Source organism: Lentzea flaviverrucosa, from assembly GCF_003350445.1.
GTDB lineage: Bacteria > Actinomycetota > Actinomycetes > Mycobacteriales > Pseudonocardiaceae > Lentzea > Lentzea californiensis.
Map to the genome: position 1 here is coordinate 697,598 of NZ_QQAU01000002.1, position 178,611 is coordinate 876,208.

187 protein-coding genes, 5 tRNA genes and 1 pseudogene (1 of these 193 running past the window's edge) are annotated in these 178,611 nt (G+C 69.1%); 102 read left to right on the forward strand and 91 right to left on the reverse strand.

Going from position 1 to position 178,611, the window contains the following annotated elements; translation table 11 throughout:
- Positions 1 to 57 carry the 5' portion of a biotin--[acetyl-CoA-carboxylase] ligase gene (locus DFR72_RS09340; protein ID WP_090067271.1) on the reverse strand. It extends 747 nt beyond the left edge of the window, so only the first 57 of its 804 coding nucleotides appear in the window; the start codon lies at positions 55 to 57; its stop codon lies off the left edge, out of view.
- 117 nt (positions 58 to 174) lie between these two features.
- Between DFR72_RS09340 and DFR72_RS09345 the strand changes: the two genes are divergently transcribed.
- Together DFR72_RS09345 and DFR72_RS09350 are read left to right on the forward strand one after the other, a co-directional pair.
- Positions 175 to 1,821: an acyl-CoA carboxylase subunit beta gene (locus DFR72_RS09345; protein ID WP_090067270.1), complete on the forward strand. Its 1,647-nt coding sequence runs from the start codon at positions 175 to 177 to the stop codon at positions 1,819 to 1,821.
- Positions 1,818 to 2,045, forward strand: a complete 228-nt coding sequence (locus DFR72_RS09350) for an acyl-CoA carboxylase subunit epsilon (protein ID WP_090067269.1) — start codon at positions 1,818 to 1,820, stop codon at positions 2,043 to 2,045. Before DFR72_RS09345 ends, DFR72_RS09350 begins: the two co-directional genes overlap by 4 nt.
- Here the strand turns inward: DFR72_RS09350 and DFR72_RS09355 are convergent.
- Positions 2,042 to 2,431 (reverse strand): hypothetical protein, encoded by a 390-nt coding sequence (locus DFR72_RS09355; protein ID WP_090067268.1) that lies wholly within the window; start codon positions 2,429 to 2,431, stop codon positions 2,042 to 2,044. The genes DFR72_RS09350 and DFR72_RS09355 overlap by 4 nt on opposite strands.
- Before the next feature lie 77 nt (positions 2,432 to 2,508).
- Between DFR72_RS09355 and DFR72_RS09360 the strand changes: the two genes are divergently transcribed.
- The 3 genes from DFR72_RS09360 (at position 2,509) to DFR72_RS09370 (ending at position 5,945) form a co-directional block, all read left to right on the forward strand.
- Positions 2,509 to 3,918 carry an MFS transporter gene (locus DFR72_RS09360; protein WP_245982697.1) on the forward strand — a complete coding sequence of 470 codons (1,410 nt, stop codon included), beginning with the start codon at positions 2,509 to 2,511 and terminating at the stop codon, positions 3,916 to 3,918.
- Entirely contained in the window at positions 3,878 to 4,477 is a 600-nt protein-coding gene (locus DFR72_RS09365; RefSeq protein WP_090067267.1) for a Maf family protein, read from the forward strand. The genes DFR72_RS09360 and DFR72_RS09365 overlap by 41 nt, the downstream gene beginning before the upstream one ends.
- A 181-nt stretch (positions 4,478 to 4,658) precedes the next feature.
- Positions 4,659 to 5,945 (forward strand): dicarboxylate/amino acid:cation symporter, encoded by a 1,287-nt coding sequence (locus tag DFR72_RS09370; RefSeq protein WP_090067266.1) that lies wholly within the window; start codon positions 4,659 to 4,661, stop codon positions 5,943 to 5,945.
- A gap of 159 nt (positions 5,946 to 6,104) precedes the next feature.
- Here DFR72_RS09370 and DFR72_RS09375 read toward each other — a convergent pair whose 3' ends face one another.
- Positions 6,105 to 6,761: a hypothetical protein gene (locus tag DFR72_RS09375; protein WP_143086790.1), complete on the reverse strand. Its 657-nt coding sequence runs from the start codon at positions 6,759 to 6,761 to the stop codon at positions 6,105 to 6,107.
- A gap of 134 nt (positions 6,762 to 6,895) precedes the next feature.
- On the opposite strand from DFR72_RS09375, the gene DFR72_RS09380 reads away from it, so the two are divergent.
- The 8 genes from DFR72_RS09380 (at position 6,896) to DFR72_RS09415 (ending at position 13,369) form a co-directional block, all read left to right on the forward strand.
- On the forward strand, positions 6,896 to 8,662 hold the full coding sequence (locus DFR72_RS09380; RefSeq protein WP_090067264.1) for an acetyl/propionyl/methylcrotonyl-CoA carboxylase subunit alpha: 1,767 nt from the start codon (positions 6,896 to 6,898) through the stop codon (positions 8,660 to 8,662).
- Positions 8,663 to 8,693: 31 nt separating this feature from the next.
- Positions 8,694 to 9,080 (forward strand): DUF1707 SHOCT-like domain-containing protein, encoded by a 387-nt coding sequence (locus DFR72_RS09385; RefSeq protein ID WP_114773641.1) that lies wholly within the window; start codon positions 8,694 to 8,696, stop codon positions 9,078 to 9,080.
- On the forward strand, positions 9,050 to 9,715 hold the full coding sequence (locus DFR72_RS46755; protein ID WP_245982698.1) for an HAD family hydrolase: 666 nt from the start codon (positions 9,050 to 9,052) through the stop codon (positions 9,713 to 9,715). Before DFR72_RS09385 ends, DFR72_RS46755 begins: the two co-directional genes overlap by 31 nt.
- A gap of 10 nt (positions 9,716 to 9,725) precedes the next feature.
- A complete protein-coding gene (locus tag DFR72_RS09395) occupies positions 9,726 to 10,292 on the forward strand; it encodes a GNAT family N-acetyltransferase (protein ID WP_170176186.1) in 567 nt (188 codons plus the stop codon).
- A gap of 6 nt (positions 10,293 to 10,298) precedes the next feature.
- Positions 10,299 to 10,883: a DUF3558 domain-containing protein gene (locus DFR72_RS09400; protein WP_114773642.1), complete on the forward strand. Its 585-nt coding sequence runs from the start codon at positions 10,299 to 10,301 to the stop codon at positions 10,881 to 10,883.
- A gap of 157 nt (positions 10,884 to 11,040) precedes the next feature.
- A complete protein-coding gene (locus DFR72_RS09405; protein WP_245982699.1) occupies positions 11,041 to 11,346 on the forward strand; it encodes a transcriptional regulator in 306 nt (101 codons plus the stop codon).
- Between the two features lie 2 nt (positions 11,347 to 11,348).
- Positions 11,349 to 12,563, forward strand: coding sequence for a PPE domain-containing protein (locus DFR72_RS09410; RefSeq protein ID WP_090067477.1), 1,215 nt, complete (start codon positions 11,349 to 11,351; stop codon positions 12,561 to 12,563).
- Complete coding sequence (locus tag DFR72_RS09415) at positions 12,563 to 13,369, forward strand: ESX secretion-associated protein EspG (RefSeq protein WP_090067259.1); 807 nt, start codon at positions 12,563 to 12,565, stop codon at positions 13,367 to 13,369. The genes DFR72_RS09410 and DFR72_RS09415 overlap by 1 nt, the downstream gene beginning before the upstream one ends.
- Before the next feature lie 506 nt (positions 13,370 to 13,875).
- On the opposite strand, the gene DFR72_RS09420 is transcribed toward DFR72_RS09415, so the two are convergent.
- Positions 13,876 to 14,325 carry a gamma-glutamylcyclotransferase family protein gene (locus DFR72_RS09420; protein ID WP_030478530.1) on the reverse strand — a complete coding sequence of 150 codons (450 nt, stop codon included), beginning with the start codon at positions 14,323 to 14,325 and terminating at the stop codon, positions 13,876 to 13,878.
- Between the two features lie 108 nt (positions 14,326 to 14,433).
- Here DFR72_RS09420 and DFR72_RS09425 point away from each other — a divergent pair, with 108 nt between their 5' ends.
- The 4 genes from DFR72_RS09425 (at position 14,434) to DFR72_RS09440 (ending at position 17,816) form a co-directional block, all read left to right on the forward strand.
- On the forward strand, positions 14,434 to 15,837 hold the full coding sequence (locus DFR72_RS09425) for an NAD(P)H-quinone dehydrogenase (protein ID WP_090067476.1): 1,404 nt from the start codon (positions 14,434 to 14,436) through the stop codon (positions 15,835 to 15,837).
- A 44-nt stretch (positions 15,838 to 15,881) separates the two neighbouring features.
- Positions 15,882 to 16,469: a class F sortase gene (locus DFR72_RS09430; RefSeq protein ID WP_090067258.1), complete on the forward strand. Its 588-nt coding sequence runs from the start codon at positions 15,882 to 15,884 to the stop codon at positions 16,467 to 16,469.
- 14 nt (positions 16,470 to 16,483) lie between these two features.
- On the forward strand, positions 16,484 to 17,200 hold the full coding sequence (locus tag DFR72_RS45405) for a hypothetical protein (protein ID WP_090067257.1): 717 nt from the start codon (positions 16,484 to 16,486) through the stop codon (positions 17,198 to 17,200).
- 70 nt (positions 17,201 to 17,270) lie between these two features.
- Complete coding sequence (locus DFR72_RS09440; RefSeq protein ID WP_170176187.1) at positions 17,271 to 17,816, forward strand: sortase domain-containing protein; 546 nt, start codon at positions 17,271 to 17,273, stop codon at positions 17,814 to 17,816.
- Between the two features lie 166 nt (positions 17,817 to 17,982).
- On the opposite strand, the gene glpK is transcribed toward DFR72_RS09440, so the two are convergent.
- Together glpK and DFR72_RS09450 are read right to left on the reverse strand one after the other, a co-directional pair.
- A complete protein-coding gene (gene glpK, locus DFR72_RS09445) occupies positions 17,983 to 19,491 on the reverse strand; it encodes a glycerol kinase GlpK (RefSeq protein ID WP_090067255.1) in 1,509 nt (502 codons plus the stop codon).
- A 13-nt stretch (positions 19,492 to 19,504) separates the two neighbouring features.
- Positions 19,505 to 20,248 carry an MIP/aquaporin family protein gene (locus DFR72_RS09450; protein WP_090067254.1) on the reverse strand — a complete coding sequence of 248 codons (744 nt, stop codon included), beginning with the start codon at positions 20,246 to 20,248 and terminating at the stop codon, positions 19,505 to 19,507.
- Between the two features lie 369 nt (positions 20,249 to 20,617).
- On the opposite strand from DFR72_RS09450, the gene DFR72_RS09455 reads away from it, so the two are divergent.
- Complete coding sequence (locus DFR72_RS09455; RefSeq protein WP_090067475.1) at positions 20,618 to 22,327, forward strand: glycerol-3-phosphate dehydrogenase/oxidase; 1,710 nt, start codon at positions 20,618 to 20,620, stop codon at positions 22,325 to 22,327.
- A 91-nt stretch (positions 22,328 to 22,418) separates the two neighbouring features.
- Here DFR72_RS09455 and DFR72_RS09460 read toward each other — a convergent pair whose 3' ends face one another.
- The 6 genes from DFR72_RS09460 to DFR72_RS09485 all read right to left on the reverse strand — a co-directional run bounded on the left by DFR72_RS09460 (position 22,419) and on the right by DFR72_RS09485 (position 30,537).
- Positions 22,419 to 23,696 carry a M20 family metallopeptidase gene (locus DFR72_RS09460; protein WP_090067253.1) on the reverse strand — a complete coding sequence of 426 codons (1,278 nt, stop codon included), beginning with the start codon at positions 23,694 to 23,696 and terminating at the stop codon, positions 22,419 to 22,421.
- On the reverse strand, positions 23,693 to 24,865 hold the full coding sequence (locus DFR72_RS09465) for a M20 family metallopeptidase (RefSeq protein WP_090067252.1): 1,173 nt from the start codon (positions 24,863 to 24,865) through the stop codon (positions 23,693 to 23,695). Before DFR72_RS09465 ends, DFR72_RS09460 begins: the two co-directional genes overlap by 4 nt.
- 204 nt (positions 24,866 to 25,069) lie before the next feature.
- Positions 25,070 to 25,363 carry a hypothetical protein gene (locus DFR72_RS09470; protein WP_090067251.1) on the reverse strand — a complete coding sequence of 98 codons (294 nt, stop codon included), beginning with the start codon at positions 25,361 to 25,363 and terminating at the stop codon, positions 25,070 to 25,072.
- Between the two features lie 56 nt (positions 25,364 to 25,419).
- Positions 25,420 to 26,412 (reverse strand): methylmalonyl Co-A mutase-associated GTPase MeaB, encoded by a 993-nt coding sequence (gene meaB, locus DFR72_RS09475; RefSeq protein ID WP_090067250.1) that lies wholly within the window; start codon positions 26,410 to 26,412, stop codon positions 25,420 to 25,422.
- The gene (scpA, locus tag DFR72_RS09480) at positions 26,405 to 28,540 is read right to left on the reverse strand and encodes a methylmalonyl-CoA mutase (RefSeq protein ID WP_090067249.1); all 2,136 of its coding nucleotides are present in this window, start codon (positions 28,538 to 28,540) and stop codon (positions 26,405 to 26,407) included. Before scpA ends, meaB begins: the two co-directional genes overlap by 8 nt.
- Positions 28,537 to 30,537, reverse strand: a complete 2,001-nt coding sequence (locus DFR72_RS09485; RefSeq protein WP_114773644.1) for a methylmalonyl-CoA mutase family protein — start codon at positions 30,535 to 30,537, stop codon at positions 28,537 to 28,539. The genes scpA and DFR72_RS09485 overlap by 4 nt, the downstream gene beginning before the upstream one ends.
- Positions 30,538 to 30,627: 90 nt before the next feature.
- Here DFR72_RS09485 and DFR72_RS09490 point away from each other — a divergent pair, with 90 nt between their 5' ends.
- From DFR72_RS09490 to DFR72_RS09500, 3 genes are read left to right on the forward strand one after another with little or no spacing between them, the layout of a single operon-like run.
- Positions 30,628 to 32,265, forward strand: a complete 1,638-nt coding sequence (locus tag DFR72_RS09490; protein ID WP_090067248.1) for a serine/threonine-protein kinase — start codon at positions 30,628 to 30,630, stop codon at positions 32,263 to 32,265.
- A 46-nt stretch (positions 32,266 to 32,311) separates the two neighbouring features.
- On the forward strand, positions 32,312 to 33,103 hold the full coding sequence (locus DFR72_RS09495; protein ID WP_090067247.1) for a purine-nucleoside phosphorylase: 792 nt from the start codon (positions 32,312 to 32,314) through the stop codon (positions 33,101 to 33,103).
- Complete coding sequence (locus DFR72_RS09500) at positions 33,100 to 34,701, forward strand: phospho-sugar mutase (RefSeq protein WP_090067246.1); 1,602 nt, start codon at positions 33,100 to 33,102, stop codon at positions 34,699 to 34,701. Before DFR72_RS09495 ends, DFR72_RS09500 begins: the two co-directional genes overlap by 4 nt.
- Here the strand turns inward: DFR72_RS09500 and DFR72_RS09505 are convergent.
- Positions 34,694 to 35,038, reverse strand: coding sequence for a hypothetical protein (locus DFR72_RS09505; protein ID WP_245982700.1), 345 nt, complete (start codon positions 35,036 to 35,038; stop codon positions 34,694 to 34,696). The two genes, DFR72_RS09500 and DFR72_RS09505, sit on opposite strands and share 8 nt — an antisense overlap.
- A gap of 21 nt (positions 35,039 to 35,059) precedes the next feature.
- Positions 35,060 to 35,686: a class I SAM-dependent methyltransferase gene (locus tag DFR72_RS09510; protein ID WP_245982701.1), complete on the reverse strand. Its 627-nt coding sequence runs from the start codon at positions 35,684 to 35,686 to the stop codon at positions 35,060 to 35,062.
- 20 nt (positions 35,687 to 35,706) lie between these two features.
- Between DFR72_RS09510 and DFR72_RS09515 the strand changes: the two genes are divergently transcribed.
- Together DFR72_RS09515 and DFR72_RS09520 are read left to right on the forward strand one after the other, a co-directional pair.
- A complete protein-coding gene (locus DFR72_RS09515) occupies positions 35,707 to 36,174 on the forward strand; it encodes a hypothetical protein (RefSeq protein ID WP_143086788.1) in 468 nt (155 codons plus the stop codon).
- Positions 36,174 to 36,626, forward strand: a complete 453-nt coding sequence (locus DFR72_RS09520; RefSeq protein WP_090067243.1) for a flavodoxin family protein — start codon at positions 36,174 to 36,176, stop codon at positions 36,624 to 36,626. The genes DFR72_RS09515 and DFR72_RS09520 overlap by 1 nt, the downstream gene beginning before the upstream one ends.
- A 70-nt stretch (positions 36,627 to 36,696) precedes the next feature.
- Here the strand turns inward: DFR72_RS09520 and DFR72_RS09525 are convergent, their stop codons facing one another.
- Genes DFR72_RS09525 through DFR72_RS09540 form a run of 4 tightly spaced genes read right to left on the reverse strand, consistent with a single transcriptional unit; the run spans position 36,697 to position 38,696 of the window.
- Positions 36,697 to 37,611 carry an aldo/keto reductase gene (locus DFR72_RS09525; protein WP_090067473.1) on the reverse strand — a complete coding sequence of 305 codons (915 nt, stop codon included), beginning with the start codon at positions 37,609 to 37,611 and terminating at the stop codon, positions 36,697 to 36,699.
- Between the two features lie 47 nt (positions 37,612 to 37,658).
- Positions 37,659 to 38,036 (reverse strand): MerR family transcriptional regulator, encoded by a 378-nt coding sequence (locus tag DFR72_RS09530; protein ID WP_090067242.1) that lies wholly within the window; start codon positions 38,034 to 38,036, stop codon positions 37,659 to 37,661.
- A gap of 34 nt (positions 38,037 to 38,070) precedes the next feature.
- Complete coding sequence (locus DFR72_RS09535; RefSeq protein ID WP_090067241.1) at positions 38,071 to 38,457, reverse strand: type II toxin-antitoxin system death-on-curing family toxin; 387 nt, start codon at positions 38,455 to 38,457, stop codon at positions 38,071 to 38,073.
- Positions 38,458 to 38,489: 32 nt separating this feature from the next.
- On the reverse strand, positions 38,490 to 38,696 hold the full coding sequence (locus tag DFR72_RS09540; protein ID WP_030478506.1) for a ribbon-helix-helix protein, CopG family: 207 nt from the start codon (positions 38,694 to 38,696) through the stop codon (positions 38,490 to 38,492).
- Between the two features lie 55 nt (positions 38,697 to 38,751).
- On the opposite strand from DFR72_RS09540, the gene DFR72_RS09545 reads away from it, so the two are divergent.
- On the forward strand, positions 38,752 to 39,351 hold the full coding sequence (locus DFR72_RS09545; protein WP_090067240.1) for a TetR/AcrR family transcriptional regulator: 600 nt from the start codon (positions 38,752 to 38,754) through the stop codon (positions 39,349 to 39,351).
- 91 nt (positions 39,352 to 39,442) lie between these two features.
- On the opposite strand, the gene DFR72_RS09550 is transcribed toward DFR72_RS09545, so the two are convergent.
- Complete coding sequence (locus DFR72_RS09550; RefSeq protein ID WP_090067239.1) at positions 39,443 to 40,741, reverse strand: glycoside hydrolase family 18 protein; 1,299 nt, start codon at positions 40,739 to 40,741, stop codon at positions 39,443 to 39,445.
- Between the two features lie 94 nt (positions 40,742 to 40,835).
- Positions 40,836 to 41,459, reverse strand: coding sequence for a uracil phosphoribosyltransferase (upp, locus tag DFR72_RS09555; protein ID WP_090067472.1), 624 nt, complete (start codon positions 41,457 to 41,459; stop codon positions 40,836 to 40,838).
- Positions 41,460 to 41,492: 33 nt separating this feature from the next.
- Here upp and DFR72_RS09560 point away from each other — a divergent pair, with 33 nt between their 5' ends.
- From DFR72_RS09560 to DFR72_RS09590, 8 genes are all read left to right on the forward strand, one after another.
- A complete protein-coding gene (locus DFR72_RS09560) occupies positions 41,493 to 42,104 on the forward strand; it encodes a maleylpyruvate isomerase N-terminal domain-containing protein (protein WP_170176188.1) in 612 nt (203 codons plus the stop codon).
- A 34-nt stretch (positions 42,105 to 42,138) separates the two neighbouring features.
- Positions 42,139 to 43,131 carry a Gfo/Idh/MocA family protein gene (locus DFR72_RS09565; protein WP_090067237.1) on the forward strand — a complete coding sequence of 331 codons (993 nt, stop codon included), beginning with the start codon at positions 42,139 to 42,141 and terminating at the stop codon, positions 43,129 to 43,131.
- 126 nt (positions 43,132 to 43,257) lie between these two features.
- Positions 43,258 to 43,455, forward strand: a complete 198-nt coding sequence (locus DFR72_RS09570) for a hypothetical protein (RefSeq protein WP_090067236.1) — start codon at positions 43,258 to 43,260, stop codon at positions 43,453 to 43,455.
- A gap of 19 nt (positions 43,456 to 43,474) precedes the next feature.
- Complete coding sequence (locus DFR72_RS09575; RefSeq protein ID WP_245982702.1) at positions 43,475 to 44,116, forward strand: DUF1707 SHOCT-like domain-containing protein; 642 nt, start codon at positions 43,475 to 43,477, stop codon at positions 44,114 to 44,116.
- Positions 44,116 to 44,274, forward strand: a complete 159-nt coding sequence (locus DFR72_RS45410) for a hypothetical protein (protein WP_170176189.1) — start codon at positions 44,116 to 44,118, stop codon at positions 44,272 to 44,274. The genes DFR72_RS09575 and DFR72_RS45410 overlap by 1 nt, the downstream gene beginning before the upstream one ends.
- A 261-nt stretch (positions 44,275 to 44,535) precedes the next feature.
- Entirely contained in the window at positions 44,536 to 45,492 is a 957-nt protein-coding gene (gene deoC, locus DFR72_RS09580; RefSeq protein WP_090067234.1) for a deoxyribose-phosphate aldolase, read from the forward strand.
- Positions 45,493 to 45,496: 4 nt separating this feature from the next.
- Positions 45,497 to 46,924, forward strand: coding sequence for an aldehyde dehydrogenase family protein (locus tag DFR72_RS09585; protein WP_090067233.1), 1,428 nt, complete (start codon positions 45,497 to 45,499; stop codon positions 46,922 to 46,924).
- Complete coding sequence (locus tag DFR72_RS09590) at positions 46,917 to 47,780, forward strand: aldehyde dehydrogenase family protein (RefSeq protein WP_090067232.1); 864 nt, start codon at positions 46,917 to 46,919, stop codon at positions 47,778 to 47,780. Before DFR72_RS09585 ends, DFR72_RS09590 begins: the two co-directional genes overlap by 8 nt.
- Positions 47,781 to 47,784: 4 nt before the next feature.
- Here DFR72_RS09590 and DFR72_RS09595 read toward each other — a convergent pair whose 3' ends face one another.
- Complete coding sequence (locus DFR72_RS09595; RefSeq protein WP_090067471.1) at positions 47,785 to 47,991, reverse strand: helix-hairpin-helix domain-containing protein; 207 nt, start codon at positions 47,989 to 47,991, stop codon at positions 47,785 to 47,787.
- Complete coding sequence (locus tag DFR72_RS09600) at positions 47,988 to 48,614, reverse strand: response regulator transcription factor (protein WP_090067231.1); 627 nt, start codon at positions 48,612 to 48,614, stop codon at positions 47,988 to 47,990. The genes DFR72_RS09595 and DFR72_RS09600 overlap by 4 nt, the downstream gene beginning before the upstream one ends.
- Positions 48,615 to 48,712: 98 nt before the next feature.
- Here DFR72_RS09600 and DFR72_RS09605 point away from each other — a divergent pair, with 98 nt between their 5' ends.
- The gene (locus tag DFR72_RS09605; RefSeq protein ID WP_090067230.1) at positions 48,713 to 49,921 is read left to right on the forward strand and encodes an RNA-guided endonuclease InsQ/TnpB family protein; all 1,209 of its coding nucleotides are present in this window, start codon (positions 48,713 to 48,715) and stop codon (positions 49,919 to 49,921) included.
- A gap of 50 nt (positions 49,922 to 49,971) precedes the next feature.
- Here DFR72_RS09605 and DFR72_RS09610 read toward each other — a convergent pair whose 3' ends face one another.
- Positions 49,972 to 51,102 carry a sensor histidine kinase gene (locus DFR72_RS09610; protein ID WP_090067229.1) on the reverse strand — a complete coding sequence of 377 codons (1,131 nt, stop codon included), beginning with the start codon at positions 51,100 to 51,102 and terminating at the stop codon, positions 49,972 to 49,974.
- Positions 51,103 to 51,211: 109 nt separating this feature from the next.
- On the opposite strand from DFR72_RS09610, the gene DFR72_RS09615 reads away from it, so the two are divergent.
- The 3 genes from DFR72_RS09615 (at position 51,212) to DFR72_RS09625 (ending at position 54,671) form a co-directional block, all read left to right on the forward strand.
- Positions 51,212 to 51,898, forward strand: a complete 687-nt coding sequence (locus DFR72_RS09615) for an ABC transporter ATP-binding protein (RefSeq protein ID WP_090067228.1) — start codon at positions 51,212 to 51,214, stop codon at positions 51,896 to 51,898.
- Complete coding sequence (locus tag DFR72_RS09620; protein WP_090067227.1) at positions 51,895 to 54,072, forward strand: FtsX-like permease family protein; 2,178 nt, start codon at positions 51,895 to 51,897, stop codon at positions 54,070 to 54,072. Before DFR72_RS09615 ends, DFR72_RS09620 begins: the two co-directional genes overlap by 4 nt.
- A gap of 77 nt (positions 54,073 to 54,149) precedes the next feature.
- Positions 54,150 to 54,671 carry a VanZ family protein gene (locus tag DFR72_RS09625; RefSeq protein ID WP_090067226.1) on the forward strand — a complete coding sequence of 174 codons (522 nt, stop codon included), beginning with the start codon at positions 54,150 to 54,152 and terminating at the stop codon, positions 54,669 to 54,671.
- Between the two features lie 225 nt (positions 54,672 to 54,896).
- Here DFR72_RS09625 and DFR72_RS09630 read toward each other — a convergent pair whose 3' ends face one another.
- The gene (locus DFR72_RS09630) at positions 54,897 to 55,433 is read right to left on the reverse strand and encodes an SMI1/KNR4 family protein (protein WP_090067225.1); all 537 of its coding nucleotides are present in this window, start codon (positions 55,431 to 55,433) and stop codon (positions 54,897 to 54,899) included.
- A 92-nt stretch (positions 55,434 to 55,525) separates the two neighbouring features.
- On the opposite strand from DFR72_RS09630, the gene DFR72_RS09635 reads away from it, so the two are divergent.
- Both DFR72_RS09635 and DFR72_RS09640 read left to right on the forward strand, forming a co-directional pair.
- Complete coding sequence (locus tag DFR72_RS09635; RefSeq protein ID WP_090067224.1) at positions 55,526 to 55,852, forward strand: type VII secretion target; 327 nt, start codon at positions 55,526 to 55,528, stop codon at positions 55,850 to 55,852.
- Positions 55,849 to 57,030, forward strand: coding sequence for a C40 family peptidase (locus DFR72_RS09640; RefSeq protein WP_090067223.1), 1,182 nt, complete (start codon positions 55,849 to 55,851; stop codon positions 57,028 to 57,030). The genes DFR72_RS09635 and DFR72_RS09640 overlap by 4 nt, the downstream gene beginning before the upstream one ends.
- 7 nt (positions 57,031 to 57,037) lie before the next feature.
- Here the strand turns inward: DFR72_RS09640 and DFR72_RS09645 are convergent, their stop codons facing one another.
- Positions 57,038 to 57,460: a tautomerase family protein gene (locus tag DFR72_RS09645; protein ID WP_090067222.1), complete on the reverse strand. Its 423-nt coding sequence runs from the start codon at positions 57,458 to 57,460 to the stop codon at positions 57,038 to 57,040.
- A gap of 84 nt (positions 57,461 to 57,544) precedes the next feature.
- Between DFR72_RS09645 and DFR72_RS09650 the strand changes: the two genes are divergently transcribed.
- The 4 genes from DFR72_RS09650 to DFR72_RS09665 are packed head-to-tail and all read left to right on the forward strand — an operon-like array spanning position 57,545 to position 60,197.
- Positions 57,545 to 58,135 carry a TetR/AcrR family transcriptional regulator gene (locus DFR72_RS09650; RefSeq protein WP_090067221.1) on the forward strand — a complete coding sequence of 197 codons (591 nt, stop codon included), beginning with the start codon at positions 57,545 to 57,547 and terminating at the stop codon, positions 58,133 to 58,135.
- Between the two features lie 5 nt (positions 58,136 to 58,140).
- The gene (locus tag DFR72_RS09655; RefSeq protein WP_245982703.1) at positions 58,141 to 58,494 is read left to right on the forward strand and encodes a YbaB/EbfC family nucleoid-associated protein; all 354 of its coding nucleotides are present in this window, start codon (positions 58,141 to 58,143) and stop codon (positions 58,492 to 58,494) included.
- Positions 58,482 to 58,928 carry a YbaB/EbfC family nucleoid-associated protein gene (locus DFR72_RS09660; RefSeq protein WP_090067220.1) on the forward strand — a complete coding sequence of 149 codons (447 nt, stop codon included), beginning with the start codon at positions 58,482 to 58,484 and terminating at the stop codon, positions 58,926 to 58,928. The genes DFR72_RS09655 and DFR72_RS09660 overlap by 13 nt, the downstream gene beginning before the upstream one ends.
- 54 nt (positions 58,929 to 58,982) lie before the next feature.
- Positions 58,983 to 60,197 carry a primosomal protein gene (locus DFR72_RS09665; protein WP_090067219.1) on the forward strand — a complete coding sequence of 405 codons (1,215 nt, stop codon included), beginning with the start codon at positions 58,983 to 58,985 and terminating at the stop codon, positions 60,195 to 60,197.
- 55 nt (positions 60,198 to 60,252) lie between these two features.
- Here the strand turns inward: DFR72_RS09665 and DFR72_RS09670 are convergent, their stop codons facing one another.
- Positions 60,253 to 60,582: a hypothetical protein gene (locus DFR72_RS09670; protein WP_090067218.1), complete on the reverse strand. Its 330-nt coding sequence runs from the start codon at positions 60,580 to 60,582 to the stop codon at positions 60,253 to 60,255.
- Between the two features lie 88 nt (positions 60,583 to 60,670).
- On the opposite strand from DFR72_RS09670, the gene DFR72_RS09675 reads away from it, so the two are divergent.
- Together DFR72_RS09675 and DFR72_RS09680 are read left to right on the forward strand one after the other, a co-directional pair.
- Positions 60,671 to 61,414, forward strand: a complete 744-nt coding sequence (locus DFR72_RS09675; protein ID WP_090067217.1) for a GntR family transcriptional regulator — start codon at positions 60,671 to 60,673, stop codon at positions 61,412 to 61,414.
- A gap of 2 nt (positions 61,415 to 61,416) precedes the next feature.
- Positions 61,417 to 62,403, forward strand: coding sequence for a dTDP-glucose 4,6-dehydratase (locus DFR72_RS09680; protein ID WP_090067216.1), 987 nt, complete (start codon positions 61,417 to 61,419; stop codon positions 62,401 to 62,403).
- Here DFR72_RS09680 and DFR72_RS09685 read toward each other — a convergent pair.
- On the reverse strand, positions 62,393 to 63,487 hold the full coding sequence (locus DFR72_RS09685; RefSeq protein WP_090067215.1) for an adenosine deaminase: 1,095 nt from the start codon (positions 63,485 to 63,487) through the stop codon (positions 62,393 to 62,395). The genes DFR72_RS09680 and DFR72_RS09685 overlap by 11 nt on opposite strands.
- Positions 63,488 to 63,989: 502 nt before the next feature.
- Here DFR72_RS09685 and DFR72_RS09690 point away from each other — a divergent pair.
- A complete protein-coding gene (locus DFR72_RS09690) occupies positions 63,990 to 65,435 on the forward strand; it encodes a coiled-coil domain-containing protein (protein ID WP_090067469.1) in 1,446 nt (481 codons plus the stop codon).
- Between the two features lie 189 nt (positions 65,436 to 65,624).
- Complete coding sequence (locus DFR72_RS09695; RefSeq protein ID WP_245982704.1) at positions 65,625 to 67,076, forward strand: serine/threonine-protein kinase; 1,452 nt, start codon at positions 65,625 to 65,627, stop codon at positions 67,074 to 67,076.
- 160 nt (positions 67,077 to 67,236) lie between these two features.
- Here the strand turns inward: DFR72_RS09695 and DFR72_RS09700 are convergent, their stop codons facing one another.
- The 6 genes from DFR72_RS09700 to DFR72_RS09725 all read right to left on the reverse strand — a co-directional run bounded on the left by DFR72_RS09700 (position 67,237) and on the right by DFR72_RS09725 (position 74,019).
- Entirely contained in the window at positions 67,237 to 68,511 is a 1,275-nt protein-coding gene (locus DFR72_RS09700; RefSeq protein ID WP_090067214.1) for a thymidine phosphorylase, read from the reverse strand.
- Positions 68,508 to 68,897 carry a cytidine deaminase gene (locus DFR72_RS09705; RefSeq protein WP_090067213.1) on the reverse strand — a complete coding sequence of 130 codons (390 nt, stop codon included), beginning with the start codon at positions 68,895 to 68,897 and terminating at the stop codon, positions 68,508 to 68,510. The genes DFR72_RS09700 and DFR72_RS09705 overlap by 4 nt, the downstream gene beginning before the upstream one ends.
- On the reverse strand, positions 68,890 to 70,143 hold the full coding sequence (locus DFR72_RS09710; RefSeq protein ID WP_245982707.1) for an ABC transporter permease: 1,254 nt from the start codon (positions 70,141 to 70,143) through the stop codon (positions 68,890 to 68,892). Before DFR72_RS09710 ends, DFR72_RS09705 begins: the two co-directional genes overlap by 8 nt.
- A complete protein-coding gene (locus DFR72_RS09715) occupies positions 70,140 to 71,213 on the reverse strand; it encodes an ABC transporter permease (RefSeq protein WP_090067212.1) in 1,074 nt (357 codons plus the stop codon). The genes DFR72_RS09710 and DFR72_RS09715 overlap by 4 nt, the downstream gene beginning before the upstream one ends.
- On the reverse strand, positions 71,213 to 72,793 hold the full coding sequence (locus tag DFR72_RS09720; protein ID WP_090067211.1) for an ABC transporter ATP-binding protein: 1,581 nt from the start codon (positions 72,791 to 72,793) through the stop codon (positions 71,213 to 71,215). The genes DFR72_RS09715 and DFR72_RS09720 overlap by 1 nt, the downstream gene beginning before the upstream one ends.
- A 92-nt stretch (positions 72,794 to 72,885) precedes the next feature.
- The gene (locus DFR72_RS09725) at positions 72,886 to 74,019 is read right to left on the reverse strand and encodes a BMP family lipoprotein (RefSeq protein ID WP_090067210.1); all 1,134 of its coding nucleotides are present in this window, start codon (positions 74,017 to 74,019) and stop codon (positions 72,886 to 72,888) included.
- 592 nt (positions 74,020 to 74,611) lie between these two features.
- Here DFR72_RS09725 and sdhC point away from each other — a divergent pair.
- From sdhC to DFR72_RS09745, 4 genes are read left to right on the forward strand one after another with little or no spacing between them, the layout of a single operon-like run.
- Entirely contained in the window at positions 74,612 to 75,034 is a 423-nt protein-coding gene (gene sdhC, locus DFR72_RS09730; RefSeq protein ID WP_090067209.1) for a succinate dehydrogenase, cytochrome b556 subunit, read from the forward strand.
- Between the two features lie 2 nt (positions 75,035 to 75,036).
- Positions 75,037 to 75,444 (forward strand): succinate dehydrogenase hydrophobic membrane anchor subunit, encoded by a 408-nt coding sequence (locus DFR72_RS09735; RefSeq protein ID WP_177224585.1) that lies wholly within the window; start codon positions 75,037 to 75,039, stop codon positions 75,442 to 75,444.
- 22 nt (positions 75,445 to 75,466) lie between these two features.
- A complete protein-coding gene (gene sdhA / locus DFR72_RS09740; protein ID WP_090067208.1) occupies positions 75,467 to 77,221 on the forward strand; it encodes a succinate dehydrogenase flavoprotein subunit in 1,755 nt (584 codons plus the stop codon).
- Positions 77,221 to 78,003 carry a succinate dehydrogenase iron-sulfur subunit gene (locus DFR72_RS09745; protein ID WP_090067207.1) on the forward strand — a complete coding sequence of 261 codons (783 nt, stop codon included), beginning with the start codon at positions 77,221 to 77,223 and terminating at the stop codon, positions 78,001 to 78,003. The genes sdhA and DFR72_RS09745 overlap by 1 nt, the downstream gene beginning before the upstream one ends.
- Before the next feature lie 317 nt (positions 78,004 to 78,320).
- Here the strand turns inward: DFR72_RS09745 and DFR72_RS09750 are convergent, their stop codons facing one another.
- The gene (locus DFR72_RS09750; RefSeq protein WP_245982708.1) at positions 78,321 to 79,235 is read right to left on the reverse strand and encodes a hypothetical protein; all 915 of its coding nucleotides are present in this window, start codon (positions 79,233 to 79,235) and stop codon (positions 78,321 to 78,323) included.
- A gap of 39 nt (positions 79,236 to 79,274) precedes the next feature.
- Positions 79,275 to 79,433 (reverse strand): LPXTG cell wall anchor domain-containing protein, encoded by a 159-nt coding sequence (locus DFR72_RS09755; RefSeq protein ID WP_090067206.1) that lies wholly within the window; start codon positions 79,431 to 79,433, stop codon positions 79,275 to 79,277.
- Between DFR72_RS09755 and DFR72_RS45415 the strand changes: the two genes are divergently transcribed.
- Positions 79,423 to 79,893 carry a hypothetical protein gene (locus tag DFR72_RS45415; protein ID WP_211335362.1) on the forward strand — a complete coding sequence of 157 codons (471 nt, stop codon included), beginning with the start codon at positions 79,423 to 79,425 and terminating at the stop codon, positions 79,891 to 79,893. The two genes, DFR72_RS09755 and DFR72_RS45415, sit on opposite strands and share 11 nt — an antisense overlap.
- Positions 79,894 to 79,990: 97 nt before the next feature.
- On the opposite strand, the gene DFR72_RS09765 is transcribed toward DFR72_RS45415, so the two are convergent.
- Both DFR72_RS09765 and DFR72_RS09770 read right to left on the reverse strand, forming a co-directional pair.
- Entirely contained in the window at positions 79,991 to 80,341 is a 351-nt protein-coding gene (locus tag DFR72_RS09765; protein WP_090067205.1) for a hypothetical protein, read from the reverse strand.
- Between the two features lie 9 nt (positions 80,342 to 80,350).
- Positions 80,351 to 80,578: an SCO4848 family membrane protein gene (locus DFR72_RS09770; protein WP_030478462.1), complete on the reverse strand. Its 228-nt coding sequence runs from the start codon at positions 80,576 to 80,578 to the stop codon at positions 80,351 to 80,353.
- Between the two features lie 61 nt (positions 80,579 to 80,639).
- Here DFR72_RS09770 and DFR72_RS09775 point away from each other — a divergent pair, with 61 nt between their 5' ends.
- Positions 80,640 to 81,905, forward strand: a complete 1,266-nt coding sequence (locus DFR72_RS09775; protein ID WP_090067204.1) for a D-alanyl-D-alanine carboxypeptidase family protein — start codon at positions 80,640 to 80,642, stop codon at positions 81,903 to 81,905.
- Between the two features lie 64 nt (positions 81,906 to 81,969).
- Here the strand turns inward: DFR72_RS09775 and yhjD are convergent, their stop codons facing one another.
- The 5 genes from yhjD to DFR72_RS09800 form a co-directional block, all read right to left on the reverse strand.
- On the reverse strand, positions 81,970 to 82,956 hold the full coding sequence (gene yhjD / locus DFR72_RS09780) for an inner membrane protein YhjD (RefSeq protein ID WP_245982710.1): 987 nt from the start codon (positions 82,954 to 82,956) through the stop codon (positions 81,970 to 81,972).
- A gap of 24 nt (positions 82,957 to 82,980) precedes the next feature.
- Positions 82,981 to 84,006 (reverse strand): tryptophan--tRNA ligase, encoded by a 1,026-nt coding sequence (gene trpS, locus DFR72_RS09785; RefSeq protein ID WP_090067203.1) that lies wholly within the window; start codon positions 84,004 to 84,006, stop codon positions 82,981 to 82,983.
- Between the two features lie 27 nt (positions 84,007 to 84,033).
- Complete coding sequence (locus DFR72_RS09790; RefSeq protein ID WP_143086787.1) at positions 84,034 to 84,225, reverse strand: hypothetical protein; 192 nt, start codon at positions 84,223 to 84,225, stop codon at positions 84,034 to 84,036.
- A 123-nt stretch (positions 84,226 to 84,348) separates the two neighbouring features.
- Positions 84,349 to 86,871 carry a bifunctional FO biosynthesis protein CofGH gene (locus tag DFR72_RS09795; protein WP_090067201.1) on the reverse strand — a complete coding sequence of 841 codons (2,523 nt, stop codon included), beginning with the start codon at positions 86,869 to 86,871 and terminating at the stop codon, positions 84,349 to 84,351.
- A gap of 61 nt (positions 86,872 to 86,932) precedes the next feature.
- Positions 86,933 to 88,591 (reverse strand): TIGR03767 family metallophosphoesterase, encoded by a 1,659-nt coding sequence (locus DFR72_RS09800; protein ID WP_090067200.1) that lies wholly within the window; start codon positions 88,589 to 88,591, stop codon positions 86,933 to 86,935.
- A 304-nt stretch (positions 88,592 to 88,895) separates the two neighbouring features.
- Here DFR72_RS09800 and DFR72_RS09805 point away from each other — a divergent pair, with 304 nt between their 5' ends.
- Positions 88,896 to 89,078 (forward strand): hypothetical protein, encoded by a 183-nt coding sequence (locus tag DFR72_RS09805; protein WP_090067199.1) that lies wholly within the window; start codon positions 88,896 to 88,898, stop codon positions 89,076 to 89,078.
- Between the two features lie 26 nt (positions 89,079 to 89,104).
- Here DFR72_RS09805 and DFR72_RS09810 read toward each other — a convergent pair whose 3' ends face one another.
- The 5 genes from DFR72_RS09810 to DFR72_RS09830 form a co-directional block, all read right to left on the reverse strand.
- Positions 89,105 to 89,908 carry an exodeoxyribonuclease III gene (locus DFR72_RS09810; protein ID WP_090067198.1) on the reverse strand — a complete coding sequence of 268 codons (804 nt, stop codon included), beginning with the start codon at positions 89,906 to 89,908 and terminating at the stop codon, positions 89,105 to 89,107.
- Positions 89,909 to 89,919: 11 nt separating this feature from the next.
- Positions 89,920 to 90,138 (reverse strand): hypothetical protein, encoded by a 219-nt coding sequence (locus DFR72_RS09815; RefSeq protein ID WP_090067197.1) that lies wholly within the window; start codon positions 90,136 to 90,138, stop codon positions 89,920 to 89,922.
- A 10-nt stretch (positions 90,139 to 90,148) separates the two neighbouring features.
- Positions 90,149 to 90,436 carry an SH3 domain-containing protein gene (locus DFR72_RS09820; RefSeq protein ID WP_090067196.1) on the reverse strand — a complete coding sequence of 96 codons (288 nt, stop codon included), beginning with the start codon at positions 90,434 to 90,436 and terminating at the stop codon, positions 90,149 to 90,151.
- A gap of 199 nt (positions 90,437 to 90,635) precedes the next feature.
- Complete coding sequence (locus tag DFR72_RS09825) at positions 90,636 to 91,859, reverse strand: NADP-dependent isocitrate dehydrogenase (protein WP_090067195.1); 1,224 nt, start codon at positions 91,857 to 91,859, stop codon at positions 90,636 to 90,638.
- 79 nt (positions 91,860 to 91,938) lie between these two features.
- On the reverse strand, positions 91,939 to 92,781 hold the full coding sequence (locus DFR72_RS09830; RefSeq protein ID WP_090067194.1) for an SDR family NAD(P)-dependent oxidoreductase: 843 nt from the start codon (positions 92,779 to 92,781) through the stop codon (positions 91,939 to 91,941).
- Positions 92,782 to 92,894: 113 nt separating this feature from the next.
- Here DFR72_RS09830 and DFR72_RS09835 point away from each other — a divergent pair, with 113 nt between their 5' ends.
- From DFR72_RS09835 to DFR72_RS09850, 4 genes are all read left to right on the forward strand, one after another.
- Entirely contained in the window at positions 92,895 to 93,701 is an 807-nt protein-coding gene (locus tag DFR72_RS09835) for a metal-dependent hydrolase (RefSeq protein WP_090067193.1), read from the forward strand.
- A gap of 78 nt (positions 93,702 to 93,779) precedes the next feature.
- The gene (locus DFR72_RS09840; RefSeq protein ID WP_090067192.1) at positions 93,780 to 95,288 is read left to right on the forward strand and encodes a PHP domain-containing protein; all 1,509 of its coding nucleotides are present in this window, start codon (positions 93,780 to 93,782) and stop codon (positions 95,286 to 95,288) included.
- The gene (locus tag DFR72_RS09845) at positions 95,285 to 95,767 is read left to right on the forward strand and encodes a hypothetical protein (protein ID WP_245982714.1); all 483 of its coding nucleotides are present in this window, start codon (positions 95,285 to 95,287) and stop codon (positions 95,765 to 95,767) included. The genes DFR72_RS09840 and DFR72_RS09845 overlap by 4 nt, the downstream gene beginning before the upstream one ends.
- Positions 95,768 to 95,777: 10 nt before the next feature.
- Entirely contained in the window at positions 95,778 to 96,722 is a 945-nt protein-coding gene (locus tag DFR72_RS09850; protein ID WP_090067191.1) for a ribose-phosphate diphosphokinase, read from the forward strand.
- Here DFR72_RS09850 and DFR72_RS09855 read toward each other — a convergent pair whose 3' ends face one another.
- Entirely contained in the window at positions 96,723 to 97,349 is a 627-nt protein-coding gene (locus tag DFR72_RS09855; RefSeq protein WP_211335363.1) for a TetR/AcrR family transcriptional regulator, read from the reverse strand.
- Positions 97,350 to 97,454: 105 nt separating this feature from the next.
- On the opposite strand from DFR72_RS09855, the gene DFR72_RS09860 reads away from it, so the two are divergent.
- From DFR72_RS09860 to DFR72_RS09870, 3 genes are read left to right on the forward strand one after another with little or no spacing between them, the layout of a single operon-like run.
- Entirely contained in the window at positions 97,455 to 98,504 is a 1,050-nt protein-coding gene (locus DFR72_RS09860) for a medium chain dehydrogenase/reductase family protein (RefSeq protein ID WP_090067189.1), read from the forward strand.
- Positions 98,501 to 98,959 carry a TetR/AcrR family transcriptional regulator gene (locus DFR72_RS09865; RefSeq protein WP_090067188.1) on the forward strand — a complete coding sequence of 153 codons (459 nt, stop codon included), beginning with the start codon at positions 98,501 to 98,503 and terminating at the stop codon, positions 98,957 to 98,959. The genes DFR72_RS09860 and DFR72_RS09865 overlap by 4 nt, the downstream gene beginning before the upstream one ends.
- 29 nt (positions 98,960 to 98,988) lie before the next feature.
- Complete coding sequence (locus tag DFR72_RS09870; protein WP_090067187.1) at positions 98,989 to 99,564, forward strand: ABC transporter permease; 576 nt, start codon at positions 98,989 to 98,991, stop codon at positions 99,562 to 99,564.
- Between the two features lie 5 nt (positions 99,565 to 99,569).
- On the opposite strand, the gene DFR72_RS09875 is transcribed toward DFR72_RS09870, so the two are convergent.
- The gene (locus tag DFR72_RS09875; protein ID WP_090067186.1) at positions 99,570 to 99,905 is read right to left on the reverse strand and encodes a nitroreductase/quinone reductase family protein; all 336 of its coding nucleotides are present in this window, start codon (positions 99,903 to 99,905) and stop codon (positions 99,570 to 99,572) included.
- Between the two features lie 60 nt (positions 99,906 to 99,965).
- Here DFR72_RS09875 and DFR72_RS09880 point away from each other — a divergent pair, with 60 nt between their 5' ends.
- Positions 99,966 to 100,580 carry a TetR/AcrR family transcriptional regulator gene (locus DFR72_RS09880; protein WP_245982715.1) on the forward strand — a complete coding sequence of 205 codons (615 nt, stop codon included), beginning with the start codon at positions 99,966 to 99,968 and terminating at the stop codon, positions 100,578 to 100,580.
- On the opposite strand, the gene DFR72_RS09885 is transcribed toward DFR72_RS09880, so the two are convergent.
- The 3 genes and pseudogenes from DFR72_RS09885 to DFR72_RS45420 all read right to left on the reverse strand — a co-directional run bounded on the left by DFR72_RS09885 (position 100,577) and on the right by DFR72_RS45420 (position 101,433).
- Positions 100,577 to 100,837: a Prokaryotic metallothionein gene (locus DFR72_RS09885; RefSeq protein WP_090005260.1), complete on the reverse strand. Its 261-nt coding sequence runs from the start codon at positions 100,835 to 100,837 to the stop codon at positions 100,577 to 100,579. The two genes, DFR72_RS09880 and DFR72_RS09885, sit on opposite strands and share 4 nt — an antisense overlap.
- A 20-nt stretch (positions 100,838 to 100,857) precedes the next feature.
- Positions 100,858 to 101,229: an MmcQ/YjbR family DNA-binding protein gene (locus DFR72_RS09890; protein WP_090067463.1), complete on the reverse strand. Its 372-nt coding sequence runs from the start codon at positions 101,227 to 101,229 to the stop codon at positions 100,858 to 100,860.
- Positions 101,230 to 101,356: 127 nt separating this feature from the next.
- Positions 101,357 to 101,433, reverse strand: a pseudogene (locus DFR72_RS45420).
- A 106-nt stretch (positions 101,434 to 101,539) separates the two neighbouring features.
- Between DFR72_RS45420 and DFR72_RS09895 the strand changes: the two are divergent.
- From DFR72_RS09895 to DFR72_RS09940, 10 genes are all read left to right on the forward strand, one after another.
- The gene (locus DFR72_RS09895; protein WP_090067184.1) at positions 101,540 to 102,655 is read left to right on the forward strand and encodes a J domain-containing protein; all 1,116 of its coding nucleotides are present in this window, start codon (positions 101,540 to 101,542) and stop codon (positions 102,653 to 102,655) included.
- A 162-nt stretch (positions 102,656 to 102,817) separates the two neighbouring features.
- Positions 102,818 to 103,462 (forward strand): RICIN domain-containing protein, encoded by a 645-nt coding sequence (locus DFR72_RS09900; RefSeq protein WP_143086786.1) that lies wholly within the window; start codon positions 102,818 to 102,820, stop codon positions 103,460 to 103,462.
- A gap of 133 nt (positions 103,463 to 103,595) precedes the next feature.
- The gene (locus DFR72_RS09905) at positions 103,596 to 104,162 is read left to right on the forward strand and encodes an HhH-GPD-type base excision DNA repair protein (protein WP_090067182.1); all 567 of its coding nucleotides are present in this window, start codon (positions 103,596 to 103,598) and stop codon (positions 104,160 to 104,162) included.
- A 91-nt stretch (positions 104,163 to 104,253) separates the two neighbouring features.
- Positions 104,254 to 105,180 carry an SdiA-regulated/phytase-like domain-containing protein gene (locus DFR72_RS09910; protein WP_090067181.1) on the forward strand — a complete coding sequence of 309 codons (927 nt, stop codon included), beginning with the start codon at positions 104,254 to 104,256 and terminating at the stop codon, positions 105,178 to 105,180.
- A 38-nt stretch (positions 105,181 to 105,218) separates the two neighbouring features.
- Positions 105,219 to 106,592, forward strand: a complete 1,374-nt coding sequence (locus tag DFR72_RS09915) for a serine/threonine-protein kinase (protein ID WP_090067180.1) — start codon at positions 105,219 to 105,221, stop codon at positions 106,590 to 106,592.
- A gap of 112 nt (positions 106,593 to 106,704) precedes the next feature.
- Complete coding sequence (locus DFR72_RS09920) at positions 106,705 to 107,415, forward strand: ABC transporter permease (protein ID WP_245982717.1); 711 nt, start codon at positions 106,705 to 106,707, stop codon at positions 107,413 to 107,415.
- The gene (locus tag DFR72_RS09925) at positions 107,408 to 108,205 is read left to right on the forward strand and encodes an ABC transporter permease (protein WP_090067179.1); all 798 of its coding nucleotides are present in this window, start codon (positions 107,408 to 107,410) and stop codon (positions 108,203 to 108,205) included. The genes DFR72_RS09920 and DFR72_RS09925 overlap by 8 nt, the downstream gene beginning before the upstream one ends.
- Positions 108,202 to 109,173: an ABC transporter ATP-binding protein gene (locus DFR72_RS09930; RefSeq protein WP_090067178.1), complete on the forward strand. Its 972-nt coding sequence runs from the start codon at positions 108,202 to 108,204 to the stop codon at positions 109,171 to 109,173. Before DFR72_RS09925 ends, DFR72_RS09930 begins: the two co-directional genes overlap by 4 nt.
- A 45-nt stretch (positions 109,174 to 109,218) precedes the next feature.
- Positions 109,219 to 109,566 (forward strand): hypothetical protein, encoded by a 348-nt coding sequence (locus tag DFR72_RS09935; protein WP_090067177.1) that lies wholly within the window; start codon positions 109,219 to 109,221, stop codon positions 109,564 to 109,566.
- Between the two features lie 97 nt (positions 109,567 to 109,663).
- Complete coding sequence (locus DFR72_RS09940) at positions 109,664 to 109,855, forward strand: DUF1918 domain-containing protein (protein ID WP_090067176.1); 192 nt, start codon at positions 109,664 to 109,666, stop codon at positions 109,853 to 109,855.
- On the opposite strand, the gene DFR72_RS09945 is transcribed toward DFR72_RS09940, so the two are convergent.
- Both DFR72_RS09945 and DFR72_RS09950 read right to left on the reverse strand, forming a co-directional pair.
- On the reverse strand, positions 109,852 to 110,667 hold the full coding sequence (locus tag DFR72_RS09945; RefSeq protein WP_090067461.1) for an inositol monophosphatase family protein: 816 nt from the start codon (positions 110,665 to 110,667) through the stop codon (positions 109,852 to 109,854). The two genes, DFR72_RS09940 and DFR72_RS09945, sit on opposite strands and share 4 nt — an antisense overlap.
- 24 nt (positions 110,668 to 110,691) lie before the next feature.
- The gene (locus DFR72_RS09950) at positions 110,692 to 111,672 is read right to left on the reverse strand and encodes a malate dehydrogenase (RefSeq protein WP_090067175.1); all 981 of its coding nucleotides are present in this window, start codon (positions 111,670 to 111,672) and stop codon (positions 110,692 to 110,694) included.
- Positions 111,673 to 111,767: 95 nt separating this feature from the next.
- On the opposite strand from DFR72_RS09950, the gene DFR72_RS09955 reads away from it, so the two are divergent.
- Positions 111,768 to 112,367 (forward strand): pentapeptide repeat-containing protein, encoded by a 600-nt coding sequence (locus tag DFR72_RS09955; RefSeq protein WP_425459876.1) that lies wholly within the window; start codon positions 111,768 to 111,770, stop codon positions 112,365 to 112,367.
- On the opposite strand, the gene DFR72_RS47440 is transcribed toward DFR72_RS09955, so the two are convergent.
- Positions 112,353 to 115,136: a TNT domain-containing protein gene (locus tag DFR72_RS47440; protein WP_090067174.1), complete on the reverse strand. Its 2,784-nt coding sequence runs from the start codon at positions 115,134 to 115,136 to the stop codon at positions 112,353 to 112,355. The genes DFR72_RS09955 and DFR72_RS47440 overlap by 15 nt on opposite strands.
- 138 nt (positions 115,137 to 115,274) lie before the next feature.
- Between DFR72_RS47440 and DFR72_RS09965 the strand changes: the two genes are divergently transcribed.
- The 3 genes from DFR72_RS09965 to DFR72_RS09975 are packed head-to-tail and all read left to right on the forward strand — an operon-like array spanning position 115,275 to position 117,347.
- Complete coding sequence (locus tag DFR72_RS09965) at positions 115,275 to 116,195, forward strand: DMT family transporter (RefSeq protein WP_245982719.1); 921 nt, start codon at positions 115,275 to 115,277, stop codon at positions 116,193 to 116,195.
- Positions 116,192 to 117,040: a bifunctional methylenetetrahydrofolate dehydrogenase/methenyltetrahydrofolate cyclohydrolase gene (locus tag DFR72_RS09970; RefSeq protein ID WP_090067172.1), complete on the forward strand. Its 849-nt coding sequence runs from the start codon at positions 116,192 to 116,194 to the stop codon at positions 117,038 to 117,040. The genes DFR72_RS09965 and DFR72_RS09970 overlap by 4 nt, the downstream gene beginning before the upstream one ends.
- Positions 117,027 to 117,347: a DUF3017 domain-containing protein gene (locus DFR72_RS09975; RefSeq protein ID WP_425459877.1), complete on the forward strand. Its 321-nt coding sequence runs from the start codon at positions 117,027 to 117,029 to the stop codon at positions 117,345 to 117,347. The genes DFR72_RS09970 and DFR72_RS09975 overlap by 14 nt, the downstream gene beginning before the upstream one ends.
- Here DFR72_RS09975 and DFR72_RS09980 read toward each other — a convergent pair.
- Positions 117,337 to 117,906, reverse strand: a complete 570-nt coding sequence (locus tag DFR72_RS09980; RefSeq protein WP_090067171.1) for a TetR/AcrR family transcriptional regulator — start codon at positions 117,904 to 117,906, stop codon at positions 117,337 to 117,339. The genes DFR72_RS09975 and DFR72_RS09980 overlap by 11 nt on opposite strands.
- Positions 117,907 to 117,970: 64 nt before the next feature.
- On the opposite strand from DFR72_RS09980, the gene DFR72_RS09985 reads away from it, so the two are divergent.
- From DFR72_RS09985 to DFR72_RS10010, 6 genes are all read left to right on the forward strand, one after another.
- Positions 117,971 to 118,543, forward strand: coding sequence for a dihydrofolate reductase family protein (locus DFR72_RS09985; protein ID WP_342768635.1), 573 nt, complete (start codon positions 117,971 to 117,973; stop codon positions 118,541 to 118,543).
- 266 nt (positions 118,544 to 118,809) lie between these two features.
- Positions 118,810 to 118,881 (forward strand) — tRNA-Arg (locus DFR72_RS09990).
- A 103-nt stretch (positions 118,882 to 118,984) separates the two neighbouring features.
- Positions 118,985 to 119,056 (forward strand) — tRNA-Phe (locus tag DFR72_RS09995).
- Between the two features lie 11 nt (positions 119,057 to 119,067).
- Positions 119,068 to 119,154, forward strand: a tRNA-Ser gene (locus tag DFR72_RS10000).
- A 10-nt stretch (positions 119,155 to 119,164) separates the two neighbouring features.
- Positions 119,165 to 119,253, forward strand: a tRNA-Ser gene (locus DFR72_RS10005).
- A gap of 16 nt (positions 119,254 to 119,269) precedes the next feature.
- Positions 119,270 to 119,341, forward strand: a tRNA-Asn gene (locus tag DFR72_RS10010).
- A 1-nt stretch (position 119,342) separates the two neighbouring features.
- Here DFR72_RS10010 and DFR72_RS47445 read toward each other — a convergent pair.
- Together DFR72_RS47445 and DFR72_RS10020 are read right to left on the reverse strand one after the other, a co-directional pair.
- Entirely contained in the window at positions 119,343 to 119,549 is a 207-nt protein-coding gene (locus DFR72_RS47445) for a DUF397 domain-containing protein (RefSeq protein ID WP_256239418.1), read from the reverse strand.
- On the reverse strand, positions 119,546 to 120,403 hold the full coding sequence (locus DFR72_RS10020) for a Scr1 family TA system antitoxin-like transcriptional regulator (protein ID WP_245982722.1): 858 nt from the start codon (positions 120,401 to 120,403) through the stop codon (positions 119,546 to 119,548). Before DFR72_RS10020 ends, DFR72_RS47445 begins: the two co-directional genes overlap by 4 nt.
- A 179-nt stretch (positions 120,404 to 120,582) precedes the next feature.
- Between DFR72_RS10020 and DFR72_RS10025 the strand changes: the two genes are divergently transcribed.
- A complete protein-coding gene (locus DFR72_RS10025; protein ID WP_143086785.1) occupies positions 120,583 to 121,242 on the forward strand; it encodes a nucleotidyl cyclase domain-containing protein in 660 nt (219 codons plus the stop codon).
- Positions 121,243 to 121,244: 2 nt separating this feature from the next.
- Here the strand turns inward: DFR72_RS10025 and DFR72_RS10030 are convergent, their stop codons facing one another.
- The 3 genes from DFR72_RS10030 to DFR72_RS10040 are packed head-to-tail and all read right to left on the reverse strand — an operon-like array spanning position 121,245 to position 126,886.
- Complete coding sequence (locus tag DFR72_RS10030; RefSeq protein WP_090067169.1) at positions 121,245 to 124,532, reverse strand: error-prone DNA polymerase; 3,288 nt, start codon at positions 124,530 to 124,532, stop codon at positions 121,245 to 121,247.
- Positions 124,533 to 124,592: 60 nt separating this feature from the next.
- Positions 124,593 to 126,095, reverse strand: a complete 1,503-nt coding sequence (locus DFR72_RS10035) for a DNA polymerase Y family protein (protein WP_177224584.1) — start codon at positions 126,093 to 126,095, stop codon at positions 124,593 to 124,595.
- On the reverse strand, positions 126,092 to 126,886 hold the full coding sequence (locus DFR72_RS10040; protein ID WP_177224583.1) for a hypothetical protein: 795 nt from the start codon (positions 126,884 to 126,886) through the stop codon (positions 126,092 to 126,094). Before DFR72_RS10040 ends, DFR72_RS10035 begins: the two co-directional genes overlap by 4 nt.
- Before the next feature lie 224 nt (positions 126,887 to 127,110).
- Between DFR72_RS10040 and DFR72_RS10045 the strand changes: the two genes are divergently transcribed.
- Entirely contained in the window at positions 127,111 to 127,842 is a 732-nt protein-coding gene (locus DFR72_RS10045; protein WP_143086784.1) for a hypothetical protein, read from the forward strand.
- Positions 127,843 to 127,894: 52 nt separating this feature from the next.
- On the opposite strand, the gene purH is transcribed toward DFR72_RS10045, so the two are convergent.
- The 7 genes from purH to DFR72_RS10080 all read right to left on the reverse strand — a co-directional run bounded on the left by purH (position 127,895) and on the right by DFR72_RS10080 (position 136,622).
- On the reverse strand, positions 127,895 to 129,478 hold the full coding sequence (gene purH, locus DFR72_RS10050) for a bifunctional phosphoribosylaminoimidazolecarboxamide formyltransferase/IMP cyclohydrolase (protein WP_090067167.1): 1,584 nt from the start codon (positions 129,476 to 129,478) through the stop codon (positions 127,895 to 127,897).
- Positions 129,475 to 130,092 carry a phosphoribosylglycinamide formyltransferase gene (gene purN, locus DFR72_RS10055; RefSeq protein ID WP_090067166.1) on the reverse strand — a complete coding sequence of 206 codons (618 nt, stop codon included), beginning with the start codon at positions 130,090 to 130,092 and terminating at the stop codon, positions 129,475 to 129,477. The genes purH and purN overlap by 4 nt, the downstream gene beginning before the upstream one ends.
- Before the next feature lie 45 nt (positions 130,093 to 130,137).
- Positions 130,138 to 131,661 (reverse strand): cell division protein PerM, encoded by a 1,524-nt coding sequence (locus DFR72_RS10060; protein WP_245982724.1) that lies wholly within the window; start codon positions 131,659 to 131,661, stop codon positions 130,138 to 130,140.
- Between the two features lie 118 nt (positions 131,662 to 131,779).
- A complete protein-coding gene (locus tag DFR72_RS10065) occupies positions 131,780 to 132,496 on the reverse strand; it encodes a DUF5336 domain-containing protein (RefSeq protein WP_090067164.1) in 717 nt (238 codons plus the stop codon).
- A 178-nt stretch (positions 132,497 to 132,674) separates the two neighbouring features.
- On the reverse strand, positions 132,675 to 133,562 hold the full coding sequence (gene sucD / locus DFR72_RS10070; protein ID WP_090067163.1) for a succinate--CoA ligase subunit alpha: 888 nt from the start codon (positions 133,560 to 133,562) through the stop codon (positions 132,675 to 132,677).
- A 5-nt stretch (positions 133,563 to 133,567) separates the two neighbouring features.
- A complete protein-coding gene (gene sucC, locus DFR72_RS10075; protein WP_090067162.1) occupies positions 133,568 to 134,734 on the reverse strand; it encodes an ADP-forming succinate--CoA ligase subunit beta in 1,167 nt (388 codons plus the stop codon).
- Between the two features lie 208 nt (positions 134,735 to 134,942).
- Complete coding sequence (locus DFR72_RS10080) at positions 134,943 to 136,622, reverse strand: hypothetical protein (RefSeq protein ID WP_090067161.1); 1,680 nt, start codon at positions 136,620 to 136,622, stop codon at positions 134,943 to 134,945.
- 135 nt (positions 136,623 to 136,757) lie between these two features.
- On the opposite strand from DFR72_RS10080, the gene DFR72_RS10085 reads away from it, so the two are divergent.
- Positions 136,758 to 137,738, forward strand: coding sequence for an esterase/lipase family protein (locus DFR72_RS10085; RefSeq protein WP_090067160.1), 981 nt, complete (start codon positions 136,758 to 136,760; stop codon positions 137,736 to 137,738).
- Positions 137,739 to 137,946: 208 nt separating this feature from the next.
- Entirely contained in the window at positions 137,947 to 138,735 is a 789-nt protein-coding gene (locus DFR72_RS10090) for a M23 family metallopeptidase (RefSeq protein ID WP_090067159.1), read from the forward strand.
- Between the two features lie 329 nt (positions 138,736 to 139,064).
- Here DFR72_RS10090 and DFR72_RS44920 read toward each other — a convergent pair whose 3' ends face one another.
- The 3 genes from DFR72_RS44920 to DFR72_RS10105 all read right to left on the reverse strand — a co-directional run bounded on the left by DFR72_RS44920 (position 139,065) and on the right by DFR72_RS10105 (position 142,946).
- Positions 139,065 to 139,289 carry a hypothetical protein gene (locus DFR72_RS44920; RefSeq protein WP_143086783.1) on the reverse strand — a complete coding sequence of 75 codons (225 nt, stop codon included), beginning with the start codon at positions 139,287 to 139,289 and terminating at the stop codon, positions 139,065 to 139,067.
- A 776-nt stretch (positions 139,290 to 140,065) separates the two neighbouring features.
- On the reverse strand, positions 140,066 to 142,381 hold the full coding sequence (gene pcrA / locus DFR72_RS10100; RefSeq protein WP_090067157.1) for a DNA helicase PcrA: 2,316 nt from the start codon (positions 142,379 to 142,381) through the stop codon (positions 140,066 to 140,068).
- Positions 142,382 to 142,454: 73 nt separating this feature from the next.
- Positions 142,455 to 142,946 carry a hypothetical protein gene (locus tag DFR72_RS10105; RefSeq protein WP_090067156.1) on the reverse strand — a complete coding sequence of 164 codons (492 nt, stop codon included), beginning with the start codon at positions 142,944 to 142,946 and terminating at the stop codon, positions 142,455 to 142,457.
- A gap of 316 nt (positions 142,947 to 143,262) precedes the next feature.
- Here DFR72_RS10105 and DFR72_RS10115 point away from each other — a divergent pair, with 316 nt between their 5' ends.
- Positions 143,263 to 143,523, forward strand: a complete 261-nt coding sequence (locus DFR72_RS10115) for a chorismate mutase (RefSeq protein WP_090067154.1) — start codon at positions 143,263 to 143,265, stop codon at positions 143,521 to 143,523.
- A gap of 20 nt (positions 143,524 to 143,543) precedes the next feature.
- Here the strand turns inward: DFR72_RS10115 and DFR72_RS10120 are convergent, their stop codons facing one another.
- Positions 143,544 to 144,596, reverse strand: coding sequence for an arginase family protein (locus DFR72_RS10120; RefSeq protein WP_090067454.1), 1,053 nt, complete (start codon positions 144,594 to 144,596; stop codon positions 143,544 to 143,546).
- 71 nt (positions 144,597 to 144,667) lie between these two features.
- On the opposite strand from DFR72_RS10120, the gene DFR72_RS10125 reads away from it, so the two are divergent.
- The 6 genes from DFR72_RS10125 (at position 144,668) to DFR72_RS10150 (ending at position 151,257) form a co-directional block, all read left to right on the forward strand.
- On the forward strand, positions 144,668 to 144,994 hold the full coding sequence (locus DFR72_RS10125) for a hypothetical protein (RefSeq protein ID WP_090067153.1): 327 nt from the start codon (positions 144,668 to 144,670) through the stop codon (positions 144,992 to 144,994).
- A gap of 105 nt (positions 144,995 to 145,099) precedes the next feature.
- Entirely contained in the window at positions 145,100 to 145,948 is an 849-nt protein-coding gene (locus tag DFR72_RS10130; RefSeq protein WP_090067152.1) for a hypothetical protein, read from the forward strand.
- A gap of 187 nt (positions 145,949 to 146,135) precedes the next feature.
- A complete protein-coding gene (locus tag DFR72_RS10135) occupies positions 146,136 to 146,963 on the forward strand; it encodes a hypothetical protein (RefSeq protein ID WP_143086782.1) in 828 nt (275 codons plus the stop codon).
- 205 nt (positions 146,964 to 147,168) lie between these two features.
- Positions 147,169 to 148,020, forward strand: coding sequence for a hypothetical protein (locus DFR72_RS10140; protein WP_090067150.1), 852 nt, complete (start codon positions 147,169 to 147,171; stop codon positions 148,018 to 148,020).
- Between the two features lie 147 nt (positions 148,021 to 148,167).
- Positions 148,168 to 149,499 carry a serine/threonine-protein kinase gene (locus tag DFR72_RS10145; protein ID WP_245982727.1) on the forward strand — a complete coding sequence of 444 codons (1,332 nt, stop codon included), beginning with the start codon at positions 148,168 to 148,170 and terminating at the stop codon, positions 149,497 to 149,499.
- 120 nt (positions 149,500 to 149,619) lie between these two features.
- A complete protein-coding gene (locus DFR72_RS10150) occupies positions 149,620 to 151,257 on the forward strand; it encodes a serine/threonine-protein kinase (RefSeq protein ID WP_090067149.1) in 1,638 nt (545 codons plus the stop codon).
- 15 nt (positions 151,258 to 151,272) lie between these two features.
- On the opposite strand, the gene DFR72_RS10155 is transcribed toward DFR72_RS10150, so the two are convergent.
- The gene (locus DFR72_RS10155) at positions 151,273 to 152,175 is read right to left on the reverse strand and encodes a LysR family transcriptional regulator (RefSeq protein WP_090067148.1); all 903 of its coding nucleotides are present in this window, start codon (positions 152,173 to 152,175) and stop codon (positions 151,273 to 151,275) included.
- An 81-nt stretch (positions 152,176 to 152,256) separates the two neighbouring features.
- Between DFR72_RS10155 and DFR72_RS10160 the strand changes: the two genes are divergently transcribed.
- The 3 genes from DFR72_RS10160 (at position 152,257) to DFR72_RS46260 (ending at position 155,254) form a co-directional block, all read left to right on the forward strand.
- The gene (locus DFR72_RS10160; protein WP_245982729.1) at positions 152,257 to 153,183 is read left to right on the forward strand and encodes a DMT family transporter; all 927 of its coding nucleotides are present in this window, start codon (positions 152,257 to 152,259) and stop codon (positions 153,181 to 153,183) included.
- Between the two features lie 120 nt (positions 153,184 to 153,303).
- Positions 153,304 to 153,723, forward strand: a complete 420-nt coding sequence (locus DFR72_RS10165) for an SsgA family sporulation/cell division regulator (RefSeq protein ID WP_090067147.1) — start codon at positions 153,304 to 153,306, stop codon at positions 153,721 to 153,723.
- 226 nt (positions 153,724 to 153,949) lie between these two features.
- On the forward strand, positions 153,950 to 155,254 hold the full coding sequence (locus DFR72_RS46260; RefSeq protein ID WP_245982730.1) for a serine/threonine-protein kinase: 1,305 nt from the start codon (positions 153,950 to 153,952) through the stop codon (positions 155,252 to 155,254).
- Here DFR72_RS46260 and DFR72_RS10175 read toward each other — a convergent pair.
- From DFR72_RS10175 to DFR72_RS10185, 3 genes are read right to left on the reverse strand one after another with little or no spacing between them, the layout of a single operon-like run.
- Complete coding sequence (locus DFR72_RS10175) at positions 155,247 to 155,828, reverse strand: hypothetical protein (protein WP_342768636.1); 582 nt, start codon at positions 155,826 to 155,828, stop codon at positions 155,247 to 155,249. The genes DFR72_RS46260 and DFR72_RS10175 overlap by 8 nt on opposite strands.
- A gap of 5 nt (positions 155,829 to 155,833) precedes the next feature.
- A complete protein-coding gene (locus DFR72_RS10180) occupies positions 155,834 to 156,484 on the reverse strand; it encodes a response regulator (protein WP_090067146.1) in 651 nt (216 codons plus the stop codon).
- The gene (locus tag DFR72_RS10185) at positions 156,481 to 157,692 is read right to left on the reverse strand and encodes a PspC domain-containing protein (RefSeq protein WP_090067145.1); all 1,212 of its coding nucleotides are present in this window, start codon (positions 157,690 to 157,692) and stop codon (positions 156,481 to 156,483) included. The genes DFR72_RS10180 and DFR72_RS10185 overlap by 4 nt, the downstream gene beginning before the upstream one ends.
- Positions 157,693 to 157,782: 90 nt before the next feature.
- Between DFR72_RS10185 and DFR72_RS10190 the strand changes: the two genes are divergently transcribed.
- The 4 genes from DFR72_RS10190 (at position 157,783) to DFR72_RS10200 (ending at position 160,987) form a co-directional block, all read left to right on the forward strand.
- Positions 157,783 to 158,967 carry a PspC domain-containing protein gene (locus tag DFR72_RS10190; RefSeq protein ID WP_245982732.1) on the forward strand — a complete coding sequence of 395 codons (1,185 nt, stop codon included), beginning with the start codon at positions 157,783 to 157,785 and terminating at the stop codon, positions 158,965 to 158,967.
- Entirely contained in the window at positions 158,960 to 159,151 is a 192-nt protein-coding gene (locus DFR72_RS44925; RefSeq protein WP_143086781.1) for a hypothetical protein, read from the forward strand. Before DFR72_RS10190 ends, DFR72_RS44925 begins: the two co-directional genes overlap by 8 nt.
- 193 nt (positions 159,152 to 159,344) lie before the next feature.
- Positions 159,345 to 159,842 (forward strand): DUF4365 domain-containing protein, encoded by a 498-nt coding sequence (locus tag DFR72_RS10195; protein ID WP_090067143.1) that lies wholly within the window; start codon positions 159,345 to 159,347, stop codon positions 159,840 to 159,842.
- Positions 159,839 to 160,987, forward strand: a complete 1,149-nt coding sequence (locus DFR72_RS10200) for a hypothetical protein (protein WP_090067449.1) — start codon at positions 159,839 to 159,841, stop codon at positions 160,985 to 160,987. The genes DFR72_RS10195 and DFR72_RS10200 overlap by 4 nt, the downstream gene beginning before the upstream one ends.
- Before the next feature lie 37 nt (positions 160,988 to 161,024).
- Here DFR72_RS10200 and guaA read toward each other — a convergent pair whose 3' ends face one another.
- Positions 161,025 to 162,584 carry a glutamine-hydrolyzing GMP synthase gene (gene guaA, locus DFR72_RS10205; protein ID WP_090067142.1) on the reverse strand — a complete coding sequence of 520 codons (1,560 nt, stop codon included), beginning with the start codon at positions 162,582 to 162,584 and terminating at the stop codon, positions 161,025 to 161,027.
- A 19-nt stretch (positions 162,585 to 162,603) separates the two neighbouring features.
- Between guaA and DFR72_RS10210 the strand changes: the two genes are divergently transcribed.
- Both DFR72_RS10210 and DFR72_RS10215 read left to right on the forward strand, forming a co-directional pair.
- Positions 162,604 to 163,338: an aminoglycoside phosphotransferase family protein gene (locus tag DFR72_RS10210; protein WP_170176191.1), complete on the forward strand. Its 735-nt coding sequence runs from the start codon at positions 162,604 to 162,606 to the stop codon at positions 163,336 to 163,338.
- A gap of 10 nt (positions 163,339 to 163,348) precedes the next feature.
- On the forward strand, positions 163,349 to 164,794 hold the full coding sequence (locus DFR72_RS10215; protein ID WP_090067448.1) for an aldehyde dehydrogenase family protein: 1,446 nt from the start codon (positions 163,349 to 163,351) through the stop codon (positions 164,792 to 164,794).
- Here the strand turns inward: DFR72_RS10215 and DFR72_RS10220 are convergent.
- The 10 genes from DFR72_RS10220 to guaB form a co-directional block, all read right to left on the reverse strand.
- On the reverse strand, positions 164,791 to 166,110 hold the full coding sequence (locus DFR72_RS10220; RefSeq protein ID WP_245982734.1) for an FAD-binding oxidoreductase: 1,320 nt from the start codon (positions 166,108 to 166,110) through the stop codon (positions 164,791 to 164,793). The genes DFR72_RS10215 and DFR72_RS10220 overlap by 4 nt on opposite strands.
- Positions 166,111 to 166,205: 95 nt before the next feature.
- Positions 166,206 to 167,477 carry an FAD-dependent monooxygenase gene (locus DFR72_RS10225; protein WP_090067139.1) on the reverse strand — a complete coding sequence of 424 codons (1,272 nt, stop codon included), beginning with the start codon at positions 167,475 to 167,477 and terminating at the stop codon, positions 166,206 to 166,208.
- Complete coding sequence (locus DFR72_RS10230) at positions 167,474 to 168,433, reverse strand: MBL fold metallo-hydrolase (RefSeq protein ID WP_090067138.1); 960 nt, start codon at positions 168,431 to 168,433, stop codon at positions 167,474 to 167,476. Before DFR72_RS10230 ends, DFR72_RS10225 begins: the two co-directional genes overlap by 4 nt.
- A 12-nt stretch (positions 168,434 to 168,445) precedes the next feature.
- Positions 168,446 to 170,122: an FAD-dependent oxidoreductase gene (locus DFR72_RS10235; RefSeq protein WP_090067137.1), complete on the reverse strand. Its 1,677-nt coding sequence runs from the start codon at positions 170,120 to 170,122 to the stop codon at positions 168,446 to 168,448.
- 33 nt (positions 170,123 to 170,155) lie between these two features.
- Positions 170,156 to 170,695: a type II toxin-antitoxin system RelE family toxin gene (locus DFR72_RS10240; RefSeq protein WP_090067136.1), complete on the reverse strand. Its 540-nt coding sequence runs from the start codon at positions 170,693 to 170,695 to the stop codon at positions 170,156 to 170,158.
- On the reverse strand, positions 170,688 to 171,008 hold the full coding sequence (locus DFR72_RS10245) for a type II toxin-antitoxin system Phd/YefM family antitoxin (protein WP_090067135.1): 321 nt from the start codon (positions 171,006 to 171,008) through the stop codon (positions 170,688 to 170,690). Before DFR72_RS10245 ends, DFR72_RS10240 begins: the two co-directional genes overlap by 8 nt.
- A 65-nt stretch (positions 171,009 to 171,073) precedes the next feature.
- Entirely contained in the window at positions 171,074 to 171,298 is a 225-nt protein-coding gene (locus DFR72_RS10250) for a hypothetical protein (protein ID WP_143086780.1), read from the reverse strand.
- Positions 171,299 to 171,337: 39 nt separating this feature from the next.
- Complete coding sequence (locus DFR72_RS10255) at positions 171,338 to 171,685, reverse strand: hypothetical protein (protein ID WP_090067133.1); 348 nt, start codon at positions 171,683 to 171,685, stop codon at positions 171,338 to 171,340.
- 61 nt (positions 171,686 to 171,746) lie between these two features.
- Positions 171,747 to 172,880, reverse strand: coding sequence for a GuaB3 family IMP dehydrogenase-related protein (locus DFR72_RS10260; protein ID WP_090067132.1), 1,134 nt, complete (start codon positions 172,878 to 172,880; stop codon positions 171,747 to 171,749).
- Positions 172,881 to 172,931: 51 nt separating this feature from the next.
- A complete protein-coding gene (gene guaB, locus DFR72_RS10265) occupies positions 172,932 to 174,443 on the reverse strand; it encodes an IMP dehydrogenase (protein WP_090067131.1) in 1,512 nt (503 codons plus the stop codon).
- A gap of 142 nt (positions 174,444 to 174,585) precedes the next feature.
- On the opposite strand from guaB, the gene DFR72_RS10270 reads away from it, so the two are divergent.
- Positions 174,586 to 174,969, forward strand: a complete 384-nt coding sequence (locus DFR72_RS10270; RefSeq protein WP_245982735.1) for a DUF5319 domain-containing protein — start codon at positions 174,586 to 174,588, stop codon at positions 174,967 to 174,969.
- A gap of 120 nt (positions 174,970 to 175,089) precedes the next feature.
- Here the strand turns inward: DFR72_RS10270 and DFR72_RS10275 are convergent, their stop codons facing one another.
- The 4 genes from DFR72_RS10275 to DFR72_RS10290 form a co-directional block, all read right to left on the reverse strand.
- The gene (locus DFR72_RS10275; RefSeq protein ID WP_090067130.1) at positions 175,090 to 175,986 is read right to left on the reverse strand and encodes an anti-sigma-D factor RsdA; all 897 of its coding nucleotides are present in this window, start codon (positions 175,984 to 175,986) and stop codon (positions 175,090 to 175,092) included.
- Positions 175,987 to 176,559: a sigma-70 family RNA polymerase sigma factor gene (locus DFR72_RS10280; RefSeq protein ID WP_090067129.1), complete on the reverse strand. Its 573-nt coding sequence runs from the start codon at positions 176,557 to 176,559 to the stop codon at positions 175,987 to 175,989.
- 308 nt (positions 176,560 to 176,867) lie between these two features.
- Positions 176,868 to 177,464, reverse strand: coding sequence for a response regulator transcription factor (locus DFR72_RS10285; RefSeq protein WP_030471988.1), 597 nt, complete (start codon positions 177,462 to 177,464; stop codon positions 176,868 to 176,870).
- Positions 177,465 to 177,545: 81 nt separating this feature from the next.
- Positions 177,546 to 178,442, reverse strand: coding sequence for a hypothetical protein (locus DFR72_RS10290; protein WP_090067128.1), 897 nt, complete (start codon positions 178,440 to 178,442; stop codon positions 177,546 to 177,548).
- Positions 178,443 to 178,611 lie beyond the last annotated feature (169 nt).

Sequence of the window (178,611 nt, forward strand, 5' to 3'; positions counted from 1 at the left end):
GCCGTTGGGTGCGACGAGCCGTGAGCGCAGCTCTTCGGCGTCGAGTGCGGAGGTCATCGGGCCAGGTTATGGGAACGGAAGAGAGTACGTGCGATCGGAGATCACCGACAGGTTGCCGTGACCTGGACAACTGCACGGGGCAGTTCAGCAATGGTCTCGTTAGGCTGCGAGCCCATGAGCAGTGCGACCGAGCCGATCGGGCACGTCCCCACCGGCGCTTCAGGCGCCCCGGACGTCCACACCACCGCGGGCAAGCTCGTTGACCTCTACCGGCGCAACGACGAGGCGGTTCACGCCGGCTCCGAACGCGCGGTCGAAAAGCAGCACGCGAAGGGCAAGAAGACAGCCCGCGAGCGCATCGACCTCCTGCTCGACCCGGGGTCGTTCGTCGAGCTGGACGAGCTCGCCCGGCACCGTTCCACGAACTTCGGCCAGGAGCGCAACCGCCCGTACGGCGATGGCGTCGTGACGGGCTACGGCACCGTCGACGGCCGTCCGGTGTGCGTGTTCTCCCAGGACGTGACCGTCTTCGGCGGATCGCTCGGCGAGGTCTACGGCGAGAAGATCGTCAAGATCATGGACCTGGCGATCAAGACCGGCCGGCCGATCGTCGGCATCAACGAGGGCGGCGGCGCGCGCATCCAGGAGGGCGTCGTCTCGCTCGGCCTCTACGGCGAGATCTTCTCCCGCAACGTCAAGGCCTCCGGTGTGATCCCGCAGATCTCGCTGATCATGGGCTCGAACGCGGGCGGGCACGTCTACTCCCCCGCGCTCACCGACTTCGTCGTGATGGTCGACCAGACCTCGCACATGTTCATCACCGGCCCCGACGTCATCAAGACCGTCACCGGCGAGGACGTGACGATGGAGGAGCTCGGCGGCGGTCGCACGCACAACACCAAGTCGGGCAACGCGCACTACCTCGGCAACGACGAGGAAGACGCGATCGCGTACGTCAAGGAGCTCCTGAGCTACCTGCCGTCCAACAACCTCTCCGACTCGCCCACGTTCGAGGGCACGCTGGCGGAGGGGTCGATCTCCGACGCGATCACGGACTCCGACCGCGAGCTCGACACGCTGATCCCGGACTCCGCGAACCAGCCGTACGACATGCACGAGGTCATCAACCGCGTGCTCGACGACGGCGACTTCCTGGAGGTGCAGTCGCTGTTCGCGCCGAACATCCTTGTCGGCTTCGGCCGCGTGGACGGCCACTCCGTCGGCGTCGTCGCGAACCAGCCCACCCAGTTCGCCGGCTGCCTCGACATCAACGCCTCCGAGAAGGCCGCGCGGTTCGTGCGCACCTGCGACGCGTTCAACATCCCGGTGCTGACGTTCGTCGACGTCCCCGGCTTCCTGCCCGGCACCGACCAGGAGTGGAACGGCATCATCCGGCGCGGCGCCAAGCTGATCTACGCCTACGCCGAGGCCACCGTTCCGCTGGTCACCGTCATCACGCGCAAGGCGTACGGCGGCGCGTACGACGTCATGGGGTCCAAGCACCTCGGCGCCGACATCAACCTCGCGTGGCCCACGGCGCAGATCGCCGTCATGGGCGCTTCGGGTGCGGCGAACATCGTGCACCGCAAGACGCTGGCCGCCGCTGCCCAGAACGGCGAGGACGTCGACGCCCTGCGCGCTCAGCTGCAGCAGGAGTACGAGGACACGCTGTGCAACCCGTACGTCGCCGCTGAGCGCGGTTACGTCGACTCGGTGATCCCACCGGCGTTCACCCGCGGATACGTGGCGCGGGCGTTGTCGATGCTGCGGGACAAGCGGGAGACGCTGCCGCCCAAGAAGCACGGGAACATCCCGCTGTGACCGCGCCGGAGCAGAACGAGAAGCCGCTGCTGAAGGTCGTCAAGGGCACGCCGGACGACCACCAGCTGGCCGCGCTGACCGCTGTCATCGCCGGGCTGGCCTCGGCCGCGCCCGCCGAGGACGCGCCTAAGCGGCGTTCGGAGTGGGCGAACCCGGCCCGCCGGGTCCGCCGGTCGTTGCAGCACGGACCGGGCGCCTGGCGCGCCTCCGGTTTCCCGGGCTAGGAGCACTCGACTCGACGGCTGGTCACGTTCAGGCCGACGGCGACCTCGCGACAGCGGGTCTCGCCGTCGACCTGCAGCTTCAGCGTCCAGAACGCGCTGCCGTAGGCGTTGGTCCGGCGCAGCACCTGCACCCCGGCGTGGTCGAGCGGCAGGTTGGAGCGCACGGCGGGCACGATCTGCGTCAGGAGTGCGTTCTCCGCCCGATCGGCGGTGTCGGCGAACGGCCAAATGGGCACTCCATAGCCGATCGGGTCACTCGCGAGCACGCTTCCAACGCCGAATGATCCGATGAGGCCGCCGAGCACGACGAGCAGTGCCGCGATCCGTCTGCGCTTGCCTTCGCGATCGGAGCCGCGTTCGGTGAGGACAAGCACCCAGCGCTTCACTCTTCCGAGAGTGCCGACTGAAGAGGTGATCGCGCATCAGCAGTACTACTCAAACGGACCGTGCGAACTGGCGGACCGTGTACGCGCTGTGCATCGGCTTCTTCATGACGCTGCTGGACACGACCATCGTCAACGTCGCGCTGCCGTCGATGATCACCGACCTGAACGCGTCGCTGAACGACGTCATCTGGGTCGTCAGCGCCTATCTGCTCGCGTTCGCGGTGCCGTTGCTGCTGACCGGGCGGCTGGGCGACCGGTACGGGCCCAAGCGGCTCTACGGCATCGGGCTCGTGCTGTTCATCGCGGCGTCGCTGGCCTGCGGTCTCTCCACGACCGCGGACGCGCTGATCGCCGCGAGGGTGTTCCAGGGCCTCGGTGCCGCGGCCATGACCCCGCAGACGATGGCGTTCATCACGCACCTGTTCCCGCCGGTCAAGCGGGGTGCGGCGCTCGGCATGTGGGGGTCGGTCGCCGGGCTCGCGACGGTCTCCGGGCCGTTGCTCGGCGGGGTGCTGGTCACGCACCTGGGCTGGGAGTGGATCTTCTTCGTGAACCTCCCGATCGGTGTGCTCGCGGTGGTGCTGCTGTTCCTGTGGGTGCCCGACCTGCGGCCGGACCGCGCGCCGAAGTTCGACGTGCTCGGCGTCGTGCTGTGCTGCCTCGGACTCGGCCTGCTGGTGTTCGGGATCCAGAACGGTGAGCACTACCGGTGGGGCCGGGTCACCGGACCCCTCACGATCGCCGAGATCATCGCCGCCGGGGTGCTGTTCCTCGCGCTGTTCCTGCTGTGGCAGGCGTCCTCGCGCAACCCCGAGCCGCTGATGCCGCTGCGGATCTTCCGCAACCGCAACTTCTCGCTCGGCAACGTCGCGAACATCTCCATCGGCATCACGGTGACCGGGGTGTTCGTGCCGCTGGCGCTGTTCCTTCAGACCGTGCCGAAGCTGTCGCCACTGATGACGGGCCTGGTCACGGCGCCGGCGTCGCTGATGTCCGGCGTCGTGGCGATCTTCGCGGGGCGGCTGTCGAACCGGGCCGACGCCAAGTACCTGCCGATCACCGGGTTCGCCCTGATGGCGCTGGGCATCGTGGCGATGACGTTCCTGCTCGGCGACGGGTCCCAGTGGGTGCTGCTGCCGTCGATGGTCGCCCTGGGCATCGGCATGGGGCTCGTGTTCTCACCGCTGACGAACATCTCCACGCGCACGCTCGACCGGTCCCTGCTCGGTGCCGGCTCCGGCATCTACAACACCTCGCGGCAGTTCGGGAACGTGCTGGGCAGCGCCGTGACGGCGGCCGTGCTGCAGGTGGTGCTGGCGGCCACCGGCGACTTCACCTCGGCCGTGCGAGCGGCGTTCTACCTGCTGCTGGGGGTGCTGGCGGTCGGCATCGCGGCCGCGTTCGCCTTCCAGCGGGTCGCCGCGCCGCCCGTGACAGACTCGGCGCGTGCGTCTGATCCTGGCCTCCCAGTCACCCGCCCGTCTTAGCGTCCTGCGGTCCGCGGGCATCGAACCCGTCGTCCGGGTCTCCGGTGTCGACGAGGACGCGCTGGTCGAGTCGCTCGAGAACCCGACGCCGGAGGAGACCGTCGTCGCGCTGTCCGCTGCCAAGGCCGAGGCGATCGAGCACGACGACGAGTGCGTGGTCGTCGGCTGCGACTCGATGCTGCTGTTCGAGGGCGAGCTCGTGGGCAAGCCCGGCACGCCGGAGGTCGCGCGGGAGCGGTGGCACCGGGTGGCGGGCAAGAGCGGTGTGCTGATCACCGGGCACACCGTGCTGCGCGTCTCCGGCGGTGTCGTGACCGGCCGTGCGTCGGCCGCCGAGTCGACCACCGTGCGGTTCGGCACCCCGTCGGAGGAAGAGCTGGAGGCGTACATCGCGACGGGTGAGCCGTTGCACGTCGCCGGTGGCTTCACGATCGACGGGCTCGGCGGCTGGTTCATCGACGGCATCGACGGCGACCACACGTCCGTGATCGGCATCAGCCTGTCCCTCACCCGAAGGCTCCTCGGCCAGGTGGGTGTTTCCGTGTCCACACTCTGGTAGCGCTGGTCACAGTTCACCCGATCGGGGAAGACTGCCCTCAACGCCGACGTTGAGGGCAGCGGTGAACGAGTACTTGACGCGTCGCAGGAACATCGACCTGGCACGCAGGACGAGCACGGGTTGTCGGAGCTAACAGCTCCCGACACCCCCACTCAGCTCATCCCTGCCCAGGAGATGTTCGATGTCGTTCGTCCAGACATATCGCAAGCCCAAGGTCTTCGGATTCACCGTCCTCGGCGCGCTCGTCCTCGGCGCGCTCGCCGGCTGGCTCGGCAAGGGCACGTGGCTCGCGCCCGTCCTCGCCAAGATCGGCTCCACCTTCACGGCGCTGCTGCAGCTGACCGTGATCCCGCTGGTGTTCACCGCGATCGTCGTCGGCATCGCGTCGCTGCGGAACCTCGGCGGCGGCCGCACCGCCGCACGCCTCGGCGGCAAGACGTTCCTGTGGTTCGCCATCACGTCGTTCGTCGCGGTGCTGATCGGCATCGCGGTCGCCACGGTCCTCAAGCCCGGCGCGGGCCTGCAGATCGAACCCGCCGCCGGTGCCGTCGACAAGCTCGCCAAGCGCGCGTCCGGCTCGTGGCAGTCGCTGCTCGACAACCTGGTGCCCACCAACATCTTCGGCGCGTTCACCGAGGGCGACGTGCTGCAGGTCGTGTTCATCGCGGTGCTGGTCGGCTTCGCCGCCTACGCGCTCGGGGACAAGGCCGCGCCGTTCACGAACCTCGTGAAGTCGTTCTTCGAGATCATCCAGAAGGTCGTCGGCTGGATCATCCTGCTGGCCCCGATCGGCATCTTCGGCCTCATCGGCAACGCCGTGGCGTCCTACGGCAACTCGTTCGTGAAGCCGCTGTTCTCGTTGATCCTCGCCGTGTACCTCGGCACCGCGCTCGTGCTGTTCGTCGTCTACCCGGTCCTGCTGAAGTTCGTCGGCAAGACCTCGCCGGTCGAGTTCTTCCGCAAGGCGGGCACGGCGCTGCAGTTCGCGTTCGTGTCGCGCTCCTCGGGCGCCACGCTTCCGTTGTCCCGCAAGGCCGCGACGGACCTCGGCGTGCCGACCGAGTACGCGAACTTCGCCGTGCCGCTGGGCACCACGACCAAGATGGACGGCTGCGCCGCGGTCTACCCGGCCGTCGCGACGATCTTCATCGCGAACCTGTTCGGCATCCAGCTCTCGGTGTGGCAGTACGTCGGCATCGTGCTTGTCGCCGTGTTCGGCGCGCTGGCGACGGCCGGGACGACCGGCTGGTACACGATGCTCACGCTGACCCTGAGCGTCGTCGGCCTGCCGCCGGCCGTGATCGCGACCGGTGTGGCCGTGGTCTACGCGATCGACCCGATCCTCGACATGATGCGCACCGCGACCAACGTGGCCGGCCAGATCACCGTGCCGGTGCTGGTGGCACGCAGCGAGAACCTGATCGAGGAGCCCGCCGCTCCGGCCGAGAAGGACCTCGTCAACGCCTAGCGCGGTGACCGTCGGCCTCGCCCGGTCTTTCGACGTTCAGACGGGTGGATCGTGGTGCCGGCCCCGCGCCCTCATATTGGACATATGGGGGCGCGGGGCCGGTGCCGCGATGCGCCCTGCTGGGCGCCGAAAGAGCAGGTGAGGCTGGCGGTCACCGCGCTAGCCATTCGCACAGGGTCGTAACTGCGACAGTTTCGGCGCCGGTGCGGGCCAGCCAGCGAGCTGCTCCCGCGCCGGCGCCGGCGTCGTACAGCCGATGATCGGCCCGAGCGCCGAGAACACCTGCACGAACGAGTCGTTGCACTGACCGTCGCAGCCGCGCTGGGCCGAGACGACGTCCGCCGTGGAGTCCTCGTTGACGTCGTGCAGCCCGAGGTACCCGGCGCTGGACAGGTAGGCGGCCTGCGCGCGCGACCACGTGCCGTCCTTGCGGATCAGCACCTCGCCGAGCACCTTGCCGTTCTGCGCGCCGCGCACGAGGCACACGCTGATGGGCGCCTCCGAGCACAGCAGCGACTCGGCGTTCACCGTCGCACCGGACTCGGCGATGGTCATCTCGAAGACGAACGGGCCCGACTCGCCGGTCACCCTGATCCGCCCGCCGCCCGTTCCGGAGAGCAGCTCGACGAGGTCCCCGCCGACCGATTTGCCGATGACGACCTGGCAGACGGTGGTACCGCAGCGCATTCCGGGGTCGATGCCGGATTGACCTGAATCGGTGCCGTCCGGTCGCTGGAAATAGGCGAACACCAGCCCCGCTGCGAACACCAAGGCGGCGACGACGGCAACCACCTGCACGGACCTGGTTCCACCCACATCGCAGATTGTGCTCGATGCGCTCACGATGGATGTGAAGTGAGCCGTCTCTCCCTCTCGGAGTTCACCGATTTCCGTAGACTGCGGCACCAGCCAGAGCCGTAATTAACCGGTCCAGCAGGAGGTACGACGCCGTGTCGCTGCGCAAGGTCCTCATCGCGAACCGCGGTGAGATCGCCGTCCGGGTCATCCGCGCCTGCCGTGACGCCGGTCTGACGAGCGTCGCCGTCTACGCCGATCCCGACCGCGACGCACCGTTCGTGCGACTCGCCGACGAGGCGTTCGCGCTGGGCGGCAACACCCCCGGTGAGAGCTACCTGTCGTTCGAGAAGGTGCTGGCGGCCGCCGCCCAGTCCGGCGCCGACTCCGTGCACCCCGGCTACGGCTTCCTGTCCGAGAACGCCGAGTTCGCGCAGGCCGTGATCGACGCCGGGCTGGTGTGGATCGGCCCGACCCCGCAGGCCATCCGCGACCTCGGTGACAAGGTGACGGCGCGGCACATCGCGATGCGCGCGGGCGCGCCGCTGGTGCCCGGCACCAAGGACCCGGTCAACGGGCCGGACGAGATCATCGCGTTCGCCTCCGAGCACGGGCTGCCGGTCGCGATCAAGGCGGCGTTCGGCGGTGGCGGCCGTGGCCTGAAGGTCGCGCGCACCCTCGAGGAGATCCCCGAGCTGTTCGACTCCGCGGTCCGCGAGGCCGTCACGGCGTTCGGCCGCGGCGAGTGCTTCGTCGAGCGCTACCTGGACAAGCCTCGCCACGTCGAGGCCCAGGTCCTCGCCGACACCCACGGCAACGTGATCGTCGTCGGCACCCGCGACTGCTCGCTGCAGCGCCGCCACCAGAAGCTCGTCGAGGAGGCGCCCGCGCCGTTCCTGACCGACGAGCAGCGCGCCACGATCCACTCGTCGGCCAAGGCGATCTGCCTCGAAGCGGGCTACCACGGCGCCGGCACCGTCGAGTACCTCGTCGGGATGGACGGGTCGATCTCGTTCCTGGAGGTCAACACGCGCCTGCAGGTCGAACACCCGGTGTCGGAGGAGACGACGGGCCTCGACCTGGTGCGCGAGCAGTTCCGCATCGCCGCCGGCGAGAAGCTGCGCTACACCGAGGACCCGGCGCCGCGCGCGCACTCGATCGAGTTCCGCATCAACGGCGAGGACGCCGGCCGCGGCTTCCTGCCCGCGCCCGGCACCGTCACGACGTTCGTCGCGCCGTCCGGTCCCGGTGTCCGCGTCGACGCCGGCGTCGAGTCGGGTTCGGTGATCGGCGGGCAGTTCGACTCGTTGCTGGCCAAGCTGATCGTCACCGGCGAGACCCGCGAGGACGCCCTGGCCCGCGCGCGGCGTGCACTGGACGAGATGGTCGTCGAGGGCATGGCGACGGTGCTGCCGTTCCACCGCGTGATCGTGCGCGACGCGGCGTTCACCGCCGAGAAGCCCGAGGGCTTCACCGTCCACACGCGGTGGATCGAGACGGAGTTCGACAACCAGATCGCACCGTTCGCGGGCGCTGCCGAGGCTGCCGACGAGGAGACGCCGCGGCAGACCGTCGTCGTCGAGGTCGGCGGGCGCCGCCTGGAGGTGTCGCTGCCGGGTGATCTCGCCGTCGGTTCACGGCCTGCCGCCGCCGCGGCGAAGAAGCCGAAGGCCAAGCGCGCCGGTGGCAGCGGCGCGGCCGTGTCGGGTGACGCGGTGGCGGCGCCGATGCAGGGCACGATCGTGAAGGTGGCCGTCGAGGACGGGCAGACCGTCGAGGCGGGCGACCTGATCGTGGTGCTGGAGGCCATGAAGATGGAGAACCCGGTGACGGCGCACAAGGCCGGCACGGTGACGGGTCTGGCGGCCGCGCCCGGTGACCCGATCACCCAGGGCACCGTGATCTGCGAGCTGAAGGACTGACCGGCCGGGTCGCTCACCTACGATTGAGTTCGTGAGCGACCCGAGCAGGGACATCCGCATCGGTGACACCGAGCGTCAGCAGGCGTTGCAGGTGCTCGGTGAGCACATGAGCGCGGGCCGCATCGACATCAACGAGTACGGCGACCGGTCCGCGAAGATCACCACCGCGAAGACGCGCGGCGAGCTGATGGCGTTGTTCTACGACCTGCCGGACCCGCGGCCGCAGTTCGTCGCGCCCGTGCCGATGTTCAACGAGCCCGCCAAGGCGCCCGCGCGCCGCTGGGAGAGCGCGGTCGTGCCCGTGGTGGGCATCGCCGTGGTGATCCTGTTCTTCGCGCTGGTGAGGAACCCGCTGATCTTCCTGCTGGTGCCCGCCGTGGCGCTGTTGTGGGGCCACTGGAACGGGCGCCGACGCTGAAACCGTTGCTGCTGCTGGACTTCGGGGTGCTGTGGTCGGCCGCGCCGACGTCACCGGAGTCCGGTCGTGAACTCGCTGCCCCCTCTGGCGAGGTGATTCCCGAGGCATTGGCGTTGGTCCGCACGGCACGACTGCGGTGCTTCGTCGCGTTGCTGTCGAACGGCGTCGGCGGACAGGAAGCAGACCTCGACGCCGAGTTCGACGCGATCCTGCCCGGTCCCGCGACGCCGGATCCCGCGTCGTACCGCAGGGTGCTGGACGAGCTCGGCCACTCGACAGCCGTTTTCTTCGGCGCCGACACCGCGACCGCGACCGCTGCGGGTCTGGACGGCGTGCACGTGCCGGACACGGCGGCCCTGCGGACGGCGCTGGCAGTGCGCGACCTGATCCCGCCGACCGTGCTGCTGATCCTGCCGGACCGCGACGAGGCCGAGGAACTGGCGGCGTCGCTGCTGGAGAGCGGCTGGGGTCCGTGCGCCGTGCACAGGGACATGCTGGCGGGCGAGGACGACGCCGAAGCCGTGGACTGGGTGGTCGAGCTGACCACCGCGCCGGACGGCCTGCCGGCAGCCGCTCACCGCGCCGCGCTCGACGACCTGGCCGAGCAACACGACGGTTTCACCGGCGGGGATTAGCCTCCTGCCCGTGGAGCCAGTTGAGATCAACGCGGGCGAGTACTACCTGCGCGCCTTTCGCAGCGACGACCGCATCGACGACGTGCCGGTGCTGGCCGAGGCCTTCGCGGACGCGGAGACCAAGCGGTACATGCCTCGCCTGACCGGGGACGACGCGCCGTCCGCCGAGACGCTCGTCCTGCTGCTGAACGACGGCTGGGAGAAGGACTACCGCTGGTCGTGGGCGGTGTGCGAGGCCGTCACCGCCGAGGTGATGGCCGGGATCGTCATCCACAACGTCGACCGCCACCTCCTCTCGGCCGAGGTGATGTGCTGGAGCCAGCCTCGGCACCGCGGCAAGGGCGTGCTGCCGGCCGCGCTGAACTCGGTGCTGGGCTGGGTCTACGGCGCGATGGAGATGCACCGGGTCACCTACCGGCATGCGGTCTCGAACACGGCGTCACAGCGAGTCGCGGAGAAGTGCGGATTCACCCTTGAGGGTCGTCTTCGCGAGGAGGCGATCGTCGATGATCAGCGCGAAGACCAGTTGCTGTGGTCACGACTGGCGTCGGACCCCTTCCCAGAGCAGCTACGGTGACCGGCCATGCGGACCACCGGGCTCCTCATCGTCGCGCTGGCGCTGGCCGGGTGCACGGCGCCGCCCCAGCAGAGTGCGCTGACCACTCCGCCGCCCCCGCCGCCGTCCCCCACGACGACGCCTTCCGTGCTCGACTTCCCGCAACGGCCGCGCGCGCTGCCGCTCGACTCGGTCGACCCGTGCGCGGTGCTCACCGCTGACCAGCGCACGTCGCTGAGCCTCGACAACCCGCCCAGCGCGTACGTCGAGCCGAGCTTCGGCAGCGCGCGGGCGTGCACGATCCGCAGCACGACGAGCGGGAACGTGGCGAGGATCGCACTCGTGCTGGTCTCCGGCGCCGACGTGTGGCTCTCGGAGAACGCCCAGGTCGACTACACCGTGGGCGCGATCGAGGGATACACCGCGATCACTGTCCGCACACCCGACGTGAGCAACGCCTGCAACGTCGAGGTGGACGTCGCCGACGGCCAGTTCCTCGACGTGATGTTCCGCGACGGCGGCAATTCCACTGCGGTGCAACAAGATCATCTTTGCCTCGGCGCCCAGCGGGTGGCAGAGGCGGCGATGGCCAGTTTGCTCCAGAAGCGCTGACCCACACGGGCGGATGTCACTGATCGCACTCCACAGCGTTACCTTCAGTGGTTAGAGTGTCGAAGCGCTTGTAAGCACAACCGCCGGAGGTCTCACGATGCCGCCAGGGGGACGTAGCGGGGCAGACACCTCGCCACCCGGCCAGCACGAGTTGAACGTGGAACCGGAGGCGATTCCCGCGTTGCGCAGCACGTTCTCGGCCGCCTTGATCAAGCTGGACAAGCAGATCGAGATGGCGATCACCGAGTTCCGCGTGCGCCCGTGGGCGGGCGACCCGGTCAGCGCCGAGGCCGCCGAGAAGTTCAACGACCGTTCGATCGCGGACGGTGACTCGGCGCTGCAGGCACTGCTGAACTACCAGCGCCAGCTCAAGACCGCGATGGACAACCTCAACCAGATCGAGCGCCAGTACAACGTGGTCGAGGGCGACAACACCGGCATGATGAACAAGAGCGGGTGCTGACCATGGCCGATCACCGCTGGCAGGGCTTCAGCCACAAAGAGCTGTACGAACGCATCCACTCGGGCCCCGGCGCCTCCGCGTCGTTCGCGTCGATGGAGCGCTGGCAGGGCGTCTCGGCCGCGCTGTCCGAGATCAACGACGAACTGCACAGGGGCATCTCGCAGTCGGGCGCGAAGTGGCAGGGCAAGGCCGCCGACATGGCGCAGGCCGGCCTGAACCCGATCGCCGCCTGGGCCGACGGCGCGAGCACCGGCGCGGACGTCATGCGCTACTCGGCCGAACTGCAGGCCGGTTACGTCTCGAAGGCCCGCGCGGACATGCCGGCGCCGGTCAACGTGACCGCCGAGCAGCCGGGTGCCCTCGTCACCGGCCTCACGCACCTCTTCGGCGGCCAGACCGACCACGAGAAGCAAGAGGCGGCCCAGGACGCCGCCGAGCGCCGTGCCCGTGAGGTCATGTCGACCTACGCGTCGTCCACGACGGCGAACACCGCGACGCTCGGCCAGTTCACCCAACCGCCGCAGCTGCAGATCAGCGGCACCGGCCTCACGCACGGCGGTGGCGCCCAGATCGGCACGGCCGCTGTCTGGGGCGTCGGCCCGAACGGAACGGGCGGCAGCGCGACGCGTGGCCGCACCTCGTCCGGCACGCGCGGCTCCACCGCCCCGCCGCCCCGTGGCGGCACGCCCGCGCCGGGTTCCACGACCCGCACGTCGGGCACCGGTACCGGCACCGGCGCGGCTCCGGTGAAGGGTTCGAACACCTCGCTCTCGTCGGCGGGCACCACCGGCACCGCCGGACCCAGCGGCACGGGCGCCGCGGGCGTCGGTGTGCCTGGCCAGCGCACGTCCAGCCGTTCGGGTTCGTCCACCGGTTCCGAGGTGAAGCAGATGGAGGACGGCGCGACCGCCACCTCCGGTGCCGCCGCCATGGGCACGGTCATGAACCAGGGCCACGCCGCCGGCGTCTCGGGCGCGGCGGGTTCCGCGATGGGCCCGATGGGCACGGTCGGCGCCTCGAACAACGACCAGGTCCACCGCAGGGCCGTACCGATGCCGCAGTCGTTCGACCCGTTCGGCGGCATGGGCGGCGCGCGCAAGGGAGAGGAAGAGGAGGACTTGGAGCACAAGGCCGCCGACTACCTCCGCGAGCGCGACGACATCTACGGCGTGGGCAGCTACGCGTTGCCCGTCATCGGGGAGAGCACGACCGACTGATGACTCTGTTCGGCTTGGACGCCGGGACGAGCGACACGCGCGATCCGGTGGTCATCTCCACGCTGGAGTTCGACGTTCTCTGGGACCACCTGGGCCTGGAGACGATGCCGCTCGTCCTGAAGGTCCCGTCACCGGGCAAGACCACCGAGGAACGCAGGGCCATCGAGGACCAGGTCTGGCTCCAGCTGGGCGCCCGCGGCCTCGGCGGTCCCCGTTCCCTGGACCCGACCCTGGAAGACCTGCTGCACGTCCTGAACCGCCCGCAGCAGGAGATCGACGCCCGCATGTGGCTGCACGAACGCAGCCTCCGCGTCCTGGCCGCGGGCAAGGGCCAGGCAGGCGTACTGGCGGTACTCGACGGCACCCAGCTGGTCCTGCGCCCGGCAGAGGCCGACGGCCTCCCCCGCGAGGCCCTGACGGCCCTCCCCACCGCCCCGGCGGGCGAAGGCCACTCCATCACCCTGCCGTCCGCGGACCTGGACGCAGCAGCGACCAAGGCGAACACCCCGGAAGAGCTCGAAGAGGCCCTACGAGGCACCCTGCGCGCCGACGACGCCCACACCCTGGCCGAGATGATCCGAGACGCCTCGAACCGAGGCCAGTTCGGCGCAGCGGCCCGCGACAAGTGGGGCAAACGCGTCCGCCCGGACCGCGTGGTCGCGTTCTACGACACCCCGAAGGGCCGCTACCTGCAGATGCGCCGGGCGGCGGAGGGGCAACCACCCTGGTCGACCATCACCCCGGTCGACTACCGCCGCATGCACCACCACCTGGTGGAGCTGCTGGCGGAGGCCGCCGGCGCCTGACAGGGTCGCCAGAGGTCGGCCGGGGGGCGAGCGGCCCTGCCGCCAGCGGCAATGGCGAAGCCGAGGCGTGTGAACCTCTTCGGGCCGGATAAGCGGTGGTGAGCCACGCACTGCGCGATTGGGGCTTTACCTTGAGTGGGCGGGATGCTCCACTCATGGGCACGGCCGGGCGCTTTTCACCCCGGCCTTTACCCGGCCGTCCAAGCATCCCGCCAGAGGCTCGAGGTCAAGCCCCGATCGCTATCGACGCGCAGCGGCGATGACCCGCACCGGCCCGGTACTGCCCGAGCAACCACCCACGCAAGGCGACCGCCCGCACGGCAGGCGACCACCCCGCTGGAACGCGACAAGTCAACGCAAGCCGACCCGCACGGTGCCCACCGGTCGCCCGAACAAGGCGACCGCCCGCGCGGCAGGCGTCAGCCCCGCTGAACCCAGGCGTCAGCCGGCTGAAGCCGAGAAACCCGGCCCCAGCACCCAGCCCTCAACGCCCGTCAACCCACCGATCAGGGCCCGATCCCCTGACAAGGCCGAGTCCGCAGGTCGTTCACGTAGTCATCGGGCGCCCCGGCAGCCTCAGCGGCGTCCGCGACCACCCCGATGTACCGGGCGGACGGCAACCCGCCCTCATAGGCGTCCAGCACGTAGAGCCAGGCCACGACAGACCCCTCCAGGGTCTGCACCCGCAGCCGGATCTTCTTGTAGAGCCCGAGCGCGCCCTCCCACCGGTCCAGCCGCGACTCATCGCGCGGGGACACGTCGTAAAGCACGCAGAACGTCTGGTGGTCTGGCTCCTCGACGATCGTCGCGAGGGCACCCTCCCAGCCGAGGTCCTCGCCACCGAACGTCATGCGCCAACCAACGAGCCAGCCGGTCCCCGCGAGCGGGGAGTACGGGGCTCGCTCCATCATCTGGTTCGGATCCATGTTCGACCCGTACGCGGCATAGAGCGGCACGTCCGACAGCGTAGCGACACGGCGATCAGCTTTCGGTACTGACGACACGGTCGATTCGGTCAACGCGTACGGTTGTGCCGGCCGGCAAGCACGCAGAAGGGACTGATCGTGACCCGCATCGTCATCATGGGCGGCGGACCCGCAGGTTACGAGGCAGCCCTGGTCGCTGCACAGCACGGCGCCGACGTGACCGTCGTCGAGAACGACGGGGCAGGTGGCGCGTGCGTGTTGTACGACTGCGTGCCGTCCAAGACGTTCATCGCCTCCGCGGGGGCTCGCAGTGCCTTCCGCAACGCCGGTGAGCTGGGCATTCAGACTCACAACGAGCAGGCCGCCGTTGATCTGCCGGTCGTGCACGGCCGGGTGAAGGGGCTGGCTCTGGCCCAGTCCGCGGACGTCCGGGCGCGCCTTCAGCGCGAGGGCGTGCGGCTGATCAACGGGCGCGCGAAGTTCGTCGACGACTCGCGCGGGCTCGCCCAGCACCAGGTCGTGGCGACGTCCGCGAGCGGCGAGGAGGAAGTCCTCAACGCCGATGTGGTGCTCATCGCAACCGGTGCGACCCCGCGCGTGTTGCAGGGTGCCGAGCCCGACGGCAAGCGGGTCCTCACCTGGCGGCAGATCTACGACCTGCCCGAGCTGCCCGAGCACCTCGCGGTGATCGGTTCCGGTGTCACCGGTGTCGAGTTCGCCAGCGCCTACACCGAGATGGGTGTGAAGGTGACGATGGTCTCCAGCCGGGACCGGGTGCTGCCCCACGAGGACGCCGACGCGGCCGCGGTGCTCGAGGACGTGTTCGCCGAACGCGGCACGGCCGTCGTCAAGCACGCCCGCGCGGACAAGGTCGAGAACGTCGGTGACGGCGTCCTGATCCACCTGGAAGACGGTCGCACGATCGAGGCGTCGCACGCCCTGATGACCGTCGGTTCGGTGCCGAACACGAACGACATCGGCCTCGACAAGATCGGTATCGAGCTCGGGCGCGGCGGGTACATCCCGGTCGACCGGGTCAGCCGTACCAACGTCAGCGGCGTCTACGCGGCCGGCGACTGCACCGGCGTGCTGCTGCTCGCGTCCGTAGCCGCCATGCAGGGGCGCATCGCGATGTGGCACGCGCTGGGCGAGGGCGTCAGCCCGATCAAGCTCAAGACCGTCGCCGCGAACGTCTTCACGAACCCCGAGATCGCGAGCGTCGGCATCAGCCAGCAGGCGATCGACTCGGGTGAGGTGCCCGCGCGCACGATCATGCTGCCGCTCGCCACGAACCCCCGCGCCAAGATGGAGGGTCTGCGCCGCGGCTTCGTGAAGCTGTTCTGCCGCCCGGCCACCGGCGTGGTCATCGGCGGCGTCGTCGTCGCGCCGAACGCGAGCGAGCTCATCCTGCCGATCGCGCTGGCCCTGCAGAACCAGCTCACCGTCGAGCACCTCGCCACGACGTTCTCGGTCTACCCGTCGCTCTCGGGTTCCATCACCGAGGCCGGCCGCCAGCTCATGCGGCACGACGATCTCGATTAAGTAACGCACGGCAACGCTGCCCCGGACACCGACGTGTCCGGGGCATGCGTTCGTTCTGGGGGATTCTCGTAGCGTTGGCGCTGCTGACCGGCTGCGCCAGGGCGTCCGACGCGACGCTGCCCACCGCGCCGGTGCCGACCCGGCAGACCTCCACCTCACCGTCCGCTGTGGACAGAGGTCTGCCGCCGTCGGAACCGGTGGAGGTGCGCATCCCGAAGATCGGCGCGAAGTCCTCGCTCGTCCCGCTGGGGCTCAACCCGGACGAGACGGTCGAGGTGCCGCCGGTCGAGCAGCCGATGCAGGCCGGGTGGTACCGACTCGCCCGCACACCGGGTGAGGTCGGGCCCGCCGTCATCCTCGGTCACGTCGACGGCAACAAGCAGCCGGGAATCTTCTTCCGCCTCAAGGAACTCGCCGCGGGCGACGAGGTCGAGGTGTCCAGAAAGGACGGGAGCACGGCGCGGTTCCGCGTGCGCGCGACCGAGCAGATCGCCAAGAGCAGCTTCCCCACGGAGGCCGTCTACGGCGACACCGGAGAACCCGAGCTGCGGCTGATCACCTGCGGGGGCGGCTACGACCGGGCCACCCGCAGCTACCGGGACAACATCATCGTCTACGCGACGCTGATCTGAGGGAGGGAACAACCATGAGAAGAGCCCTGACCACCGCGATCGCGTTGTCGGCGACCGTGGCGTTCGCACCACTCGCGACGGCACAGCAGGAGGAACCGGCGCTGGTGATGGACGGGACCGTGGCGAACGGCAGGAACATCACCGCACTCGCCGGGCCGTGCAAGACGTACTCCGAGGTCACGTCACCCGGACTCGCCGCTCCGATCGCGCTCAATCCGAGTTCGGACCCCGCCAAGGCGTACGGCAGCGGGGAGGTCACCATCAAGGAGGGCACCTACACGGCGTCCGTCCAGTGCGACGGCAAGACGCTCACGGCCAAGTTCACCGTGCTCCCACTGGTGATCAACTGGTACCTCTACCCGGCCGAGGTCGAGCCGGGCGGCACGATCACCGCGGGCGGCGACATGAACACCGGTTGCCACGCGTCGGGACCGCTCGAGTCACCCGGTTTCGCGGAGCCGCTGAGGTTCACCCGCGGCGGCAACTTCGGCCGTTTCAGCGGTGACACCAAGGCGGCCACCACCCCCGGCACGTACGAGGTCGTCTTCCAGTGCGCGAACCGCCCGGAACGCAGCGTGAAGACGTTCCGGATCCTCGGCACGCCGCCGACCACGACCACGCCACCCGCGACCACCACTCCGCCCAACCCCCAGGCGCCCAAGCCGAAGCCGAAGCCGGTCGTCAAGCCGAAGGGCGCGCCGGAGACGGGTGCCGGCGGCACCGCGCCGTAATGATGATCACGGTTGGAACCTGTCTCGATCGGACGCGCAACTAACCCACGAGATGTGCGTCAATGGGTTCGTGGGGACTCGTGTCTTGATCGCGGTGCTGTGCGTGGCGCTGGCCACCACCGCCTGTTCGCAGGGACCGGCACCGAAGCCGTCGGCGGCGACGAGCGACAGCGCTCCGCCGCCGGTGGTGTCACCGCTCGGCAACTCCGACCCGATGGAACTGCGGGTCGAGCGGATCGGCGTGCGGTCGTCCCTGGTCGCGCTCGGCCTCGACCAGCAGGGCGCCGTCCAGATGCCGCCTGCCAACGAGGGCATGCAGGCCGGGTGGTACCAGACGCAACCGCAGCAGTGGATCATCGTCGGCCGGATCGAGAGCAACAAGGCCAGAGGCGTCTTCTACCGCCTGAACGACCTGACCGAGGGCGACCTGCTCGAAGTGTCCAAGAAGGACGGTTCGGTCGCCAGGTTCACCGTGACGCGCACGGAACGGATCATCCGCGACGACTTCTTCGCGGAGGCCGTCGCACGCGACAAGGACGAGAAGGGGCTGCGGCTGATCACGTGCGGCACCCGCGACAACGTGATCGTGCACGCAGCCCCTGCCCCTGCCCAGTAGCGCCCGTGAGCCCGCGAGGTTCGCGAGTTCGCGCTGGTCGTCCGTTCGCCTCTTCGTCTTGATTCGGCGAAGCCCAATCAAGGCGAAGCGGCGGGCGGACGACCAGCTTCCCGGCGAACTCGCCGCCGCTGCGGAGCAGCGGCCAACAAGCACAGCGACCAGAAACTCAGTCTTCGACCCAGTCGAAGGTCTTGGTCACCGCCTTCTTCCAGTTCGCGTACTCCGACGTGCGGCGGGACTCGTCCATCTGCGGCTCCCACTGCTTGTCCTGGGCCCAGTTCTCGCGGATCTCGTCCTCGCTCTTCCAGAACCCAACGGCAAGGCCGGCCGCATAAGCGGCACCCAGCGCGGTCGTCTCGGCCACGACCGGCCGGATCACCGGCACGCCGAGGATGTCCGCCTGGAACTGCATCAGCAGTTCGTTCACGACCATGCCGCCGTCGACCTTCAACGCGGTGAGGTCGACGCCCGAGTCGGCGTTCATCGCGTCGAGCACCTCGCGGGTCTGGAAGGCGGTCGCCTCCAGCACGGCCCGCGCGAGGTGGCCCTTGTTGACGAACCTCGTGAGTCCGACGATCGCGCCGCGGGCGTCGGAACGCCAGTACGGTGCGAACAGGCCGGAGAACGCGGGCACGAAGTACGCGCCGCCGTTGTCCTCCACCGAACGGGCGTGCTCCTCGATCTCGGCCGCTGAGCCGATCATGCCGAGGTTGTCGCGCAACCACTGCACCAGCGAGCCGGTGACCGCGATCGAGCCTTCCAGGGCGTAGACGGGAGCGGCGTCGCCGATCTTGTAGCAGACGGTGGTGAGCAACCCGTTCTCGCTCATCACCTTCTCGGTGCCGGTGTTGAGCAGCATGAAGTTGCCGGTGCCGTAGGTGTTCTTGGCTTCACCGGGCGAGAGGCAGGCCTGGCCGAACGTCGCCGCCTGCTGGTCGCCGAGGATGCCGGCGATCGGCACGCCGGCCAGCGCACCGCGTTCGCGCACCTGGCCGTAGACCTCGGACGACGACCGGATCTCCGGCAGCATCGACATCGGGATGCCCATGTCGGTGGCGATCGACTCGTCCCACCGCAACGTGTCGAGGTCCATCAGCATGGTGCGCGAGGCGTTCGTCGGGTCGGTGACGTGCACGCCGCCGTTGGTGCCGCCCGTCATGTTCCACAGCACCCACGTGTCCATGTTGCCGAACAGCAGGTCACCGGCTTCGGCACGGTCTCGTGCGCCCTCGACGTTGTCGAGGATCCAGCGGACCTTGGGGCCGGAGAAGTAGGTCGCCAGCGGCAGGCCGACCTTCTGGCGGTAGCGCTCCTGCCCGCCGCCCAGCGCACCCAGTTCCTGCACGATCTTGTCGGTGCGGGTGTCCTGCCACACGATGGCGTTGTAGACGGGCTCGCCGGTGTTCTTGTCCCACACCAGCGCGGTCTCGCGCTGGTTGGTGATGCCGACCGCGGCGATGTCCGAAGTGGACAGATCGGCCTTGGCGAGCGCGCCGGCGGCGACCTGGCGGGTGTTCTGCCAGACCTCCTTCGGGTCGTGCTCGACCCACCCGGCCTTCGGGAAGATCTGCTCGTGCTCCTTCTGGTCGACCGACACCACACGTCCGGAGTGGTCGAAGATCATGCACCGGGTCGACGTCGTGCCCTGGTCGATCGCGGCCACGTACTGCGTCATGCGAGAAGTCCTTTCAGACCGGCAGAACCAGGAAGAGCAACGCGGCCAGCGCGCCGCCCACGAGCGGGCCCACGACGGGGACCCACGAATAGCTCCAGTTGGCGTTGCCCTTGTTGCGGATGGGCATCATGAACGCGTAGGCGATGCGCGGACCGAGGTCGCGCGCCGGGTTGATGGCGTAGCCCGTCGGGCCACCGAGCGACGTGCCGATCACCAGCACGACGAACGCGACACCCGCGTACCCGAGCGCCGAGTTGCCGAACTGCGGGACCCCGTCGACGGACTCCTTCGCACCCGGCGACAACAGGATCCAGAGGACCAGCACGAACGTGCCGATGATCTCGGACACGAGGTTCCACGGGGCGCTCGGCACGGTCGGGCCGGTGGAGAAGATGCCGAGCGTGTTCTGCGGTTCGTCGTGCGTGTCGAACTGCAGCTTGTACGTGGCCCAGCAGAGCATCGCACCGATGATCGCGCCGACCATCTGCCCGAGGAAGTAGACGGGAACGTCGCCCCACGGAGTCTTGTCCGCGACGGCGAGGCCGAGCGTGACGGCGGGGTTGAGGTGCGCCCCGCTGGGGTTGGCGATGCTGGCGCCGGCGAAGACCGCGAAGGCCCAGCCGACGTTGACGAACAGAAAGCCCGTGCTGTTGCCGAGCGTGTTCTTGAGCACCTGGTTCGCGACGACACCGGTGCCCAGGAGGATGAGGACCGCTGTCCCCAGCATCTCCCAGACGAAGATCGAGCCTGCGCTCATCGTCGGCCTCCACTCGTTTGCGGCCAGGCAGGACGCGCAAACCCGAGGTCAGGGCCGCGCCGCCCACCTGCAACGTGCTCGGACGCTATTACCGACCTGATCAGTTGTCCACGCCAAGCACCTGCTGTCGGGCCATTTTCGGGCCATACGGTTCTGAGTGCTGTGGCCGCCGACCGTCACCGCGTGTTCCGGCGCCCGTCTCAACGGCGGAACACGGGGCGAAGGCCGACGGCCACAGCACTACCGCGCGCCCGTGGGCGGGAGGCGGTCGCTGAAGGTAGCGTGAAGCGCAGTCGTAGCAGGGAGGCTTCTGTCGTGGCCACGCGCAAGAACGCAGCTGCACCACCACGAACCCATGCCGAGCCGCCGATCACCGGCCGGCTCGGGCCTGCCGAACGCGAGGAAGCCTGGCAGAGACTGGGAGCCGAGACGTTCGACATCGTCGTGATCGGCGGCGGCGTCGTCGGCGTCGGCGCGGCGCTCGACGCTGCCACCCGAGGCCTGCGGGTCGCGCTCGTCGAGGCCCGTGACCTGGCGTCCGGCACGTCGAGCCGGTCCTCCAAGCTCTTCCACGGCGGCCTGCGCTACCTGGAACAGCTCGAGTTCGGCCTGGTGCGCGAGGCACTGCGCGAACGCGAGCTGATGCTGACGCGCATCGCGCCGCACCTGGTGAAGCCCGTCGCGTTCCTCTACCCGCTGAGCAACCGCATCTGGGAACGCCCGTATTCGGCGGCCGGCCTGTTCCTGTACGACACGATGGGCGGCGCCCGGTCCGTGCCGGGGCAGAAGCACCTCTCCCGGGCGGGTGCGCTCCGGCTGGTCCCCGCGCTGAAGCGCGACGCGCTGATCGGTGGCATCCGCTACTACGACGCCCAGGCGGACGACGCCCGGCACACGATGATGGTCGGCCGCACCGCCGCCCACTACGGCGCCGTGGTGCGCACGTCGACCCAGGTCGTCGGGTTCCTGCGCGAGGCGGACCGCGTGTCCGGCGTGCGGGTGCGCGATGTCGAGGACGGGCGCGAGGTCGACGTGCGGGCGCACGCGGTGATCAACGCGACCGGTGTGTGGACGGACGAGCTGCAGCGGCTCTCTGGCTCCCGCGGCCGGTTCCGGGTGCGGGCGTCGAAGGGCGTGCACATCGTCGTTCCGCGCGACCGGATCGTCGCCGAGGCCGGCATGATCCTGCGCACCGAGAAGTCCGTGCTGTTCGTCATCCCGTGGCGCAACCACTGGATCGTCGGCACCACGGACACGGACTGGAACCTCGACCTGGCGCATCCCGCGGCCACCAAGCACGACATCGACTACATCCTCGAACACGTCAACTCGGTGCTCGCGACGCCGCTGACGCACGACGACATCGAGGGCGTCTACGCGGGCCTGCGGCCGTTGCTGGCGGGCGAGTCCGACTCGACGTCGAAGCTCTCCCGCGAACACGCGGTGGCGCGGGTCTCGCCGGGGCTGGTCGCGATCGCGGGCGGCAAGTACACGACGTACCGGGTGATGGGCGCGGACGCCGTCGACGCGGCGCAGGTGGACGTGCCCGGCCGGATCCAGTCGTCCATCACCGACAAGGTGCCGCTGGTCGGCGCCGACGGCTACCACGCGCTGGTCAACCAGGCCGACCAGCTCGCGGCCAAGCACGGTCTGCACCCGTACCGCGTCCGGCACCTGCTCGACCGCTACGGCTCACTGGTGCACGAGGTGCTGTCGCTGGCGGTGGACAACCCCGAGCTGCTCAAGCCGATCCCGGCCTCCCCCGACTACCTGCAGGTCGAGGCGGTGTACGCGGTCTCGCACGAGGGTGCGATGCACCTGGAGGACGTCCTCACCCGGCGCACCCGCATCTCCATCGAGTACGCCCACCGCGGCGTCGACTCGTCGGAGGCGGTGGCCAGGCTGGTCGCGCCGATCCTCGAGTGGGACGAGGACGCGATCAAGCGCGAGGTCGAGGTGTACAACGCCCGCGTCGAGGCCGAGCGCACGTCCCAGACGCAGAAGGACGACCAGGCGGCGGACGCGGTCAGGGCCGCCGCACCGGAGGCACGGCCGCAGCTGACCGAACCCGTGAGCTGACCCCGGACAGCGCTGACCCCGGACAGCACTGTGGCGCGTGCGAATCGTTCCGCACGCGCCACAGCACAGCTCAAACCGAGAGGGTTCCGCTCTAGGCGAGAGCAGCCAACGCGGTGTGCACCATGACTCGGACCCCGACGAGGAGCGCGCGCTCGTCCAGGTCGAACGTCGGCTGGTGCAGATCGCGCTGCTTCTCCTGGCCGTTCCACACGCCGAGGCGTGCGAACGAACCAGGCACGTGTTCCAGGTACCAGCCGAAGTCCTCACCACCGGACGACTGCTCGGTGCCCGCGAGCGCGTCGTCACCCAGTGCGGCCTCGATGCCGGCGCGCAGGATCTGGGTGGACTCGCGGTCGTTGACCACCGGCGGCACGCCGCGGCGGTGGTGCAGGTCGAAGCCGACGCCGGTCGGGGCCAGCAGACCCGTCACGAGGTCCTTGACCAGTGGCTCCAGCTCGGCCCAGATGTCCCTGTCGCCGGTGCGCAGCGTGCCGCGCACCAGGCCGTCCTGCGGGACCGCGTTCGGCGCCTCGCCCGCGTGCACCGCGCCCCACACCAGAACGGTGCCGGAGCGGGGGTCGACGCGGCGCGACAGCATCGTCGGCAGACCGGTGATGAGCGTGCCGAGGGCGTGCACCAGGTCCGCGGTGAGGTGCGGGCGCGAGGTGTGGCCGCCCGGCGAGGAGAGGCGCACTTCCAACAGGTCGGAGGCAGACGTGATGGCGCCGATGCGCGTGCCGATGCGGCCGACCTGCAGACGCGGGTCGCAGTGCAGGCCGAAGATCCGCTCCACGCCGTCGAGCCCGCCCGCGGCGAGCACGTCGAGCGCACCGCCCGGCATGACCTCCTCCGCGGGCTGGAACACCAGGCGGATGCGGCCCGGCAGCTCCGTCGCCGAGGCGAGGGCCAGCGCCGTGCCGAGCAGCACCGTCGTGTGGGCGTCGTGACCGCACGCGTGCGACACACCGTCCACAGTGGACCCGAAAGGCAGGCCGGTGTTCTCGTGCAGCGGCAGGGCGTCCATGTCCGCGCGGAGGGCCACGCAGCGGGAGCCGTGGCCGATGTCGCAGATCAGGCCCGTGCCGCCGGGGAGGATGCGCGGCTTGAGGCCGACCTCGCGCAGCAGCTTCGCCACGAGTTCGGTGGTGTTGTACTCGCGCCGGGAGAGCTCGGGGTGCGCGTGGATGTGGCGTCGCCAGGCGACTACGTCGGCGGCGTTCGCCTTCAACCAGTCGTCGAGCCACGCGGGGCCGCGGCCTTCTCCGAGATCATCCACAGGAGACATGCTCACCCCGGTGGGGTCGACGAGCATCTCAGGGGACGTCTTCACAGTTGAGGAGCCCGAGGGCCGGGAGTCCAGAACCGTCATGCCGCACCTCCGCGGGCCAGCAGCCGTGCGCGCTGCTGGGAATCGGTGGCTGTCGCGATCGTCGTCCAGGCCATGGCAAGTGCTCCGTCTAGGAGCGCACGGTCGGCCGACGCCGAGGCACAGGCGGTCGCGAACTCAAGTTGGTGGTTCACCGCGTCTCCGCAGTCGATGGCGATGGTCGGGTGGATGGCGGGCAACACTCTGGTGACGTTGCCCATGTCGGTGCTCCCGATCTTCTCCCGCTGTTCCTGTTCTGGCGAGAGCGGTCGTCTGCCCAGCTCGGTGGCCGCACGCCGGTAGGCGTCCGCGAGCCACGGGTCGGGAGTCAACTCGGCGTAGATCGGTGAGACCTGCACGACCTCATGGGTGCAACCGGTCGCGAGCGCACCGGCGGAGAAGCAGTCCCGGATCCGGTTCTCCAGGCGCTGCAACGATTCCAGATTTTCCGCCCTCACGTCGAACATCGCCGATGCGCGGGCGGGTATTACGTTCGGCACGGTACCGCCGTTGGTGACGATGCCGCTCACCATCTGACCGGGCTCGAAGTGCTGCCGCAGCAGGCTGATCGACATCTGCGCGATCGTCACCGCGTCCGCGGCGTTGACGCCCAGGTGAGGGGCGGCGGCCGCGTGGGACGGCTTGCCCTTGTAGTGCACCTCGAGATCGGTGATGGCGAGCGATTTGGCGGCGCACGACTCGTACGGCGCCGGGTGCACCATCATCGAGAGCGAGACGTCGTCGAACACGCCCCGTTCCAGCATGAGCACCTTGCCGCCACCGACCTCTTCCGCCGGGGTGCCGATCACCTTCACGGTGACACCCAGCTGGTCCGCGATGTCACGCAGTGCGAGTGCGGTGCCGACGGACGCCGCCGCGATGACGTTGTGCCCGCACGCGTGCCCGACCTCGGGCAGAGCGTCGTACTCGGCACAAAGCCCCAGGACGAGCTCGCCGTCGCCGAACGTCGCGACGAACGCGGTGTCGAGGTCCGCCACGGCGTGGTCGACCTCAAAACCCTCCTTGACCAGCAAGGACGTGATCTTCTCGACGCTGCGGTGCTCCTCGAAGGCCAGCTCGGGCTCGGCGTGGATCGAGTGCGACAGGTCCAGCAGCGCGTCCGAGTACCGCTCGATGGCCGAGCGTGTGCTGATCTTCAAGTCGGTACTCATTTGCCACCATCCTGCATCACCACCTGTTGGACACGGCGCGCTGATGATGATCAACCGGACGGCCGGTCGCAGCGCTGCGCCGAGCGGCGAGCGAGTTTCGGTCTGACCGATCAACGATGACGCAAATGGTCGAGAGACACGCTTAACTTTGACTATTACGTCCCACCAGGTGGGACGGCCCGTCTCACGCCGAACGGCCCCCGGCTAGCCCTTCTTGGCAGCCCGCTCCTTGCGCCACTTCGCCCACCGCTTCTTGTTCCGGTAGTAGACCAGCACGAACAGCAGAACGGCGATGCCGCCGATCCACAGCTTGCGCTTGGTCTCCTCACGAGCTTCAGGCGACGGCTCCTGCGGCGCGTTCACGTCGGGAGCCGGGTTGACGGTCGTCTGCTGCGCAGCCGGCACAGGCGCGTTCGCCGCCTCTTGCGCGGACGCCACTCCGGCGATCCCGAGAACGCTCATCAGCGAGAACACGCAGGCCAGCAGCAACCTCGACATGGCCTGAACTCTACCTCGAATACCACGTTCGAAGGTCACCCAAACTAGTTAAGCGCTCACCGTGAGTCCGATTGGAACGCCTTCAAAATCTGCTCGGCCGCAAGGGTGGCGGTGAGCTCTCCCAGCCGGACCTTCTCTTCGAGAGACGGAGTCAGAGAACGCACCGCGGTGCTTTCGCGCACCTGCCGCCACAGTTCGTCGCGGACCATCATCCAGGTCCAGTCGACCTGCTGACGCCGGCGGCGTTCCTCCAGTTCCCCGGCGTCGGTGAGTGTCCTGCGGTGTTCCAGCACTCGGGACCACAGTTCGTCGAGGCCGGTACCGGTGAGACCCGAGCAGGTGAGCACGGGCGGGTGCCACAGCGCGTCCGGCGGGCGCAGGAGCTTCAACGCCCCCGCCAGTTCGCGCGCGGCCTTGCGGGCGTCCAGCTCGTGCTCGCCGTCGGCCTTGTTGACCGCGATGACGTCCGCGAGCTCCAGGATGCCCTTCTTGATGCCCTGCAGCTGGTCGCCGGTGCGCGCGAGGGTCAGGAACAGCGAGCAGTCCGTCATGTTCGCGACGGCCACCTCGGACTGCCCGACGCCGACCGTCTCGACCAGCACCACGTCGAAGCCCGCGGCCTCGACCAGCACGATCGTCTCGCGGGTGGCCTGCGCGACGCCGCCGAGCGTTCCCGACGTCGGGGAGGGCCGGATGAACGCCTTCTCGTTCACCGACAGCCGCTGCATCCGCGTCTTGTCGCCCAGGATGCTGCCGCCGGTGCGCGTCGAGGACGGGTCGACGGCGAGCACGGCGACCCGGTGCCCCTGCTCGGTCAGCATGGTGCCGAGGGCGTCGATGAACGTCGACTTGCCCACGCCGGGCACGCCGGTGATGCCGACCCGGATCGCGTCGCCCGACTTCGGCAGCAGCTCGACCAGCAGCTCCTGGGCCTTGGCCCGGTGCTCCGCGCGCGTCGACTCGACCAGCGTGATCGCCTTCGCGAGCACACCGCGGTTGCCGTCGAGGACGCCCCTGGTGTACTCGGCGACGTCCACCGCCCTAGCCATGGTGTCCCAGCTGGTTCGAGAGCTTCACCAGCAGGTCCTTGGCCGCGTCCGCGATCACGGTGCCGGGCGGGAAGATCGCCGACGCACCCGCCGCGTACAGCTCGTCGAAGTCCTGCGGCGGGATGACGCCACCGACGACGATCATGATGTCCGCGCGGCCGAGGCCGGCGAGCTCCTCGCGCAACGCAGGCACCAGCGTGAGGTGGCCGGCGGCGAGCGAGGACACGCCGACGATGTGCACGTCGGCCTCGACGGCCTGGCGGGCGACCTCGTCCGGCGTCTGGAACAGCGGGCCGACGTCGACGTCGAAGCCGAGGTCCGCGAACGCCGTGGCGATGACCTTCTGGCCGCGGTCGTGCCCGTCCTGGCCCATCTTGGCGACCAGGATGCGGGGGCGGCGGCCTTCTTCCTCCGCGAACGCCTCGACGACCTCGCGGCAGGCGTCCACGTTGGACACTGAGCCGACCTCCTGCCGGTACACGCCGGAAATGGTGCGGATCTGCGCGCTGTGCCGGCCCCATACCTTGCCCAGCGACTCGGAGATCTCGCCGACGGTGGCCTTGGCGCGGGCGGCCTCGATCGCCAGCTCCAGCAGGTTGCCCTCGCCACTCGCCGCCTTCGTCAGCGCCTCCAGCGCACTGTCCACTGCGGACTGGTCGCGCTCTTCCCTGAGCCTGCGCAGTTTTTCGAGCTGCTGGACGCGGACGCCGGCGTTGTCGACCTTGAGGACCTCGATCTGCTCGTCGGTGTCCACCAGGTACTTGTTGACGCCGATGACGGGCTGGCGCCCGGAGTCGATGCGCGCCTGCGTGCGGGCGGCGGCCTCCTCGATGCGCAGCTTCGGGATGCCCTCGTCGATCGCGCGGGCCATGCCGCCCGCCTTCTCGACCTCGGAGATGTGCTCCCAGGCCTTCGCGGCGAGTTCCGCGGTGAGGCGTTCGACGTAGGCGCTGCCGCCCCACGGGTCGATCACGCGCGTCGTGCCGGACTCCTGCTGCAGCAGGAGCTGCGTGTTGCGGGCGATGCGCGCGGAGAAGTCGGTCGGCAGCGCGAGGGCTTCGTCGAGTGCGTTGGTGTGCAACGACTGCGTGTGCCCCTGCGTAGCCGCCATCGCCTCGACGCACGTGCGCGCGACGTTGTTGAACACGTCCTGCGCGGTGAGGCTCCACCCGGACGTCTGGCAGTGCGTGCGCAGGCTGAGCGACTTCTGGCTCTTCGGCTCGAAGTCGTTGACCAGCTTCGCCCAGAGCAGCCGCGCGGCCCGCATCTTGGCGATCTCCATGAAGTAGTTCATGCCGATCGCCCAGAAGAAGCTCAGGCGCGGCGCGAACTTGTCGACGTCCAGCCCCGCCGCCCGGCCGGCGCGGATGTACTCGACGCCGTCCGCGAGCGTGTACGCCAGCTCCAGGTCGGCCGTCGCACCGGCCTCCTGCATGTGGTAGCCGGAGATCGAGATGGAGTTGTACTTCGGCATGTGCTGGGAGGTGTAGCTGAAGATGTCGGAGATGATCCGCATCGACGCCGCGGGCGGGTAGATGTAGGTGTTGCGGACCATGAACTCCTTGAGGATGTCGTTCTGGATCGTCCCCATGAGCTGCTCCGGCTTCACCCCCTGCTCCTCCGCGGCCACCACGAACAGCGCGAGGATCGGCAGCACCGCGCCGTTCATCGTCATCGACACGGACATCTTGTCCAGCGGGATGCCGTCGAACAACGTCCGCATGTCGTAGATCGAGTCGATCGCCACCCCGGCCATGCCGACGTCACCGGCGACGCGCGGGTGGTCCGAGTCGTAACCGCGGTGGGTGGCGAGGTCGAACGCCACTGAAAGGCCCTTCTGACCGGCCGCGAGGTTGCGTCGGTAGAAGGCGTTCGACTCCTCGGCCGTCGAGAAACCGGCGTACTGGCGCACGGTCCACGGCTGGTTGACGTACATCGTCGGGTACGGGCCCCTGAGGAACGGCGCCACACCGGGGTAGGTCCGCAGGAAGTCCAGACCGTCCACATCGGACGGACCGTAGACCGGCTTGACCGCGATGCCCTCCGGCGTCTCCCACGACGGCAGGTCGGTCTCGTACTTCGCCTGCGGGAGCGGGCCGAGGTCGATGTCCGCGAAGTTGGGGATCATCGCTCCACTCCCAAGAATGCGTAAGTGCTGTTCAGGATTTCCAGCGCCGGGCAGCCCGTGAACACGAAGCCGTCCACGTCCGCGTCGGTCTTCTTGCCCGCCAGGAGCACCCGCTCGGCACCGGCGTGACGCAGTGCCTCGACGGTGGCGACCGCGCTTTCGGCGTAACTGGCCTCGCTGCCACACAGGACGGCGACCTTCGCGCCGGACTCCTTGAACTTCTGAGCCACGTCCTCGGCGGTCCTGGTCGGGCCCGCGCTGGGGGTGGCGAAACCGCCGGCGTTGAAGAGGTTCGCGGCGAAGGTGGCCCTGGCGGTGTGGGCGGCGACCGGGCCGAGGGTGGCCAGGAAGACCTGGGGGCGTTCGGGCTGGGCGTCGGCCAGGTCGCGCAGCTCTTCGAAGGCCTGTGCATAACGGACCCGCGGCAGCCCGAAATTGTCAGACCTGGTTGAGAAGATTGGGATGGGGGGCGCGTCCCCCCTGGGGGCCTCCGAGTCGGCGTCGGTTCCGAGGGCGGCGTCGGTTCCGAGGGCGGCGTCGGTTCCGAGGGCGGCGTCGGTTCCGAGGGCGGCGTCGGTTCCGAGGGCGGCGTCGGTTCCGAGGGCGGCGTCGGTTCCGAGGGCGGCGTCGGTTCCGAGGGCGGCGTCGGTTCCGAGGGCGGCGTCGGTTCCCGGTGCGGCGGCGTAGCCGACTCCGAGGATGCGACCACCTCCGGACGCGCGATCGGTTGCGGCTTCAGAGCCGACTCCGGGGACGGGATCGCGGACGACCGGCTTCTCGCCGAGGTTCGGGAACTCGCTCACCCCCGTGATCGGGTCGCTGCGATCCGCGAGCCGAGCCGACCGAGCCGCCCAGGTGGCGGCGATCCGCGAGGCCACCAGCTCACGCGCGTCGTCGATCCCGCCGGCCCGTTCGATCTCCTGGAACCAGGCCCAGGCCTCGACGGCGAGGGCGTCCGTCAGCTTCTCGACGTACCAGGACCCGGCGGCCGGGTCGATCACCTCGCCGAGGTGCGACTCCTCCAGCAGCAGGTTCTGCGTGTTGCGCGCGACGCGCCGGGCGAACTCGTCCGGCAGGCCGATGGCCGCGTCGAACGGCTGCACGGTCACCGAGTCGGCTCCGCCGAGACCGGCGGACAGGCACGCCACCGTCGTGCGCAGCATGTTCACCCACGGGTCGCGGCGGGTCATCATGGCCGACGACGTCACGGCGTGCTGGACCTGCACGGTCTCGACGCCGGACACCTCGGCGACCCGTGCCCACAGCCGGCGAGCGGCTCGCAGCTTGGCGATCGTCATGAACTGGTCTGCCGTCGCGGCGTACCGGAACTCCAGCTGCGCGAACGCCTCCGCGTCCGACAAACCTGCACCGGTCAGCGCTCGCAGGTACGAGACCGCCAGCGCGAGGGAGGCACCGAGTTCCTCGGAGTCGGAACCGCCGGCGTCGTGGAACGGCAGCGCGTCCACCACGACGGTCCGCAGGCCCGGGAACTGCGCGCGCGCCTGCTTGATGACGTCGAGCGCTTCACCCGAAGGTGTCAGGGCCAGGTTGCCGCGCACGTCGGCGGCCAGCAGCGGCGCCTGGTCGTAGATCCGCAGCATCGCGCGCGCGGCCTCGACGGAGCCGTCGAGCACGATCGGCGCGAGGTCGAGGTAGACGCCGTCCAGCAGGCGCTCCAGCGACGAGGCCGGCACGGCGAGCCACAGCGAGGTGACGCCGCCCTCCAGGTCGTTCATGAGCGCGACCGGGTCGGCTACGGCATGGCGCTGGCGGATGTCCCAGCCCTGCTTCACCGGCGCGAGCGCGTAAGGCTCCAGGGCGTCGTCGAGGGTGTAGAGCGGCTGGAGTTCGATGCCGTCGTACGTCTTCGTGACCAGCGAGTCGAAGCTCGCGCCGGTCTTGGAGAGGACGGCGTCGACCATCTCACGCCATTGCTCCCTCGACGCGGCGGGGAACTCGTTCGGGCGGAATTCGGCGGGCAAGGCCAACTCCATCATGCGTTGCAGTGTTACCGACCGGTACGCGCACGGCTATGTGAGGTTCACCGCCGTTAACGATGCAGTCAGTGTGTCAGGAACAATCGAGGTGTGGAAAAGGCTGACCTGAAGCGCCTGATCGCGGAGCGGTATCAGTTGCTGCACGTGCTCGGTCAAGGCTCCATGGGCACGGTGTGGGCCGCCCGTGACGAGGTGCTGGGCAGGCAGGTCGCCGTGAAGGGCATCCTGCACACCCCGGGCATGCCCGACGTCGAGGCCGCGCAGCTGCGCGAACGGACCATGCGCGAGGCGCGTGCCGTCGCCGCGCTGTCCCACCCGAACCTCGTGACGCTCTACGACGTCGTCCAGCACGACGGCGACCCGTACGTGGTGATGGAACTGGTGCCGTCGCGCAGTCTCGGCGAGGTGCTGCAGGAACAGGGCTGCCTCACCGAGAAGCAGGGTGCGGCGGTGCTGGACGCGATCGCGGCGGCGCTGGAGTCGGCGCACCGGGCCGGCATCACGCATCGGGACGTGAAGCCCGGCAACGTGCTCATCGCCGACGACGGGCGGGTCAAGCTCACCGACTTCGGCATCGCTCGCAACGTCGCCGAGGCCACGATGACCGCGCGCGGCATCACGCTCGGCACTCCCGCCTACATCGCGCCCGAGGTGGCGCAGGGCGGTGACGTGTCGGCGGCCGCGGACAGGTGGTCGCTGGGCGCGACGATGTGGGCCGCGATGGCAGGCGAGCCGCCGTACGTGGGCAAGAACGTCATGCAGACGATCAACGCGGTGATCAACGGCGACGTGCCGGTACCGGCCGGTGCCGGCCGGCTCGCGCCGGTGATCAGCGGGTTGATGCGCAAGGAGCCGACCGAACGACTGTCGCTCGTCGACGTCCGCAAGCAGGTCTACCAGTTGCTGCCGGAGCCCGGCACGGACGCGTTCGAGGTGCGTGCGGCGGTGCAGCCGCCGATCGTCGTGCGGCCCAAGCCCAAGATCGAACCGGACGCGCCTCTCGCCGACGACCCCGGCCCGCTGCCGTTCCTCGTCACGAAGCCGCTCGGTCCCCCGCGGCGGCGAGGTCGGTTGACCTCGGCGTTGGTGCTGGTCGTGGCCGTGCTGCTGTTCGTGGCGGGGTCCGGCGGAGGCTTCGCGCTGATCAGGTTCGTCGCGGGTGCCTCGCTGCTGCCGCCGGCCGAGCAGACGCTGCCCACCCTGCCGACCCTGCCGACGTCGGCGACGCTGCAGCCCCGCACCGCCTCCGCCGTGCTGGCGAACGGCGACCAGGGCGGCAAGTTCACGCTGCACGTCGAGCAGAGCTGGTCGGCCTACGCCGAGCAACGGTCGGCCGACCAGCGGCTGCCGGCCTCGGCGATGGTGCACTTCGTGTCCGGGAGCGGCGCGTACGAGGTGACGGTGCAGCGGTTCCCCGAGTACTACCCGAAGCGCGACATCAAGGTGTACGTCGCCGGGGTGCAGGGGCGCTGGCCCGGCAGGTTCTTCGGTGGCGAGATGGCGCCGACGCCGGACCTGGCGGGGCCGCACAGCGAGGCCAGCGTCCAGTTCATCTACCGGACGGTCGAGGGCGACGAGCCCAACGCGCTGCGGAGGTCGCACTTCTCGCGCGTGCTGCCCTACGGCAACGACCTGTGGGTGGTCGAGGTCGTGGTGCCGACCGAGCAGGAGGACGAGGCGCGCGTGCGGCTGTTCGACGCGATCGCCTCGACGTTCGCCCCGGTGTGAGCCGTCTCCCCGGACAGACCTCCAGGACACGGCTTAAGCTCTCGCGGTGACTGCAGAAGAGCTGGCCGGCAAGGCCGCGGAAGAGATCCAGAGCCGCACCGGCAACACGAAGCACGACATCGCCATCGTGCTCGGCTCCGGCTGGCGACCCGCCGCCGACGTGATCGGCGAGCCGGTCACCGAGATTCCGGTGGGCGAGCTGACGGGCTTCGAGGCGCCGACCGCGCTCGGCCACGGCGGCACCATCCGTTCCGTCGAGGTCGGCGGCAAGAAGGTCCTCGTCGTCCTCGGCCGCACCCACGGCTACGAGGGCAAGGGCGTCCAGAAGGTCGTGCACGCCGTGCGCGCCGTCGCCGCCGCGGGCGTCTCCTCGGTCGTGCTGACCAACGCGGCCGGTGGCCTGCGGCAGGGCATGTCCGTCGGGCAGCCGGTGCTGATCTCCGACCACCTGAACCTGACGGCGGTGTCGCCGCTGGTCGGCGCGCGGTTCGTCGACCTCACGGACCTGTACTCGCCGCGGCTGCGCAAGGTCGCGCAGGAGATCGACCCGTCGCTCGAAGAGGGCGTGTACGCGGGGCTTCCCGGCCCGCACTTCGAAACGCCCGCCGAGATCCGGATGCTGCGCACGATGGGCGCGGACCTGGTCGGCATGTCGACCGTGCACGAGGCGATCGCCGCGCGTGCCGAGGGCGTCGAGGTGTTCGGCCTGTCGCTGGTCACGAACCTCGCGGCGGGCATCACCGGTGAGCCGCTGAACCACCAGGAGGTGCTGGAGGCCGGCGCCGCCGCCGCTCAGCGCATGGGCACGCTGCTGCGTGAGCTGGTGGACCGGGCATGAGCCTGACGCCGGCACTGCGTGACGCGACGTTCCGGTGGATCGCCGACGACCCGTCCGACGCGACCCGCGCCGAGTTGCAGGGCGTGCTGGCGCGGGCGATGGGCGGCGACCCCGCCGCGGTGGAGGACCTCCTGGACCGCATGGCCGGTCCGCTGACGTTCGGCACCGCCGGACTGCGCGGGCCGGTGCGGGCGGGCACGAACGGCATGAACGTGGCCACGGTCGTCCGCACGACGGCCGGCCTGGCGTCGTGGCTCGGCACACCGGGCCTGGTGTTCGTCGGACGCGACGCGCGGCACGGCTCGGAGGAGTTCGCCACCGCCGCCGCCGAGGTGATGGCGGCGGCCGGCTTCGACGTGCGGGTGCTGCCGGGTCCGTTGCCCACGCCGGTGCTGGCGTACCTGGTGCGCGCACATGGTGCGGTGGCGGGGATCCAGATCACCGCGTCGCACAACCCGCCCGCGGACAACGGGTACAAGCTCTACCTGACCGGTGGTTCGCAGATCGTGCCGCCATCGGACGGTGAGATCGAAAAGGCGATCGAGGCGGTGCCGGCCGCGGTCTCCGTGCCGCGCAACACCTCGTACACCACGGTCTCGGACGCCGACGTCGACGCGTACCTGGAGCGGGTCTCGTCGTTGCCGAGCGGGAACTCCCGTTCGCTGAAGATCGCGCTGACGCCGATGCACGGTGTGGGTGGCGCGTTCGCCGTGGAAGCGTTGCGGCGCGCGGGTTTCACCGACGTGCACGTGGTGCGGTCGCAGGCGGTGCCGGACCCGGACTTCCCGACCGTGGTGTTCCCGAACCCGGAGGAGCCGGGCGCGTCCGACGAGCTGCTTTCCCTTGCGGCGTCGGTGAACGCGGACCTGGCCATCGCGCTGGACCCGGACGCGGACCGGTGCGCGCTGGGTGTCAACGACGGCGGGACGTGGCGGATGCTGCGCGGCGACGAGACGGGCGTGCTGCTCGGCTCGCTCGTGCTGTCGACCACCGACTCCACGGATCCGTTGGTGGCGACGACGATCGTGTCGTCGTCGCTGCTGAAGTCGATCGCGGCCGCGCACGGTGCCCGGTACGCGGAGACGCTGACGGGCTTCAAGTGGCTGGCGCGCGCGGGTGAGGGCCTGGTGTTCGCCTACGAGGAAGCGCTGGGCAACTGCGTCGATCCCACGCACGTCGCGGACAAGGACGGCATCTCGGCCGCCGTCGTCGCCGCTGACCTGGCCGCCGGCCTGAAGGCGTCCGGCCGCACGTTGCTGGACGCACTGGACCAACTCGCGGCGGACCACGGCCTGCACCTGACCGACCAGGTCTCCCTGCGGTACACCGATCTGAGCCTGATCGGCGCGACGATGGCACGGCTGCGCGCCGACCCTCCGGCGGACTTCGCGTCCGAGGACCTGCTGCCCGGCGCGGACGTGCTGCGCTGGACGGCGGACGGCGTGCGCGTGATCGTCCGCCCGTCCGGCACCGAGCCGAAGCTCAAGGCGTACCTGGAGGTCGTCGAGCCGGTCACGGACGGACTGGAGTCCGCCCGTGCGGCAGGCCGGGCCCGGTTGACCGCGCTGCGGGAACGGGTGACAGGACTCGTCAGCTAGCTGACGTCATCAGCGCGACCGTCAAGGCGAGCGCGGCGAGCACGAAACCCCCGCCGGCCACGAAGTAGGCCCTTCTGGTCGGCGGGGCCACCGCGTTGCGGCGCCCCTCGGTGACCGCCGCGACGGCGATCCGCCCGAAGATGTACGAGATCGTGCAAAGCCCCACGCCGAGTCCGAGCAACATCGTGTTGATGTCCCACGGGCTGTGGTCGAACCCCGGCCAAAGCGACGCGAACAGAGGCCCGAACCCGATCATCCCGATGCCGACCGCGAGGCCGAAACCCCAGGTGATGCGGCGCTGACGAGGACTGGTGTGCATTAGGGCGGTGGTCTTCATGGTCCCTCCTGTGTACACCCTTCAAGACGCGCTTCCGGCTGCGGGGTTCCGTTTGCCCATCAACAGGAACCCCTGCGGACCGCCTTCGTCCACGCCCTTCTGACGTTGCAGCCGTGCCACTTCGTTGAACCCGGCCTCGGTCGCGTTCGTCACGATCTCGTCGACGTCGTGCCAGTGGACGTGGAGGTCGACGTCGTGGCCGTAGGCGTGGGTGAGGTGCCCCTTCCGGTCACCCAGTTTGAAGGCGTGCAGCAGGTACCCGCCAGGCTTGACGACCCGGTGCAACTCCCGCCACGGCACCTCGCTCGCCGGCATGTGGACCGTGGAGTACCAGACGACGGCGCCGCCGAGGCTGTCGTCCGCGAGGTCCAGCCCGGTCATGTCCCCCTGGGTGAACGTGAGGTGCGGGTACAGCTTTCTCGCCTGGTCGAGCATGCCGTCGGACAGGTCGACACCGAACACGTCGAGGCCCAGTTCGTGCAGGTGCTGCGTGATGCGGCCGGTACCGCAGCCGATGTCGCCCACGGGGCCATCGGTGAGCTCGGCGAACGCGCGCATGAACGCGGCGTCGAGCGGGCGGCCGTCGTGCGCGTCCGGGATGAGCTGGGCGTAGCTGGCGGCAACGATGTCGTAGGAGGCTCGGGTCATGGTCATCTATGTTGCCGTCCATGGACTACACGCGGCGTGATCTCGCGCAGGCGGTGCTCGACGCGCACCCCGACAGCCAGCGCGGCCTCGACATGTTCCGGGGTGGGTTCAGCGAGGACATGAAGAAGCACCAGGTCCGAGTCCGCGACGGCCTGTTCAAGGCCTTCGGCGTCGACCCCGGGGCTCACGCCGCGCTGAACATGATGCTGCGGGCCACGCTCCAGTCGAACGCGGCGATCAGAGGGCCGATGAGCACCTTCGGCGAAGCCGGCCTGCTCATCCGCAAGCTGGAAGGCACCGGAGTCCTCGACAAGGTGAAGGAGATCGGGGCGCTGAACACGATGTCGCGGAAGGCGCACCTGGACATCATCGACGAGCTGATCGGCCTCATGGGTCCCAGCGTGGACGTGGTGACCTCAGCGGACCTGAAGGCGATCGGCGTGGACGACACCCCGCCGAACAACCAGGACTACGAGATGGACTACTGATGGCTCGGCTGCTGCTCGTCCACCACACGCCGTCACCCGCCCTCCAGGCGATGTTCGAGGCCGTGGTCGCCGGCGCGTCCACCCCCGAGATCGAGGGCGTCGAACTCGTGCGCAGGGCCGCGTTGTCCACAACCGCTGTGGATGTCCTGGAGGCCGACGGCTACCTGCTGGGCACGCCCGCGAACCTCGGTTACATGAGCGGTGCGTTGAAGCACTTCTTCGACACCATCTACTACCCATGTCTCGACTCCACGCGTGGCAGGTCGTTCGGGCTTTATGTGCACGGCAACAACGACACGACCGGAGCGGTGCGCAGCGTGGAGACCGCCACGACCGGGTTGGGCTGGGAGAAGGCGGCGCAGCACGTGGTCGTCACCGGCGAGCCGTCGAAGGCGGAACTGGAGGCGTGCTGGGAGCTCGGGGCCACCGTCGCGGCCCAGTTGTCCACATGAACCCGGGGTTGTCCACAGCCTGTTGTCCCCAACCTGTGGACAACCCTGGGGATATGTTCGAACGTATGTTCTAGCGGCCGATCGAGCTCATGTCGGGATACCGGTCCCCGGCCACGGCGGACGCTGGCACAGCGGCCTCGATGGCGGCCAAGTCGGCTTCCGACAGCTCCAGGGCAGCCGCCGCGACGTTCTCCTCCAGGTACTTGATCCGCTTGGTCCCCGGGATCGGCACGACGTCCGCGCCGCGGTGCTGGACCCAGGCCAGTGCGAGCTGACCGGCGGTCACGCCGCGTGCCTCGGCCAGGGCGCGGAGCTCGGCGACCATCTTCAGGTTCGCGTCGAGGTTCGCGCCGGAGAAGCGCGGGTTCACGGACCGGAAGTCGCCCTCGCCGAAGTCGGCGGACGACGCGAACCGGCCGGTCAGCACGCCACGGCCCAGCGGCGAGTACGGCACGAGGCCGATGCCCAGCTCACGGGCGGTGGGCACGATCTCGGCCTCGATGTCGCGCGACCACAGCGACCACTCGCTCTGCAGAGCGGTGATCGGATGCACGGCGTGGGCGCGGCGCAGCGTCTGGGCGCCCGCCTCGGACAGGCCGAGGAACCGCACCTTGCCCTCGGTGACCAGCTCGGCCATCGCGCCGACGGTCTCCTCGATGGGCGTGTCCGCCGGCACCCGGTGCAGGTAGTACAGGTCGATCACGTCGGTGCCGAGCCTCTTGAGAGACCCCTCTACCGAGGACCGCACGTACTCGCGGTCGCCACGAACGCCGCGACGTTCGCCTTCACGCACGATGCCGAACTTCGTGGCCAGCACGACGTCGGAACGGCGGCCCGCGATCGCGCGGCCCACCAGTTCCTCGTTCAGGTGCGGCCCGTACATGTCGGCCGTGTCGAGCAGCGTGACGCCGAGCTCCAGGGCCCGGTGGATCACCGCGACGGACTCCGCCTCGTCACCGGCGCCGTAGAACTCCGACATTCCCATGCAGCCGAGGCCCTGCGGCCCGACCTGCAACGATCCCAATGAACGGCTCACGCCGTCGCCTCCAAGTCACGCTCGACCACCGCGTAGTGGTCGATCTTGTAGTCGAGCACCTCGAGGCACGTCTGCAGTTCCGCGATGCGGGCGCGGACGTCGCTGCGGTGCTCGACGAGGATCTGCTTGCGACGGCCTGCGGTCAGGTCGCCGTGGTGCCTGAGCTGCGCGAACTCGCGCATCATGCGGATCGGCATGCCGGTCGTGCGCAGGCGCGTCACGAAGGCCAGCCAGCCGAGGTCTTCCTCCGAGTAGCTGCGACGCCCGCCCGAGTCCCGTGCGGGCGGGTCGACGAGCCCGATTCGTTCGTAGTAGCGCAAGGTGTCGATGGACAACCCACTGCGCTGCGCGGCTTGGGCTATCGAGTAACTCACGGGCTCGACGCTATGACCTGGAGTGCACTCTAGGTCAAGCGGAATCCTTCGAGATGCCCCACGCTTCGAGGTGGCCGGCCATCTCCGGCAGGTCGATCTTGTCGCGGCCGAGGGAGCGGACGAGGTCCAGCGCGTCGTCCTCGTCGGCGTCGATCCAGTAGCCGTTGATGTCGCACATCGTGACGGCGGCGACCCAGGCGAGCCGCCAGTTGCCCTCGACGAGAGGGCGGGTTCGGACGATCGAGTCGAGCAGGGCGGAGGACTTCAGCCACAGCGTGTCGTAAGCCTCCACGCCGAGCACGGTCGCGCGGGGACGGTAGGCCGCAGTGTCCAGCAGGCCGATGTCCCTGACGAGGAGATCGCCACCGGTCACGGCCGTGGCCAGCACTAAGAGGTCCCCGGCGTCGAGGTAGGAGATCACGGCATCCAGTTGATCACAGAGGTCTGACAGTTTCAGGAAGATCCGAGCCTATCCAAAAGACCTCGGTACTTGGGCAGGACTCGCCCGAGCACCTCGCCGAGCTTCTCCTCCTGCTGCATGCGCTGGTAACGGTCCGCGATCGCCAGCCGCACGACCTCCTGCTTCGAGCGCCCCTCGGACTGCGCCAACTCGGCGAGCCGCAGGTTCTCCTCCTCGGTCAACCTCAAGGTCATCGCCATGGAGGGACGGTATCAACCTGATACCACTCAGGCCAGCGGCCGATAGGATTGCGTGATGCCCAGGCCCAAGACCCACGACGACGCTCTGCGACGGCGGCTGCTCGAACGGGCGGGCGAGTTGCTCAGCACCGAGGGCCCCGCCGCGGTGAGCCTGCGCAAGATCGCCACCGACGTCAACACCTCGACGACGGCGGTCTATTCCCTCTTCGGCGGAAAACCAGCGCTGCTCGAGGCGCTCTACGAGGAGGCGTTCACCCAGTTCGGCACGAGCCTCGCGGCGGTCCCGGTCACGGACGACCCCGCGGAGGACCTGCTGCAGATCGGGCTCGCGTACCGGCGCAGCGCGCTGCAGGACCCGCAGTTCTACTCGGTGCTCTACTCGAAGGTCGTCGAGCACACGTCGGAGATGAGCCGCGCGGCGGGCAGGACGTTCGCGCCGGTGATCAACGCGGTGCGGCGCGCGGTGGAGCAGGGGGTCTACCTCGCGGAGGACCCCGAGCAGATCGCGATGTCCATGTGGGGCATCGCGCACGGCCTGGTGAGCCTGGAGCTCAACGGGAACCTGCCGCCCGGCGTCGACGCGGCCGCAACCTACGAACTGGCGTTGCGCGCACACGGCAGGGGCTGGCGCACGGATACCGGGAAAACCCTTTGAACACCACGGAATCCGGGGAGGCGGCCGCCGCGAAACCTCCCCGGACCCGCTGAACTGTCCGGTTAGGACAGTCCGTCTCGGTGGTGCGGCCTTACTTGAGGGCTCCGTCGAGCGCCTTGATCAGTTCGCCGTTGGCGGTGTCGCCGTCGAGCGACCAGATCATCGCGCCGCCGAGCCTGCGGTCGTTGATGTAGCGGGCCTTCCGCTTCATCTCGGTCGCGTCGTCGTAGGTCCACCAGGTCTTGCCGTCGTAGATCCACGCGAAGCCGGCCTTCTCGTCGCGGTAGACCTTGTACGCGTTGCCGGGCTCGGAGAGCTTCGCCTTGATGCGGTGGAAGTCCTCGTAGCCGGCCTCGTACTTGGCGGGCGCCGGCACACCGGTGCCGAACAGGCCGTTGCGCGTGCCGGGGGCGACGCCGTCCCAGCCGCGGCCGTAGAACGGCACGCCGAGCACGGCCTTCGACCGCGGGGCACCGCGTGAAAGCCACGCGTTGACCGTCACCTCGGTGCTGAACTCGAACTCCGACGGGTCACCCTTGGGCACCCGCAGCGCGGACTGCTGGTTCGCCGGGGCGTCCCAGGCACCGTGGTAGTCGTAGCCCTGCAGGGTGCCGAAAGTGAGGTAGCAGAACACCTTCGAGACCTCGAAGCCCGCGTCGACCTGCTTGGGGTCGGCCGGCAGGAACGCGGTCAGGTCGCGGTTCCAGCCCATCTGCCTGCGGTACTCGGCGAGCAGCTTGGTGAAGTTCTGCTTGTCCTCGGGGCGCACGACGTTGGGCGGAGCCATGTTGCCGTTGCTGCCGGGCCACTCCCAGTCGAGGTCGATGCCGTCGAAGACGCCCTTCGCGGCACCTTCCGGCAGACCGGGCAGGTTGCCCTTGATCCACATGTCGGTGCACGACTTGACGTGCGCGGCACGCGACTCGGCCGTCAGCGCGGCGTTCGAGAAGTAGCGCGACCCCGTCCAGCCGCCCAGCGAGATGTTGATCCTCAGCTTGGGGTACTTGGCCTTGAGCTGCTTGAGCTGGTTCAGGTTGCCCGCCAGGACCTGACCGGCCTCGTCCGCCTTGCCGTTCACGGACTGCTCCGCGGTGTGCGGCATCTGCCAGTCGGCCCACGGGTCGGCGCTGACGCACTTGCCCGCCTCGTCGAGGAAACCGAAGGCGTAGTTCAGGTGCGTGAGCCGCGCGGCGGCCCCGCTGTCCACGAGGTTCTTGACCCGGAAGTTCCGGTCGTACACGCCCCACTGGATGAAGTACCCGACGGTGCGGGTCTTCGAGTAACCGTGGTGCCCATTGGTCTCGACGTCGGCGTTCGCGGGCGCAACGGCCAGCGACGCGGACAGGGCGCCGACCGCGAGAGCGGCGACACCCCATCTCCGTCTGGACATGAGTCTCCTAGTTCGTTCGCGGCAGCGGCGATGTGGTCCACAGCACGATAGGCCTGAGGTCTAGACCACTGCTACGTCCGATCGGAGGTATGTCCTAAACCGCCCCGTACAGACGGTCACCGGCATCGCCCAGCCCGGGCACGATGAAGCCGGAGTCGTTCAACCGCTCGTCGACCGAGGCCGTGACGAGACGGCACGGGAGCTTCGAGTCCTCGAGGTGGTTGATCCCCTCGGGCGCCGCGAGCACGCAGATCGCCGTCACGTCGGTCGCGCCGCGCTGGGTCAGCAGGCGGATCGTGTACTCCATCGAACCGCCGGTGGCGAGCATCGGGTCGAGCACGAACACCGGGCGTCCGGCGAGGTTCTCCGGCAACGACTCCATGTACGGCGTCGGCTGCAACGTCTCCTCGTCGCGTGCCAGGCCGACGAACCCCATCTGGGCGTCCGGGATCAGCTTGTGCGCCTGGTCCGCCATGCCCAGCCCCGCCCGCAGCACGGGGACGAGCAACGGCGGGTTTGCGAGCTTGTAGCCGGTGGTACGAGCTACCGGGGTGTGCGTGCGGTCTTCCTTCAGCGGCGCCTCGCGCGTCGCTTCGTAGACCAGCATCACGGTCAGTTCCTGCAGCGCGGCACGGAATGCGGCATTGTCCGTGCGCGCGTCACGCATCGTTGTGAGTCTCGCCTTGGCGAGTGGATGATCGACGACCAGGACGTCCATGCTCGACACCGTAACCGCTGGGAGGAGCTAGGGGTGTTCGAAGAGATCTACCGCGAGGCACGGCAGCGCGTCGTCGGCCTGACGATGGGCCTGAGCGCAGAGGAGCTGGGACGATCCGTCCCCGCCTGTCCTGAGTGGACCGTGCACCAGGTGGTCGCGCACCTGTCCGGCGAGGCGTCGGATCTGGTCAGCGGCCGCATGGAGGGCGCGCCGTCGGATGAGTGGACGGCGCGGCACGTCGCCGAGCGCGAGAACGTCCCGGTGGAGGAGTTGCTGGAGCAGTGGAACGCCTTGGGCGACAAGATCGGGGAGATGCCGCGCATCCCGTTCCAGCTGGCGATGGACGCCATCACGCACGAGGCCGACCTGCGCGCGGCGCTCGGCCGCGAACGCCTGCCGGACGCCGTGTGGCAGCCGACCCTGGTGTGGATGGCCCCGCGCAGGCTGACCGGCGTGACCGTGAAGACCGGGTTCGGCGACCTCGGCAACGGCCCGATCACGCTGGAGGTCGACGGGTACGAGCTGTGGCGCGCGTTCTTCGGGCGCCGCTCGCGCCGCCAGATGGAGTCGTGGAACTGGTCGGACCCGTCGCCGATCGAGAAGATCCCGTTCTTCCCGGCACGAGAGACCGACCTTGTGGAGTAAACGCCGTTAACTGAAGAGGTGTAGGGTCGGCCGCGTGACAGACCACGTGCGCATCGGAGTGCTGGGCGCGGCCAGGATCGCGCCGTCCGCCGTCGTCCGCCCGGCCCGCTCCTCGACGGTCGCGGAGGTGGTGGCGGTCGCCGCGCGATCGGCCGCCAAGGCCAAGGCGTTCGCCGACAAGCACGGCATCGCACGTGTGCACGACTCGTACGAGGACCTCCTGGCGGACCCGGCGGTCGACGCCGTCTACAACCCGCTGCCCAACGGCCTGCACGGCAAGTGGACGCTGGCAGCGCTGGAGGCGGGCAAGCACGTGCTGTGCGAGAAGCCGTTCACCGCCAACGCCGACGAGGCCGCGACCGTCGCCGAGGCCGCCGACGCGTCCGGCCTGGTGGTGATGGAGGCGTTCCACTACCGCTACCACCCGCTGGCGATCCGCGTCGCCGAGATCGCGCGCTCCGGCGTGCTCGGCCCGTTGCGGCACGTCGAGGCCTCGGTCTGCTTCCCGCTGCCGATGTTCTCCGACATCCGTTACGACTACTCGCTCGCGGGCGGCGCGATGATGGACGCCGGCTGCTACGCCGTGCACATGGCACGGCTGCTGGGCGGTGAAGAACCCGAGGTGCGGTCGGCGAAAGCGTTGCTGCGCGGGCCTTCCATCGACCGCGCGATGCGCGCCTCGCTGCGTTTCCCCTCCGGCCACACGGGTTCCGTGCACGCCTCGCTGTGGTCGTCGACGGCGCTCAAGCTGTCGATGAAGGCGATCGGCGAGAACGGCACGTTGAGCGTCTTCAACCCGCTCGGCCCGCACCTGGCACACCGCTTGTCGTTGAAGCTCAAGGACAAGAAGTCGACGGAGACGTTCGGCAGGCGCACGACGTACGCGTACCAGCTCGACGCGTTCACCGACGCCGTGCTGCACGGCAAGCCGTTCCCGACGACCGCGGACGACGCGGTGAAGAACATGACGGTGATCGACTCGATCTACCGGGCAGCCGGGCTGCCGCTGCGCCGGCCGACTCCCTGACGAGGTCACGAACCGATTCCGATGACCACCTGATCAGGGGGCAGCACAACCCGATCCGGGAGTACAGAACCAGCCGGGTGACTCCGAAAAGTCTCTATAGCCAGTTGAGACGCGGAGGTACGAACGGTGACGATCGAACAGCGGCCCGTCCAGCAGTGGTGTGAATCCCCGCTGGTCATCCTGGGTGTTTCGGGATCACTCGCCGTGTTGATCGGTGTGCTGCCACTGATGTGGGGCTTCAACCCGGCCATCGCGACGGCGCTCGCCGCGCTCTTGGTGGTGGCGTTCGCGATCACTGTGAAGTTCGCACCGAACCGCAAGTGAGAGCTTTAGACTCGATCGGGTGAGCGACGAGCTGGTACCCGCTGACCAGAGCCATATGCGTGCCTCGGACGCGGACCGGGAACGGATCGCGCAGGTGCTGCACCAGGCGACCGCGGAGGGCCGCCTGGACATCCACGAGCTGGACGAGCGGCTCGTGGCCGTCTACGCCGCGAAGACGTACGGCGAACTCGTCCCCATCACCGCCGATCTGGTGATGAGCGGCCTGCCGCAGACCCCCGCCGTGCCGCAGTACCAGCCCGTGAGCAACCGCATCGGCGGCGAGCCGGGCAGCGCGGTGTCGGTGGCGTTCTGGTCGGGCGTCAACCGCAAGGGCGGCTGGGTCGTCCCGCGCATGCACAACGCCGTCGCGATCATGGGCGGCATCGAGATCGACCTGACCCACGCGAACTTCGCCGAGGCCGAGGTGACGATCAGCTGCTTCGCGTTCTGGGGCGGCGTGGAGATCCGGGTGCCCGACGACATCAACGTCAAGGTCGACGGGTTCGGGTTCATGGGCGCGTTCGAGGAGCAGCTGCCGAGCCGCCGCCACATCCCCGGCGCGCCGACCGTGCGGATCACCGGACTGGCGATCATGGGCGCCGTCGAGGTGAAGGGGCCCAAGAAAAAGAAGAAGGGCATCCTGCGCGAGCTGCTCGAGTGATGAAGGTCGCCGACCTCCTCGAGCTCGCGGGGTTCGCGGGCGCCTCGATCACGTTCAAGATCGACGGGGAACGCGCCACCCACCGGTGGACCGTGCTGATCACGTACGAGGACCTGGACTTCCGGTATCGGCGTGACGTCGACCGCACTGTGTTTTGAACGAGTAGGCAGTACAGGCAGGGTGTTGCCCAAGCGAGCGCCGGGGCGCCTTCACGGCGCCCCCGCAACTCGTTCACTGAGCGCTACGAGGAACTGGGTCACCGAAGTGCGATCGTTCTCGTCGGCGGCGAGGCGCCGGGGGCGTGATTGCCCTCGTCGGCGGGGTGGCGAACAGACCGTCAGAGCGGCCTCCATCACAGCCTGACCTGGGCGAACCTCGTCACTTAGGACGGGCGTCCCATTCCGCTTAGACTCCAGGACATGGCTGCTCCAACGACACTGCCGTCGGCCCTGGCTGACGCCGTGCGCGACGAATCGTCGCTGCGGCGTTTCCTGCACGGGCTCCCCGGCGTCGACCAGGTCGGCGTCGAGCAACGAGCCGCGGGCCTCGGCACGCGGAGCATCAAGAAGGCCTCCAAGCTGCACGCCATCGACCTGGCGATCAGCATGGTCGACCTCACCACGCTCGAAGGCGCGGACACGCACGGCAAGGTGCGCTCGCTCGCCGCGAAGGCCCGCAGGCCCGACCCCGACCGGCCCGACGTGCCGAAGGTCGCGGCCGTCTGCGTGTACCCGGACATGGTGAAGACGGCGGCCGACGACCTGGTGGGCACGGGCATCAACGTCGCCAGTGTCGCGACCGCGTTCCCCAGTGGCCGCAGCACGATGGACATCAAGCTGGCCGACACCCGGTTCGCCGTCGAGCAGGGCGCGGCCGAGGTCGACATGGTGATCGACCGCGGCGCTTTCCTCAGCGGCCGGTACGGGCAGGTGTTCGAGGAGATCGTCAAGATCAAGGAAGCCTGCGGCGACGCGCACCTCAAGGTCATCCTCGAGACCGGCGAGCTCGTGACGTACGACAACGTGCGCCGCGCGTCGTGGCTCGCGCTGCTGGCCGGTGGCGACTTCATCAAGACGTCGACCGGCAAGGTGCAGCCCGCCGCGACGCTGCCGGTGACGCACGTGATGCTGCAGGCCGTGCGGGACTGGAAGGACCAGACGGGTGAGCTGCGCGGGGTGAAGCCCGCCGGTGGCATCCGGACGACCAAGGACGCGATCAAGTACCTGGTGGCCGTGCACGAGGTGGCCGGTCCGGAGTGGCTCGACCCGCACCTGTTCCGGTTCGGCGCGTCGACGTTGCTCAACGACCTGCTCATGCAGCGTCGGACCCAGTTGGACGGCCACTACAGCGGCCCGGACTACGTGACGGTGGACTGAAGACATGTGGGAATACGCCCCCGCGCCCGAGTCGCGGGACATCGCGAACCTCAAGCCCTCGTACAAGATGTTCGTCGACGGCAAGTTCGTCGAGGGCACCGGCGAGCCGCTCAAGACCATCAACCCCGCCACCGAGGAGGTGCTCGCGGAGGTCTCGACGGCGAGCGAGTCCGATGTGGACACCGCGGTCAAGGCCGCGCGCAGGGCCTACGACCGCGTGTGGTCGAAGATGCCCGGATCCGAGCGGGCCAAGTACATCTACCGGATCGCGCGGCAGATCCAGGAACGCGGCCGTGAGCTCGCGGTGCTGGAGTCGCTCGACAACGGCAAGCCGATCAAGGAGTCGCGCGACGTCGACGTCCCGACGGCGGCCTCGCACTTCTTCTACCACGCGGGCTGGGCGGACAAGCTCGGCTACGCGGGCTACGGGCCGGACCCGAAGCCGCTGGGCGTCGCGGGCCAGGTGATCCCGTGGAACTTCCCGCTGCTGATGGCGGCGTGGAAGATCGCGCCGGCGCTGGCGTGCGGCAACACCGTCGTGCTCAAGCCCGCCGAGACCACCCCGCTCACGGCGCTGGTGCTCGCGGACATCATCCAGCAGTGCGACCTGCCGCCGGGCGTCGTCAACATCATCCCTGGTGCCGGTGACGTCGGTGCCGCGCTCGTGGGCCATGAAGACGTCGACAAGGTCGCCTTCACCGGCTCGACCGACATCGGCAAGATCATCCAGGGGCAGCTCGCGGGCACGTCGAAGAAGCTCACGCTGGAACTGGGCGGCAAGGCCGCGAACATCGTGTTCGACGACGCCCCGCTCGACCAGGCCGTCGAGGGCATCGTCAACGGCATCTTCTTCAACCAGGGCCACGTCTGCTGCGCCGGGTCCCGCCTCCTCGTGCAGGAGTCCATCGCCGACGAGCTGGTCGAGAAGCTGCACGCGCGCGTCAGCACGCTCAGGGTCGGCGACCCGCTGGACAAGAACACCGACGTCGGCGCGATCAACTCCCGCGAGCAGCTCATCAAGATCAAGGAGCTGACCGAGTCGGGCGAGGCCGAGGGCGCGACCCGCTGGACGTCGGAGTGCCCGTTGCCGGACAAGGGTTTCTTCTTCGCCCCGACCGTCTTCTCCGGGGTGTCGCAGGCGATGCGCATCGCCCGCGAGGAGATCTTCGGCCCGGTCCTGTCCGTCCTGACCTTCCGCACGCCGGAAGAGGCCGTGGCCAAGGCGAACAACACGCCGTACGGCCTGTCCGCCGGTGTCTGGACCGAGAAGGGCTCGCGCATTCTCTGGATGGCACAACGCATGCGCGCCGGCGTCGTCTGGTCCAACACGTTCAACCGCTTCGACCCGACCGCCCCGTTCGGCGGTTACCAGGAGTCGGGCTTCGGCCGTGAGGGCGGCCGCACCGGTCTGGAGGCCTACCTCGATGTCTGATCGCATCACGGTCGCGAAGACCTACAAGCTCTACATCGGCGGCAAGTTCCCGCGCTCCGAGTCGGGCCGCAGCTACCCGGTGACGGACGCGAAGGGCACGTTCCTCGCGAACGCCGCCCACGGCTCCCGCAAGGACGCGCGCGACGCGGTCTCCGCCGCCCGCAAGGCCTTCGCGGGCTGGTCCGGCACCACGGCCTACAACCGGGGCCAGGTCCTGTACCGCGTGGCCGAGGTCCTCGAAGGCCGCCGCGAGCAGTTCATCGCGGAGGTCGCCACCTCGGAGGGCGTCGCGGCGAAGAAGGCGCAGTCCCTCGTGGACACCGCCATCGACCGCTGGGTCTGGTACGCGGGCTGGACCGACAAGATCGCGGCCGTGCTGGGTTCCTCGAACCCGGTGGCGGGCCCGTACTTCTCGTTCTCCACCCCGGAACCGACGGGCGTGGTCGCGGTGCTGGCGCCGCAGCAGTCGTCGTTGCTGGGCCTGATCTCGGTGATCGCACCGGTGATCGCGTCGGGCAACACCTGCGTGGTCATCACCTCGCAGGACCGCCCGCTCCCCGCCATCACGCTGTCCGAGGTGCTGGCCACGAGTGACGTGCCCGGTGGCGTTGTCAACATCATCACCGGCCGCACGGCGGAGATCGCCCCGTGGCTCGCCTCGCACGGCGACGTGAACGCGCTGGACCTGACCGGTGCGCCGGAGTCGATCCGCGCGGACCTGGAGCGGGCGGCGGCGGGCACCGTGAAGCGCGTGCTGCGCAACAAGCCCAGCGAGGACTTCGCGGTCACGCCGGACATGTCCCGCCTGCGCGCGTTCCTGGAGACGAAGACGGTCTGGCACCCGATGGGCGTCTAGACCCTCACTCGGCGGCGTAGGCCTTGTCCTGCGCCGCCAGCTCCTCCCCCAGGATCCTGACGGCCTTCGGCCCGACGCCGTGGATCTGCAGCAGCGTCTTCGCCGACACCTTCGTCAGCGACTCGTACGTCGTGTAGCCGTTCGCGACCAGTTCCCGGTTGGCGACCTTGCCGATGGCGCGCGGGAACTCGGATCCCGGCTGCTCGCTCACGAGTTCACCAGCCCCGCCCGCCACGCCCACGAGGCGATCCCGACGCGGTTGCGCACGTTCAGCTTGGTCTGCACGGAAGCCAGGTGGGTCTTCACCGTGGACAACGACAGGAACAGCGCGGACGCGATCTCCTGGTTGCTGAGCCCTCGTGCCACCTCCCGCACCACGTCCTGCTCGCGAGCCGTCAGCAACGACAGATCAGGCCGCTGGGCAGGCCGGGCGAAGTGCTCCAGCATCCGCACGGTGACCTGGGGCGAGATCAACGCGTTCCCGGCGGCGGCAGCGCGAACGGCCTCCACCAGCAGCGCCGGACCGGCGTCCTTGGTCAGGAACCCGGACGCCCCGTTCTCCAGCGCCGTGTGGACGTACTCGTCCAGGTCGAACGTCGTCACCACGACGACCTTCGTGGTCGGCGACAGCTTCTTGGTCACCTCGAGCCCGTCCAGCCCCGGCATGCGGATGTCCAGCAACGCCACGTCGGGGTTGTGCTCGCGGGCGGCGGTGACCGCCGCGATCCCGTCGGGGACGTCCGCGACGACGGTGATGTCCGGCTGCTTCTCCAGGATCATCCGAAACCCGACGCGGACCATCTCCTGGTCGTCGGCGATGAGAACCGAGATCACTTCTTTCCCTTCAAAAGGGGAGGAATCCGCATTCCCCCACACGCAGGCGACTCGACCGGCTTCGTAACGGTCATGTGGTTTCCGGTACGTTGTGTTTCGTGCGGACAGCGTACAAATGTCGGGCTTACCCGACTCCGGAACAGGCTGCGGTGTTCAATCGCATGTTCGGATGCGCACGCCTGGTGTGGAACAAGTCCCTGGACGAGCGAACCGCGCGTTACCGCGCTGAAGGTGTACCCACGTCGTACAGGGAAACCGACGCTGCCCTGACCTCGTGGAAACGAACCGAGGAACTTGCTTTCCTGTCGGAGGTGTCCTGTGTGCCGTTGCAGCAGACGCTGCGCCACCAGCACACCGCATTTCAGAATTTCTTCGCCGGACGCGCGCGCCGCCCCAGGTTCAAGTCCCGCCACGGCCGTCAAAGCGCGCACTACACCCGTTCGGCGTTCCGCATGCGCAATGGCGCGCTCACCCTGGCCAAGACCAGATTCCCACTCCGGTTCGCTTGGTCGTTCAACCACGTGGACTTGACAGTCCTGGCCCCGACGATGGTCGTGGTCTCTCGCGAACAGGACGGCCGCTGGTACGTCACCTTTGCCGTGGACATCGGCGCACCCGCGCCCGCCGGACCGACAGGTCACGTCATCGGGGTCGACCTCGGCTTGACGAATCTGCTCGTGACCAGCGACGGCGAGCGGAAGGCCACCCCGCAACAACTCGAGATCAAAACCAGGAACCTCGCCCGCTACCAACGCCGAATGGCGCGTTGCCTGCGCGGTAGCCGCAACCGCCTCAAAGCGAAGGTCAAAGTCGCCGCTGCCCATCGAAAAGTCTGCAACGCACGGCGAGACTTCCTGCACCGCACCACTGCGCAACTGGTGCGCGCAGCTGACACGATCGCAATCGAAGATCTTCACGTTGCGGGCATGATCCGCAACCGAAACCTCGCCCGCGCCATCTCCAACGCGGGCTGGGGCGAACTCCGGCGACAACTGGAGTACAAGTGTGAGCGAGCGGGCCGCACGTTGATCGTGATCGACCGTTGGTTCCCATCCAGCAAGAAGTGCTCTGCATGTGGACATGTGCTCGTCGAACCCACGCTTTCCACCCGGCACTGGACGTGTCCGAACTGCCGCACCCGGCACGACCGGGACCTCAACGCGGCGAAGAACATCCTTGCGGCTGGTCGAGCCGTAGCCCGGGAAGTCTCGGGCGATGCCTGCGGAGCTGATGTCAGACGGCAAGGGCTTGCCCTTCCGCTGTCGGCTGTGAAACAGGAAACCCGTGCCGCGAGGCACAGCGCGTAGCGCAATCCACCACAAGGTGGATGGGGCCCCGTCGTTCAAGCCGGGGAAAGTCAATTGTTCCCTTCCAGGGGTAGCTCGGCGAGCACCTGCCAGCCGTTCTCACGCGGGCCCGCCGAGAACAGGCCGCCGAGCAGGTCGACCCTCTCACGCATGCCCACGAGACCGTAGCCACCCTGGTTCAGCTCGTGCAGCTGACCGTCGTCGGCCACGATCACGCGCAACGCCCCGGCGGACGTCCGCGAGATCTCCACGTCGATCATGGTGGGCGAGACGGCGTGTTTGTGCACGTTGGTGAGCGACTCCTGGACCAGGCGCAACACCGAGCGGCCGAGCTCGGGGGCCACCACGTCGGGCAGGTCGATGCGCAGGCGGGTCTCGAAGCCGAGCTCGCGGGTGCGTTCGACGGCCGCGATGACGTCGGCGGCGAGGTCGGTGGTGGCCGCCTCGTTCTCGCCCTGGCGCAGCGTGCCGACGAGGCGGCGCATCGCCCCCAGTGCCTCGGTGCCCGAACGGACGATGCCGGGCAGCAGCCGGTGGGCGGCGTGCGGGTCGTCGTCGGAGACCTCCAGCGCGGCCTGGGCCTGCACGAGCATGCCCGTCACGTGGTGGGCGACGACGTCGTGGAGCTCGCGGGCCAGGGCGATGCGTTCTTCCTTCTGCGCGTCGGTGACGGCGGCGGCGATGAGGCGGCCGCTCTCCGTGTCGCGGGCGCGGAAGTACAGGCCGGTGCCGACGGCCGTGAAGCCCAGGACGAGCGAGCCGAGCATCTCGTTGTAGTTGCTGCCCGACAGCCAGTTGTCGCGGACGATGGCGGCGAAGAAGCTCACGGCGACCAGCGAGCCGACCGACCACGTGGCGGCGCGGCGGGGTTCCTCCCGCACGACGACGGCCGTGATGACCAGGCACGCGGCGGTCTCGGCGATGGTCAGGGGGCTGAGGATAGTCGGCACGTTCACGTGGAAGTACGCGATGACGAACGACGAGATGAAGATCGACAGGACCGCCACCGGGATGGTGAAGGCCCTCGACTTGAACGACGTCACGGCCGCGATGCACACCGGCACCGTCAGCAGCCACACCAGCGCCCCGGCGCTGCCGGGCTCGCCCATGATCAGAAGCTCGCCCACCATCAGCAAGGCGAGAACGGCGGCGATCGGCCATTGGCCCCGGTGACTGTCCACGGGAGACAACGGTAGGACCACCAGACCTCTCCGGCCTCGGTCATCCGGCTGATCCGGTGTGTCGTCAAGGCTGAGGTTTTACGGCTCGCCGCACGGCACCTTGAGGAACATGAATTCGGTTCTGGCCGCTCGGGGCCTGGTCAAGACCTACGGCGACGTGCACGCGCTCGCCGGGGTGGACATCGACATCAAGGCCGGGGACGTGCTGGCGGTCGTCGGTCCGTCCGGGTCCGGCAAGACGACGCTGCTGCACGTGCTGTCCGGCATCCTGCGCGCCGACGGCGGCGACGTGTTCCTCGACGGGCGTGCGATCGGCGAACTGAACGAGACGGGCCGCAGCGCGTTGCGGCGCACGGCGTTCGGGTTCGTCTTCCAGTCGGGGATGCTGGTGGCCGAACTGACCGCCGAGGAGAACGCGGCGCTGCCGATGCTGCTCGCCGGCGGGTCGCGGGAGGAGTCGCTCGGCGCGGCCAGGCTGTGGCTCTCGCGGCTCGGCTTGCAGGGCTTGGAGAAGCGGCTGCCGAGCCAGCTCTCGGGTGGGCAGGCGCAGCGCGTCGCGATCGCACGGGCCCTCGCCCACAAGCCGCGGGTGATCTTCGCGGACGAGCCGACCGGCGCCCTCGACACGCGCACCGGCCAGGAGATGATGACCGCGCTCCTGCAGGCCGCGGAGGAGACCGGCGCGGCCGTCGTCATCGTCACGCACGACAAGGCGATCGCGGACAGGGCGCTGCGCGTCGTCGAGATCCAGGACGGGCGCATCGCCCAGAGGATCAACACGGGGGTGTCCGCGTGAGGATCGCTCTCGCGGTGCTGCGCAGGGACCGCCGCAGCCAGGTCGCGACCGTGCTGGTCGCGCTCGGCGTGATGATCGCGGTGTCGCTGGTGCTGTGGCTCCTCGCCGCACCGAACGGCCTGCAGGCGCGCGCCGACCGCACGGCGTGGCGCGACGGAGCCAGCCAGGGTGACAAGGGCACCATTTCCGTTGCCGCGAGCCAGGATTCCTACGACGGCAAGCTCATCGAACGGTTCGACGTCGCCCGCACCGAACAGGGCGCCGTGCCGGTCGCGGCGGGCATCGCCAGGTTCCCGGAAGCGGGCGAGGTGCTGCTGTCGCCCGCCCTCGCCGACCTCGTGCGCACCACCCCGCCGGAGAAGCTGGGCAACCGCTTCCCCGGCAGGCAGATCGCCGAACTGGGGCCGGAAGCGCTCAAGTTCCCCGGCGAACTGGTCGCGATCGTCGGCCACGAGAAGGTCGAGAACGGCTGGCCCGCAGCGGACCTGCGCGGTGGCGCCGGCTCCTACCGCGACGACTACCACGGCATGCTCTACCTGCTCACGCGCGTCGGGCTCGTGGTGCTGGTCGTGCCATGCCTGGTGCTGGTCGCCTCGGCCGCCAGGCTGACCGCGGCGAAACGGGAACGGCGCCTCGCCGCGCTCAGGCTCGCCGGCGCCAGTCCGCGGCAGGTCGTCGTGATGACCGCCGTCGAGACCGCGATCGGCGCGGTCGTCGGCAGCGTGCTGGGCGTGGTGCTGGCACGGCCGTTCAGCCACCTCACCGCGAAGGTCCCGTGGGAAGGCGGCACGTGGTACCCCGGCGACTTCGTGCCGGAGCCCGCGGTCGTGGCGGCGGTGGCCGTGCTCGCGCCGTTGCTCGTCATCGGGGCCGCGATCACGGGGCTGCGGCGCGTGGTGAACCAGCCGCTCGCGGCGGAGGCGAAGCGCGGGGTCAGGTCGTGGCGGCTGCTGACGATCGCCGGCGCGCTGGGCGTGTTCTTCCTCGGCGTCATGTACGCGCAGCAGGCCGGCGGCGACGGCCAGTTCACCGTCGTGCTCCTCGGTCTGGGTGCGGTGGCGCTCGCGCTCGTGCTGGCGGGGCCCGTGCTGACCGCGTGGGTCGGCCGGTTCTTCGTCGGGCGGTGGCGCAGGCCGTCGACGTTGCTGGCCGGACGCAGGCTCGCCGGTGACCCGGTGGCGGCGTTCCGCGGCTCGGCGGGCGTGGTGATCGCCGTGTTCACCGGCTCGATGGCACTCACGATGCTGCCGGGGCTGGAGAGCCAGGTCCCGTACCGCGACTCGACGTGGCTGGAGAACGCGATCGTGGCGGAGCAGGTGACGCACGACGTCACGCCGTTGCGCCTGGCGCTCTCAGGGCCGATCGTCACGATGCTCGACGGCACGATCAACAGTGGCGGCAGCGGCCCGTACGTCGTCGTCGGTGAGTGCGCCGACATCGCGAAGGTGCTGACCGGTCTCCAGTGCCGGCCAGGACCCGCCGTCTACGCGCCAGGACCGTTGCAGGGCAACGAGTTCGAGTCGAGCGGCAGCAAGGACCCGGTGACCGCGCGGCTGCCGGCGAGCTACGAGACGCGGCCGTTCGAGGGCAGTGGCAGGGTGAGTGCGGTCATCGACCGCGGACTGCTGCCGTCGCTCACGGGCGAGGTGTCGATGGTCGGCGTGCCGACGACGCCGGAGAACCGCGACGCCGTGCACACCGCGCTGATCGGCACGCTGCCGGGCGTGCGGCTGGTGGACGGCGAGCAGCGGGGTCTCTTCGGCGACACGCTGATGGCGGATCTGCAGCGGGCCACGATCATCGGGCTCTCCATCGCGGCGGTGCTCGGCGGCATCGGCGCGGCGGTGTCCGCGGCCGGGTCGGTGATCGACCGCAGGCGCACTTTCGGTGCGTTGATCGCGGCAGGCACACCAATTCGTGTCCTGGCTCACGCATTGCGCCGAGAAGTGATGTTGCCGGTGTTCGCCGTCACGATCGCGGCGTGTGGTGCGGGAATTGTCGTAGGCCTCGGATTGCTCACCCTGGCACGCGGACTGGTGGGGCACGGAGAAATGCCGATCACGCCGTGGGTCATCGCCCCGGTGGGCGTCGGCGTCGCGGTCGCGCTGGTAGCGGCGCTGGCGTGCGGTCCGGTACTACGAGGCATCAGCCCGAGGGATTACGCGGCGGAGTAGCACTCGGCCGGAAGTACGAGAGTGGAACCGGCCCTCAGCGCGATGTGCGCCGAGGGCCTTTTTCATACCTTTGATTCATGACGAATGCACAGCTCGCGAGCATCCAATGGGGCGTTTTCCTGTCCGTCGTCTTCCTGCTCCCGCAGCTGTTGTTCCGTCAGCTGACCTTCCGCAGCGCCACCATCACCGTCTACGCGAGCATGCTGTTCGCGGCGACGTTCCTGCCGATGCAGACCGTCGCACCGCGCCAGTCCGTGCAGCTGGTCCCGTTCCAGTGGATCGCCGACACGTTCCGCGACGGGCAGATCGCGTTCGACCAGATGACGCTGAACGTGCTGCTGTTCGTGCCGCTCGGCGCGATGCTGCTGTTCTGGGGCAAGCGCTCCATCGGTCAAGCCGCGCTGATCGGCTACGGCGTGTCGCTGCTGATCGAGGGCTCGCAGCTGCTGTGGGCGAACCGGATCTTCGACGTCGACGACCTGATCACCAACACCACCGGCACCGCACTCGGCTGGCTCGGCGCGCTGACCGCAGTGAAGGTGTATGCCCGCGTGAAGACGGCCGCGGTGCCGCAGCGGGAGCTCGTCAGCGCACGTTGACCTGCGGATTCCAGAAAACCTGCAAGGGCCGTGTGGATGCTGGGCAGTATGAGAGCCAAGCGAACGATCGCCGTCACGGCCGCTCTGCTCGGCGTCACAGGTCTCGTCTGACCCCACGTTCACCCGGCGGCGTGAGGTGACGCGCGCCGCCGGGCCCTTACCGCGGGGCGGTGGCGGATGGCGCTCACCTCGACTAGGCGGAGCCGCCTCCTGCAGGACAGGGCCTCACGTGGTTCGCCAGCCCAGCTCGCCCGCCGTGTTGACCTCCGGCAGGCAGTGCCCGACCGCGCCTCGCGTCTCCAGGGCCGTAGCGACCTGGTCGAACATCTCGAGGATCGACGTCCACTCCGGCTTGACCATCTCGTTGCGCTCCTGGTCCCACTCGACCACGCAGCCGCGCAGCACGCCGGGGCGCAGGTCCACCGCGAGCACGTCGCCGGTGCCGTCGAACGCGATGGGGAGCCACTCGGGGTGGAACCCGCTGGTCGGCGCGCCCGCCTCGGAGGCGTCCACGGGCTTGCTCACGTGGGTCTCCCTGAGCACGAACGCGCGGTCGGCGCCCAGCGGCGTGTAGAAGGGCGGCAGGATCTCGGCGAAGAGGCCTTCCTCGGTGCCGCCGTAGACGCTCCACCACAGCTGCAGATCGATCGGAACCCGAAGATCCGGTAGCGCGTCATACCTCGGACGCAACACGGCGCGGGTGGCCGGAGCGTGCTCCGCCAGCCATGCCAGGATCCGGTTCCAGTGCTCGATCACACCCACCGTTCCATGATCTTGGCGGAACGACGGGCGAGGTACCGCCCATCGGGGCAGGATCAAGGCGAACGGTTCACTACTGGGGGAAGAGCTTTCAGATGGCGGAACAAGGCCTCAAGGTCGACTTCGACGCCTTGACCGGATACGCGTCGGCCGTGAGCGGTCTGGCGAGCGAGGTCGGCACGGTCGGCACGGGCACGTTGAACGGCACCACCAGCCTGCCGGGCGACTGCTTCGGCAAGCTGGGCAACGAGGTCGGCCTCAACGCCGCGTTCCAGGCGGCCGCGCAGGCACAGCTCGACGCGCTGAAGGCGGCGTCGACCGGCCTCGCGGGCCTCGGCACGGCGGTCTCGAAGGCACGCGACGCCTACGTCGCGCAGGAAGACGCGACCAAGGCGGCGCTCACCAAGGCGGCGCGGGCATGAGCGTCGAAGGGCTGCTGAGCCAGTTCATCGCGCCCATGAAGGAAGACCTCGCGAAGCTCGACGGTGACACCGGCGGCGCGACTCGTGCGGGTGACGCCTTCGGTCGCGCCCAGACCGCGATGGCCGACCTCGGCACGCGGCACGCCTCGGCCTCGACCGCGGTGCTGAACACGTGGTCCGGTGACAGGGCGAACGCCTTCACCGCCCGCGTCTCCACCTTCGCCTCGGCCACGAACCTGTTGTCCTCCAACGCTTCCGCGCTCAAGACCGCGGCGTCGACCGGCGTGACCGCGGTGACCGGCGGGCGCACCGCGATCCAGGGCCTCATCGACGAGTTCACGTCCAAGGCGACCCCGAAGCTCGCCGCCGCGCTCGCCCTGTCGCTCGTGGCCGGGCCGGGCGTCGTGCTGGCGGCCGTCGCCGACCTCGCCGGGATGGCCTCCGGTTACCAGGGCAAGACCGCCGCCGAACTGCAGAAGGTGCGCGACCAGCTCACACAGCTCGTCGGGCAGCTCAACGCCCTGCAGAAGCCGGACGCGGGCGCGCTGGCGAAGCTCGGCGACCCGCTCGGCGGCGACGAGGGCACCACCTCGACGGCCGGAGCCTCCGACACCAAGAAGCAGGAGTCCGCTCCCAGCTCGAACTCCGGCAACGGCTCCGGCGGTGGCAGCGGTGGCGGTGGCGGCGGTTCGGGCGGCGGTGGCGGCGGAGGATCGGGCGGCGGTGGAGGTGGCGGCGGCTCCGGCCCGCGCCTGCCCGTCGCGATCCCGCCGCAGCCCGGTGAAGGCGTCGGCGTGAACCTGCCGGACGGCAGCAGCGCCGAGGCGCCGAACGAGACCGCGGCCAAGGCCGTGCGCAACGCGTTGTCCGCCCTGGGCACCCCGTACGTGTGGGGCGGCGCGAACCCGCCCCAGGGCACCGACTGCTCCGGCCTCACGCAGTGGGCGTACGGCGGCGCCGGGTTCGACATCCCGCGCCCGGCCTCGTCCCAGGCGATGGGTGCCTCGGTGCCGGCGGACCAGCTGCTGCCCGGCGACCTCGTGGTGTGGGACGGGCACGTGGCGATGGTGATCGGCAACGGCCAGATGGTCGAGGCCGGTGACCCGGTGCAGGTGCAGCCGATCCGCACGACGAACAGCGGCATGTCGTTCTACGGCTTCTACCGCCCCACCGGGTGATGCCGGGCTACTTCGTGCCCTGAGCCAGGGCCTTGAGCTCGGCGAACTTCACGATCTGCCCGCCGGCGCCCCAGGTGCCCTCGGGCTGCTCGTGGATCAGCACCCACACCCGCATGGCGTCGGCCTCGCCCAGTCCGGCGGCGGCGAGCACCAGCGTCGTCGCCTCCCCGACGAGGCCGGCCTTGCGCCGGTCGGACAGCGCGCCCACCGGCACCCGGACGTCCACCCGGAACCGCGGCGCGTCGTCCTCGGCCGTCGTCTGCGCGCCCGCGGGCAGTTCGTGCAGGTAGGTCCAGGCGACCGAGCGGAAGAACTCGTTGTCCGGCGCGCCCTCCCACTTGAGCAGCAACGCGGCCAGGTCGCGCTGCACGGACGCACGCCCGGCCTCGGTCAGCGCTCCGGCCGGCGCGGTCAGTTCGATCATCGGCATGGCGTTCCCCGATCTATGACGACTGTTATAAACCCGGGCGGACGCTAACCTATGACGAGCGTTATAGCCAGAGAGGCCCGACAGATGTCCCGAGAACAGATCGTCACCGGCGCGGCCGACATGATCCGGCGCCGCGGCCTCAACGCGACGAGCATCCGCGAGGTGGCCAAGCACGCGGGCACGCCGCTCGGCTCGACGTACCACTACTTCCCCGGCGGCAAGACGCAGCTCGCGACCGAGGCGGTCGAGTGGGCGGCCGGCACCGTCTCGAAGGTGCTCACGGCCAAGCTCCGCAAAGGACCGGTCGACGGCCTGAGGGCGTTCTTCGCGCTGTGGCGGCAGATCGTCACCGAGTCCGGTTTCCAGGCGGGTTGTCCCGTGCTCGCGGTGTCCATCGAGGAGAACGCCAGCCCGCAGGCGCTCGTGGCCGCGGCGGACGCGTTCAGGGCGTGGTCCGGTCAGCTCGCTGCCTCGCTCGAAGAGCACGGCGTGGCTTCAGGCCGTGCGCGCAGCCTCGCCCACCTCTGCGTTTCCGCGGCGGAGGGCGCCGTCGCGTTGTGCCGCGCCCAGCGCTCCATCGACCCCCTCGACGACGTCGCCGCCGAACTCACGGCCTTGCTACAAGCCGCCACCGAAGATCCTGAGATGCGGCACACTGTCCACAACAGGGGGTGATCGGAGTGGACGACGACGTCCAGCGCGCCGCGCGGAAGGTGCGCGATGTCGAGCAGGCCGTGTCGGAGCACGTCACGCGCAGTGGTCCCATCACAGGACGGGCGTCCTCCCCGGACGGCGCGGTGACGGTCGTCGCCACGCCCGGCGGTCCGCCCCGGCAGGTCACGGTGAGCCCGGCGGCGTTGCGGATGGGCCCGCAGGGGCTCGCCGCCGAGATCATGCGCATCGCCGACAAGGCCCAGCGCAACGCGAACACCCGCCTGCACCAGACGCTGGACCGAGTGGTCGACCCGCGCGAACTCACCGCGCTGGGTGTCGAACGCGGCCAGGACGAGGACGACTTCGGGTGGCAGCGGTGAACGAGGACCGCATGCGGGCCACCGAGCAGCTCCAGCGCGATCTCGGCGTCCTCACCGCCACGACCGAGCACCCGAACGGGCTGTGCATGGTCACGGCGACACCCAAGGGCGAGATCAAGGCCCTGCACCTGCACCCGGCGCTGCTGGGCCAGGGCGCGCAGGCGGTCGGCCAGGTCGTCACCGAGACCGTCCAGCTCGCGACGAACGCGGCCGTGCAGGCCAGCTTCAACAAGATGGCGCTGGCACTGGGTGACGGGATGGCGATCGACGTCGAGTCCATCGCCGGCGACTCACCCTTCCGATCGACCTGGAACCCCGTCGTGCCGCCCGAAGCCCCTGCTGAGCAGGCACCACCGGAGCGCAGGCAGAGGGCACCGCGCGTCGAGGACCCGGACGAAGACGCGTTCTTCGAGAACCCCTCGTGGCTCCGGTGATCAGCACCGTTAGGCTCGTCGACGGCATCAGGCAGGCGTGACCGGGAGGTCAGGATGGCGCAGGACATCGTCCCCATCGAGCTGGGGCTGACGCAGGGTGACGTCGTCACCCTGTGGGCACCCCGCTGGCGCGAGAAGGGCGAGGAGTGGGAGGCGTTCCTCGGCGACGAGGAGGACCTGTTCGTCTTCCCCGACGCCGCGCACCTCGCCGCGTTCGTGCGCACCGCCGAGGAGCACGACCTGACCGACCACCCCGCGTGGCCGGTCGTGCCGTCGCTGGGCGTCGCGGACCTCTCGCCGGACGACAACCACCAGTTCGACCTCGTCGGCGTCCCCGAGCTCGTCGCGGAGGACCCGGACACCTGGACAATCGGTGAGCTCGCCGACGTCATCGCGATCGTGCGCGCCCTCGCGGAGGTCTGCGACCTGGAGAAGGTCCACGAGGTGCTCGACAGCGCCGAGGGCTTCTCGCTGCTGCCGCAGGGCACGCTGCCGTTCAGCGGCCGCGACGGCGGCAAGCTGTGGGGCGAGCTGTCCGAGGTCGTCTCCGAGAAGTGGGACGAGGTCCTCGACGCGATCGACAGCGTGGTGAACACGCCGGAGGTCCCCGAGAAGGAGCTCGCGGTCGCCCAGGAGGAGCTCGCCGCGCTGGAGGCCGCGACGGCCGCTGCCGCCGTCGACTCCCCCGGTGAGTCCGAGGACGAGGACAAGGCCGAGCCCACCGGCTTCTGGGCCGAGGTCGGCGTCGACCCGATCAAGATCATCACGTCGGCGGGCGAGTTCTACACGCTGCGCTGCTACCTCGGCGACGACCCGGTGTTCCTGGGCCGCCGCGGCAAGATCGAGGTCTTCACCTCGCAGCGCGCCCTGAGCCGCTTCGTCGCCGAGAACGACGAGCACGACCTGGCCGAGGTCGAGACCTGGAACGACATCAAGGTCAAGGCCACCGCGGGCGAGCTCGACGTCGAGGTCGACGACGACAACGTCTACGTGCTGACCGGCATCGCCGAGGACATGGAGGAGGGCCCCGACGCCCTCGACCCGCAGCAGCTCGACCTCGCCGTCGAACTGTTCGAGGACGCGGCCGAGTGGGCCGACGACGAGTCCGTGAAGGACGCGCTCGCCTCGTCCGAGTCGCTGGGCTGGCTCGTGTCGTTCGTCGTGTCGCCGGACCCGACGCGCCTCGCGCCGTCGGCGCCGTACGACGCCGAGGTGGCCGCGTTCCGCACGCTGCAGGCCACGTTCGAGGACCGGCTCAACACCAACTGAGTCCGTTGACGCGAAAGAGGGCCACCCGCTCGGGTGGCCCTCTTTTTGTTGCTGCCTAACGGACCCGGTAGCTCACCGCGTCGAACGGGTAGTTGCCCCAGTGCAGGCTGCCGAGGACGTAGTAGAGGTCGCTGGACTCGCCGGGCCGGCCCTTCTGGCAGTCCGCGTTGAAGAAGACCTCGATCTCGGAGTTCGAGATGTTGGTCGCGGACTTCTGGGGCGCGATGTTCACGCACTCCCGGTTCGTGAGGTCGACCGCGGACTTGGTGCCGGTCAGGTTGGTGCCGGTGTAGAACGCGGCGTGCTCGCCAGAGGCGTTGGCGGGCAGGACGAGGGCCATCGAGGCGAGGACGGCGAGTCCGCCGGAGATCAGTGCAGGGCGCATGTCTCCACTTTCCCAGCGATAGCTGTCGATCAGCTGTCATCCACGACCGGAACGACATCCGGTTGCGCTGCCTGTATGATACAGGTTTATGACAGGTTCGCGGTCGCAGCGCCTCGCCACCGAGCTGCGGGAACGCATCACGCTCGGCGACTACGGCCCGGCGGGGTCGATCGAGAGCGAGGCCGAACTCGGCCGCCGTTACGAGGTCAGCCGCGTGACCGTGCGCCGCGCTTTGGAGCAACTGCGCGACGAAGGCCTGCTGGCGTCGCGGAAAGGCGCCGGCTGGTACGTGGTGTCGTTCGCGCAGCCCCTGGCGCTCGGCACGTTCCAGCACGCGCAGTCGGCCGTCGCCGAAGCCGGTGTCTCGCTGGTGCGGACCGTTCTCGAGTACGGCTACCGCGAGGCTTCCGCAGGTGTCGCGTCGACGCTGGGCGCCGGCGAGATGCTGCGCGTGCGTTCGTTGCGCCGCACCGGGGACACGCCGCTGGACGTCGTGACGGAGTGGGTGCCCCTGGCGCTGGCCGCACCGGTCAGCCGTGCCGACGCCGAGTCGCCTGGAACGTGGGAGACGTTGCGCCGCAACGGGAACCAGATCGCCGTCGTCCGGCAGAGCATCGCCGCCGTCGCCGCGGGCGACCTCGGAACCCTCCTCGGCGTCACGGCCGCCACGCCGGTGTTGCTCGTGCGCCGCATCGCCCTGGACACCGCGGAGCACCCGATCGCCCTGTCCGAACACCACTACCTGGGCCACCGGTTCCAGCTGGAGGTCGAGTTCCGCGGCTGGCCCGGCGCGGAACCTCCCGGCGTCGCCGCGATTCCCTCGGAGGACTGACCATGCGCGTGCTCGTCACCGGTGCGGCCGGGTTCATCGGCTCGCACTTCACCCGCTACTGGCTGCGCGAACACCCCGCGGACGAGGTCGTCGCGCTCGACGCGCTGACCTACCGCGGCACCCGCACGAACCTGCCCGCCGACGTGCCGTTCGTGCACGCGGACATCGCGTCCGCCGAGGTCGAGGGCGTCGACGTCGTGGTGAACTTCGCGGCCGAGTCGCACAACAGCCTGGCGGTGCTGGACCCCGGCCGGTTCTTCCGCACGAACGTCCTGAGCACGCAGGCGTTGCTGGAGTCGTGCCGTCGCGCGGGCGTTCAGCGGTTCCACCACGTGTCGACGTGCGAGGTGTACGGGGATCTCGCGCTGGACGCCACCGAGGCGTTCCACGAGGAGTCGCCGTACCGGCCGCGCACGCCCTACAACGCGTCGAAGGCCGGCGCTGACCACGCCGTGCGCTCGTACTTCGAGACGTTCGACCTGCCGGTGACGATCACCAACTGCGCCAACAACTACGGCCCGAACCAGTTCCCCGAGAACGTCCTGCCGCTGTTCACGACCCGCGCGTTGAACGGCGAGCAGCTGCCCGTCTACGCGTCGAGCGACAACCGCCGCGAGTGGATCCACGTGCTGGACCACTGCCGCGCGATCGACGCCGTGCTGCGGGACGGCGTCGTCGGCCGGACCTACCACGTGGGCACCGGCGTCGAGGCGAGCGTCGACCAGATCGCCGATCTCGTGCTGGACGAGCTCGGGCTGCCGGCGTCGCGGAAGTCGGTCGTCGCCGACCGGCCCGGCCACGACCGCCGCTACCTGCTGGACTCCTCGCGGATCGGCCGCGAGCTCGGATGGCGCCCGGAGATCGGCTTCGAGGCCGGCGTCCGGGACACCATCCGCTGGTACGCGGCCAACCGCGCCTGGTGGGAGCCGCTGCTGGGGCTCAGCACGATCGACGAGAACGCCTGGGCCCCGCGACAGCTCACCCGGTGAGCGAGGCGTACCCCGGCTTGACCAGCTCGTTGATGATCGACAGCCGCTCGTCGAACCCGATGAACGCCGACTTCATGGCGTTGATCGTGAACCACTGCAGGTCCGCCCAGCCGTAGCCGAACGTCTCGGCCAGCGCGGCGAACTCGCTGGAGAGCGAGCAGTCGCTCATCAGGCGGTTGTCGGTGTTGACGGTGACGCGGAACCGCAGCTTCGCGAGCAGGCCGATCGGGTGCTCGGCGAGCGTCGGCGCGGCACCGGTCTGCAGGTTCGAGGTCGGGCACATCTCGAGCGGGATGCGGCGGTCGCGGACGTAGGCGGCCAGCCGTCCCAACTCGGCGCCGGCAGCGTCGTTGTCGGAGACCTTGATGTCGTCCACGATCCGCACGCCGTGGCCGAGCCGTTCGGCGCCGCAGTGCTGCAGCGCCTCCCAGATCGACGGCAGGCCGAACGCCTCACCGGCGTGGATCGTGAAGTGCGCGTTCTGCTGGCGCAGGTACTCGAACGTGTCGAGGCCCCTGGTGGGAGGGAACCCGGCCTCGGGGCCCGCGATGTCGAAGCCGACGACGCCCAGGTCGCGGTAGCGGACGGCGAGCTCGGCGATGCGCAGCCAGCCCTCGTTCTGGCGCATGGCGCACAGCAGGGTGCCGACGCGGATCTTGCGGCCGGTCGCGGCGACGCGCTGCTCGCCGACGCGGAAGCCCTCCTGGACGGCCTCGACGACCTGCTCCAGCGAGAGGCCCTTGTCGGTGTTCAGCTCCGGGGCGTAGCGGATCTCGGCGTACACGACGCCGTCCGCGGCCAGGTCCTCCACGGCCTCGGCGGCGACGCGGACGAGAGAGGCCTCGTCCTGCATGACACCGCACGTGTGGGCGAAACCTTCGAGGTAGCGCACGAGCGAGCCGGAGTTGGCGTTGTCGCGGAACCAGCTGCCGAGGACGCCCGCGTCTGTGGTGGGCAGGCCCTGGTAGCCGGAGGCATCGGCGAGTTCGATCACCGTCTGCGGGCGGAGGCCACCGTCGAGGTGGTCGTGCAGCAGCACCTTCGGCGCACTGCGGATGGTCTCCAAGGTAAGCGGCGTACTCATTGCTACACGTTACTCCAGGCGCCGCAGCACGAACCGGTGCTCGCTCGCGCACCCCGCTCATGACGATCGGGGCTTCACCCCGAGTGGACGGGAACCTGCGACAGCCCGCCCGCGAATCCGGCCCGAGCCCCACCACCGGCCCTCACCACCGGGTACAACATGACGACACGCCGCTTACACATCGCCGAAATGATCTTGCGCTCGATATGATCATTTGCTGGGTCAACGTCGTTGCAGATCCGTGATCAGCAACTTTCTGCAACCAACGCGAGGCTTGAGTCACCCCAAGGTAGGAACATCATCGGTGGCTACTGCCCGCTTTCAGCCGATCACTTGGCGTTCAGAGTAGTCAGGTAACCTGATCGGGTTAGTTGCCCGTCCGTACCCGGCCTTTTTCTGGCGGGGGTGGTACAGCGACGTCCCGTGACGCGGATAGGCTCCCGTGGTCTCCCCCTCCCCTGGACGAAGGCACTCAGCCGTGACAGAGAACAACAACTCCACGATGTCCTTCGATCGGATGCGCAACATGCTCACGCGCGCCGCGGAGATCCGTGAGAGCGAGCAGCAGCAGATCTTCGACGCGCTGGACGAGATCCACGCCCGGATGTCGCCTCTGGAGTCGCTGGGTTCGGTTCGCAAGCGCCTGTCGGAGCTGCCGGACCGCACCGAGGTCAGCGTTCTCGCTGAGCGCCTGGACGAGGCCCTCGCCAAGCTGGAGGCCCAGGACACCGCCGTCGCCGACATCGGTCGCGCGGTCGACGCCCTGGTGGACAAGCTCGCCAAGCCCTTCGCCCAGCTGGACGGCCGCCTCGACGGCGTCGCCGGCCGCTTCGAAGGTGTCGCTGGCCGCATGGACGGCCTGGAGGACAAGCTCTCCAGCATCCACAAGCGCATCGACGACCTCGACGGCCACATGGACAAGCAGGACGGCAAGGTCGACGCGATCCCGGCCGCCGTCACCAACCCGCTGCGCGAGCGCGTCGAAGCGCTGGAGGCCGCGCTGCGCGGCCGTCTCGACGAGGTGGACGAGGGCGTGCACGAGCACCTCGACGGCACCCGCGAGGCCCTGCAGAAGATCCTCGCCGAGTCGTTCTCGAGCGTGCACGGCCGCGCCGACGAGCAGCGTGACGCCCTCGCCGCTGCCCGCACCGAGCTGGCCACCGCCATCGCCGAGAGCCGCGGGGAGCTGGCCGGAGCGATCAACGACAGCCGCGAGAAGCTGGTGTCCACGGTCACCGACCGCCACAACCAGCTGGCCGCGTCGCTCACCGAGACCCGCACCGAGCTGTCCGGCGCCGTGGCGGAGACCCGCGGCGAACTGGCCGGCGTCGTGGCGGAGACCCGCGACTCCCTCGTCGGTTCCCTGGCCGAGACGCGCGACTCGCTCGCCGGCTCGCTGGCCGAGACCCGCACCGAGCTCGCGACGGCCGTCGCCGACACCCGCGAGGTCGTCAACGGCAAGCTCGACGAGGCCCGCACCGCCCTGTACGCGGCGATCGAGCAGTCCCGCGACCAGGTCGACTCGGCGGACCGCCTGGAGGCCCTCGCCGGCCGCCTGGAGCAGGTCACCTCGAAGCTCGACACCATGACGGACCGCCTCGACAAGGTCGAGGACGGCTTCGCCACCCGCATCTCCGAGCTCGGCGGCTCCGTCGACGCGGGCCTGTCCAAGGTCGCCGAGACCGTCGGCGCCCGCCCGGACGCCGACGCGCTGCAGTCCCTGGTCCGCAAGTCGAACCAGGAGTCGGAACTGCGCATCGGCGGCCAGCTGGACGAGGCCATGGCCACCTTCGCCGAGCTCATCCTCGGCGGCGGCTCGCCCACGCCTCCCCCGCCGCCCACCGCCCTGCCGCGCCCGCAGCGCCGCACCCGCAAGAACGGCGGCCCCAAGCCGGCGAACGGCGGCAAGGACATGGACGACGACGACCTGGCCGCCGAAGGCGCCTGACCGCCCCGAACCACCTGTCCTGACGAACGGCCCCGGAGCTGCTGCTCCGGGGCCGTTCCGCGTGTTGAGGTGAACCCGCGCGAGGCGACACACGTGACCATGACGAGAGCGCTCACACAGGCCGTGGTTATGCTCGCCGCCATCTGGGGGTGACCAAAGGGCTGCCAGGGGCGTCCGGAAGGGAAGTCCGTGCAACAGCGACTCGTCGCCAACCGCTACGCACTGCTCGTCGAGCTCGGCCGAGGTGCGATGGGTGTCGTGTGGCGCGCCCAGGACCAGGTGCTCGGCCGCGCGGTCGCGCTCAAGGAGCTGCACCCGCCGCAGGGCATGGCAGCCGCGGAGCGCACCGTGCTGGAGGAGCGCATGCTCCGCGAGGCGCGGACCGCCGGCCGGCTGAACCATCCGGCCGTGGTCACGGTCTACGACATCGTCCACGAGCACGACCGCACCTACCTCGCGATGGAGCTGGTCGACGCGCTCGACCTCGCCAGCATCGTGCAGAAGCACGGGCCGCGGGACTCGACCTGGATGGCGGGCGTCGCGTTGCAGGTGCTCGGTGCGCTGGAGGCCGCGCACCAGGCCGGCATCGTGCACCGGGACGTGAAGCCCAGCAACATCATGGTGCGTCCGGACGGGGGCGTGAAGCTCACGGACTTCGGCATCGCGCAGGCGATGGACGACCCGCGGCTCACGCACAACGGCGGCATCGTCGGCTCGCCCGCGTACATGTCGCCGGACCGGCTCAGCGGCTGGGAGGCCTCACCGGCGTCGGACCTGTGGGCACTCGGCGTCACGATGGCGCACGCGGTCGAAGGTGTCAGCCCGTTCGAACGCACGTCCACCGCGTCTACGTTGCACGCGGTCATGAACGAGCCGCCGGTGCTGCGGCGGGCCTCGCCCGCGCTGGCCGACGTGATCCGCGGTTTCCTCACGGTGGACCTGGCCCGCCGGCTGACGGCGCCCCAGGCGCGTCACATGCTGACGGCGATCGTGCAGGGTGGCCCGCCGGTTCCGTTGCCGCAGAACAAGAAGGGCAAGAGCACGGCTGTCAAGGTCGCCGCCGTGGCCGTGGGTGTCGCGGTGCTCGCGGGTGCCGCGTTCGCCGGCTACCAGGCCTTCAAGTCCGAGCAGTCCAGCGCGGGCCAGAACACCGGCACCAACCAGCCCTCGGAGAGTTCCACCGAGTGGACCGAGGCAGCGTCGTTGCCGGTGGGCGCGCCGCTGCCGTCACGGCGCATCGCCACCTTCGGGCGCGGCGGTGACGTGCCCGAGTGGAACCTCTCCGGCACGCAGTGCGCCAAGGACTTCCTGACACAGGGGTCGCCGGTGCGGACGGACGTGCCGTGCGACGGGCCGCACGGCATCCAGCTCTTCTCGGCCGCGACCCCGTTGTGGGACAAGCCGAAGGACATCGCCTACCCCGGCACGCAGTGGCTCGCCGACTTCACCAAGAACTACTGCACCGAGCAGTTCAAGGTCATCGAGCCGAACGTCAAGGAGCCCATCGGCTTCACCGGGCTCGTCCCGACCCAGAAGGAGTGGGAGGCCTACAACGACGCCGCCGCGCCGGGCCGCCAGGAGGTCCTGTGCGTGCTGTGGAAGCAGGACAGGTCGCCCCTGGCGGGCTCGCTCGTCGGCTAGGGCCTGTATCGAAGTCTGGTTCGATGTGAGTCGCGCTCGAGGTGGTTCCTGGTGGTGCGGGCGAACCGCCCGCATACCGGTGTTGTATGTGGGCGGTTCGCCCGTGCCGCCAGGGGCCGCCTCGGGCCCGGCTATCGCGGATCAGACTTCGATACAGGCCCTACCCGCGGATGGTGTCGATCACCAGCGGCGAACGCTCCGGCGCGGAGTCGCGAACCTCGTAGGCGCCTTCCAGCGCCTGCAAGGCTCCTTCGACCGCGTCCGGGGTGTCGGTGTACAGCTCCAGCAACGGCTGCCCGGCCTCGACGGGGTCCCCCGGCTTGGCCAGGCAGAGCACGCCGGCACCGAACTGCACCGGGTCCTCCTTGCGGGCACGGCCGGCACCGAGCCGCCACGCCGCCACCCCGACGCCATAAGCGTCCAGAGTGGACAGAACGCCGGAGGCGGGCGCTTCGACGACGTGCTTGTGCGAGGCGACGGGCAGGGCGGCATCGGGATCGCCGCCCTGGGCCCGGATCATCCGCGCCCACACCTCGTACGCCTCACCGGATGCCAGCACCTTGGCCGGATCAGCGGAGATCCCGGCCAGCGACAGCATCTCGGAAGCCAGCGCCACCGTCAGTTCGACCACGTCGGCAGGTCCGCCGCCACGCAGCACGTCGACGGACTCCGCCACCTCGACCGCGTTGCCGACAGCGCGTCCCAAGGGCACGGACATGTCGGTCAGCAGGGCCGAGATCCGCACGCCGTGCTCGACACCGATGGCCACCAGGGCCTCGGCCAGAGCACGCGCGTTGGCCAGGTCCTTCATGAACGCGCCGGAGCCGACCTTCACGTCGAGCACCAGTGACTCGGCGCCCTCGGCGATCTTCTTCGACATGATCGAGGACGCGATCAGCGGAATCGCCTCGACGGTCCCGGTGACGTCCCGCAACGCGTAGAGCTTGCGGTCGGCCGGAGCAAGTCCTTCGGTGGCAGCGCACACCACGGCTCCGACCGAGGACAGCTGCGAAAGGATCTCCGAAGTGGACAGCGCTGCGCGCCACCCCGGGATCGACTCCAGCTTGTCCAGGGTGCCGCCGGTGTGGCCGAGACCGCGGCCCGACAGCTGTGGCACGGCGGCGCCGCAGGCCGCGACGAGAGGTGCCAGCGGCAGCGTGATCTTGTCGCCGACACCGCCCGTCGAGTGCTTGTCCACGGTCGGCCGGTCGACGTGCAACGCCAGCCGCTCGCCGGACGAGATCATCGCCTGCGTCCAGCGCGCGGTCTCCGCCGCCGTCATGCCGTTGAAGAAGATCGCCATGGCCAGCGCGGACATCTGCTCGTCCGCGACGGCACCGCGCGTGTACGCGTCGATGACCCAGTCGATCTGCGCGTCCGACAGCACCGCGCCGTCGCGCTTGGCGCGGATGACGTCCACCGCCGAGAAGCTCATGGCAGGTCCTCCGGTCCGAACGCGTCCGGCAGCACCGACGACATCGGCAGGATCCCGGACGGCGTGTCCACCAGGCAGTCGCGGCCGCCCAGCTCGTAGAGCACCTGGCGGCACCGGCCGCACGGCATCAGCAGCTCGCCGGCACCGGAACGGCAGGCCACCGCGACGAACCGGCCGCCGCCCGTGAGCTGCAGCTGACCGGCCATCGCGCACTCGGCGCAGAGACCCACGCCGTACGAGGCGTTCTCGACGTTGCACCCCGTCACGATGCGGCCGTCGTCGCACAACGCCGCGGAACCGACCTGCAGCCCCGAGTACGGGCAGTGGGCGAACGACGCCGCCTCCACCGCCCGTGCCCGCAGCAGGTCCCAGTCGACCTCAGCCACGGCGGTACACCAGACCGTCGGCGGCCGGCATTCGCAACCGTTGCGACGCCACGGCCAGCACGGCCAGGGTCACCATGTGCGGCGCGTAGGACACGAACTCGCTGGGGATCTCGTCGAGGCTGATGTACAGCAGGTACATCAGCACGGCCACCGCGATGGCCGCGGCCGCGGAGAACCACTTGCGGCGGATGAGCTGCCACACCACGATCACGCCGAGCAGCAGCACCACGCCGTAGACCAGCGCCAGGACCGTCTCGCCACCCGAGCGCAGCTGCAGGCCGTCGGCGTAGCCGAACAGCGCCGCACCACCCAGCAGGCCGCCGGGCCGCCAGTTGCCGAAGATCATCGCCGCGAGGCCGATGTAACCGCGGCCGCCGGTCTGCCCCTCCAGGTAGGACAGCTGGCCGGGGTTGAGCACCAGCGCGGCGCCGCCCAGACCGGCCAGACCACCGGAGACGATCACGGCGACGTACTTGTGGAAGTACACCTTCACGCCCAGCGAGTCCGCCGCGTGCGGGTTCTCGCCGACCGAGCGCAGGCGCAGGCCGAAGCGGGTGCGCCAGAGCAGCCAGTACGACAGCGGCAGCAGCAGGATCGCGATCATCGTCAGCGGCGAGACGCCGGTGACGAGGCCGCGCAGGATGCCCGCGACGTCCGAGATGAACAGGCGCTGGTCGGCTTCGAGCTCGCCGAGCCAGTCACCGAGGCCCGCCGCCGAGAACGTGTCGAACGACTGGACCGGCGGCGACTGCCGCGGGTTGTTCGACAGCGGCAGGAAGATCAGCGTCGACAGGTACTTCGTCAGACCGGCCCCGAGCAGGTTGATCGCCACACCGGAGACGATGTGGTTGACGCCGAACGTGACCGTGGCGATCGCGTGCAGCAGGCCACCGAGCGAGCCGAACACGACGGCCGCGACGAGAGCGGCCCACGGGCCCCACTGGTAGCCGGCCCACGCCGCGCCCCAGGTGCCCATGATCATCATGCCTTCGAGGCCGATGTTGACCACGCCGGCGCGTTCCGCCCACAGGCCGCCGAGACCGGCGAGCAGGATCGGCAGCGCGAGCCGGACCGCCGTCTGGGTCGTGCCCGACGACGTCAGCTGCGGGAAGTTCGTCTGGTACGAGGTGATCGAGAGCAACGCGATCGCACCCGCCACACCGAGCATGGCCACGGCCCAGCCGGGCACCTTGCGCTTGCGAGGCGCCGCCGGGATGTGCGGCTTCTCCTCCAACGTCGAGATCACGCCGCACCTCCGACAGTTCCGAGCTCACGGCCGACGCGACGCTGCTCCGAGGCGAGCTCGAAGCGGCGCACCACCTCGTAGGCGACGACGACCGACAGGACGATCGAGCCCTGCATGATGGTGACGATCTCCCTGGGCACACCGACGTTGTCGAGCGCGAGACCCGACTTGTCGAGGAACGCCCAGAGCAGAGCGCCGAACGCGATGCCACCGGGGTGGTTGCGGCCGAGCAGCGCGATCGCGATGCCCGAGAAGCCGATGCCGGCGGTGAAGTTCAGGCTGAACGTGTGGTCGCGGCCGAGCAGTTCCGGCAGCGAGATCAGGCCCGCGATGGCGCCCGAGAGCAGCATCGAGACCAGGATCATCTTCTTGGCGTTGACGCCACCGGCCGACGCGGCCGTGGACGACTCGCCGGACGCGCGCAGCTCGAAGCCGAAGCGCGTCTTGTTCATCATGATCCAGTAGCCGATGCCGAGGGCGACGGCCACGAAGATGAAGCCGAACATCGTGCCGGAGCCGCCGAACGAGATGCCGGGCATCCAGCCGCTCTCCGGGATCTCCGGGGTGCGGATGTTGTTGCCCCGCAGCTCACCGAAGACGTCGCGGCGGATCAGGTAGGCGGACAGGCCGATCGCCAGGCCGTTCATCATGATCGTCGAGATGACCTCGTTGACGCCGCGCGTCACCTTGAGGATCGCGGGGATCGAGGCCCAGGCGGCACCGGCGACCGCGGCCGCGATGATGATCACCATCGTGTGGATGCCGGTGGGCAGCGCGATCGAGCCGCCGACCACGGCCGCCACGACGGCTGCAACGCGGTACTGGCCCTCGACACCGATGTTGAACAGGTTCATCTGGAACCCGATCGCCACCGCGAGCGCCGCGATGTAGTAGATGCCCGTCGAGTTGAGGATGTCGACGAGCGTCGTGCCCTTGCCGACCTGCGACACCATCGCACCGAACGCGCTGAGCGGGTTCGCGCCGGAGATGATGAGCGCGACTCCGCACAACAGCAGTGAGAAGACGATCGCCAACGCGGGCGGCAGGAGTTTGCCGCGCAGGTGTCCCATCAGTTCTCGCCTTCCTCGACGACAGCGGTCTCCTGGACCGCTGCGCTCGTGCTGCCGGCACCGGTCATCGCACTGCCGAGGTCCTCGGGCGTGACGGTGCTCGGGTCGGCGTCGGCCACCAGGCGTCCGCGCAGCATGACCTTGATCGTGTCGGACAGGCCGATGAGCTCGTCCAGGTCGGCGGAGATCAGCAGCACGGCGAGACCGGCGGCACGGGCGCGCTTGATCTCGTCCCAGATCAACGCCTGCGCGCCGACGTCCACACCGCGGGTCGGGTGCGACGCGATCAGCAGCACCGGGTCGCCGGACAGTTCCCGGCCGACGACGAGCTTCTGCTGGTTGCCACCGGACAGCGCGGCCGCGGGGACGTCGATGCCGGGCGTGCGGACGTCGAAGTCCGCGACGATCCGCTCGGTGTCCTTCTTCGCGCCGTCGGTGTCGAGCCAGATGCCCTTGGCGGTCGGCCTGCGGGTCTGGTAGCCGAGGATCCGGTTGTACCAGAGGGGTTGCGTGAGCAGCAGACCGTGGCGGTGGCGGTCCTCCGGCACGTAGCCGATGCCCGCCTCGCGCCGGGCCAGCGTCCCGAGCTTGGTGAGGTCCTTGTCCTGCAACGTGATCGTGCCGCTGCCGGCCTTGCGCATGCCCATGATCGTCTCGACGAGCTCGGTCTGGCCGTTGCCCTCGACGCCGGCGATGCCGACGACCTCGCCGGAGCGGACCACCATGTCGATGTCGTCGAGGATCGGCCGGGAGCCGTCGGGCGTCATCAGCCTGAGGCCCTTGACGTCCAGCACGACCGTGTCGGTGACGGTGGACTCGCGGGTCTCCGGGCTGGGGAGCTCGCTGCCGACCATCATCTCGGCGAGCTGCCGGGAGCTGACGGTCTTCGGGTCCGCGCTGCCCACTGTCGTGCCGCGGCGGATCACCGTGACGGAGTCCGCGATCGCGCGGACCTCGTCGAGCTTGTGCGAGATGAACAGGAACGTGTAGCCCTGCTCCTGCATGCCGCGGACGGTGTCGAAGAGCTCGTTGACCTCCTGCGGCACGAGCACGGCGGTCGGCTCGTCCAGGATGATCACCTTGGCACCGCGGTAGAGCACCTTGAGGATCTCGACGCGCTGGCGGTCCGCGACGCCGAGCTGCTCGACCAGGACGCCGGGGTCGACGTTGAGCCCGGTCTTGCCGGAGAGCTCGATGATGCGCCTGCGGGCCTTCTGACCGATGCCGTGCAGAGCCTCGGCACCCAGGACGACGTTCTCCTGGACGGTGAGGTTGTCGGCCAGCATGAAGTGCTGGTGCACCATGCCGATGCCGGCCTTGATGGCGTCGGACGGGGTGCGGAACCGCACCTGCTCGCCGTTCACCTCGATGGTGCCCTCGTCCGGCGGCTGCATGCCGTAGAGGATCTTCATCAGGGTGGACTTGCCCGCGCCGTTCTCACCGCACAGGGCGTGGACCTCGCCACGGCGGACGGTCAGGTGGACGTCGCTGTTGGCGACCACACCTGGGAATCGCTTGGTGATGCCTGTGAGCACCACCGCGGGGTGTTCGTCCGTCCCAACGGACGTGGAACTGCTCATCGTCGAGTGCTCCTCCTACCACGCACCAGGCCCTGTGAGTGCGAAATCCTCACAGGGCCCGGCAACGTGCAAACGACTGAACGGCAGACGGACTACGGCTTGTCCGCGACCTTGATCTTGCCCTCGATGATCTGGGCCTTGTAGCCCTCGAGGATTCCCTGCAGCTTCGCGTCGATCTTGCCACCCGACGTGGAGTAGCCGACACCGTTCACCTTGAGGTCGAAGACCTTCGGCAGCGAGGCGATGTCGTTCTTGGCGACGGCCTTGACGAAGTCGTAGACCGCGACGTCGACGCGCTTGAGCATGGACGACACGATGACGTCCTTGGTGTCGGCGACGGTCGCCTGGTTGTACTGGTCGGAGTCGACGCCGATGGCCAGCACGCCACCCTGCTTGGCAGCCGAGAAGATGCCCTTGCCGGAGGCACCGGCGGCCTGGTAGATCACGTCGGCGCCCTTGTCGATCTGGCCCTTCGCGGCTTCCTGGCCCTTCGGGGCGTCCTGGAAGCCCGTGAAGTCACCGGCCGGCGTGATGTACTTCTTCTCGACCTGGATCTTCGGCGCGGCGGCCTTGGCACCCTGGGCGTAGCCGGCCTCGAACTTCTGGATCAGCGGGATCTCGACGCCGCCGACGAAGCCCACGTGGCACTTCTTGCTCTGGTACGCGGCGATGACGCCGGCCAGGAAGGAGCCCTCCTGCTCGGCGAACAGCAGCGGCGTGACGTTGGCAGCGCCCTCGACGGACCCGTCGACCAGGCCGAACTTGACGTTCGGGAACTCCGCGGCGACGAGCTTCATCGACTCGGCGTAGGCGAAGCCGACACCGATGATCGGGCTGAAGCCCTCGGACGCCAGCTGGCGCAGACGGGTCTGCTTGGCGGACTCGTCCTCGTTCGGGGCGGCGGAGAGCTCGCGCGTGTTCTCCTTCTTCACGCCCATGTCCGAGATGGCCTTGTCCAGGCCGGCAGCGGCGGAGTCGTTGAACGACGCGTCGCCACGGCCACCGATGTCGTAGGCCAGACCGATCTTCAGCGCACTCGCGTCCACCTTGTCACCGTTGGCGGCGCTGGTGTTCGAGGTAGCAGGCGCGCTCGGGGCCTCGGCGAACTCGCAGGCGGCACCTGTACCGGTACCCGCGTTGTTGCTCCCGCCACCCGAGTCCTTCGCGCAGGCGGCCATAGTCATCACGCTGGTCAACGCGATCGCGGCGACCGCGACACCACGCATACGACGACGCACGGCTCGTCTCCTCCCTGAGGTTCCTCCCCAACGACGTTGTTGGGTCCTAGAGGCGGCACCGTACCTCTTAGTAACCAACCCCGTTGCCGTCAGCACCTACAAAGACCCCTATCGGTTACGCATTCGACGCTTTGGCCGTACGAGTGGTGATCACTCGTGTTCAAGGCGTGGCGAAACGTCCTCTTCCGCCGCTTCTCGGCACCGATCTTCGTCCGGTTGGAGCAGTTGCGCTCGCCGAACCCGGTCGTTCCCACGTTCACATTCGGCGTTGGACGAAATTTCGCCGCGCCGCGTTGAACCATTCACGGGCTGTCCGTCGTGTGGAGGGTGGCAAGTGCCCTTGCCGACGACGGCGACCCGGACCCCGGCGGAGGTCCGGGTCGTCGTCCTTTTGTGGCGTGGACCGCATTTCGGGATCGATAAAGACCGCTTGGCCGATCGACAGCGTGTCTCATCGATCACAGAGCGGGTGCGCCTGCTGGGATCGGTCCAACGTGCGGGACTAGGATTTTCCGGTCATGGTCGGGAAGAGAGAAATGTTCGCCGACCACACCACCACTGACGTTGGAGGCCGCGGCGCATGACCAGCGCAGGCGCACCCGAGCGGTCGGGCACCACCCGAGGGGGTGGGACGCTCTACCGCGGTGATCTGGGCATGTGGTCCTGGGTCGCCCACCGGATCACCGGTGTCCTCACGTTCTTCTTCCTCTTCACCCACGTGCTCGACACCGCCCTCGTGCGGGTCTCCCCGAACGCGTACGACGCGGTGATCGAGACCTACAAGAACCCGATCGTCAACCTCTTCGAGGTCGGTCTGGTCGGCGCGGTTCTCTACCACGCGCTCAACGGCATCCGGGTCATGCTCGTGGACTTCTGGGAGAAGGGCGCCAAGTACCAGCGTCCGATGCTGTGGGTCGTGCTCGGCGTGTGGATCGCCGTGATGATCCCCGGCGCCTACTTCATGCTGGTGCGCACGATCTCCGAGCTGGTTGGGGGCCACTGACCATGTCGCTCGCACTCGACAAGCCCCGCTCGCCGCGCCGCCCCGCGGCCCGCCGCGGCAACGGTGAGCTGTACAGCTGGCTGTTCATGCGCCTGTCCGGGCTGCTGCTCGTGATCCTGGTGCTGGGTCACCTGTTCATCATGAACATCCTCGACGGCGGCATCCACCGCATCAACTTCGGCTTCGTGGCCGGCCGGTGGGCATCGCCGTTCTGGCAGTTCTGGGACCTCGCGATGCTCTGGCTCGCGCAGATCCACGGCGGCAACGGCGTCCGGACGATCATCAACGACTACGCCCGCAAGGACGCCACCCGGTTCTGGTTGAAGATGCTGCTCTACGTCTCGATGGTGCTGATCATCGCCCTCGGCACGTTCGTGATCTTCACCTTCGACCCGAACATCTCGAACTGACCCGCGCGGGGAGCCCACCACAATGCAGTTCCACAAGTACGACGTAGTCATCATCGGCGCTGGTGGTGCCGGAATGCGCGCGGCGATCGAGTCCGGCCAGCGCGCCCGCACCGCGGTGCTCACCAAGCTCTACCCCACGCGTTCGCACACCGGCGCGGCCCAGGGCGGCATGTGCGCCGCCCTGGCCAACGTCGAGGAGGACAACTGGGAGTGGCACACCTTCGACACGATCAAGGGCGGCGACTACCTGGTCGACCAGGACGCCGCCGAGATCATGGCGAAGGAGGCGATCGACGCCGTTCTCGACCTCGAGAAGATGGGCCTGCCGTTCAACCGCACGCCCGAGGGCAAGATCGACCAGCGCCGGTTCGGCGGCCACACGCGCAACCACGGTGAAGCCGCCGTGCGCCGCGCCTGCTACGCCGCGGACCGCACCGGCCACATGATCCTGCAGACGCTCTACCAGAACTGCGTCAAGCACGGCATCGAGTTCTTCAACGAGTTCTACGTGCTCGACATCTGCCTGACCGAGACGGAGAACGGCCCGGTCTGCACCGGCGCCGTCGCCTACGAGCTCGCGACCGGCGAGATCCACGTCTTCCAGGCCAAGTCCGTCGTGTTCGCGACGGGTGGTTTCGGCAAGGTCTTCAAGACCACGTCGAACGCCCACACGCTGACCGGCGACGGCATGGGCATCGTCTTCCGCAAGGGCCTGCCCCTGGAGGACATGGAGTTCTACCAGTTCCACCCGACCGGCCTCGCCGGTCTCGGCATCCTGCTGACCGAGGGTGCGCGAGGCGAGGGCGCGATCCTGCGCAACGCCTCGGGTGAGCGGTTCATGGAGCGCTACGCCCCGACCATCAAGGACCTGGCGCCGCGCGACATCGTGGCCCGTTCGATGGCCCTCGAGGTGCTGGAAGGCCGTGGCGCCGGCCCGAACAAGGACTACGTGCTGCTCGACTGCACGCACCTCGGTGCCGAGGTCCTGGAGACGAAGCTGCCGGACATCACCGAGTTCGCCCGCACGTACCTCGCGGTCGACCCGGTCGTCGAGCCCGTCCCGGTGTACCCGACCGCGCACTACGCGATGGGTGGCATCCCGACGAACATCCACGGCGAAGTGCTGCGGGACAACGACAACGTCGTTCCCGGCCTCTACGCCGCGGGTGAGTGCGCCTGCGTGTCCGTGCACGGCGCGAACCGCCTCGGCACGAACTCGCTGCTGGACATCAACGTCTTCGGCCGCCGCGCGGGCATCGCCGCCGCGGAGTACGCGCTGTCGCGCGAGTCCCACGTCGACCTGCCGGAGAACCCGGCCGCGTCGGTCGAGGCCCAGGTCGCGCTGGCGTTGTCGGAGCACGGCCAGGAGCGCGTGGCGGACATCCGCACCGAGCTGCAGGCCACCATGGACGCCAACGCGTCCGTGTACCGCACCGAGGACACGCTGAAGAAGGCGCTGCACGACGTCCAGGCCCTGAAGGAGCGCTACGCGCACATCTCCGTCCAGGACAAGGGCAAGCGCTTCAACACGGACCTGCTGGAGGCCGTCGAGCTCGGCTTCCTGCTGGAGCTGGCCGAGGTGCTCGTGCACGGCGCACTCGAGCGCAAGGAGTCCCGCGGCGGTCACGCCCGCGAGGACTACCCGAACCGCGACGACACGAACTTCATGCGCCACAGCATGTTCTACAAGCAGGGCGACGGTCTCTCGGCCGACATCCGCATGGACTACAAGCCCGTGACCTTTACCCGGTACAAGCCGATGGAGCGCAAGTACTGATGACCGCCACCGCTGAAACCACTGCAGGCTCGCGCGGCTCCCAGCCGCCCGTTCCGGACGGCGCTGTCACGGTCACCGTCAAGATCCGCCGGTTCAACCCGGAGATCGACGACGAGCCGCGCTGGGACTCGTTCGACATCCCGGCGCTCCCGTCGGACCGCGTGCTGAACCTGCTGCACCACATCAAGTGGTACGTCGACGGCACGCTGACCTTCCGGCGTTCCTGCGCCCACGGCATCTGCGGCTCGGACGCCATGCGCATCAACGGCGTGAACCGCCTGGCGTGCAAGGTGCTGCTGAAGGACCTGCTCGAAAAGGGCGACAAGCACACCACGATCACCATCGAGCCCATCAAGGGCCTGCCGGTGCACAAGGACCTGCTCGTCGACATGGAACCCTTCTTCGAGGCGTTCCGCGCGGTCAAGCCGTACCTCGTGACCTACGGCAACGAGCCGACGCGCGAGCGCATCCAGTCCGCCGCCGACCGCGAACGGTTCGACGACACGACGAAGTGCATCCTGTGCGCCTGCTGCACCACCTCCTGCCCGGTCTACTGGACCGAGGGCTCGTACTTCGGCCCGGCGGCGATCGTGAACGCGCACCGGTTCATCTTCGACTCCCGGGACGAGGGCGCTGAGGAGCGGTTGGACATCCTCAACGACGTCGACGGCGTTTGGCGTTGCCGGACGACGTTCAACTGCACCGATGCTTGCCCTCGTGGCATTCAGGTGACCAAGGCGATCCAGGAAGTGAAGCGCGCGCTGCTGTTCAAGCGCGTTTGAGTTTTGGGTTTCGAAGCGCCGCGTTCCCGTTGGGGGCGCGGCGCTTCGGCGTTTTACGGGTGGGGCGGGTCGGCTTGCGGGCGGGTGGTTCCTGTTCCAGCGGGGTTGGTCGCGTTCCCTGCGAGAGGTCGCCTTGCGAGGGTGGGCGCGCGGGTCGTGACGGAACTGCGCGGGGTTGCGATTGGGGCTTGAAGGGCCAGAACCGCTACCCGGCGCCCTAGGTTCACACGGCTCGCTTCGCATCGCCACGCCAGGACTCGTACGTGGTCGCCTTGCGAGGGTGGTTGCGCGGGTCGTGACGGAACTGCGCGGGGTGCTCAGGTCACCTCCACGACGTGCACCGGCGGCCTCGGCCTCGCCGCTGCCGCCCGATGCGCCGCCTTGAGTTCGCGGGCCACCGACTCCGGGTTGTCGCGCAGGCGGGTTGGCAGGGTCTGCACCACGAGGATTCCCGCTGCCGCGTAACGACTGTTGCGGGCGAGGGTGCGTTCGTAGTCGCGCGGGCCGTAGTGGAACGCACGGGAGTCGATCTCCCAGGCCAGGCCCACGTCGTCGTACCAGGCGTCGGGTCTGCCGATGATGACGCCGTCGGCGCCGGCGATCGTGGCGTTCCAGTGTGGTGTGGTCAGGCCGATCTTGCGGGACAGGCGCCTGGCGTCCCGCTCTGCCACCGATTCCGCGCGGCCCAGGTCCTCGAGGACGGTTCGGACGAGCTTCGTGCCGAAGCGGTTCGTGCGGGCTTCTGCTTGGAGGGTTGCGGGCGTGCAGCGGCCTCGTTGGATGGCGGCGGCGATCAGGGCGGTGGCCTCGTCCTGGGAGCGCATGAAGCGGCAGGCGTCCACCACGGCTCTTGCTGCGGGCACCAGCGGGAAACCGCCCACGTCGGATGCGGCGGGTACGGGCGAGGCTCGCTCCAGGACCAGCGTGCCGCTGCCTCGTGCCGTGCCTGGCACGAGCAGGTGGATCTCGCGGGCACGGGCGGGCAGGCCGTGAAGGCGACAGGCCCAGGCCCCGGTGACCACGGCTCCTGGGCCTGCGCGCAGGAGGGCCGCGGTCAGCTGTTGGTCCGGGGTGGGCGGGCCGTTGTGCAGCAGCACCACGCCTGGGTACATGCGCTGCCACGGCCCGCCCGAGGCGCACCTCCGCCACGGATTGGTGACACCCAGTGACTTCAGGGTGCCGGCACTGATGACGCCGAGATCGCTGCGTTCGCGCAGGTGTTCGATTCGCACGTCATCAGTGTGACGAAGAGCACCGACAGTTCTCGGCGGTCAGCGCCGGGTGAACCGCCTGGCGCGGTCGAGCAGCATCAGAGCCGTGCCGCCGACCAGGAGCAGGACGCCGAGCAGCAGCATCCACGTGGTCGACGCGCCGGTGTTGGCCAGGCGGTTGTCCTGGTGGACCACGGGGGTGACCGAGGTGGTGGTCACCGGAGGGGTCGTCACGGGCGGGGTGGTGATCTTCGACGTGGTGGTCGTCGTCACCGGCGGCGTCGTGGTGGTACCGGACGTCGTCGTGGAGGTCGGCGGCGTCGTCGTGGAGGACGTCGTCGAGTCCGTGGTCGAGGTGGTGGTCGACGTCGTGGTCGAGGTCGACGTCGGCGGGGTCGTCGTCGTGGTCGTGGACTCAGTCGTGGTGGTGGTCACCGGCGGCGTCGTCGTGGTGGTCGAGGTGGTCGTGCACGGGGTGGTGGTCGTCGTAGTCGGGGTGGTCGTGGTCGACGTCGGAGGCTCTTCACCTCTCGGCGACGGCACGCGCCAGTCCGGACGTTCCTTCGGGCACCACGCAGCGGCGCACACCTGGCCATCCCCGGAGGCCGAGGCTTCCGGGGCGGCACCGTGCAGTGAGACGACCGTCAACACTGCCCCGGCGGTGAGCACACCGATATAGGCGATACGTGACATGCCAGGGATGGTTGCGCGCAGGTACAACACCTGGTGCGAAAAGCACCCCTACGTCACCCGGCAGTGCCGGAGACATCCCCCGATCAGGTCCAGAAGACCGCGACACCGATGTTCAGCACGACGAGCGAGGCGGCCGTCGGCAGCAGCCAGGACGGGGCCTTGGGCTTGTTGACGTTGATCGCCACGACGACGGCGATGGCGACGACGACCAGCAGCTTGACGCCGATCTTGACGTGGTCGTACTTCACCGCGTCGACCAGCGGGTCGATGCCGACCAGCGCGACACCGGTGAGCAGCTGCAAGGCCGCGCCGTGCAGCCAGCCCTTGTTGACCGGCGCGTCCTTGCCGGCCCTGGCCTGCAACATGATCATCGCGACCAGCATGCCCATGCCGAGCAGGTGCAGGAACACCAGCAGCAGGCGTACGAACTCCACAGCTTTTCCCTATCGACGTCGAGTGGCCAGGAAACCCCGCACGCCCAGCACGCCGATGACGGTGCCGAACACGAGCGAGGCGATCACGAGCACCAGGTGCACCGTGAAGAAGGCGGTAGGTCCGTCGCTAAACGAACGTGGGTCCTTCCAGATGTTCTTCAGGAACGTGGGCCAGATCACCCACGACCACACTCCGAAAGCCACCAGGAAGAGTGACATCGGGCGCGAGAGCTTCACGTTCACCAGTATCAGACGTGGTGCGTGCACGCGGCTAAACGGGGGTGGATAGCCTGAACGTGTGCCCTTCCCAAAACGGCTCATCGTCGCCCTGGTCCTAGCAACGGCCACAGCCGCGTTCGCCGCACCGACCGGCACCGCACAACAGGCCGCCGGCTCGGCACAGTGCGCGAACCGCGAGACCCCGCCGCCACCGGTGGACACGTCCGAGCAGCCGGCGCCGGGCCAGAAGGCCCCGACCGCGCTCGAGGTGCCGGAGAAGCCCGTCGGCGGTGATCGGCTGGGCGAGTGCGGCCTGATCCTGCCGCCGAACTCGGCTCAACCGCCCAGCGGCATCACCGCGGCTTCGTGGCTGCTCGCGGACATGGACAGCGGCGCCGTCATCGCCGCGTACGACCCGCACGGCCGTCAGCGCCCCGCCAGCATCATGAAGGTGCTGCTCGCGATGGTCGTCGCCAAGGAACTGCGGGGCGACCTCGTCGTCACCGCCAGCGCCGAGGACACCCAGCAGGAGTGCACCTGCGTCGGGCTGAAGGACGGCGGCCAGTACACGGTCCGCCAGCTGCTGCACGGCCTGCTGCTCACCTCGGGCAACGACGTGGCGCACACGCTGGCCCGTCAGCTCGGCGGCGTGCCGAACGCCCTGCGCAAGATGAACGCGATGGCCAAGGAGCTCGGCGCCCTCGACACCCGCGCCGTGACCCCGTCCGGCCTCGACGCGCCCGGCACCAGCACCTCGGCCTACGACGTCGGCCTGATCTTCCGCGGCGCGATGAAGTACGACGAGTTCGCGCAGGCCATCAAGCTGCAGCAGTCGCAGTTCCCCGGCCGCAACGGCGGCACGATCATGCTGCAGAACGACAACCGCCTGCTCCAGAACTACCAGGGCGCGCTCGGCGGCAAGACCGGCTTCACCGACGACTCGCAGCACACCTACGTGGGGGCCGCGGAACGCAACGGCCGCCGCCTCGTCGTCGTGCTGCTGCGGGGTCAGCAGACCCCCACGCGCATCGACGCCCAGGCCGCGAAGCTGCTCGACTACGGCTTCGCCATGGGCCCCGGTGGCGTGGGCAAGCTCGTCGACGGTGCCCCGCAGCCGAAGCAGAACGTCGTTCCCACGCAGAGCACCGACACCCAGGACGACGCGGCCGCCGTCGACTCGCGCACGGGCCGCCCCACGCCCACCGCGTTCGGCACCGTCGGCCTCCCGATCACGGCCGTGGCGGGCCTCGGCCTGCTGGCCGGTCTCGTGCTCTTCATCCGCAGCAAGCGCGCCAAGGCGGCCAGGGCCCGCCGGCAGGCCGCGCAGGCGGCACAGGGCTTCTGAGGCACCGAAGACGACGGCCCCAGCGCACACGCGCTGGGGCCGTTCTCGTTCTGGACGCTGAACGCTACTTGCGGCGCCACCGGAGGCCGAGCACCGCGCCGACGACCGCACCGGCACCCAGCATCAGCGAGGGCGAGGGCCCGGACCGCATCTCCACCACCGGAGAGATCACCGCGGGCGGCGGGGCCTTCACGACCTCGGGCTCGAGGTTCTCCCTGGCGGTGGCCGTCCAGGCCGTGATGAACAGGATGAACTGCGCCACCAGGTTCGCGAACACCAGCACACCGATGACGGACCCGAACGCGGCCGAGGTCGGCGACTTGGTCGTGAACGACAGGAAGATCGTCGCCGTCTGCTTCAGCACCTCGAACCCGACCGCTCCGGCGAACGCGCCCTTGATCGCGCTGCGCCACCCGACGGGCTTGCGCGGCAACCGCGAGAGCACCCACAGGAACACGAGCCAGTTCGCGAGCAGCGACAGGACGATCGTGCCGATCCGCAGCAGGACGTGCGCCCAGCCGGCGTTCTCGAGCCCCATCCACCTCAGGACCAGCTCGGCGAACCCGGTCCCCACCGCCGTGATGCCGAACGACAGCACGATCGCGAGGCCCAGGCCGAGCAACGAGAGCAGGTCGCGCCACAGCGTGCCGAGGAAAGGCAGGTTCTCCTTCGCGTGACCCCACTGCGCGGTCAGGGCGTCGCGGAGGTTGCTCATCCAGCCGAGACCGGAGTAGGCGGCGCCGAGCAGACCGATGATGCCGACGATGCCCTTGGAGTCCAGGGCGCTGTTCACGGACTCGTTGACCTGTTCACGCAGCTGCGGGTCCGGTACGGCCTCGGCGATGTTCGATCGCAGCGAGGCCAGCAGGTCCGGCTGCGACTGCAGCACGAAACCGGCGATCGCGAACCCGATCATCAGGATCGGCACCAGCGACAGCACGCTGAAGTACGTCACCGCGGCGGCGTAGTGCGTGCCGTACCTCTCGGTGAAGCGCTCATACGCTCGCATGATGTGGTCGAACCACGCGTACTTCCGCCGCCACTTGTCCACGCGCAAAACGCTAGTGCAAGTGCACTACTCAGGCAGAACAAAGCCGATCTTGTCGTACGTACGGCGCAACGTGACGGAGGCGACCTCACGGGCGCGCTCGGCGCCGCGGGCCAGGATCTTGTCCAGCGACGCCACGTCGTCGAGGTACATGCGGACGCGTTCCTGCACCGGCGTGACCCACTCGGTGAAGACCTCGCCGAGGTCCTTCTTCAGGTCGCCGTAGCCCTTGCCGTCGTAGTCGGCGACCAGCGACTCGACCGTGCGGCCGGTCAGGGCCGAGTAGATCGTCAGCAGGTTCGAGACGCCCGGCTTGTTCTCGACGTCGAAGACGATCTCGCGGCCCGTGTCGGTGATCGCGGAACGGATCTTCTTGGCCGAGCGCTTCGGGTCCTCCAGCAGCTCGACGACGCCGCCGGGCACCGACTTGCTCATCTTCGCCGTCGGGTCCTGCAGGTCGAAGATCTTGGCCGTGTCCTTGACGATGTACGCCTCGGGCAGCCGGAACGTCTTGCCGTGGCGCGAGTTGAAGCGCGTCGCGAGGTCGCGCGTCAGCTCCAGGTGCTGGCGCTGGTCCTCACCGACCGGCACGTAGTGCGCCTGGTACAGCAGGATGTCCGCGGCCTGCAGGATCGGGTACGTGAACAGGCCCACGCCGACGGACTGCTCCTGGCGTGCGGACTTGTCCTTGAACTGCGTCATCCGCGACGCCTCGCCGAAGCCGGTCAGGCACTGCATGACCCATCCGAGCTGGGCGTGCTCCGGGACGTGCGACTGCACGAACAGGGTCGCCCGATCCGGGTCGATGCCCAGCGCGAGCAGCTGGGCGGCCGAGACGCGCGTGTTCTGGCGCAGTTCCTTCGGGTTCTGCTCCACGGTGATCGCGTGCAGGTCGACGACGCAGTAGAACGCGTCGTGCGCCTCCTGCAGGGCCACCCACTGCCGCACCGCACCCAGGTAGTTGCCGAGGTGGAACGACCCGGCCGTCGGCTGGATGCCGGACAGGACGCGGGGGCGCTTTACGGGCTCTGCAGGCGCGTTCTCCGTGGACACGGACGAAATCTTCTCAGACCAGGTGGATCAGTGGTGCGCGGTGTCCTGCTGGACCAGGTCGATGCGCTGGTTGGCCGCCACGACGGGAGCCGGCTTGCGCCGCTTCACCAGGCCGTACAGCAGACCGCCCACGCCCGCGGTGACCGCGATCAGACCCACGGGACCAGCCGCGGTACCGGTCATGCTGCCTTCGACCGCCGCGCTCAGAACCAGACTCATGCCGTGCACTTGCCGAGCCTCCCCAAGGCACAGGTTCACCCCGGAACGGGTGAACCTCGCTGACTGATTGGCCGCCAAGCTACCGATGGCCGGTAGCGTCTATGCGCCGAATCAGACTATCGGTCATGGATGATCGGATCGCACTCGCCCATATGTCGTAGTCCGCTGACGCGCGTTACGCCCAGCTAGTGAAGCCAGGGTCTGAAGCTCACTCACAGTGCGCGCCGACCCGTGCTCGGATCCCGCCATGCGGCTGATGGTCTCCTCCATCAACGTGCCGCCGATGTCGTTCGCGCCGCCGTTGAGGATCTCCGCAGTGCCTTCGTCGCCGAGCTTCACCCAGGAGCACTGGATGTTGTCGACGCGTCCGTGCAACGCCAGCCGTGCGAACGCGTGCACGGCCCGGTTGTCGCGGCGGGACGGGCCGGGACGGGCGACTCCTGCCAGGTAGATCGGGGCGTTGCGGTGCACGAACGGCAGCGCGACGAACTCGGTGAGCCCGCCGGTCCGGTCCTGCAGTTCGGCCAGCACCCGGAAGTGCGTGAGCCAGTGGCCGGGGTGGTCCACGTGGCCGTACATCATGGTGCTCGACGAACGAATGCCCAGCTCATGGGCCGTGCCGACGACGTCGAGCCAGGTCGCGGTCGGCAGCTTGCCCTTGGTCAGCACCCAGCGCACGTCGTCGTCGAGGATCTCGGCCGCCGTGCCGGGGATCGTGTCGAGGCCGGCTTCCTTCAGCTCCGTGAGCCACTCACGGATGCTCACGCCCGCCTTGGCCGCGGCGGAGACGATCTCCATCGGGCTGAACGCGTGGACGTGCATCCCGGGCAGGCGCTTCTTGATCGCGCGCACGACGTCGGCGTAGTACGTCACCGGCAGCTTGGGGTCGATGCCACCCTGCATGCAGACCTCGGTGGCGCCGTCGTCCCACGCCTCCTGCGCGCGGTCGGCGACCTCTTCGGCGCTCAACCTGAAAGCGTCCGCGTCGCGCTCGCGTTGGGCGAAGGCGCAGAAGCGGCAGCCGACGTAGCAGACGTTGGAGAAGTTGATGTTCCGGTTGACCACGTACGTGACGTCGTCGCCGACCACCTCGCGCCGCAGGTCGTCGGCGAGGCGGGTCATCTCCTCCAGCGCGTCGCCGTCGGCCGTCAGCAACGCCATCGCGGCCTCGGTGTCGCCGAGCAACGCCGCCGGGTCGTTCGCGGCGATCTTCAGTCCACGTTGGACGTCGTCGGGAAGTCGTTGCGGGACAACGGGAACCTTCAGCTCGTCCCAGTCGCCGTAGACCTCGTCGAAGTCGCCGCGGCGGTCGCTCGTGCGGCCCTCGGTGTCGATCGCGGTGTTGAGGTCCGCGCGTCCGAACGTGTCGAGCCCGCCGTCCGGCTCCTGCCACTCGCGGCCGGTCACCGGAGCGTCCGGGTTCGCGAGCCCGTTTTCCAGTGCCAGCGCGGAAACGTGCCCGGTGAGCCGGGTGTCGATCCACTGCCCCGCCGCCGCGCGGACGTAGCGCGGGTAGACGTTCAGCCGTTCCCGCAAGGAGAAACCGGCCTCGCGGGTGATCTCCGCGAGCTGGTCCACCTGCGGCCACGGCTTCTCGGGGTTCACGTGGTCGGGCGTGACCGGCGAGACGCCGCCCCAGTCGTCGACGCCCGCGCGCAGCATCAGGCCGAACTCGCCGCCGACGAGGTTCGGCGGTGCCTGCACGCTCACGGTCGACGGCATCACAAGGCGCGCAACGGCAATCGTCGCCGCGAGCTCGGTCAGGTCGGCGTCGGGCATGCCGCGCATCGCCGTGTCCGGCTTGGCGCGGAAGTTCTGGATGATGACTTCCTGGATGTGCCCGTACTGCTTCGCGACCTGACGCATGGCGAGCAACGACTCGGCACGCTCGGCGATGGTCTCGCCGATGCCGATCAGGATCCCGGTGGTGAACGGGACGTTCACGCGGCCGGCGTCGGTGAGGACGCGCAACCGGACGGCGGGATCCTTGTCGGGGCTGCCGAAGTGCGGGCCGCCCTTCTCGCTCCACAGCCGTTCGGCCGTGGTCTCGAGCATCATGCCCATGCTGGACGCGACGGGCCGCAGCCGCGTCAGCTCCTCCCAGCTCAGCACGCCGGGGTTGAGGTGCGGCAGCAGGCCGGTCTCCTCCAGCACCGCGATGGCGCTCGCCCGCACGTAGTCCAAAGTGGACTCGTAGCCGCGCGCGTCCAGCCACTCCTTCGCGGCGGGCCAGCGGTCCTCCGGCCGGTCGCCGAGCGTGAAGAGGGCTTCCTTGCACCCCTGCGCGGCGCCGGCGCGGGCGATCGCCAGCACCTCGTCGCGTTCGAGGAACGCGGCGGGCAGCTTGTGCGGCACGGTCGCGAACGTGCAGTAGTGGCACCGGTCCCGGCACAGCCTCGTCAGCGGGATGAACACCGACCGGCTGTACGTGACGATCCCGGCACGCCCCTCGGCGAGCAGGTGCGCGTCCCGCACCTTGCCCGCCGCCGTCAGCAACGAGTCCAGGTCGTCCTCGCGCGCGTGCAGCAACACGGCGGCTTCCGTCGCGTCGAGCACGGCACCGTCAGCGGCCCTGCGCAGCGCACGCCGCATGGCCGCCGCACTCGGACGAGGCTGCGGTGGGATTAGCGAGATGTCCACTGCCACGTCAACGACCTTAGGCCGCCGAAATTCCTGATCAGGTGCGACTGGCTGTGGGACATCCCACTCAGCGCACCGCGACGAGCAGTTCCGTGTTCCGGTCGAGCGGCGTGCCCAGGGGGTTCGTCCGCGAGTGGATGTCGTTGTAGGTGATCTCCCGGGACAGGCTGGCGAGGGCCGTGTCACTGCGGTCGTCGTAGTCGACCTGGTAGGGAGCATCCGCTTCGAGCAACGTCGTGAACAGCGACAACGTGCCGTCACCGTTGTCCGCCACCTCGATCACGCGGGCGTGCTGCGGGTAGTCGACGTGCGCGGCGGTGTTGATCTCCCAGAAGCTCCTGCTCGCCGTGGCGTGCCGGTGCGGGGTGATCACATTGCGGTGCGTGTGGCCGTTGACCCACGCCAGCACGTTCGGAAAGCGGTGCAGGAGGTTCACGAGCGCATCGCCGTTCATGCGCGGGTCCAACGGCCGGCGCTTGTCCGGCAGCACGTTGCCCATCGTCGTGCTCGTGTGGTGGCTGAAGAGCACGAACAGCTCGTCGGTGACGTTCTGCCGTTGCGGCAGACCGAGCCAGTCGTAGTAGAGCGAACTGTTGCGCCTGAGGGTCTTCTCGATCCAGTTGAGCTGGTGCAGCCCGATGGAGCCCGTGGAGAACCCAGCGAGGTTCGTGGTGTCCATGCTGATGCCGGTGACACCGGGCGCCATCCGGAACGAGTAGAAGACGTCGACACCGTCCGCGTTGGCGTCCGTGTACCCGTGCCCGCCCGTCGGCAGATGCTTGCGCACGAACTCACCGGTGCTGAACAACCTCCGCCGGCTGTCCGGCGTCACGGTCCGGACGACGCCGCCACTCGCGAGGATGGCCATCGCTTCCGGAATGGCCTTGGGATCGTTGAACGCCTGCGCGACCTTCGCGTTCTGCACGGGATCACCGAACCCGACGATCTTCTTGCGGCCGGTGTACCAGCTGTCGAGCAGTCCGTCCGGCAGCGCGCCGACCACGCTGTCGTCGTGGTTGCCGATCGTGGAGTACCAGGGGATGTCGAGGCCGGGGCTGGTGAACTCGCGCACCGCCGCGTCGAGCAACCCGTTGAGCTGCGGGAAACCCTTTGCTTTGTAGTCGTCGGCACCGCTGAGGTCCGGCTGCCAGAACGTGCTGATGCCCGCGTTCTGCACGCCCTCGTACCTGGCGTCGCCGGTGTTCGGCGTGATGCGGCCACCGTTGAGGACCGTGAGGTACCAGTCGAGCTCGATGTTCTCGTGGTTGTCGGTGTTGTCGCCGGTCGTCATGAGGAAGTCGAACGGCCTGCCGGTCAGCGGACCGTTCTTGACGGCGTTGACCCGCCGCACCAGGCTCGTCGAGCCCTGCGTAGTCAGCGCCTCCTGCGGCCGGTGCGCACTGGAACCCATGATCGGGTGCAGGTACTCGAACCGGAGCGGGCTCTGCGCGTCGCAGATGTGCATGTCGCTGAACTGCACGAAGCTGGCAAGGGCTGTGCGCCGGGCCTCCCGGTTGGCCTTGGCCTGAACCAGGTCGCCGCGCACGACCGTCGGCCAGCCCGGTCCTGCCGCGAGCCTGCGGTAACCGCTGGTGCCGATCGGTGCGGCCGTGGTGTCGAGCGTCGTGCCCGCGGTGGACGCAAACGCTTGGCGGTCCAGGAGTGGCACGCCTGCGGCGCTCACGCCCATCGCCAGGAGGAAAGACCGCCGGTTGAACCCTGTCATGCCGCCCCCGATTCATTGATGGTGAATCGTGTTCATGTTCAGGGAGCAGGTGGGTCGAATCGAGCCGTCAGGTGGGTGACAAGAGCGATAAAGGCTGTTCGGGCTGGGTCAGTCGGAGTAGCTGCGGCAGGCACCTCGCGGTTGACGAACTGGGGGCGCGCCGGTCGCTGACCGACGACCGTGTAGCCGGGATCCGAGAACTCCGCCACCAGCACCGGGCACTTGAACTCGCCGCGCCTGGCCGAGGCCATGGTCTAGTTGTGCCGACACCTGAAACCTTCACCGCCAACAAGGATCGGTGCCTGTGTATCGCGTGGTGTTCGTATCGGCCGTGGACTACCCGATGGAGGTGCATGAGGCCCTCGCGGCAGCTGTCACGGACTCGATCAACGAGCACGTCAGACTGGGGTGGCAGTACATATCCTTCATCCCCATGCCCGAGAGCTACGGGGCGTATCTGACGTTCGTGGCGGTTCCGGAGAGTTAGATCCACTTCGCTGGCATGTCGGCAAACTAGGGCTTGGGGTGGTCGAACGTGCACGTCACGGGCGCGTGGTCCGACCAACGCTCGGCGTACGTCGCCGCCCGCTCCACCACGGCCGAGGTCGCCCGAGCCGCCAGCCCGTCCGTGGCGACCTGGTAGTCGATCCTCCACCCGGAGTCGTTGTCGAAGGCCTTCCCCCGGTACGACCACCACGAGTACGGCCCGACCACATCGGGATGCAGCGAGCGCATCACGTCGTTGTAGCCCGACGAGAACACGGAAGTCATCCACTCCCGCTCGTACGGCAGGAAGCCGGACTCCTTCTGGTTCGTCTTCCAGTTCTTCAGGTCCGCCTGCTGGTGCGCGATGTTCCAGTCGCCGCACACGAGCACCTCACGGCCCGAGACGGCCGCCTTCTCCCGCAGCGACACCAGGTACGGCAGGAAGGCCGCCATGAAGCGGTCCTTCTCGTCCTGCTTCGCCGTGCCGACGTCACCGGACGGCAGGTACAGGGACGCGACGACGACGCCGGGCAGTTCGATCTCCACGTAGCGGCCGCTCGCCTCGAACTCGGCGGTGCCGAAGCCCACACGCACCGATGAAGGCTCCTGACGAGACAACACACCCACGCCCGCACGGCCCTTCAACGAGGAAGGCGCGTACACGCCGTGCCAGCCCAGAGGTGAGTGGACGTCCGGCGCCAGCTCGGACGGCTCGGCGCGGACTTCCTGCAGGCACACCACGTCCGCGGAAGTGGAAGCCAGCCACTCGAGGTAGCCCTTCTTCGCGGCGGCGCGCAGACCGTTGACGTTGACCGTGGAGACCGTGAGCACGACGGAGGAGCCTACTGGGAGGCCAGGCCCCAGGGCTTCGGGTACTCGGCGTCGCAGCGTGCGCAGCGGGCCGTCAGGTCGAGGTAGCCCACGAGGGTGGCCATCTCGTCACGGGGCAGCGCCAGCTGACGTTCGCCGTAGACCTCGGTGTAGAGGCCCTGCCACTCCGGCTCGCAGGAGCACTGCGTGACGCTCTTGCCTCTGCCCCAACGAAACATGTTCCGCAGCATGCGTGCGAGTTTACTTGCAGGTCGAATCGCTGGTCAGCGCGACGAACGACTGGCTCACCCAGCGGCGGTCGCTCAGCATCCGGTAGCCGTTCTCGACGCGCGCCTGGGCGCCTGTCACCGCGTCGCGCGGCATGGTCGAGACGATCGGCTGCATGTCGCCGGGCCCCGAGCGGACGTTGAGGATGTCGGCGGTCACCGTGATCTTGCAGATCTCGGCCCCCTTGTCGCTGTCGATCGGTTTGCCGCCGTTCACCGCGTACATCACGCCCGCGACCCCGAGCACACCGATGACGATCATTCCCCGAACCGGTACACCGAACATCCCGCTGCCTCCACCCGCACAAAGCCCTTGGAACAGCAGATATATCGGCTGCGAGACCTGTGTGGACGGCTCGGCGCGGCAACCACCCGCAAGAGGAACCGACCGGGTGACGGGCAACGCGAAAGGCCACCCCGGTGTGACCGGGGTGGCCTTCTCACGTGCTCGAATCAGGCGATCAGAACGACGCCATCTTCTTCTTGAGGTTCTCGTCGAGCGCGGCGAGGAAGTCCTCGGTCGTCAGCCACGCCTGGTCCTTGCTGATCAGCAGGGCCAGGTCCTTGGTCATCTGGCCGGACTCGACGGTCTCGATCACGACCTCCTCGAGCGCCTCGGCGAAGCGGATCACCTCGGGGGTGCCGTCCAGCTTGCCGCGGTGCATGAGGCCACGGGTCCACGCGTAGATCGACGCGATGGGGTTCGTGGAGGTCGGCTTGCCGGCCTGGTGCTGGCGGAAGTGACGCGTCACGGTGCCGTGCGCGGCCTCGGCCTCGACCGTCTTGCCGTCCGGCGTCATCAGGACCGACGTCATGAGGCCGAGCGAGCCGAAGCCCTGCGCGACCGTGTCGGACTGGACGTCACCGTCGTAGTTCTTGCACGCCCAGACGTAGCCGCCCTCCCACTTCATGGCCGCTGCGACCATGTCGTCGATGAGGCGGTGCTCGTAGGTGAGGCCCTTGGCGTCGAACTCCGCCTTGAACTCCTCGTTGAACACGCGCTCGAAGATGTCCTTGAAGGCGCCGTCGTAGGCCTTCAGGATCGTGTTCTTCGTCGACATGTAGACGGGGTAGCCCCGCTGCAGGCCGTAGGAGAACGAGGCGCGGGCGAAGTCCTCGATGGACTTGTTGTAGTTGTACATGCCCATCGCCACACCGCCCTCCGCCGGGAACTCGGTGACGACGTGCTCGATCGGGTCCGAGCCGTCCTCCGGCTGGAACGTGATCGTGAGCTTGCCGGCGCCGGGCACCTTGAAGTTGGTGGCCTTGTACTGGTCGCCGTGCGCGTGACGGCCGATGATGATCGGCTTCGTCCAGCCCGGCACCAGCCGCGGGACGTTCGAGATGATGATCGGCTCGCGGAAGACGACACCGCCGAGGATGTTGCGGATCGTGCCGTTGGGCGAGACCCACATCTTCTTGAGGCCGAACTCCTCGACGCGCGCCTCGTCCGGCGTGATCGTGGCGCACTTGACGCCGACGCCGTGCTTCTTGATGGCGTTCGCGGCGTCGATCGTGACCTGGTCGTCGGTGGCGTCCCGGTGCTCGATGCCCAGGTCGTAGTACTCCAGAGTGACGTCCAGGTACGGGTGGATCAGCTTGTCCTTGATGAACTGCCAGATGATCCGGGTCATCTCGTCGCCGTCAAGCTCGACGACGGTGCCCTGAACCTTGATCTTGCCCATAATCCTGGGCGCTCCTCTCGCGACGATGCAAGCAGGACAAGCGTACTGGTAAACCGTCCGTCCGTGGCTGCGACCCTGGTTACACCGGTTCAGGGTTGCGGTCGGTCGACCGGCTCACGTGCTCCCACTTGTCGATTTCCGCATTCCGTGCCTGGTCTGCCAGGCGCACCATATCCACCGCGTCGCTACCGAGCAGCAGACACAACGGCGGCTCGTCCATGGCTACCACGTCGAGCACGACCTTCGCCGCCTTGGCCGGGTCACCGGGCATGCTGCCGTCCGCGCCGCGGACCATGCCCAGCAGTACCCCGACAGACGGAACGTAGTCCGGTCCGTGCTCGGTCACCACCAGAGAGCTGCCCGTCCAGTCCGTCTGCATCCCGCCCAGCTCGATCAACGTCGACCTGACCCCGAACGGCGCGCACTCCGCGGCGAGCGTCTCGTTGAACCCGCGCAGCGCGAACTTCGACATCACGTACGGCCCGAGCCCGCCGCCCAGCGCCGTGTGCCCGGCGGTCGACCCGGCGTGCAGGAAGTGCCCGGACCGCTGCTCGCGGAGCACGGGCAGCGCGGCACGGGTGACGTTGACGGCGCCCCAGAGGTTGACCTCCAGCTGCTCGCGGAAGTGCTCCTCCGAGCACTCCTCGATCGAGGTGACCCGGCCGGCGCCCGCGTTGTTCACGACGACGTCGAGACGGCCGAACTCGCGCACCGCCGTCGCCACGGCCTCACGCGCTTGAGCGACGTCACGCACGTCGAGTGCAACAGATCTGACCCGATCACCGTGTTGAGAGACGAGGTCGTCGAGATCGCGCGGGTTGCGGGCGGTCGCGACGAGCCGGTGCCCGGCGGCGAGAACCGCTTCGGCGATCTGACGGCCGACGCCGCGGGAACTGCCGGTGATGAGCCACACCTGCGCCATGTCCGGACTCCTTTGGATGGAGATGGTTGTCCGGACATATGGAGTTCTGGCTCTGGCGCCTGATACCTGCGACTACTGTTTTCACTGACGGGTGATCACTAGAAGGGGCGTAAGTGTCAACTGGGCCAACACATGCGATGAGTGGGCTGCTCGCCTGGAGCGCTGTCACCGCACTCGCGTCAAGTCACCCGATCGGCCAGCTCTCGCCGCAGAGCTGGGCCGTTGGCGCGGTTCTCGCCACCGGCGCGGCACTCCTGCCCGACCTGGACCACCCCGGTTCGACCATCTCGCGCACGTTCGGAGCACTGAGCAGCGGGCTGTCCGCGGGCATCAACGCGTTGAGCAGCTTCGTCTACCGGACGACGCGCCTGAAGCGGGATTCCAAGAGGGACGGCGGACATCGCGGTCTCACCCACACCCTCGTCTTCGCCCTGTTCTCCGCCGTCTTCACCGCCGCGGTCATCCAGAACAGCCAGAAGTGGGCGCTGCCGGTGCTCATGTTCGTGTTCGCCGGTCTGGCGGTGCGCGGCATCATGAACGACTGGTGCCCCAAGCAGGACGCCCTGCTGATCACCGTGGTGTCGGCGGGGATCACCTGGGCGATGATCGCGTGGACCTCGCAGACGGACGCGTCCGCCGCGGCGTGCGGGATCGCGGTCGGCATCGGGTGCTTCGCGCACTACATCGGTGACGCGATCACCGAGCAGGGCTGCCCGATCCTGTGGCCGATCCCGATCTTCGGCAAGACGTGGTACCCGGTGGCGCCGCCGAAGATCATGCGGATGAAGACCGGCGGCGTGGTGGAGATGGCCGTCGTCGGGCCGATCGTGACGGTCCTGTCGATCTGGCTCGGGCTCGCCGCGTTGCAGGGAACGGGCGCGCTGCCGTTCCTGGACTGGGTGGACCTGCTTCCCGTCTAGTTCATCCGGCGTCCACCTGCGCCTCATCCGATCGGCCTAGCCTCCACGCACCCCGACCCGTCGCGTGGAGGTCCAGCCATGTCCGAAGTAGCCCGCAGACGCTTCCTGCAGGGGGCGGGCGTGCTGGGTGTGGCGGGAGCGCTGGGCACCGGCACCGCCTCGGCGACCACCCGCTACCAGTGGCTCTCCGGCGATCACCACGCGCACACGCAGTACTCGTACGACGGCATGTACACCGTCGAGCAGCAGATCCGCGGTGCGTTGCGGCACGGCACGGACTGGCTCGTGATCACCGACCACGGCCACGCGTCGCACGAGGCGCACTCGGTCGAGGCGACGGCGGCCGATCTCCTGCACGCCCGGCGGAAGTTCCCGCAACTGCTGCTGTGGCACGGGATGGAGTGGAACGTCCCCGGTGCCGAGCACGCGACGTTGTTCTTCGAGGACTGCCGCGACGAGGCCGGGGTGCTGCGCGACTTCGAGCGGCAGTTCGACTGGCGGCTGAACGGCGCCGAGGCGTCCAGTCCCGCCAACGAGAAGAAGGCGCTCGACGCGATCCGGTTCCTGCAGACCAAGATCCGCAACGGCACGATGAAGTCCGCGCTGGTGTTCGTGAACCACCCGATGCGCAACGGCCGGGTGGCGCCCCACGAGCTCCGCGCCCTGCGTGACCTGGCTCCCGACATCGTTGTCGGCATGGAGGCCGCACCTGGAGCGCAAGGGGACGGCGACCCGTTGCGCGGTCCGGGCGGGCACCGGGGCGGGTACTCGAACAGCCCCGGCTCGAACTCGTACGCGCCCTACCCGCCCGAGGCCTACCGCACCTACGGCGGCTTCGACTGGATGACGGCGAAGGTCGGCGGTGTCTGGGACTCGCTGCTCGCCGAGGGCCTGGGCTGGTGGATCACGTCGAACTCCGACTCGCACTTCAACTCGCGCGACACGATCGTCCGCGTGCCGGAGCCGGGCGGCCAGTTCGACCTCACGGGCAAGCACCTCGACCCCGTCGACTCCGGTCCGCCGCAGGTCTCGCCGCCCTACGTCGACTTCTTCCCCGGCGAGTTCTCCCGGACCGTCGTCGGCGCCACCCGGCGCACGCGCGGCGCCGTGATGGAAGGTCTGCGGGCAGGCCGGGCGTGGGTCTCGCACGGCGGCCTCGTCGATGATCTTCGATTCGACGTTTACGCATCCGGTGGAACGCGGACGATGGGCGGCCGGCTGCGCGTCCGGCGCGGCTCGGACGTGAGCGTGCTGGTCAAGGCACGTCTGGCGACCCGGCCCAACAGCGCCGGATTCATCCCCAGGTTGCGCCGTTTGGACCTCATCAAAGGTGCTGTAACCGGACGATCATCATCTGAAACGTTGGCCACGCCACATGTGAAGGTCGAGCGATCCTACGAGCCGCGCTGGCACTATGCGGTCTTCACGCACACGTTCCGCAACGTCCGGGAGCCCTTCTACCTCCGGTTGCGCGGAACCGACGGCAACCGCGGCGCGTTCGAACCCCAGGCGGACACACCCGGAGCCGCGAACCCGTGGGAGGACCTGTGGTGCTACACCAACCCGATCTTCGTGGAGGTCAGGTGACCAGCACCTTCGTCGGCATCGACGCCGGCCATGAAAACCGCTGGGAAGCGGAGAAGATCGCGCTGGAGCTGCACGACACCGTGCTGACCACGGCCCGAACGGTCGCGGTGCACGAGGTCGACGCCCACCACGCGATGTCCTTCCTCCTGCCGGTCTCCCCGTCCGACGCGGTGGTGAACTCACTGGTCGCGCAGGGTTTCGGCGTCGCCGTGCGCAGCGCGTCCTCAGGACGCCTGGTAGGCCCGGAGGCGCTTCGAGCAGGCGCCTCCACTGCTGCCGAGGCCCATCAGTACCGCCGCGAGGGGCGCGCTCTGCGATACCAGGGCCAACGGTCGTTGCGCGGCCGTCACGGGGTGTCGGACATCATCGCGTTCACGGCCATAGAGGCCGTTTTCCCGCGCGGCACGCACACGGTCGACACGCGCGGGAACCTGACGCCGTTCTTCCGCGACGGCAAGTTGGTGCTGGTCGTCGACTAGTTTTGCGGATGTGCGTGACATCGCTGTCTTCAGTGGTTCTGCCCATCCCTCACTAGCCGCCGAGATCTGTGGTCACCTCGGCGTCGAGCTCTCCCCCAGCCGTTTGACGCGGTTCGCCAACGACTGCCTGGAAGTGCAGCTGCAGGCGAACTGCCGTGAGCGGGACGTGTTCCTGATCCAGCCACTGGTGCCGCCGGTGCAGGAACACCTCGTCGAACTCCTGCTGATGCTCGACGCTGCCCGTGGCGCTTCGGCCGCGCGCACGACCGTCGTCCTGCCGCACTACGCGTACGCGCGTTCGGACAAGAAGGACGCACCCCGGATCTCGATCGGCGGCCGCCTGGTCGCCGACCTGATGGTCGCCGCCGGCGCGTCCAGGGTGCTGGCGATGACGTTGCACTCGCCGCAGGTGCACGGCTTCTTCTCGGTGCCCGTCGACCACCTGCACGCCCTGCGCGAGCTCGCCGCGCACTTCTCCCAGTACGACCTCTCGAACACCGTCGTGGTGTCGCCGGACCTCGGGAACGCCAAGGAGGCCGCGCACTTCGCCCGGATCCTGGGCCTGCCCGTCGCGGCCGGCGCCAAGCAGCGCTTCGCCGACGACAAGGTGCAGATCCAGACCGTGATCGGCGAGGTCGCCGGCCGGGACGTGATCGTGCTGGACGACGAGATCGCCAAGGGTTCGACGGTGATCGAACTGCTGGACAAGCTGCGGGAGCGCGGCGCCGGGTCGATCCGGGTCGCCTGCACGCACGGGCTGTTCTCGGCCGGTGCGCTCGACCGGCTGCAGGCGTTCGACGACGTGCTGGAGGTCGTCGCGACCAACACCGTGCCGATCCCGGCCGAGAAGTCCTTGCCGAAGCTGAAGGTGCTGTCGATCGCGCCGGCGATGGCCGAGGCGATGCGGCGGATCAACGTCGGCGAGTCGGTGTCGACCCTGTTTGAGGCCCCCTAGTCACTTCAGGTGCGCGAGTGCCCTGATCAGCCGGTCACCGACGTCGGCGGGTCCGGGCATCTTGCGCACCACGGCCCGTTGGTGCGCGAGGCCGTGCAGTCCCAGCCACAACGCCACCGCGTCGCCGAACAGGTCGTCGCTGCCGTGGGCGATCCCCTCTTCGACGCACGCGCCGAGCACGTCGACGAGCAGCGTGAACGCCTCCACGCCGAGTGAGTCGAGGTCGGCGTCGGTGATCGAGGTGTCCTCGACCGACGGCGTCCACAGGCCGCCGAACATGATCCGGTAGCGCTGCGGGTGCAGCTTCGCGAAGTCCAGGTAGGCGTTGCACACCGCGAAGAGCCGCGCCCGTGCGTCCGGGGCCGCGGTGTCGCCGGCCTCGCGCAGGACCTTCGCCAGCGCGTCCATCTCCTGCTGCACCACGGCCAGCATGATCGACGGCTGGTCCGCGAAGTGCGGGTAGATCGACGGTGCCGCGATGCCCGCCTTGCGGGCGACCGAGCGCAGCGTGACCGCGCGTTCGTCGCCGCCCTCGTCCAGCAGCGCGAGGGCCGCCGCGATGATCTCGTCCCTCAGTTTCCCGCCTTCGCCCCTGCGGTTGCGCCTGCGCGGTTCGGTGTTCGTCACGGCCGTAACCATACACCTGAAAGTTTATCGGTGTTAGGCCTTGCGCTCTCAAACTTACGGGCGTTAGCTTATGGGCGTAAGCACAGCCGAGACCGAGGAGCCACGATGAACGCCACGACCACCACCACCCGCGCCACCGAGATCGTCCTGCCCGGTGTGGTCGAGCCCGACGGCCTGCACGTCCAGGTCCGCGACCTGCCCGCGCCGAGCCAGGGCCAGGTCGTCCTGCGCATGGACGCCACGGGCGTCTCGTTCGCCGAGCAGCAGATGCGCCTGGGCAAGTACTACGACCAGCCCGCGTTCCCGTTCGTGCCCGGTTACGACGTCGTCGGCACCGTGGTCGGGACCGGGCCCGGCGTCGACCGCGACCTGCGCGGACACCGGTTCGCCGTGGTCACGAAGGTCGGCGGGTGGGCCAGCCACCTGATCGTCGAGGCCGCCGACCTGGTGCCGGTGCCCGACGGCGTGGACGCTGCCGCCGCCGAGACCGTCGTGGTCAACGGCGTCACGGCGTGGCAGATGATGTACCGCACGGCGAAGGTCGAGCGCGGCGACACGATCGTCGTGCTGGGCGCGAACGGCGGCGTCGGCTCGACGCTGGTGCAGCTCGCCCGCCACGCCGGCATCAAGGTCATCGGCACGGCCTCGGCCCGCCACCACGACGCGGTGCGCGAGCTCGGCGCGATCCCCGTCGACTACCGCGACCCGACCATGTACGCCCGCATCCGCGAGCTGGCGCCCGAAGGTGTGCACGCCGTGTTCGACCACGTCGGCGGCCCCGCGCTGCACGACTCCTGGAAGCTGCTGCGCAGCGGCGGCGCGCTGGTCAACTACGGTTCGGCCGCGACCAAGGACGAGCCGGGCAGCGGGACGTTGCCGGTGCTCAAGCTCTTCGGGCAGCTGATGGTGTGGAACGCACTGCCCAACGGCAAGCGCGCGGGCTTCTACAACTTCTGGGCCGGCAAGCGCTTCCGCCCCGCCTCGTTCCGCGCTCGCCTGGCCGCGGACCTCACGCAGGTGCTGGAGCTGGTCGAGGCCGGTGTGCTGAAGCCGCAGATCGCCGCGCGCATCCCGTTGTCGGAGGCAGGCGCCGCGCTGGCACTGGCCGAGTCGCGCACCGTGCTGGGCAAGGTCGTCATCGTCCCGGAGCCGTGAGCAGGCCGGGCTGCCGCCGGCTGATCGTGGCGGCGGCGACCGCCCTGGTCGACCGGGAGCACGCCGTGACGCTGCGGGCCGTGTCCCGCGAGGCGGACGTGCCCACCTCGTCGATCTACCAGCAGTTCCCCGACGTGCCGTCGATCTTGCTGGCCGTGTGCCACGAGACCTTCCGCGAACTCGAGGTCGTCGTCCTCGCCGCGCCCGACGCGTACGCGGCCGGCGTCGCCTACCTGGACTTCGCCGTTCTGCACCCCCGCCGCTACCGCGTGATGTTCGGTGCGGCCGACCTCTCCTCACAGGCCTTGCGGCTGTTCACGCGGGTCCTCCCGGACCCCGATCGCGCCATGACGTTCTGGCTGGGCCTGCACGGCCTCGCCGACCAGCGCGCCTCGATCCGCCGCTCGCCCCAGTTCGTCGTCATCGCACCACGCCTGATCGCTTCGCTCATCTGAGCTCGTCCGACTTCACGGGAGTCCCCACCATGAACGCCACCGCTCTGCGCGCCACCACCGTCGCGTCCACCGAGGTCGACAACCGCGCCGCCTACCTGGGTTTCGCGTTCGGCTACGTCTTCGGTCACGGCGCCGCGCTGCTCTCCAGGTCCGGCGCGGTCGTGATGCCGGCGTGGCTGCCGATCGCACTGCTCGCCACCGGCCTCCTCGCCGGCACCGTCCTCGCCATGACCGCGTCGCTGCGGGCCCAGAAAGCCGCCTCGGAAGCGCGCCGACGAGCCGAGAAGCTGGTCGGCACGGCCTGGATCACCGGTTTCACCGCACTGGCGTTAGCGGTCACCGGCCTGAGCACGGTGTTCGACGAGCCGGAACTGCAGACCGTGCTGTGGCCCGCCGGCTCGACCATCGTCGTCGGCCTGATCTACATCGCCGAGGGCGCGATCCGCGGCAACGCCCTGCACTACAACCTGGGCACCTGGCTCATGCTCGTCGCCGCCGCGACGCTGTTCGTCCCGGGAGCCGGATTCTTCGGCGTGCTGGCCGTGCTGGGCGGCGGCGCCTACCTGGTGGCGGCGTTCCTGGAGCGTCGACGCCTTGCCGCGTAAGGCTTCTACAGCTGCACTCGCACCGTGACACGGCCCTTGTCGTCACGGTGCGAAGTGGCGTGTCCGGTCTTCTCCGCGCCGTCGAGCTCGAGCGTCAACGGACCGCCCTCGCCGTCGAAGTTGCGCCACCACACCTTCGCGTCGGGCATCATCACGCGGATCTCGACGACATCGCCTTTGCGTTGGTAGCCAACGGGTGTGCTGATCGTGCGACCGGACCGCCTGCCCGTGTACGTCACGACGGTGAGCCCCTTGCGCACGAGCTTCCCCACGAGCGGGGCGTCGCGCAGTCCGACGACCCACTTGTTGACCCTGCGCACCATCGGTCCCTGAACCCTCATGAGTTCCAACGTAACCTGCTAAGTGGAGACCCCCGTCCGCTTGAGGCGAAGTGAGAAGAAGTGACCGCTGAACCGTCTCAGATGCGCGCCGACGCACGGGAGAACCGGGCGCGAGTGCTCGCCGTCGCCCGCGACCTGTTCGCCGAGCGCGGGCTCGAGGTGCCGATGGCCGCGATCGCACGCAGGGCAGGTGTCGGCGTCGCCACCCTGTACCGGCGCTTCCCCACCAAGGAATCGCTGGTCATGGAGGCCTTCGCTGGACAGTTCGCCGTCTGCCAGGGCGTCATGGACGACGCGCTGCAGGACCCGGACCCGTGGCGCGGGCTCCGCACGGTGATCGAGAAGGTCTGCCTGCTGCAGGCGTGCGACCGGGGCTTCACCTCAGCGTTCATGGCCTCGTTCCCCGACCTGCACTCCGAGGCGCGCGACCGGACGTGGCTCGGCCTCGTCGCACTGGTGCAGCGGGCGAAGGACAGCGGGCAGCTGCGGGCCGACTTCTCGCCGCACGACCTGACGCTGGTGCTCGTGGCCAACGGCGGACTGTCGAGCCTGCCGGCGGAGGTCGCGGTGGCAGCGTCCCAGCGCCTGGTCGCGTACCTGCTGGAGTCGTTCCGGGCGGGCACGGACGCCCTGCCACCGCCCGTGCCGCTCAACCTGGACCTCGTCCTGGGTTAGCCGGGATGCGCGCCGACGGTGTCGCGGATCATCGCGCCCAGGTCGGCCGACCCCTTGCGCGCGCAGTGGGCGCAGCAGAAGAACTTGCCCTCCACCTCCACGCCGTGCCCGATCACGCGGCAGTCGCAGTGCTCGCAGCGCGGCGCGAGCCGTTGGATCGCGCACTCGAAGCTGTCGAACGTGTGCACACCGCCGCCGACGGTGCGCACCTCGAAGGCCATCCAGTACTCGTTGCCACAGACGTCACAAGTCGCCATGCGCGGAAGAGTGCGACAGCTCAGTCGGGTCGGCAACTCGAGGCGCCGAGTTGCGCGACCAGCGCCTTCGGGGCAATCACCCGATAGGCGTCCTCGACGAGATCGCCGATCACGTCCCAGTCGAGCGGGACGTCCAGGTACACGCCGAGCCAGCCGCGATGGCCGACGTAGGGCGGGCGGAAGTACTTCTCGGGGTCCTGCGCGACGAGCGTTTCCTGGACACCAGGGCCCGCCGCGCACCAGAACGCCGTGCGGTCGTCGTGGTGGTGGTCGGCCGACGTCACGAAGGTCTTCTTGCCGCGGACGAACCAGGTGGGTTCGCCGTGGCTCAGGCGTTCCGTCACCTCCGGCAGCGCGAGGCAGAGCCGGCGCAGCTGTTCGAGCGCATCCACCAGGACATCCTCCGCCACCACACCCCGTCGCACCAGGTGCGCGACAGAACGTCCACATAGGACACATGGTCTGCTGAGGTGCGAACAGCGCGGTTCGCCTTCTCCGCGAACGGAGATCCCCTGAGAGCGGGACCGGCCGGATTCGAACCGGCGTTCTCCCTCCTCCGTTCAGGAGGGCGCGTCGACCACTGCGCTACAGGCCCCATCGCCACCGCGTCTCCCACCCTAGCCGGGGAAGTCCGGGCCGTATGCCCTGCGAAAGTGTTGGACCCAATAAGGTTCACGGACCAACCCCGAACTGGACGGTGTCGTGCCAGGGATCGACTACTACGAGTTGCTCGGTGTCGACCGGGGCGCCAGCGCCTCGGAGATCAAGTCGGCCTACCGCTCTCTCGCCAAGGTCATGCACCCCGACGCGGGTGGGACGTCTGGCGGCTTCCGCCTGCTCCAGGAGGCCTACGAGACGCTGAAGGACCCGGTCCGGCGCGCCGACTACGACCGCCCGGCCCCACGGACACCTTCCGTGGTGCGGCCGCAGACAAGGCCACGACCTCGTAGAACAGGCCACACGGGCAGGCTGCGCGACTTCGGCGAAGACCCGAACTACCGGGCGCCGCGCCCCCGTGTCGACCTCGGTTCGACGGAGTGGTGGCACCGCATCGACCTCGGCGCGCGCGTCCGCTACGTCCCCGCCACCGGCCTCGGCCACGCCCCCGCGGCGGCCGCGATCGGCGGCTGGTTCGTCCTGCTCATCCCGTTGACGATGACGTTGTCGCCGCTGCTGCTCGCCGTCTGGCTGCCCCTCGTGGCGGGCGCCGGTTACGGGGCGTTCCGGTTGGTGCGCCGCTACATGACGGTCGCGCGGGCCGAACGGGCGTTCGCCGGTGAGTACGACGGGAACACCATTTTCGGCCGTCCGGGTGAAAACAGACGCGAACGGCTGACCGCCGGACTGCTCACCGAGTACATGACCCAGCTACCGGGCGTGCGCATCTTCCACGGCCTCGCCTGGCCGGGATCGGTCTTCACCGACATCGACCACGCCCTGCTCTGCGGCCGACGCCTGGTCCTCATCGAGTCGAAGTCGTGGCTCCCCGGCCACTACTACTGCGACGAGGACGGCGAACTCTGGCGCAACGGCCACCCGTTCCGCGGCGGCGGCACCCAGCTGATCGAGGGCGTCGAACGCTTCGCCGAGCTCCTGCCGTGGCTGGAGGTGCGCGGCGCCCTGCTCGTCTACCCGAGCCGCGCCGGTGAGGTCACGTGCGACGACGACCTCGACTTCGAGGTGCCGCCGATGACCCCCGAGCAGTTCGTCAACGAGATCGGCGACTGGCTCGCCGACGACCCGGCCACCGTCGACCGCGAGGCATTGCGCATCCTCGTGCGCCAGGTCGTCTCGGAAGTCCGCGTCGCCGGCGCGTAACTCGTTCCGCCCCACACGAACAACCGGTCCGATTAAGACAAAAAGAGCCTTGACTGACGACTGGCAGCCTGAAAGATTGGCATTGTTCCTGGGGGGAGCAAGTTAGCGTCGGGGGACGCCCTCCCATGGACTTTTCAGTCACGCACACATGGGGGATTCGAAGTGAAGAACGTCATTCGCAGAGTTTCTGTTGCCATTGCAGCCGGCGCCGCCCTGATGTCGATGGTCACCGCGCCGGCCTCGGCCGCACCGAAGTTCGAGCCGTACGACCTGCCGGGCGTGGGCAAGCAGACCCAGGCCAAGGCCGCCGCCGCGGGCGAGGCCATCTGGACCGCGATCATCCCGAAGACCACCGACGTCAACCACGGCTCCACTGTGGACCGCTGCGCGGACATCGCCTGGAACTCCGTGGACAACGGCGCACGCGCCATCCTGTTCGACTGCTACGGCACGAACAACCAGAAGTGGGCCCCTGTCTGGGTCGCGGGCACCGGCACGCCGTACGGCACCGCGATGTTCATCAACGCCAACTCCGGCAAGTGCCTCGACCTGTCCGGCAGCGCGCCCAGCAACGGCTCGCACGTGATCCAGTGGAACTGCCACAACGGCCCGAACCAGCAGTGGGAGGTCGTGCTGCCCGCCGGCGCAGACCCGGCCACCTACGACGGCCCGGTCCTGTTCAAGAACCGCGCCACCGGCAAGTGCCTCGACACGGACAACGGCGGCATCGCGAATGGCACGGGATTCCTGCAGTGGGACTGCCACGGCAACCCGAACCAGCTGTTCTCGCTCTACCGCTGGATCTGATGATCTGAAGTACACGTGAAATGGCCGCCCGCACATTTCTGCGGGCGGCCACCGCTATTTCCGCACAACTCCGCCGCCTGTCACCGGGGACCGCCACCGGCGATCTTCGGCCGGTCATGACATCCTTTCCGCCATGACCCGCACGGTGTGCCTCGCACAGAACCCCGACGCGGACGCACTCCTCGCGTCGGACATGTTCGCCCTGCTCACAGGAATGCTGCTGGACCAGCAAATCCCGATGGAGAAGGCGTTCTCCGGCCCCAAGGTCCTCGCCGACCGCATGGGCGGCCTGGACGTGCGCCGCATCGCCGAGGCCGACCCCGAGGCCTTCGCCACCGTCATGGCCACGCCGCCCGCCGTGCACCGCTTCCCCGGTTCGATGGCCAAGCGGGTGCAGGCGCTGTCGCAGTTCGTCGTCGAGACCTACGACGGCGACGTCACGCGGATCTGGGCCGACGGGGACGGGGCCGAGGTGGTGAAGCGCCTCAAGGCGTTGCCCGGGTTCGGGGAGCAGAAGGCCAAGATCTTCCTTGCACTTCTGGGCAAACAGTTCGGCGTCACGCCCGAGGGGTGGCGTGCGGCGGCCGGTCACTACGGGGACGAAGGAAGCCGACGTAGCGTCGCCGACGTGCGTGATCAGGCGTCGTTGCTGGAGGTGCGCGACTTCAAGAAGGCCGCGAAGGCCGCCGCCAGGAAGTAGCACTGCCGTTCATCGTCTGGTGCACTGGAGGTCCGCCGCCAGCTTGCACGAGGTGCGATCTTGCCGCCTCGTGAGAGAAGGGGCGTTTGCGTTGCGCATCAAGGTGATCGGCGTGTTCACGGTCCTCGTGCTCGGGTTGACGGGCCTTCCGGCGGGAGCGGCGACGTCGTGGCCGGGTGACTCCGCCACGAAGTACGCGGACGGGACGAACGTCTTCGGCAAGAACCTGAGCGGGGTGTCGTTCGAGAGTTCCGGTGTCGTGTGGGCGGTCAAGAACGGGCCCTCGACGCTGTACCGGCTCGTGCCGAGCGGGAGCACGTGGAAGGTCGACCAGAAGCGGTCGCTCAAGTTCGCGGACGGGCAGGGTGATCCCGATGCCGAAGGGGTCGTGAGCACGCCGGACGGGCTCTTCGTCGCTGTCGAGCGCGACAACGACGACGGTGACGTGAGCGCGCCGAAGATCTTGAAGTACGGCACCGGCAGCAACGCGGTGGCCGAGTGGGAGCTCGGCGGCATGCCCGAGGTCGACCCCAACGACGGGCCCGAGGCCATCTCGTGGGTGCCGGACTCGTTCCTCGTGCAGAACGGCTTCAAGGACGACGCCGGCAAGACCTACAACCCCGCCGACCACCCCGGCCACGGCAGCGGGTTGTTCTTCGTCGGTCTGGAGGCCACCGGCGAGGTGTACGTGTACGCCCTGCAGGGGTCCGGCGCCCAGTTGCTGAGCAGGTTCGCGAGCGGGCAGAGCCAGGTGATGGACCTGGAGTTCGACGGCGGCAAGCTGTGGAGCCTCTGCGACAACCACTGCAGCGGCCGGACGACGACGCTCGCCATCAGCAGCGGCAAGTTCAAGGTCACGGCGACGTACAACCGGCCGTCGACGCTGCCGAACGTGAACCTCGAAGGGTTCGCGATCTCGCCTAGCTGCACCAACGGCAAGAAGGCCGTTCTCTGGTCGGACGACGACAACACGAGCAGTCACGCGCTCAGGAGTGGTGCGCTGACCTGCACGGGCTAGCCTCCGGATTGTCGGGGTGCGGAACTAAGCTGCCGCGCGTGACCGCACCCCACATTCCCGGCCTGACCGACCTGAGACCGTTGGGCGCGGGCGGGTTCGCCACCGTCTACACCGCCCACCAGGCACAACTCGGTCGTGACGTCGCCGTGAAGATCGACAACCGGGTCCTGGTCGACGAACGGGACCGGAGGCGGTTCCTCCGCGAGGCGCAGGCGGCGGCCAAGCTGTCGGGTCATCCGCACGTCGTCGGGGTGCACGACGCGAACATCACCGGCCGCGGCACGCCGTACATCGTCATGGAGCTGTGCACGGGCGGGTCGCTCGCCGACCGGCTCGACCAGCAGGGTCCGTTGCACCCCGAGCAGGTGCGCGACCTCGGCATCAAGCTCGCCGACGCGCTCGCCGCGGCGCATCAGGAAGGCGTGCTGCACCGGGACATCAAGCCCGCCAACATCCTCGTCGACCGCTACGGCACGCCGAAGCTCGCCGACTTCGGGCTCGCCGCGCTGCTCGACGCACAGGGCGGCAGCACGGTCACCAGGGATGCCCTGAGCCCCAGCTACGCGCCGCCCGAGGCGTTCGCGATGGCCGAGCCGACGCCGCAGGCCGACGTCTACTCGCTCGCGGCGACGCTCTACACGTTGCTGGCCGGGAAGCCGCCGCGTCCGGTGCCGTGGCCGATCACCAGCTTCGACCAGCTCGGCGAGATCCTGCGCCGGCCCGTGCCCGCGGTGCCGGGGGTGCCGCCCGCGTTGCACGAGGCGCTGGCGAGGGCTCTGCACCCGGACGCGAACCTGCGCACGCCGAGCGCCACGCAGCTGCGGGACGAGCTGATCGACCCGATGCGGATGCCGACCGTGCCGGTCCCTCCCCCGCCCAGGCGCAGGACGTGGCCGCTGGTCGCGGGCGCGGCAGCGGTCGTCGTCGCGATCGTGGTGGGCCTGGTCGTGTTGAACCCCTTCGGCAAGGAGCAGAAGACCGCCCAGGGTGCCGGACCGTCGACGACCCAGCAGGGCGGTGCCGAGGACATCCCGCCGTACCTCAAGAAGTGCGACGCCGGGTTCTGCATCGAGAAGTCGACCTGCTTCCGCGGCGTCACCAACATCGGCGGCATGCCCGCGGTCGCCCGGAAGGTCGGCAGTTGCGCGGACCTGCACTACTGGGAGGCGTTCTCCGGCGGCTGGCTCTCCGGGGATGTCCCGGCGGTCGACTCCGACGAACTGATGGCCTCGCCCGAGCTGAAGGACGTCTGCACGCCCGCGGTGATGAAGGCGAACTCGCGGCCGACCGTCGACACCTCGGGCTGGGAGATGACGGCCGTGGGCTTCAAGGACGGCAGCCGCAACTACTTCCTCTGCCTGGGCTCGCAGCCGGGAGCCGGCGAGGTCGTCACCAGCGCGTTCGGCAGTTGAACAAATCCACTTGCGACGGTCACTAACGTTGACCGACGTGCGTGTTCACGCCGATTTGATCATTGCTGGATTCCGAAGGTACTCGACCTACCGACAAGCGATGCTGGCCGGGATGACCGCGAACGTGGTCTTCGGCCTGCTGCGGGCCGCCGTGCTCGTCGCCGCTCTCAAGGCGGCGAACGGCGAGATCGCGGAGTACGGCATCGCTGCCACCAACACGTACGTCTGGATCGGGCAGGGGCTGCTCGGGTTCATCCTGTTGTGGGGGACCAACGAGCTCGCCGAGCGCGTGCGATCCGGTGACGTCGTCGTCGACCTGTACCGGCCGTGGCACCTGCAGAGCGCTCTGCTCGCGCAGGACCTCGGCCGTGGCGGTTACGCGTTCCTGACCAGGCTTGCGCCGCCCGTGGTGTTCGGCATGCTGCTGTTCCCCTTCCAGTTCCCGGCCGGCCTGGTGCAGTGGCCGCTGTTCCTGGTCAGCGCGGTCATCGCGCTGGTCATCAGTTTCGCGTGCCGGTTCCTGATCGACGTCAGCGCGTTCTGGCTGCTCGACAACCGGGGGCTGTACGGGTTCTGGAACGTCACGTCCGGTCTGTTGTGCGGGCTCACCGTGCCGGTCGCGTTCTTCCCCGAGTGGGCTCGGGACGTGCTGTGGATGACTCCGTTCCCCGCGTTGATGCAGGCGCCGATCGACGTGTTCCTCGGGCACGGCGATCCGGTGCGAACCTTGCTCTACCAGGTGTTCTGGGCCGTGGCGTTGCTCGTGGCCGGTCACCTGCTCCTGCAACGCGCGGTGCGCAGGGTGGTGGTGCAGGGTGGCTGACACCATCTACCCCCGGCTCATCGGCGCGCGGTTGCGAAGCCAGATGTCCTACCGCGCGTCGTTCGCGCTCGACCTGGTCACGCAGGTGCTGGCGCAGTGGATCGAACTGGTCGTCATCCTCGTGCTGTTCGGTCACATCAGTGCGCTCGGCGGGTTCACCCGGGACGAGGTGCTGCTGATGTACGCGTTCGCGGGCATCGCGTTCGGCATCGCCGACCTCTTCGCCGGACAGCTCGACAACCTGCCGACGTACATCCGCACCGGCACCTTCGACGTGCTGCTGATGCGGCCGCTCGGCACTCTGCCGCAGATCATGGTGTCGGACGTGCGCCTGCGCAGGGTCGGGCGCATCGTCGGCGCGATCGCCGTGATGGTCTACGCGCTGACGCACGTCGGCGTCGCATGGACGCCCGCGAAGGTCGCGCTGACCGTCGTCACGCCGCTGGCCGGCGCGGTCATCTTCGGCGCGATCTGGGTCGTGACGTGCTCGGTGTGCTTCTGGATCGTGGAGGGCCGTGAGTTCGCCAACGCGTTCACCTACGGCAGCAACGCCTTCACGTCGTACCCGGTCAACGTCTACACCGCCCCGCTGCGCTGGGTGATGGCGTTCATCGTGCCGGGGGCGTTCGTCGCGTACTACCCGAGCCTCGCGCTGCTCGGGAAGCAGGACCCGCTCGGCCTGCCAGGCTGGGTCGGCTGGACATCACCGCTCGTCGCGGCCCTGGCGGCGGCCGTCGCCGGGTTCGTGTGGCGGTTCGCGGTCAGGCACTACCGGGGAACGGGATCATGATCGAGGTCAGGGAGCTCCGCAGGGAGTTCAAGGTAGCCACGTCCAAAGGCCTGCGCCGCAACTACAAGACCGTCACGGCGGTCGACGGCGTCACGTTCGACGTCGCTGCGGGCGAGGCCGTCGGCTACGTCGGGCCGAACGGTGCCGGCAAGTCCACGACGATCAAGATGCTGACCGGCATCCTGGTGCCGACCAGCGGCCACATCACGGTGGGCGGCGTCGATCCGTCGAAGCAGCGGCGCGATCTCGCGAAGCGCATCGGTGTCGTGTTCGGCCAGCGTAGCCAGCTGTGGTGGGACCTGCCGCTGCAGGACAGCTTCGACCTGCTGAGGTCCATCTACCGCGTGTCGGCGGAGGACTACCGCAAGCGGCTCGACGAGTGCGTCGAACTCCTCGGCCTGCAGGAGTTCCTGATCACGCCCGTGCGGCAACTCTCGTTGGGGCAGCGGATGCGCGGCGAGATCACCGCCGCGCTGCTGCACGCCCCGGAACTGCTGGTGCTGGACGAGCCGACGATCGGCCTGGACCTGGAGTCCAAGGAACGCCTCAGGGAGTTCCTCGCGGACATCAACACCCGCCGCGGCACGACGCTCCTGCTCACCACGCACGACCTGGACGACATCGAACGCCTCTGCCCGCGGCTGATGGTGATCGACCACGGCCGGGTGCTCGCCGACGGCCCGCTGGAGGAGCTGCGCGCCGAGGTCACCCCCGACCGCGAGCTCGTCATCGACCTCAGGGAACCGGGCCCGGCACCGGACGTCCCTGGAGTGACGGCGGTGCGCAGCGAGGCCAACGGGCTGCGGCACCACCTCACGTTCCGGAGAGCGGAGACGACGGCGGCACAGTTGATCACCCAGGTGGTGCGGCAGGTGGAGGTCCACGACCTCGCCGTCGTGGAGCCGGAAATCGACGACGTCATCCGGAAGCTGTACCAACGGCAACTCGATCAAGACGTACGTCGGTAGAGTCATCAGTAATCGAACCGGACACTTCGGGCACAAGGAGAGCGAATGCGCCTAGTTGGACCGCTTGCCGCGGCTGTCATCGCGCTGGGCAGCTTGACGGCATGCGACGCGATCCAGGGCGTCAGCAACACCGCGGACAAGGTGAAGCTGTGCGCCGACGCGATCTCGCTCGTGGGCTTCTCGCCGGACATGAGCGACCCGCAGAAGGCGCTGGAGGAAACCCAGGCCAAGGCGAAGGAGCTCGAGACCCTCGCGAGCTCCGCGCCGGACGAGCAGGTGAAGAAGGCTCTCGAAGAGGCCGCCAACGGCATGCAGAACGTCAACTCCGCGGCGGACTGGGTGCAGCAGAAGGCCGATCTCGCCGCGAAGGTCTCCTCGGCCTGCGGCGGATGAGCACTTGAGCCCTGTTGCGCACCTCCGGTGGCGGCTTAGGCTTTGACGCGTTCATCGTGCCAAGCCTCACGCCGCACACCGGAGGTGTTGCAGCACCATGCAAGCAACAGTGGGTGACAGGCTCCACGTCCACAGCCGTTCCATCGGCCTGGAGGAGCGTCTCGGCGAGATCCTCGAAGTGCGCGGGAGCGACGGCCATCCGCCGTACCTCGTCCGCTTCAACGACGGCCACGAGGGCCTGGTGTTCCCCGGCCCCGACTGCGTCGTCGAGCCCCGGGGCACCGTCTAACCGCCGAGAACCGTCGCGATCAACTCCTCGGCGAGCTGAGGAGTCGCTGCCGCCACGCCTGACCACCGGTGGGTGAGGTCGGGTTCGAAGTGGAACGGCCGCCCGTGCAGGTCGACCAGCACGCCTCCCGCGGCGGGCACGGTGACCAGCGCCGTCGCGAGGTCCATGATCCGGTGCGTGTCGCTTCCCGGATCGATGAAGGCGTCGACTGTGCCTTCCGCGACCAGCATGGTCTCCAGGCAGGTCGTGCACAGCACACGGATGCGGTCGGCGCTGTTCGCGATGCGCAGCCACGCGTCCTGAGTGCCCGTCTTGGGGCGCATCAGGCACACCGACGCGCCCTTCAACGTCGTGCGCCCGGTGGTGCGGAACGCCGTCGGCACTCCTGCGCGCGCGTGCCACGCACGGCCCGTGTCGAACCACGTCGTCAGAGCTTCTTTTGCCGTGCCGTCTTCGACGAGCGCACCGGCGAAGCAGGAGAGGGGAACGCCGAACGCGGCGTTGGCGGACCCGTCGACCGGGTCGATGACGAGCGTGGTCGAGGAGCCGTTGTCGACGAATCCGGCTTCCTCGGAGAGCAGGTTCACGCGATTGCGGTGGATCGACTCCAGGATCGCGTCCTCGACGATGCGGTCGACGCGCATCGTCGGTGTTCCGTCGGCGCCGTCCGCCACTTCTTCGCGGAGCTCGAGGCGCGTGTGCAGAGATCGGGCACGCCCGTACGCCGCCGACGCCGCACGGGCGGCGTCAGCGAGCGCAGGGTGCACGTCATCGGAGAGCTGTGGCTGGGGAACGTCCCATGGGATCAGCACGTTCCCCACCCTGCCACGAAAAACTCAGATCAGGCCGAGGCCCTTGACCGCGTCGCGCTCCTCGACCAGCTCGGCGACCGAGGCGTCGATGCGGCCGCGCGAGAACTCGTCGATCTCCAGACCCTGGATGATCTCGTAGGAACCACCCGAGGTGCGGACCGGGAACGACGAGATGATGCCCTCGGGCACGCCGTACGAGCCGTCCGACGGGATGGCCATCGAGGTCCACTCGGTGCCGTTGACCCAGTCGTAGACGTGGTCGATGGCGGCGTTGGCGGCCGAGGCAGCCGACGAAGCGCCACGGGCCTCGATGATCGCCGCGCCGCGCTTGGCGACGGTCGGGATGAAGTCGTTCTCCAGCCACGCCTGGTCGTTCACGGCCTCGGCGGCGGTCTTGTCGCCCACCTTGGCGTGGAACAGGTCCGGGTACTGGGTGGCCGAGTGGTTGCCCCAGATCGTCATGTTCTGGATGTCGGTGACCGCGACGCCCAGCTTCTTGGCGAGCTGCGACAGGGCGCGGTTGTGGTCCAGGCGCGTCATCGCGGTGAAGCGCTCGCGCGGGACGTCCGGCGCGTGCTGCTGGGCGATGAGGGCGTTGGTGTTGGCCGGGTTGCCGACCACGAGGACCTTCACGTCGTCAGCGGCACCGGCGTTGATCGCCTCGCCCTGCGGCTTGAAGATGCCACCGTTGGCCTCGAGGAGGTCGCCGCGCTCCATGCCCTTGGTGCGGGGGCGGGCGCCGACGAGCAGGGCCACGTTCACGCCGTCGAACGCGGTCTTCGCGTCGTCGGTGATCGTGATTCCCTTGAGCAGCGGGAAGGCGCAGTCGTCCAGCTCCATCGCGGTGCCCTCGGCGGCCTTCAGTGCCGGGGTGATCTCCAGCAGCCGCAGGTTGACCGGGGTGTCCGGGCCGAGCAGGTGGCCGGAAGCGATGCGGAAGAGCAGTGCGTAGCCGATCTGGCCGGCTGCACCGGTGACAGTGACGTTCACGGGCGTGCGGGTCATGAGCCTTCCCGAATGACGATCGTCCTCGTTGACGTCGGGCAGGTCGCCCGGCGTCCCGCACGTTACCAACACGTGGCCGATGGCAGAGTGTGAGAGTGGACAACCTGGTCGAAGAGGTTGGCGAGGACTACGCCGACGCGAACCTGCACGGACAACACTGGGAGAAGCGGTCTTTCACCGACTGCGACTTCACCGAGGCCGACCTCCGCGAGCTCGTCACGGCGGGGTGCACCTTCACCCGGTGCGACTTCACCCGGACGGACCTCGGCGAGTCGAAGCACACCGCGACGGCGTTCCGGCAGTGCACCTTCGACCGCACGGTCCTGACCCGGTCGAGCTTCTCCTCGTGCAGCCTCATGGGTTCGAACTTCGTCGACTGCGTGCTGCGGCCGATCACCTTCACCGAGGTCGACTTCACGCTCGCGTCGTTCGTGAGGGCGCCGCTGCACGACCTGAAGCTGGGCGGTCAGCGGTTCCGCGAGACGAACCTCAGCGAGGCCGACCTGCGCAACACCGACCTGGGCCAGGCGGACCTGATGGGCGCGCGGCTGCTCGACGCCAAGCTGGACGGCGCCGACCTGCGCGGGGCGAAGCTGGACGCGAACGGGCTCCGGCAAGCCAAGCTCGCCGGAGCCCTGATCGACGTCGAGCAGGCGATCGCTTTCGCGGCCGCCTACGGACTAGTTGTCGGTTGATCCAGTGATCTCCACCAGAACGCCTTCCGCGACCATCTCCTCGACGGACTTCGGCAGCAGGTAGGCGGTGCCGCCGCCCGGCTGCTCGAACCACGGCACGGCCACGCCGGTCAGCACCTCGAGCGGGCGGCGCAACCGGTACACGCGGTACGGGCGGTTGATCCACGACGGCACGAGGCTGCGTTCCGGGAACGGGGTGCCCGCCACGTAGACGAGGTTGCCGCTCTGGTCGCCGTAGCGGTCGACCTCGGTGCCCGCCGGCAGCTCGAACATCTGCTTGTGGCGGAACAACGTCAGCGGCGGCTCGCCCGCGAGCGGCGAGATCGGGAACTTCCGCTTCGACGGTTCCTCCTGCGCCACGGCGGCGGCGATCGGCGAGGGTGCCGGTGCCTGCTGTGGTGCGGGTGGCGGCGGGACCGGCTGCACCTTCGCCGGGGCGGCGGCCGGTGCCGGCATCGGCGCGGGCGGGACCTGCTGCACCTGCGTCGGAGCCAGCTGCGGTTGCGGTTGCTGCGGGGGCAGCGGCGGGCGCGGTGGCGCGACGGGACGGCGCGGCTCCTCGCGGAAGCCGTTGGTCATCGGCCGCTGTGGTGGCTGCGGTGACTGGGGTGCCCGCGGGGGGATCGTGCGGAAGTTGCCCAGCACCAGCCTGCCCACCAGGTACGCCGACGCGTCCTCGACCTTCTCGAACCGCACCGGGTTCTTGGGGCCGTGGTCGAACCAGCTGACCTCCCAGCTGTCACCGTCGAGGCGCAGCGACCACGTGCGGTCGGCGGGCTCGCCACCGATCCGGAACACGCCGTGCGGCACGTTGAGGTCGTCCAGCGCACGGCGGGTGCCCGCCAGTTCGCGGTCCTCCTCCGGCGTGACATGGCGCGGCGGCCTGACCGGTTCCGGTTCGGGCTCCGGTTCGGGTTCGGGCTCCGGTTCCGGTTCGGGGTCCTTGAACAGCGCCGCGTCGAACTGGGTGGTCTCCTCCGAACGCGTCGGCTTGGGCACGGGGGCCAGGGGCAGGACCTCGGGCTCCGCGACCGGTTCCGGTTCGAAGTGCGAGTCGAGCCGCACGTCGAACCGGTCGTCGAGCTCCTGCTCGACCGCCGCTTCGAACGACGTCGTCGACTCGATCTCGTCCTCGGCGAGGTCCGGCTCGTCCTCGGCCACGGGGACGACCGGGTGCTCCTCGGTGACCTCGGACGCGCTCTCCAGCGGCTCGTCGAGGACCGGGCTCCACGCCATCGTGTCCTGCATGACGTCGCGCGGACGTTCCTCGGTCTCGGCGTCCAGGTGGTCCGTGAGCTCCGCGTCGCGCTGGTGCGTGAGGAGCACGGGCTCGTCCGGCCCTGCGGTGGGGATCTCGGGTTCCTCGACGACGTCCACGTCTTCGTGTTCGTCCAAGGCGGCCGTTTCGTTCGGTTCCTCGGCGACGAACTCGTCGACCGGCTCCGGAACGACATCCCGGACGGGCTCGCGCACGGGCTGCCGGACGATCTCCGGTGCCGGCTGCCGGACGGGCTCCGGTGCCGGCTGCCGCACGGGCTCCGGCTCTTCCGCGAGCTCGCTCGGGTGCGGGGCGAAGAGGTCCATGCCCGCGCCGTACGTGTCGCGCAGAGTCCTCTCGTCGACCGTGGCCGACACACCGTCCGAGTCGAAGACGACCCGGTAGGGAGGACCGTCACCGGCCAGCGGCGGCGCTGCCACCGCGAGCGTCTCGCCCAGGTCGTCGGGCTCCGGCGCGACCTGCGGCTGCTCGGTCGTCACCTCGGCCGCGACCGGCTCGGGGTACATCGGCTCGAAGTCGTACTCCTCCGGCTCGTCCTCGGCCTCGACCTTCGGAGCGTCGAACCTCGGAGCATCGGACTTCGGGGCCTCGAACTTCGGGGCCGCGACGAACTGCGTCGCGGCCACCTCGGGTGCGGGCTCCGGTTCGGGTTCGACCGGCGTCGGCACGACCGTGCCGGGAGGCGCGGCGGGAGCGCCCAGGTTCGCCGCGGCGCCGAGCCTCGACTCCTCGCTGACCTCGGGCAGGCCGAACCCGGCGGCACGCGCCCGATCGACCAGCTCCGGCTCGGGCGGGACGCCGTACTTGCGCAGGTAGTAGGAGACCCCGGCGGGCCAGATCCACACACCGTCCGTCTGGAACCCGGACGGCACGACCGGCGGCGCGTCCGGGTGCAGCACGTCGTTGTCGAAGCCGCGACCGGCCACGGCGACCGGCGCGTTCGACAGGTACGCGAGCAGCGGCGCGACCTCGGGCTCCGGCACCGGCGGGCGGTTGACCGACGGACGACCGTTCGGTCCGGCGCCGTCGAACACCCGTGCCGTGCGGAACACCGGCGTCGGCGGGTTCATCCTGCGGCGCAGCCAGTCCGGGATGTTCTCCTCGACACGCGGGAAGAACCGCATCTCGTCGGCGTACGCCTGCTGGGGCGGCGGGGTCTGCCAGCTCGGCTCCGCGCGGTCGAAGTCGAGGTTGTAGCTGGAGGGGTGGTCGAGCTGGTACCTGGCGTTGGTCCAGCTGCCCCGGCCCTCGCGGTGCATGCCGGCCCGCAGCCGCGCGAACAGCGAGGCCACCTCCTGGGGCACCTGCCACGCCCGCTTGGACCCGTCCTGCAGCTTGAGTTCGGCCTCCAGTTCGAAGTACCGGCCCGTGGCGCGGTACTGCGCGGTCACACTGCGCCAGTCCTCTGGTGCGGCCCGCATCAGAGTCAGGCCGATCTGCTTAACCAGAGCGTCCTGCTCGGTAGGGTTCAACGGCTTCGGCTCGGACACGCCAACATCTTCCCCCGCAACTCGCCGGATCGCACACGTCCCCCGCCACTGCGCCGAACGGTGGAGGCCCGACCATAACGCGGTGGACGTGCAAGGTTAAAGCTGATCAAGAACACCTTTGACCTATCTGGAGGCCTTGTGACGCGGTCCGCGCAGGTGACCGGCGGTCTGCTGGCGGCGGCGGGCGGAGTGGCGATCGCGGTCCAGGCGCGCGTCAACGGATCGCTCGCCCAATCGCTGGGGAACGGCCTGCTGGCGGCGTTGATCTCCTTCGCCGGAGGGTGGTTCGTGCTGCTCGCGGTCGTCCTGACGCGACAGTCCGGGCGGGACGGCCTGCTGCGACTGCGGGAGGCGCTGCGCCGGCGCCGCATCCGCTGGTGGGAGTGCATCGGCGGCATCAGCGGCGCGGTGCTCGTGGGCTCCCAGGGGCTGGCGGTCGCGACCATCGGTGTGGCGGTGTTCACGGTCGCGGTCGTGATCGGGCAGGTCGTGAGCAGCATGGTCATGGACAACCTCGGGGTCGGTCCCGGTGAGTCGAAGCCGATTACAAGAACACGTGTCGTCGGAGCGGCCGTCGGTGTTATCGCGGTCACCGTCGCCGTGTCGCACCAGTTCACGTCGCCCGGCGCGTTGTGGCTCGCGGTGCTGCCGCTGGTCGCGGGCCTGCTGATGGGCTGGCAGCAGGCGGTGAACGGGCTGGTGCGCGAGGCCGCGGCCAACTCGATGGCGACGATCCTGGTGAACTTCACCGTCGGCACGGTGGCGTTGTCGCTGGTCAACGCCGTGACGTGGAGCGGGGTGCTCGGCGCGTTCCCCTCTGCCTGGTGGCTGTACCTCGGTGGGTTGCTGGGCATCGTCGGCGTGGGTGGCGCGATCACGTCGGTGCGGTTCATCGGCGTGCTGATGGTCGGGCTGTGCGGCGTGTGCGGCCAGCTCATCGGGGCCGTGCTGCTCGACGCGGTGAGCGGGCACCTGGCGTTGCCGACGGTGATCGGCGTGGCGCTGACGCTGGTGTCGGTGGGCGTCGCGGCCCTGCCCAATGGGAAGATGAGGACGTGACTGCGACGCTGCTCAACGGCAACGAAACCCGGAACGCGCTGTTCGAGGACCTGAAGGCGCGGGTCGCCGCGCTGCCCGGCTCCGTGGGCCTGGCCACCGTGCTGGTCGGCGACGACCCCGGCTCGCACTCGTACGTCAAGGGCAAGCACAGGGCGTGCGAGAAGGTCGGCATCAAGTCGATCCGGCGCGACCTGCCCGAGTCGATCACTCAGCAGGAGCTGGAAGCCGTCATCGACGAGCTGAACGCGAACCCCGAGGTCACCGCGTACATCGTCCAGCTGCCGCTGCCCAAGCACCTCAACGCGAACGCGATCCTGGAGCGCATCGACCCGGCCAAGGACGGCGACGGCCTGCACCCGGTCAACCTCGGCAAGCTGGTGCTCGGCGAGGAGGCCGCGCTGCCCGCCACGCCGCGCGGCATCGTGGAGCTGCTGCGCCGCTACGAGGTGCCGATCGCGGGAGCGAACGTCACCGTGATCGGCCGCGGCGTCACCGTGGGCCGCCCGATCGGCCTGCTGCTGACCCGCCGTTCCGAGAACGCCACCGTGACGCTGTGCCACACCGGCACCAAGGACCTGGCGGCGGAGGTGCGCCGGGCGGACATCGTGATCGCCGGCGCCGGCAGCCCGGGCCTGATCACCGCGGACATGGTCAAGCCGGGCGCGGCCGTGGTCGACGTCGGCATCACCCGCACCGAGGCCGGCCTCGTCGGCGACGTGGCCCCCGAGGTCCGCGAGGTCGCCGGCTGGCTCGCCCCGATCCCCGGTGGCGCGGGCCCGATGACCGTCGCGATGCTGCTGACCAACACCGTCGAAGCAGCCGAGCGCGCCAATGCAGCGGTCTGACGCGCAGGCGCTCATGGGCGAGACGCGCTGGCGGTCCGGTCCCGGCAAGCACCTGCCGTTCGCACTGGTGCTCGGGGTCGGCGCGCTCGGGCTGGTGCGGATCTTCCAGTACCACTGGCGGCAGGGCGCCGTGCTGCTCGGCGTGTCGTTGCTCGTCGCGGCCGTGCTGCGAATCCTCGTGACCGACGAGCAGGCGGGTCTGATCAAGATCCGCGGCCGGGGCATGGACGCGTTCCTCTACTCGACGCTGGGCATCGTCGTGATCGCCGTGGCGCTGACGATCACCGGCGGCCCGCTCAGCCGATAGCGCGGTCCACCATGACCTCGACCAGCTCGTCGAGGTCCATGGTGGCCACCACGTCCGGCAGCGTCAGCCGTTCGTAGATCAGCCCCGTCATCGCGAAGTACAGCGAGACGACGGTCATCCGGTCGCCCGGCAGCTTCGACTCCTCGTTGAACGCGACGTTGTCCTCGATGTTGCCGGCGATCGTCCTCGTGAGCGCCTCCCGGATCTCCGGCCTCCTCGTGGCCTCCAGCCGCAGCTCCATCATCGCCAGGTAGCAGGCCTTGTCGGCGTCCGCGCGCTTGATGATGTCGTGCATGAACTTCACGGTCAGCGACCTGTCGCGCGGCAACGCGAGCGACTGCGCGACCGACTCGTCGGACGGCATGAGCCTCTCGTGCACCCGTGTCATCACCGCCGACATCAGCTCGTCGCGGTTCGCGAAGTAGTTCGACGCGGTACCCGCCGGCACCTCGGCCTTCGCGTCGATCGCGCGGTAGGTCAGCCCCCGCGCGCCCTCCTGCGCCAGGACGTCGATCGCCGCGTCCAGCAGTGCCGTGCGCCTTGCCTCGTTCCGGACCACGCCGCCTCCTTGACAACCACTACAGCCATAGTACTACAGTTGTCGTGGTTGAACTACTGAGGGGATGATCGTTTTGCGAAAGCTCGTTTACTACGTCGCCGTCACACTCGACGGGTTCATCGCGGCCGAGGACGGGACCTTCGACGGGTTCATCTACGAGGGCGACCACATGGCCGGCATCAACGCGCACTACCCGGAGACGCTGCCGACCCAGCTCCGCGAGCCGTTCGGGCTGGCCGACGCACCGCACCAGCACTTCGACACCGTGCTGATGGGCCGCCACACCTACCAGGTCCCCGGCGGACTGGCCTCGCCCTACGCACACCTGCGCCAGTTCGTCGTGTCCACCCAGGTGACCGACGTCCCGCCCGACGTAGAGGTGATCAGCTCCGACGTCGTCGGCCGCGTGCGGTCGCTGAAGGCGGAGGACGGCCTCGACATCTGGCTGTGCGGCGGCGGCAAGCTGGCCGCCGAACTGCTGCCCGAGATCGACCGGCTGCTGCTCAAGATCCACCCCGTGGTCTTCGGGCGCGGTATCCCGTTGTTCGACGGGAAAGCCGACATCAGGAAGTTCCAGCGCACCGATGCGCGACTGTTCGAGAGCGGAGTTTCGTTCATGACTTACGACCGCACTTAAAAAATGATTGACGGCGAGCAGCATCCGCCGCAATACTTGTGCCACACACCGAGACCAAGGGGAACGTCATGGCGAGCTCGCAGAGTCAGGAGCGGCGATTCAGCAGTGCCGTCGCCTGCGTGCGACCGTCATCGCTCCCCAGCTCCTCGCGACCGTTTTCGCAGGTGAGCTCCTTGTAGTGGCATGAGCACCAAGGCCACTCAGGGAGCCGCCCATCGGGAAACCGATCAGGGCGGCTCTCTTTGTTTGCTGCGCATTTAATTCTTGCCCTTGTAGCTCAATGGAGAGAGTGCGGCGCTACGAACGCCGAGATTCAGGTTCGACTCCTGGCAGGGGTACTTCCGGGTGCGAGGGAGACGGCAACCCACCTCATTTGGGATGAGGACACACCGCGTTCGACTCGCGGGCATCCGACGGAAAGGCGTCCTGCGGGACGCGCAAGGCTCTTTAGCTCAACCGGCAGAGCACCGGGGTGAAGACCCGGTGGTCAGGGTTCGACTCCCTGGGGAGCCACGCAGGACGAAGGAGGGCTGGCTGAGTGGTAAGGCACCGGATTGCTGATCCGTGGTCCAGCATTGCGTCTGGCGCGCGTTCGAACCGCGCGCCCTCCGCGTCCTGAAAGGAGGATTGGCCGAGCCCGGTAAGGCAGCTGTCTCGAAAACAGTGGTCAGCGCGCGAGCGCTGCGCAGGTTCGAATCCTGCATCCTCCGCTCCACCCAGTTCGTGTCCTCTGAAGTGCTGGCGGCGGCACGCCCGACTGTTACGCGGGAGGACCAGGTTCGAATCCTGGCAGGGGAACTCAGCAGATCTGCTTCAAGAACGAGCTCCACGCATCCGAAGAGATCCCCAGGACGGGCCGGTCGGCTCGCTGGTCCTTGCTGTCACGCACCAGGACGCCACGAGCGTCGAGGTTCACCTCGACACAGCTGCCCGAATCGTTGCTGTAGCTGCTCGTGAACCATCCACGGCGGCAACGGGGCGATGCCGAGACTTCCTGGCCGATCAATCCAACTCCTCGATGCGCTGATGAATGAGTTCCAAAGACTTCTGCGCGCTCAACGCACGGTCCTGCGTGTCCAAAAAGGTGAGCTTGATGTCCCTCACCTGACTGCTGTCGTCGATGATCGCTCGCGTCGTAACGGACTCCTGGTACATCACCGTCGGCAACCTGGCCACCGGAAAGTCGAGGAGCTGGACGGTCGACGACCCGAACAGCCCGCACGCCTTGGCGGTGAAGGGAATGACCCGGACTTCGAGTCCGTCCCGGTTGTCTTCGATGCTGCGCGCCAGGTGCTCCAGTTGCCGACGAAGCACAGCGGGACCGCCGATCTCCTGCCGGAGAGCCGCCTCGCTGAGGACCGCGACCAGTCGTAGCGGCGATTCTCCTACAAGCCGTTCCTGACGCCTCTGCCGGACTTCGATCCGCTGGTCGACCTCAACCGTTCGGGTGGTGACGGCGGGGGTCATGATGGCCCGGGCGTAGTCCGCCGTCTGCAGCAGGCCGGGAATGAGCAGACTCTCGTACCAGCGGATCGTGTCGGCGCCGGCTTCCAGACCGATCAACCGCTGCAGGTCGTTGTCGAGCAGGTTCCCGTACCGCGTCCACCAGCCGCGTTCCTTGGCTGCCTCACGCAGGTCGAGCAGTTCCTGCCGGTCCCGCGGGTCGAAGTCGAGCAGGTCCAGCAGCTTGACCAGGTTCTCTTCGGAGAGGATCTTGCGCTCGTTCTCGACGGCAGACCAGTAGTTGCGCGTGAAGCCGAGTGCCTGGGTGATGGTTCTGACGTCCACACCCTCCCGTTCGCGCTGCTCCTTCAGCCTGAGCGCGAGCTCCCATCCTGCGACGACTGGCGACGTCGGCATCGGCACGACCTCCCCGTTCGGCAACCGTCCCAACTGGACCGCACAGGTATATCACGCCGTTAAGCTAACCGGGGGTTTGTGCGGTTACCGTAACCGAATATGTAGCGCTACCTGTAACCGGCGTCCTATCGTGAGACGTGACTCGCCGGTCGAGTCGAACGCGCGAAGGGGGAACGATGATGAGCGGGCTCTTACCCGAGCCGCGCGGCGACGAACTGCTGATGGTGAACACGGCCCACTGCACGGTCATCGCCGTGGACATCGAAGGTTTCGGGCAGCGCGATCCGAGCGACATCAACCAGGTGCGGATGCGGCACGGCATGTACAAGGCCATGCACGCCTCCTTCGCCACCGCGGGCATCCCCTGGTCATCGTGCCGTGACGAGGACAGAGGCGATGGCATGCTCATCCTCGCCTCCGCGGACGTGCGCAAGAGACCTTTCGCGGACCACCTCCCGAACGCGCTGGCCGAGGAGCTGTCCGCGCACAACCGGCTTCACCGGCCGCGGGAGCGGATCAGGCTGCGGCTCGCGCTCCACGCGGGCGAGGTCAACTTCGACCGGCACGGCGTGACCGGGTTCTCCATCAACCACACCTACCGGCTCCTCGACTCCGAAGTCCTCAAAAGCGCGCTGGGGAGTTCGCCCGCGGTACTGGCGATCATCAGCTCCGCCTGGTTCTACGAAGACGTCATACGGCGCAACGAGCTGAGCCGCCCCAACACGTACCGCCGGGTGGACGTGACGAACAAGGAGACCCGGACCGAGGCCTGGATCCGCCTGGTCCGGCCACCTGTCGCGCGTCGCGCGCAGGCACCGCTCAGCGACCAGACCGCCTGAGGTCAGCGGAAGTCCCGTGACTTCGACGGGATCCGCAGGTCCAGGTGTTGCAGCCGGTCCGCCAGCAGGCTGATCACGCCGTCGGCCGACTCCACCACGCCCCGCACCAGCATCGCCCCGCTCCCCCGAGCCACCTTCCGGTACCGCGCCCACAACCCCGGCGAGCACACGACGTTCACCATTCCCGTCTCGTCCTCGATGTTGAGGAACGTGACGCCGCCCGCCGTCGCCGGCCGTTGCCGATGCGTCACCGCGCCGCCGATCAGCACTCGCGTGCCGGGGTCGACGGAGCTGAGCGCGTCCACCGGCAGTGCGCCCATCGAGTCCAAAGTGGACCGCACGAACTGGGTCGGGAAGCTGTCCGGGGACAGGCCCGTGGCCCAGACGTCCGCCACGGCCAGTTCGACGTCGTCCATGCCGGGCAACGAGGGTGCTTCGACGCCTACGACGGTGCCGGGCAGGCGGTCGGAGCGGATGGCGGCCACCGCGCCTGCCGCCCAGAGGGCCTCGCGGCGTTCCAGGCCGAAGCAGGAGAAGGCGCCTGCGGTGGCGAGGGCTTCTACCTGGGCGGCGGTGAGCTGCACTCTGGTGCCGAAGTCCTCCATGTCGCGGAACGGTTGTGCGGCAACGATTCGTGCTGCGTCCGCGTCGCCGATGCCGCGCACGGCGGACAGGCCGATGCGGACGGCGTTCGCCCCCTCGAACGGTTCCAGGCCTGCCCAGGGAAGCGAGCGGTTCACGCACGGGCCGTGCACGGTCACGCCGTGGCGGCGGGCGTCGATCACCAGCGACTGCGGTGAGTAGAAGCCCATCGGCTGGGCTCTGAGCAGAGCCGCGCAGAACGCCGCCGGGTAGTAGAGCTTGAACCACGCGCTCACGAAGACGAGGTGCGCGAACGACAGGGCGTGCGACTCGGGGAAGCCGAAGTTGGCGAACGCCAGCAGTTTCGCGTAGATGCGGCCGGCCAGCTCGGAGTCGATGCCCTGCTCGGCGCAGCCTTCGTAGAAGCGGTCGCGCAGGCGTTCCATGCGGGCGGTCGAACGCTTGGCGCCCATCGCGCGGCGCAGTTCGTCGGCTTCGGCGGCGGTGAAGCCGGCCACGTCGACCGCGATCTGCATGAGCTGTTCCTGGAACAACGGCACGCCGTAGGTCTTCTTGAGCGCGTTCTCCAGCAACGGGTGGTCGTAGTCCCACTTCTCGACCCCGTTGCGGCGCCTGATGTACGGGTGCACCGAACCGCCCTGGATCGGGCCCGGCCTGATCAACGCGACTTCGACGACCAGGTCGTAGAACTCGCGCGGTTTCAACCTGGGAAGGGTCGCCATCTGCGCGCGGCTCTCCACCTGGAAGACGCCGACCGAGTCGGCCTTCTGCAGCATCTCGTAGACGCGCTGGTCGTTGAGGTCGAGCCTGCCGATGTCGACCTCGACGCCCTCGTGGTCGCGGACGAGGTCTATCGCGTAGTGCAACGCGGAGAGCATGCCGAGGCCGAGCAGGTCGAACTTCACCAGGCCGATGGACGCGCAGTCGTCCTTGTCCCACTGCAGGACCGTGCGCTTGTCCATGCGCGCCTTCTCCACCGGGCACACCTCGCTGACGGCGCGGTCGCAGATCACCATGCCGCCGGAGTGGATGCCCAGGTGGCGCGGGAAGTTCTCCAGCTGCGCGGACAGTTCCAGCACGTCCCGCGGGATGTCGCAGTCGTCGGTGGTGGTGCCGAGCGGGCCCCACCTGTCTATCTGCTTGCTCCACGCGTCCTGCTGGCCCGGCGAGTGGCCGAGCGCGCGGGCCATGTCGCGCACCGCGGAACGGGCGCGGTAGGTGATGACGTTCGCGACCTGCGCCGCGTGCCTGCGGCCGTACTTGGAGTAGACGTGCTGGATGACCTCCTCGCGCCGGTCGGACTCGATGTCGACGTCGATGTCGGGCGGGCCGTCGCGGGCGGGGGCGAGGAACCGTTCGAAGAGCAGGTCGAAGCGGACCGCGTCGACGTTGGTGATGCCGAGCGCGAAGCACACCGCGGAGTTCGCCGCGCTGCCCCTGCCCTGGCAGAGGATGTCGTTGCGCTTGCAGAAGTCCACGATGTCGTGCACGACGAGGAAGTAGCCGGGGAAGCCGAGCTGTTCGATGACCTTCAACTCGTGCTCGATCTGCCGGAACGCTTTCTCGTCGCCGTCGGGGTACCGCCGCCGCGCGCCCTCGTAGGTGAGCCGGCGCAGCCAGGTGATCTCGGTGTGGCCGTGCGGCACGTCGAACGGCGGCAGCTTCGGCGCGACCAGCCGCAGGTCGAACGCCAGCTGCATGCCGAGCAACGCGGCGTTGTGCACGGCACCGGGGAAGCGGCGGAACCGGTGGAACATCTCCTCGCCGCTGCGCAGGAACGCGGCGGGTGACGGCGGCAGCCAGCCCGCCATGTCGTCAAGGCTGCTCCGTGCGCGCACGGCTGCCATCGCGGCGGCGAGCCTGCCACGGCTCGGGGTCGCGTAGTGCACCGCGTTCGTTGCCACGACAGGGAGTTGCAACTGCTGCGCCATCGCGTTGAGGATGTCGTTGCGCCTGCTGTCCTCGGGCAGGCCGTGGTCGGTGAGCTCGACGTAGACGCGTCCCTTGCCGAACAGGTCGGTGAGCCTGACGATCTCCTCGAACGCCGCCTCCGGGCCTTCTCTCACCAACGCTCGGCGCACGGTTCCCTTGCGGCAGCCCGTGAGCACCACGACGTCGCCCTTGGTGTCGGCGACGATCTGGTCGACGTCGTAGACCGGTTTGCCCTTCTCGGCGTTGTCGTCGAGGTGTCCGGTGGTGAGCGTGCGGCACAGCGCGTGATAGCCGGGCTGCTGGCGTGCCAGGAGAAGCAGGTGGTCGCCCTCGGGATCCGGTTCGCCGTTGGCGGGTCTGCTCAGTCCGATGCTCAGCTCGGCACCGAACACCGTGTGCATGCCGAGTTCCTTGGCCGCCTCGGCGAACCGCACGACGCCGTACATGCCGTCGTGGTCGGTGATCGCGATGGCGTCGAGCTTGAGCCGCTGCGCCTCCTCGACCAGTTCCTCGGGGTGGCTCGCGCCGTCGAGCCAGCTGAAGTTGGAGTGGCAGTGCAGCTCCGCGTACGGGACGCGCTTGCGGGTGACCGCCATCTCGTCCGCGTGCAGCGCGAAACCCGGTGGGGCGGTGTACCGGTCGCGGTGTCTTCCCCACCCCGGACCGTCACCGCCGTCGGGCTTCTGCTCGTAGGGCTTGCCGGAGAGAGCCCGTTCCAGCTCCCGCCAGCGGACCGGCGGGTTATTCCAGCCCATCGGCTTCCTTGCGCGGCAACGGGATCAGGGTCTCCAGCAGATCCCAGTACTCGTCTTGCATCAGTCGTACACCCCTTCCAGAAACCACTTCTTGTTCCTGCGGATCAGCAGGAACGCCTGGTCGTCCGTCTGCACCTGGATGCGCGCGGCCCGATGCGGATCCGGTGCCCACCACCGCTCGTCGACCGGCCACGGCCCGGCCCACGCGGTGATCTCGCGCGTTCTCCCCCTGACGGTCAGGGCCTTCGGTCTCGCGGTGAGTTCGAGCCTGCCGGTCACGCCGACCTCGGCGCCCTCGGAGTCCCTGAGCTCCGCGGGGTCGTCGGCGAGCGTCGCGGGCGCCCTGGTCAGCCGGCCGGGCCACGGGTGGTCCGGGTTCGCCGCCGGGGTTCGCTCGTCACCCCACGGCACGAGCCTGACCTGTTCCCTCGGTCCCCTGCCGCCGTCGATGACGCCGGTGAGCACGCCGTCCGGACCGAGCAGCCCCTGGACGTGCAGCAGCGCCCGCACCGCGCGTTCGTCGTCGTGGCCCCACAACCCGAGTTGGAGCGCGGTGCCGTTGACGACCTCGACCGGTTCGAGGGTGAGCGTGCGGATGCCGGAGGTGAGGCGTTCGCGGGTGAGCCAGCCGTCGAGCTGCCAGCGCACCCGGTCCGCGATCCCCCTCGGTGTCAACGGTTCCGCGGCCCGCCACACCCGGCCCAGCTCCTCGTCGTTCTCCGTGCGGGCGTGGATGCCGAGCCGCGTGCACGCGAGACCGCGGGCCGCGAGGTTCTCGTGCAGCCGTTCCGAGAGGATCTTCGCGGCGAACGCGGCGGCGTCGATCCGCTCGACCGGTTCGTCGAAGGTCTCGGTGACCGCCAGCTCCGGTGCGGGCCTGCGCTTGTCGAGCGGACGTTCGGGCAGCCCGCGCGCCAGCCGGTGCTGCCTCGTCGCCGGCCCGCCGAACCGGGACGCCACCGCGTTCTCCGGCACCTCCGCGAACGCGCCGAGCGTCTTCAGCCCGAGTCTCCTGAGCAGGTCGACGAGCTCTGGAGCGTCGAGTTCGTGCACTCCCAACGGCCGGAGGAACTCCGCGGTCCGCTCCGGCGGCACGATCACGTTGCGGTGCGCGGCCTTCGTGGCCGCGAACAGGCTGTCGGCCACGCCGACCTGGGCCTCCGTCCCGGTGCGGCTCGCGACGTGGTCGACGATCCGCTCGGCCGCCTGCTCCGCGGTCCCGAAGTAGCCGACCGGGCCCTGCGCCGGCACCGCGACCAGCCCCGGCTGCACGACCTCGATGCCGGGCGCGAGCTCCTCGACGGCCTCCGCCACCGGCTCGAAGAACCGGGCGTCGCGCTGCGGGTCGTGTTCGAAGGTGATCAGCTCGGGGCACATCGCCTCGGCCGCGCGCCTGCGCATGGCCCGCCGGATCCCCTCCTTGCGCGCCACGGCCGAGGTGGACACGATCTCGTTGCCGTCGACCACCGCCACCGGCACGTGCGGGGCGGTGCCGGTGGCGGCGCAGGCGGCGATGACGGGCCAGTCGGGGCACCAGACCGCGAGCAGACGCGTCTCCCTCATGCCGACGGGCCCTTCCGCGCCAGCCTGACCAGGCGCTCGACCGCCTCCGTCCGCCTGACGGCGGCACTGTCCGCCCGCTTGGCGGCCAGTTCGTCGGCCCGGTCCGGACCGGCATCAGCCGGCTCGTCGGAACGGGCCGGTCCACCGGCCACCAGCGGGAGCTCGATCTCTTCCGCACCGAACGTCAGCAGCGCGTGCTTGGCCTTCCCGGCCGAGCCGCGGCCGCCGCTGCGCACGGTGATCTGCTGGCGCCGCAACGTTTCCGCGCCGTCGTCCAGGGCGTTCCAGCTCACGGACTCCGCGGTCAGGGCCACGTCGGCCGAGGGCCAGGCGCCGAAGGCGATGAGCACGGCGCGGCGCTGGCGGGCGCGGGCCGTGAGGCGGCGGGCCAGCGAGGGAGGTAGCGGGCAGGCGACGGCCACCAGGTCCATGCCGTCGAGCAGGGCCGCGATGACCGGGCCCGGGTCGGAGCCCGGACGGGGGACCAACGCCAGGCGCTGCACCGCCACGCCCAGTTCGGCCGCGGCCAGCACCCCGATCTGGGGCAGGCCGACCACGGCGGCCCAGCAGCCGTCGGCGGTCGCACCCGCGAGAAGGGCGAGCAGCAACGATGTCGATCCGCCCACCGACACCGTGCTGCCCCGCCGCAAGCCGCCCCACGGGAGCAGGCCTGCCAGTTCCCCGCGAACCGGCAGGACCCGCCCCGTGCTGTGGTCGGTGGTGGTACTGGTCAGCTCGCTGGCCGGGTTCACCCCGAGCGCGGCCAACGACGCCGTTGCCGACCTGGACACTCCACCCACCTCCCATCACGGACCGTGCGCACCCCTGTGCACGGCCGCCGTGGGAAGTTCGGCGACTTGCTTATTCGAACGCTTGTTCGAACGAACGAGATGATCGTAGCGCGTGGACGCACCCCTGTGTCAATCCCACGGCGTCACCCTTTTGGTGGACACGGCCACACGGGTCCGAAAGGTCCTCTACGGTGGCCGACGACGTACCGCGAACTGGGGAAACAGTGACTCAACCACCTCCGCACGGCTGGCAGCAGCAACCGCCACGGCACCAGGGCCGGCAGCAGCCGCCTCCGCACCAGGGCCGGCAGCGACCACCACCGGGCTGGGGTCCGCCGCAGCCACCCAGGAAGAGCAAGGCGCCACTGGTCCTCGGCATCCTCGTCGGTGTGCTGGTGCTCGCCGGCCTCATCACCGGGCTCGTGCTGTACCTCAACATCAACAAGGACAGCGGCACCAGCAGGCGTGCAGACGAACTGCCCTCGGTGTGCGGCAACGTCTCCGAGGCCGCGCTCGCCAAGGCGCGCACCACGAACCCGAACGGCCTGGGCTCACGCGAGACGGAACTCTCGGACGGCACGCGCACGAGCTGCTCGTGGAACCAGACCAAGGGCGTCGACGGCAAGGGCCACCGCAGCACCGACGTCTACGTCTCCAGCGAGCAGGAGCAGGCGGAAGCCGACTTCGACCGGATCGTGGCGCAGCACATGCTGAACAAAGAGGGCACGCCCCAGATGAAGCCCCTCGAAGGGCTCGGCGACAAGGCCGCGGTCGTGCTGGTGGAGACCGACTCGGCGTTCACCGAGATCTCGATCATCGTCCGCAAGGACGACGCGATCGTCGAGGTGGACCACCTGGGCTGGGACGCGGGGCTCTTCAGCAACACCAGCCCCGATGTCGCGGAGCTCGAAGCCGCCGCGAGGGGCATCGCCGAAGAGATGGCTGCGAAGATCTGACAGCGCAAAGGGGCCGCTCCCCCACGGGAAGCGGCCCCTTCGAGCAGCGACTCTAGTGAGCGAAGTGGCGCGTGCCCGTCAGGTACAGCGTGACGCCCGCCTGCTCGGCCTTCGCGATGACCTCGGGGTCGCGCACCGAACCACCGGGCTGCACGACCGCGCGCACGCCGGCCTCCAGCAGCACCTCGAGCCCGTCCGGGAACGGGAAGAACGCGTCGGAGGCACCGACCGCGCCCTGGGCCCGCTCACCGGCGCGCTTCACCGCGAGGTGCGACGAGTCGACCCGGTTGACCTGGCCCATGCCGACACCGACGGTGGCGCCGTCGTTGGCCAGCAGGATCGCGTTCGACTTCACGGCACGGATCGCGCGCCACGCGAACTCGAGGTCCGCCAGCGTCTTCTCGTCCGCGGGCTTGCCGCACGCGAGCGTCCAGTTCTCCGGCGAGTCGCCGGAGGCGTCGACGGCGTCGCGCTGCTGCAGCAGCAGGCCGCCGGACACCGGGCGCATCTCGGCGCCACCGCGGGCGGGGGGCTCGGCCACGAGGATGCGCACGTTCTTCTTGCGCTGCAGCACCTCGACCGCACCGTCCTCGTAGGACGGGGCGATGACGACCTCGGTGAAGATCTCCGAGACGAACTCGGCCATCTCCACGGTGACCTCGCGGTTCGACGCGATGACACCGCCGAACGCGCTGAGCGGGTCGCACTCGTGCGCCTTGCGGTGCGCGTCCGCGATGCTCAGCTCGGACACCGCGATTCCGCACGGGTTGGCGTGCTTGATGATCGCGACGCACGGCAGCTCGTGGTCCCACGCGGCACGCCAGGCGGCGTCGCCGTCGAGGTAGTTGTTGTACGACATCTCCTTGCCGTGCAACTGCTTCGCCGAGGCCAGGCCGGTGCGGCCGTCGCCCTGCGTGTAGATCGCGGCGCTCTGGTGCGGGTTCTCGCCGTAGCGCAGCACGTTCGACCGGTTCCAGGTCGCGCCGACCCAGCCGGGGAAGCCGCTGCCCTCGTCGTCCGGCGCCAGGGCGTTGCCCATCCACGAAGCCACGGCCACGTCGTAGGACGCGGTGTGGCGGAACGCGTCGGCGGCCAGGCGCTGGCGGTCGGCCAGGGTGAAGCCGCCCTCGCGGACGTTCTCCAGCACCCAGTCGTAGCGGGCCGGGTCGACGACGACGGCCACGTTCGCGTGGTTCTTCGCCGAGGCGCGGACCATCGCGGGGCCGCCGATGTCGATCTGCTCGACGCAGTCGTCGGGGGACGCACCCGAGGCGACGGTCTGCGTGAACGGGTACAGGTTCACGACCAGCAGGTCGAACGGCGCGATGTCCATCTCGCGCAGCTGCTGGACGTGCGAGTCCTTGCGCAGGTCGGCCAGCAGACCGGCGTGCACGCGCGGGTGCAGCGTCTTCACGCGGCCGTCGAGGCACTCCGGGAACCCGGTCACCTGCTCGACCGGCGTCACGGGGACGCCCGCGTCCGCCAGCACCTTCGCGGTGCCGCCGGTGGACACGATCTCGACTCCGGCCGCGTGCAGGCCGGTGGCCAGTTCCAGCAGGCCGGCCTTGTCGGAGACCCCGATCAGGGCCCGGCGGACCGGTCGCCTCTCGGCGGGAGTGCTCCCAGGAGTCGTCACGGAATGCTCACCTTTCGTCCGTTCACGGTGCAGCCCTCACGGGCGAGTCGGCCGACTGTCTCGACGAGCAGCCGGCGTTCGACGACCTTGATGCGTTCGTGCAGGGTGTCCTCGGTGTCGCCGGGTTCGACGACCACGGCCTCCTGCGCGAGGATCGGGCCCGTGTCGACGCCCGCGTCGACCAGGTGCACCGTCGAACCGGTGACGTGCACGCCGTAGGCCAGTGCGTCCCGCACGCCGTGCGCGCCGGGGAAGGCCGGCAGCAGCGCGGGGTGGGTGTTGATCATCCGGCCGCCGAAGCGGGCGAGGAACTGCTCGCCGATGATCTTCATGAAGCCGGCGGACACGACCAGGTCGGGCTCGTACGACGCGACCGCCTCGGTCAGCGCCGCGTCCCAGGCCGTGCGGTCGGCGTGGTCGCGCAGCTTCACGGCGAAGCAGGGCACCCCCGCGCGCTCGGCGCGCTTGAGGCCCTCGATGTTCTCGCGGTCGGCGCCGACCGCGACCACCTCGATCGGGAGGTCGGCGTCCAGCAACGCCTGCATGAGGGTTCCGGAACCGGAGACGAGTACGACGACGCGCGCCGGTGTGGGAAGCCGAAGTTCGGTGCTCAGCGTCTACTCCTGGTCGTTGCAGCAGCTCAGGAGCAGCCTATGACGTCACCGTCCCGGCTTGCCGTCCAGGTCCTCCTCGGCCTCCATGCCGAGCATTTCGTCGAACTCCGCATCAAGGTCCTCTTCTTCGCCGAGGTCCTCTTCCGCTTCCGGTTCGGCGTCGTCTTCCTCTTCGCCCTCAACGTCTTCGACGTCCTCGGGTTCTTCTTCCGCGTACTCGTCCTCGTCGTAGTGGTCGTCGTCCTCGAGGTCCTCGTCGACCTCGAACTCGTCGGAGTCCACGACCTCGAGCTGCTCGAACTGGTCGGTGAGCTCGGCGTCCTCGAACACGACGTCCGGGTCGGCGGTCTCCTCGTCGTAGTCCGGCTCGACGAACTCGGCGGCGTCGTCCGCCGCCACGGCCTTCTTGCGGCTGCCGGCGAGCCACGCCACCAGCGCACCCGGCACCAGCACCCACAGCGCCACGAGCAGCGCGAGCAGGCCCGCCGGCACCGTCACGGGGTCGAACGCGCCGCCCGCCAGCCGTCCACCGGCCGTCGCTGCGAGCACGAGGCTGCCCACCCCCGCCGTGATCGCGGCCACCAGCACCGCGCGCAGCCGTGAACTCGGCCGGTCGGACACCTTGCGGCAGGTCCAGCCGACCAGCACGCCGAGCACCGCGCCACCGACGAGCACGGCGGGACTCCACACGAACTCGTTCTCCGGCATGGCCGCCAGCAGCGGCACCGGCGGCACCTGACCACCGACGAACCGCAGCGGCGAGACCTCGACCCCGCCCATCGAGAACCCGGCGCCCGCGACGTACGAGAAGCCCGCGATGATCGCGTTCGGCAGGTAGGCGAGGCACAGCAGGAACACGCCGAGGCCGACGCCGAACGACGGACCGGCCCCCGCGAAGAGCTCGCTGGTGCGCGGCCACGAAGCCGCGAGACCGGCCGCCACCGCCAACGAACCAACGCTGACCAGTGCGAACAACGCCATGAAACCGGCGCGCAGCCCGTGCAGCGCCACCGGGTCGAGCTTGTCGAACACCACCTCGTACAGGCCACAGCGGCGGGCGACACCGATGGTGGCCGCAAGACCGGACACCGCCGCGCAGCCGAAGAACGCCACGGCCGGTGTCGCACGCACGACGCCGTCGCCCATCACCAGCGCGATCGCGCCACCGACGACCGCATGCGATCCGGCGATGCTGAGCACGACACCGCGGGCCTGCAGCGGTTCGTAGAGGCCGAGGCGGTCGGCGGTGCCCGCCGCGGTGCGGCCGACCAGCAGCATCAGCAACGCGGTGGGCAGCAACGGCAGCACACCGAGCTGGCCCGAGTCGAAGCGCAACGGCACGTGGTGTGCCGCCAGCCAGGCGGGCGCGGCGGCGCTGAGCACTCCTGACGTGGAGAAGTCGGCGTACGTGGCCGTCGCGGAGACCAGCGCGAGGACAGCGGCGACCGCGGCATAACCGACGACCACCGATCCGACCGCGGCCGCGACGAGCACGCGCAACCGTTCGGACCGCGAGAACTCCGGTGGGCGCACGGTGTTGACCTCGCGGGTCACATCGCGTTGCAGCACGGGCACTTCTCCACTGTGTCAGGCCGGCTGGGCCATTCAGGGCAGGCACGCCGGGTCATACGACAGGGGTGGCACCGGAGAACCGGCACCACCCCTGAGGTCGAACGGTGTGCGGACCTTACTGCTGCGGTCCGCCGAAGCCACCGGGCGGCGTGCCCGGCGAGCCGAACTGGCCCGGCTGCGGCATGAAGCTCGTCTGCTGCGGCGGCTGCCCCGGCTGTGCGGGCTGCTGCGGCTGCTGACCGAACTGCTGCTGCTGACCGAACTGCGGCTGCTGCTGCGGGGCCTGCTGCTGCTGGGGCGCACCGTGCTGCGGGTGCTGACCCTGCTGCGGGAACGCGCCGGACTGCGGGTTCCAGCCACCCGGCTGCCCTTGCGGCTGGCCCGCGTACGGGTTCGCCGGCTTCGGCTCGAACTTGACGATGCCCTCGGCGAGCAGGAACGCGAGCACGACCGCGGCCGTCTCGAGCAGCGCGACGATGAGCAGCACGATGTCGAGGCCCTGCACGGACGGCGACTTGATGATGCCCTGCAGCTGCAGCAGCGTCTGCACGGCCGCCAGGACCGCGGCGACCGGCACGAAGCCCTTCGGAGTGCTGGGGAGCACCGAGAGGCCGGCGAGCAGACCTGCGGCGAGCAGGTAGGTCACGTTGCCGCTGACGTCGTCGGCGAACGCGACGAGGTACGCCACGAGGCCGAGGCCTGCCGCGGCCAGCGGGAGGATCAGGGCCAGGTTGATGCTGTTGGCGCCGGGGGCCCCGTGGGCCGGCGGCGGAGCCTGGTGCTGTGCCGGACCCGGCGGCTGCTGTTGGGGTGCGCCGTAAGGCACGGACATGTCGAGGTCTCCTCCTCAAACCAGGGTGCGTCGATTGACGCTAGCAGTGCTCTGCACCCGCTACTAAGACGATGGACCGATCATGCCGGTTCCGCCAGACGAGCGAGGGCCGGACTCCGAAACTACTCAGAATCCGGCCCTGGCGTTGCTCTATGTGTATGAGATCAGAGACTCGAGGTCAGAGAGCCTGCATGATCTCGCGCATCAGGTCAGCCGTCTCGGACGGCGTCTTGCCGACCTTGACGCCGGCGGCCTCGAGGGCCTCCTTCTTCGCCTGCGCGGTGCCCGCCGAGCCCGAGACGATGGCGCCGGCGTGGCCCATGGTCTTGCCCTCGGGAGCGGTGAAGCCCGCGACGTAGCCGACGACCGGCTTGGTCACGTTCTCCTTGATGTACGCCGCGGCGCGCTCTTCGGCGTCGCCACCGATCTCACCGATCATCACGATCGCGGTGGTCTCGGGGTCCGCCTCGAACGCCTCGAGGGCGTCGATGTGCGTGGTGCCGATGATCGGGTCGCCACCGATGCCGATCGCGGTGGAGAAACCGAAGTCCCGCAGCTCGTGCATCATCTGGTAGGTCAGCGTGCCGGACTTCGACACCAGACCGATCTTGCCGCTGCCCGCGATGTTCGCGGGGATGATGCCGGCGTTCGACTTGCCGGGGCTGATGATGCCGGGGCAGTTCGGGCCGATGATGCGGGTCTTGTGGCCCGTCGCGACGGCGTGCGCCCAGAAGTAGGCGGTGTCGTGCACCGGGATGCCCTCGGTGATGACGACGGCCAGTTCGATCTCGGCGTCGATCGCCTCGACCACGGCGGCCTTCGAGAAGGCCGGCGGGACGAAGATCACGGTCACGTTCGCGCCGGTGGCCTCCATGGCCTCCTTGACGGTGCCGAAGACCGGGAGGACGGTGCCGTCGAAGTCGACCTTCTCGCCCGCCTTGCGCGGGTTCACGCCACCGACGATGTTCGTGCCGGACGCGAGCATGCGCTTGGTGTGCTTGGTGCCTTCGGCACCGGTCATGCCCTGGACGATGACCTTGCTGTTCTCGTTGAGGAAGATAGCCATCTGACTCAGACCCCCGCAGCCGCGAGCTCGGCGGCCTTGGCGGCCGCGTTGTCCATCGTGTCGACAACGGTCACCAGCGGGTGGTTGGCCTCGGCGAGAATCGCGCGGCCCTCCTCCACGTTGTTGCCGTCGAGGCGGACGACGAGCGGCTTGGTGGCCGAGTCGCCGAGGATCTCCAGCGCCTTCACGATGCCGTTGGCGACGGCGTCGCAAGCGGTGATGCCACCGAAGACGTTCACGAAGACCGAGCGGACGGCCTCGTCGCCGAGGATGACGTCCAGGCCGTTGGCCATGACCTCGGCGGACGCGCCGCCACCGATGTCGAGGAAGTTCGCGGGCTTCACGCCGTACTGCTCACCGGCGTACGCGACGACGTCCAGCGTCGACATCACGAGACCGGCACCGTTGCCGATGATGCCCACCTCGCCGTCGAGCTTGACGTAGTTGAGGCCCTTCTCCTTGGCCTTCGCCTCGAGAGGGTTCTCAGCCGCCTTGTCGACCAGCTCGGCGTGGGCCGGGTGGCGGAAGTCGGCGTTCTCGTCGAGCGTGACCTTGCCGTCGAGCGCGACGATCTTGCCCTGCGGGTCGCGGACCAGCGGGTTGACCTCGACGAGCGTGGCGTCCTCGGAGACGAAGGTCTCCCAGAGCTTCACGATGGTGTCGACGACCTGGTCCTTGACCTCGGCCGGGAAGTTCGCGGCGTCGGCGATCTCCGTGGCCTTGGCCACGTCGACGCCCTTGATGGCGTCGATGGCGATCTTCGCGAGGGCCTCGGGCTTGGTCGCGGCGACCTCCTCGATGTCCATGCCGCCCTCGACGCTCGCCATGGCGAGGAAGGTGCGGTTGGCGCGGTCGAGCAGGAAGGAGAAGTAGTACTCCTCCGCGATGTCGGAGGCGGGCGTCACCAGAACGCGGTGAACGATGTGCCCCTTGATGTCGAGGCCGAGGATGGCCTTGGCCTTCTCCTCGGTCTCCTCGGGGGTGGAAGCGAGCTTCACACCACCGGCCTTGCCGCGGCCGCCGGTCTTGACCTGGGCCTTGACGACGACGGCCTGGCCGAACTTCGCGGCGATGGCCTTGGCGTCTTCGGGGTTGGTAGCCACATCGCCCGGCAGTACCGGGACGCCGTGGGCGGCGAAGAGGTCCTTCGCCTGGTACTCGTACAGGTCCACTCGGGTCTCCTGCGACGTCGGTGTCGGAACACCGCGCCTGGGTGGTCCTCAAGGGGCCAAGCGAACCCACTTGACGCGGCTGGGCCCAGACACTATCGACCTGCGGCTACCGCTCGCACGTCACCACCGGTGAGGTCGGTCTCAACTGCGGTGAGGTCGATCACGCGCACGCGCGCGCCGCAGGAAAACGCGAGTTCAAGGACACATTTCAGCGGGTCGAACGAGCTCCCATCAAGCCGGCCGCGATCAGCAGGGCGGCGATGGACGCCAGCGCGAGCCAGGTGCCGGGCGCGGCCACCGCACCCTCGACGCGGTCGCCGGTCAGCGGCAGCTCCAGTGCGCGGACGCCGAGCACCAGCGCCGCGCCGGCGAGCGTGGCGGCACCGCGAGCGGGCCTCGACCTGAACACCAGCACGAGGGTCATGATCAGCAGCGTGAGGGAGATCAGCAGCGCCCAGGAGACCGCGGGGTCGCTGTCCGGGACCAGCGTGGGCGAGGTGTACCGGTCGCCGCGCATCGTCGGCATCACGAAGGCGCCGACCGCGAAGAGTCCCGCGAGCAGCACCGCGCCGAGCTCGGCCACCGGCACCTGCTCCTTCTCGACCTCACCCGCGTTCTCCCGCTCGATCGCACCCGCGAGGCCCGTGCAGGCGAGTGCCAGCAGGCCGAGCGGGGCCTCGACGACCATCAGCCAGAACCCGGCGCCCGGTTGCGCGACACCCACCTGGCTCGCCGCCACCACCACCTCGGTCATGCCCGCCGCGGCGAGCTGCATGGCGAGGTAACCGCCCAGCAGTGCCGGACGCACCACCGCAGCCGCCGACGGCACGAACAAGAGGAGTCCGAGGACGCCGAACGCGAGTCCGGCCACCCACAGCAGGTTCACGGACGCCAGGCCGGGCGCATCACCGCCGGCGGTGAGGACGAGCTGCGGCAGGAGAGCGCCGACCAGCATCGCGACCGCGGCGAGGACGGCGAACACACCGGCGGTCACGTGCAGGCGCCGGGTGGAGGGCAGCTCGGGGTCGTGCGTCTCGTCGCGCTTGCCGCGCAGCAGTCGCACGGTCCGGCCGAGGAGAGGCACGGCGGGCAGGAGAAGAGCGGCGGTGAACGCGGAGACCGATCCCGCGCTGATGCTCAGGCCCGACGCGACTGTGCCCACGGCCAGAGGGGGCACCACGACGGCGAGGAGGGACAACGAGACGCCGATAGTTCCGCCCTGGCGGGTGTCCGGGTCGGGCGAACTGGCCGCGAGCGCGGTCGCGAGCGGCGCGGCCACCGCGACCAGCAGTCCACCGATCAGCCCGAGCACCGGCAGTTCCCACGGCCCCCGGTCCAGCTGGAACGGGTCGATCGAGGTGAACGGCTTGCCCAGCAGGCCGATCGCGGCGATCGCGGCGATGAGCACGGGGAAGGCGACCAGCGTCGGGGGCTCCGACTCGTCGGCGGGCATGCCGGCGCGCCCCGCCGAGAGCGCGCCGCCGGCGATCACCAGCACGTGCCCGGCGATCAGCAGCCACACGCCTGTCGACGGCGTCACGGCGACCAGCGTGTCCGGCCGGAACAGCTCGGGCCTCGCCACGTCCATCGCGTCGAGCACGATCTGGAAGTCGCTCAGCAGCCGGCCGACCGCGAAGACGCCGGCCGCCGCGAGCAGTCCCGCCGCCACGAACGGGCGGCCGCGCATCAGCAGCACGCCCGCGACGACCGGCGGCAACAGCGCCAGCAGTGCGAGCAGCGGCCACGACGTGAAGGCGGGTTCGGCCCCGTCGACCACGCCGAGCAGCGGCCCGAGGGCGAGGAGGAGGGAGCCTGCCGCGGCGAGGGCCCACGACGTGCGCAGCCTGGCGGCCGCGGGGGTCTGGTTCTCGAGCTCGGTGCGAGTCATCGCGGGCGAACCTAGCAAGACCCGTGTGTGGCCGGGTGTGGCCGCGCGGAGCCTGTTAAGACGAAATTCGTTCGCATGTGGAAAACAGTCCGCGGGTACTCCTAGCCCGTGACTTCATCACTTACCGTCGCTCACATGAGCGAGAGCGGCCGGTCGTGGATCACGCGTCTGACTGACGCGGCTCTCGACCGCGCCGGCTGGGGCGTCCACACCGCCCGGGACGTCGCGGAGGAAGTGAAGGTCGCGCTGCGGGCGATGGCCACGCCCGGCGGCATGCGCGGGGTCGCGATGGAAGCGGCCTGGCTGACGGCCCACGCGGTGCTCTACCCGTGGGGTGCGATCACCGAACAGCTGCGGCCGGACGGCCAGTACCGGCACTACCGCACCGACGGCCTGCCGCCCCGCAAGCGGGGGCTGGTGGTTTCGGCGATGGACGCGGCGGGCACCCCGATCGTGTTGGTGCATGGCATCGGGGACAACCGTTCCGCCTTCGCGGTGCTGTCGGGGGCGCTGCGAAGGCGGGGCTTCGGGGTAGTTCACGCAATCAACTACAGCGTGCTGACGGCGTTGACCGGAGACGTCCGCCGTTCCGCCGCCCTGCTCGGCGCGCACATCGAGCGCATCTGCGAGCAGACCGGCTCCGATCAGGTACATGTGGTCGGCCATTCGCTGGGCGGTCTCATCGCCAGGTATTACGTGCAACGGCTGCATGGCGACTCACGCGTTCGCTCACTCGTCACTCTGGGTACGCCGCACAACGGCACCCTCGCCGCCTACTTGCTGCCGACGCCTCTGACCCGGCAGTTGCGGCCCGGTTCCGAGCTGCTCGCGGAACTCGCCGAGCCCTGCCGGCCGTGCCGCACACGCTTCGTCGTGGTCTGGTCCGAGATGGACCAGGTCATCGTTCCCCAGCGCAACGCACGGCTGGAGCACCCCTCGTTGGTCGTCGAAGAGCACCAGATACGTGATTCAGGTCACCTTTCTTTGCCGGTTGACACGAGGGCGCTTCACGTAGTTGTGACGGCCATCACCCGATCGGATGACTTGTCAACTCACCCCATCGCCGCTGGCGGTGAGGCGTGTCGGCCGTCTCAGATCACCGATGGTCACAGTTGACAGATAAAACCTGCAGGTTGCCGCCCATTGGGGGGACATAACGAACTGGGGTTTGCCCTCCGAGGCTTCCCGCCGTTATCGTCCCCCGGTCCGTTGTCACGGTCTGATCACAGAAGGACACCGAGTCAGAACCCCGAATCCTGACTCACCGGGATCCCCCGCCCGGCCGTCCACCCGATCAGGCTCCCCGAAGGCGGAAGGGCAAGCTTTGAGTCACCACCGCTCCCCCGGCGGCCATGAACGCAGTGCTGCGCTTGAAGAGGCAGTCGACCGCGCCACCACGCGCCCGGTCAGCTCTCACCGGCTCCCCCCGCCACCCTCGGCGCTTCGCGGACGCATCGTCGTCGCCGCCGTCGCAGTAGGCGCGTTCGCAGCGGCAGGCGCAGGCCAGATCGGCCAGGCCGCAGCGGACGACACCAAGGACGTCCAGCTCGCGAACCACGCCGACGGCGCCGCCACCTTCGACGGCATGGGCGGCGACACCGCCTCCGCGCCGCAGATCCTCGCGGTCTCCAAGACCACGACAGAGGGTTCCGCCGAGGCCGCCAAGCTCCTGCGCAGCCAGCAGCTCACCACCGAGCGCGAGGTCGTCGAGGCCGAGAAGAAGCGCCCGAAGTTCGTCCGCCCCGCCGCCGGCGAGTTCACCTCCGGCTACGGCGGCCGCTGGGGCACCATGCACCTCGGCATCGACATCGCCGGCCCCATCGGCACCCCGATCGTCTCCGCCGCCGACGGCGTGATCCTCGAAGCGGGCCCCGCGTCCGGCTTCGGCCTCTGGGTCCGCGTGCAGCACTCCGACGGCACCATCACCGTCTACGGCCACATGGACACGATCGGCGTCCGCGAAGGCCAGCAGGTCAAGGCCGGCCAGCAGATCGCCCGCATGGGCAACCGCGGCTTCTCCACCGGACCCCACCTGCACTTCGAGGTCTGGAACCCGGACGGCCAGAAGGTCAACCCGCTGACCTGGCTGAACGCTCGCGGTGTGACGGTCTGATCCACCTGGGTCTTTCGGCAGCTGGAGCTACGGGGTCTTCGGATCTCCTGGTTCGAGACTTCTGGAACTACGGCTCAGTAGCTTTCTGACGCTCGTTCGCGGCTGGCCCACCTCGTGGTGTGGGTCAGGGTGTTTGGAACGGCTCAGGAGGCTCGTGTGGCCCAGGAGCCTCTAGCGTCGCTCTAGTCGCGCCGTAGTCATGCCGCCGGAGTCATGCCGCCGGAGTCATGCCGCCGTAGTCATGCCGCTGTGGTCGCGCGCTTGGCGGATGGACCGCTCCTTGGGGGCGTGTCACGGCTTTCGGAGTTGTGGCTCTGGGCGTTACAGGCCTACAGGTCCGGGCGGGCGAAGTAGGTCGCCGCTGTGCGCCAGACCGAGCACATGTGTTTGCGCCAGCGCGGGCCGCAGGCCTTGCAGGCCCCGCTCTCCGTTGGTGCGTGGTGGTGCAGCAGCGTGCGCCAGGCTTCGACCAGCCTGAGCGTTTCTGGAGATTCCAGCTGCTTGAGGATTGCGAACACACGTTCGTGCAGGGCGCCGGCCAGTACGTGGTCCAAGGTGAGCTCTCCCGCTGGGGTTGTGGCCTCATGCGGTTGATGATGCTCCGGGGGTCTGACAATTTTTGGACGTTGTGGGGCTGACCTGCGTTGATCTTCGGGTTCGCCGGGTCGATCTTCGGATTGGCTGGCGCGTCTTGGACTGTGCCTGCGCTGTGCGCGGTTCTTGGTCCTGAGAAGACAGTGCGGCCGGACCGCTCTCCCGTTCGGTCCGGCCGCACTTCGCCGCGAAGTTGGGCCCCCGCCGTCCCTTCGCTCCCCTGTGTCTGCAGGCTGCTCGTTGTGCCTTGGACCGCCCCGAACGTTCCCTGGCTGTGCTGCTTGCGACACCCACATAGACGTACGTCTTGGCTTGCCGTTGCGCTGTTTTTGAGATTTTTCTGGAGAAAGTTTTGGGTGGGTTTGGTGGGACTTGGGCGTTCCGTAAGTCTGGCCTTGTCCTGGCTTGTTCCTGGGGCTCCGCCCCAGACCCCGCCAATCTGATCCGAAGCCGGGGTCTACGCCGTGCGCGGGTTGATGGCACGCCTGTTGCGTTGGGCGGAGGCGCGTTGCTTTGAGGGGCGCGTTGGTGGGGTGGCTTCGTCACGAGCCGCACCAAGAGCGGGCCACATGCCAGAAGGGGTGTCAACCCGACGAAAAGCGTGTCGGGTTGACACCCCTTCTGGCATGCAGCAAGTGCTGCGGCACGACTCGTGACGAAGCCACCCCACCCAGCCCGCGCGGTAAGGACGGCTCGCCTTCGGCTTCGCGGGTGGGATGTGTGTCGGCTGCGCTCGTTAGAGCTTTGTCATCGGGACGCTGCCGATGAGCATCAGGCGGACTGTGCCTGCGCCGCCGAAGTCGATCGTTGCTGTGGCCCTTAGGCCCGCGCCGTCCACCGCTACTACTCGGCCCAGGCCGTACTTGTCGTGGGTTACTCGGTCGCCCACGTCCAGCTTCAGGGCTGGGGCGTCCTTCCAGCCCGTCTTGCCTGGGGCTGGGCGGGAGAGGCCTCGGGAGGCTATGCCGCCGCTTGAGGCTGAGCGGCCCCACGTTGTGGCTGCTGCCGGGCCTGAGCGGGAAGGCTCTACTCGGCGCCAGTCCAGCAGGTCCTCTGGGATCTCGCCCAGGAAGCGGGAGGCCGGGTTTGCCGAGGGCTGGCCCCAGGCTGACCTCACCAAGGCCCTGGAGAGGTAGAGGCGGCGCTGGGCCCTGGTGATGCCCACGTAGGCGAGGCGGCGTTCTTCTGCCAGTTCGACTGGGTCGCCTAGGGCTCGCATGTGCGGGAAGACTCCGTCTTCCCAGCCCGTGCTGAAGACGACCGGGTACTCGAGGCCCTTGGCCGTGTGGATGGTCATGAGGGTGACCACGCCGTCCGAGTCCGCGTCCGGGATCGAGTCCGCGTCTGCCACCAGGGAGACGCGTTCCAGGAACGCCGGTAGGGACGGGACCGGGTCTGCGCCCTCTGGGAGCTCCAGTTCGGTGAACTCCCTGGCCACGGTGACCAGTTCGTTGAGGTTCTCGATCCTCGTGTGGTCCTGCGGGTCTTCGCTGGCTTCCAGTTCGGTGCGGTAGCCGGTCTTGTCGAGGACCGACTCGAGGATGTCGGCCACGTCGTCCTCGCGGGCGACCATCTCGCCGAGTTGGTCCATCATTTCGACGAAGCCCGCGATTGCGTTGCGGGAGCGCGGGTTCAGCAGTGGGACTCGGTCGTTCACCGCTTCGCGGAGGGCCGCGGCGAAGCTGATCCGTTCGCGTTCCGCGTAGGCCGAGACGCAGGCTTCCGCCCGGTCGCCGATGCCTCGTTTCGGGACGTTCAGGATTCGGCGCAGTGAGACCGTGTCGTCCGGGTTGGCCAGGGTGCGCAGATAGGCGAGGGCGTCGCGGACTTCCCTGCGCTCGTAGAAGCGGACGCCGCCCACCACCCGGTACGGGAGGCCCAGGCGGATGAAGATCTCCTCGAAGACCCGCGACTGGTTGTTGGTGCGGTAGAAGACGGCGATCTCGGAGTTGTTGACCTCGCCGCCGTCGACCAGGCGGTCGATCTCGTTGGCCACGAACGCCGCTTCGTCGTGTTCGTTGTCCGCCACGTAGCCGACGATCTTCTCGCCCTCGCCGAGGTCGGACCAGAGCGACTTGTCGCGGCGGTTCGGGTTGCGGGAGATCACCGCGTTCGCGGCCGTCAGGATGTTCTGGGTGGAGCGGTAGTTCTGCTCCAGCAGGATCGTGGTGGCGTCCGGGTAGTCGCGCTCGAACTCCACGATGTTGCGGATCGTGGCGCCGCGGAAGGCGTAGATCGACTGGTCCGCGTCGCCCACCACGCAGAGTTCGGCCGGCGGGAGCTCGCCGCCCGCCTTGCCCACCAGTTCGCGCACGAGGGTGTACTGCGCGTGGTTCGTGTCCTGGTACTCGTCGACCAGGACGTGGCGGAAGCGGCGGCGGTAGTGCTCTGCCACGTCCGGGAAGCGCTGCAGGAGTTCGACGGTCCTCATGATGAGGTCGTCGAAGTCGAGCGAGTTCGACTCGCCCAGGCGGCGCTGGTAGACGGTGTAGACCTCGGCCACTCGGCGTTCCAGGTCGTTCGTGGCCTGGGCGGCGGCGGTCTCCGGGTCGATGAGCTCGTTCTTGAGGTTCGAGATGTGCACGGCGAGGGTGCGGGCCGCGTACTTCTTCGGATCCAGGTCCAGGTCTCTGGCGACGAGCGTGATGAGGCGGCGCGAGTCGTCGCTGTCGTAGATCGAGAAGTTCGACGACATGCCCAGGACCTTCGCGTCCCTGCGCATCACGCGCACGCACATCGAGTGGAACGTCGACACCCACATCGAGCGGGCGCGGGCGCCCACCATGTCGGCGACGCGCTCCTTCATCTCGGCGGCGGCCTTGTTCGTGAACGTGATGGCCATGATCTCGCCGGGATGCACGTCACGCGCCGCGAGCAGGTACGCGATGCGGCGGGTGAGGACGCGCGTCTTGCCGGAGCCGGCGCCCGCCACCACGAGCAGCGGTGAACCGGCGTGCTCGACGGCACGGCGCTGCGCGGGGTTCAGGTCGTCGAGCAGGTGGCCCGCGCGGGAAACGGGGGGACTTGAAGGCAAGTCGAACAAGGCGCTCATCGTCCATCCACGGTACCGGGCGGCACCGACGAATCCGGTACCGCCCGACCATGTGTTCGACGAACAGGAACTATCAGGTGCTGGTGTCGATCATGAAGTTCTGCCCGGCGTGCACCGCTTCGTGGCCGCCTGCCTCGGCGTACACGTCGATGCTGTCCTGCGTCCAGACGGAACCCGCCCTGGTCTCGACGGTGAGCGTCGGCCACGCTTCCTCGTGCACGATCAGGTGATCCTGCGTGCACCGGATCCCTTCGGCCCCGGGCCCCTCGGCGACGTCCCAGCAGTCCCAGCCGTCGCCCTCGTAGCCGGTGACCTCGAGCCGGTCGGCCGGGAACGAGACGAAGACCGACAGGCCCTGCTCGTCGTGACCTACGACGTTCGTGACGACGACGTCGAACTTCTGCCGCGCCGTGGTGCCGCCTCTGGTGGTCCAGTAGGTGGCGGGACCCGACCAGCCCGAGACCTTCGTGAGCTGGACGGTGGCGAAATCGGGCTCCGCCGAAGCGGGCGGAGCGACCGCGAGGGACAGCGTCAGAGCAGCCGCCATCCCGAGTACGTACTTCATGTGACCCCCAGGTCTTCGAGCGTGTACGCCACGGACTGTAAGTCGGCATCGGCCCTTGGGATAGAGCAGAAGAAGGAATCTGACGCGTGGACGTCCCACCTGGTGAGCCCGTTCGCCGCGCGGACTTGGCGGGCCCGGGAGGTTCTGTGCAACACTGAATCCATGCGCGCGACGTTCTTCGAGTTTTTCTACGGGACCCGGACTCCGGCTCCCGTGGTCGCATAGCGCTGAAAAGCCACCACGAAGCCCCGGAGTCCTCGGACCCCGGGGCTTCGCTGCTTCCGGGCCAGGACTCGAAGTTCTCGAGAGGTCACCAATGATGGACACCACCACCGACCCCGACATCAACGAGCTGCGCGAGGAGATCGACCACCTCGACGCGGAGATCCTCCGCCTGGTGCAACGACGCGTCGAAGTTTCCAAGATCATCGGCGCGGCCCGGATGGCGGCCGGCGGCACGAAGATCGTGCACAACCGCGAGATCGACGTGCTCAACCGCTACCGGCCGCTCGGCCCGGAGGGCAAGGACCTCGCGATGATCCTGCTCAAGATGGGCCGCGGCCCGCTCGGCAGGTAGCGGGTCAGACGGGCCCGGCGTCAGAGCACGCCGGGCCAAAAAGGCTTCAGGGCGGCCTTGACCCGCCCGAGGTCCGCGTCCGCGAGCCGGCTGTCGTCCGGCACGTACGCCAGCGGGTCCTCGAGCAACGGCTCCGGCAGCCGCAGCAGTCCCTCGACCAGCGCGTGCAGGCACAGCGCCGAGTAGCCGCGCAGGTAGCCGCCCTCCTGGGTCAGCACGACCCGCGGTCCGAACGACGCCACGCGCCGCCCGATCTCGCGGTACCCGTCCGCCGTGAGGTTGTGGCGCCCGTTGGGGTCGAACGCCGAACCGTCGAACCCGGACGCGCACACCAGCAGGTCCGGCTCGAACTCTCGCAGCAGCGGGAAAGCGATCTCGTCGAGCGCGCGCATGTACGTCGTGTCGCCCGCACCGAGCGACAGCTCGATGTTGACGTTCCTGCCGTTGGCGCCCACTTCTGATGGCGCGCCCGTCTGCGGGTGGTTGGTGCCCCACGCGCCGTGCCGCATGTGCACCGAGATGGTCAGCACGTCCGGCCGGTCGAAGAACACCTCCTGCGTGCCGTTGCCGTGGTGCACGTCCCAGTCCAGGACGGCGACCCGCATCCCTTGCCGTCGCGCGGTTTCCGCCACCAGGGCCGCGTTGTTCACGAAGCAGTAGCCGTCTGCCATGTCCGGCTGCGCGTGGTGCCCCGGCGGCCTCACGAGCGCGTACGCCACGGGTGCACCGGACTCCAGCGCCGCCAACGCGGTCCCCGCCGCCGCGGACGCCGCCCGCCACGTCTCCGGGCCTACGACCGTGTTCACCTCCAGCGCCACACGCTCCGACACGCGCAACGAGTCCAAGTACCCCGCCGTGTGCACGCGCAGAAGCTCTTCGACGGACGCGTGCCGCCCCTCGTGCCACTTCAAGTGCGGCGCCACGGGACCGTGCGTCAGCGCGTGCCGGAACGTGCGCAGCCGCGCCGCGGTCTCCGGGTGCGGTTCGGGGACGTCGAGCCACGGCCAGGAGCCCGGCAGCTCCCACAGGCCCTCACCGGCGTCGTGCTCGAGGCAGTCGTCGTGCCAGAACATGTCCACACCGAATCGGATATCAGGGCGATCACGGATGGTCCACCGAAAAATTCTCGGGGCACACTGGAGGCATGGGCCTCATCGCCGCACTGATCGCCATCGCCGGCCTGCTCGCCGCCTTGGCGCACGACGCTTACCTGGGCTTGCTCGGTTCGGCCGCGAACAAGAAGGGCCTCTCCGGAGCACCCGTCTCCCAGTTCGTCCGCAGCCGCTGGAAGACCGCGATCATCACGACCGCGGGCGCGGTGATCGGCTTGCTGATCACCAACGGCGACACGCTGGGCGCCGACGTCATCGGCTCGCTGATCGCGGGCGGCAGCGGACTGGCCGCGCTCAACGGCGTGCAGAACACGCGCAAGCAGCTCAACAGCGGTCAAGCTCAACTTCCGCCGCGCTGAGCGAATTCACACAAAAGAGTGTCACTCGTCCTGAACACCCCCATTTGGTTGCTTCGGCACCGCCGGACAGCCCTACCCTGATTGCGTCGCAGAGGGGTGTCGGGGATGGACGAACTGCCGGGCAAACATCGTCTCGACGACGGGCCGCAGCCGCTGTACGCGAGGCCCGTCGCCGGGGGCGACCGCATCCCGCTGCCCCGCCGCCGCCAGATCGACCCGCTGCAGGACACCGACGGCCTGCGCAAGTTCAACATCGGGCTGGTGCCCGCCTCGGTCACGCCGCCGCGCACCTGGAAGCGCGCGGCCTGGTTCGCCGTCGTCTCGTCGGTGCTCGTGCTGGTCGGCCTGAGCGTCGCCGCGGCCAAGCTGGTCGGCGGTGGCGGCGAGGTCGAGACGGTCGGGCTGCCCGGCTACCCGTCGGACGTGCCGACGATCGCCGCGCTGCCCACAGGCGGCACGAGCCCCTCGGCCACCGGCCGCTCCACGCCGTCCGCCGCGCCCACCGGCAAGGTCGCTCCCGCGCCGGGCACGGGGGCGAGCAGCGTGCCGCGCACGAGCGGCCAGGCGTCCGCCGCGAACCCCCAGCCCTCCGGGACGGCCCCGCCGGTCATCACGACCGTGCCGGTCTCCCAGGCACCGGTCGTCGACGGCGGGAAGATCGCCGAGCAGACCGAGCACTTCTACAAGACGATGGCGACGAACGCCGACACGGCGCTCGCCATGACCACCGACACCGTGCGCTCGAACGCCGACGCGTTGCTCGAGGGCAGGGTCGCCGACATCTCGCTGATCGAGGTCAAGGAGATCCTGGTCGACCCGAGCAAGGGCCTCACCGTGAGCCTGCTGCAGGTGACGAAGAAGGACGGCTCGGTCAGCACCGAGAAGCGCGAGCTCACCTTCACGGTCGGCGACCTGCCGTTGATCAACGGTGAACGGTTGAAGCTCGGCGGCTGAAGTGCCTCAAGGTCACGCCTGGAGCTACCGAACGTAGTAAGTAGCACCATCGAGTGAATCGTGATCACCACTGGCCGCCACGGACGAGTGAAGTCCACCAAGAAACTGGCGCCATCACGTGAGGCCACGGTACGTCTTCAGCTGAACACGGACAGTACGGAGGACCAGAGCAGTGCAGCGTCCCGCGGTGACGACAGGACGGCGGCACAACCGCGCCGGCTCGATCAGCGTGGCCGAGCTGATCAAGCAGCAGCCGGCACCGGCACCGATGCGCATCCTGTCGAGCGAGGAAGCAGCCACCGACGCTCTCGTCACCTCCCTGCTCGGTCCCACCGAGAACATGACGGCGACGACGACCGTGATCCCGGTCGTCCCGAACCGCCGCCGGCGCACGAAGTCGAGCCGCGTCGCCAGGGTCGCCGGACTGCTGGCCGGCGCGGTCGTGCTCGTCTCGTCCATCGCGGGCGCGGCGATCCTCGCGGGCAAGCGCCCGGCGAACGTCGGCGTCCCCCTGTCCGAACGGCCCGTCGCGCTGTCGGGGTCGAGCGCGCTGCGTCCCGACGTCCTGTCGGCCCAGCTGCCGCACGAGCGGCCGCCGCTGCAGACCACCTCCACCGCCGTGATGCCCATGCCGCAGCCGTCCGCGTTGCTGCTGCAGACCGCCGCCGGGACCACCGAACCGTCCACGCCCGAGGTCTCGGTGGGCCCGTTGCCGCAGGTCGACGTGGTGAAGAAGTTCTACGAGCTGCTCGCGACCAAGCCAGCCTCGGCGGCCAAGCTGCTCTCGCCGGAGCTGGTCGGCTCGAACCCCGGGGAGTTCGCCCGGTCCTGGGGGAAGATCAAGACGGTGAGCGTCGACCAGACGTCGGTGCGGCCGGACGGATCGGTGCTCGCGGTCGTCTCCATGCAGGAGATGGACGGCGGCTGGCTGCGCATCGAGCAGCTCTTCTGGCTGACCAGCACGACCCAGCCGCGGATCGTCGCCACCGAGGTCCTTTCGGCGCAGCGCAGCTAGCCCGGGCAGTTAGGTCGCACCCAACTGCTTCGCCGTTCGCAGTCGAACGGTGACCGCTCGTCGCGAAACCAGGGTTTCGGCCGTGAAAATTCCCCCATAGGGGTTACATCTCGGGTCACGATTCGGTATCCATGGTCCCGCCAGTGCGCGTACGCGAACTTGGAAGGGTGAACGAGCGGTGTCGATTGAGGACCATCGTCGGCGGTTGAACGGAACGGCCGAGTCGACCGGCCAGCTGTCCGTCGCCGAGCTGATCGCCCGCCGCGAGGCGGAAACCGTGGAGATCCCGGTGATCACCGACGACATCACCCCCGAGGCGTTCGAGCCGACGATCAAGTTCAAGTCGGTCAAGGCACCCGGCAGCAAGAAGAAGCAGCCCATGAAGGAGCTGCACATCACCGAGCTGCTGCGCCGCGAGGGCCGCGCCGACGACACCCAGCGCGGCGGGTTCACCGTCGGCAAGCTGGCCGCCGCCGCCAGCGGTGGCGTCATCATCTGCGGTTCCGTGGCGTTCGCCGCCTCCTCTTGGCTGTCCTCTCCGGACGAGCGCCCGCTCGCCGAGGTGCGGTTCGACGAGCGCGCCCAGGCCCGTGGGGCGAGCGCCGGCACCGAAGGCGTCGTGAAGCTGCCGTCGAACAAGACCCAGCAGGCCGACGCCACCGAGACGCAGCAGGCCGACCCGACGACGTCGGCGGACCCGACCACGCGCGTCGCCCCGTACGTCCAGACCCAGCAGCAGCGTCCGACGCAGCAGGCCCAGACGCCGACCCAGCAGCCGACGCAGCAGCCCACCTCCCAGACCTCGACCACGCCGTCGACGTCCACGGAGACCAGCACGCCGAGCACGCCGCCGTCGAGCGAGACGCCGCCTCCGCCGCCGAGCTCGTCCACGGCCACCCCGCCGAGCGGCAGCACGCCTCCGCCCAGCTCCGAGACCCCTCTGCCGCCGCCGTCCAACCCGGTCGACGTGAGCGTGGACCTCGGCCTCCTCGACCCGGTGCTGAACACCGTGGGCGACACCGTCGGCGGTTTCGACTTCTTCGCCCCTGTGAACTGATGTACGACAGGTAGCTCAGCGGCGGGCCCCGACAGGTACCCTGTGCGGGCAATTCCGGACGACCGCCGACTACCGCACGAGGAGCACGAGCGTGGGATCTGCTGCCGCAGCCGCAGTCACGCCTTCGAGCACCCCTGAGGTGGGCTTGTGACGACGTCCGGCACCTCGGACGGCCGTCTGATCGCCGACCGCTACCGCTTCCTCGACCGCATCGGCTCCGGCGCGATGGGCATCGTCTGGCGCGCCCACGACGAACGCCTCGGCCGTGAGGTCGCGATCAAGCAGCTGCTGCTCGCGCCCGGCCTCGACGAGACCGAGCAGGACGAGGCCATCCAGCGCGCCATGCGCGAGGGCCGCATCGCCGCCAAGCTGCACCACCCGAACGCCATCGCCGTGTACGACGTCGTCGAGGAAGACGGCGTCCCGTGCCTGGTCATGGAGTACCTGCCGTCCTACAGCCTGGCCGACGCGCTCGCCGAGGGCGGGCCGATGGACCCGGTCGAGGTCGCCAGCATCGGCGCCCAGTGCGCGGCGGCGCTGGCCGCGGCCCACGCGGCGGGGATCGTGCACCGCGACGTGAAGCCGGGCAACGTGCTGATCGCCGAGAACGGCGTCGTCAAGATCACCGACTTCGGCATCTCGCGCGCGTCCGACGACATCACGGTCACCAAGACCGGCCTGATCGCCGGCACGCCCGCGTACCTCGCGCCGGAGATCGCGCGGGGCCAGGACCCGACGCCGGCCTCGGACGTCTACTCGCTCGGCTCGACGCTGTTCGCCGCGATGGAGGGCGAGCCGCCCTACGGAGTGAGCGACAACACCCTCGGTGTGCTGCACGCCGTCGCGGCCGGGCGGATCAACCCGCCGACCGTCGACCACCCGCTGTCCGACACGCTGCTGTACCTCCTGAATTTCGAGCCGGACGACCGGCCCACCATGACGCAGGCGCGCGAGGTGCTCAACGCGGTCGCGCACGGCCGTTCGCCGTCGTTCAGCGGCCTGGCGGTGACCGAGGGACCCGACCCGACGACGATCGTGGAGCCCGACCGGACCCGAGTGGTCCGGCCGGTGCCTCGGACCGCACCACCGCGGACCGCTCCGCCGATGGCTCCCGCCAGGAGCCAGGAGAACAACAAGCCCCTGGTGATCGCCGCTGTCGTACTGGCGTTGCTGCTGGTCATCGGCGGTTTGATGGTGGCGCTCGGGGTGTTCAACAAGGAACGGCAGAACCCGTCAGCGCCGCCGTCGAGCTCGTCGCAGACGGTGGAGCCGACGACTTCGTTGCCCGAGGTGACCACAACCACGCCCGAGGCAACGACAACGCAGCAAACGACGTCTAGCACTACGACGACCACAACCACGACCACCACTACGACCACTACGACTACGACGACCACCACGACGACTGCTCCGAAGCCGTCGTCCTCGGTTCCCGTCGTGACAACCACGACGGTGCCGCCACCGCCTCCTGCGGGCTAAGCGTCGTTACACCGTAGAAATCTCGTAAGGTGGGTACGCACACCTGATGGGGTGATCTGAACCCGAAGGTGTGATCAGCCGTTGAACAGAGAGCAAGTGACCGCACAGCGGGGAGCAACTGTGACCGACGATGGCCGATTGGTCGCTGGTCGCTACCGATTGAGCCAGCGGATCGGCAGCGGCGCCATGGGCGTCGTCTGGACGGCACATGACGAACGCCTGCACCGCACAGTCGCGGTCAAGCAACTCCTCCTGCAGCCTGGACTAGCCGAAGCTGACACGGACGAGGCCAAGAGACGTGCCATGCGCGAGGGCCGTATCGCCGCGCGCCTGCAGCACCCCCACGCGGTCGCCGTCTACGACGTGGCCGAGGACGACAGCCAGCCGTGGCTGATCATGGAGTACCTGCCGTCGAAGAGCCTGTCCGCGGTGCTCTCCGAACGCGGCACGCTCCCTCCGCGGGACGTGGCGTCGATCGGCATGCAGGTCGCGTCCGCGCTGGCCGCCGCGCACAACGCGGGCATCGTGCACCGCGACATCAAGCCCGGCAACATCCTGCTCGGCGACGACGGCACCGTGAAGATCACCGACTTCGGCATCTCCCGCGCGACCGGTGACGTCACGGTCACCGCGACGGGCATGCTCGCGGGCACCCCCGCCTACCTCGCACCCGAGGTGGCCAAGGGCTACGACCCGGGCTCGCCGTCCGACGTGTTCTCCCTGGGCTCGACGCTCTACGCCGCGATCGAGGGCGAACCGCCGTTCGGTCTGAGCGAGAACACCATCGCGCTGCTGCACAAGGTCGCGTCCGGCAAGGTCAACCCGCCGCGCAACGCCGGCCCGCTGACCGCGCTGCTGATGCGCCTGCTGCGCGCGGAGCCGGAAGACCGCCCGACCATGGCCGAGGCCCGCGACGCGCTCGCCGCCGTCGCGAACGGCCAGGCCGCTCCCGCCTTCACCCCTGCCGTGGTCGCGCCGACCCACCCGCCGTCGTGGCGCGGTGCGCCGGTGCAGCAGCCGCAGCAGCAGGCCGCCACGCGGGCCCTCACGCCGCCGCACGGGCACCAGCAGGCCCCGCCGCCGCCCAACGCGACGCGGGTGGACATGCACACGCCGCCGCCGCGCACGGCGTCCGCGCAGCAGCCCCCGTCGAACCACCGCCCGGCCGCGGCGCCGCAGTACTCGCAGCGCCCGAGGCCTGCGGCGGCCTCGTCGTCGTTGAAGAGCAAGAAGTCGACGGTCTACACCGCACTCGCCATCGTGGCGGCGGCGGTCATCGGCATCATGTTCGCGAGCATGATCTCCAACGGCGGCGACAAGGGCACCGACAACAACGCGGGCGCGAACACCTCGACGCAGCAGACCCAGGGCAACGACCCGACCAAGCAGTCGACGCCGCCGAAGTCGGCGGGCAAGGCCGGTCAGTGGACCAGCTCGCCCCAGCCCGACGACATGAAGGCGTTCCTCGAGGAGTACTTCGACACCGCGCCGAAGTCCCCGGAAGAGGCCTGGAAGCTCGGCAACGGCAACTTCCAGGGCAGCTTCTCCGGTGGCTACAGCGGTTTCCAGACCTTCTGGTCGGGCATCAAGGACGCCAAGATCGTCAAGGCCACCGAAAAAGAAGGCTTCTACTGGGAAGTCGACGTCGAGTACACGAAGAAGAACGGCGGGACGACCAGCGAACGCCGGGGCATCTCCTTCGAGTGGAAGAGCCCGAACTTCCTCCTGCACAGCGACAAGTCGCTCGGCTCCTACTGATCGCTACAGCCCTGGTCAGGAGGCCCTCGCGGCCTTCTCCAGGGCTTCTGCGAGAGTCAGCACGGCGGGGTTCCACGCGGCGTCTTCGCGGTACACGACGTGAATGTGCCGGACGGGCTCGGGATTGCGCACCTTGCGCACGACGACGCCGGGGTGCGCGTATCCCAGCCCGAGCCGGGGAATGATCGTGACGCCCAGCCCGGCCGCCACGAATCCCTGAGCGGTCGCGTAGTCGTCGCTCTCCACCGCCACCTTCGGTGAGAAACCGGCGCCCGCGCAGGCATTCCGCACGAGGTTCGCGCACAGACCGGTGGCGCCGCAGTCCGCGTCGATCCACGGCTCGTCGGCCAGGTCACCGAGGTCGAGCACGCGTTTGCGGGCCAGGGCGTGGCCCCGCGGGAGCACGGCGTACAACGGGTCGGCGAGCAGGTGCCGCGCGACCATGCCCTCCGGGGCGGGCGCGTCGGGTTCGAGGACGGTGATCGCCACGTCCGCGCGGCCCGCCGCCAGTTCGACGAACGGGTCGGCCGGCTCGGTGAGCTTCAGGTCGAGCTCCACCCCCGAGCGCTCAGCCCGGAACGCCGCCACCGCGGGTGGTACGAGCGCCGCTCCGGCCGTGGCGAAGTAGCGGACGCGCAGGACGCCGGCGCAGCCGTTGCGCAACGCCGTGAGGGCGCTCTCGGCCTCGGCCAGCTGTTCGGCGAGGCGGCCGGCGTGCTCGGTGAGCAGGCGGCCCGCCGCGGTCGGCCGGATGCCCCTGCCGACGCGTTCCAGCAACGGCATGCCCGCCTGCTTCTCCAGGCCCGCGACCTGCTGTGAGATGGCGGACGGGGTGTAGCCGAGGTTCGTCGCCGCCGCGGTGATGGAACCCGTGCTCACGACGGCCCTGAGCACCTGCATTCGTCGCACGTCCAGCATGGCTCGACCTTACAGCGGTGCTTAAAGGTTGCCCACAACTATTAAATTGTTTTCACGTGTTCGCAGGCGCATGGTTGATGCGTGAACCAACGCGGAACGTTGATCAGGATGGGCGTGCTCGCCCTGCTGTGGGGATCCAGCTTCCTGTGGATGAAGCTCGCGCTCGGCAGTCTCGCGCCCCTGCAGATCTCGCTCGTGCGGACGTTCTTCGGGGCGGTCGTGCTGTTCGTCGTGCTGGCGCTGGCGAAGATGAGCCTGCCGCGGGACCGGAAGATCTGGGGTCACATGCTCTTCGTGGCCCTCTTCGGCAGCGCCGTCCCGTTCACGCTCTTCGCGTTCGGCGGCCAGACCGTCGACTCGGGTGTCTCCGGAGTGCTCAACTCCACGACGCCACTGTTCGCGCTGGCCATCGGCCTCGTGCTCGGCTCGGAGAAGATCAGCAACTTCGTCCGCTTGCTCGGCCTCGCGCTCGGTTTCGCGGGCGTGCTGGTGATCTTCGCGCCGTGGCAGTCGGCCAACAGCATCGCGAGCTGGGGTGCGGTGCTGTGCCTGATCGGCGCCGCGAGCTACGCCATCGGCTACTCCTACGCCGGCCGCTACCTGGTCAACACGGGAGCGACCTCGACGCAGCTCGCCGCCATGCAGCTGACGACCGCGATGGGGATGCTGCTGCTGGCGACGCCGTTCGGCGGCCTGGAGCCGCTGCACCTGCACTGGGTCGGCATCGTCGCCGTCATGATCCTCGGCGTCTTCGGTACCGGCGTCGCGTTCATCCTCAACTACCGCGTCATCGCCGACGAGGGAGCCACGACGGCGACTACTGTCGGTTACCTTCTGCCGGTGGTGTCCGTACTCCTTGGAGCGATCTTCCTCGGGGAGCAACTCAACGCGAGGATCGTCATCGGCATGCTGGTGGTGCTGGTGGGCATCGCGCTGACCCGGAGGAGGCCCGTCTCGGCAGGTCAGACCGTCTCACCAAACGAGACGTGCGACCTGGTCAAACGCTGAGAGGTGAGACGCACGTCTCCCCCGTTAGGATGGTTCCGAGACGAATCGCGTCCTTATCAGGCTGCTCAGCCGTCTCCTCTTGTGAGCGGACACGGAAACCAGCCCGGAAAGGACATCGACATGAACAACGACAACCTGAAGGTCACCACCCGGACGACTTTTCAGCTACTGGCACCCGGCGCGCCCCCCGCGCCGGTCGAGGCCGAGCTCGTCTACGACCCGGAAGACCCCTACGCCGTCGCCATCGTCTTCTTCACGGGCTCCGGCCGCGTCGAGTGGATGTTCGCCCGCGACCTGCTGGCCGACGGCCTGCTGACGCCGTCCGGTGAGGGCGACATCCTGGTCCGTCCCGCCTCCGACGACCCTGAGCGCGTCCTGGTCGAGCTGAACGCGCCGACCGGGTTCGCCATCCTCAGTGCCGTCGCCGAGGACGTGGCGGAGTTCCTGGACAGCTCCTACGACGTCGTCCAGCCGGGCGAGGAGGACCTGTGGATCGACTTCGACCGCGAGCTGCAGAAGCTCGTGTCGACGATCGACTAGTCCGGCTGGTGATGGTCCGGGGTGGTCGTACGGGCGCGGGGCGAGGTGCCGGCACGCGGGGCAGCGTGGCCGACCAGCTCGTCACCGGAGACCGACCGGGACCAGCGGGTATGCCGAGGAGTTCCACACGCGAGTCCCCACCGGTGGACCGACTCGGCGCGATCTGCACCACCCGGCTGCAGGGGAACGCCGGATGCACGTCTGCGCGATTGATTAGTCTCAGGGTGTGACAACCATCGGGGGCCGCTACACGCTGCTCGAGCGCATCGGCAGCGGTGCGATGGGGGTGGTCTGGCGGGCACGGGACGAGGTGCTGGCCCGCGAGGTGGCGGTCAAGGAGCTCATCACCGGTGACCACCAGCGGGCGATGCGGGAGGCGCGCAACGCCGCCCGGCTGCACCACCAGCACGCGATCGCGGTGTTCGACGTCGTGGGCAGCGACGACGAAGAGCCGTGGATCGTCATGGAGTACCTGCCGTCGCTCAGCCTCTCGGCGCTGATCGCCGAGCGCGGGCCGCTCGAGCCGGCCCAGGCCGCGAGCATCGGCGCCAAGGTCGCCTCGGCACTGGCCGCCGCGCACGCCGCCGGACTCGTCCACCGCGACGTCAAGCCGGGCAACGTCCTGATCGGCCACGACGACACGGTCAAGCTCACCGACTTCGGCATCTCCAAGGCGACCGGCGACGGCACGATGACCGACACCGGCATGATCTCGGGCACCCCCGCCTTCCTCGCACCCGAGGTGGCACGCGGCGAGCAGCCCGATGAGGCGTCCGACGTGTTCTCACTCGGCGCCATGATCTACACGGCCATCGAGGGCGAGTCGGTCTTCGGGCCGAGCGACAACAGCTTCGGCCTCATCTACCGCGCCGCCAGCGGGCAGCTCCGCGATCCCAAGAACGCCGGTGAGCTCACCCCGTCGCTCATGCGGCTGCTCTCCCAGGACCCGAAGGACCGGCCCACGGCGCAGGAGGCCGCGGACCTGCTGGCCGACGAGCCGCAGCCTTCGCAGCCGCTGGAGATCCCGAAGCAGCCGCAGAAGAGCGGACGCCGGGCGCCGAACAGGCGGATCCTGGTGATCCTGGCCGTCATCGCGGTGCTGGCGATCGGTGGTGGCGCGGCCGCCGCGTACTGGAACGGCACCCAGGGCGGGGGCACCACCCCCGTCCACCAGTCGGACTTCCAGCCGCAACAGCAGCAACAACCCCGCTACTTCACCGCGAGCGAGGCGGCCGGGTTCGTGCTGGACCACTACGGCCAGCTCCCCGCGCACGCCGACGTGGCGTGGCGCAACCTCTACGAGCGGGCGACCGAGCCGCAGGAGAAGTACGTGGCGCGGTGGAAGGGCTACTCCTCGGTCAGGTGCTCCCTGTCCAGCGTGCCCGTCCGGTCACACGGCCCCAACTGGGTCGTGACCTTCGACCTGGCACTGCAAACGGACCAGGGCGAGCAGAAGAACGGCGTCTACGAGGCCGAGGTCGCCGCCGTCGACAACGAGATGCGGATCACCAGCACCACGCAGATCAGCTGAGCAGCCAGAAGCTCCCGCCGCCGACGACCACGCCCATCACGGACCCGGCCGTCACCTGCGCCGTCGTGTGGTCGCCGAGCTCGACGCGGGACCACGCCACGAATGCCGCGGGCAGCGCCAGAAGCAGCCACCACGGGCCGTGGACGACCGCCAGCGTCACCACGGCGGCCCAGGCCACGGCGGCGTGCAGCGAGATCTTCCACTTCGCCCCGAACGTGATCGCCATGCTGACGACCAGCGAGGCGAACATGCTGCCCGCCAGCGCGAGCATGCTCCGGGGCGCGTCGCCCAGGAACATGATCACCGTGCCGGCCGCCAGCGACGCTCCCGCCGTGACCAGTGGCACGACCCTGCCCTCGCGGTTCGTGACGTGGTGGCCGTCCCACTTGCCCCTGCGCGCGCCACGCACGATGACGGCCATCGGGATGACGGACGCCGTCAAAGCGACCACGAACCCCCACAGGAGCGTCTTCCCCAGGCTTTCCGTGGCCGCCGCGACGCCGAACGGCAGCAGGACCACCCAGACCCACGGCGCCAGCACCTCGGTAGCACCGCGGGCGACCTTCTTGATCAAGTCCGTCAGACCAGTCGGCGATCGGTGGCCCAGCGGGAGAGCTCGTACCGGTTGGACAGCTGCGTCTTCCGCAGGACGCTCGACACGTGCGTCTCCACCGTCTTGACGCTGATGAACAGCTCCGACGCGATCTCCTTGTAGGCGTAACCACGCGCGAGGAGGCGCAGGACGTCACGTTCGCGCGGCGTCAGCAGGTCGAGCTCGGGGTCGCTGATCGGCGCGGCGCCCGGCCGGTCGGCGAACGCGTCCAGCACGAACCCGGCCAGGCGCGGCGAGAACACCGCGTCGCCCTCGGAGACCCGCACGACGGCCCTGACCAGCTCCTGGCTGGAGATCGTCTTCGTCACGTACCCGCGCGCACCGGCGCGGATGACGTTGATGACGTCCTCGGCCGCGTCGGAGACCGACAGGGCGAGGAACGTGACCTCGGGGATCTTGGTCCTGATCTGCCGCAGCACCTCGGCGCCGCCGCCGTCGGGCATGTGCACGTCCAGCAGCACGACGTCCGGCTTGTGGTGAGCGATGCCCGCCACCGCCTCGCCGACGCTGCCCGCCTCGCCGACCACGTCCACCTCGTCGGTGATCGTGTCGAGCTCGGCCTTGACCCCCGCGCGGAACAACGCGTGGTCGTCCACCAGGAACACCCTGACGCTCATGTCCTGGCCTCCAGCTTCCTCGGCATCTCGAGCTGCACCTCGGTCCCCTCTCCCGGAGCCGTGCGCAGTCGCACCTCCCCGCCGTGCCTGGTCATTCTCCCCCGGATGCTGCCCGCGAGGCCATGGCGGTCCTCCGGAACCGCGTCGGGGTCGAATCCCTTGCCGCGGTCGCGCACGAACACCGTGACCTTCTCCGGCTCGACCTCGGCGTAGACGCTGACCTCGGCCACCCCCGCGTGCTTGGCCGCGTTGACCATCGCCTCCTTCGACGCCTGGACGAGAGCGAACATCCCGTCCTCCAGCTCGCAGTCGCCGACCACGACCTGGGAGACGGCGATGGCGAAGTCGTCCTCCACCTCCGCGCACGCCTGGGCGATCGCGACACTGATGGAGTGGGGAAGTTCGCCCAGCTCACGGCCGTAGAGCCAGCTGCGCAGCTCGCGTTCCTGGCTGCGGGCCAGGCGCTTGACCTCACGCGGCGACTCGGACTGCTTCTGGATCAGGGCCAGCGTCTGCAGCACCGAGTCGTGCAGGTGGGCGGCGATCTCGGCGCGTTCCTCGGTGCGGATGCGCGCACGGCGTTCCGAGTCGAGGTCGCGCACCAGCCGCATCCACAGCGGCACGGTCAGCACCGCGACACCGATCAGCGTCGCCAGCACGGAGAGCACGACAGTGGAGAGGTTCTGGACGGAGTCGTTCACCACGAGGAACGCGGCGACCCCCGCCACGACCAGCGCACCACCCGCGACCGTCCGCACGATGCCCGTCTTCCCCTGCGAGAAGGCCCCGTCCCTCCAGCGGCGTCGCTGGGCCTCGTCCGCCTCACGCCACACGACCGCGGCACCGATCAGCGCCACGGCGATCGGCCCGGTGATCCACCCGCTCCACGCTCCCCCGAGCAGGCCGGTGAACACCGCGACGCCGATGCCGAGGGCGGCGAGGCCCACGGCCTGCTGCCACTCCTTGCGGTCCTTGTCGGTCTCCGGTTCCGCGACCGCCGACTGCGGGACGAACATCCAGAGCAACGCGTAGGCGATGATCCCGGCCCCGCTGAACGCGCCGAGCACGGCGAAGATCGCGCGCACCCAGAAGACGGGTGCGCCGAGATGGTCGGCCAGTCCGCTCGCGACGCCCGCGACCACCCGGCCGGTGCGTCGACGGCGCATCGGCTCAATGCGTGCACTCACGAACTGATCGTCACACGTCATGGCCGGTTGTTCATCAGGGATGACCCCGGTTCCGCGAATCAGGGCTGGTCCCTGATGTGGTTCCAGGCGTGACAGCGCACTGTTGTCGTCGTGAGCGGGACTGAGAAGGCAATGCAGGGCGTGGCGGACACGCTCAGAGAGTTCTGGGCCCACCGTCCGGTGCGGCCCCGTGCAGGTCGCAAAGCCGGTGGTGTGGCCACCGGTATCGCCCTGCGCTACCAGATCGACCCGGTGATCGTCCGGATCGCGTTCGTCGCGCTCGCCCTGGCGGGCGGCGTCGGCCTGCCGGTGTACCTCGCCGGCTGGTTGCTGCTGCCCGAGGAGGGGGACGCGGTCTCGCCCCTGGAGGCGCTGGTCAACAAGGGCTCCAGCTCGATGTCGCACGGCCAGACGGTCCTGCTGGGCATCCTGATGTTCCCCGTGCTGGCGTTCACCTTCGGGAGCAACAGCGGGTTCGAGGTCTTCGTGACGCTGGCCGCGACGATCGCGTGCGTCTACCTGCTGCAGAAGAACCGCGGGCACCTGCAGCCGGCCGCCACGCTGACCGAACCCTCACCGGTGCCACCGGCACCGGGAGCACCGGCCTGGGACCCGCTCGGCGCCGCGCCGTTCGCCTGGGACCTGCCCGAACCCACCCCCGTCCCGACGCCCCAGCCGCCGGTGCACCGGCCGAGCAAGCCGCGCATCGGGCTGATGACGCTGGGCGTGGCGACGCTGGTGGTCGCCGGATCCGCGATCGCGGGTGCATGGGTGCCGTGGTTCACCGTGGCGCACACCATCGGCCTCCTGATCGCGGTGCTGGCGGCGGGCCTGCTGATCGGTTCGTTCACCGGCGGCGGCCGCGGCCTGGTCTGGCTGCTCGTCCCGCTGTCCGTGGTCGGCTTCGGCCTGACCGCCGTCGACTTCGACGGCAGCCCCAGCAAGCTGAGCAGCTTCAACGAGACGCCCAAGACCGTCGGCGACGTCCGCGACCGGTACGAGACCAGCGTCGGCAGCGTCATGCTCGACCTGCGGCAACTCCCGGACGCCGGCGAGGTGCGGACCGCGATCGAGGTGGAGCTCGGCGAGGTGGAGGTGCACGTGCCGAAGAACGCGGACGTGACGTACCGGTGCGAGGCCTCGTCCCTCGGCGACCTCGACTGCCTCGGCAAGCGGGCGGAGGGCAGCAGCGTGGACGTCAGCGGCAAGGACCTCGGCGAGAACGGCGAGGGCGGCCTGAAGATCGAGCTCGACGTGCAGGCGAGCGTCGGAGAGGTGAAGGTGCTCCGTGGCTGAGCAGGGAATGCGCAGGCGGATCGACCCCGTGACGCTGGTCTTCGGGATCGGCGGCGGGCTGGTGGCGGCCTACGTGCTGAGCAACGGGTCGTTCTGGTTCGACTTCCGGTGGGCGCTCGGGGGGACGGCCATCGTGGTCGGCCTGGTGCTGCTGACGAACTCGCTGCGGCGCAAGAACCACTGACGCACGAGACTTACGAGAAAGGCCCCGGTCTCCCGGGGCCTTTCTTCACTTTCGGGTGACCGTCCCACAGATCCCCCTTTTGCCCTTCTCGACGGCACCTAATGTGCTGGCGGTCCGCCGCTGGGAGGAGGGAGCCCATGACAGACGGAGGCGATGGTCCGGATCCAGTACCACCGCTCGACGGAGTCTGCCGATGACCGCCCGCCAGGAGCAGTTCAGCCTGGCGTTCGTGAGGATGATCGCCGCTGCGGCCGGCTGCTCGATCAAGTGGCACGAGACGGACTACGACGGTGTGGACATCACCATCGCGTCATCGGCCGAGTACGTGAAGTACTACTGCCCGGAGTTCGAACTCCAGCTCAAGTGCACCACCCAGCAGGACCGGCTCCGAGACGCGCACTTCTCGTGGAGGATGGAGCGCGACCCGTTCCTGAAACTCACCCATGGCAAGCGGTACAACGAGGCCTTCCTAGGCGTGCTTGTGATCCCTCGCGACGAAGAGCCGTTGGTGAGTCTGAGCGAGCAACGCCTTCTCACCGCCAGCCGGATGTACTGGCAGCACGCCAGGCTTCTGGGTGACATCAGCGACGAAGCCACCAGCAAGACAGTGCATCTGCCTAGAACTAACCTCTTCGACGTAGAGAGCTTGCAGAGCATCATGCAGAGGGTCGGCGAAGGAGGTGAGTGGTGAGCAGCCCATCACTGGACGACTACCGCGAGCTCGCCGACAGCCTCAACCCGCTGGCCGTCCAGCGGTACCTCGCCGCCAACGACTGGCAGCTCGAAACGCAGGTTCCCGAAGTGCGGCAGATCTGGCGCCTGAACGACGAGGCTCGGATCATGCTTCCGCTGGCCACCGACTTCGTCGACTTCGCCCAGCGCTTCCGCGACACCCTGCGCACCCTGGCCACCGTCTACGACTGGGATCCCGCGCACCTGGCCGAAAAGATCACGGCCACCCGCGCCGACCTGTTCTTCGTCCGCTTCGACCAGATGATGGTCGACGGGACTTTGCCGTTCAAGCAGGCCGAAAAGTCCCTGGACGCCCTGTTCAAGATGATGAAAGCGGCTGCGAACTCGGCTGACGATCCGTCGCACCCCCATCGCGGGCGCCGTTCCAGCACGGTGACCGATTTCCTCGACGAGGACGTTCGGCTCGGCCACACGAAGCGCGGCAGTTTCGTGTTCACCATCGTGACGCGGCTCGGCGATCCACTTCCCGAGTCCGATACCTCGGCCGTCCACGTGACCCCGTTCCCGAGACGCGTGATGGAAACGCTTGCCACTGGCCTGTTCGCAGCCAAGGACCTGGCGCTGAACTGGGATCCCAGTGCTGTCGAACGTGCCGCTGAACGTGGCCTCAGCGCCAACCTCGTGGAGTCGCTCCAAGATCTGACGGAATCGGACTCGTTGCGCGAACTGGACCTGTCCTTCGACTGGGCTGCCAGCGAGCCTCGGCCAGAGGTTCCCGCCTCCCGGATCGTGGTCGACCGTGACGCGATGAGTGGGCTACCACGTGTTCGCGAACGCCTCGTCCGGCGCGAAGAGCCGCCGCGCACGGAGACCGTCGTCGGTCAGGTCCGATCGCTCACCCGCGAGGATTCGAGCGGAGACGATCAAGAAGAGACGACGATCGTGCTGAGTGCCGAGGTCCGAGGACGAACGAGGAAGATCCACGTCCCCTTGAGCGGCGAGGACTACGACTGGGCGATCTTCGCGCACCGGAGCAGGCTGCCGTTCACGGTCACGGGCAACCTGGCCTTCGAACGAGGAGCGTGGCGCCTGACCGGGCCTGTAGCCGTCGACTCCAGTTTTCTCCAGCACCAGCGGCGCTGACGAGAAAGGCCCCGGTCTCCCGGGGCCTTTCTTCACGTCACTCCCACTCGATGGTGCCCGGCGGCTTGGACGTCACGTCCAGCACCACGCGGTTGACCTCCGCCACCTCGTTGGTGATCCGGGTCGAGATCCGCTCCAGCACCTCGTACGGCAGGCGCGTCCAGTCCGCGGTCATCGCGTCCTCGGACGACACCGGGCGCAGCACGATCGGGTGGCCGTAGGTGCGGCCGTCGCCCTGGACGCCGACGCTGCGGACGTCCGCGAGCAGCACGACCGGGCACTGCCAGATCTGCCGGTCGAGACCGGCCAGGGTGAGTTCCTCGCGTGCGATGGCGTCGGCCTGGCGCAGCGTGTCGAGGCGGTCCTGGGTGACCTCACCGATGATGCGGATGCCGAGGCCGGGGCCGGGGAACGGCTGGCGCTGCACGATCGTCTCGGGCAGGCCGAGCTCGGTGCCGACGCGGCGGACCTCGTCCTTGAACAGCGCGCGCAGCGGCTCGACCAGCTCGAACTGCAGGTCGTCCGGCAGGCCGCCCACGTTGTGGTGCGACTTGATGTTCGCGGTGCCCGCGCCGCCGCCGGACTCGACGACGTCCGGGTAGAGCGTGCCCTGGACCAGGAACTTGTAGTCGCCCTCGGCCTTGAGGTCGCGCTCGGCCTGCTCGAACACGCGGATGAACTCGCGGCCAATGATCTTGCGCTTCTCCTCCGGGTCCGTGACGCCGGCGAGGGCGTTGAGGAACCGCTCGCGCGCGTCGACCGTCACCAGGCGGATGCCCGTGGCGGCCACGTAGTCGCGCTCGACCTGGGCGCGCTCACCGGAGCGCAGCAGGCCGTGGTCGACGAAGACGCACGTGAGGCGGTCGCCGATGGCGCGCTGGACCAGGGCGGCCGCGACGGCGGAGTCGACGCCGCCGGACAGGCCGCAGATCGCCTTGCCGTCACCGATCTGCTCGCGGATCCGCGTGACCTGCTCGTCCACGATGGACGAGGTGGTCCACTGCGGACGGATGCCCGCGATCTCGTGCAGGAACCGGCGCAGCACCTCCTGGCCGTGCGGCGAGTGGTGCACCTCGGGGTGGTACTGCACACCGGCGAAGCGGCGCTCGGTGTCCTCGAACGCGGCGACGGGCGCGCCCTCGCTGGTCGCGGTGACGGTGAAGCCCTCGGGCGCCTTGGTGACGGCGTCGCCGTGGCTCATCCACACCGGGTGGCTCGCGGGGAGCTCCTGGTGCAGCGACCCGCCCTCGGCCGGCACGCTCAGGTCGGTGCGGCCGTACTCGCGGGTGCCGGTCTGTTCAACTGCGCCGCCAAGTGCGCGCGCCATCGCCTGGAAGCCGTAGCAGATGCCGAAGACCGGGACCCCGGTCTCGAACAGCTTCGGGTCGACCTGCGGCGCGTTCTCCGCGTAGACGCTCGACGGGCCACCGGACAGAACGATGGCCAGCGGGTTCTTGTCGAGGATCTCGCTGACGGTCGCGGTGTGCGGAACGACCTCGGAGTAGACCTGGGCCTCGCGGACGCGGCGGGCGATCAGCTGCGCGTACTGGGCGCCGAAGTCGACGACGAGAACAGGGCGGTTGCTGGTGTCGGACACGCCGCCAAGGATCTCATGCGTGGACGGTGAACTGCTGACCGGTGGCGGGCTGAACCAGGTGTTCAGGGTGGGTGACGCGGTGCGACGGCCGGCCGGGCCGTGGGCTCCTCGGGTGCACGAGTTGCTGCGACGCTTGGCGCCTCTGGGGATCGCGCCGGTTCCGCTCGGGCTCGACGCCGGGCACGAGCTGCTCAGCTACCTGCCCGGTGACGTTGGCCACGTGCCCCCTTCGGGCGACACGACGTTGATCGAGTCGGCCCGGTTGCTACGACGGCTGCACGACGAGACGTCTCGTCTCGTTGGAGCTTCCCGAGACGAGACGTCTCGTCTCGCCGAATCGGAACGAGACGAGACGTCTCGTCTCGGGATCGGCCTGGACGGGTGGCAGTTCGCGGCCAGGGAGCCGGTGGAAGTGGTGCTGCACGGAGATTTCGCGCCGTACAACATCGTGTTCGCGAACGGGCACCCCACGGGCGTGTTCGACTGGGACGGCGCGCACCCAGGTCCGCGCTGGTGGGACGTCAGTTGGGCGATCATCCAGTTCGTGCTGGCGCTACCGGACGACCGCGAACGGCGCACCCGGCTGTTCTGCGAGACGTACGGAATCGAGTACGTGGCCGAGCACGTGCTGATCCGGCTGGACGACATGATCCAGACGATTCGGAAGCATCCGGCATTCGTGCTCCAGCGGGCCGAACGGCATGACGACCACTACTTGAAGCTCAGCGAGTACGTGCAGGCCAATAGGGCTTAACGTGGTTCTCATGGACGCGTTCACGCCGCAACCCAGGCCGTGCTGGGTCGCCGGCCGCCCCGAGCAGGGCGAGCAGGCGCTAGAGGTCTTCCACCCGTTCGACGGCACCGCGGTCGCCTCGGTGGCCGTGCCGGGCAGAGATCAGGTGGAACGCGCGGTCGCGGCGGCGGTGGCCGTCGCGAAGGAGTTCCGGCGAACACCCGCGCACGTGCGCGCCGAGGCGCTGCTGCAGGTGTCGCGGACGCTGGCCGAACGCGCTGAGGAGATCGCCGAGACGATCACCGCCGAGAACGGCAAACCGCTGAAGTGGGCCGAGGTCGAGGTGCAGCGCGCGGTCAACACGTTCCGCTTCGCCGCGGAGGAGGCGCGCCGGTTCACCGGTGGGTTGCAGCGGCTCGACACCGATGCCGGTGGCGTGGGACGGATGGCGATCGTCCGGCACGTGCCGCGCGGGCCCGTGCTGGCCGTGGCGCCGTTCAACTTCCCGCTGAACCTGGTGGCGCACAAGGTCGCGCCGGCGCTCGCGGTGGGTGCGCCGGTGATCGTGAAGCCCGCCTCGGCGACGCCGCTGAGCTCGTTGCTGCTGGGCGAGGTCCTGGCCGAGACCGATCTGCCCGAGGGCGCGTTCTCGATCCTTCCGGTGCGCGGCAAGGACATGGACGCCCTGGTGAAGGACGAGCGGCTGCCGGTCATCTCGTTCACCGGGTCGACGAAGGTCGGCTGGTCGTTGATGGAAGCCGCGCCGCGCAAGCACGTCGTGATGGAGCTGGGTTCCAACGCGGCCGCCATCATCTGTCCTGACTGGACTGACCTGGACCACGCGGCGCAGCGCATCGCGACGTTCGGCAACTACCAGGCCGGGCAGTCGTGCATCGCCGTGCAGCGGGTGATCGTGGACCGGTCGAAGGCCGGGGAGTTCGTGCCCAAGCTCGTGGAAGCCGTTGCCTCGCTGAAGACCGGCGACCCGCACGACCCCGAGGTCGAGGTCGGGCCGTTGATCGACGAGGACAACGCCCGGCGCGTCGAGGAATGGGTCAACATGGCCACCGACGTCGGCGCGAAGGTGCTGCTGGGCGGCAAGCGGACCGGGGCGACGGTCGAGCCGACGGTGCTCGCGGACGTGCCGAAGACCGCCAAGGTGTGGACCGAGGAGATCTTCGGGCCGGTGCTCGTGGTGTCCGTCGCGGACGGCGTCGAGGACGCGTTCGCGCAGGCCAACGACAGCAAGTACGGACTGCAGGCCGGGGTGTTCACCCGTGACGTGCAGGTGGCGTTCGAGGCCGCGGCCGAGCTCGAGGTCGGTGGCGTGATCATCGGTGACGTGCCGTCCTACCGCGCCGACCAGATGCCGTACGGCGGCGTGAAGGGGTCGGGCACCGGGCGCGAGGGCGTCCGGTCGGCGATGGAGGACTTCACCGAGGAACGGGTGACCGTGCTGACCGGGATCCAGATCTAGAGCCCCTGCGGGAACGCCAGCACGCGGTCCGGGTCGTGACGTCGCGCGACCTTCCTGAGTCGCGCGAGGTTGCGGCCGTAGTAGGCGGTCGGCCAGTCAGGCATCTCCGGGTCGATGTAGTTCACGTACCCGGTGTTGCCCACGCCGAGCCCGTCCCGCACGCCCGCGAGCACCCGGCGGGCCTCCGCCTCCGTGCGGTCCTCGGCGCCGAAGAAGATCTGGGCACTGGCACGGGCGTCGCGGTGCGGGAACGCCGTGGCGTCCGGCGCGACCCTGGCGAGCGCGCCGCCGAACGAGTCGATGAGGATCGCGCCGTCGCGTTGCCCGTCCATCAAGCCCGCGACCCGCTCGCCCGGCACGTGGTGGCGGAGCATGCGCGACGACGCCGTGAACCGGAAGCCCGGTCCCGGATTGCCCGCGTAGTAGCGCATCGTCTCCAGGTAGCCCATCTCCTGGACCTCGCGCGTCCCGGCGGGCATCTTGTCCAGCAACGGCACCAGGTTCTTCTTCGGTCCCACGTAGACGCCGCCGACGTTCGGGAACGACACCGGGCCCGCCTCGATCTTGCAGCTCGACCACAGCTCGTCGGGCGCCTGGGCCATCCACTCCTGCCAGGCGTCGAACACGTCCGCGGACGCCCCGACCGGATAGGCGAGGTTGAACACGGTCAGGTCGGGCGCGGGATCGGTGCGGAAGGTGAACTCCGTGACGATGCCGAAGTTGCCGCCACCACCGCCGCGCAGCGCCCAGTACAGGTCGGGTTCCTCGTGCGCGGAGGCGGTGCGCAGGCACCCGTCCGGCGTGACGATCCTGGCGCTGACCAGGTGGTCGCTGGTGAGGCCGTACTTGCGGCCGAGCACGCTGATGCCGCCGCCGAGCGCGAGCCCGCCGATGCCGACCGAGCGGCAGGTGCCTGCGGGCAGGGCCTGGCCGGCGGCGCCGATCGCCTCGTACACGGGCAGCAGCTGCGCGCCCGCGCCGACTCGTGCGCGGTTGCCGGCGACGGTCACCGCGGACATCGCGGCGAGGTCGACGACCAGGCCGTTCTCGGGCAGCGAGTAGGCGGCGTAGCTGTGCTTGCCGCTGCGTGCGGCGACCGGGATGCGTTCGTGCGACGCGAACTCCAGGCACGCCTGCACGTCCTCAGGCCGGACGCACCTCGCGATCGCGGCCGGCCTGCGGTGCGCGTAGATCGTGTTCCACGGCACGCGGAGCGCGTCGTAACCCGGATCCCGCGGCAGCACGAGCCGCTCGCCCAGCCTCCTGCGCAGCCTCGCCCAGTCGGTGCCGGCCGCTGCGGCGGTCGCGGTGCCCATCCCCAAGCTCGCGACGCCGAGTGCGGTCCCCTGCAAGAAAGTTCGCCTGTTCACCCGCATGACGTGGACACGTCCGGTTCGCATCGTGGGTTGCCCTACCAGCCGAGCGCGCGCCGTTTCACCTGTTCGTCGCAACGGTGTGCGGCGACGTGCCCGTCCGGCCTGATCAGCCACCCGTCCTGCGTGGTGAAGCCCGGCCCCGCGGTGCGGGAGTCCGGGATCAGCTCGCCGCCGTCCGTCGTCAGCGGGGAGTTCTCGTAGGAGAAGGGGGTGAAGAGCCTGCCCGAGTCGATGCCCTCGCCGGATTCGAGCGCCTGCCGCCGGTGCGCCCGCTCCTCGGGAGTGCCCGGCACGAGGAACCGCATGGTGTCGCCGGTGATGCGCAGGTTCTCGTCGGCGGCGGCACCGCGTTCGGCGTCGTAGGAGTCGAGCAGGTGCGGTCCGGCCTTACCATTGCGGTCGGCCGCGATCTTCCAGGCCGCGTTGTCGGCGTCGCAGATGCCGGAGTTCAGGCCGCGGGCGCCGAACGGGCTCATGACGTGCGCCGCGTCGCCGGCCAGCAGGACCCTGTCGTCGCGGAGCTTCGCGGCTCGGCGCTGGTGGAAGCGGTAGGTGGACTGCCAGACGACCTCGTACGGCTTGTCGCCGACGATCGCGCGGACGTGGGCGTCGGTGAGCTGCACGTCCTCGGCGACCTGCCAGTCGATCCGCCAGACACCGTTCGGTTGAGGGTGCAGGAGAACCTGCCTGGGTCCCACTCCTTCTTGGCGAGAATTCCACGGCGGGTCGAAGTAGAAGCGGCGTTCGGGCGTCTCGAAGTCCAGGTCGACGCGGACGTCGGCGATGATGAACCTGTCGTCGAACGAGAAGCCCTCGAACGGGATGTTCAGGAGCTGCCGCACGGTCGAGTGCACGCCATCCGCCGCTATGCAGTGGGTGGCCCTGATTCCATCCTGTGTGGACACACCCTCCTCGTCCTGGTCGAGGGCTTCGAGGGCGTGTCCGTAGCGGAGTTCGACCAGCGGTTCGGCGCGGACCCGTTCCTCCAGCAGCTGTTCGACGACGGTCTGCGGGGTGTTCACGAACGGCGGGAAACCCTTGGCCTCCGGGAAGGTCAGCGTCAGCACCTCGCGGTCGCGGTGGTAGGTGCGGCCGGTGTACCAGGTGACGCCCGCGTCGGCGACGGCCTGCCCGACTCCGATCCGTTCGAGGATCTCCAGGACGTCGCGCTGGACGCAGATCGAACGGCTGCCGGTCTGCGCGCGCCGCGGCTCCTTCTCCACCACGATGCTCGGCACACCGGCTCTCGCGAGGAACAGCGCCGACGCGAGCCCTACCGGCCCGGCACCGACCACCAGCACCGTCATTGCAGGGCGTCCCAGACGGCGCGGTCGCGTTCGGCGGTCCAGATCTCCGGCCAGTCCTTGCCGTCGCACTCGTCCCAGTAGCGCTTCACGTCGAACGGCAGGCAGTGCTCGAAGATCGGCCAGCGGCCGTAGCGGGCCACGAGCGTCGCGTGCGCCAGTTCGAAGGCCTGCTTGAGCGTGCCTCCCTCGGCGTGGACCCCGCCGACAGTGCGGCGCAGTTCGTTGAGGAAGTGCCTGCTCTGGTTGATCGCGGCCTCGACCTCGATGCGGTCGCGCGCGACCTTGCCGCGCCCGCCGACGAGGACCTCGGCGCCCAGGTCCTCGATCTCGTCCAAAGTGGACGTCGCCCACTCGTCGTGGAACGCGTCACCGGTGTAGAGCGCGGCCTGCGACTCGACCAGGTCACCCGCGAACAGGATGCGTTGCTGCGGCAGCCACGCCACGATGTCGCCGGCCGTGTGCCCGCGCCCGAGGAACTGCAGGACCAGGTCGCCGCGCTCGTCGCCGAGCGGGATCGTCATGCGGTCGGAGAACGTCAGCGTCGGCCACGTCAGGCCGGGGATCTCCTCCGGCTGTTCGAAGAGCCGAGGCATGCGGCCGAACTCACTCGCCCAGTCCTGCTGCCCGCGTTCGGCGATCAGCACGCGCGTCATCTCGTGCGCGACGATCTCCTGGGCCTCGAACGCGCTGGCCCCGAGCGTGCGCACGGCGTGGTAGTGGCTGAGCACGAGGTACCGGACGGGCTTCCTGGTGTGCTTGCGGAGCTGGGTGAGCCACCGTCGCGCGGCCTCGGGTGTGGCCCGCGCTTCGAAGCAGATCAGGAAGTCCTCGGCCTCGATGGCCGCGACGTTGGGGTCACCTTCGGCGGTCAGGGTGTAGACGCCCTCGGCGAGTTCGACGAAGACCTCGTCCTTGGGGGCGAGGTCGGCGCTGGAGGCGAAAGGCTTTTTGGCCATGCCTCCACCGTGTCAGGACGCCTTCACGATCGGCAACCGCAAAGCGGCTGGAGCTTGATCGGGAACCGCCGGGTTCTTCGGCTTCGTCGGGTTGATCCTGCGGTACGGCTGGTCCTGCGCGGGCCGCTGGTCCTGCTCGCCCTTGTTCGGCCACAGCGAGAACGCCCGCTCGGCCTGTGCGGTGATCGTGAGGCTCGGGTTGACACCGAGGTTCGCGCTGATCGCCGAGCCGTCCACAACGGACAGTCCGGGGTAGTTGAAGACCCGGTGGTACGGGTCGATGACGCCCTGCTCCTCGCCGCTCGCGATCGCGCACCCGCCGATGAAGTGCGCGGTCAGCGGGATGTTGAACAGCTCGCCCCACGTGCCGCCTGCCATGCCGTCGATGTGCTTGGCGGCCAGCAGGTTCGCCTCGTGACCGGCAGGGATGAACGCCGGGTTCGGCTCACCGTGGCCCTGCTTGCTGGTGAGCTTGCCGCGCTTGAGGAACGTGGTGATGGAGTTGTCGAGGCTCTGCATGACCAGCAGGATCACGGTCCGCTCGCTCCACCGGTGCACGCTCAGCAGCCGGAGCAGCCGCAGCGGGTGCCGGAAGGCCTGCTTGACGAACTGCAGCCACCGCGGCGTGCTCAGCGCGCCGTCCGTGGCGAGGGTCTGCAGCATGCCCATGGCGTTGCTGCCCTTGCCGTACCGGACGGGCTCGATGTGCGTGATCTCGTCGGGGTGGATGGAGCTCGTGATCGCGACGCCCTGCGTGTAGTCGGTGTCCGGGTCGACCGTGTAGCGGGCGGCGCCGATGATCGACTCGGAGTTGGTGCGGGTGAGCTCGCCGAGCTTGGGAGAGATCTTCGGCAGGGTGCTCGCCTTCGCCTGGTGCAGGAGCTGCTGGGTGCCCCACGTGCCGGCAGCGACCACGACCTGGTCCGCCGTGAACGTCCTGGTCGCCCTCCCACCGGTCATCTTGGTGTGGACGGTCCAGGTGCCGTTGTCTTCCTTGAGCTGCGTGACGGTGGTCAGCGGGAAGACCTGGGCGCCGAGCTTCTCCGCGAGGTAGAGGTAGTTCTTGACCAGCGTGTTCTTGGCCCCGACCCGGCAGCCCGACATGCAGCTGCCGCACTCGGTGCAGCCGGTGCGTTCCGGTCCGGCGCCCCCGAAGTACGGGTCGGCCGCCTTCTTCCCCGGCTCGCCGAAGAACACGCCGACGGGCGTCGCGTGGTAGCTGTCCTCGACGCCCATGTCCTTGGCGACCTTCTGCATCACGACGTCGCTAGGGGTCGTCGTGGGGTTCGTGACGACACCCAGCATCCGGCTCGCCTGGTCGTAGAACGGGTCCAGCTCGTCCTGCCAGTCGGTGATGTGCGCCCACTGCCGGTCCTCGTAGAACGGCTTGAGCGGCCGGTACAGCGTGTTCGCGTACACGAGAGAGCCGCCACCGACACCCGCGCCGGCGAGCACCATGACGTTGCGCAGCGTGTGGATGCGCTGGATGCCGAAGCACTTGAACTGCGGCGCCCACAGGTACTTGCGGAGGTTCCAGCTGGTCTTGGCGAACTCGTCGTCGGCGAACCGGCGCCCCGCCTCCAGGACGGCGACGCGGTAGCCCTTCTCGGTCAGGCGGAGCGCGGCCACGCTGCCACCGAACCCGGAGCCGACGATGACGACATCGAAGTTACCGGCGAGTTCACCCATGGATCGGAGAGTAGGCGTTACTTCCGGTAACGCCTAGTCCCCTATCGGTTCAGACGGGCGGGATGCGCTCATGAAATCGGTCCAGAGGTCGACTGCCTGCTCCAGGCTCAGGGCCGCGACCTGCACTGGAGGAATCCCGGCCGTGCGCACGAGACGCTGCGCCAGCCAGTCGGGCACGGGCTCGCGCGGCGGGGTCTCTTCCACGACCACGTCGCCCGCGAGGCGACCGAGCCTGCCGATGACGTCGGCCAGCCTGGCCAGCGTGGAGCCCTCGTCAGCCATCGACGCGACTCTCGCCGACGCCTCGGCGTAGACCTCTGCATCCGAACGCACACCCACGCACCAGACTTCGCACACCTCGACGGAACCGTCGGTGGTGATCCGGTAGACGATCCGCCAGTGGTTGCGCCCCACCACCAACTTGCGAAACCCGGTCAACTCGCCACCGAGCGGATGCCCGGCTTCCGGGTTGTCGAACAGGATCTGGATCTTCTTGAGGACCCTGGGCACGACGTCCGGCCCCAGGCGACGCAGGTCATCGACGGCCGCGTCGGTGAACAGAACTTCAGCCATCGAGCGAGTCGTCGTCCTCCACCGCCGCAAGCGACTCACGGGTGTGCCCGAACGCCGCCAGCACGTCGCCAAAGGACGTGCGCCGACCAGAGTCAGCAGCCGACCGCGCGAGCACGAGCGCCAGGTCCCTCAGGTCCGCTGCCGCTTCGTCGATCTCAGCCAGGCGACTCATCGGGACAACAGCGGCCACCGGCCGGCTGTGACGCGTGACGACCACCGGACCACCCTGCTCGGCGTCGGCGACGAGCCCGGCGACGCCACGCTTCGCGGCCTCCGTGACTGTCAGCTCGCGAGCCTCGTGCATTGCGGTCATGTACAGAACTATACAGAAAAACTGGATAGAAGGTCGAGGGTGCGCGGGCAGGCGCACCCGTCGACTCAGAGGATCAGGCCCTCGATGACCCAGACCATGAACGCCACGGCCAGGCCGGTGATCACCAGCCCACCGCAGACGAACAGGGTCAGCATTTTCCAGCCGATGCCCCCGACGCCCTCGTCCTCCTCGGGCGCTTCCTCGATCTCGAACTCTTGGACGTCGGCGTCCGGGTCGATCGTGTCCACATCACTGTTCTTGCCGTCGCCGAACAAGGCATCCAGATCCACGCTCACAAGGACGCACGGAGTGGCCGTCTGGTTGCAGGATCAGGTTTGGGCCCATGCGGCGACCGGCAAACTCAGGTAAACGCCCACGTCAGCGAGGCCCGTGGTGTCGCCGACGGCCGCGCACAGGGCGTCGACTCGGTCCTGGCGGTTGGCGGCGCGGCTCTCGAAGTACTTGGAGCGGACCTCGACGACGACGTCCATGCCGGTCGAGTCGAACGGGCCGCGCGGGCGGAAGCGCAGGTCGACGTCGCCTGGCTGGAGGTCGCCGTCGTAAGGCTCCTCCGGGCACTCCACCGCCACCGACACGGCGTGCGGGAGCATCGCCGCGAGTTCCTCCAGCACCGCGTGAGGGACGTGGGATGCGTAGTTGATCTCGACGAGCGGCACGGCGCCAGCAAAGCAGAGGGGCGCGTCCCCGCAGGAACGCGCCCCTCGACGTCGATCAGGCTCAGCCCCGGATCGTCAGGCCGACCTTCTGGAACTCCTTGAGGTCGGAGTAGCCGGTCTTGGCCATCGCCCTCTTCAGGGCGCCGAACAGGTTCGTCACGCCGCGCGGGTCGGCGGACGGGCCGAACAGCAGCTTGCGCAGGTCGAGCTCCTGGTCCACCGCGTCGGCGACGAGGCTGCGCGGCACGGACGGGTGCGCGGACGCCGCCGTCCAGTACAGGCCCTGGCCCGGTGCCTCGGTCGCGGCGGCCAGCGGCTCGCCGAGCATCACGGCGTCGGCACCGCAGGCGATGGACTTCGCCACGTCGCCCGAGGTCGTGACGCCGCCGTCGGCGATGACGTGCACGTAGCGGCCGCCGGTCTCGTCGAGGTAGTCGCGGCGCGCGGCCGCGGCGTCGGCGATCGCGGTGGCCATCGGCACGCCGATGCCCAGCACCGAGTCGGTGGTCGTGACGCCGGGGGCGTAGCCGTAGCCGACGATCACGCCCGCCGCGCCGGTGCGCATGAGGTGCATGGCGGTGCGGTAGTCGCCGACGCCGCCGGCGATCACCGGGATGTCGAGGTCCGCGATGAACGACTTCAGGTTCAGCGGCTCACCACCGCGGCTCACGTGCTCGGCCGAGATGATCGTGCCCTGCACGACCAGGATCTCGACGCCCGCCGCCAGCAGGTCCGGCGTGAGCTCCGCGGCGCGCTGCGGGCTGACCCGGACCGCGACGGTGACGCCCGACTCGCGGACCTGCTTGACCGCCTCGGCGATCAGGTCCATCCGCAGCGGGGCGGCGTGCAGCTCCTGCAGCACCTTCACCGCGGCCGCCGGGTCCTCGCTGTCCTCGGTCGCCTGGACCAGGCGGAACAGCGCCTCGTCCACGTCGCCGTGCCGCGCCCAGAGGCCCTCGGCGTTGAGCACACCGAGGCCACCGAGCTCGCCGACCGCGACCGCCGTGCCCGGCGACACGATGGCGTCGGTCGGGTGGGTGATCAGCGGGATGTCGAAGCGGTAGGCATCGATCTGCCACGTCGTGGAGACGTCCTTCGACGACCTCGTCCGACGCGACGGGATGATTTCGATGTCGTCCAGCTCGTAGGCCCGCCTCGCGGTCCGGCCCATGCCGATCTCGACCAGATCGCGCACCTGTGGTTCCTCTCCAAGCTGTTGAGCAAGCGTTCTAGCAGCCGAGACACCCTAACGGGTGGTGTAGTTCGGGGCTTCGACGGTCATCGTGATGTCGTGCGGGTGGCTTTCCTTCAGGCCCGCGGCGGTGATGCGCACGAGCTGCTGCTGCTGCAGCTCGGCGATCGTGTGGGAGCCCGTGTAGCCCATCGCCGCGCGCAGACCGCCGTTGAGCTGGTGCACGACCTGCGACAGCGGGCCGCGGAACGGCGTGCGGCCCTCGATGCCCTCGGGGACGAGCTTGTCCTCGTTGAGCACGTCGTCCTGGAAGTAGCGGTCCTTCGAGAACGACTTGTTCTCGCCGCGGGACTGCATGGCGGCGAGCGAGCCCATGCCGCGGTAGGTCTTGAACTGCTTGCCGTTGACCAGGATCAGGTCGCCGGGCGCCTCCTGGGTGCCCGCGAGCAGCGAGCCGAGCATCACGGCGGACGCGCCGGCCGCGATGGCCTTGGCGATGTCGCCGGAGTACTGGATGCCGCCGTCACCGATCACCGGCACGCCCGCCGGGGAACAGGCCAGCGAGGCCTCGTAGATCGCGGAGATCTGCGGCACACCGACACCGGCGACGACGCGCGTGGTGCAGATCGAGCCGGGACCGACACCGACCTTCACTCCGTCCGCACCCGCGTCGACCAGGGCCTGGGCACCGGCGCGCGTCGCGACGTTGCCGCCGACGACGTCCGCCGAGTCGCCGAGCTCCTTCTTGATGCGGGCGACCATCTCCAGCACGCCGCGCGAGTGCCCGTGCGCCGTGTCGACCATGAGCACGTCGACGCCGGCCTCGGCGAGCGTCATCGCGCGCACGAACGAGTCCTCGCCCACACCGACGGCGGCGGCGCACAGCAGGCGGCCGTCCGGGTCCTTGGTGGCCATCGGGTACTGCTCGGTCTTGACGAAGTCCTTGACCGTGATCAGGCCCTTGAGCTTGCCGTCACCGTCGACGATCGGCAGCTTCTCGACCTTGTGGCGGCGCAGCAGGCCGAGCGCGGCCTCCGCCGACACGCCGACCTGGGCCGTGACCAGCGGGCCCTTGGTCATGACCTCGATCACGCGCTTGGAGTGGTCGAGCTCGAAGCGCATGTCGCGGTTCGTGATGATGCCGACGAGCTTGTTGTTCTCGTCGGTCACCGGCACGCCGGAGATGCGGTAGCGGGCGCACAGCGCGTCCACCTCGGCCAGCGTGGCCTCGGGCGAGCACGTGACCGGGTCGGTGACCATGCCGGCCTCGGACCGCTTGACGGTCTCGGCCTGGCGGGCCTGGTCCTCGATGCTCAGGTTGCGGTGCAGCACACCGATGCCGCCCTGACGTGCCATCGAGATGGCCATCCGGCCCTCGGTGACCGTGTCCATCGCGGCGCTGGCCAGCGGAATCTTCAGGGTGATGTTGCGCGAGATCCTGGTGCTCGTGTCGACGCCACTCGGGACGACGTCCGACTCGGCAGGCAGCAGGAGCACGTCGTCGAAGGTCAGTCCCAGCATGGCGAACTTGCTCGGGACTCCATCAGCGTTGAGCTCGCTGGTCATAGCGGGTGACATGCCTTCCGTCGTGCGGTCTGCGCTCTGCCTGCCCTTTTGGGGTCCTGCGTGTCCAGTTTCCGCAGGCGGAGGCGGTGCGACCCATGGTATCTGGACGACCTCGGGGGTACGGCGGGTACCGTGCGGGGTCGTGCCGCACGACGCGTTGCCACCAGACCCCTTCGAAGGCGACCCAGAAGACCCCGCACTCTCTCTGGGCGAGCCCGACCACGACCATCCCCCGATGGACGAAGACGAGCGAACAGAGCTGGTCAGCGACCTGGCCGACCTCGCCGTCTACCAAGCGCTGCTGGAACACAGAGGCGTCCGGGGCATCGTCGTGGACTGCGGTGAGTGCCAGGAACCGCACTACCACGACTGGGCACTGTTGCGAGCCTCACTGGAGCAGCTGCTCGCCGACGGGCGCATGCGCCCGCACGAGCCGGCCTTCGACCCGAACCCCGGCGCCTACGTGAGCTGGGAGTACTGCCGGGGGTACGCGGACGGCGTGACGGCCACCGAGTCGGCCCGCTGACCTCGCAGCACGGCTGTGAGGTCGGACGCACCTGCCGGTCACATTCCACCTGACGTGTGAACGCCTGAGCATGTGAACGACCCCTGACCTCGGAAGATCAGGGGCCGTTCACACTGCGTCTCAGTTGGTGCCGGTGCTCTCGACCGACTGCCCGGTGGACTCGCCGTTCGTGCCGGTCGACCCCGGGTCCTCGCCGGGAGGCGGCGGAGGAGGAGGCGGTGGCGGGTTCTCCTCGCCGTTCGACGTCGGCGGCGCGGGGGTCTCCGACGACGGAGGCGTGGACGGCTGGGTGGTCGACGGCTCGGTCGTCGGCGTCGAGGGCGTGGTCGACGGCTGCGACGACTGGCTCGGCTGCGTCACCGGCGGGAGCGTCGAGGTGGGCGGCGCGGTCGAGGTGTTGGTGTCGAGCTCCTTTTCGAGCTCCTTGTGCTTCTCCTCGAGCTGCTGCTTGCCGTCGGCCGTGGAGACCGACTCGAGGCTCTCGCCGATCTTGTTCAGCTTCTCGCGCGCCTCGTTGACCTTGCCCTCGCGCAACGCCAGCCGTGCCGCGTCGAGGTCACCGCTGATGATGGCCGCGGCTTCGATCGACTTCGCGTGCTCGGAGTAGAGGACTCGCGTGAGACCCCAGAGAGCGTCGCCGGGCTGGGCGTCGCGGGCGACGAGGCTCACGCCGGTGAAGGCGATGGCCAGGACCGCCGCGGCACTCGCCAGCGGGATCAGGAAGCGGTGCCTGCTCACCGGCTGCGGGCGGGCAGCCTGGATCGTGGCGATGGCGGTGTCGGTGTCGACGAGCTCGCCGAACGGCTCCGTCTCCACCTCGTTGCGCCATGCGAGCAGCAACGCGTTCAGGTCGTCGTCTCCCAGGGAGCCGGCCACGCCTGGAGTCGCCGACCCCAGTGCGTCCAGCAGCCTGTCATCGGCCTGTACAGCCGAAAGATCATCTGCGACGGGTTCGTGCGGGGCTCTATCGTCCTGTCCGCGCACTTGCTCGTCGTCCTTTCCGTGTTCGTCGGCCACTCAGACCACCTCCTCCGCTGCCAGCGATTTGCGGAGCCGAGCCAGCGCACGATGTTGCGCCACCCGGACCGCACCCGGCGTCGAACCGACCGCCTCGGCTGTTTCCTCGGCGGAGAGCCCGACCACCACCCTCAACAACAGGATCTCCCGCTGCTTCTCCGGCAGGACACGCAGCAACACAGCCATCCGGCCGGAGAGTTCTCCCTGCATCGCCCGCTGCTCGGGACCAGCTTCGGTCTCCGGCGAGTCGGGGACTTCAGGAACCGGCTCGGACCGGTTCCTGGCGGCAGAGCGATGTGCGTCGGCCACCTTGTGCGCCGCGATCCCGTACACGAACGCGAGGAAGGGCCGACCCTGATCGCGGTAGCTGGGCAATGCCGTGAGCACCGCGAGACACACCTCCTGGGCCACATCGTCCGCCGAAGCGAAGCTTCGCTCCTGCCTGCCAACTCTGGCGCGGCAGTACCGCACCACGAGAGGACGAATGGAGGCCAGCAGGCGTTCGATCGCCTGGCGGTCGCCGTCGACGGCCGCGCCCACTTCGGCGTCCAGTCCGTCCCCCAAGTTGGTCATCGCAGACAGCAGCCCTGGTGTTACTCGTTGGCGTACCGACAGGAAACAGCACGAGTCACTCACAGCGACCCGTTGCAGCAGCTTCACCGTACCGGTCTTCAAGCGTTCTGTTCATAGGTGGGGTATGGACACCCCGAGTGAACAGTGGACACGCCCGAACGGATTACAGCCCGGCGACATTGTCACCGGGCTGGGCTAAACGCGCGACCTGAGGGACCACCACTTCCACGGGTGAGCCGTCTCACGCCACCGGCCCCGCTTCCCCACATGCGGCATATGAGGACGCGGGGCCGGTGCGGCAAGAGCTACTACTGGACGAGGCCTCGCCGGAAGCCGTGCGCGACCGCCTGAGCACGGTCACGAACACCGAGCTTGCGGAAGAGACGACGAGCGTGCGTCTTCACCGTGTCCTCCGACAGGTAGAGCTCGCGGCCGATCTGGCCGTTGCTCTTGCCCTGGCTCATGCCCCGCAGCACCTGGAGCTCACGCTCCGTGAGCTGCACGCCGGGGTCGGAGGGCTGACGAGGCGCCGGCACCGAGGTGCTGGCGAGCGTGTGCGCGAGGGCTGCCACAAGCTCAGGACGCGACGCGTCCCACCTCAGGTAGCCGCGGGCACCGCCGGCGATCGCCGCGGCGATGCTCCCGGCGTCGTCGGGTGCGCCGAAGACGATGACGTTTGCCTGGGGGTTCGCGGAGACGAGCCGACGGGTTGCTTCAACCCCGGTCGGGACGGCGCGCTGGGTTCCCACCAGGACGACGTCGACCGGCTGCCTTGAAAAGCGAGCCAACAACTCGTCACCGTGCGCTACGCAGTCGATGCGGCTGACCCCTGGGACAGCCGACATCACGCGGGTGAGACCCTCACGCACACTGCGCCGGTCGTCGCAAATAAGGACCGTGGTCACGGGGACTCCTTTCCTGCAGCCGAGTGACGTTCCATCTCCCCTATCGGACGCTGGCGGCCAAACCTTGACACGATCCGGTGCTTAATCCGTCAAGAAGTTCGTCTGAGGGTCTGCGTTCGGGGGTTCCCCGGAACGGAGCAGCCCGGTCGGCACCCACGGGGAATCAAGGGCGACCTGTCGGCTGACGGGATCAGCTCTGCGTAACACGCAGCTCAGAGCCTCCGTCGCCCGGTCGATGGCGACTGCGCCCACCGTGGTGGCACGACCCACCAGAAGAAGAGCGCTCGGCCAGATCAACGGATGAAGCCCCTTCGCGGCGCTGTGATTTAGCTCACACTCAACCAGTTCAACCCCGCGGTTCAGGCCGTCGGGGGTCCCCCACACGACCAATGAAGCACCCAGAACGAGTGCGGATTTGAGCTCGTGCCGCAGCGCCTTTCTGCTCGTCGCTACGCCGTACGCCGCCTCCGCGGGTTCGACGGCGGCGTGCGCGCGACCGTCCGCCAGCTCGATCTCGGCGGCTACCCAGCCCCTGCGGACCTCACTGCGCCACGACCACGTCTCAACTCGTGCGAGCAACCTGCGGGCCTCGTTCTGGCGTTGAGCACCGAGCGAATCGGCGGCGAGGCCGAGCAGGGCGTCCGTCCGGGCGCCCGCGGCGTCGATCCCGTCGAGGTCGTTCTCGCCTGCTGACTGGAGGCGCGCGAGGGCGGCGCCGTCGAGGGCGCGGGCGAGGTGGTGGGCCCCTAGCTGACGGTGGTGCGATGCGCGAGTCGAGAGGGACAGGGACGCGATCACCTGGTCGGGGTCGTGTCGGAGCTCGTCGAGCACGGTGGCGGCGGCCGCGTAGTGGCCCTGACCGCCCAGGACGACCGCGGCGAGCCACCTGGTCCTGGGGTTCGGTGCCGCGAGAGCCGGCCACACGTCGAGGTCGGGTGAGTCGCCGAACGCGGCTCGGCGCAGCTCGTCTTCGGTCACGGTGAGGAGTGTGCCCGCCGAGCGGTGGGTGACTCGGTGGCGGGCGGGGCGGTGGTGGCGGGGCGGTGGTGGCGGGGCGGTGGTGGCGGGCAGGGCGTTGGCGGGCAGGGCGGTGGCGGGCAAGGCGGCGGCGGGCAAGGCGGCGGCGGGCAAGGCGGCGGCGGGCAAG

Excerpts from the sequence above, each read along its gene's own strand:
- DFR72_RS10215 (WP_090067448.1), top strand. The coding sequence starts at position 163,349 with ATGGACGCGTTCACGCCGCAACCCAGGCCGTGCTGGGTCGCCGGCCGC.
- DFR72_RS09720 (WP_090067211.1), bottom strand. The coding sequence starts at position 72,793 with ATGAGCAGTTCCACGTCCGTTGGGACGGACGAACACCCCGCGGTGGTG.
- DFR72_RS10235 (WP_090067137.1), bottom strand. The coding sequence starts at position 170,122 with ATGGGTGAACTCGCCGGTAACTTCGATGTCGTCATCGTCGGCTCCGGG.
- DFR72_RS09830 (WP_090067194.1), bottom strand. The coding sequence starts at position 92,781 with ATGGCGCAGGTGTGGCTCATCACCGGCAGTTCCCGCGGCGTCGGCCGT.
- deoC (WP_090067234.1), top strand. The coding sequence starts at position 44,536 with ATGGCTGCTCCAACGACACTGCCGTCGGCCCTGGCTGACGCCGTGCGC.
- DFR72_RS09715 (WP_090067212.1), bottom strand. The coding sequence starts at position 71,213 with ATGGGACACCTGCGCGGCAAACTCCTGCCGCCCGCGTTGGCGATCGTC.
- DFR72_RS09485 (WP_114773644.1), bottom strand. The coding sequence starts at position 30,537 with ATGATGGAGTTGGCCTTGCCCGCCGAATTCCGCCCGAACGAGTTCCCC.
- DFR72_RS09975 (WP_425459877.1), top strand. The coding sequence starts at position 117,027 with ATGCAGCGGTCTGACGCGCAGGCGCTCATGGGCGAGACGCGCTGGCGG.
- DFR72_RS10020 (WP_245982722.1), bottom strand. The coding sequence starts at position 120,403 with ATGCCGACGTCGCCAGTCGTCGCAGGATGGGAGCTCGCGCTCAGGCTG.
- guaB (WP_090067131.1), bottom strand. The coding sequence starts at position 174,443 with ATGACCAGCGAGCTCAACGCTGATGGAGTCCCGAGCAAGTTCGCCATG.
- DFR72_RS09550 (WP_090067239.1), bottom strand. The coding sequence starts at position 40,741 with ATGTCCAGACGGAGATGGGGTGTCGCCGCTCTCGCGGTCGGCGCCCTG.
- DFR72_RS09950 (WP_090067175.1), bottom strand. The coding sequence starts at position 111,672 with ATGACCCGCACGCCCGTGAACGTCACTGTCACCGGTGCAGCCGGCCAG.
- DFR72_RS09800 (WP_090067200.1), bottom strand. The coding sequence starts at position 88,591 with ATGACAGGGTTCAACCGGCGGTCTTTCCTCCTGGCGATGGGCGTGAGC.
- DFR72_RS09685 (WP_090067215.1), bottom strand. The coding sequence starts at position 63,487 with ATGAGTACGCCGCTTACCTTGGAGACCATCCGCAGTGCGCCGAAGGTG.
- DFR72_RS09465 (WP_090067252.1), bottom strand. The coding sequence starts at position 24,865 with ATGAGTACCGACTTGAAGATCAGCACACGCTCGGCCATCGAGCGGTAC.
- glpK (WP_090067255.1), bottom strand. The coding sequence starts at position 19,491 with ATGACGCAGTACGTGGCCGCGATCGACCAGGGCACGACGTCGACCCGG.
- DFR72_RS09545 (WP_090067240.1), top strand. The coding sequence starts at position 38,752 with ATGCCCAGGCCCAAGACCCACGACGACGCTCTGCGACGGCGGCTGCTC.
- DFR72_RS10105 (WP_090067156.1), bottom strand. The coding sequence starts at position 142,946 with ATGAAGTACGTACTCGGGATGGCGGCTGCTCTGACGCTGTCCCTCGCG.
- DFR72_RS10245 (WP_090067135.1), bottom strand. The coding sequence starts at position 171,008 with ATGACCGCAATGCACGAGGCTCGCGAGCTGACAGTCACGGAGGCCGCG.
- DFR72_RS09410 (WP_090067477.1), top strand. The coding sequence starts at position 11,349 with ATGGCCGATCACCGCTGGCAGGGCTTCAGCCACAAAGAGCTGTACGAA.
- DFR72_RS09670 (WP_090067218.1), bottom strand. The coding sequence starts at position 60,582 with ATGCGCCCTGCACTGATCTCCGGCGGACTCGCCGTCCTCGCCTCGATG.
- DFR72_RS10025 (WP_143086785.1), top strand. The coding sequence starts at position 120,583 with ATGAGCGGGCTCTTACCCGAGCCGCGCGGCGACGAACTGCTGATGGTG.
- DFR72_RS09935 (WP_090067177.1), top strand. The coding sequence starts at position 109,219 with ATGCGCCTAGTTGGACCGCTTGCCGCGGCTGTCATCGCGCTGGGCAGC.
- DFR72_RS10035 (WP_177224584.1), bottom strand. The coding sequence starts at position 126,095 with ATGAGGGAGACGCGTCTGCTCGCGGTCTGGTGCCCCGACTGGCCCGTC.
- DFR72_RS09520 (WP_090067243.1), top strand. The coding sequence starts at position 36,174 with ATGGCTCGGCTGCTGCTCGTCCACCACACGCCGTCACCCGCCCTCCAG.
- DFR72_RS09370 (WP_090067266.1), top strand. The coding sequence starts at position 4,659 with ATGTCGTTCGTCCAGACATATCGCAAGCCCAAGGTCTTCGGATTCACC.
- DFR72_RS09640 (WP_090067223.1), top strand. The coding sequence starts at position 55,849 with ATGAGCGTCGAAGGGCTGCTGAGCCAGTTCATCGCGCCCATGAAGGAA.
- DFR72_RS09680 (WP_090067216.1), top strand. The coding sequence starts at position 61,417 with ATGCGCGTGCTCGTCACCGGTGCGGCCGGGTTCATCGGCTCGCACTTC.
- sdhC (WP_090067209.1), top strand. The coding sequence starts at position 74,612 with ATGACCAGCGCAGGCGCACCCGAGCGGTCGGGCACCACCCGAGGGGGT.
- DFR72_RS10115 (WP_090067154.1), top strand. The coding sequence starts at position 143,263 with ATGATGGACACCACCACCGACCCCGACATCAACGAGCTGCGCGAGGAG.
- scpA (WP_090067249.1), bottom strand. The coding sequence starts at position 28,540 with ATGATCCCCAACTTCGCGGACATCGACCTCGGCCCGCTCCCGCAGGCG.
- DFR72_RS10120 (WP_090067454.1), bottom strand. The coding sequence starts at position 144,596 with ATGTTCTGGCACGACGACTGCCTCGAGCACGACGCCGGTGAGGGCCTG.
- DFR72_RS09635 (WP_090067224.1), top strand. The coding sequence starts at position 55,526 with ATGGCGGAACAAGGCCTCAAGGTCGACTTCGACGCCTTGACCGGATAC.
- DFR72_RS09515 (WP_143086788.1), top strand. The coding sequence starts at position 35,707 with ATGGACTACACGCGGCGTGATCTCGCGCAGGCGGTGCTCGACGCGCAC.
- DFR72_RS10130 (WP_090067152.1), top strand. The coding sequence starts at position 145,100 with ATGGACGAACTGCCGGGCAAACATCGTCTCGACGACGGGCCGCAGCCG.
- DFR72_RS10220 (WP_245982734.1), bottom strand. The coding sequence starts at position 166,110 with ATGGGCACCGCGACCGCCGCAGCGGCCGGCACCGACTGGGCGAGGCTG.
- DFR72_RS09840 (WP_090067192.1), top strand. The coding sequence starts at position 93,780 with ATGTCCGAAGTAGCCCGCAGACGCTTCCTGCAGGGGGCGGGCGTGCTG.
- DFR72_RS09735 (WP_177224585.1), top strand. The coding sequence starts at position 75,037 with ATGTCGCTCGCACTCGACAAGCCCCGCTCGCCGCGCCGCCCCGCGGCC.
- DFR72_RS09615 (WP_090067228.1), top strand. The coding sequence starts at position 51,212 with ATGAATTCGGTTCTGGCCGCTCGGGGCCTGGTCAAGACCTACGGCGAC.
- sucD (WP_090067163.1), bottom strand. The coding sequence starts at position 133,562 with ATGGCTATCTTCCTCAACGAGAACAGCAAGGTCATCGTCCAGGGCATG.
- sdhA (WP_090067208.1), top strand. The coding sequence starts at position 75,467 with ATGCAGTTCCACAAGTACGACGTAGTCATCATCGGCGCTGGTGGTGCC.
- DFR72_RS09940 (WP_090067176.1), top strand. The coding sequence starts at position 109,664 with ATGCAAGCAACAGTGGGTGACAGGCTCCACGTCCACAGCCGTTCCATC.
- DFR72_RS09505 (WP_245982700.1), bottom strand. The coding sequence starts at position 35,038 with ATGAAGACCACCGCCCTAATGCACACCAGTCCTCGTCAGCGCCGCATC.
- DFR72_RS09825 (WP_090067195.1), bottom strand. The coding sequence starts at position 91,859 with ATGGGCAAGATCAAGGTTCAGGGCACCGTCGTCGAGCTTGACGGCGAC.
- DFR72_RS45405 (WP_090067257.1), top strand. The coding sequence starts at position 16,484 with ATGAGAAGAGCCCTGACCACCGCGATCGCGTTGTCGGCGACCGTGGCG.
- DFR72_RS09665 (WP_090067219.1), top strand. The coding sequence starts at position 58,983 with ATGGCGCAGGACATCGTCCCCATCGAGCTGGGGCTGACGCAGGGTGAC.
- DFR72_RS09415 (WP_090067259.1), top strand. The coding sequence starts at position 12,563 with ATGACTCTGTTCGGCTTGGACGCCGGGACGAGCGACACGCGCGATCCG.
- DFR72_RS10080 (WP_090067161.1), bottom strand. The coding sequence starts at position 136,622 with ATGACTCGCACCGAGCTCGAGAACCAGACCCCCGCGGCCGCCAGGCTG.
- DFR72_RS10195 (WP_090067143.1), top strand. The coding sequence starts at position 159,345 with ATGACCGCCCGCCAGGAGCAGTTCAGCCTGGCGTTCGTGAGGATGATC.
- DFR72_RS09745 (WP_090067207.1), top strand. The coding sequence starts at position 77,221 with ATGACCGCCACCGCTGAAACCACTGCAGGCTCGCGCGGCTCCCAGCCG.
- DFR72_RS09625 (WP_090067226.1), top strand. The coding sequence starts at position 54,150 with ATGACGAATGCACAGCTCGCGAGCATCCAATGGGGCGTTTTCCTGTCC.
- DFR72_RS10085 (WP_090067160.1), top strand. The coding sequence starts at position 136,758 with ATGAGCGAGAGCGGCCGGTCGTGGATCACGCGTCTGACTGACGCGGCT.
- DFR72_RS09450 (WP_090067254.1), bottom strand. The coding sequence starts at position 20,248 with ATGAGCGCAGGCTCGATCTTCGTCTGGGAGATGCTGGGGACAGCGGTC.
- DFR72_RS09460 (WP_090067253.1), bottom strand. The coding sequence starts at position 23,696 with ATGACGGTTCTGGACTCCCGGCCCTCGGGCTCCTCAACTGTGAAGACG.
- DFR72_RS09585 (WP_090067233.1), top strand. The coding sequence starts at position 45,497 with ATGTGGGAATACGCCCCCGCGCCCGAGTCGCGGGACATCGCGAACCTC.
- DFR72_RS09540 (WP_030478506.1), bottom strand. The coding sequence starts at position 38,696 with ATGGCGATGACCTTGAGGTTGACCGAGGAGGAGAACCTGCGGCTCGCC.
- DFR72_RS09790 (WP_143086787.1), bottom strand. The coding sequence starts at position 84,225 with ATGAGTCTGGTTCTGAGCGCGGCGGTCGAAGGCAGCATGACCGGTACC.
- DFR72_RS10065 (WP_090067164.1), bottom strand. The coding sequence starts at position 132,496 with ATGTCCGTGCCTTACGGCGCACCCCAACAGCAGCCGCCGGGTCCGGCA.
- DFR72_RS09700 (WP_090067214.1), bottom strand. The coding sequence starts at position 68,511 with ATGAGCTTCTCGGCGGTGGACGTCATCCGCGCCAAGCGCGACGGCGCG.
- DFR72_RS09400 (WP_114773642.1), top strand. The coding sequence starts at position 10,299 with ATGCGGACCACCGGGCTCCTCATCGTCGCGCTGGCGCTGGCCGGGTGC.
- DFR72_RS09985 (WP_342768635.1), top strand. The coding sequence starts at position 117,971 with ATGATCGTTTTGCGAAAGCTCGTTTACTACGTCGCCGTCACACTCGAC.
- DFR72_RS09930 (WP_090067178.1), top strand. The coding sequence starts at position 108,202 with ATGATCGAGGTCAGGGAGCTCCGCAGGGAGTTCAAGGTAGCCACGTCC.
- DFR72_RS10280 (WP_090067129.1), bottom strand. The coding sequence starts at position 176,559 with ATGACCAACTTGGGGGACGGACTGGACGCCGAAGTGGGCGCGGCCGTC.
- upp (WP_090067472.1), bottom strand. The coding sequence starts at position 41,459 with ATGGACGTCCTGGTCGTCGATCATCCACTCGCCAAGGCGAGACTCACA.
- DFR72_RS10030 (WP_090067169.1), bottom strand. The coding sequence starts at position 124,532 with ATGGGCTGGAATAACCCGCCGGTCCGCTGGCGGGAGCTGGAACGGGCT.
- DFR72_RS09430 (WP_090067258.1), top strand. The coding sequence starts at position 15,882 with ATGCGTTCGTTCTGGGGGATTCTCGTAGCGTTGGCGCTGCTGACCGGC.
- DFR72_RS09885 (WP_090005260.1), bottom strand. The coding sequence starts at position 100,837 with ATGGCGACTTGTGACGTCTGTGGCAACGAGTACTGGATGGCCTTCGAG.
- DFR72_RS09815 (WP_090067197.1), bottom strand. The coding sequence starts at position 90,138 with ATGCTGCGGAACATGTTTCGTTGGGGCAGAGGCAAGAGCGTCACGCAG.
- DFR72_RS09500 (WP_090067246.1), top strand. The coding sequence starts at position 33,100 with ATGAGCCTGACGCCGGCACTGCGTGACGCGACGTTCCGGTGGATCGCC.
- pcrA (WP_090067157.1), bottom strand. The coding sequence starts at position 142,381 with ATGAGCGCCTTGTTCGACTTGCCTTCAAGTCCCCCCGTTTCCCGCGCG.
- DFR72_RS09470 (WP_090067251.1), bottom strand. The coding sequence starts at position 25,363 with ATGTCGAGGTTGCTGCTGGCCTGCGTGTTCTCGCTGATGAGCGTTCTC.
- DFR72_RS10185 (WP_090067145.1), bottom strand. The coding sequence starts at position 157,692 with ATGACGTGTGACGATCAGTTCGTGAGTGCACGCATTGAGCCGATGCGC.
- DFR72_RS09920 (WP_245982717.1), top strand. The coding sequence starts at position 106,705 with ATGACCGCGAACGTGGTCTTCGGCCTGCTGCGGGCCGCCGTGCTCGTC.
- DFR72_RS10180 (WP_090067146.1), bottom strand. The coding sequence starts at position 156,484 with ATGAGCGTCAGGGTGTTCCTGGTGGACGACCACGCGTTGTTCCGCGCG.
- DFR72_RS09650 (WP_090067221.1), top strand. The coding sequence starts at position 57,545 with ATGTCCCGAGAACAGATCGTCACCGGCGCGGCCGACATGATCCGGCGC.
- DFR72_RS09725 (WP_090067210.1), bottom strand. The coding sequence starts at position 74,019 with ATGCGTGGTGTCGCGGTCGCCGCGATCGCGTTGACCAGCGTGATGACT.
- DFR72_RS09860 (WP_090067189.1), top strand. The coding sequence starts at position 97,455 with ATGAACGCCACGACCACCACCACCCGCGCCACCGAGATCGTCCTGCCC.
- DFR72_RS09525 (WP_090067473.1), bottom strand. The coding sequence starts at position 37,611 with ATGGGAATGTCGGAGTTCTACGGCGCCGGTGACGAGGCGGAGTCCGTC.
- DFR72_RS09870 (WP_090067187.1), top strand. The coding sequence starts at position 98,989 with ATGAACGCCACCGCTCTGCGCGCCACCACCGTCGCGTCCACCGAGGTC.
- DFR72_RS10155 (WP_090067148.1), bottom strand. The coding sequence starts at position 152,175 with ATGCTGGACGTGCGACGAATGCAGGTGCTCAGGGCCGTCGTGAGCACG.
- DFR72_RS09905 (WP_090067182.1), top strand. The coding sequence starts at position 103,596 with ATGACCCGCACGGTGTGCCTCGCACAGAACCCCGACGCGGACGCACTC.
- DFR72_RS09875 (WP_090067186.1), bottom strand. The coding sequence starts at position 99,905 with ATGAGGGTTCAGGGACCGATGGTGCGCAGGGTCAACAAGTGGGTCGTC.
- DFR72_RS09345 (WP_090067270.1), top strand. The coding sequence starts at position 175 with ATGAGCAGTGCGACCGAGCCGATCGGGCACGTCCCCACCGGCGCTTCA.
- DFR72_RS09690 (WP_090067469.1), top strand. The coding sequence starts at position 63,990 with ATGTCCTTCGATCGGATGCGCAACATGCTCACGCGCGCCGCGGAGATC.
- DFR72_RS10225 (WP_090067139.1), bottom strand. The coding sequence starts at position 167,477 with ATGACGGTGCTGGTGGTCGGTGCCGGGCCGGTAGGGCTCGCGTCGGCG.
- DFR72_RS10165 (WP_090067147.1), top strand. The coding sequence starts at position 153,304 with ATGAACAACGACAACCTGAAGGTCACCACCCGGACGACTTTTCAGCTA.
- DFR72_RS10240 (WP_090067136.1), bottom strand. The coding sequence starts at position 170,695 with ATGGCTGAAGTTCTGTTCACCGACGCGGCCGTCGATGACCTGCGTCGC.
- meaB (WP_090067250.1), bottom strand. The coding sequence starts at position 26,412 with ATGGCTAGGGCGGTGGACGTCGCCGAGTACACCAGGGGCGTCCTCGAC.
- DFR72_RS09510 (WP_245982701.1), bottom strand. The coding sequence starts at position 35,686 with ATGACCCGAGCCTCCTACGACATCGTTGCCGCCAGCTACGCCCAGCTC.
- DFR72_RS10230 (WP_090067138.1), bottom strand. The coding sequence starts at position 168,433 with ATGGCCAAAAAGCCTTTCGCCTCCAGCGCCGACCTCGCCCCCAAGGAC.
- DFR72_RS09645 (WP_090067222.1), bottom strand. The coding sequence starts at position 57,460 with ATGCCGATGATCGAACTGACCGCGCCGGCCGGAGCGCTGACCGAGGCC.
- DFR72_RS09820 (WP_090067196.1), bottom strand. The coding sequence starts at position 90,436 with ATGATCGTCATCGGTGTGCTCGGGGTCGCGGGCGTGATGTACGCGGTG.
- DFR72_RS45410 (WP_170176189.1), top strand. The coding sequence starts at position 44,116 with ATGAAGGTCGCCGACCTCCTCGAGCTCGCGGGGTTCGCGGGCGCCTCG.
- DFR72_RS10125 (WP_090067153.1), top strand. The coding sequence starts at position 144,668 with ATGGGCCTCATCGCCGCACTGATCGCCATCGCCGGCCTGCTCGCCGCC.
- DFR72_RS09590 (WP_090067232.1), top strand. The coding sequence starts at position 46,917 with ATGTCTGATCGCATCACGGTCGCGAAGACCTACAAGCTCTACATCGGC.
- DFR72_RS09675 (WP_090067217.1), top strand. The coding sequence starts at position 60,671 with ATGACAGGTTCGCGGTCGCAGCGCCTCGCCACCGAGCTGCGGGAACGC.